General features: G+C 49.7%; 190 protein-coding genes, 2 tRNA genes, 3 rRNA genes and 1 pseudogene (2 of these 196 running past the window's edge). 104 read left to right on the forward strand and 92 right to left on the reverse strand.

What is annotated here, in order from left to right:
- Window positions 1–729, reverse strand: partial view of a TIGR01777 family oxidoreductase gene (locus CpATCC19410_RS07505; protein ID WP_013241991.1) — the 5' portion only. 651 nt of this gene lie to the left of the window's left edge; only the first 729 of its 1,380 coding nucleotides appear in the window; its start codon is at window positions 727–729; its stop codon lies beyond the left edge, outside the window.
- 479 nt (window positions 730–1,208) lie between these two features.
- On the opposite strand from CpATCC19410_RS07505, the gene pyrR reads away from it, so the two are divergent.
- From pyrR to secG, 30 genes are all read left to right on the forward strand, one after another.
- Window positions 1,209–1,823: a bifunctional pyr operon transcriptional regulator/uracil phosphoribosyltransferase PyrR gene (gene pyrR, locus CpATCC19410_RS07510; RefSeq protein WP_041480480.1), complete on the forward strand. Its 615-nt coding sequence runs from the start codon at window positions 1,209–1,211 to the stop codon at window positions 1,821–1,823.
- Complete coding sequence (locus tag CpATCC19410_RS07515; RefSeq protein WP_013241989.1) at window positions 1,783–2,724, forward strand: aspartate carbamoyltransferase catalytic subunit; 942 nt, start codon at window positions 1,783–1,785, stop codon at window positions 2,722–2,724. Before pyrR ends, CpATCC19410_RS07515 begins: the two co-directional genes overlap by 41 nt.
- A gap of 17 nt (window positions 2,725–2,741) precedes the next feature.
- The gene (locus tag CpATCC19410_RS07520) at window positions 2,742–4,100 is read left to right on the forward strand and encodes a dihydroorotase (RefSeq protein WP_013241988.1); all 1,359 of its coding nucleotides are present in this window, start codon (window positions 2,742–2,744) and stop codon (window positions 4,098–4,100) included.
- Between the two features lie 104 nt (window positions 4,101–4,204).
- Window positions 4,205–5,437 (forward strand): glutamine-hydrolyzing carbamoyl-phosphate synthase small subunit, encoded by a 1,233-nt coding sequence (gene carA / locus CpATCC19410_RS07525; protein ID WP_013241987.1) that lies wholly within the window; start codon window positions 4,205–4,207, stop codon window positions 5,435–5,437.
- Window positions 5,438–5,458: 21 nt separating this feature from the next.
- Entirely contained in the window at window positions 5,459–8,821 is a 3,363-nt protein-coding gene (gene carB / locus CpATCC19410_RS07530; protein ID WP_013241986.1) for a carbamoyl-phosphate synthase large subunit, read from the forward strand.
- A 21-nt stretch (window positions 8,822–8,842) separates the two neighbouring features.
- Window positions 8,843–9,667 (forward strand): orotidine-5'-phosphate decarboxylase, encoded by an 825-nt coding sequence (gene pyrF, locus CpATCC19410_RS07535; RefSeq protein ID WP_171010425.1) that lies wholly within the window; start codon window positions 8,843–8,845, stop codon window positions 9,665–9,667.
- A gap of 352 nt (window positions 9,668–10,019) precedes the next feature.
- Window positions 10,020–10,343: an integration host factor, actinobacterial type gene (mihF, locus tag CpATCC19410_RS07540; protein WP_013241984.1), complete on the forward strand. Its 324-nt coding sequence runs from the start codon at window positions 10,020–10,022 to the stop codon at window positions 10,341–10,343.
- A 3-nt stretch (window positions 10,344–10,346) separates the two neighbouring features.
- Window positions 10,347–10,922 carry a guanylate kinase gene (gene gmk / locus CpATCC19410_RS07545; RefSeq protein ID WP_013241983.1) on the forward strand — a complete coding sequence of 192 codons (576 nt, stop codon included), beginning with the start codon at window positions 10,347–10,349 and terminating at the stop codon, window positions 10,920–10,922.
- A 119-nt stretch (window positions 10,923–11,041) separates the two neighbouring features.
- The gene (gene rpoZ, locus CpATCC19410_RS07550; protein ID WP_013241982.1) at window positions 11,042–11,320 is read left to right on the forward strand and encodes a DNA-directed RNA polymerase subunit omega; all 279 of its coding nucleotides are present in this window, start codon (window positions 11,042–11,044) and stop codon (window positions 11,318–11,320) included.
- A gap of 105 nt (window positions 11,321–11,425) precedes the next feature.
- On the forward strand, window positions 11,426–12,679 hold the full coding sequence (gene coaBC, locus CpATCC19410_RS07555; RefSeq protein WP_013241981.1) for a bifunctional phosphopantothenoylcysteine decarboxylase/phosphopantothenate--cysteine ligase CoaBC: 1,254 nt from the start codon (window positions 11,426–11,428) through the stop codon (window positions 12,677–12,679).
- Between the two features lie 168 nt (window positions 12,680–12,847).
- Entirely contained in the window at window positions 12,848–14,077 is a 1,230-nt protein-coding gene (metK, locus tag CpATCC19410_RS07560) for a methionine adenosyltransferase (RefSeq protein WP_014522419.1), read from the forward strand.
- A gap of 65 nt (window positions 14,078–14,142) precedes the next feature.
- Window positions 14,143–16,188, forward strand: a complete 2,046-nt coding sequence (locus CpATCC19410_RS07565) for a primosomal protein N' (protein ID WP_013241979.1) — start codon at window positions 14,143–14,145, stop codon at window positions 16,186–16,188.
- Between the two features lie 130 nt (window positions 16,189–16,318).
- Window positions 16,319–16,828 (forward strand): peptide deformylase, encoded by a 510-nt coding sequence (gene def, locus CpATCC19410_RS07570; RefSeq protein WP_014300717.1) that lies wholly within the window; start codon window positions 16,319–16,321, stop codon window positions 16,826–16,828.
- 41 nt (window positions 16,829–16,869) lie between these two features.
- Window positions 16,870–17,811: a methionyl-tRNA formyltransferase gene (fmt, locus tag CpATCC19410_RS07575; protein ID WP_013241977.1), complete on the forward strand. Its 942-nt coding sequence runs from the start codon at window positions 16,870–16,872 to the stop codon at window positions 17,809–17,811.
- A complete protein-coding gene (locus CpATCC19410_RS07580; protein ID WP_013241976.1) occupies window positions 17,808–19,322 on the forward strand; it encodes an RsmB/NOP family class I SAM-dependent RNA methyltransferase in 1,515 nt (504 codons plus the stop codon). Before fmt ends, CpATCC19410_RS07580 begins: the two co-directional genes overlap by 4 nt.
- 84 nt (window positions 19,323–19,406) lie before the next feature.
- Window positions 19,407–20,081 carry a ribulose-phosphate 3-epimerase gene (rpe, locus tag CpATCC19410_RS07585; protein WP_013241975.1) on the forward strand — a complete coding sequence of 225 codons (675 nt, stop codon included), beginning with the start codon at window positions 19,407–19,409 and terminating at the stop codon, window positions 20,079–20,081.
- A 13-nt stretch (window positions 20,082–20,094) separates the two neighbouring features.
- On the forward strand, window positions 20,095–21,156 hold the full coding sequence (gene ribD / locus CpATCC19410_RS07590; RefSeq protein WP_014300716.1) for a bifunctional diaminohydroxyphosphoribosylaminopyrimidine deaminase/5-amino-6-(5-phosphoribosylamino)uracil reductase RibD: 1,062 nt from the start codon (window positions 20,095–20,097) through the stop codon (window positions 21,154–21,156).
- Window positions 21,157–21,275: 119 nt separating this feature from the next.
- Complete coding sequence (locus CpATCC19410_RS07595; protein ID WP_014401202.1) at window positions 21,276–21,917, forward strand: riboflavin synthase; 642 nt, start codon at window positions 21,276–21,278, stop codon at window positions 21,915–21,917.
- Window positions 21,918–21,927: 10 nt separating this feature from the next.
- Entirely contained in the window at window positions 21,928–23,283 is a 1,356-nt protein-coding gene (locus tag CpATCC19410_RS07600; RefSeq protein ID WP_013241972.1) for a bifunctional 3,4-dihydroxy-2-butanone-4-phosphate synthase/GTP cyclohydrolase II, read from the forward strand.
- An 11-nt stretch (window positions 23,284–23,294) separates the two neighbouring features.
- Complete coding sequence (gene ribH / locus CpATCC19410_RS07605) at window positions 23,295–23,768, forward strand: 6,7-dimethyl-8-ribityllumazine synthase (protein ID WP_014401201.1); 474 nt, start codon at window positions 23,295–23,297, stop codon at window positions 23,766–23,768.
- 205 nt (window positions 23,769–23,973) lie between these two features.
- Window positions 23,974–24,540: a PH domain-containing protein gene (locus CpATCC19410_RS07610; RefSeq protein WP_013241970.1), complete on the forward strand. Its 567-nt coding sequence runs from the start codon at window positions 23,974–23,976 to the stop codon at window positions 24,538–24,540.
- A gap of 8 nt (window positions 24,541–24,548) precedes the next feature.
- Window positions 24,549–26,576, forward strand: a complete 2,028-nt coding sequence (gene uvrC / locus CpATCC19410_RS07615; RefSeq protein WP_013241969.1) for an excinuclease ABC subunit UvrC — start codon at window positions 24,549–24,551, stop codon at window positions 26,574–26,576.
- A 76-nt stretch (window positions 26,577–26,652) separates the two neighbouring features.
- A complete protein-coding gene (gene rapZ, locus CpATCC19410_RS07620) occupies window positions 26,653–27,552 on the forward strand; it encodes an RNase adapter RapZ (protein WP_013241968.1) in 900 nt (299 codons plus the stop codon).
- A gap of 13 nt (window positions 27,553–27,565) precedes the next feature.
- A complete protein-coding gene (locus CpATCC19410_RS07625; protein WP_014367102.1) occupies window positions 27,566–28,594 on the forward strand; it encodes a gluconeogenesis factor YvcK family protein in 1,029 nt (342 codons plus the stop codon).
- 107 nt (window positions 28,595–28,701) lie between these two features.
- Window positions 28,702–29,691 (forward strand): DNA-binding protein WhiA, encoded by a 990-nt coding sequence (gene whiA, locus CpATCC19410_RS07630; protein WP_013241966.1) that lies wholly within the window; start codon window positions 28,702–28,704, stop codon window positions 29,689–29,691.
- A gap of 380 nt (window positions 29,692–30,071) precedes the next feature.
- On the forward strand, window positions 30,072–31,076 hold the full coding sequence (gene gap / locus CpATCC19410_RS07635) for a type I glyceraldehyde-3-phosphate dehydrogenase (protein ID WP_013241965.1): 1,005 nt from the start codon (window positions 30,072–30,074) through the stop codon (window positions 31,074–31,076).
- Window positions 31,077–31,244: 168 nt separating this feature from the next.
- Window positions 31,245–32,459 carry a phosphoglycerate kinase gene (locus CpATCC19410_RS07640; protein ID WP_014300713.1) on the forward strand — a complete coding sequence of 405 codons (1,215 nt, stop codon included), beginning with the start codon at window positions 31,245–31,247 and terminating at the stop codon, window positions 32,457–32,459.
- Between the two features lie 112 nt (window positions 32,460–32,571).
- The gene (tpiA, locus tag CpATCC19410_RS07645) at window positions 32,572–33,351 is read left to right on the forward strand and encodes a triose-phosphate isomerase (RefSeq protein WP_014401199.1); all 780 of its coding nucleotides are present in this window, start codon (window positions 32,572–32,574) and stop codon (window positions 33,349–33,351) included.
- 117 nt (window positions 33,352–33,468) lie between these two features.
- A complete protein-coding gene (gene ppc, locus CpATCC19410_RS07650) occupies window positions 33,469–36,288 on the forward strand; it encodes a phosphoenolpyruvate carboxylase (protein WP_013241962.1) in 2,820 nt (939 codons plus the stop codon).
- 107 nt (window positions 36,289–36,395) lie between these two features.
- Window positions 36,396–36,632 (forward strand): preprotein translocase subunit SecG, encoded by a 237-nt coding sequence (secG, locus tag CpATCC19410_RS07655; protein WP_013241961.1) that lies wholly within the window; start codon window positions 36,396–36,398, stop codon window positions 36,630–36,632.
- A gap of 70 nt (window positions 36,633–36,702) precedes the next feature.
- Here secG and pgl read toward each other — a convergent pair whose 3' ends face one another.
- From pgl to tkt, 5 genes are all read right to left on the reverse strand, one after another.
- A complete protein-coding gene (gene pgl / locus CpATCC19410_RS07660; protein WP_014401197.1) occupies window positions 36,703–37,413 on the reverse strand; it encodes a 6-phosphogluconolactonase in 711 nt (236 codons plus the stop codon).
- Between the two features lie 18 nt (window positions 37,414–37,431).
- Window positions 37,432–38,391: a glucose-6-phosphate dehydrogenase assembly protein OpcA gene (locus tag CpATCC19410_RS07665; protein WP_013241959.1), complete on the reverse strand. Its 960-nt coding sequence runs from the start codon at window positions 38,389–38,391 to the stop codon at window positions 37,432–37,434.
- 62 nt (window positions 38,392–38,453) lie between these two features.
- Complete coding sequence (zwf, locus tag CpATCC19410_RS07670) at window positions 38,454–40,019, reverse strand: glucose-6-phosphate dehydrogenase (RefSeq protein ID WP_227000474.1); 1,566 nt, start codon at window positions 40,017–40,019, stop codon at window positions 38,454–38,456.
- Between the two features lie 171 nt (window positions 40,020–40,190).
- The gene (gene tal / locus CpATCC19410_RS07675) at window positions 40,191–41,273 is read right to left on the reverse strand and encodes a transaldolase (RefSeq protein ID WP_013241957.1); all 1,083 of its coding nucleotides are present in this window, start codon (window positions 41,271–41,273) and stop codon (window positions 40,191–40,193) included.
- 116 nt (window positions 41,274–41,389) lie between these two features.
- On the reverse strand, window positions 41,390–43,483 hold the full coding sequence (gene tkt, locus CpATCC19410_RS07680; RefSeq protein WP_014401195.1) for a transketolase: 2,094 nt from the start codon (window positions 43,481–43,483) through the stop codon (window positions 41,390–41,392).
- A gap of 374 nt (window positions 43,484–43,857) precedes the next feature.
- On the opposite strand from tkt, the gene CpATCC19410_RS07685 reads away from it, so the two are divergent.
- Complete coding sequence (locus tag CpATCC19410_RS07685; protein ID WP_014401194.1) at window positions 43,858–44,790, forward strand: heme o synthase; 933 nt, start codon at window positions 43,858–43,860, stop codon at window positions 44,788–44,790.
- A 121-nt stretch (window positions 44,791–44,911) separates the two neighbouring features.
- On the opposite strand, the gene CpATCC19410_RS07690 is transcribed toward CpATCC19410_RS07685, so the two are convergent.
- From CpATCC19410_RS07690 to mptB, 4 genes are all read right to left on the reverse strand, one after another.
- Window positions 44,912–45,907, reverse strand: coding sequence for a COX15/CtaA family protein (locus tag CpATCC19410_RS07690; protein ID WP_013241954.1), 996 nt, complete (start codon window positions 45,905–45,907; stop codon window positions 44,912–44,914).
- Window positions 45,908–46,001: 94 nt separating this feature from the next.
- Complete coding sequence (locus CpATCC19410_RS07695; RefSeq protein ID WP_013241953.1) at window positions 46,002–46,802, reverse strand: ABC transporter permease; 801 nt, start codon at window positions 46,800–46,802, stop codon at window positions 46,002–46,004.
- Window position 46,803: 1 nt separating this feature from the next.
- Window positions 46,804–47,760 carry an ABC transporter ATP-binding protein gene (locus CpATCC19410_RS07700; protein WP_013241952.1) on the reverse strand — a complete coding sequence of 319 codons (957 nt, stop codon included), beginning with the start codon at window positions 47,758–47,760 and terminating at the stop codon, window positions 46,804–46,806.
- 18 nt (window positions 47,761–47,778) lie between these two features.
- Window positions 47,779–49,617: a polyprenol phosphomannose-dependent alpha 1,6 mannosyltransferase MptB gene (mptB, locus tag CpATCC19410_RS07705; protein WP_013241951.1), complete on the reverse strand. Its 1,839-nt coding sequence runs from the start codon at window positions 49,615–49,617 to the stop codon at window positions 47,779–47,781.
- A gap of 336 nt (window positions 49,618–49,953) precedes the next feature.
- Here mptB and CpATCC19410_RS07710 point away from each other — a divergent pair, with 336 nt between their 5' ends.
- The 8 genes from CpATCC19410_RS07710 (at window position 49,954) to CpATCC19410_RS07745 (ending at window position 58,190) form a co-directional block, all read left to right on the forward strand.
- Window positions 49,954–50,727, forward strand: coding sequence for a helix-turn-helix transcriptional regulator (locus CpATCC19410_RS07710; protein WP_013241950.1), 774 nt, complete (start codon window positions 49,954–49,956; stop codon window positions 50,725–50,727).
- Window positions 50,724–52,178, forward strand: a complete 1,455-nt coding sequence (gene sufB / locus CpATCC19410_RS07715; protein WP_014401192.1) for a Fe-S cluster assembly protein SufB — start codon at window positions 50,724–50,726, stop codon at window positions 52,176–52,178. The genes CpATCC19410_RS07710 and sufB overlap by 4 nt, the downstream gene beginning before the upstream one ends.
- A 5-nt stretch (window positions 52,179–52,183) precedes the next feature.
- Window positions 52,184–53,365: a Fe-S cluster assembly protein SufD gene (sufD, locus tag CpATCC19410_RS07720; RefSeq protein ID WP_013241948.1), complete on the forward strand. Its 1,182-nt coding sequence runs from the start codon at window positions 52,184–52,186 to the stop codon at window positions 53,363–53,365.
- 111 nt (window positions 53,366–53,476) lie between these two features.
- Complete coding sequence (gene sufC, locus CpATCC19410_RS07725) at window positions 53,477–54,235, forward strand: Fe-S cluster assembly ATPase SufC (protein WP_013241947.1); 759 nt, start codon at window positions 53,477–53,479, stop codon at window positions 54,233–54,235.
- Window positions 54,232–55,521 (forward strand): cysteine desulfurase, encoded by a 1,290-nt coding sequence (locus tag CpATCC19410_RS07730; protein WP_014401191.1) that lies wholly within the window; start codon window positions 54,232–54,234, stop codon window positions 55,519–55,521. The genes sufC and CpATCC19410_RS07730 overlap by 4 nt, the downstream gene beginning before the upstream one ends.
- Window positions 55,518–55,967, forward strand: a complete 450-nt coding sequence (sufU, locus tag CpATCC19410_RS07735) for a Fe-S cluster assembly sulfur transfer protein SufU (protein WP_014522416.1) — start codon at window positions 55,518–55,520, stop codon at window positions 55,965–55,967. The genes CpATCC19410_RS07730 and sufU overlap by 4 nt, the downstream gene beginning before the upstream one ends.
- Window positions 55,964–56,443 (forward strand): metal-sulfur cluster assembly factor, encoded by a 480-nt coding sequence (locus tag CpATCC19410_RS07740; RefSeq protein WP_013241944.1) that lies wholly within the window; start codon window positions 55,964–55,966, stop codon window positions 56,441–56,443. Before sufU ends, CpATCC19410_RS07740 begins: the two co-directional genes overlap by 4 nt.
- Before the next feature lie 115 nt (window positions 56,444–56,558).
- Window positions 56,559–58,190 (forward strand): ABC-F family ATP-binding cassette domain-containing protein, encoded by a 1,632-nt coding sequence (locus tag CpATCC19410_RS07745; RefSeq protein ID WP_013241943.1) that lies wholly within the window; start codon window positions 56,559–56,561, stop codon window positions 58,188–58,190.
- A 184-nt stretch (window positions 58,191–58,374) separates the two neighbouring features.
- Here CpATCC19410_RS07745 and CpATCC19410_RS07750 read toward each other — a convergent pair whose 3' ends face one another.
- Entirely contained in the window at window positions 58,375–60,504 is a 2,130-nt protein-coding gene (locus CpATCC19410_RS07750; RefSeq protein WP_013241942.1) for a DUF5979 domain-containing protein, read from the reverse strand.
- Window positions 60,505–60,868: 364 nt separating this feature from the next.
- Window positions 60,869–61,978, reverse strand: a complete 1,110-nt coding sequence (locus CpATCC19410_RS07755) for an ATP-binding protein (RefSeq protein WP_013241941.1) — start codon at window positions 61,976–61,978, stop codon at window positions 60,869–60,871.
- Window positions 61,979–62,117: 139 nt separating this feature from the next.
- On the opposite strand from CpATCC19410_RS07755, the gene CpATCC19410_RS11085 reads away from it, so the two are divergent.
- Window positions 62,118–62,345, forward strand: a complete 228-nt coding sequence (locus CpATCC19410_RS11085) for a hypothetical protein (protein WP_014522208.1) — start codon at window positions 62,118–62,120, stop codon at window positions 62,343–62,345.
- A gap of 60 nt (window positions 62,346–62,405) precedes the next feature.
- Here the strand turns inward: CpATCC19410_RS11085 and CpATCC19410_RS07765 are convergent, their stop codons facing one another.
- The 5 genes from CpATCC19410_RS07765 to acnA form a co-directional block, all read right to left on the reverse strand.
- Complete coding sequence (locus tag CpATCC19410_RS07765; protein ID WP_013241940.1) at window positions 62,406–63,770, reverse strand: PFL family protein; 1,365 nt, start codon at window positions 63,768–63,770, stop codon at window positions 62,406–62,408.
- A 21-nt stretch (window positions 63,771–63,791) separates the two neighbouring features.
- Complete coding sequence (locus CpATCC19410_RS07770; protein ID WP_013241939.1) at window positions 63,792–64,061, reverse strand: ACT domain-containing protein; 270 nt, start codon at window positions 64,059–64,061, stop codon at window positions 63,792–63,794.
- Between the two features lie 50 nt (window positions 64,062–64,111).
- A complete protein-coding gene (locus tag CpATCC19410_RS07775; RefSeq protein ID WP_013241938.1) occupies window positions 64,112–64,831 on the reverse strand; it encodes a glutamine amidotransferase in 720 nt (239 codons plus the stop codon).
- A gap of 78 nt (window positions 64,832–64,909) precedes the next feature.
- Window positions 64,910–65,488: a TetR/AcrR family transcriptional regulator gene (locus CpATCC19410_RS07780; protein ID WP_013241937.1), complete on the reverse strand. Its 579-nt coding sequence runs from the start codon at window positions 65,486–65,488 to the stop codon at window positions 64,910–64,912.
- A gap of 95 nt (window positions 65,489–65,583) precedes the next feature.
- On the reverse strand, window positions 65,584–68,391 hold the full coding sequence (acnA, locus tag CpATCC19410_RS07785; protein ID WP_013241936.1) for an aconitate hydratase AcnA: 2,808 nt from the start codon (window positions 68,389–68,391) through the stop codon (window positions 65,584–65,586).
- Window positions 68,392–68,661: 270 nt separating this feature from the next.
- Here acnA and CpATCC19410_RS07790 point away from each other — a divergent pair, with 270 nt between their 5' ends.
- The 3 genes from CpATCC19410_RS07790 (at window position 68,662) to CpATCC19410_RS07800 (ending at window position 72,835) form a co-directional block, all read left to right on the forward strand.
- Window positions 68,662–69,249, forward strand: coding sequence for an Rv1476 family membrane protein (locus CpATCC19410_RS07790; protein WP_013241935.1), 588 nt, complete (start codon window positions 68,662–68,664; stop codon window positions 69,247–69,249).
- Between the two features lie 570 nt (window positions 69,250–69,819).
- Window positions 69,820–71,562 carry a DIP1281 family NlpC/P60 protein gene (locus CpATCC19410_RS07795; RefSeq protein WP_014522412.1) on the forward strand — a complete coding sequence of 581 codons (1,743 nt, stop codon included), beginning with the start codon at window positions 69,820–69,822 and terminating at the stop codon, window positions 71,560–71,562.
- A gap of 142 nt (window positions 71,563–71,704) precedes the next feature.
- Window positions 71,705–72,835, forward strand: a complete 1,131-nt coding sequence (locus CpATCC19410_RS07800) for a ferrochelatase (protein ID WP_013241933.1) — start codon at window positions 71,705–71,707, stop codon at window positions 72,833–72,835.
- On the opposite strand, the gene CpATCC19410_RS07805 is transcribed toward CpATCC19410_RS07800, so the two are convergent.
- On the reverse strand, window positions 72,808–73,590 hold the full coding sequence (locus CpATCC19410_RS07805; protein ID WP_014367072.1) for an Rv1486c family protein: 783 nt from the start codon (window positions 73,588–73,590) through the stop codon (window positions 72,808–72,810). The two genes, CpATCC19410_RS07800 and CpATCC19410_RS07805, sit on opposite strands and share 28 nt — an antisense overlap.
- 33 nt (window positions 73,591–73,623) lie before the next feature.
- Between CpATCC19410_RS07805 and CpATCC19410_RS07810 the strand changes: the two genes are divergently transcribed.
- From CpATCC19410_RS07810 to CpATCC19410_RS07820, 3 genes are read left to right on the forward strand one after another with little or no spacing between them, the layout of a single operon-like run.
- Window positions 73,624–74,466, forward strand: coding sequence for a DUF3097 domain-containing protein (locus tag CpATCC19410_RS07810; protein ID WP_013241931.1), 843 nt, complete (start codon window positions 73,624–73,626; stop codon window positions 74,464–74,466).
- A 49-nt stretch (window positions 74,467–74,515) separates the two neighbouring features.
- Window positions 74,516–74,944: an NfeD family protein gene (locus CpATCC19410_RS07815; RefSeq protein ID WP_013241930.1), complete on the forward strand. Its 429-nt coding sequence runs from the start codon at window positions 74,516–74,518 to the stop codon at window positions 74,942–74,944.
- Complete coding sequence (locus CpATCC19410_RS07820; protein ID WP_014401184.1) at window positions 74,945–76,156, forward strand: SPFH domain-containing protein; 1,212 nt, start codon at window positions 74,945–74,947, stop codon at window positions 76,154–76,156. It begins immediately after the preceding gene.
- A 72-nt stretch (window positions 76,157–76,228) separates the two neighbouring features.
- On the opposite strand, the gene CpATCC19410_RS07825 is transcribed toward CpATCC19410_RS07820, so the two are convergent.
- Together CpATCC19410_RS07825 and CpATCC19410_RS07830 are read right to left on the reverse strand one after the other, a co-directional pair.
- A complete protein-coding gene (locus CpATCC19410_RS07825) occupies window positions 76,229–76,801 on the reverse strand; it encodes a hypothetical protein (protein ID WP_013241928.1) in 573 nt (190 codons plus the stop codon).
- Window positions 76,802–76,889: 88 nt separating this feature from the next.
- Entirely contained in the window at window positions 76,890–77,591 is a 702-nt protein-coding gene (locus CpATCC19410_RS07830; protein ID WP_014300702.1) for a TVP38/TMEM64 family protein, read from the reverse strand.
- A gap of 225 nt (window positions 77,592–77,816) precedes the next feature.
- Between CpATCC19410_RS07830 and CpATCC19410_RS07835 the strand changes: the two genes are divergently transcribed.
- The 3 genes from CpATCC19410_RS07835 (at window position 77,817) to meaB (ending at window position 83,019) form a co-directional block, all read left to right on the forward strand.
- Window positions 77,817–79,628, forward strand: a complete 1,812-nt coding sequence (locus CpATCC19410_RS07835; protein WP_013241926.1) for a methylmalonyl-CoA mutase family protein — start codon at window positions 77,817–77,819, stop codon at window positions 79,626–79,628.
- Window positions 79,629–79,633: 5 nt separating this feature from the next.
- Window positions 79,634–81,841 (forward strand): methylmalonyl-CoA mutase, encoded by a 2,208-nt coding sequence (gene scpA, locus CpATCC19410_RS07840; RefSeq protein ID WP_014522207.1) that lies wholly within the window; start codon window positions 79,634–79,636, stop codon window positions 81,839–81,841.
- Window positions 81,842–81,915: 74 nt separating this feature from the next.
- Entirely contained in the window at window positions 81,916–83,019 is a 1,104-nt protein-coding gene (gene meaB, locus CpATCC19410_RS07845) for a methylmalonyl Co-A mutase-associated GTPase MeaB (protein WP_013241924.1), read from the forward strand.
- Window positions 83,020–83,035: 16 nt separating this feature from the next.
- Here meaB and CpATCC19410_RS07850 read toward each other — a convergent pair whose 3' ends face one another.
- The 4 genes from CpATCC19410_RS07850 to CpATCC19410_RS07865 are packed head-to-tail and all read right to left on the reverse strand — an operon-like array spanning window position 83,036 to window position 86,097.
- Entirely contained in the window at window positions 83,036–84,508 is a 1,473-nt protein-coding gene (locus tag CpATCC19410_RS07850; protein WP_013241923.1) for an SDR family NAD(P)-dependent oxidoreductase, read from the reverse strand.
- A 19-nt stretch (window positions 84,509–84,527) separates the two neighbouring features.
- A complete protein-coding gene (locus CpATCC19410_RS07855; protein WP_014401181.1) occupies window positions 84,528–85,481 on the reverse strand; it encodes a DNA glycosylase AlkZ-like family protein in 954 nt (317 codons plus the stop codon).
- A gap of 47 nt (window positions 85,482–85,528) precedes the next feature.
- Window positions 85,529–85,804: an ATP-binding cassette domain-containing protein gene (locus CpATCC19410_RS07860; RefSeq protein WP_013241921.1), complete on the reverse strand. Its 276-nt coding sequence runs from the start codon at window positions 85,802–85,804 to the stop codon at window positions 85,529–85,531.
- The gene (locus CpATCC19410_RS07865; protein ID WP_077141201.1) at window positions 85,720–86,097 is read right to left on the reverse strand and encodes an ATP-binding cassette domain-containing protein; all 378 of its coding nucleotides are present in this window, start codon (window positions 86,095–86,097) and stop codon (window positions 85,720–85,722) included. The genes CpATCC19410_RS07860 and CpATCC19410_RS07865 overlap by 85 nt, the downstream gene beginning before the upstream one ends.
- On the opposite strand from CpATCC19410_RS07865, the gene CpATCC19410_RS11050 reads away from it, so the two are divergent.
- Window positions 86,078–86,206 (forward strand): hypothetical protein, encoded by a 129-nt coding sequence (locus CpATCC19410_RS11050; RefSeq protein ID WP_013241920.1) that lies wholly within the window; start codon window positions 86,078–86,080, stop codon window positions 86,204–86,206. The genes CpATCC19410_RS07865 and CpATCC19410_RS11050 overlap by 20 nt on opposite strands.
- Before the next feature lie 154 nt (window positions 86,207–86,360).
- On the opposite strand, the gene CpATCC19410_RS07870 is transcribed toward CpATCC19410_RS11050, so the two are convergent.
- Window positions 86,361–86,446, reverse strand: a tRNA-Leu gene (locus CpATCC19410_RS07870).
- A gap of 426 nt (window positions 86,447–86,872) precedes the next feature.
- Between CpATCC19410_RS07870 and dhaK the strand changes: the two genes are divergently transcribed.
- From dhaK to CpATCC19410_RS07900, 6 genes are all read left to right on the forward strand, one after another.
- The gene (gene dhaK / locus CpATCC19410_RS07875) at window positions 86,873–87,874 is read left to right on the forward strand and encodes a dihydroxyacetone kinase subunit DhaK (RefSeq protein ID WP_014522205.1); all 1,002 of its coding nucleotides are present in this window, start codon (window positions 86,873–86,875) and stop codon (window positions 87,872–87,874) included.
- A 2-nt stretch (window positions 87,875–87,876) separates the two neighbouring features.
- Window positions 87,877–88,524 (forward strand): dihydroxyacetone kinase subunit DhaL, encoded by a 648-nt coding sequence (gene dhaL / locus CpATCC19410_RS07880; RefSeq protein WP_013241918.1) that lies wholly within the window; start codon window positions 87,877–87,879, stop codon window positions 88,522–88,524.
- Window positions 88,521–89,210 (forward strand): dihydroxyacetone kinase phosphoryl donor subunit DhaM, encoded by a 690-nt coding sequence (gene dhaM, locus CpATCC19410_RS07885; RefSeq protein ID WP_013241917.1) that lies wholly within the window; start codon window positions 88,521–88,523, stop codon window positions 89,208–89,210. Before dhaL ends, dhaM begins: the two co-directional genes overlap by 4 nt.
- 105 nt (window positions 89,211–89,315) lie before the next feature.
- Window positions 89,316–89,852 carry a YbhB/YbcL family Raf kinase inhibitor-like protein gene (locus CpATCC19410_RS07890; RefSeq protein ID WP_013241916.1) on the forward strand — a complete coding sequence of 179 codons (537 nt, stop codon included), beginning with the start codon at window positions 89,316–89,318 and terminating at the stop codon, window positions 89,850–89,852.
- A complete protein-coding gene (locus tag CpATCC19410_RS07895; RefSeq protein WP_013241915.1) occupies window positions 89,845–90,237 on the forward strand; it encodes a hypothetical protein in 393 nt (130 codons plus the stop codon). The genes CpATCC19410_RS07890 and CpATCC19410_RS07895 overlap by 8 nt, the downstream gene beginning before the upstream one ends.
- Window positions 90,238–90,438: 201 nt before the next feature.
- A complete protein-coding gene (locus CpATCC19410_RS07900; protein WP_014300699.1) occupies window positions 90,439–90,672 on the forward strand; it encodes a hypothetical protein in 234 nt (77 codons plus the stop codon).
- A 27-nt stretch (window positions 90,673–90,699) separates the two neighbouring features.
- Here CpATCC19410_RS07900 and CpATCC19410_RS07905 read toward each other — a convergent pair whose 3' ends face one another.
- The 3 genes from CpATCC19410_RS07905 to CpATCC19410_RS07915 all read right to left on the reverse strand — a co-directional run bounded on the left by CpATCC19410_RS07905 (window position 90,700) and on the right by CpATCC19410_RS07915 (window position 93,881).
- Window positions 90,700–91,812: a quinone-dependent dihydroorotate dehydrogenase gene (locus CpATCC19410_RS07905; protein WP_013241913.1), complete on the reverse strand. Its 1,113-nt coding sequence runs from the start codon at window positions 91,810–91,812 to the stop codon at window positions 90,700–90,702.
- A 41-nt stretch (window positions 91,813–91,853) separates the two neighbouring features.
- Window positions 91,854–92,858: a hypothetical protein gene (locus tag CpATCC19410_RS07910; protein WP_014300697.1), complete on the reverse strand. Its 1,005-nt coding sequence runs from the start codon at window positions 92,856–92,858 to the stop codon at window positions 91,854–91,856.
- 123 nt (window positions 92,859–92,981) lie between these two features.
- On the reverse strand, window positions 92,982–93,881 hold the full coding sequence (locus CpATCC19410_RS07915) for an aldo/keto reductase (RefSeq protein ID WP_014401179.1): 900 nt from the start codon (window positions 93,879–93,881) through the stop codon (window positions 92,982–92,984).
- 60 nt (window positions 93,882–93,941) lie between these two features.
- On the opposite strand from CpATCC19410_RS07915, the gene CpATCC19410_RS07920 reads away from it, so the two are divergent.
- The 10 genes from CpATCC19410_RS07920 to CpATCC19410_RS07965 all read left to right on the forward strand — a co-directional run bounded on the left by CpATCC19410_RS07920 (window position 93,942) and on the right by CpATCC19410_RS07965 (window position 107,638).
- Window positions 93,942–94,799 carry an undecaprenyl-diphosphate phosphatase gene (locus tag CpATCC19410_RS07920; RefSeq protein ID WP_171010424.1) on the forward strand — a complete coding sequence of 286 codons (858 nt, stop codon included), beginning with the start codon at window positions 93,942–93,944 and terminating at the stop codon, window positions 94,797–94,799.
- A 115-nt stretch (window positions 94,800–94,914) separates the two neighbouring features.
- A complete protein-coding gene (gene mshC / locus CpATCC19410_RS07925) occupies window positions 94,915–96,165 on the forward strand; it encodes a cysteine--1-D-myo-inosityl 2-amino-2-deoxy-alpha-D-glucopyranoside ligase (protein WP_014401178.1) in 1,251 nt (416 codons plus the stop codon).
- Between the two features lie 66 nt (window positions 96,166–96,231).
- Window positions 96,232–96,672, forward strand: a complete 441-nt coding sequence (locus CpATCC19410_RS07930; protein ID WP_014401177.1) for a hypothetical protein — start codon at window positions 96,232–96,234, stop codon at window positions 96,670–96,672.
- A gap of 103 nt (window positions 96,673–96,775) precedes the next feature.
- Complete coding sequence (metH, locus tag CpATCC19410_RS07935; protein ID WP_014522409.1) at window positions 96,776–100,375, forward strand: methionine synthase; 3,600 nt, start codon at window positions 96,776–96,778, stop codon at window positions 100,373–100,375.
- Between the two features lie 91 nt (window positions 100,376–100,466).
- Entirely contained in the window at window positions 100,467–101,150 is a 684-nt protein-coding gene (locus CpATCC19410_RS07940) for an HAD family hydrolase (protein ID WP_013241906.1), read from the forward strand.
- Window positions 101,151–101,178: 28 nt separating this feature from the next.
- Window positions 101,179–101,442 carry a phosphoribosyl-ATP diphosphatase gene (locus tag CpATCC19410_RS07945; protein WP_013241905.1) on the forward strand — a complete coding sequence of 88 codons (264 nt, stop codon included), beginning with the start codon at window positions 101,179–101,181 and terminating at the stop codon, window positions 101,440–101,442.
- A gap of 15 nt (window positions 101,443–101,457) precedes the next feature.
- Entirely contained in the window at window positions 101,458–102,303 is an 846-nt protein-coding gene (gene hisG, locus CpATCC19410_RS07950; protein WP_013241904.1) for an ATP phosphoribosyltransferase, read from the forward strand.
- Between the two features lie 462 nt (window positions 102,304–102,765).
- On the forward strand, window positions 102,766–104,073 hold the full coding sequence (locus tag CpATCC19410_RS07955; protein WP_013241902.1) for an anaerobic C4-dicarboxylate transporter: 1,308 nt from the start codon (window positions 102,766–102,768) through the stop codon (window positions 104,071–104,073).
- A 358-nt stretch (window positions 104,074–104,431) separates the two neighbouring features.
- Window positions 104,432–105,862, forward strand: coding sequence for an aspartate ammonia-lyase (gene aspA, locus CpATCC19410_RS07960; RefSeq protein WP_013241901.1), 1,431 nt, complete (start codon window positions 104,432–104,434; stop codon window positions 105,860–105,862).
- A gap of 123 nt (window positions 105,863–105,985) precedes the next feature.
- Window positions 105,986–107,638 (forward strand): formate--tetrahydrofolate ligase, encoded by a 1,653-nt coding sequence (locus tag CpATCC19410_RS07965; RefSeq protein WP_013241900.1) that lies wholly within the window; start codon window positions 105,986–105,988, stop codon window positions 107,636–107,638.
- Window positions 107,639–107,698: 60 nt separating this feature from the next.
- Here CpATCC19410_RS07965 and CpATCC19410_RS07970 read toward each other — a convergent pair whose 3' ends face one another.
- Together CpATCC19410_RS07970 and CpATCC19410_RS07975 are read right to left on the reverse strand one after the other, a co-directional pair.
- Entirely contained in the window at window positions 107,699–107,986 is a 288-nt protein-coding gene (locus CpATCC19410_RS07970) for a HigA family addiction module antitoxin (protein ID WP_014300695.1), read from the reverse strand.
- Between the two features lie 211 nt (window positions 107,987–108,197).
- Complete coding sequence (locus CpATCC19410_RS07975) at window positions 108,198–109,109, reverse strand: RecB family exonuclease (RefSeq protein WP_013241898.1); 912 nt, start codon at window positions 109,107–109,109, stop codon at window positions 108,198–108,200.
- Window positions 109,110–109,263: 154 nt separating this feature from the next.
- Between CpATCC19410_RS07975 and CpATCC19410_RS07980 the strand changes: the two genes are divergently transcribed.
- The 16 genes from CpATCC19410_RS07980 to CpATCC19410_RS08055 all read left to right on the forward strand — a co-directional run bounded on the left by CpATCC19410_RS07980 (window position 109,264) and on the right by CpATCC19410_RS08055 (window position 127,497).
- On the forward strand, window positions 109,264–110,580 hold the full coding sequence (locus CpATCC19410_RS07980) for a M18 family aminopeptidase (protein WP_013241897.1): 1,317 nt from the start codon (window positions 109,264–109,266) through the stop codon (window positions 110,578–110,580).
- 6 nt (window positions 110,581–110,586) lie between these two features.
- The gene (locus CpATCC19410_RS07985; protein WP_013241896.1) at window positions 110,587–111,423 is read left to right on the forward strand and encodes a tRNA (adenine-N1)-methyltransferase; all 837 of its coding nucleotides are present in this window, start codon (window positions 110,587–110,589) and stop codon (window positions 111,421–111,423) included.
- A 194-nt stretch (window positions 111,424–111,617) separates the two neighbouring features.
- Window positions 111,618–113,198: a proteasome ATPase gene (arc, locus tag CpATCC19410_RS07990; RefSeq protein WP_013241895.1), complete on the forward strand. Its 1,581-nt coding sequence runs from the start codon at window positions 111,618–111,620 to the stop codon at window positions 113,196–113,198.
- A complete protein-coding gene (gene dop, locus CpATCC19410_RS07995) occupies window positions 113,195–114,727 on the forward strand; it encodes a depupylase/deamidase Dop (protein ID WP_013241894.1) in 1,533 nt (510 codons plus the stop codon). The genes arc and dop overlap by 4 nt, the downstream gene beginning before the upstream one ends.
- Before the next feature lie 101 nt (window positions 114,728–114,828).
- Window positions 114,829–115,023: a ubiquitin-like protein Pup gene (locus tag CpATCC19410_RS08000; RefSeq protein WP_013241893.1), complete on the forward strand. Its 195-nt coding sequence runs from the start codon at window positions 114,829–114,831 to the stop codon at window positions 115,021–115,023.
- Between the two features lie 4 nt (window positions 115,024–115,027).
- Window positions 115,028–116,485 (forward strand): Pup--protein ligase, encoded by a 1,458-nt coding sequence (gene pafA / locus CpATCC19410_RS08005; protein WP_014367036.1) that lies wholly within the window; start codon window positions 115,028–115,030, stop codon window positions 116,483–116,485.
- Entirely contained in the window at window positions 116,482–117,471 is a 990-nt protein-coding gene (locus CpATCC19410_RS08010) for a helix-turn-helix transcriptional regulator (protein ID WP_013241891.1), read from the forward strand. The genes pafA and CpATCC19410_RS08010 overlap by 4 nt, the downstream gene beginning before the upstream one ends.
- Entirely contained in the window at window positions 117,471–118,460 is a 990-nt protein-coding gene (locus CpATCC19410_RS08015; RefSeq protein ID WP_013241890.1) for a helix-turn-helix transcriptional regulator, read from the forward strand. The genes CpATCC19410_RS08010 and CpATCC19410_RS08015 overlap by 1 nt, the downstream gene beginning before the upstream one ends.
- A 38-nt stretch (window positions 118,461–118,498) precedes the next feature.
- Window positions 118,499–118,777 carry a Sec-independent protein translocase subunit TatA gene (tatA, locus tag CpATCC19410_RS08020; RefSeq protein WP_013241889.1) on the forward strand — a complete coding sequence of 93 codons (279 nt, stop codon included), beginning with the start codon at window positions 118,499–118,501 and terminating at the stop codon, window positions 118,775–118,777.
- Window positions 118,778–118,883: 106 nt separating this feature from the next.
- On the forward strand, window positions 118,884–119,972 hold the full coding sequence (gene tatC, locus CpATCC19410_RS08025; protein ID WP_013241888.1) for a twin-arginine translocase subunit TatC: 1,089 nt from the start codon (window positions 118,884–118,886) through the stop codon (window positions 119,970–119,972).
- 19 nt (window positions 119,973–119,991) lie between these two features.
- Window positions 119,992–122,748 carry a DEAD/DEAH box helicase gene (locus CpATCC19410_RS08030; protein ID WP_014522716.1) on the forward strand — a complete coding sequence of 919 codons (2,757 nt, stop codon included), beginning with the start codon at window positions 119,992–119,994 and terminating at the stop codon, window positions 122,746–122,748.
- Between the two features lie 40 nt (window positions 122,749–122,788).
- Window positions 122,789–123,931, forward strand: coding sequence for a M24 family metallopeptidase (locus tag CpATCC19410_RS08035; RefSeq protein WP_013241886.1), 1,143 nt, complete (start codon window positions 122,789–122,791; stop codon window positions 123,929–123,931).
- Entirely contained in the window at window positions 123,931–124,671 is a 741-nt protein-coding gene (locus tag CpATCC19410_RS08040; protein WP_013241885.1) for an SDR family oxidoreductase, read from the forward strand. Before CpATCC19410_RS08035 ends, CpATCC19410_RS08040 begins: the two co-directional genes overlap by 1 nt.
- A 38-nt stretch (window positions 124,672–124,709) precedes the next feature.
- Window positions 124,710–125,978 carry a bifunctional cobalt-precorrin-7 (C(5))-methyltransferase/cobalt-precorrin-6B (C(15))-methyltransferase gene (locus tag CpATCC19410_RS08045; RefSeq protein ID WP_013241884.1) on the forward strand — a complete coding sequence of 423 codons (1,269 nt, stop codon included), beginning with the start codon at window positions 124,710–124,712 and terminating at the stop codon, window positions 125,976–125,978.
- Window positions 125,979–126,004: 26 nt separating this feature from the next.
- Complete coding sequence (gene cobM, locus CpATCC19410_RS08050) at window positions 126,005–126,778, forward strand: precorrin-4 C(11)-methyltransferase (protein ID WP_013241883.1); 774 nt, start codon at window positions 126,005–126,007, stop codon at window positions 126,776–126,778.
- On the forward strand, window positions 126,766–127,497 hold the full coding sequence (locus CpATCC19410_RS08055) for a cobalt-precorrin-6A reductase (protein ID WP_013241882.1): 732 nt from the start codon (window positions 126,766–126,768) through the stop codon (window positions 127,495–127,497). The genes cobM and CpATCC19410_RS08055 overlap by 13 nt, the downstream gene beginning before the upstream one ends.
- A 58-nt stretch (window positions 127,498–127,555) precedes the next feature.
- Here CpATCC19410_RS08055 and cobJ read toward each other — a convergent pair whose 3' ends face one another.
- From cobJ to CpATCC19410_RS08070, 3 genes are read right to left on the reverse strand one after another with little or no spacing between them, the layout of a single operon-like run.
- Window positions 127,556–129,061 (reverse strand): precorrin-3B C(17)-methyltransferase, encoded by a 1,506-nt coding sequence (gene cobJ / locus CpATCC19410_RS08060; protein WP_013241881.1) that lies wholly within the window; start codon window positions 129,059–129,061, stop codon window positions 127,556–127,558.
- Entirely contained in the window at window positions 129,058–129,708 is a 651-nt protein-coding gene (locus CpATCC19410_RS08065; RefSeq protein ID WP_013241880.1) for a precorrin-8X methylmutase, read from the reverse strand. The genes cobJ and CpATCC19410_RS08065 overlap by 4 nt, the downstream gene beginning before the upstream one ends.
- Window positions 129,705–130,880: a ferredoxin-like domain-containing protein gene (locus CpATCC19410_RS08070; RefSeq protein ID WP_014401174.1), complete on the reverse strand. Its 1,176-nt coding sequence runs from the start codon at window positions 130,878–130,880 to the stop codon at window positions 129,705–129,707. Before CpATCC19410_RS08070 ends, CpATCC19410_RS08065 begins: the two co-directional genes overlap by 4 nt.
- Window positions 130,881–131,268: 388 nt before the next feature.
- Between CpATCC19410_RS08070 and cobN the strand changes: the two genes are divergently transcribed.
- The 4 genes from cobN to CpATCC19410_RS08090 all read left to right on the forward strand — a co-directional run bounded on the left by cobN (window position 131,269) and on the right by CpATCC19410_RS08090 (window position 138,031).
- Window positions 131,269–134,883 (forward strand): cobaltochelatase subunit CobN, encoded by a 3,615-nt coding sequence (gene cobN, locus CpATCC19410_RS08075; RefSeq protein WP_013241878.1) that lies wholly within the window; start codon window positions 131,269–131,271, stop codon window positions 134,881–134,883.
- A 71-nt stretch (window positions 134,884–134,954) separates the two neighbouring features.
- Window positions 134,955–135,485 carry an FxsA family protein gene (locus tag CpATCC19410_RS08080; RefSeq protein WP_014367021.1) on the forward strand — a complete coding sequence of 177 codons (531 nt, stop codon included), beginning with the start codon at window positions 134,955–134,957 and terminating at the stop codon, window positions 135,483–135,485.
- 158 nt (window positions 135,486–135,643) lie between these two features.
- Complete coding sequence (gene lnt, locus CpATCC19410_RS08085; protein WP_041481574.1) at window positions 135,644–137,200, forward strand: apolipoprotein N-acyltransferase; 1,557 nt, start codon at window positions 135,644–135,646, stop codon at window positions 137,198–137,200.
- A gap of 33 nt (window positions 137,201–137,233) precedes the next feature.
- Window positions 137,234–138,031 carry a polyprenol monophosphomannose synthase gene (locus tag CpATCC19410_RS08090; protein ID WP_013241875.1) on the forward strand — a complete coding sequence of 266 codons (798 nt, stop codon included), beginning with the start codon at window positions 137,234–137,236 and terminating at the stop codon, window positions 138,029–138,031.
- Between the two features lie 85 nt (window positions 138,032–138,116).
- Here the strand turns inward: CpATCC19410_RS08090 and CpATCC19410_RS08095 are convergent, their stop codons facing one another.
- Window positions 138,117–138,509, reverse strand: a complete 393-nt coding sequence (locus CpATCC19410_RS08095; RefSeq protein WP_013241874.1) for an RNA polymerase-binding protein RbpA — start codon at window positions 138,507–138,509, stop codon at window positions 138,117–138,119.
- Between the two features lie 184 nt (window positions 138,510–138,693).
- Between CpATCC19410_RS08095 and CpATCC19410_RS08100 the strand changes: the two genes are divergently transcribed.
- From CpATCC19410_RS08100 to CpATCC19410_RS08120, 4 genes are all read left to right on the forward strand, one after another.
- Window positions 138,694–139,020: a hypothetical protein gene (locus CpATCC19410_RS08100; RefSeq protein WP_014401172.1), complete on the forward strand. Its 327-nt coding sequence runs from the start codon at window positions 138,694–138,696 to the stop codon at window positions 139,018–139,020.
- 19 nt (window positions 139,021–139,039) lie between these two features.
- The gene (locus CpATCC19410_RS08105; RefSeq protein WP_014522407.1) at window positions 139,040–139,732 is read left to right on the forward strand and encodes a YceI family protein; all 693 of its coding nucleotides are present in this window, start codon (window positions 139,040–139,042) and stop codon (window positions 139,730–139,732) included.
- A 14-nt stretch (window positions 139,733–139,746) separates the two neighbouring features.
- Window positions 139,747–139,947 carry a hypothetical protein gene (locus CpATCC19410_RS08110; protein ID WP_014522406.1) on the forward strand — a complete coding sequence of 67 codons (201 nt, stop codon included), beginning with the start codon at window positions 139,747–139,749 and terminating at the stop codon, window positions 139,945–139,947.
- Between the two features lie 647 nt (window positions 139,948–140,594).
- Window positions 140,595–141,980, forward strand: coding sequence for an MFS transporter (locus CpATCC19410_RS08120; protein ID WP_014401170.1), 1,386 nt, complete (start codon window positions 140,595–140,597; stop codon window positions 141,978–141,980).
- An 82-nt stretch (window positions 141,981–142,062) separates the two neighbouring features.
- Here CpATCC19410_RS08120 and CpATCC19410_RS08125 read toward each other — a convergent pair whose 3' ends face one another.
- Window positions 142,063–143,370 carry an SAM-dependent methyltransferase gene (locus CpATCC19410_RS08125; protein WP_014300685.1) on the reverse strand — a complete coding sequence of 436 codons (1,308 nt, stop codon included), beginning with the start codon at window positions 143,368–143,370 and terminating at the stop codon, window positions 142,063–142,065.
- A 170-nt stretch (window positions 143,371–143,540) separates the two neighbouring features.
- Between CpATCC19410_RS08125 and CpATCC19410_RS08130 the strand changes: the two genes are divergently transcribed.
- Window positions 143,541–144,899, forward strand: a complete 1,359-nt coding sequence (locus tag CpATCC19410_RS08130) for an NAD(P)/FAD-dependent oxidoreductase (protein ID WP_013241870.1) — start codon at window positions 143,541–143,543, stop codon at window positions 144,897–144,899.
- Between the two features lie 140 nt (window positions 144,900–145,039).
- Here CpATCC19410_RS08130 and CpATCC19410_RS08135 read toward each other — a convergent pair whose 3' ends face one another.
- Entirely contained in the window at window positions 145,040–145,627 is a 588-nt protein-coding gene (locus tag CpATCC19410_RS08135; RefSeq protein WP_013241869.1) for a class I SAM-dependent DNA methyltransferase, read from the reverse strand.
- A gap of 59 nt (window positions 145,628–145,686) precedes the next feature.
- Between CpATCC19410_RS08135 and CpATCC19410_RS08140 the strand changes: the two genes are divergently transcribed.
- The gene (locus tag CpATCC19410_RS08140) at window positions 145,687–146,757 is read left to right on the forward strand and encodes a magnesium and cobalt transport protein CorA (protein ID WP_013241868.1); all 1,071 of its coding nucleotides are present in this window, start codon (window positions 145,687–145,689) and stop codon (window positions 146,755–146,757) included.
- 75 nt (window positions 146,758–146,832) lie between these two features.
- On the opposite strand, the gene CpATCC19410_RS08145 is transcribed toward CpATCC19410_RS08140, so the two are convergent.
- On the reverse strand, window positions 146,833–147,333 hold the full coding sequence (locus tag CpATCC19410_RS08145; RefSeq protein WP_013241867.1) for a PaaI family thioesterase: 501 nt from the start codon (window positions 147,331–147,333) through the stop codon (window positions 146,833–146,835).
- Window positions 147,334–147,497: 164 nt separating this feature from the next.
- On the opposite strand from CpATCC19410_RS08145, the gene gnd reads away from it, so the two are divergent.
- The 6 genes and pseudogenes from gnd (at window position 147,498) to CpATCC19410_RS08175 (ending at window position 155,259) form a co-directional block, all read left to right on the forward strand.
- Entirely contained in the window at window positions 147,498–148,955 is a 1,458-nt protein-coding gene (gnd, locus tag CpATCC19410_RS08150; RefSeq protein WP_014522824.1) for an NADP-dependent phosphogluconate dehydrogenase, read from the forward strand.
- 123 nt (window positions 148,956–149,078) lie between these two features.
- The gene (locus CpATCC19410_RS08155) at window positions 149,079–150,431 is read left to right on the forward strand and encodes a DEAD/DEAH box helicase (RefSeq protein WP_014300682.1); all 1,353 of its coding nucleotides are present in this window, start codon (window positions 149,079–149,081) and stop codon (window positions 150,429–150,431) included.
- Window positions 150,432–150,446: 15 nt separating this feature from the next.
- Window positions 150,447–151,850 carry a hemolysin family protein gene (locus tag CpATCC19410_RS08160; RefSeq protein WP_013241864.1) on the forward strand — a complete coding sequence of 468 codons (1,404 nt, stop codon included), beginning with the start codon at window positions 150,447–150,449 and terminating at the stop codon, window positions 151,848–151,850.
- Window positions 151,847–152,899 (forward strand): hemolysin family protein, encoded by a 1,053-nt coding sequence (locus CpATCC19410_RS08165; protein WP_013241863.1) that lies wholly within the window; start codon window positions 151,847–151,849, stop codon window positions 152,897–152,899. The genes CpATCC19410_RS08160 and CpATCC19410_RS08165 overlap by 4 nt, the downstream gene beginning before the upstream one ends.
- A gap of 2 nt (window positions 152,900–152,901) precedes the next feature.
- Window positions 152,902–153,791: pseudogene (locus CpATCC19410_RS08170) on the forward strand (hypothetical protein).
- Window positions 153,792–153,828: 37 nt separating this feature from the next.
- Complete coding sequence (locus tag CpATCC19410_RS08175; protein WP_013241861.1) at window positions 153,829–155,259, forward strand: vWA domain-containing protein; 1,431 nt, start codon at window positions 153,829–153,831, stop codon at window positions 155,257–155,259.
- Between the two features lie 128 nt (window positions 155,260–155,387).
- Here CpATCC19410_RS08175 and CpATCC19410_RS08180 read toward each other — a convergent pair whose 3' ends face one another.
- From CpATCC19410_RS08180 to secA2, 5 genes are all read right to left on the reverse strand, one after another.
- Window positions 155,388–155,951 carry a MerR family transcriptional regulator gene (locus tag CpATCC19410_RS08180; RefSeq protein ID WP_014300680.1) on the reverse strand — a complete coding sequence of 188 codons (564 nt, stop codon included), beginning with the start codon at window positions 155,949–155,951 and terminating at the stop codon, window positions 155,388–155,390.
- A gap of 124 nt (window positions 155,952–156,075) precedes the next feature.
- Window positions 156,076–156,684 carry a bifunctional nuclease family protein gene (locus CpATCC19410_RS08185; protein WP_013241858.1) on the reverse strand — a complete coding sequence of 203 codons (609 nt, stop codon included), beginning with the start codon at window positions 156,682–156,684 and terminating at the stop codon, window positions 156,076–156,078.
- A 20-nt stretch (window positions 156,685–156,704) separates the two neighbouring features.
- Window positions 156,705–157,457, reverse strand: a complete 753-nt coding sequence (ftsR, locus tag CpATCC19410_RS08190; RefSeq protein ID WP_013241857.1) for a transcriptional regulator FtsR — start codon at window positions 157,455–157,457, stop codon at window positions 156,705–156,707.
- 114 nt (window positions 157,458–157,571) lie between these two features.
- On the reverse strand, window positions 157,572–158,003 hold the full coding sequence (gene odhI / locus CpATCC19410_RS08195; protein ID WP_013241856.1) for an oxoglutarate dehydrogenase inhibitor Odhl: 432 nt from the start codon (window positions 158,001–158,003) through the stop codon (window positions 157,572–157,574).
- Window positions 158,004–158,178: 175 nt separating this feature from the next.
- Window positions 158,179–160,476, reverse strand: a complete 2,298-nt coding sequence (gene secA2, locus CpATCC19410_RS08200) for an accessory Sec system translocase SecA2 (RefSeq protein ID WP_013241855.1) — start codon at window positions 160,474–160,476, stop codon at window positions 158,179–158,181.
- A 507-nt stretch (window positions 160,477–160,983) separates the two neighbouring features.
- Between secA2 and CpATCC19410_RS08205 the strand changes: the two genes are divergently transcribed.
- The 3 genes from CpATCC19410_RS08205 (at window position 160,984) to CpATCC19410_RS08215 (ending at window position 162,726) form a co-directional block, all read left to right on the forward strand.
- A complete protein-coding gene (locus CpATCC19410_RS08205; RefSeq protein WP_013241854.1) occupies window positions 160,984–162,171 on the forward strand; it encodes a bifunctional alpha/beta hydrolase/OsmC family protein in 1,188 nt (395 codons plus the stop codon).
- 14 nt (window positions 162,172–162,185) lie between these two features.
- A complete protein-coding gene (locus tag CpATCC19410_RS08210) occupies window positions 162,186–162,575 on the forward strand; it encodes a YchJ family protein (protein ID WP_014401164.1) in 390 nt (129 codons plus the stop codon).
- Between the two features lie 74 nt (window positions 162,576–162,649).
- Window positions 162,650–162,726 (forward strand) — tRNA-Pro (locus CpATCC19410_RS08215).
- 1,790 nt (window positions 162,727–164,516) lie between these two features.
- Here CpATCC19410_RS08215 and CpATCC19410_RS08225 read toward each other — a convergent pair.
- The 11 genes from CpATCC19410_RS08225 to CpATCC19410_RS08275 form a co-directional block, all read right to left on the reverse strand.
- Window positions 164,517–166,667 carry a DUF5979 domain-containing protein gene (locus CpATCC19410_RS08225; RefSeq protein WP_014522713.1) on the reverse strand — a complete coding sequence of 717 codons (2,151 nt, stop codon included), beginning with the start codon at window positions 166,665–166,667 and terminating at the stop codon, window positions 164,517–164,519.
- Window positions 166,668–166,677: 10 nt separating this feature from the next.
- Window positions 166,678–166,917: a DUF5979 domain-containing protein gene (locus CpATCC19410_RS11055; protein ID WP_227985940.1), complete on the reverse strand. Its 240-nt coding sequence runs from the start codon at window positions 166,915–166,917 to the stop codon at window positions 166,678–166,680.
- Complete coding sequence (locus CpATCC19410_RS08230; RefSeq protein WP_228026798.1) at window positions 166,896–168,410, reverse strand: Ig-like domain-containing protein; 1,515 nt, start codon at window positions 168,408–168,410, stop codon at window positions 166,896–166,898. Before CpATCC19410_RS08230 ends, CpATCC19410_RS11055 begins: the two co-directional genes overlap by 22 nt.
- 1,541 nt (window positions 168,411–169,951) lie before the next feature.
- A complete protein-coding gene (locus CpATCC19410_RS08240) occupies window positions 169,952–171,256 on the reverse strand; it encodes an MFS transporter (RefSeq protein WP_013241848.1) in 1,305 nt (434 codons plus the stop codon).
- On the reverse strand, window positions 171,241–174,630 hold the full coding sequence (locus CpATCC19410_RS08245; protein ID WP_013241847.1) for an IucA/IucC family protein: 3,390 nt from the start codon (window positions 174,628–174,630) through the stop codon (window positions 171,241–171,243). Before CpATCC19410_RS08245 ends, CpATCC19410_RS08240 begins: the two co-directional genes overlap by 16 nt.
- A 21-nt stretch (window positions 174,631–174,651) precedes the next feature.
- A complete protein-coding gene (locus CpATCC19410_RS08250; protein ID WP_013241846.1) occupies window positions 174,652–175,473 on the reverse strand; it encodes an ABC transporter ATP-binding protein in 822 nt (273 codons plus the stop codon).
- Window positions 175,473–176,504, reverse strand: coding sequence for a FecCD family ABC transporter permease (locus tag CpATCC19410_RS08255; protein ID WP_013241845.1), 1,032 nt, complete (start codon window positions 176,502–176,504; stop codon window positions 175,473–175,475). The genes CpATCC19410_RS08250 and CpATCC19410_RS08255 overlap by 1 nt, the downstream gene beginning before the upstream one ends.
- A gap of 4 nt (window positions 176,505–176,508) precedes the next feature.
- Window positions 176,509–177,477, reverse strand: coding sequence for a FecCD family ABC transporter permease (locus CpATCC19410_RS08260; protein ID WP_013241844.1), 969 nt, complete (start codon window positions 177,475–177,477; stop codon window positions 176,509–176,511).
- A 56-nt stretch (window positions 177,478–177,533) separates the two neighbouring features.
- Window positions 177,534–178,439 (reverse strand): ABC transporter substrate-binding protein, encoded by a 906-nt coding sequence (locus CpATCC19410_RS08265; RefSeq protein WP_014401159.1) that lies wholly within the window; start codon window positions 178,437–178,439, stop codon window positions 177,534–177,536.
- Window positions 178,440–178,568: 129 nt separating this feature from the next.
- Window positions 178,569–181,265: a bifunctional lysylphosphatidylglycerol flippase/synthetase MprF gene (locus tag CpATCC19410_RS08270; RefSeq protein ID WP_014522402.1), complete on the reverse strand. Its 2,697-nt coding sequence runs from the start codon at window positions 181,263–181,265 to the stop codon at window positions 178,569–178,571.
- On the reverse strand, window positions 181,265–182,509 hold the full coding sequence (locus tag CpATCC19410_RS08275; RefSeq protein WP_013241841.1) for an alpha/beta hydrolase: 1,245 nt from the start codon (window positions 182,507–182,509) through the stop codon (window positions 181,265–181,267). Before CpATCC19410_RS08275 ends, CpATCC19410_RS08270 begins: the two co-directional genes overlap by 1 nt.
- 237 nt (window positions 182,510–182,746) lie before the next feature.
- Here CpATCC19410_RS08275 and CpATCC19410_RS08280 point away from each other — a divergent pair, with 237 nt between their 5' ends.
- Window positions 182,747–183,586 carry a class I SAM-dependent methyltransferase gene (locus CpATCC19410_RS08280; protein WP_013241840.1) on the forward strand — a complete coding sequence of 280 codons (840 nt, stop codon included), beginning with the start codon at window positions 182,747–182,749 and terminating at the stop codon, window positions 183,584–183,586.
- A gap of 93 nt (window positions 183,587–183,679) precedes the next feature.
- Here CpATCC19410_RS08280 and CpATCC19410_RS08285 read toward each other — a convergent pair whose 3' ends face one another.
- From CpATCC19410_RS08285 to CpATCC19410_RS08315, 7 genes are all read right to left on the reverse strand, one after another.
- Window positions 183,680–185,065, reverse strand: a complete 1,386-nt coding sequence (locus CpATCC19410_RS08285) for an anaerobic C4-dicarboxylate transporter (RefSeq protein WP_013241839.1) — start codon at window positions 185,063–185,065, stop codon at window positions 183,680–183,682.
- Between the two features lie 391 nt (window positions 185,066–185,456).
- Window positions 185,457–187,079, reverse strand: coding sequence for a ribosome biogenesis GTPase Der (gene der, locus CpATCC19410_RS08290; protein WP_014522401.1), 1,623 nt, complete (start codon window positions 187,077–187,079; stop codon window positions 185,457–185,459).
- Entirely contained in the window at window positions 187,072–187,788 is a 717-nt protein-coding gene (cmk, locus tag CpATCC19410_RS08295; RefSeq protein ID WP_013241837.1) for a (d)CMP kinase, read from the reverse strand. The genes der and cmk overlap by 8 nt, the downstream gene beginning before the upstream one ends.
- Window positions 187,789–187,796: 8 nt before the next feature.
- On the reverse strand, window positions 187,797–188,657 hold the full coding sequence (locus CpATCC19410_RS08300; protein WP_014300668.1) for a pseudouridine synthase: 861 nt from the start codon (window positions 188,655–188,657) through the stop codon (window positions 187,797–187,799).
- A gap of 318 nt (window positions 188,658–188,975) precedes the next feature.
- Window positions 188,976–189,599, reverse strand: coding sequence for an SMC-Scp complex subunit ScpB (gene scpB / locus CpATCC19410_RS08305; RefSeq protein WP_013241835.1), 624 nt, complete (start codon window positions 189,597–189,599; stop codon window positions 188,976–188,978).
- A gap of 127 nt (window positions 189,600–189,726) precedes the next feature.
- Window positions 189,727–190,416 carry a dethiobiotin synthase gene (gene bioD / locus CpATCC19410_RS08310; protein ID WP_013241834.1) on the reverse strand — a complete coding sequence of 230 codons (690 nt, stop codon included), beginning with the start codon at window positions 190,414–190,416 and terminating at the stop codon, window positions 189,727–189,729.
- 32 nt (window positions 190,417–190,448) lie between these two features.
- Entirely contained in the window at window positions 190,449–191,747 is a 1,299-nt protein-coding gene (locus CpATCC19410_RS08315; RefSeq protein WP_013241833.1) for an adenosylmethionine--8-amino-7-oxononanoate transaminase, read from the reverse strand.
- 94 nt (window positions 191,748–191,841) lie between these two features.
- Between CpATCC19410_RS08315 and CpATCC19410_RS08320 the strand changes: the two genes are divergently transcribed.
- Window positions 191,842–193,347, forward strand: a complete 1,506-nt coding sequence (locus CpATCC19410_RS08320; protein ID WP_014401157.1) for a peptide MFS transporter — start codon at window positions 191,842–191,844, stop codon at window positions 193,345–193,347.
- Between the two features lie 53 nt (window positions 193,348–193,400).
- Here the strand turns inward: CpATCC19410_RS08320 and bioD (CpATCC19410_RS08325) are convergent, their stop codons facing one another.
- The 28 genes from bioD (CpATCC19410_RS08325) to CpATCC19410_RS08465 form a co-directional block, all read right to left on the reverse strand.
- Window positions 193,401–194,006 (reverse strand): ATP-dependent dethiobiotin synthetase BioD, encoded by a 606-nt coding sequence (gene bioD / locus CpATCC19410_RS08325; protein ID WP_013241831.1) that lies wholly within the window; start codon window positions 194,004–194,006, stop codon window positions 193,401–193,403.
- A gap of 142 nt (window positions 194,007–194,148) precedes the next feature.
- Complete coding sequence (locus CpATCC19410_RS08330) at window positions 194,149–194,967, reverse strand: segregation and condensation protein A (protein ID WP_013241829.1); 819 nt, start codon at window positions 194,965–194,967, stop codon at window positions 194,149–194,151.
- A 3-nt stretch (window positions 194,968–194,970) separates the two neighbouring features.
- A complete protein-coding gene (locus tag CpATCC19410_RS08335) occupies window positions 194,971–195,840 on the reverse strand; it encodes a ParA family protein (RefSeq protein WP_013241828.1) in 870 nt (289 codons plus the stop codon).
- A gap of 225 nt (window positions 195,841–196,065) precedes the next feature.
- Entirely contained in the window at window positions 196,066–196,998 is a 933-nt protein-coding gene (locus CpATCC19410_RS08340; protein ID WP_013241827.1) for a site-specific tyrosine recombinase XerD, read from the reverse strand.
- Window positions 196,995–197,663 carry an NUDIX domain-containing protein gene (locus tag CpATCC19410_RS08345; protein WP_013241826.1) on the reverse strand — a complete coding sequence of 223 codons (669 nt, stop codon included), beginning with the start codon at window positions 197,661–197,663 and terminating at the stop codon, window positions 196,995–196,997. Before CpATCC19410_RS08345 ends, CpATCC19410_RS08340 begins: the two co-directional genes overlap by 4 nt.
- A 42-nt stretch (window positions 197,664–197,705) precedes the next feature.
- Window positions 197,706–198,659, reverse strand: coding sequence for a copper transporter (locus CpATCC19410_RS08350; protein ID WP_014401156.1), 954 nt, complete (start codon window positions 198,657–198,659; stop codon window positions 197,706–197,708).
- A gap of 21 nt (window positions 198,660–198,680) precedes the next feature.
- Window positions 198,681–199,874 carry a putative cytokinetic ring protein SteA gene (gene steA / locus CpATCC19410_RS08355; protein ID WP_013241824.1) on the reverse strand — a complete coding sequence of 398 codons (1,194 nt, stop codon included), beginning with the start codon at window positions 199,872–199,874 and terminating at the stop codon, window positions 198,681–198,683.
- An 82-nt stretch (window positions 199,875–199,956) separates the two neighbouring features.
- Complete coding sequence (gene recN, locus CpATCC19410_RS08360) at window positions 199,957–201,705, reverse strand: DNA repair protein RecN (protein ID WP_013241823.1); 1,749 nt, start codon at window positions 201,703–201,705, stop codon at window positions 199,957–199,959.
- Between the two features lie 64 nt (window positions 201,706–201,769).
- Entirely contained in the window at window positions 201,770–202,729 is a 960-nt protein-coding gene (locus CpATCC19410_RS08365; RefSeq protein WP_013241822.1) for an NAD kinase, read from the reverse strand.
- On the reverse strand, window positions 202,726–203,547 hold the full coding sequence (locus tag CpATCC19410_RS08370; protein ID WP_013241821.1) for a TlyA family RNA methyltransferase: 822 nt from the start codon (window positions 203,545–203,547) through the stop codon (window positions 202,726–202,728). The genes CpATCC19410_RS08365 and CpATCC19410_RS08370 overlap by 4 nt, the downstream gene beginning before the upstream one ends.
- 196 nt (window positions 203,548–203,743) lie before the next feature.
- The gene (locus tag CpATCC19410_RS08375; RefSeq protein WP_013241820.1) at window positions 203,744–204,727 is read right to left on the reverse strand and encodes an HAD-IIA family hydrolase; all 984 of its coding nucleotides are present in this window, start codon (window positions 204,725–204,727) and stop codon (window positions 203,744–203,746) included.
- Window positions 204,728–204,771: 44 nt separating this feature from the next.
- Entirely contained in the window at window positions 204,772–205,989 is a 1,218-nt protein-coding gene (locus tag CpATCC19410_RS08380) for a hypothetical protein (RefSeq protein ID WP_014401155.1), read from the reverse strand.
- Window positions 205,990–206,100: 111 nt separating this feature from the next.
- A 5S ribosomal RNA gene (rrf, locus tag CpATCC19410_RS08385) occupies window positions 206,101–206,217 on the reverse strand.
- 113 nt (window positions 206,218–206,330) lie between these two features.
- Window positions 206,331–209,413: ribosomal RNA gene (locus CpATCC19410_RS08390) — 23S ribosomal RNA — on the reverse strand.
- Between the two features lie 369 nt (window positions 209,414–209,782).
- Window positions 209,783–211,302, reverse strand: a 16S ribosomal RNA gene (locus CpATCC19410_RS08395).
- Together the 16S, 23S and 5S rRNA genes form the textbook arrangement of a ribosomal RNA operon.
- Window positions 211,303–212,188: 886 nt before the next feature.
- Window positions 212,189–213,469, reverse strand: a complete 1,281-nt coding sequence (gene tyrS, locus CpATCC19410_RS08405; protein ID WP_013241818.1) for a tyrosine--tRNA ligase — start codon at window positions 213,467–213,469, stop codon at window positions 212,189–212,191.
- Window positions 213,470–213,516: 47 nt separating this feature from the next.
- Window positions 213,517–213,702 (reverse strand): Trm112 family protein, encoded by a 186-nt coding sequence (locus tag CpATCC19410_RS08410; protein WP_013241817.1) that lies wholly within the window; start codon window positions 213,700–213,702, stop codon window positions 213,517–213,519.
- A gap of 118 nt (window positions 213,703–213,820) precedes the next feature.
- Window positions 213,821–215,254: an argininosuccinate lyase gene (gene argH, locus CpATCC19410_RS08415; protein WP_014300660.1), complete on the reverse strand. Its 1,434-nt coding sequence runs from the start codon at window positions 215,252–215,254 to the stop codon at window positions 213,821–213,823.
- A gap of 1 nt (window position 215,255) precedes the next feature.
- Complete coding sequence (locus CpATCC19410_RS08420) at window positions 215,256–216,455, reverse strand: argininosuccinate synthase (protein WP_013241815.1); 1,200 nt, start codon at window positions 216,453–216,455, stop codon at window positions 215,256–215,258.
- A gap of 275 nt (window positions 216,456–216,730) precedes the next feature.
- The gene (locus CpATCC19410_RS08425; RefSeq protein ID WP_013241814.1) at window positions 216,731–217,222 is read right to left on the reverse strand and encodes an arginine repressor; all 492 of its coding nucleotides are present in this window, start codon (window positions 217,220–217,222) and stop codon (window positions 216,731–216,733) included.
- A gap of 84 nt (window positions 217,223–217,306) precedes the next feature.
- Window positions 217,307–218,308 (reverse strand): ornithine carbamoyltransferase, encoded by a 1,002-nt coding sequence (gene argF, locus CpATCC19410_RS08430; protein ID WP_014401154.1) that lies wholly within the window; start codon window positions 218,306–218,308, stop codon window positions 217,307–217,309.
- A gap of 17 nt (window positions 218,309–218,325) precedes the next feature.
- A complete protein-coding gene (locus CpATCC19410_RS08435) occupies window positions 218,326–219,576 on the reverse strand; it encodes an acetylornithine transaminase (RefSeq protein WP_014401153.1) in 1,251 nt (416 codons plus the stop codon).
- Entirely contained in the window at window positions 219,576–220,511 is a 936-nt protein-coding gene (gene argB / locus CpATCC19410_RS08440; RefSeq protein WP_013241810.1) for an acetylglutamate kinase, read from the reverse strand. Before argB ends, CpATCC19410_RS08435 begins: the two co-directional genes overlap by 1 nt.
- A 65-nt stretch (window positions 220,512–220,576) precedes the next feature.
- Window positions 220,577–221,737, reverse strand: a complete 1,161-nt coding sequence (gene argJ, locus CpATCC19410_RS08445; protein ID WP_014401152.1) for a bifunctional glutamate N-acetyltransferase/amino-acid acetyltransferase ArgJ — start codon at window positions 221,735–221,737, stop codon at window positions 220,577–220,579.
- 49 nt (window positions 221,738–221,786) lie between these two features.
- Entirely contained in the window at window positions 221,787–222,830 is a 1,044-nt protein-coding gene (gene argC / locus CpATCC19410_RS08450; protein ID WP_013241807.1) for an N-acetyl-gamma-glutamyl-phosphate reductase, read from the reverse strand.
- A gap of 137 nt (window positions 222,831–222,967) precedes the next feature.
- Window positions 222,968–225,478, reverse strand: coding sequence for a phenylalanine--tRNA ligase subunit beta (gene pheT, locus CpATCC19410_RS08455; protein WP_014401151.1), 2,511 nt, complete (start codon window positions 225,476–225,478; stop codon window positions 222,968–222,970).
- Between the two features lie 48 nt (window positions 225,479–225,526).
- A complete protein-coding gene (gene pheS / locus CpATCC19410_RS08460; protein WP_013241805.1) occupies window positions 225,527–226,582 on the reverse strand; it encodes a phenylalanine--tRNA ligase subunit alpha in 1,056 nt (351 codons plus the stop codon).
- A gap of 153 nt (window positions 226,583–226,735) precedes the next feature.
- Entirely contained in the window at window positions 226,736–227,560 is an 825-nt protein-coding gene (locus CpATCC19410_RS08465; protein ID WP_014522818.1) for a TrmH family RNA methyltransferase, read from the reverse strand.
- Between the two features lie 206 nt (window positions 227,561–227,766).
- Between CpATCC19410_RS08465 and CpATCC19410_RS08470 the strand changes: the two genes are divergently transcribed.
- The gene (locus CpATCC19410_RS08470) at window positions 227,767–228,309 is read left to right on the forward strand and encodes a hypothetical protein (protein WP_013241803.1); all 543 of its coding nucleotides are present in this window, start codon (window positions 227,767–227,769) and stop codon (window positions 228,307–228,309) included.
- Window positions 228,310–228,475: 166 nt separating this feature from the next.
- Here the strand turns inward: CpATCC19410_RS08470 and rplT are convergent, their stop codons facing one another.
- The 4 genes from rplT to uvrA all read right to left on the reverse strand — a co-directional run.
- Window positions 228,476–228,859 (reverse strand): 50S ribosomal protein L20, encoded by a 384-nt coding sequence (gene rplT / locus CpATCC19410_RS08475; protein WP_013241802.1) that lies wholly within the window; start codon window positions 228,857–228,859, stop codon window positions 228,476–228,478.
- Between the two features lie 62 nt (window positions 228,860–228,921).
- Complete coding sequence (rpmI, locus tag CpATCC19410_RS08480; protein ID WP_013241801.1) at window positions 228,922–229,116, reverse strand: 50S ribosomal protein L35; 195 nt, start codon at window positions 229,114–229,116, stop codon at window positions 228,922–228,924.
- Window positions 229,117–229,148: 32 nt separating this feature from the next.
- Entirely contained in the window at window positions 229,149–229,670 is a 522-nt protein-coding gene (gene infC, locus CpATCC19410_RS08485) for a translation initiation factor IF-3 (RefSeq protein ID WP_071575965.1), read from the reverse strand.
- Between the two features lie 324 nt (window positions 229,671–229,994).
- On the reverse strand, window positions 229,995–230,686 hold the 3' portion of the coding sequence (uvrA, locus tag CpATCC19410_RS08490) for an excinuclease ABC subunit UvrA (protein WP_014300653.1). Its footprint extends 2,173 nt past the window's final position; 692 of the gene's 2,865 nt are visible here — the last part of the coding sequence; the start codon falls outside the window, past its right edge — the gene reads right to left on this strand; its stop codon occupies window positions 229,995–229,997.

The raw sequence follows: 230,686 nt of genomic DNA on the forward strand, positions 1-230,686 counted from the left end.
TGCTGCTAGACGCTGGGAGGGTTCGACGCGGGAGTCTCGAATCGCCTTTTTATGGGAGTCCGTGAATCGTCCGGCTATTGGTTCACCTGCGAGATGTACGAGGGCGTCTACCCCTTCAAGAAGGCTACTACTGGGATTCGAAGGATCCCATAATCGCTCGCCTTCAGATGCTCGTGAACGAACAAGCGGAATTACTGTGTGCCCTAAAGAGGTCAGCTGCGCACGAAGCGCTTTTCCTATTAATCCACGAGAACCGGTCATCGCCACGGTTAGCGGGGCGGTGGTTCCTAAGCTGCGCCGTTGTATTTCCGCAAATCTTTGGCCCGCTGCAATGTCATGTATCAGTTGTTGTTGCCGATACGCGAAGGAAGGAGTGAGCATAGATTTAGGGGCGCGAGTATATACCGTATCCGTAATCGCTGTGCCATCTACGTGATCAGAAAACTCATGTACGTGCCGCCAATTAGCTAAAGCTTTAACTGGCGACGTTACGCATACATCGGTGAATCTGTATCCTTTGACATAACCCGATAAATCATGGCGAGCTTCCCAGCGCAGTCCTGCTGGAAGCGAAAAGACCGTTGAGCCTGCGGCCAAATCAGGTGTCTCATGAGTGGGGGTCATGGGAAAAAATGGGGGAGTAAGACGCACGATAGAGCCTGGGCGAGTGTGCCATGTCCAAACGTCATTGCGGGAAGCTGGGACCACGTGGGTGGTGCTAAAGCTCATATGGCTCCTTAAAACACGGCACTCGGCCTACATCGGTATCTTTGAGCAATAAGTATCGTATGGCACTATGTGACCGAGTCTATCTGCTAAACAGGAACTGTGGGGATCAGCGGGGCATGGCACGTGAAAAGTCAAAGTGCTGGAATCATATGTGCGCGATGTTTGTGTGGTGAGAAGACTGTGCAAACGGTATTGATCAACTCGATTTTCTAGGTTTTGTGGCACAACAAGGCGTATCTCACATGCGAATGAGGGACAAATGTGCGGTCTTTGTGGGGAATTGAGAAACTAAGTGCTACTATCACTTGCAGTCACAGTTTTATACTGTGTTTTCACCAGCCATTGTGAAGCTTCTGACGGTTTTCTCTGATGCCTTTCATTGAAAGTTGACGGTCGCAATAGATGGTTCGTGGAACTATAAAAATATATGTTCGACATCCTTTAACAGACCGCACAGAGAGGCGGGAAAGGAGGTCACGATGAGCGAAAACTCGCAAGAGATTATCGAGCTGCTGGGCAGTGATGATGTCTCTCGAACTGTCGCACGCATCGCGCACCAGATCATTGAAAAAACGGCCCTGGATTCTGAGGACTCGTTGCCGGTAATACTACTAGGCATTCCCTCCGGGGGAGTTCCCTTAGCACGCCACTTGGCTGCAAAAATTTCCGAATTTGCCAATGTAGCCGTTCCCGTAGGCTCTTTAGACATTACGTTGTATCGTGATGACCTGCGGACAAAACCTCATCGTGCATTACAACCAACCTTGATTCCTCAGGAAGGAATCGACGGCACGCATATTATTATCGTTGATGATGTTCTCTACTCCGGACGTACCATCCGTGCTGCTTTAGACGCACTCCGAGACATCGGACGCCCCGAGACTATCCAATTAGCCGTTTTGGTTGATCGCGGTCACCGTCAGCTGCCTATTCGTGCTGATTATGTAGGTAAAAATCTCCCAACTTCTCGGGGAGAAGACGTGAAAGTCCTAGTCGAAGCAATTGATGGCCGGGATGCTGTCATCCTGACTCGTGAAACATTGGGGGTTAGCCGTGAAACATCTTTTATCTATCGCAGACCTCAGCAAAGATGAGATTCTCGGAATCATGGATGAGGCCGATCGCTTCCGCGAGGCGCTTACCGTACGAGAGATTAAAAAGCTTCCTACCCTTCGCGGTCGGACTATCTTCACGTTGTTCTACGAGAATTCCACGAGGACTCGCTCTTCTTTTGAAACCGCCGGAAAATGGATGAGCGCTGATGTTATTAACATTTCAGCTAGTTCTTCTTCCGTGAAAAAGGGGGAATCCCTCAAAGATACTGGTTTGACTCTCTCCGCTATCGGAGCTGACGCTATCATAATCCGCCATCCTTCTTCCGGCGCAGCTCAGCAATTAGCACAATGGGTGGCTCCGGAGGGGCACGGGCCTAGCGTTATTAACGCCGGCGATGGTTCTCACCAGCACCCTACACAGGCGCTTCTCGACGCCATTACGATCCGGCAGCGGCTCGGAAACATCGAAGGACGCAAAATTGTTATTGTGGGGGACTGCCTTCATTCTCGTGTAGTCCGTTCTAATGTAGATCTTCTTACCTGTTTGGGGGCGGAAGTGGTGCTTGTAGCACCTCCTACACTGTTGCCCACGGGCATAGAACAATGGCCTGTTCGTTACTCGTACACGATGGATGCAGAGATTAAAGACGCAGATGCAGTAATGATGCTCCGAGTACAGCAGGAGCGTATGCATGGCGGATTTTTCCCGTCACACCGCGAATATGTATCGCTGTATGGAATGTCTAAGGAGCGTGAGGCACGACTTCAAGATCACGCAATAGTTATGCATCCCGGACCAATGCTGCGAGGTATGGAAATTAATTACACCGTAGCTGATGCGCCTCGTACAGCCGTGCTCCAACAAGTAAATAACGGCGTGCATACCCGAATGGCAGTTCTGTTTACCCTCATCGCCGGTACAAATACCCCCGGTTTCTAAAAGGAGTTTGGCTCGAAGTGACTACCCCTAACGACTACCCAGAGACTGGACAACTTGCTCCCGCCCCAGAGCGGACTCTTCTGCTTACTAACGTTCGACCCTATGGCGAAGGTGAGCCGCTCGACGTATTTATCTCCGACGGCACAATCACGGCTATAGGAGAGGATACAAAGAACTATTCCGCAGATGATGTGATAGACGGAGAAGGAAATGTTCTCCTTCCAGGTCTTGTAGATATGCATGTTCATCTACGTGAGCCAGGGCGCGAAGATACGGAAACGATCGCAACTGGTTCCGCAGCTGCAGCTAAAGGCGGTTTTACCGCAGTTTTTACTATGGCCAATACGCTTCCAGTTTTGGACCAGCCGATTATCGCGGAATCTGTTTGGGCTAAATCGCAACAGATCGGACTATGCGATGTGCACCCTGTTGGCTCAATAACTAAAGGTCTCCAAGGTAAAGAGCTTACGGAGTTTGGCATGATGGCTAACTCGGATGCCAGGGTTCGTATGTTCTCGGACGATGGAAAATGCGTTGATAATCCCCTCATCATGCGTAGAGCCGTGGAGTATGCCAAAGGAATGGACGTTCTCTTGGCTCAACACTGTGAGGATCCCCGCCTGACTGACGGCGCTGTAGCTCATGAAGGAAAGATCGCTGCTGAGCTTGGTTTAGGTGGCTGGCCACGCGTTGCAGAAGAGTCCATCGTTGCCCGCGATGCTATTTTGGCCCGCGATTACGGTGGAAGAATGCATATCTGTCATGCATCTACTGAAGGCACCGTGGAACTGCTTAAGTGGGCAAAATCGCAGGATATTCCTTTAACCGCGGAAGTAACTCCTCATCATCTTTTGCTTACCGACGAACGTCTGCACACTTATGACGGAGTTAATCGGGTGAACCCTCCGTTGCGAGAAAACCGGGACACATTGGCGCTGCGCGATGCACTTTTGAATGGCTTTATCGATTGCGTTGCCACAGATCATGCACCGCATGGATCTGAAGATAAGTGTTGTGAGTTTGAGCATGCTAAGCCCGGGATGTTGGGGCTTGAGACTTCGCTGGCGATCATTGCGCAGATTTTTGTGGATAGCGGTCTTGCGGACTGGAGATTCGTGGCAAAGGTAATGAGTGAGCGACCTGCGGAAATTCTGCGTCTTCCTGGGCACGGAAGGCCTATCGCCGTAGGAGAACCAGCAAATTTGACTGTGGTTAATCCTCAGCGTTCTTGGATAGCCCACGGCTGTGACATGGCCTCTAAAGCAGAAAATACCCCTTTTGAAGGGATGGAGTTTAACGCTCAGGTGACTACCACTATCCTGCGCGGACGTGTGACCTGCATTGATGGTCAACCTGCGCTTCCGCGCTCTGCCTAAAAATTTAGTGTTTTTCTGATTTCTTGCCTCAGATTCTGCACAACACGTAAATCTGAGGTAAGCAGGTCCATAGCATGCTCCCGAAAGAATTTTAAAGGGAAAACATGACCACAACTGATTCACCCCAGCGCGACTATCGCGGTGCGGATATAAACATAGCTAAGAAAGGCGACATAGTGACGTCGACGTCCCAGAACCGATCCGAAGCCGTCCTTGTTCTTGCAGACGGACGTATTTTCAAAGGTCAATCCTTTGGTGCTTTAGGAACCACGCTTGGTGAGGCCGTATTCACTACTGCGATGACTGGTTATCAAGAGACCATGACGGATCCTTCCTACCATCGCCAGATCGTTGTATCCGCTGCACCGCATATTGGTAACACCGGGTGGAATGATGAAGATAGTGAGTCTTACGGAGAAAAGATTTGGATCGCTGGGCTAGTAATCCGCGATCTTTCCCATCGCGTTTCCAACTGGAGGGCCTCTCGTAGCCTCGAAGAAGAAATGCAGGCTCAAAATATTGTTGGGATCTCTGGTCTGGACACGAGGACTATTGTCCGGCACCTCCGTAACTTTGGTTCGATCTCGGCAGGGATTTTCTCAGGAGAGGACGCTACGCGTAACCCTCAGGAACTTGTAGATATTGTTAAGGGGCAGCCCAGCATGGCTGGTGCCGATCTTGCTGGTGAAGTATCAACCGACACGCCGTATGTAGTTGAAGCAGAGGGCGAAGCCAAATTTACGGTGGTTGCTTATGACATGGGTATTAAAACTAATACTCCCCGAAACTTCGCTGCGCGGGGAATACGGACAATCGTGGTTCCAGCCAACACTCCATATCAGAAAATTGTGGAGTACAACCCTGATGGCGTGTTTATTTCCAACGGCCCAGGTGACCCTGCAACAGCAGACGTTATGGTTGGGATCATTCAAAAAGTTCTTGAACACAAAATCCCATTATTCGGTATTTGTTTTGGTAATCAGATCCTTGGTCGTGCCTTGGGCCTGAACACTTACAAGATGAAATTTGGGCACCGAGGGATTAACGTTCCCGTCCTTAATCATCTCACCGGGAAAATTGATATCACAGCGCAAAATCATGGCTTTGCATTAGAAGGCAAAGCTGGAGAGATATTTGAGACTCCTTTTGGTGATGCGCACGTAACGCATACGTGTCTTAATGATGACACTGTAGAAGGCGTTGCATTGGTTAACGGACTTGCTTACTCCGTTCAATATCATCCCGAAGCCGCAGCTGGTCCTCATGATGCGAACCCGCTGTTCGATCAGTTTGTTGAACTGATGTCCACTCACAACTCCGCTGTTACTGCGAACTAAAACCAGGAAGGTTTTCAAAATATGCCTAAGCGTACTGACATCAAACACGTCCTGGTTATCGGCTCTGGCCCTATCGTTATCGGTCAAGCCTGTGAATTTGATTATTCGGGCACCCAAGCCTGCCGGGTGCTTAAAGAAGAAGGTCTTCGAGTGACCTTGATCAACTCCAATCCAGCGACAATCATGACAGATCCGGAGTTCGCAGATCACACTTATGTTGAGCCTATCCAGCCAGAATACATTGAGAAGATCTTTGAAAAAGAAATAGCTGAGGGGCACCCAGTTGATGCAGTTCTTGCCACTCTAGGCGGGCAAACAGCATTGAACGCGGCTATCCAACTTGACCGTCGTGGTTCTTTGAAAAAGTATGGTGTTGAGCTTATCGGTGCTGATATTGATGCAATTGAGCGCGGCGAGGATCGACAGAAATTCAAAGACATCGTTACCAAAGTCGGTGGCGAGTCGGCGCGTTCCCGTGTTTGCCACAATATGGATGAAGTTTATGAGACCGTTCAGGAGCTCGGTCTTCCTGTGGTGGTACGTCCTTCCTTTACCATGGGTGGCCTTGGCTCCGGCTTGGCGTTTACCCAAGAAGACTTGGATAGCATTGCTGGTGGTGGCTTAGCAGCTTCACCGGAAGCGAATGTTTTGATCGAAGAATCAATTCTCGGTTGGAAAGAATATGAACTTGAGTTGATGCGCGATGGCGCGGACAACGTGGTTATTATTTGTTCTATTGAAAATGTCGATGCCCTGGGGGTTCACACAGGAGACTCTGTAACTGTTGCCCCTGCGCTTACCCTCACCGACCGCGAGTATCAGAAGATGCGCGACCAGGGTATCGCTATCATCCGGGAAGTCGGCGTAGACACGGGTGGCTGCAACATCCAATTCGCAGTGAATCCCGCAGATGGTCGATTGATCACTATTGAAATGAATCCGCGTGTATCGCGTTCTTCAGCTTTGGCATCAAAGGCCACGGGCTTTCCTATTGCAAAGATCGCGGCGAAACTGGCTATCGGTTATACGCTGGACGAAATTACTAATGACATCACGGGAGTTACTCCTGCAGCTTTTGAACCAACGCTGGATTACGTAGTGGTGAAGGCTCCACGCTTTGCCTTTGAAAAGTTTGTGGGGTCTGATGACACCCTGACTACGACGATGAAATCAGTCGGTGAGGCCATGGCGCTGGGGCGCAACTACATTGCGTCGTTAGGCAAAGTTATGCGCTCTTTGGAGAACAAACAGGCAGGTTTCTGGACTACCAGCGATGAGTCCTTTGCCGGGGAACGCGCGCAAGATGTTGAGGCAGTGCTGGAAGACTTGAAGCGTCCTACGCAAGGACGAATTTATGATGCAGAGCTTGCACTTCGTCTAGGGGCTAGCATTGAGCAAGTCCATGAAGCTTCAGGGCTTGATCCCTGGTTCCTTGCAGAGCTGCAAGCGCTTGTGGATTTCCGTGAGGAACTAGTAGCGGCACCAGTCCTAGACGAGCCTTTGCTGCGTCGCGCGAAGTTCCTGGGTCTGTCTGATAAACAGATCGCCGCCCTACGTCCTGAGTTTGCCGGTGAGGATGGCGTGCGTCGTTTGCGTTGGTCCTTAGGCGTTCGGCCTGTTTTTAAAACAGTAGATACGTGTGCTGCGGAATTTGAAGCTACCACCCCGTATCATTATTCCGCTTATGAGCTGGATCCGAATGCGGAGTCCGAGGTTCGCCCTCAAGCGGAAAAAGAGAAAATGATTATCCTGGGCTCGGGACCGAACCGGATCGGTCAAGGCATTGAGTTTGACTACTCTTGTGTTCATGCCGCACTTGAGCTTTCACGCGTGGGCTATGAAACGGTGATGGTTAACTGCAACCCTGAGACTGTTTCTACTGACTATGACACTGCCGATCGCCTTTACTTTGAACCTTTGACCTTCGAAGACGTTATGGAGGTTTACCACGCAGAGGCTCAATCCGGCACGGTAGCAGGAGTTATTGTTCAGCTAGGCGGGCAAACTCCGCTGGGGCTGGCTGAGAAGCTGAGGGATGCAGGACTGCCCGTTATTGGTACCAGTCCAGAGGCAATTAACCTGGCCGAGGACCGCGGCGAGTTTGGAAATGTTCTTAAAGCTGCGCAACTGCCAGCACCGGAATTTGGTACGGCTACCTCATTTGAGGACGCTAAAGAAGTAGCGTCTCGGATCGGCTATCCAGTGCTTGTACGTCCTTCCTATGTCCTAGGCGGCAGAGGAATGGAAATCGTATATGACGAAAAAGCGCTACATAGTTATATTGATCGCGCCACGGAGATCACTAGTGACCATCCGGTTCTCGTCGATAGGTTCTTGGACAACGCTATTGAGATTGACGTCGATGCATTATGCGACGGCGACAACGTTTATCTGGCTGGCGTGATGGAACACATCGAGGAGGCCGGAATTCACTCGGGTGATTCGGCTTGTGCGCTTCCCCCTATGACCTTAGGCGCAGAAGACATTGAGACAGTGAGGCGTTCTACTGAGGCGCTTGCGCATGGCATCGGCGTGCGAGGACTGATGAATGTTCAATACGCTCTCAAAGACGACATCTTGTATGTTATTGAGGCTAATCCTAGGGCTTCGCGGACAGTCCCGTTTGTTTCAAAAGCCACGGGGGTTCCGCTTGCCAAGGCAGCAGCCCGCATTATGGCGGGGGCAACAATTTCTGAGCTGCAGAAAGAAGGAATGATCCCTACTGACTTCGATGGTGGCTCCTTGCCAGAGCATTCTCCCATTGCAGTCAAGGAAGCAGTTCTGCCATTCAACCGTTTCCGTCGCCCAGACGGCAGCATGCTCGATACGCTGCTCAGTCCAGAGATGAAATCTACTGGTGAGGTTATGGGGCTCGCAGATAATTTTGGTGCGGCCTACGCTAAAGCCGAACAAGCCGCATTTGGGGCGCTACCTACCTCTGGCACCGTTTTTGTCTCAGTAGCCAATAGGGATAAAAGGACTCTCATTTTCCCGATCCAACGTTTAGCTTCCTTAGGATTCAAAGTTCTAGCTACGTCTGGTACCGCGGGAATGCTGCGACGCAACGGTATTGAGTGTGAGGTTGTTCTCAAGCAGACGCAAGCTAAGGAAGCTGCAGAGCGAGGGGATTTGGGCGGACGTAGATCGATCGTAGACATCATCAACGCTGGTGAAATCGATCTTATTCTGAATACACCGGCCGGCTCGTCTGGAGCCCGCCATGATGGCTACCAGATTCGTGCCGCGGCTGTTTCAGCTGGAGTGCCGTTAGTAACCACGGTTCAAGGTGTTACGGCCGCTGTACAAGGCATTGAGGCACTGCAGCAAGGCGAACTCAGCGTGCGTGCTCTGCAAGAACTAGACCACTCATTGAGCGGAAAGTAATACGCAGTGACAGGATCACAGATAACTTTTGGTGAGCGGCTTAAGCAAGCAGGAGCTACTCACGGCAGACTTTGTGTGGGCATTGATCCACATGCCGCTCTGTTGGAGCGATGGGGTCTTTCTTTGAATGTTCAGGGATTAGCAGCTTTTACAGAGATCTGCGTAGAGGCCTTCGCTGGAAATATCGCGTTAGTAAAGCCACAAGTTGCCTTCTATGAATCTTATGGTTCTTCAGGATTTGCAATTCTGGAAGACGCAATCTCGCATTTGCGCGACGCTGGCACTTTGGTGCTTGCCGACGCCAAACGAGGAGACATCGGGTCCACAATGGCAGGTTATGCCACCGCATGGCTAGACGATGCGTCACCGCTATGTTGCGACGCGGTTACGGTGTCTCCTTATCTTGGGTATGGTTCGTTGAAACCAGTATTGGATATCGCAGAGAAGAAAAATCGAGGGGTCTTTGTCTTAGCCGCGACCTCTAATCCTGAGGCTCGTCTGCTTCAAGACCACAGGGATAGCCAGGGAAGAACGATATCTCAGCAGATTGTGGATTCAGTGGCCCGAGATAACGCTGAGCACGCTGCAGTCGGTAACGCTGGAAATATCGGAGTAGTAGTTGGAGCCACTCTTGTGGAACCTCCTAATCTGTCTCAGCTCGCTGGCCCTGTTCTGCTTCCTGGTGTGGGAGCGCAGGGTGCGACAGCAGAGGATATAACGCGGATTACTGAGGGCATTACAGAGCTTGCTTTCCCAAATATCTCTCGTGCGATTCTTTCGAGAGGGCCGTCAGTGGAGGCACTTAAAGATGCGGTAGCTCTCTCCGTATTAGATTTTAGAGATTAATGTTTTCCCAGCTAGTAGGAATTTGACGGATCGCAGGTTGCTGTTTGGTGACCTGCGGTTTTTCAACTTTTTAGGTTGATTACCTAGACTTTTGCAATCTGATGCTAGACTAAACCGGAAATCAACGCGATGCCGCGAGTTTTAGTATGTTTTGTCGTAGTGCGATGGAGCGACTAGAGCTCATTGGATGCGGCACCAAGATTGAAGTTTTTAGTGTGATGCTTTCAAAGAAGCTGAGCAAGATTTTTGAGAGTGTTTGTGCAGTGGAGACTTCAAGAAATGTGTATCGTTGATTGCCGGCGCATATAGCGTCACAAATCCCCAATAATAAATTTCGAATCGGAGGAACCCCGTGGCCCTTCCCAAGTTGACCGACGAGCAGCGTAAGGAAGCCCTCGCTAAGGCTGCTGAGGCCCGCAAGGCACGTGCAGAGCTGAAAGAACAGCTTAAGCGCGGTGACATCACGCTCAAAGAGGTACTGAATAAGGCATCTTCTGACGAGATTATCGGCAAGACCAAGGTTTCCGCTTTCCTCGAGTCTCTTCCTAAGGTAGGCAAAGTCAAGGCCAAGGAAATCATGGAGGAGCTGGAGATTGCTCAGACACGCCGCCTGCGTGGTCTTGGTGATCGTCAGCGTCGCGCTCTGCTCGAGCGCTTTGGCTTCTCCGAGGATTAATCAATGACAGGCGATAACCCAAAAGGTCGGCTAGTCGTTTTAGCTGGTCCATCTGCTGTGGGAAAGTCCACGGTGGTTCATCGCCTTCGCGAGGAAGTACCAAACCTATATTTTAGTGTCTCGATGACCACGAGGGCTCCTCGTCCTGGTGAAGTCGATGGTGTGGATTATTTCTTCGTGACTCCCGAGGAGTTTCAGTCTCGTATCGACGGTGGAGAAATGCTCGAGTGGGCAGAGATCCATGGTGGACTGCAGAGGTCTGGGACTCCCGCGGGGCCTGTGGAAGACGCGTTATTGGCCGGTCGTCCTGTGCTGGTTGAAGTTGATCTTATTGGTGCTCGTAACGTCGCGGCGTTGAAGCCTGATGCAGAGACCGTTTTCCTAGCTCCGCCGTCATGGGAAGTCCTTGTAGATCGTCTTACTGGGCGAGGAACGGAGCCCGAAGACGTGATCAAGAGGCGGCTGGAAACTGCACGGCAGGAGCTAGCATCCCAGGATGAGTTTAAGCACGTTGTAACCAACGATAAAGTTGATAAGACGGTCGCTGAGATTCGGGATATTCTGCTCGGGTGCTGCTAATCTTCCGTTTTGGGAATACAGCAGGAACCGTGACAATGCCACACAAGAAACTTTGAGGTTTCTGTGGCCTAATACAGCACAATTACCAAGCTTTTTAAGAAAAGGTGTCAGTGAGCAACGTGACCAACGTTACTGAGAACAACGATGGCGTTTATGACGCGCCAACCGGCATTACCGCTCCGCCGATCGACGATCTGCTGAAGAAAGTATCGTCAAAGTATGCGTTGGTGATCTTCGCAGCAAAGCGAGCTCGCCAGATCAATAGCTACTACCAGCAGGCGGACGAAGGCGTCTTTGAATTCGTTGGTCCTCTGGTCACTCCTGAGGCCCAGGAAAAGCCGCTGTCTATCGCACTCCGTGAGATTGAGCAAGGGCTGCTTGATCACGAGGAAGGCTAACAACCACTGCGGTATAACCGCTTTGGTTTGCTCTTACTTGGACCCCTTTACCTCCGGTTTCGGTGTAAAGGGGTCTTCTTCAATGAGAAAGGTTGGGTGCTTTCCGTGTCTAGGCCTCGGAAGGTTGTAGTAGGTATTGCTGGGGGAGTCGCAGCATATAAGGCTTGTCATGTAGTGCGTGCCTTTAAAGAGCTGGGTGATGATGTGCGAGTGGTCCCCACTGCAAACGCACTAAAATTCATTGGCACTGCGACGTTGGAAGCCTTGTCAGGAAACCCCGTTACCGCCAGCGTTTATGACTGCGTTGATGAGGTGCAGCATGTGAACGTCGGCAAGCAAGCGGATCTTATCGTCATAGCACCCGCTACTGCGGATCTTCTTGCTCGGATGGCTGCGGGACGTGCAGATGATCTTCTTACAGCTACGCTGTTGGTCGCTACATGTCCTGTGGTAGTGGCACCGGCTATGCATACGGAAATGTGGTTGCATCCGGCGACCCAAGAAAATGTTCGTACTCTTCGACATCGTGGGATTAAAGTTTTGGATCCCGCGCATGGTCGTCTTACAGGCGTAGATACAGGACCTGGCCGGTTGCCTGATCCTCAACAAATCGTTGACTTAGCGTTAGCTGTTTATGAAGGTGCTGACTTACCCCGGGATCTGGAAAACCGAAAAGTGGTGATCTCTGCTGGGGGCACACAAGAACGGATTGACCCTGTGCGCTGTATTACTAATAGCTCTTCGGGGCGTCAGGGGTTCGCTTTTGCAGAAATTGCGGCACAGCGCGGGGCGGATGTTGTGGTGGTTGCAGGTTGTACCGATGAATTACCTGTGCCCTTGGGTTCTCGGGTGCTTCGTGTGTCTTCTGCTCGAGATATGCATGCAGCGTGCATGGCTGAATCTGTTGATGCGGATATCGTTGTGATGGCTGCTGCGGTTGCGGATTACCGGCCGGTATCTACGGCACCTTTAAAATTGAAGAAAGGCTCCGCTGATACTGAGTTATCGCATATAGCTCTGGTGGAAAACCCCGATATTCTTCGATCTCTCGTGGAAGCACGGCAGGAAAAACAAATCAATGAATCGACGGTTATCGTGGGATTTGCCGCAGAAACCGGTGATTCCTCGCATAGTGCACTCGATTTTGCCAGGGAGAAAATCTTGCGTAAAGGCTGCGATCTTTTGATGTGTAACGAGGTTGGTGAGGGCTTGGTCTTTGGGCAAGCGCGAAACCGAGGCTTTTTGTTAAATCCTTCTGGTGGGTATCGGGAGATCCCCGATGGATCTAAACTTTGTGTGGCTTCGACAATCCTGGATGCAGCAGTGAAATGTCTTGATCAAAAACGGGCAACGGGCTAAATCTTCCTAGCATTACAGGTAAGCTTTGTCTCATTCTTCGAGCTTGTCTTATTAGACAGCTTGGTCTATATTATGTGTCGTATGTAGGCGATGAGGAATCGCCTTGCGAGCACACGCCAGCTGTTATGGTGTATTGCCTTCAGCACTCTTAAGTAAGGATAAAACTTAGTGACTCAGCACTCTCAGGCAAAGCTTCGCCTGTTTACTAGCGAATCGGTGACGGAGGGGCACCCAGACAAAATTTGTGACGCTGTTTCAGACACGATTTTGGATGCGTTGCTAACCGTCGATCCTCACGCCCGTGTTGCAGTAGAGACTGTTACTACAACCGGTTTGGTTCATGTGGTTGGAGAAGTTCGAACATCGGGATACGTGGAGATTCCCAAACTTGTCCGTGACAAACTAATCGAGATCGGATTCAACTCTTCCGAGGTGGGCTTTGATGGTCGTACTTGTGGGGTGAGTGTTTCTATCGGGGAGCAATCCCAAGAAATCGGTGCAGGCGTAGACCAGTCTCATGAGGTGCGTTCTGGTTCTCAGACGGATGAGGATGATCAGGCTGGCGCAGGAGATCAGGGGTTGATGTTTGGTTATGCAACCAAGGAAACCCCCACGTTGATGCCGCTGCCTATTGATCTGGCGCACCGGTTATCACGCCGTTTAACGCAGGTTCGTAAAGAAGGGATCGTTCCTAACCTTCGTCCTGACGGAAAAACGCAAGTCACCTTTGCCTATGATGAGTCAGGAAAACCTGTGCACTTGGACACTGTTGTGGTATCTACCCAACACGACCCGCAGGTCACCCAAGAATGGCTGCATGAGCAAATCCGTAAAAACGTTGTGGATTGGGTTCTCCGCGATGCCGGAATTGCCGGAAACCTAGCTGATAATGATTACACGCTGCTTGTGAACCCCTCGGGCTCGTTTATCGTTGGTGGCCCCATGGGCGACGCTGGTCTGACTGGTCGCAAGATAATAGTGGACACTTACGGCGGAATGGCTCGGCATGGGGGTGGAGCTTTCTCTGGGAAAGATCCGAGTAAAGTTGATCGATCCGGCGCTTATGCGATGCGATGGGTGGCTAAAAACATAGTAGCGGCGGGGCTTGCTGACCGAGCAGAGGTCCAAGTGGCTTATGCAATTGGTCGAGCTAAACCGGTGGGACTCTATGTGGAAACGTTTGGTACTGCACACGCAGAGCTTAGTGATGAAAAAATTCAGCAGGCAGTGCTAGAGGTCTTTGACCTTAGGCCGGCCGCCATTATCCGCGATCTAGATCTGTTACGTCCGATCTATGCTGATACTGCAGCTTATGGGCACTTTGGACGAGATGATCTGGATCTTCCTTGGGAAAAAATTGATCGAGTGGAAGCTTTGCGCTCAGCAGTGGGCTTCTAGTTCTTCATAATGCCGTAGAGAAATACCGGGTGGTTTACCCACTTCACCACAACTGTGGGATCAGAATGTATGATTTCCACATGCCTAAGACCCGTGAACCTGCTCCGCATTTGCCAGTGGCGCGGGTCTTACCCCTTTTGGGGATCGCGCATCTTGATCGCCCTTTTGAATATCTCATTGACTCGACGCAAGATGCTGTGGCTCAGCCAGGAGTGAGAGTCCGAGTTCGTTTTGGAGGGCGCTTAGTTGATGCTTTACTGCTTGAGCGTACTTCAGAGCAAGAGCATCAGGGACAACTCAAATGGCTGGAACGAGTTATCTCTCCGGAGCAAGTATTCACTCCAGAGATGCGAGAGCTTGTCGACGCCCTAGCTGTCCGTTATGCAGCGATTACCTCGGATATCATTCGCGCCGCCATTCCCTCGCGCCACGCTAAGGCGGAAGAATCTGAGACGACTCGGCCGTGGGAAGAGCTTGGCCAAGTAGAAGAACCAGATTTATCTGCATGGGCTACATACGTGCACGGCCAGTCTTTTGTCGATGCGATAATTTCTGGCAAGGCTGCACGAGCAGCGTGGCAAATTACTCCGGGGGACGATTGGTCAGCGGCTACAGCCGCATTGGCAGCCAAAGTTGCTAAGGACGGTGGCGGGGTACTCATCGTAGTTCCTGACCAACGGGATGTGGATAAGCTTGAGCAAGCGCTACGCAGACACGTTTCTGCTAAGCAGATCACTGTGCTTACCTCAGCGCTTGGGCCACAGGCTCGGTATCGTCGATTTTTAAGTATCCTTCATGGGCAAAGTCGTTTAGTCGTGGGAACCCGTAGTGCGGCTTTTGCGCCAGTGGCTAACCTTGCATTGGCAATCATTAAAGATGATGGGGATGAGAATCTTTCCGATCCTAGAGCTCCGTACACTCATGCTCGCGAGGTTTTGACCACTCGAGTAAGCCAGAGACAGTGCTCATTACTGTTGGCAGGGCACTCGCGTACAGCAGAGACACAGTTGTTGGTTGAATCTGGATGGGCACATGACCTTGTGGCTTCTCGAGACAGGATTCGTGCCCAGATGCCAAGGATTCGTGCTGTTGCTGATTCCAACAACGCATTGGAACGAGACCCTTTAGCTTTTGCCGCGCGTATGTCCTCCACCGCGTTTAAGGCGTTACGCTCAGGGCTTCAGCGCGAAGAACCTGTGCTGATTCAAGTGCCACGCAAAGGGTACGTTCCGACACTTTCCTGTGGAACGTGTCGGGCTCCTGCTAGATGCCGGCATTGCAATGGTCCGTTAGAGTTACCCTCTGGATCAGAGATGAATGGGATGGGGGCTCTGCCTACATGTCGTTGGTGCGGACGCCCTGACTCGCATTACCGCTGTCCACAATGTGGTTCAAGCAAATTACGTGCTGTTGTGTTGGGGGCTGAGCGAACTGCTGAAGAAATAGGCAGGGCTTTCCCCGGCGTACAGGTAATCACCTCTGGAGGACAACGGGTAGTGGACTCGATACCCCACCAACCCGCTTTGGTGGTGTCTACCCCCGGTGCTGAGCCAGAAGTCATAGGGGGACGCTACGGCTCTGCTGTGTTTCTAGATGCATGGGCTTTGATCGGCAGACAAGATTTGCGTGCGGGAGAAGACACTCTTGCCAAATGGGCGGCTGCAGCGACGCTAGTAGCCCCGAATGATGCTGGCGGGGAAGTGGTGATTGCAGTGGATGCTAGCTTGCCGCAGGTTCAAGCGCTTATTAGGTGGGACATGGTTGGTGCTGCTCATCGAGAACTGCTGGAACGGAGAGAAGTGCACTTTCCGCCTGCTGCTCATATGGCAGCTATCGACGGTGCGCGTACTGCTTTGGACGCTTTTCTTTCGTTTACGGATTTGCCACCCCATACTGAGATTTTAGGACCCGTTGACCTGCCACCGGGAAATAAACTGCCTGGTGAATATGATGAGCGTGAATATGGGCCACCCCAACGTATTTTGATTAGAACTCCGCTGGCGGGGCGTAATCAATTAGGCCAGGCTCTGCGTGCCGGGCTGATTGAGCGTGGGGCGCGCAAGGAAGAACTCCCGCTTCGCATTAAAGTAGATCCCATTAAGGTGGGATAAAGCTTGTGCGGTCCTGCTACTTTAAATAAAAGAAAGCCTGCGAACGTCGATACGCTTAGACAGCAGACAGCGCAGTCAGCTGGCAAAATTTATGTGAACCTACGGACTTAAAAAAAGGAACTGTATTCTCTTGACCATTCGTGACATCAGATTTTTTGGCGACCCAGTCCTTACCACGCGTGCAGATGAAGTAACCGTCTTTGACAAGAATTTAGAAAACTTGGTCACCGATATGCTTGAAACGATGGATGCGGCAGGCGGGGTAGGACTTGCGGCAAACCAAGTAGGGGTGACCAAGAGAGTATTTGTTTACGATTGCTCGCATATAGAGGACGGTTTGCGCGGGCATATTATCAATCCGGTGTGGGAGCCTATTGGAGAAGATACCCAATTAGGGCCAGAAGGATGCTTGTCTATCCCCGATATCCAGGAAGATACAACTCGTTTTGAGACGGTGAAGGTTACTGGACAGGACGTGCGTGGGAAAACTTTTTCGATGGTGGCTTCCGGTTTAATGTCACGCTGTATTCAGCATGAGACGGATCATCTCGACGGGGTTTTGTTCCTTAAAAGACTCGATAAAGAACACCGCAAAGATGCAATGGCAACTATCAGGCAGTCTGAATGGTTCAACGCCTAACCGGGGATACTCAGCCGAATCAGTACACCAAGAAGGATAAAATGCGTCTTATATTTGCGGGAACTCCAGAACCTGCAGTTGTTGCTCTAGAAAAATTACTCGACAGTGACCACGAGGTGGTTGCTGTACTCACTCGTCCTGATGCTCCCAAAGGACGAGGAAGAACTTTGCAGCCTTCTCCCGTTGCCGCGCTGGCACAAGAACACGGGATAGAGGTACTTACCCCAAGGAGCATCAAACCTGATACCCCTGATGGTGAAGTATTCCGATCCCGGCTGGAAGAACTTTCCCCGGATTGTATCCCCGTGGTCGCCTATGGCAATTTGATCACACAAGATTTACTCGATGCAGTGCCTCACGGGTGGATCAACCTGCATTTTTCGTTGCTTCCTGCATGGCGGGGTGCGGCACCCGTACAAGCGGCTATTCGCCATGGAGATCCCGTCACTGGGGTTACAACATTCCGTATAGATCAAGGACTAGACACCGGTGACATCCTAGATACTTTGGTAGAACCGATCAGTCCTACAGATACCTCAGATGACGTGCTCACCCGTCTGGCTTATGCGGGTGCAGACCTATTGGTAAAAACGATGGATGATCTTGCATCAGGAAAAGCTACACCACGGCCACAGGTCGGGGAGGCCTCATATGCGCACAAGATTCTTACTGAGGATGCAAAAGTAAATTGGAATGCCACTGCTGTAGACATTGACCGACTTATCCGTTCAGTAACTCCAGGTCCTGGGGCTTGGACGATGCTGGACCAACAACGCTTTAAACTTGGTCCTGTGACATACCTGTCCGCAGAAGAATGCTCGGTAGACAGGGGAGAATTGATAATCGAGAAGAATCGGGTTCTCGTAGGAACAAGTCATGGCTGCGTAAAACTAGGCATGATCCAACCTCAGGGTAAAAAACGAATGCAAGCGTCGGACTGGGCTCGTGGCCTGCACAACAAGGAAGGACTGAGGTTCGAATGAGTCAAGGAGGATTCAGGTCTCGATCGCGATCGGCAGGAAAAACCAATCCTGATAAGGCTGCTGGGCGAGGTCCAGAGACTCAACGTAAATATGGGCAAAGAAATCGGTCACAGGTTAACAACAGGCCAGGTGGTCGGGTCTCAGAAAACCGTGGAAGACAAGGCGATTTTCGGAAATTATCCGGAGTTGATATTGCACGAAGCCTCGCTTTCCATGTTCTTCACCGCGTAAGCTCAGAAGATGCTTTTGCCAACCTCGTCCTTCCCAAACTGCTTAATAAAGCCAACGTTCATGGCAGAGACGCTGCCTTTGCCACTGAGCTAACCTACGGAACATTACGCACGCTAGGCGTGCTGGATACGCTGCTTGCAGAGTGCTCGTCACGGGGTCTGGAGACAATCCACCCTGAGCTATTGAACGCGCTACGCCTTGGGGCTTATCAGCTAATGTACATGCGGGTAGAGCCCCACGCAGCCGTAGATACAACAGTTCGTATCGTGGAAGCCCTAGGCCATGATAAAGCCAAAGGATTTGCCAACGGAATCTTGCGTACCATTTCTCGGAGTACGCCTGCAGAGTGGATGGAAAGACTCGCTCCACAAGGTGAGGTCGCAAACATCGCGTTTCGTACCGCACACCCTGAATGGATAGCACATAGCTTTTCCCGCGTCGTGGGACTTTCCAATCTAGAAGACGCACTTAGAGCAGACTCAGATCGCCCGATTGTGCACCTCGTGGCTCGTCCCGGTGAGATTAGCGCATTAGAGTTATCCCTCATCACCGGTGGGGAACAAGGTAAATACTCTCCTTACGCCGTTTACCTTGGAAGCGGCGATCCCGGTGAGCTAGAACCTGTGCAGCAACAACTAGCAGCCGTACAAGATGAAGGAAGCCAGCTTATCGCGCGAGCTCTCACAGAGGCCTCCGTTGACGGAACCGATACTGGTCGCTGGTTAGATCTCTGTGCTGGCCCAGGCGGCAAAGCCGCGTTACTTGGTGCCCTCGCGCGTATCGACGCCGCTCACGTAGACGCCATAGAAGTCTCCGAGCATCGCGCACGTCTTATAGAAAAGACTGTTGCCGGACTACCAGTTCGTGTAAAAATCGCTGATGGGCGTAGACCCGGACTCGACAATGGCTATGACCGTGTTCTAGTTGACGCTCCCTGTTCAGGATTAGGAGCGCTGCGTCGTCGCCCTGATGCTCGCTGGCGTAAACGGGAATCAGATATTGCTGAGCTGGTTCCGTTACAAAGGGAACTTCTCGCCTCTGCATGTGAACTCGTTCGTCCTGGTGGTGTTGTGGTGTACTCAACATGCTCACCAGATTTACGTGAGACCCGAGAGATTGTTGACTATGCGTTGTCCGACCTAGGAATGGTGGAAGAAGACGCAGCTACTCTGGTGCCCGAGATGTCTGATACCGGAGAATATAAATCTGTTCAGATGTGGCCGCATCAACATGGAACCGATGCCATGTTCTTTGCTGTTTTGAAAAAGCCACGTGCATAAAAATATTTTTAAAAACCCGGATTGGCTTCGCAGGATAGCGCTTCTTATTTCTTGACTCTGAAAGCACGGCTAAAATACTGAGTTATGACAACAGAAGCGCGCCAACCCATTATCGCTCCGTCGATTCTTTCCGCTGATTTTTCCAAATTAGGGGAAGAAATAGCAGAAGTGTCGCACGCCGACTGGATCCATGTGGACATTATGGACGGCCATTTTGTTCCTAATCTCTCTTTTGGCGCTGACATCACAAAAGCCGCACATGCATCGACGGAACAACCCCTTGACGTTCACCTCATGATTGAGGAACCTGAAAAATGGGTAGACCACTACATCGATGCTGGTGCTAGCTGCGTGATCTTCCACGTAGAAGCCACGTCCGACCCCAGTGCGCTGGCACACCATATTAGATCCCGAGGCGTCCGCGCAGGGTTTTCTTTGCGTCCTGGCACCACTATTGAGCCGTATCTACCCCAACTGTCGGACTTTGATCAGGTTTTGGTGATGAGCGTAGAGCCTGGGTTCGGGGGCCAAAAATTTATGCCTGATCAGCTTGAAAAAGTTAGGAAGTTGCGTCAAGAGATTGATAGCCGAAATCTAGACGTTATCATCGAAATCGATGGAGGAATTTCTGCAGACACCATAGCGCAGGCCGCAGAAGCAGGTTGTGATGCATTTGTAGCTGGTTCCGCAGTATATAAACACAAGGATCGCAATGCGGCGATCGATGAGCTCCGTGAATTGGCACAGCGTGCGCGGTGAAAAGAAAATTGGTTTGCCCTTTGGCGTTAATAGTCAAGGGACGAGTCTTTTCTCGGACTATAGGGATTTAAACAGTTACGGTCTTTCTGAATCGGTCATAGCCGGTTTATATGAGGCTGTTGCACAAGGAGAATTAGCCCAGGGGTCAACGAGTCCTAACCCACCGGTCGGGGCCGCCATAGTTTCTGCACAAGGAGATATCGTCGGAGTCGGCTACACCCAACCAGTGGGAGGGCCTCATGCTGAGGTAATGGCACTTCAGTCGGCGGGAGGCGCTGCTCGGGGAGCTACGATTGTGGTGACACTGGAACCGTGCCAGCATCAGGGAAGAACCGGACCGTGTACCCAGGCACTTCTTGATGCAGGGATCGCTGAGGTTGTTTATTGTCTTAAAGACCCCGGCAGAAAAGAAGGTGGCGGACATGAGTTTTTGCAGAAAAATGGAGTTCGCGTCACCTTTTTGGATGTGCCGGTTCGGGCTCTACGGCCGTGGTTGCAAGCTCAAAAGCTACAACGCCCCTATGTGGTGGGAAAATCGGCTCATACGGTAGACGGTTTTATTGCGGCAGTTGACGGCACCTCTCAATGGATTACGAGTGAAGTCGCGCGTAGTTATGCGATTAGTCAGAGGAAGCTTTTTGACGCAATCGTCGTAGGGACCGGGACTGCTTTGGCCGATAATCCGAGACTTACCGCGAGAGGCCCCAAGGGGGAAGAAACTCCATGGCAACCCCTTCGTGTTGTTATCGGTTCCCGCGCATTGCCAGAGAATGCGCACCTCAGTGATCCAACTGTTGTAAAGTTCTTAGACCTGGTTGTAGCGCTGCGTTATCTCTGGGATAAAGGCTGCAGATATGTGCTTTTAGAGGGAGGCGCGGGTCTTATTACTTCAGCGTTTGAGAGAGACATTATCGATGAATTTCATGATTATTCGGCGCCTCTATTCTTAGGATCAGGAAAGAACGCTCTCGATCACAGCATCTCTTCAACTTTGAGTACTGCCGTACATATGCATACTCAACGGGTGGAATTACTGGGAGAAGACGTCCTGCGGATCTTAGTCAGAGATCAGTAGTAATTGAGCCACTGTTAGAAGTAAGACGCGTTTGAAGTATGTGTGTATCAGGTGCCTTGCCGGGCGTCGATAGGCAATATTGCAGCACAAAATTATGGGCACGATATTCGGAGGAAAATATGTTTAGCGGAATAGTGGAAGAAGTCGGCACTGTGGTGTCCCTGGAACCACTAACAGATTCCATAGTTCTCTCTATCGCGGCACATAAGGTGCTTGAAGGGACATCACTTGGAGATTCCATAGCTGTTAACGGTGTGTGCTTAACCGTTACTGATATCCAAGAAGGATTTTTTAGTGCGGATGTTATGCAAGAATCACTTGTACGCTCTTCTTTAGGGGGGCTTACCGCAGGAACACCAGTGAATTTGGAACGCGCTTTGCGCGCCGATGGTCGCCTTGACGGGCATATTGTCCAGGGGCATGTGGACGGCACTGCGGAGCTGATATCAAAAGACCCCTCAGAGCACTGGACTGTTCTACGGTTCACACTGCCTAAAGAGCTGTCTCGCTATGTTGTAGAAAAAGGTTCGATTTCTGTGGATGGTACTTCCCTTACCGTTTCTGGTTTGGGGGAGAGCGAGGGGAATCATTGGTTTGAGGTATCCCTCATACCCACTACTTTGCAGTCGACAACCCACGGGCAATGTCAGCTGGGGGACCGCGTCAACCTCGAAGTAGACGTGTTGGCCAAATATGTGGAGCGGATGCTGACATCAAAAGTGGTTCCCCCGACGGACATCCTGAATCTGGACGCGCGCTAGAGTTATCATCGTGACTATCCATATTGACACCCCCGGTCAGACAGCTCACGATGATACTGGGCGCACTGATCGCGTCATCCTCGACTCCGTGGAAACTGCAATCGCGAATATTGCTGCGGGGAAAGCCGTTATCGTGGTTGATAACGAGGATCGTGAAAATGAAGGCGATATTATCTTTGCTGCAGAAAAAGCAACGCCTGAGCTCGTGGCATTCATGGTCCGATATTCCTCGGGATACATTTGCGCACCTTTGACAGGCGAAGATTGTGATAGGTTGGGGCTTTCCCCCATGGTCACCCATAACCAGGATATCCGAGGAACTGCGTATACGGTGACAGTAGATGCCAACACAGGCTCTACCGGTATTTCTGCTACTAGCAGGGCATATACTATTCAAAAACTATCGGATATTGCTTCAACCCCGGACGATTTTACTCGACCAGGGCACGTAGTGCCGTTGCGTGCGGTGCCTGGTGGTGTTCTTGAAAGGCCTGGTCATACAGAAGCAGCTATCGATTTGGCCAGGCTGGCAGGTTTGCGGCCTGCGGGCGTGTTGTGTGAGGTGGTGAGTGAGGACAACCCCACCGAGATGGCTAGAGGTCCAGAGCTGCGTCGATTTGCAGATAAACATGGTTTAGCTCTGATCTCTATTGATCAAATGATTGAATGGCGCACAAAGCATGATCCTGCAACAACTTCTGCGGATCCACTACATTCACGTGAGCGGGTTGCCTCCGCAGCTATAGCTGAACGAGTGACGTCCACTCGGTTGCCTACAGATTTCGGCTTTTTCACGGCCGTGGGATACCGGGCTCTTTCTGATGGAATAGAGCATGTGGCACTCGTGGTTGGGGATATTACTGACAATGACGGCACAGATGTTCTTGTTCGTGTCCATTCCGAATGCTTGACTGGTGATGTCTTTGGATCAAGACGTTGTGATTGCGGACAACAGCTCCAAGCGTCGATGAAACTGGTTCAAGAAAAAGGCCGTGGCGTGATCCTGTATTTGCGAGGTCAAGAAGGGCGTGGGATAGGCCTGGCCGAGAAACTACGGGCATATCATCTCCAGGATGGCGGAATAGACACGGTAGATGCCAACCTTGCTTTGGGGTTGCCCGCGGACGCGCGTGATTATGGCATAGCTGCTTTTATTTTGCATGACTTGGGTGTGCGGTCGGCTAACCTATTGAGCAATAACCCCAGCAAACATGAAGGCTTGACTGGTTATGGCTTGGAAGTATCTGGTCGGACACCAGTGGAAGTTGCCGTGAATGAGGATAACCTTCGCTATTTGATCACAAAGCGGGATCGGATGCGTCATGATCTGCCGTGGATCGAAACTTATGTGAGCAGTCACCACTAGAAGGAGAATTGATGAGCAAAGAGGGACTACCAGATATTGATCATATCGATGCTACAGGCTTGACTATCGGCATCGTTACCTCGACGTGGAATGCGGAAATTTGCCAGAGGTTGCATTCAGAAGCAGTAGCAGTAGCACAGCGATGCCATGCCCAGGTGATTGAGCGTCGGGTGGTAGGGGCGCTAGAACTTCCGGTAGTGGCACAGCGTTTGGCTAAGCTTTGCGAAGCGGTCGTAGCTTCAGGGTGCGTAATCCGTGGTGGAACGCCCCATTTTGACTATGTCTGCGATTCCGTCACCCAGGGGCTTACTCGGATAGCTCTTGATGAGCAGACTCCTATTGGTAATGGAGTGTTGACTACGGATACAGAAGCTCAAGCTAGAGACAGGGCCGGATTTGAAGAGTCTGTGGAAAACAAGGGAGCAGAGGCTACCGTGGCTGCGCTTCACACTGCAGTGGTGCTCCGCTCTTTAAACGATGTTTAGGATCGTCGTGGGAGTATGGTAGATCAGTAAGGTAAAATTTTTCTAAATTTTCTAGAGAGAAACAACTGAGCAGCCAACGAGTAGGCGACTGACTATGTGGCCGAGTAGGATGTTCAGCGATTCATGTAAAGCAGGTAAGGGTGCCAATGTGTCTGCTTTTGCTGATCAATGAAGACAACGTTGAGAAGGTCGTGGAGAACATACAGTGGACGCACAGTCGGAAGAAAATGTGAAACTGGGTAGCCTGGACTCCGAGACACGGTCTGGGCGTCTTACTGAGGCGGAGATTCACCAGTATGTAGCGCAAGACGCACCGCTAACCACGACTAATCCCTGGGAATTGGTGGTTACCTCCCGGAAGTTAAAAATATGGGCATGGGTAAGTGCCGCTATTGTTCTTGGGCTTCATATTTTTTTGGCGATTGTGGTTGCAATTGGGGATACCGGCACCACTGTCACATTGATTGACCAGTGGGGTTATCTCCTTGTCGGAGTTGTTTTTGCTGGGCTTTTTTTCCTCGCTTTATCTCGCCCACGGGTCCGGGTTAATAAAGATGGCGTAGATGTACGTAATTTTGTGGGATCCCGATTCTATCCCTGGGTTTTGATATACGGTTTGAATTTTCCGGAAGGAAGTCGCATGGCGCGTCTTGAACTTCCTGATTTTGAGTACGTCCCATTGTGGGCTTTCCAATCCGCAGATGGTCTTGCTGGACTACGTGCGGTAGAACGTTTCCGGGCACTTGAAGCAAACTATATGCCAGAAGATTAAGGCGCATTGTGGCTGATCCTTCAACGTATCGTCCCACCCCTGGATCCATTCCTACGGACCCAGGGGTGTACAAATTTCGAGATTCGCATGGCCGGGTAGTGTACGTGGGGAAAGCGAAGAACCTTCGCTCCCGACTGTCCAATTATTTTCAGGATTTATCTGTACTGCATCCCCGTACACGCCAGATGGTAACCACAGCATCTTCTGTGGAATGGACCGTAGTGAGCAGTGAGGTTGAAGCACTCCAATTGGAGTACACATGGATCAAGAAATTTGATCCTCGCTTCAACGTGAAATATCGCGATGATAAGACCTACCCGATGCTTGCTGTATCCGTCGGAGAAAGATTTCCTCGGGCGTTCTTCTATCGTGGTCCTCAACGTAAAGGTGTCCGCTATTTTGGTCCCTATTCTCATGCATGGGCTGTACGCGAAACCCTAGATCTATTAACGCGGGTTTTTCCCGTTCGGACGTGCTCGAAAGGTGTGTTTAATCGTCACGAGTCGCTGGGGCGCCCCTGCTTACTTGGCTATATAGATAAATGCTCTGCTCCTTGTATAGGCAGAGTGACAGAACAAGAACATCGCGATATTGTCAACGGATTTTGTTCATTTATGGCAGGAAAAACAGATGCAGTGGTGGCATCTCTGAACTCGCAGATGCTTACAGCTGCTGAGGAACTGGATTTTGAGCGTGCGGCACGGCTGAGGGATGACATTCACGCTGTGCAAAAGATTACGGAACAACAAGCCGTGGTGTTGGGGGACGGCACAGACGCTGATGTTATAGCGATTAGTGCGGATGATTTAGAAGCTTCCATTCAGCTTTTCCATGTTCGTGCAGGACGAGTCAAAGGACAGCGTGGATGGATCGTAGAACGTACAGGTGACTCAGAAGAAGAACTGCAGGAGCTTTTGCAGGCTTTTCTTATTCGCTTTTATACGGACGCAGTGGAGCTGGAGGAAGAAACGAATAAAGAAGAGGAGAACGTTATACGACGTGGGGTGGATCAGTTCTCATATGTAGATGAACATTTAAGTTCGCATCAGCTACGGGGAAGCATGATTCCTAAAGAGGTGCTTGTGGAAATCGCGCCTCTGGACTTGGAACACACTAAAGTAGCTCTTTCAGAATTACGTGGAAGCTTAGTCGATCTGCGAGTGCCGGCTCGCGGTGACAAAAGGGCGCTCATGGAGACCGTACATGCGAATGCGGTAGAAACATTACGCCAGCATAAGCTGAAACGGGTCGGTGATCTTACTGCTCGTTCGGCAGCATTGCAGGAATTGCAAGAAGCATTATTTTTGGAGGAAGCACCGCTACGGATTGAATGCATCGATATTTCTCATATCCAAGGAACGGACGTTGTTGCGTCTCTCGTCGTTTTTGAAGATGGTTTGCCCAAGAAATCAGATTATCGTAGGTACAAAATCAAAGACGCTGCGGGCGATGGGCATTCTAATGACGTGGCTTCTATCGCAGAGGTCGTGCGTCGACGGTTTATCCGGCATCACAAGGACAGACTCACTGTGCCAGAGGCCGAAGAATTTGATGGTTCTACATTTACAGATGAAACGGTAGAGCATAGTAAAAGGTTTGCGTATCCGCCGCAGTTATTCATTGTGGACGGCGGCTCGCCACAAGTGGCGGCCGCTGACGCAATCTTTGAAGAGCTCGGAGTGAACGACGTCGCGTTGGTAGGCATAGCTAAACGCTTGGAAGAGCTATGGATACCTCAGGACGATGAGCCAGTCATTCTTCCTCGTAACTCGCAAGCGATGTATTTAGTCCAACAAATACGAGATGAGGCACACCGGTTTGCTATTGCGTTTCACCGGCAGCAACGCTCCAAGAGAATGCGAACTTCTGCATTGGACAATATCAAAGGGCTCGGTCAAACACGCCGAACTGAACTGGTCAAACATTTTGGGTCGGTAAAAAAACTGAAGGCCGCGTCAGTAGAAGAGATAACCGCTGTCAAAGGGTTTGGCCCACAGCTAGCGCAGAACGTATTTGATGCTCTGCGTGCTGAATGAACGCTGAAACAGAGCAATTACTGTGGCTGTTTATCAGCGCGGGACAAGCTAGGAAGTATCTCGCTACACTGGCCTTGTGAATGTAAATTTTAAAACTGATAAAGAACCACAGATGAAGATTCCGCCCGTAGTGATTACGGGCCTCTCCGGCGCAGGACTCAGCTCTGCTGCTCGAGTACTAGAGGACATGGGCTGGTATGTTGCTCAAAATGTTCCGTCACAGTTAGTAGTTGATTTTGTCCAGTTGTGCGCTGATCCGCATTCACCGGTAGACAAAGTCGCTTTTGTTTCGGATGTTCGCTCTCGCGAGTTCAGTGGCAGTTTAGAGCAAGTGATTACGGATCTCGCCGAGCTCGGCTTGAATCCGCTTGTACTTTTCATGGATGCGCGCGACGATGTACTTATTAAGCGCTTTGACAATTTACGTCGGACACACCCTCTGCAAGGAAGCGGCACTCTGTCCATTGGTATTGAGCGTGAACGTGAAATCATGAATGAGATCAAAGAGTCGGCTGATTTAGTTATTGATACCTCTGATTTATCTGTTCATGATTTGCGCCGTTCCATTGAGTTGAATTTTGCAGGCATCGCTACAAAGATTCAGCATGTCACGGTTCAATCCTTTGGCTTCAAGCACGGATCACCGCGTGATACAGATGTGCTTGTTGACGTTCGCTTCCTCCCCAATCCTTTCTGGATTCCGGAGCTCCGACCGTTCCGTGGCGTAGATAAACCTGTGTCTGACTATGTCCTTGCTGATGAAGGTGCAAAAAAGTTCTTGGATAACTTCATCACTATGCTCTTGGATATGCAGCCTGGGTTTAAACACGAGGGAAAGAATTTTATCACTGTTTCCATCGGCTGCACAGGTGGGCATCACCGTTCAGTTGCTATTGCTGAAGAAATTGGCCGCAGATTACGGGAAGAACCGGATCTAGATGTTAGCGTGTCACACCGGGACATCCAGCGAGGATAAGAGAGTCAGGAGCATGTCATCTCAGAAAGTATCTGACTCTATCCCCTCAACAGATGGGAAGGGCCTTAAAGTAGCAAGCCTCGGCGGCGGGCATGGCCTGTTCCAGACTCTAAGAGCCGTAAGGTTGCTTGAGCCCTCTTCTATAGATGCAATCGTGACTGTTGCAGACGACGGAGGTTCTTCTGGTCGAATTCGCCGAGAACTAGGCCATGTACCTCCGGGGGATCTAAGAATGGCGCTTGCTGCGCTGGCGCCTTTTGATGATGAGGGACACATCTGGGAGCGGACTCTTCAACATCGGTTTGGTGGGCATGGCGCCTTAGCCGGCCATGCGGTGGGAAACCTACTCATCGCGGGGCTTTTTTCTACGCTGGGATGTGAAATCAAGGCGCTGGATGTCGTCGCAAAGCTTATTCGTGCTAAGGGGCGTGTCCTCCCCGTGTGCGCGGAAGCCCTGGGTATCGCAGCAGAAGTTTCTGGGTTAGACGATGACCCTCGTATTATGCGCGAAGTCAGGGGACAGGTAGCTGTGGCGTCAACCCCAGGAACGGTTCGTCGAGTGCGTCTGATTCCTGAACGTCCACGTGCTACGGAAGAGGCCATAGCTGCTATTAAGAACGCAGACGTGGTCACTTTAGGCCCAGGATCATGGTTTTCTAGCGTAATACCGCATCTTCTTACTGATGGTGTTCCAGAAGCATTAGAAGAAACACAGGCTGTGCGAGTGATAGTTCTTAATCTCACCGCAGAGCCAGGGGAGACCGCGGGGTTTAGCGCTGAGCGTCATTTACATATCCTTGCTCAACATGCGCAAAGTCTGCGAGCAGATATCGTGATGGTGGAAGCACAGATGCTTCCTAATAGCGCAGACCGTAAACATCTAGAGCGCGCCGCCCAAGCACTCGGGGCACGCGTTGCTTTCCATGATCTCAGTGAGGTGGACCAACATGGACAGGTTGTTCATCGACATGATCCAGAAAAATTGGCCCGAGCATTGCGCATAGAAGTTGACAGAGAAAAAGCGATGGATACCTCATCGTAGGAGTAGTGCACCTGTCTCTATTTCTTGATGGAAACAAGCTAAGCTAGCTTTTTGTTTCCTTGCTGATCTGTGGAAAACATTTGACTCACTAAAAGGACGGAGAATCCGTGCCCAACCTTTCGGACCAGGCTAAAGAAGAACTCATCAAAGTATCGGTGCCTCGTCAATCAGCCCGTATTGCTGAACTCGCATCCGTGATCCGCTTTGCAGGAGCTATCGACGCCGTGGCCGGGCGAGTAGTCGTAGATATAGAGGTAGGTGAGGAGGCGCTAGCCCAAAGAATCGCTGCGGAGATTAAGGACCTATTTGGTATGGAGTCGCAGGTACTTGATTTGGGTCCGCTGAATAGCAGTAGGAAGGCGCCGCGACAGGTTGTTCGAGTGGCAGACAACGCTGATAATCTCATTCGGCGAGTGGGCTTAGTAACCCGAAGCGGACATCAGGTTCGGGGTCTTCCTCCGCATATCATTGCAGGTTCTATTGCAGATTCAGAAGCGGCATGGCGGGGTGCATTCCTAGCGGCTGGAAGTCTATCTGATCCCGGTAGAACATCCGGTTTGGAGGTGGCATGTCCTTGCCAGGAGGCCTCTTTGGCTTTGGTGGGATGCGCACGCCGACTCGGTTTATCTGCGAAAACTAAAGAAACCCGCGGCGTAGAGAAGGTGGTGATCCGTGACGGGGAAGCAGTAGGCGCTTTGTTATCACGCATGGGAGCACATACGACAAGACTACTGTGGGATCAAAAGCGGCAGCGCAGGGAGTCCCGTCCAGTGGGAAATAGGTTGGCTAATTTTGATGATGCCAATCTGCGCCGTTCCGCACGTGCTGCTGTTGCTGCTGCTGCCCGTGTGGAACGTGCCATGGCCATCCTGGGGGATGACGTCCCCGATCACCTTGCGCAGGCCGGACAGCTTAGAGTGCAGCACCGTCAAGCCTCGTTAGAGGAACTTGGCCGACTTGCAGATCCGCAGATGACAAAGGACGCAGTTGCTGGACGCATACGTCGGCTGCTCTCCATGGCTGATAAGCGGGCTGAAGAACTGGGTATGCCGGATACCTCCGTGGCAGTTACGGATGATCTTCTTGATGAGGTTTAGCGCCAGCTAACACTAAAACTCCTAAATGTGGCTAGTATTACATTTAGGAGTTTTCCCCTTTCTTGTCTCAACAAAGTGCGTTAAATGTTTGTGGACTATGCTCCTCCAGTTAGGGGGTATTGCCCCAGCTCTGTGTGGATCTAAACGGGCAAGAGCGCAACAGAAACAACATTTCAACCCAAAATGGCCCCTGTAAAGGTGGGGTGGTATTGCCGAAAAAGCGGTCTGGGTGAGAAAAAACATCTGCAAGTTTCCGATTGTGTCGGTACACTATGGATTTGAGGTTGTAACGGGCATCAAAGTGGAAATTTCGGACATATTCGGAAAAGTACACAGCTCTTCTTCCAAAGATGATCACTCTATTGTGAGGAGATAAAACAGTGACGATTCGCGTAGGAATCAACGGCTTTGGCCGCATCGGACGTAACTTCTACCGTGCTCTAACCGAGCGTGGCGCTGACGTTGAGGTTGTAGCCATCAATGACCTTACGGACAACCACACGCTTTCCCACCTTCTTAAATACGACTCTATTTTGGGTCGCCTGGGCAAGGACGTTACCTACGACGATGAGTCCATCACCGTCGATGGGCACCGCATCATCGTTACTGCAGAGCGTGATCCCAAGGATCTGAAGTGGGGCGAGTGGGACGTAGATATCGTTATCGAATCTACAGGGTTCTTTACCGATGCTCATGCCGCTCAGGCACACATCGATGCTGGAGCAAAGAAGGTTATCATTTCTGCTCCTGCAAAGAATGAAGATGCAACCTTTGTTGTTGGTGTTAACCATACTGATTACGATCCAGCCAACCATCACATCATCTCTAATGCTTCTTGCACCACCAACTGCCTGGCACCTATGGCTAAGGTCTTGGACGAGAAGTTTGGCATTGAGAATGGTCTAATGACCACCGTTCACGCTTACACTGGCGATCAGCGTCTCCACGATGCTCCGCACCGTGATCTGCGTCGTGCACGTGCTGCTGCGCAGAACATTGTTCCGACCTCTACGGGTGCTGCAAAGGCTGTCGCTCTGGTTCTTCCTCAGCTGAAGGGCAAACTCGATGGTTACGCGTTGCGTGTTCCTGTGATCACAGGCTCTGCAACCGATTTGACCTTCTATGCTTCCAAGGAAGTTTCTGTTGAAGCAGTTAACGCTGCCATCAAGGAGGCTGCTGAGGGCGAACTCAAGGGCGTGCTTGCTTACACGGAGGACCCAATCGTTTCTACCGACATCGTGACTGACCCTCACGCATCGATCTTCGACTCCGGTTTGACCAAGGTTATTGGCAACCAGGTTAAGGTTGTTTCCTGGTATGACAACGAGTGGGGTTACTCCAACCAACTCGTTACCCTAACCGAGTATGTTGGCGAGCGCCTTTAAGCTTTTAATATAGAGCCGATGAGAGCTCTTCTAACCCTGTAGCCCGGGGTGTGCCTCCGAGGTGCACCCCGGGCTATTTTGGGAGCATAGTGCTTTGGTAGCGTGCCTATATGGGGCTGTCTTATCCCAATGCAATACAGCAGCACAAACGACGAAACGGAAGTAGCAATGACTGTAAAAACTCTGAAAGATCTGATAGCTGAAGGCGTGGAAGGTCGGCACGTTCTAGTGCGTTCGGATTTCAACGTTCCGCTTAATGACGCCCGAGAGATCACAGATGCCGGACGTATCACGGCATCGCTGCCTACTATTAAGACTTTGGTGGATGGTGGCGCCCGCGTGATCCTGATGGCGCACCTTGGACGTCCTAAAGGCGAAGTGAATGAAAAATTCTCTCTTGCTCCGGTTGCAGAAGCCCTATCAGAAGCATTGGGACAATATGTAGCTTTGGCCTCTGACGTTGTTGGGGAAGAGGCCCATGAGCGCGCTAATGGCCTTAACGATGGTGACGTTCTCCTATTAGAAAACGTTCGTTTTGATCCTCGCGAGACATCTAAAGATGAGGCTGAACGAGGAGAATTTGCAGATCAGCTCGTTGCACTAGCAGCGGAAAATGGTGCGTTTGTATCAGATGGCTTCGGTGTTGTTCACCGGGCACAGGCATCAGTTTATGATGTGGCCAAGCGTCTCCCTCATTACGCCGGTGCATTGGTGGAGAAAGAAATCACTGTTTTGCAGAAGGCAGTGGAATCTCCAGAGCGTCCTTATGTTGTGGTGCTCGGCGGTGCCAAGGTTTCCGATAAACTTGGAGTTATTGAGGCTCTCGCCGCTAAAGCGGACAAGCTCATCATCGGTGGCGGAATGTGCTACACATTCCTCGCAGCGCAAGGCATCAACGTGCAAAAGTCGCTTTTGCAAGAAGACCAGATTGCAAACTGTCAGCGTTTATTGGAGGAATACGGAGATAAACTCGTTCTTCCGGTAGACCTTATTGCTGCAGACAAGTTTGCAGCAGACGCAGAGAAAACTGTTGTCGCGCTCGATGCTATCCCAGAGGGATGGCAGTCACTTGATGTGGGACCTGAGACCGTAAAACGCTATGCAGAAGTTTTGTCTACCGCTAAAACTATTTTTTGGAATGGCCCGATGGGCGTCTTTGAATTCCCCGCATTTGCTGCAGGGACTAAAGGCGTAGCTGAATCTATCATTGATGCGACTGCTAACGGAGCATTTTCCGTTGTCGGCGGCGGAGACTCTGCGGCGGCAGTGCGTCTGCTGGGACTCGACGAGGAAGGTTTCAGTCATATCTCCACTGGAGGCGGAGCCTCTCTGGAGTTCTTGGAAGGCAAAGAGTTGCCTGGTGTTGCAGTCCTGGAAAGCTAGTTATACATCATTTAACGCTCGGTGTGATGCAGCGCCACTAAGAACCCGTAGCCTGCAACACGAGTTTCTAGCGGGTTAACACTGATTTTTGTAATAGAAAGGAACCTTCCGAATGGAACGTAAGCCGCTCATCGCCGGTAACTGGAAGATGAATTTAGACCACATGCAAGCTGTGGCAACGGTTCAGAAGTTAGCGTTTGCACTTCCTGCCGAATACTACGAGAAAGTGGATGTCGCAGTTACTGTACCGTTCACAGATCTACGGTCTGTCCAGACTGTGATTGATGGAGATAAACTTCAGATCACGTACGGCGCCCAAGATGTATCAGAGCATGAATCGGGCGCTTACACTGGAGAAATCTCTGCAGCTATGCTTGCAAAGCTTGGCTGTACATGGGTTGTGGTGGGGCACTCGGAGCGCCGTGAGTACCATGATGAATCTTCGAAACTTGTTGCGGCGAAGGCTAAAGCAGCACTGAGCAAAGATATAAGCCCTATCGTTTGCGTCGGTGAGCCCCTAACGATCCGGGAAGCAGGAACTCACGTAGATTTCGTCGTGGAGCAAACCCGTGAGTCGCTTGCAGGCCTGACCGAAGACGAGCTTGCTAAGACCGTTATCGCTTATGAGCCGGTTTGGGCAATCGGTACCGGGAAGGTTGCTTCTGCTGCTGATGCCCAAGAGGTGTGTAAAGCAATCCGCGGTTTGATTAAAGAACTTGCCAACGAGAAAATCGCCGCAGGAATTCGTATCCTGTATGGCGGTTCTGTAAAAGAAGAGACAGTAGCAGAGATCGTCGGACAACCCGATGTAGATGGTGGGCTTGTCGGCGGTGCTTCTCTTGATGGCGAGGCATTTGCCAAGCTTGCAGCTAATGCAGCTACCGGTCTTTAAAAAAGCGGCCTTTAAAAATAAGTAGTGAGTCTTTAAAGGCTCACCTTATAAAAGAAAGCACCGTCATCATAGAGTGGCGGTACTTTTTCACTGTATAACGTGAGGAGCTTGAGCTTCATGTCTGTAAAAGCTACGTCTGCGGGTCCACTATCCGAACAACTTGTTGAGGACATACGCTTTCTCGGTGCTCTTTTAGGGGAGGTGATCAAGGAACAAGAAGGAATAGCAGCCTTTGACCGGGTGGAGGCAGCAAGACAGCTGGCTTTTAAGATTTCTCGTAAGGAATCACAGGTTGAAGACTTAGTGGCATTGCTAAAGGATATTTCAGCAGCAGATGCGATACCAATCATTAGAGCATTTAGTCATTTCGCGCTACTCGCAAACATGGTGGAGGACTTGCACGATGAGTTGGGCAGACTTCAGCGACAGGAAGCCGGTGAACAAGATCCAGATTCAACTTTAGGCGCCACATGGAAAAAGCTGGCGAATGCTGGCATAACAAATGAAAAAGTTTCCAGTTTGCTGAGTAATTTTCAAGTGGCTCCAGTGCTTACTGCTCACCCTACGGAAACCCGTAGACGCACGATCTTCGATGCTCAAGAGCATATGACTACTCTGCTTAAAAAGCGTCATGCGATTCTTAGCTCTGAGACAAATGCGCTGACAACTGCACGGCTTGAAGAAAATACTCGTCATATTCGTAGGTGGCTGACCTTAATATGGCAAACTGCGCTTATCCGTGTAGCCCGTCCTCGGATTGAAGATGAGGTAGAAGTTGGGTTGCGTTATTATGAGCTCTCTTTACTCACTGCGATCCCTGAGATCAATAAGCAAGTGGCTGATCACATCCAGAGAGAATATGGTGTGAACTCCGAAGATGCTTTGCAGTCACTATTGATTAAGCCCGGAAGCTGGATCGGTGGCGATCATGACGGTAACCCGTATGTCACTGCAGGAACTCTGCACTACGCGACAACGCGAGCCGCCGAGACTGTTTTAAAGTTTTATGTACGTGAACTGCATCAACTTGAACACGAGTTATCGTTATCAGACAGACTCACCGATGTTAGCCCGGATCTGCGTAAGCTTGCAGATCTAGGCCATAATGATGTTCCTTCACGGGTAGACGAACCGTATCGTCGTGCCGTCCATGGTGTACGTGGTCGAGTACTTGCCACACTAGCTTCTCGAATCGGCCCAGAAACAGTAGAAGGCTCATGGTATTCCCGCCATGCTGCGTATACTGCACCTGAGCAACTCGCAGCTGATTTGGACATTATCGATGCTTCTTTGCGGAGAACTCACGATGAGCTCATCGCAGATGATCGTCTGCTGCGCATACGGACAGCAGTATCGAGCTTTGGTTTCCATCTTTACTCGATGGATCTGCGTCAAAACTCTGAGAGTTACGAGGACGTGCTTACTGAGCTCTTTGAGCGGGCCCAAGTAACTCCGCACTATCGAAAATTAGATGAGAGCGAAAAAATTAGCGTTTTGATCGCCGAGCTATCCTCGCCAAGGCCTCTCATTCCGCGCGATGGCTTGCCGTACAGCGAGTTAACGCAGCGGGAACTCGATATTATTTTTGAGGCAAAGCAAGCCGTGGATGCCTTTGGAACAATGATGATTCCACACTCTATTATTTCGATGGCAGAATCTGCGAGCGACATTCTCGAGCCAATGGTCCTACTGAAAGAATTTGGATTAATCAAGATTCAAGAAGGCCATCTCACAGGGCATATTGACGTTATACCTCTTTTTGAAACAATCGATGACCTACAAAATGGTGCAAAGATTCTCCAAGATTTGTGGCAGATACCGTTGTATCGCAGTTATTTAGAGCAACGAGGCAATCTCCAGGAAGTGATGCTCGGTTATTCCGATTCCAATAAAGATGGTGGCTACCTTGCCGCAAACTGGGCTTTATATGCGGCAGAAACTGACCTTGTAAACATATGTAAGCAACATGGTATTGCTCTGAGGCTTTTCCACGGGCGTGGTGGCACCGTAGGGCGTGGTGGCGGTCCCTCTTATGAGGCAATTCTCGCTCAGCCACATGGTGCGGTGCAAGGTAGCGTACGCGTCACGGAGCAAGGCGAGATTATCTCGGCAAAATACGGTTCTGCGGGAGCTGCTCGCCGTAATCTGGAGGCTCTGGCCTCAGCCACATTGGAAGCTTCTTTGCTCAAGATCGATCAAGTAGAAGAACAGTATCCTGAGGCCTATGAAATTATGGGCGAAATTTCGCGGTTGAGTCAGAAAAAGTATTCGCGGCTTGCTCATGAAGATCCCGGATTCATTGAATATTTCACGTCATCGACGCCTTTGGAAGAAATAGGGGAGCTCAACATCGGCTCTCGTCCTTCCTCGAGAAAACAGACTAAGAGCATCGATGATTTACGCGCGATTCCCTGGGTGCTTAGTTGGTCGCAGTCACGTGTCATGCTTCCCGGTTGGTATGGAGTAGGCAGTGCTCTACATGAATGGATAGAGAAGGGGTGCGCGCAGACAGCGGAACTATCTCCGGATGAACGTCTCGTGGTTCTGCAAGAGCTTAATTCTTCCTGGCCATTCTTTTCTTCGGTGTTGTCTAATATGGCGCAGGTGATGAGTAAGGCTGAGATGCAGCTCGCCAAGCTCTACTCAGGGCTAGTAGCAGACCAAGAAGCCGCAAACAGGATATTCTCCGATATCTCTGCTGAATTTGAGCTTACTAAGAAAATGTTCCTTAAGATTACCGGTTTTTCGGGGCTTCTCGACGACAACCCTATGCTCGCACGATCAGTTCGGTCCCGCTATCCATACTTGCTACCTCTTAATACGCTGCAACTTGAAATGTTACGTCGGTATCGCAAGGGGGATGATGACCCTAAGGTAGTGCATGGTATTCGTCTGGCTATGAACGGCTTGGCCACCGCGCTGCGAAATTCTGGTTAGCCTTAGCGATTGAAAGTGAGTTCCTGGACTTAAGTGGTGTATAGTTGCCTCGAGAAAAGGAACTCTGGTTCTGATAAAAGTACTTTTGTTAACAATTAAGGAAAACCATGGCACTTGCACTTCAGATCATTTTGGTCATCTCTTGCGTGCTGATGACCGTGTTCGTGCTGCTACATAAAGGCAAGGGTGGCGGCCTTTCGAGTCTCTTCGGCGGTGGCGTTCAGTCCAACTTGTCTGGTTCCACTGTGGTGGAAAAGAATCTTGACCGGGTCACTATTTTCATGGGCATCATCTGGATCGCCTGCATCGTAGGACTAAATCTGATTCAGGCTTACGCTCGCTGATAGTGAGATAGCACGAGAACGTCGGTAAGCGGTTATTGCTTACCGACGTTTCTGTCTGCTCAGAGGCTATTTAAGGGGCAGCATCCTGAGCAACAATAAGCAGCGTTTCTTGCTCGCCCTGTGCACCTGCAGCTGGCCAATCGAGGGGGTTTGAACCGGCGGCAACATGATAGGCCGCTTCTGCCTTTTCAGCCCCTGCAACAAGTAGCCAAACACGCTGAGCGCGGGTAATCGCTGGGAACGTTAGAGTTACTCTTTCTGCTGGGGGCTTCGGAGAGTCTGTCACTTGCATGACCAAACGAGTTTGTTCGGCTGCAACCTCAGTATGCGGGAATATCGAGTTGATATGCCCTTCGCCTCCCATACCGAGCAGATGGAGATCGAACCCCTGAGGGGCATAGGTGTTAATTACCTGTGTGTATTCTTTGGCAGAATCAACAGGGGAGAGCTCTCCTAAACGATACCCATGGATGTTTTCTTCCGGGATATCAATGCGGTCCAACAGCGCTTGACGCGCCTGGCCCTCGTTAGACTCAGGATCAGTGACTGGGACATGACGTTCATCTCCAAAAAAAACATGAACTCGTGACCAATCGATGGGGGCGTCGACAAGCTTCTCTAGCGTTCGGATTCCTGCGCCACCGCCAGTGAGGACGATGCGTGCTGTGCCATCGCCGGTAATACCGCCGGTTTCTCTAACAGACTGGCACAAGGTCACGATCTTTTCAGCTGCTGTTGATGCGACTGCGTCGAGATCAGATACTGGGCAAACAGTAACCATGAGGTTTCCCTTGTTAGTTTAGATGGTAGGGTAGCTGATTCTGCTGAGACCGCGAAGCGCTCGTGCGTATGCTACATCGGGATCGAGGTGCCTTAGTTCTTCGGCGAGGCAATCTGCTTGACTACGACGGTTGATCGCAACAAGGGCTACCTCACGTCCTGGGACCGTAACAGAAAGCGTTTGCTCGTCTTCAAGAGCTTCCACTATGACAGTGCCAGATGGGCGTTCAAGTTCTATCCTTCGGACCGGGATTTCCGAAAAACCGTTGGCGTCAAAGGGAACAGACTCGCCTTCAGTACTAAATCGCTGGACCGAAACTCCAAGGCGCTCAGAAAGCCAACCGGCGGCAAGATCGACGCTAGGACAATCAGACTCTCCGTATAGTCGCACACTGCGGATTGGCTCATGAGGGGGCTGGTCCAGCGTTGACGCAAGAACTCCGCGCCACGGTGTCAAACGAGCCCAGGATACGTCCGAGTCTCCTGGAGCGTAGTGGTTACGGCGGTTATAGAGGGCATCAACGGGAGGATCATAATGAGCGTCGGTGATCCTGCGTTGCGCAATCTTCCCGATCGGATCTTCGCTTGGATTAATAGGCGCTGAGGTAGGCCACCATGCAACGATCGGAGTATCCGGAAGCAAAAGGGGCGTAACCACGTGTACAAGGTGCTTGGCCACGCGCCCGCGGAGCTTGATCAGGATTATTTCTGAGGCTCCGGCGTCGCCGCCGATACGAACCTCTGCGTCAACCTGAGAATCGCCTTCTACTGAGCCGGTGATTAATACAATGACACGGGAAGGATGTTCCCCAGAAGAATCGTGGGTAGCATTTGTGATCGCCGTAATGTCGTCCGATTCTTTTGCCACCACGATGAGCGTTAATACTCTGCTAGTAGTGACTTGTCCGCCTTTATCGCGGAGGCGGACGAGAGCCTTGGAGATCTCGCGCGTATCGGTATCAGGAAGTTCAAAGATCACTTCAGCGTCTCTTTTCTAAAAAGGAAATGTGTACACAGGAAAGGGAATACAACTGACACTGGTTAAGGGCGACGCCACGCTCGATTTACTCGCTCTAGCATTCTGTCTGCTGAAGCCGGGCCCCATGTTCCCGCAGAATACTCCTCTGGTTGTCCTCGTTCTGCCCAAAAATTAAGAATGGGGTCCAAGATATTCCAGCTGAGCTCAACCTCTTCATTTGTTGGGAAAAGGCTGGCCTCATCGAGGAGAGCATCTAGTATCAAACGCTCGTATGCCTCGGGAGATTCTTCAGTGAACGCTTCTGAATAGGAGAAATCCATATTCACATCGCGGACTTCCATTGCTGAACCCGGAACTTTAGAGCCAAATCGCATCAACATGCCTTCATCAGGTTGGACGCGAATAACCACAACGTTTTGTCCCTGGGAGTGCCGTGTTCCTTCGCTGAAAGGCTGGTGCGGAGCATCTTTGAAGACCAACGCAATTTCAGTGACACGTCGACCTAAACGCTTGCCGGTGCGTAGATAGAATGGCACGCCGGCCCAACGCCGAGAATTAATTTCCAGGGTACAAGCTGCGTACGTTTCTGTAGTCGATTGTGGATCAAAACCATCTTCTTCGCGTAGCCCCTTGACTAGCTCGGAGCCCTGCCACCCTTTAGCATATTGACCACGAGCGGTTGTCTTAGCAAATGGTCCAACAGGACGCGTTGCGCGTAAGACCTTGATTTTTTCTGCCTGCAGCTGCTCTGGCGTGAAATCAATGGGTTCTTCCATTGCTACGAGGGCGAGAAGCTGAATCAGGTGATTCTGGATGACGTCGCGGGCTGCACCGATGCCGTCGTAATATCCAGCACGCCCACCCAACCCGATGTCTTCTGCCATCGTAATCTGCACATGATCCACATAATGCGAATTCCACAATGGGTCGAAAAGCTGGTTTGCAAAGCGGAGCGCCAAAATGTTCTGGACAGTCTCTTTTCCCAAATAGTGATCGATGCGGAATACCGATTTTTCTGGGAATACTGAGTTAATTAAGGTATTGAGTTTGCGCGCTGACTCTTGATCGTGTCCGAATGGTTTTTCTACGATTACTCGGCGCCATGAATTTCCCTCAGCTTGAGCCATACCGGAGCGTTGCAGCTGGTGACACACATCGGAGAAATAATCTGGTGGTACAGACAAATAGTATGCCCAGTTCCCGGCAGTGCCTTGCTCTTTATCCAAACGGCTTAGGAGAGCAGCGAGGTCATCAAAAGCTTGATCATCGTCAAAATTTCCCCGAGCAAAATGAATTCCCTCGGCTAACCTGGACCAAACATTTTCACGAAACTCCGTACGTGCGCCGACTTTTACTGCTTCATGTACGTAGTCTTCAAAATCTTGTTTAGACCACTCTCGGCGGCCATAACCTACCAAGGCAAAACCTGCCGGTAGTAGGCCTCGGTTAGCAAGATCATAAATTGCGGGAAGAAGTTTTTTCCGCGCCAAGTCTCCAGTTACCCCGAAAATAACCATACCGCTTGGCCCAGCAATCCGTGGAAGACGTTTGTCCTCAGAATCACGAAGCGGATTAACCCAATGATTCACCGCAGTAGGGGCCTCGGTTTGGTTTTGGTTTTCGGTTATGCCGAAGCCAGTAGTGTCTTCTGAAGTCACAGGTTCATTCACGTTCCTAGATTCTACCTACAAAGTAATTATTGCCATATAGTCTGTGGCGTAGGCAGCCAAAACAAAGCTTTAATGACTTAAAACTTATAACGTGGGATGAGTATCCCACGTTATAAGTTAGATGATGACTTAGCTCAAACGAGCCTGCATAGAGTCGAGTAGCTCATTCCACGCTGCAACAAACTTATCAACGCCTTCTTGCTCAAGAACTGCAAAAACATCCTCGAAATCGATGCCGGCTTGAGAAATAGCAGAGAATGTCTCTTCAGCCTCCGCCGCGGTATCAGTCAATGCGTCACTCACGTTATCGTTGGAGCCTAAGACTGCATCGATCGTTGCTTCTGGCATAGTGTTGACGGTATCCGGACCTGCAAGTTCTGTGACATATAGCGTAGGGGAGTAATCGGGGTTCTTTACTCCAGTGGATGCCCAGAGCGGACGCTGAATATTTGCATTTTCAGGGAGTTCTGAAGCGGAAAAAAGTTCTTTGAAAACTGCGTAAGCACGACGTGCGTTGGCTACACCAGCTTTGCCTCGCAGAGCCAAAGCCTCATCCGTTCCGATGGCTTCCAGTCGTTTATCTACTTCTGAGTCCAGACGTGACACGAAGAAAGAGGCCACAGAATAGATGGTGGATACGTCCAGGCCATTATCTGCTGCTCGGTTGATGCCCTCCATATAAGCAGCGATAACTTCTCGGTATCGAGCTACAGAGAAAATGAGGGTTACGTTAACACTGATACCTTCTGCGAGTGCGTCAGCTATAGCAGGTAAAGAACCTGCAGTTGCTGGAATTTTGATCATGACATTGGGACGGTCTACCTGTTTCCACAACTCGCGTGCTTGTGCGAGAGTAGCCTCGCGGTCATCAGAAATACGGGGGTCTACTTCAATACTTACTCTTCCATCAGCACCGTGAGAGGACTTGTAGACATCAGCAAAAATATCGCATGCTTGCTGGACGTCCTGGATACTCATTGCATAGACGGCTTCGTCGACTCCAACAGCATGAGCTTTAAGGTCCGCGATCTGTGAATCATAAGCAGTGCCTTTACTCATTGCTGCAGCAAAGATTGCTGGGTTAGTTGTTACCCCAACGATGGACTTGGTGGTGATGAGCTCGGAAAGGTTGCCAGAGGTAATACGTTCACGTGAAAGATCATCTAGCCATGTAGAAGTTCCTGCTTGTGCGAGTGCATCGATTGCATTCATATTAAGTACCAATTCTTTATAAAAGTGGGCTTGAGAAGGAGCATGTAGGCCGCATACGACCTCACAGATGTATGCGGCCTACACAGTAATCCAGTTAGGTTTTGATGAGCCTAACTCTAGGCGTTCAAGGAATCGTGTGCGGCTGAGACGACCGCATCAGTAGTGATACCGAATTCTTCAAAGAGCTTTTCATAAGGCGCGGATGCACCGAAATGTTCAAGAGAAACTGCGCGTCCTCGAGTACCAAGGTGCCTATACCAGGACAAGGCAAGGCCGGCTTCTACAGAGACACGAGCAGTGACTTCAGGTGGCAAAATAGATTCCTGATAGTCACGGTCTTGTTCCTCGAACCAATCCAGACAAGGAACGGATACCACTCGAGCGGCAATTCCTTCTTTTTCTAGACGTTGGGCAGCTTCAACTGCGAGTTGTACCTCAGAGCCACTGGCCATCAAAATAACGTCAGGAGTAGTCTTGGATCCTTCCACGAGGATATAAGCACCGCGTTGTACTCCTTCACGTGCCTTCTCCTTGGTGCCTTCCAAAACTGGAACATTTTGTCGAGTTAGAGCAAGGCCTTTAGGGCCTTCCTTATACATCAGTGCAGCTCGCCATGCTGCCGCCGTCTCATTCGCATCGGCAGGGCGCAGCATAGAGACGCCAGGAATCGCACGGAGTGCAGCCATCTGTTCTACAGGCTGATGCGTGGGGCCATCTTCTCCTAGGCCGATGGAATCGTGGGTCCATACATAATAGGCATCGGTGCCCATGAGAGCCGCGAGACGTACGGCTGGACGCATGTAATCGGAGAAAATAAGGAAAGTTCCGGCGTACGGTCGTGTAGGGCCGTGAAGTGAGATTCCGTTGACAATTGCACCCATAGCGTGCTCTCGGATGCCAAAGTGTAGGTTACGGCCATAAGGATCAGTTGACCACGTGTCAGTAGTGATAGAAGCGGGACCGAAAGATGGCTGGCCTTTGATCACCGTGTTATTGGACCCCGCTAGGTCCGCTGAGCCACCCCATAGCTCAGGCATGGTCTTGCCCAGGGCCTGAAGCGTAGCCTCGGAAGCCTTGCGGGTAGCAACTCCCTTGTCATCTGGTTCCCAGGTGGGGAGTTCAGCGTCGAAGCCTTCAGGAAGTTCCCGACGCGAAAGACGATCGAACAAGGCCTTGTTTTCCGGGTTAGCGGCGGCCCAGGCGTCAAACTTTTCCTGCCAAGCTACGCGAATGTCTGCACTGCGAGCAGCAAGTTTACGGGTGTGTGCTATCACGCTCTCAGCGACGTCGAAGGATTTTTTAGGATCAAAACCTAAGACTTTCTTGGTCGCAGCGACTTCATCCTCACCTAAAGCTGCACCGTGGACAGCTCCACTGTTCATCTTTGTTGGAGCGGGATAACCGATTACAGTGCGCAGACGGATGAACGTGGGACGCGTGGTATCTGCTTTGGCTTCCTCTACAGCTTTTTCGATGGAGGCGATATCTTCGCCGCCTTCGATTTCAATAACCTGCCAGTTATAAGCCCGGTAGCGTTCCACAACGTTTTCGTTGAAAGCGATTTCGGTGTCTTTTTCAATAGAGATGTGGTTGTCATCCCAGAAAACAATGAGATTGCCCAGCTGTTGGGTTCCTGCTAATGAACTGGCTTCTGCAGTCACACCTTCCTGCAGGTCGCCATCGGAGGCGATGACATATACGTAGTGATCAAAAGGCGAGGTGCCAGCTTCTGCTTGCGGATCAAATAGACCTCGTTCGCGTCGAGAAGCCATAGCCATGCCAACAGCAGATGCTAAGCCTTGCCCCAGCGGACCGGTGGTAATTTCTACCCCTTTTGTATGCCGATATTCTGGGTGGCCAGGGGTAAGAGCACCCCAGGTGCGTAAGGCTTTCAGATCATCTAACTCTAGGCCAAAACCGCCTAGATACAGCTGGACATATTGAGTAAGAGAGCTGTGTCCGCAGGACAAGACAAAACGGTCACGACCCGTCCATTCGGTATCGGCGGGATCATGATGCATGATGCGCTGATAGAGGGTGTATGCCAGAGGCGCCAAGCTCATAGCGGTTCCGGGGTGGCCCGATCCACACTTTTGGACAGCATCTGCCGCGAGCACACGTGCGGTATCGACCGCCAAAGTATCTACCTCAGACCAATCGGCAGGGTAGCGGGGAGTTGTCAAAGCCTTGAGCTCTGGAGACAAAGTCACGTAGTCCGTCCTTAAAATTGTGTAGTTCTTTGTTTGGGTTTCTGTGTTACTGAATCAAAGAAAGTCCAAGGGCCAAAGACTCTTAAACTTTTGTTACTTCTTCCTACCTTAATAGCGATAATTAATCGGGAGGGCAATGAGTGTGAGTTATTTGGCAGAAGCAAGGAGAAAGTTGCCATCAAAGAAGAGCTTTTCCATGTTTCCCTCAGCCCCACAATCCACATAACTCCTAGACCGTCATCTCCACCTATGGGGTGTCGATGTGGGGAAAAAACGAATGGGGGCTAGACTTGTGGGGCTACACGCTTGCAGTATGAGAACTAGCGGGTGATGAGCACATCCTGTTTTGCACATATTTCTGTTGGAGGATTCCCTTGGAGAAGATCAAGGCCTATATCGCGCTGACAAAGCCAAGGGTCATTGAACTCCTGTTGGTTGCAACTATTCCGGCCATGCTCCAAGCGGATCGTGGTCACAGCAACATTGGGTTGATCTTACTTACTCTCCTGGGTGGCTGGATGGGAGCTGCGGCTGCCAACACCTTTAATATGGTTGCGGATTCGGACATCGATCAGAAAATGGGACGCACACGCGCACGCCCGTTGGTCAAACACACTGTGAGCAATAAGAACGCTAGTATCTTCGCGTGGATCCTCACTATTACTAGCTTCTTGTGGCTCTGGCTGCTGTGTGATTCTTTACTCGCAGGTTTGTTTGTGATGTTGACGATCTTCTTTTACATCTTTGTCTACACCAAACACCTTAAGCGCAAAACCCATCTCAATATTGTCTGGGGCGGCGCAGCGGGATGCATGCCAGTTGTTGTTGGGTGGGCCGTGATTACGGATAATGCACCAGCAGGAACCCCCGCGCAGTGGTGGCAAGCAATTGTCTTATTCTTGATCATTTTCTTCTGGACGCCCCCGCATACGTGGGCGTTGGCTATGAAATACAAGGATGACTATGCAAGAGCGGGTGTTCCGATGCTTCCCGTGGTGAGAGAACCAGTCGAGGTGACACGCCAAATCGTGTGGTACACGTGGGCTACGGTGATCACAACGTTCCTTATCATTCCCGCCGCGGGTTGGATCTATGGGACCATAGTTGTGATCTCAGGAATCTGGTTCCTACTTATGGCGATCAGGTTGCACCAAGGCATTAAAGCTGGTGGTGAGGTCAAACCCCTCAAGCTCTTTATTCTTTCTAATAATTATTTGTCCATACTGTTTGTGGGCTTGTCGCTCGATGCAGTCTTAGGACTAGAAACCATTGGCCAGATGCTGGGATGGGTAACAACCTTCTTCTAAGAAGAGGGCGCATCCTATACCGCAGAGATTCCACGGGGATAATAAGCGTTTAATAAAAAAGGCGGGGTGTTAGAGACCAATACAATGGTCTCTAACACCCCGCCTTCCTTGCTTTACTACGCTACTTGTTAAGTAGAGCCCGTCTACGATCACCGACCGGCGAGCCCGTGATGTAGTCTCCACCATTGACGCGCTGAATACCCGAAGCCCATAGTAAAGAGCTATAAGCAACGACTACAGAGCACATGCCAATGTGGATTGGAACTGACCAGCGAGGCACTCCGAGACGGTATTGGATCACTCCTATAGCGGCTTGGATAAGAATCATGAGAATAAGCATCCAGCTGAGCTTCTGAGAACGCCGTGGCGCTAGCTGAAGCATAAGCCCAGCTGCGAGTAACACCGTAGCTGCCAGGTAAACGTACATAGTCCAGGCATGAACATGCGCAATCCAGTCGATATCCACGTTAAGTCGACCTTCCATGCCCACATTACTATCGCCAGAGTGCACGCCCGCTCCTGTAGTCATAGTTCCCGTTACAAGAACGAGCGTTAACAGTACCGCACCTAAAGCCGCAAGCCCACGAAGCAAACTCGGATATGTGCGTTCAGGGGTGCCGTCGTCAGGCTCTGCGATGCGTACATACAAAATAGCTGCGAGCCATACCAAGAGTACTGATGGGAGGAAATGAACTGCGACTGCCCACCATTTAAGATCCAGGAGGACAGAAATACCACCGATAACGGCCTGCACGATAATGCCCAAACCTTGGACTAGGCCATGGATAATGATCTCTTTTCGTCGGTGTGCAGAAACAATCGAGACAAAAAGGGAAACAGCAATGGCAACAAGAACAAACGTTAGAAGCCTATTGCCAAACTCAATGGCCTGATGTAGCCATGGGGCAGCCCCTTTAACTGGTACAAGCGAGCCAGGATGGCAGTTAGGCCAAGTATTACAACCTAATCCTGAGCCAGTAACTCGGACAATCGAACCTGTTACTGTGATAGATCCTTGAGCTACAAGGAGTGCCATAGCTAACGCGCGTTGTGTAGAAATCTTTGGAGCGAGAGTACGGAACAATCCCGCATTGGCTGATTTGTCAACGGTAGTCACGGCGTCAAAGTCTACCGAGTGCGTAGGGATTAGGCGATTTTATCGGGATAACTTTAGCGTGTGATGTGCCACCTTAGTGGTGTTATGGAAAACACTATCCGGAAAATTTAAACCATCGGTTAGCCATCACTGAACCGAGCAATAACCAACCCAGCAAAATGACCACGTCTGCGGTCGGAAAAGAACCACCAAAACCCGAATAGAGACCATCAGACAAGGCTACAGACGGGATTAATTTTAACCACATTGTTGGTTCAGTGGAACCTTGAAACAAAATATAAGAAGCCACCCCGACTAGTATCACCCAAATTAAGTTGGCCAGGCCTAGAACTAACTCGGAAGATAAGGTACCGCCCATCAGTAAACCGAGAGAAGTAAAAGCCGCTACACCTATAAAAAAGACTAGGAGTCCCATGAGTGCTCCGGATGTTGTAGTTGTCCATCCTAAAACAAGGGCGGCTATCCCAAGAACCATTATCTGAATGAAACTAACTGAGAGCACACCTAGAACTTTGCCTGAAACAATGGTCCAGGCAGGAACACCGCTCGCGCCGGTTCGTTGAAGAGCTCCGTAACGACGATCAAATGCTAGGGAAATGGCTTGACCAGTAAAGCCTGAGCTCATGGAGGCGAGTGCAAGCATCATCGGAAACCCCTTATCTAGAGGGTTGGGATCGTCGAGAAGCGGCAGATATGCCAGTGCTAGGAGCATTCCCAGGGGGATGATAAAACTGAGCAGCTGTTGCTCTCCATGCCTTAGAAATAATTTAGCCTCGACAAACCCCTGTGATCTCACCATGCGTGCAATGCTGGCTCGTTGCGGATTGGGCGTGAAAGTACCAGAAGGGAAAAAATCAGCCGAAAATGTACTTTCTTGGTGGGAATGCGGTGCCACGTTAACTCCTCAGCTCACGGCCGGTTAAGTCTAAAAATATGTCCTCAAGGCTTTTTGTCTTGGTTTCCCAAGACGTAATAAGAACGTTCTCTTGTGCAGCGGTTGTAGAGAGTCTAGCCAAGATATCGGGGGATAGCTCGCCTGTAATGCCATAATGAAGCGGTTTAATTTCTCGTACTGCAATGCCTTCGAGGAATCCGCTGCTAAGTGGGAGCGCAGTTGACGTAGAAAAGACTGCTGAGGTTCCGCTCTTTTTACTTGCACGGAGTTCCTCGGTGGTTCCCTCTGCGATTAATCGTCCTTGATCTATAATTGCAACTCGATCTGCTAGGGCTTGTGCCTCATCCATGAGATGTGTAGTGAGGATGACCGTGACGCCGTCCGCCTTGAGGGAGCGTATGAGTTTCCACACGACAAGGCGCGATTGAGCATCCATTCCTGCGGTTGGCTCGTCGAGAAAAACGAGTTGTGGTCTGCCAACTAAAGCAAGAGCCAGGGATAAACGTTGCTTTTGTCCTCCAGAGAGGCGCCGATATGTTGTAGTGCGATGTGAATCCAAGCCGAGTACTTGGAGCAGCCAATCTGTGTCAAGAGGATCTTTGCTGTAGGAAGCAGTGAGGTTGAGCATTTCCTGCACACGAATGCCGGAGTAGGAGCCGCCTCCTTGCAGCATTATTCCAACTTTTTGGCGTACCGCATCTGGATGTTTTGTGGGGTCGATGCCAAGTACGCGAATAGTGCCCGAAGTGGGTTTTTGAAAGCCTTCGCACATCTCGATGGTGGTTGTTTTGCCAGCACCATTGGGGCCTAAGAAAGCTAGGACCTGGCCCGAATAAGCCCGGAGACTTAAACCTGCAACGGCCTCCTTCGTACCAAAACGCTTGACCACATGAGTTAACTCAAGGACAGGTATAGGAGACGTAGTTGGCTCGGAAGGAGTCGAGTTGAACGTAGTCACACTAGAAAGTGTAAAACATCAACGCCGGGCGCGTTTAAACGACCACCACAAGAGGAATAAAAGAATGATCAATCCAAGTGCTGAGGTGAAGTAAATCGAAAGTACGGTACTGGGAGGCAAGGAAAGGCCTCGTGGGAGAACAAAGAAAGAAAGCAATGCTGAATATAAGGTGACTCCCCTGCGGAAGAACGTTCTATTAGCCCATGCCGATAGCGGAAAAATCGCCCATAGCATGTACCAAGGATGAACCACTGGAAAGAAAACAACTAAAACAAAAGTTGCAACCCCAAGGCCTCCGATTGCAGGTATGCGTCCCCAGTAGGTTGCGAGCAGCATTCTGATCATAAAGATTCCTGCTAACAAGACTCCGCAGCCGCGAGTTATTTGCAGCATGGCTTCCGTCTGGTCTCCTAGTCCAAGTAGTATGCCAAACCACCCAGCAGCAACGCCGACAGCGGTGGACAGAGACATCCAACTGCGAATTGCTACGGCGCCTCCCTGTGCATGGATCCATCCAAGTCCTATACCTGAAATAAACGTCACGGCAAGTATGGAGAACACTAGAAAGATAATTTGGATGCCTATGGCACATGCTAGGGAAAAACCATGGCTGCGCTCACGGAATCTAAAAGAGCGTGCTATAGCCATGCCGGTGAAACCGAGGCCGATAAAACCAGTTACTTTCACCATTCCGGCGCATGAAATTAGCAGTCCGGAAGCCCCGAGGTAGAGCGCTGCATGCCCGAATAGTCCCACGCGTAAGTAGTTGCAACCTCGTAGCCCAAGTTCAAAACCTGCCAAAAGAAGGCCTAAAAGTATGGCTTCATTATGAATGCCACCTACTAGATGCAAGATGATGAGAGGGTTAAGTATTCCCAGCCATAGGGCTGCTTGAGGCGTTAATTTGCAACGGATTGCTAGTCGGGAGATCGCCCAACCAGCAAGGGCAATGCCAGCGATAGAAAGGGTTCGGTGTAGGAACACCCCCCAGGCAATGCTATCTCCAGTTATTCGGCTAATCAGAGACGCTAGGCCTAGTGCAACGGGGCCGTATGGGGAGGGGGAATGCGCCCAGATAAAGGGGACACTGCGCGCCAAAGTGTGATCGGTCCCTAAGAGATCTATGGGTCCTGCAGAATAAGGATCGAGACCCATTCGGACTATCGCGCCATTGGCTAGATAGGAATAAATGTCTTGGGTGAACATGGGGGCGCTGAGCAGGATAGGGAGACTCCATGCCGCAAAAGTCCTCCAGAGCAAGGACGTGCTTACCACGCGCCGATCGTCGTTTTTGCTGGGGCGTCGGTTTCTGGAAGGGAGGGCGCCTGTAAAAGGTGCTATGAGAAGCCAGGAGATTACCAGAAGCGCTACTCCGATGAAGCATACAATCATTGAGCTTTGAAGCATTCGAGCCATGATTGATCCACCGATAAAACTGGTGTACGGGTTGTTGACCACGGGAAGCGCACCCGCGCCGAGCGCTCCGAAACCTAATAAAAGAGCACCTAGTGTCCCCATCCACCTGAACATTGCAAAGCGGCGCAATTCTGCAAAAGTTAAATCCGAAGCAGCGCGTTCTCGCGGAAAACTCACCGATTTGTTTTCCATCTTGCGCTTTAGCGGTGCTGCTGGATCTAAAAGGTCGGCACCTGTGACGGCGTTGATAAGCGCAGATCCACCTTGATATGGATGATGTTCACCCAGGGTAGGGACTTTTGAGCCATCTTTTAGCTCTGTGCTGTACGGCGCCGCATCATTCGCGGTTATGTGAAGCTCGGCAGAGCGCGAACCGGGTAAGCCTAAAGAGGGCAACTCATCACGTAGGGACTGCCAAAATTTATGGGGATTGAACTTCACAGCGTAAATACTAGCGGTAGAACTTTTGTGAGGGCTGGCAATAAAAGGCGAGTTTAAGGAATCCGTTCATTGGTGGGGATGAAGAATTATTAGTCGGCTTTTAAGCGTTGGTTATCGTTCTGACGTCTATGAAAAGTTTTAACTGATAAATCTAAAGATGATAGCAAGAGCACCAAAGGTTGGTTAGGGTGTGCTAACCAGCGCTTTTATGGTGTGTCCATGTTGCTGGAATGAATACCGACATATTAATGTTGCTAAATGGTGTCCGAGGATAACGTCTCTGGAAGATGTTTATCCGAAGAAACTTTTGGAATGGAAGAAGGTGACACAAGGACTATGAGAACCACACCAACCACGCAGGATTTACCGGATTCTCGTGGCGGAACCTCACAAAAAGTAGTGCGTTCTGTCGTGGAAACCCGAAGTACCGACGGGGAGACCCGTCGCCAGATCATGCTGGTTATGCTCAAGTCTGGCCCTGTCACCGCGACTCAACTAGGAGAAGCTCTCGGGCTTTCTGCAACAGGCATTCGACGCCACGTCGATATTTTGGTTGAGGAAGGCCTTGCTGAAGTATCTCAGCCTAGAAAAGTGACCGGTGATAAAACTCGTGGACGTCCGGCGAAAAGCTTCAGGCTTACTGCGGCCGGACGCGGGCAGTTCGGGCATGATTATGACTCTTTGGCTGCTCAGGCATTAGCCACATTGAGGGAAACTGGTGGCGAAGCCGCAGTAAAAGAATTTGCACGTAAACGCGTTGCCGCAATCGTTGAAGGGATTGAAATTCCAGCAACGGAAGATGCGAACTCCTTGGAAAAAACTGCATCTGCTTTGGTGAAAGCATTTTCTGAGAGTGGATACGCCGCAACATTGACCAATGCCGCAAATGGTGTCCAAATATGCCAACATCATTGTCCCATTGCTGGTGTCGCCGCAGAGTTCCCAGAGCTCTGCGAGGCCGAACATGAGGCTATTGCAATGTTGCTTGGGCATCACGTCCAACCGCTAGCTTCTATCGCTGAAGGTCATGACATATGCACGACCAACATTCCGATAACTCCAATTCTGACCCCCACAACTAAGACTCCAAATGAAAGGAGTGGTTCATGACTCAGGCGACGCCGAAGACACCGAACCTTGGTGTAACTGCACCTTCGACTGACGATGAGATCATCGAGTCCATGGGCCCATACAACTACGGCTGGCACGATTCTGATGAAGCAGGCCAGAATGCTCGACGTGGTTTGGATGAGGACGTTGTTCGCCACATTTCTGCTCAAAAGAACGAGCCAGAATGGATGCTAGAACAGCGCTTGAAGGCACTGAACACCTTTGAGAAAAAGCCCATGCCGACATGGGGACCAGACCTTTCCTTTATCAATTTCGACGACTTTAAATACTATGTAAGGTCAACGGAAAAACAAGCGACAACGTGGGACGATCTTCCAGAAGACATCAAAAATACCTACGATAAGCTAGGCATCCCAGAAGCAGAAAAACAGCGTCTTGTTGCTGGTGTCGCAGCTCAGTATGAGTCTGAGGTTGTTTATCACCAGATCCGAGAGGACCTCGAGGAACAAGGCGTTATTTTCCTTGATACAGATACTGCCCTGCGTGAGCACCCGGAATTGTTCCGTGAATATTTTGGAACTGTGGTTCCTGCCGGAGACAATAAGTTCTCTGCGCTTAACTCCGCAGTATGGTCTGGCGGTTCTTTTGTCTATGTTCCCAAGGGCGTCCACGTAGAAATTCCGCTCCAGGCTTACTTCCGTATTAACACGGAGAACATGGGCCAGTTTGAACGCACTTTAATTATTGTTGATGAAGGCGCGTATGTGCACTACGTCGAGGGATGTACCGCACCGATCTACCAATCTGATTCCCTGCATTCTGCGGTTGTGGAGATCATTGTTAAAAAGAATGCTCGCTGTCGTTATACCACCATTCAGAACTGGTCAAATAACGTTTTGAATCTGGTGACTCAGCGTTCCAAAGTCGAAGAAGGCGCGACTATGGAATGGGTTGACGGCAATATCGGTTCCAAGATCACCATGAAGTACCCGGCTGTATGGATGGTTGGTCCGCACGCTAAGGGCGAAGTTCTCTCTGCAGCGTTTGCAGGCGAGGGGCAGATTCAGGACACCGGAGCGAAAATGCAGCACATGGCTCCTTATACCTCATCAAATATTGTTTCCAAATCTGTTGCTCGTTCTGGCGGACGGGCTGCTTATCGAGGCTTGGTACGCGTCTCCGCTAACGCACACCATTCAGTTTCCAACGTTGAGTGCGATGCATTATTGGTGGATAACATCTCCCGGTCGGATACGTACCCGTATAACGACATACGTAATGATCATGTTTCTCTTGGCCACGAGGCCACCGTCTCCCAGGTCTCAGAGAAACAGCTGTTTTATCTACAATCGCGTGGTATCGCAGAGGACGAGGCCATGGCGATGATTGTCCGTGGATTTGTTGAGCCAATCGCTAAAGAACTTCCTATGGAGTACGCGCTGGAGCTTAACCGACTGATCGAATTGCAGATGGAAGGGTCGGTGGGTTAACTCCGATGTCTCAGGTACAACAACAGTCCCGCGGTACTGTGCACAACAACAAAGGTGATTTATTTTCTTCCTTTGACGTTAATGATTTTGACGTGCCACGTGGCAAAGATGAAGTATGGCGTTTTATTTCGCTCCGGCGCCTACGCGGGCTTCACGACGGCACATTTGCTCCGGCAACCACCCCCAACGTAAATATCACCCTCCCAGAGGGGATTCAGGGAATCACTCATGAGCTGGTGGAAAAGACTGATGCTAGGGTTGGCCGCACGGGGGCTCCCATTGACCGTGTCGGTGCTCAAGCCTTCACGTCAACGGAAAAGGCCAATGTCTTGACTGTCTCTGCAAATACTCTGGTAGAAGAACCAATTCGCATTGAGGTACAAGGCAAAGGTGACCAAAAAACCTCTTTTGGGCATCTGGTTGTGGAAGTTGGCACGAATGCTGAAGTTCTTCTTGACCTTCGTTACACAGGCTCCGGCACGCACGCAGATAACGTTGAATTCCTTGTAGGCGAGGGAGCTCGCTTAACGGTTATTGTTGACGCTTCCTGGAACGATGATGCTGTTCATCTTTCAGGGCATCAGGCAGTGCTTGGACGCGACTCTGTTTTCCGCCATAACGTTGCCGTCTTCGGCGGAGAAGTCGTACGGCTTGTTCCCCGTGTCCGTTTTACAGAACCAGGTGCAGATGCTGAGATGCTCGGCGTGTACTTTGCCGATGACGGACAATACTTTGAGCAGCGATTGCTGGTAGACCATGCCGTTCCTCATTGCCGTTCTAATGTTCTTTATAAAGGAGCGATCCAGGGCGACAAGAATTCCAAGCTTCCCGACGCACATGCCACATGGGTGGGAGACGTTCTGATCCGTGCTGGTGCACAAGGCACGGATACTTATGAAGCCAACCGAAATCTAGTCCTTACTGACGGCGCTCGGGCAGACGCGATCCCTAACCTGGAAATTGAAACCGGGGAAATCGCAGGAGCCGGACATGCTGCTACCGTGGGTCGTTTTGACGACGAGCAGGAATTTTATTTACGTTCGCGCGGGATCCCAGAAGATGAAGCTCGCCGACTTATTGTCCGTGGTTTCTTCTCTGAAGTCATCGGAAGAATTCCAGTGGAGTCGGTTTGCAACGATCTAGAAGAACGCATCACCGACGAGCTCAACACCCTTCAGCAGCGTTAACATTCACGATGACCACAGGGGACAGGGCAACGTCGATAAGCCTGCCCCGGGTCCTCTTGTAAAACGTTAAAGATTGCTCCCAAAACACGAAGCGAAAAGAGAACAAACCCAATGAGCACCTTGGAAATCAAGAACCTTCATGCCCAAGTACTACCTGCTGATGAGACTGCGCAGCCCAAAGAAATTCTTAAGGGAGTGAACCTTACTATCAAGTCCGGCGAGACCCACGCAATTATGGGACCCAATGGATCCGGTAAATCTACTCTCGCTTATACTCTTGCCGGTCATCCTCGCTACGAGATCACTGAAGGAGAAGTGCTTCTTGATGGCGAGAACATCCTAGAACTAGACGTTGACGAGCGCGCTCGTGCAGGTCTTTTCCTTGCGATGCAATACCCCACAGAGATTCCTGGAGTTTCTATGGCCAACTTCTTGCGCTCTGCGGCCACAGCCGTTCGCGGTGAGGCACCAAAGCTCCGTGAGTGGGTAAAAGAAGTGAAACAAGCCCAAGCGGATCTGAAGATCGATAAGGCTTTTAGCGAACGCTCTGTAAATGAAGGTTTCTCCGGTGGAGAGAAGAAACGCCATGAAGTTCTCCAGTTGGATCTGTTACGCCCCAAGTTTGCGGTCATGGATGAGACGGACTCAGGACTTGACGTAGATGCGCTTCGGATTGTTTCTGAGGGCATTAACCGTTATCAGGAGAAAACTAATGGAGGCATCCTGATGATCACGCACTATAAGCGGATTCTTAACTACGTACAGCCGGACTTTGTCCATGTTTTTGCAAATGGTCAGATTATTACCTCGGGTGGCCCCGAATTGGCCGATGATCTTGAGGCTAACGGATACGATCGTTTTCTCTCATGAGCAACGCATATCTGACTGAGTCAGGGGACCTCAATACGCAGCTCCTGCGCCAAGAGTTTCCTATATTATCGCGATCTGTACGTGATGGTAAAAGCTTGGTCTATTTGGATTCCGGTGCAACCTCGCAGCGTCCAGAACGAGTGTGGCGCGCAGAAGAGCATTTTGTTCTGCATACCAATGCCCCTGTGCACCGGGGTGCCTACCAACTTGCCGAGGAAGCTACTGATGCTTATGAAGACGCTCGTGCCGCGATCGCAGGATTCGTTGGAGCGGAGTGGGATGAAATAGCGTTTACTAAAAACGCTACGGAAGCTCTTAACCTAGTCGCGTACGTGCTTGGAGATCCCCGAGCAGGAGAGCTCCAAGTCAAAGAAGGCGATACCGTAGTAGTAACGGAATTGGAGCACCACGCAAACTTGGTGCCGTGGCAAGAATTGTGTGCGCGCACCGGCGCTACGTTGAAGTGGTACTCAGTGACCGAAGACGGGCGTATTGATCTCGACTCTTTAGATCTAGACCCGACAGTAAAAGTAGTTGCCTTTACCCACCAGTCGAATGTAACCGGAGCCGTGGCACCAGTGGCAGAGCTGGTCCGTCGTGCCCGCCAAGTAGGCGCGCTCGTGGTCCTTGATGCATGCCAATCCGTTCCCCATATGCCGGTGAATTTCCATGATTTGGATGTGGATTTTGCGGCTTTTTCGGGCCATAAAATGTGTGGTCCGAGCGGCGTTGGTGCAGTATATGGTAAGCGAAAGCTACTGGAACAACTTCCGCCTTTCCTTACCGGTGGCTCAATGATTTCCGTAGTGACTATGGAAAAGACTACCTTTGCGGATATTCCTCAGCGATTTGAAGCTGGTACACAGATGACCGGTCAAGTGGTGGGGCTAGGAGAAGCCGTAAAGTTTCTGCAAGAAGTAGGAATGAGCAATGTAGCTCGTCATGAACATAAGCTCACAGACTATGCGCTTCGGCAGCTAAGCCGTATCGACGGACTCAGCATCTATGGTCCTACAAGCAACGTAGATCGTGGTTCTGCCGTGAGCTTTAAGGTCGAGGGGATACACCCGCATGATTTAGGCCAAGTTCTCGATGATCATGGTGTGTGTATTCGGGTAGGTCACCATTGCGCATGGCCGGTGCATCGAGCACTTAATGCGCAATCTACTGCGCGAGCCTCGTTCTATCTCTACAACACATTAGAAGAAGTCGACCGACTCGTGGCAGCAATTGAAGCAGCTAAAACATTCTTTGGAGTTACTTCCTCGGAAGGAGGTGCACTATGAACCTTGAGTCTATGTATCAAGAAGTGATCCTTGATCACCATAAGAATCCGATGCATGCAGGTCTACGTGAACCTTATGAGTCCGAAGTCCATCATGTGAACCCCTCATGCGGCGATGAAATCACACTTCGAGTGCATCTTTCAGAAGACGGCTTAACCGTCGCAGACGTTTCTTATGATGCGGAAGGCTGCTCCATCAGCCAAGCCTCCACATCGGTCATGGCGGAAGAAATTGTTGGCAAGACCGTTGCAGAAGCGATGGAAAAACTCGAAGAATTTGAACGGATGATTACGTCCCGTGGAACGGTAGAAGGAGACGAAGACCTCATAGGTGACGGCATTGCTTTTGCCGGAGTCTCCAAGTACCCGGCGCGGGTGAAATGCGCGCTTTTGGGATGGAAAGCGTTCCAAGCCGCAACTGCTGATGCTTTGGAGAAAAAGAAGTGAGCGAAGAGCACGTAGAGAATGAAGCTACGCAAACGCCGGGAGACGTTCCGGTAGAGAGCAAAGCGGAAGATTCATCTGAAAATACCGTTGCTGAGTCAGCTGTCCAGGAGGAATCTGATCTGGCAGCAGGCGCTTTACGTCCGGAACAGTCGGAAGAAGACATTGCTAAATCCAGCGATGTTGAAGAGTACCTTCGCGATGTCATTGATCCCGAGCTGGGCATCAACGTTGTCGATCTTGGTCTGGTATATGACGTATGGATGGTAGACGGAGTACATGCGCATGTGAACATGACTCTTACATCACCTGCTTGTCCGCTTACTGATGTTTTGGAAGACCAAGCACAATCTGCAGTTGTGGGTAATAAGATTGCAGAGTCCTTAAGCATTCATTGGGTATGGATGCCGCCGTGGGGTCCGCATATGATTACTGAAGATGGGCGCGACCAATTGCGTGCTCTTGGTTTCTCAGTTTAGATTTTTAATCTCAAGCGATAACTCATATAAGTTCCCCCGCCCACCATGCGTAGCGGGGGAACTTATAGCATCCTTGTTACAATGTGGGGATGGTTACTTGATATAATCCGCCGTTGTGATTGTGACCAATGATTTTGAAGTCCGCGTAGGGGCAAGAACCTTACTAAATGCCCCTGGCCAGCATCTTCGTGTACAGCCTGGGGATCGAATTGGACTTGTTGGCCGCAACGGTGCTGGCAAAACTACTACGATGCGAATTTTGGCGGGGGAGACCGAACCCTATGCCGGCGTAGTGACCCGTAGCGGTGACATCGGTTACCTTCCACAAGATTCGCGAGAAGGCAATATCGATCAATCCGCGCGTGACCGTGTCCTTTCTGCACGTGGGTTGGATCAGATAAAAACCTCCATGGAGCGACAGCAAGAAATCATGGAGACTACGGCGGATGATAAAAAACGAGATGCCGCTATCCGAAAGTACTCGCGGCTCGAGGAACGCTATCATGCGCTTGGTGGCTATGAGGCAGCAGCCGAAGCCGCTCGCATCTGCGACAATTTGGGCCTTCCTGCCCGGATTCTTGACCAGCCACTAAAGACGCTTTCTGGAGGACAACGCCGGAGAGTGGAACTAGCCCAAATCCTTTTCGCTGCGTCGGCAGGCTCCGGAAAGTCAAGCACCACTTTGCTTCTCGACGAGCCCACGAACCACCTTGATGCCGATTCAATTACGTGGCTGCGTGATTTTCTGAGCAAACACGAGGGCGGACTCATTATGATCTCGCACGATGTGGAGCTTCTTGATGCAGTCTGTAACAAGGTGTGGTTTTTAGATGCTGTGCGTGGTGAGGCTGACATCTATAACATGAGCTTTTCTAAGTACAAGGATGCTCGAGCCACTGATGAGGCCCGTCGCCGTCGTGAGCGAGCTAACGCAGAGAAGAAAGCTGCTGCTTTGAAAGATCAGGCAGCTAGGCTTGGAGCTAAAGCAACCAAAGCTGCTGCAGCCAAACAGATGTTGGCACGTGCCGAAAAAATGATGGGTAATCTCGATGAGATCCGCGTTGCAGATCGAGTTGCCAATATCTCTTTTCCGGAGCCAGCACCTTGCGGAAAAACCCCATTAAACGCAACCGGTCTTACCAAGATGTACGGTTCACTAGAAGTATTCGCCGGCGTAGACCTTGCTATCGATAAAGGCTCTAGAGTGGTGGTTCTCGGGTTCAATGGTGCCGGTAAAACGACACTGTTGAAACTCCTCGCAGGTGTTGAGAGAACTGATGGTGAAGGCGGCATTGTTTCAGGACATGGTTTGAAAATCGGCTACTTTGCTCAGGAACATGACACGATTGATCCACAAAAATCTGTCTGGCAGAACACCATCGATGCGTGCCCTGAAGCCGGTGAACAAGATCTTCGCGGTCTCCTCGGCGCCTTCATGTTTACGGGTGAGCAACTCGACCAACCTGCCGGTACGTTGTCAGGTGGTGAAAAGACACGGTTAGCGCTGGCAGCTTTAGTTTCCTCGCGCGCAAACGTCTTGCTTCTCGACGAGCCCACGAACAACCTTGATCCAGTTTCCAGAGAACAAGTGCTTGATGCCCTCCGAACCTATAAAGGTGCTGTGGTACTTGTGACCCACGATCCGGGAGCGGTACGCGCATTAGAACCTGAAAGAGTTATAGTGCTTCCTGACGGTGATGAGGACTTATGGAGTGAAACCTACATGGAAATTGTGGAGTTAGCATAAGGTCTTACTTGTTATGCCTGCATATCCATGCTCAATTACATCGCTATTTGCGTTTGGCAGAAGACCGTAAAAATTTTGTCGCCGACTTTTCTTTGGTGGTTTAACTCTTTATTTAAGCAGTAATAAAATGCTCAGGACTTAGTGTTTTCTTCTAAGTCCTGAGCATTTTATTGTTTTCTATGTCTTAGGCGTTATTTCTCCTTTTAGTCCTTGTCATGTGCATTATTACGCCGCCGAGGCCAGCTAATAGCACAGCTAATATGACCATCCAGACCACAGAAGCACCTGTCTTTGCCAGCAATCCTCTGTTTTGCCCTGGTTTTGGTGTAGCAGATGAGGGGGCTACTTTAGGGCTAGCTGTTGGAGTAGGGGCGCTAGGGGAAATCGTAGTAGGTGCCGGGGGCAAGACCGTAGGGAGCGGAATTGGGATAGGAATAGGTATTGGGATGATCGGTGGAACAGCATGCGTTGTCTTTGTCGGCTTGGGCGAAGAAGACGTTGGCTTTGTAGGAGGCACAACAGGGGTGTATTGATTTACTGCAGTAATAACTAATGGGGTTTCCGAACTTCTATCACGAGGAATTACCGTGAACGGGATCCTGGAACCACTTTCCTCGCCATTGGACAGCCACCGTAAAGAATGCGTGTATCCCTCTACGGAGACAGGAATTTCAGTGATATCGCATGATGAATTAATAGGAAGAGAATCGATTTCTACTGCTTCATTATGCCCAAGTTTCTCCTCGCCGATAAACTTAGCGCCTTCATCAGTGGTGCATTCCCATTTGAAAGTGAATTTCTCTGAAGTCTTTACACCCTCTACCTTCTTTTTAAGGGTGAAACCACCGGTCTGTTTTGGCTCAAACTTATTGTTCACAATAAGATGAACCGCTTCTTCCTCTGGGTCCTTAATAGTAATAGTTACTGTGGAGGTGGAATTGAAGCTGTTAACGTTGTCATCTTTATCGATTACAACCCAGGATGTTGTGAGCTTTCTGCCTTCTTCTGTTTGAGGCTCTAGCTCTGTGATTTTGCATGTTAGCCCCTTATCTAGGTTACTAACATGCGCAAAACCGCCATGTTTTACGTTAACTTGCCCAGTTGTGCTCTTTTGATCCTTAGCAGATGTGCATTCATACTTGAATGAGTATTCTTTGGCCTTATCTTCTTCTCGGCCTACAACATTCTTCTCAAGGGTGAAACCACCTTTGCTACCGCGTCCTAGACCACCAGCGTTGGGGAAGCGAACGTGTCCTTCGACATCAACGTGGTCAATTTTAGCCTTGTTGGTCACGATGCTACCGGGAGCAGGTTTATTCTTTGTTACCGCTGTAAGCGTCAAAATTGGTGCGGATTGTTCCGACAAACCGCGTGGAAACTCAACGGAAACCTGCTCTGGTGAGCAGTTAATCGTGTAGTTGCTTCCCTCTTGGTAATCTTCTAACTGGTTTATGTTAGTAAAACCATTTCGTGCCCCGCCTCCAGGAGAGTTAGTAACGTCATAAATAGCATGGCGAACAAGTTTGGGCTGTTCTTTAGAACCGATAAAGGAAGAAACGTACACGGGAGCATAACCGTTATTGTCGTTGCCATCACAGGTAAACTTCCAACCCGCAGGGGCATTATCTACGACAAGGACCCGATGGTCGTAATGCTGGTGCTCTTTAGGATCGATTCCTACCGACCACAGGATCTTATAGTTGTCAGTTTTCTCATCAAAGCCAATGTACTCACCGATCTTTGAGTCATCGTGGAACAATCCACCCTTGCGCTGCTCAAATTTTCCGGGCAAGCTGCCGGTACCGCAACCATTGAAAATCAGTTGACCATTGAAATTGCTGCTTGTATTCCAGTTAACGGAGGCGAATGCGCTGCCTTCAACGTTAAAGTTATGGTTTTGGAATTTGGTTAGTTTAATGGTGAATTCATCGCCGGACCAAAAACCAGTGGCAACGATCTCGCCATTTTTATCCCGAAGCGCAACCGTTCCAGTGTTGACGGCTTTTAGTTCTTGTGGGAGCTTGAGTCTGATGGTGTCGCCAGCTTTAGCATCTTTATTGGCTTTCCAATCAAATTCAATTTCGGCGAATCCACTTGGCCCTACATAGGTGCCGTCTTGGATGTTGGGGCTATCGCTTTTCCATTTGATATTTGACCAATTGCCGCCGGTGCATGTCTCCTGCGCTGTTGCAGAAGGATATTGGGCTAGCAGAGGGATGAAGCTTGCTATGAGAAGCAACGTAAGCAGCACACCAAGCCAAGGGTTCTTTGTTAAGCGATTGGCAAAGATGTGCTTCGCATTAGTAATAATCATGAGATTTTAATATTAATTATCATTAAGTGGCGGGCAATGAGTATTGAGGTTCTGGTCATTTTGGGCGAGGGGATGTAGGACGTGAACAAATTTAACTTTGTTGACGTCTCACACGTACCCTACTTTTAATATATTAATTAGAGCAAACTGAGAACTTATGGATAAAAGCTTTCATTTTCTTAAACTCCCACATTGTAAAGTTCTCATATTTCTTTTTAGGCTTGGGAGAACGTGGGTGGGGGCTGGGAGCTGTTTGCCCGCAGTGGCATTTCGCCTCTGAATTAAACATTGGCGTCTATGGCGCCTTAAATATCGATAGAATATGCGGGTATATTGTGAGCCCTAACCAGCATTTTAGCTCTGATTATAAGTACTGATCAGCATTAAGCCTCAAATGTTCCCGCAGGTAGGGAAGGGCAAAGTCTGCACGTCCACGTCCTGTAGCCACTATAACTCCACGATCAAGAAGCCGTCTTCGGTATGTTGAGGGCTGGCTTCCTGGAATTCCTAATTCGGCACCCAGTTCATTGAAATTAGCAGGCCCTTCAGCCTCCGCAAGTTTGATAAGAAATTGCATCTCACGATAGGGGATGCCCTTCATGGCTGGCATATGAACTTGTTGTCCCATGCGCTCAATAACCAAGGGGAGGGACTGGGTTACGTGCTTTTCAGATATGTTCTGAGACCCCGACATGGTCCATGCAATTGACCCGCATAATTGTAGAAGATAAGCATAGCCATGGCATGCGTTAGTGAGCGAGTTGAGCGCCTGACTGTCAATATCTTTTCCACCGTGTTTGACCGTTTCCGCGATGGCTGTTCGAACGTCATCAGTATTTAAAGCCTCGATTGGAATGTGTATTGCACGACGAAGAAAAGTGGTGCCCTCATGTGCAAGAAGTTTTGATATCTCAAGCGGAAGTCCGGCTACGGCCAACGCAATATTATATTCGTTACGTACGCAGTCCTGGATGGCGTCCATAAGGAAATGGAGAGATTCCGGTGAAGCGGATTGCACTTCATCCATCGTGATCAAAAGTCCGGACCCTTTTGCGGTGAGGTCCTTTGCAGCATCATTCATTATGGACCACAGGGATGTCTGCTGTGGAAACTGGGAGGAAGTGTCGAAGGTTATTCCGCCTATATTGGCAATAGATACGCCCGAAATCTCTACGCGGGAGCCGTGAGCGCGCGATTTTTTGATCAGCCTTGGCAGGGAAACGTGGATGAGCTCGTGGTGCTCATGATCGGATGCTCGCGCTCGGACGCATTCCCAGCCCAGTTCCTTGGCCTCTTCTTCTAGTTGATTTAAAAGGACGGTTTTGCCGGTTCCACGAGTTCCACTGATAAGTATGAAACGATACGGTGCACCGATCCCTTCCCTTAAGGCAAAGCCAAAGTTATCCACAATAGAGGTTCTTCCAGCTACAACAAGGGGGTTGACGCCAAAACTGGGGCGGAAAGGATTTCGCATGCCCCCACCATACCTCTTGTAGGTTTTGTAGGTAACAAAGGCTCTTGTAGGTTTTGTAGGTAAATCTCCGTAGGCGAGCGTGAAAAAGACCGTAGTATCAAATATAGAAGGGCTTGTTTCCTAGCCAGTAATAACTGTAATGAAAAGGAAAGTAAATATGAGAAAGTGGTTCACCCTAAACTCTACTGAACGGAAATTGGTCATCTCTGCTTTAGTTGCGGATCTGACAGGCAAGGCTGTCGCATGGCATTTTCTCTACCACCTTCCGAACCGTAAAATCATTGGCCCGAAATGGCTGTGGCTGCCAGTCACTTTTATAGGAGGACTCGGAGCACCAGCTTTTTTGGCTTTCGGGATAAAAAAGTAGTGTGCCAGGTAGGTATCGGTATACGGCTACCTGGCACACTATAGAAACTAGAAAGTCAGATTAATTCCTAAAACCATGCACCGGCGCGGGGATAAAACCACCGCGCTGGATAAAGACGGAATTATCCACCGTGGACACAGGAATGACAGGGGCATAGCCCAGAAGGCCCCCAAAGTTCACCTCATCGCCAGGGTGAGTGCCTGGGACTGGGATTACACGAACAGCTGTGGTCTTGTGGTTCATCACACCGATTGCTGCTTCGTCTGCAATCATTCCAGAAATAAGTTCTGCTGAGGTATCTCCTGGAATAGCAATCATATCTAAACCGACTGAGCAGATCGCAGTCATTGCTTCGAGCTTATCCACGGAAATATTGCCTGCACGTACGGCATCAATCATACCTTTATCCTCAGAAACAGGGATGAAAGATCCGGAAAGGCCTCCCACGCGAGAACAAGCCATCATGCCGCCCTTTTTAACTGCATCATTAAGCAGAGCAAGGGCAGCGGTTGTTCCATGAGTTCCTACTTGATCAAGCCCCATGTGTTCCATGATGTGTGCGACAGAATCGCCTAGCTCTGCAGTCGGTGCCAGCGAGAGGTCCACGATGCCAAAAGGCACTCCTAGGCGCTCAGATGCCATATTTCCAACCAACTGACCTGCGCGAGTGCTTTTAAAAGCAGCCTTTTTAATAGCCTCCGCCACCTGATCTAGGCTGGCTCCATCAAGAGATCCAAGAGCCTTATCTACAACACCAGGGCCAGATACCCCAACGCTTACTACGCAGTCAGGCTCTTCCACGCCATGGAAAGCTCCGGCCATAAAGGGATTGTCCCCCACAGCATTGGCAAAAACGACTAATTTAGCGCAAGCAATCGCGCTATTATCTTTAGTCATTTCTGCGGCTTCTTTAATAACCTTGCCCATCTCCTTTACCGCATCCATGTTGATGCCGGCTCGGGAAGAACCAATATTGACGGAAGAGCAAACAACATCCGTGACAGTCAATGCTTCAGGGATAGAGTCGATAAGCTTTTTATCTCCCGCAGTCATGCCTTTTTCAACTAATGCGGAATAGCCACCAATAAAGTTGACTCCCACTGCTTTTGCAGCTCTATCAAGAGCCTTAGCAATTTCTACGGGGTTACCATCAACTGCTGCTGCGATGAGTGCTACAGGTGTTACAGAAATACGTTTGTTAACGATGGGGATCCCGAGTTCGCGCTCAATGCCTTCGCACTCAGATACAAGATCTTTAGCTACGGTCGTGATCTTGTTATAAACTGCATCGCACGTATCCGCCATTGTTCCACGAACACAATCTAGAAGACTGATGCCCATAGTCACAGTGCGAATATCAAGACGATATTTCTCAATCATCTCGATTGTTTCCAAGATATTGCTGCTTGAATGAAGCGTAGTCATGTGTCTGAAGTTCCTCAGGAGCTAGATCGTGTTCATCGCATCGAAAATGGCTTGGGACTGAATCCGGATAACCAAGTTTTGGTCCTTTTCCACTCCTGCCATGTGCTCTTGAATCGTGGCGATGTCTGTCGCCGAATCATCAAAAGACACATGGAGAATCATGGTGAAATAACCATCCATGATTGTTTGGGACACATTATTAATGTTGATTTCTAGCTCTGCACACTTAGTAGCAACTGCAGCAATAATTCCGGTGTGATCTGCACCGGTCACGGAAATAATGGCGAACATGACGCTATTTTAGCTGGAAGCCAAATATGTGGACCTTTCGGGGGAGAGTTCTAACGGACGCCTCGGCAGACCTCAATAAAATTTTGGAGCACTTTATTGGAATGCCTTGTATCAATGTGGGGGAGGACCGCGACGATGGAATCGTAATCTTCGGGGGTAAAGTACCCATAGTCAAAATAGAAATCCATACGGGCTTTCATCGCAGCAGCATCCATTTCTGCATGAAACTGACATGCCCACGTGGAATTATTGATACGAACCATTTGGATTGGGCAAGTAGGGCCTGTTGCTAATAGAACAACACCCTGACCGAGTTTTTCAGCGCTTTCCGTGTGTCCGGTAAGTGAAACAAACTCTGGGGGAAGGTCGCAGGTAATTCTGTCGTGTCTCCCTTCCTCTGTGAGCTGAACGACGGTGGGACCGGATGCTTCAGGGTATGATCGACCTACAGTTCCTCCTGTAAGTGATGTGGCAAGCGCCGTGCCATAACAAATAAAAAACACTGGGATGGGGGCGTCGATAAGCTTCTGGAGCTCTGAATGAACATGAAGCTGCCATTGATCGTAGGAAACATTGGTAACGTTTAGCGGGCTGCCTCCGACGATCACTCCATCAAATCCTTTAGTCGATCCCACGGCTGTTTCAGTGGTATCTAGCATTCGCTGAGTGAGCTGTTCTGGAGAAAGTCCAGTAGCACGAAGAACATCGTTATATTCAGCGCGCGCAACTGATTCGCCGGATCGTGGGGAGACTAAGAGAACGGAGACCATAGAAGCAACTCTAGACTACTTGGTCTAGAGTTGCAGAATGGTTTGCCTTAATCGTGAGTTTTTCAATGCTGTTGAAGGCTACAGTGCAGGTTTTGGATGAGAGCGCACAGTCTCTTCTACGAGGTCAAGGACTTGATCCAGATCTTCTGTAGCCGTTCCGGAAGCTAACCGGGAAATAAAGCCGTCCATTACTGTTGCTAGGTACGTGTGAAGAACCTGTATAGGTACATCATCACGCATTCTTCCTAGATGCGCATTCCGTTCAAGACGGGTTACTACTGCTTCATCTAGTACTTGCTGATGCTCTTGCCATCGAGCTCTGAAAGCAGGGTCCGTGCGAAGCATCTTAATGATTTCTAGCCGCGTGGCAAGCCAATCATGTCGCTCTGGGTGGTCAAGCATATCTCGCATGACTTCAACCAAACCGTTTTCCGCAACAACTTCCGCCATCCGCGCCGCGTCTTCTCTTGCTAAAGCCAGAAAAAGATTTTCTTTGTCGCTGAAATGGTGAAAAATCGCGCCGCGAGATTTGCCTATGGCTTCTTCCAGACGCCGTACGGTCGCCCCCTCGTAGCCGTGTTCGGCAAAACACCTGCGAGCTCCTTCTAGGATCTCTTGGCGACGCAGCGTCAGTTCGGTGCTACTTACAACGGGCACGAAGGACCCCTTCCTACTGGTCTAAAGGACGAGGACTCCACTCAACGAGAATGAAGTCCTCGAAATCCATGATCCTGAACGATTAAGCGCGCAACTTAGCCCTTAATCATCTGGCGGAGCACAAACTGCAGGATGCCGCCGTTACGATAGTAGTCGGCTTCACCTGGCGTATCGATACGAACGACCGCATCGAATTCAACCTTGTCACCGGAACCCTTTGTAGCCGTCACGTGAACAGTCTTCGGAGTAGTTCCGTTATTGAGCTCTTCGATACCTTCAATATCAAAGACCTCAGTGCCATCTAGGCCAAGGCTTGCGTGTGACTCGCCTTCAGGGAACTGAAGCGGTATCACGCCCATGCCGATGAGGTTAGAACGGTGAATGCGCTCGAAGGACTCGGTGATTACGGCCTTGACTCCCAGAAGGTTGGTGCCCTTTGCAGCCCAGTCACGCGATGAACCAGTACCGTACTCTTTTCCACCCAGGACAACCAGCGGGATTCCAGCAGCCTTGTAGTTTTCACATGCGTCAAAGATAAAGGCCTGAGGAGCGCCATCCTGGGTAAAGTCGCGAGTATAACCGCCTGCGACGTCTACCAGCTGATTCTGCAGGCGAATGTTAGCAAAAGTGCCTCGCATCATTACCTCGTGGTTACCACGGCGGGACCCCAAAGAGTTGTAGTCATGGCGGGATACGCCATTAGCGTCGAGATACTGCGCAGCAGGTGTTCTCGGTTTAATGGATGATGCAGGAGAAATGTGGTCTGTGGTTACAGAATCGCCTAGTTTTGCCAAGACGCGAGCGCCCTTGATATCAGTGACCGGAGAAGTTTCCAGGGTCATGCCATCAAAGTAAGGTGCTTTGCGAATATAAGTAGAAGACTCGTCCCACTCAAAAGTCTTACCTTCTGGTGTGGGAAGGTTTTGCCACTGCTCGTCGCCTTTGAACACATCGGCGTAGTCGGCCTCGTAGAGTTCGCGAGAAATAGCGGACTCGATGGTCGACTCGATTTCTTCAGTAGACGGCCAAATGTCCTTCAAGAAGACGTCATTTCCGTCTTGGTCTTTGCCTAGCGCTTGGGTTTCAAAGTCAAAATCCATTGTTCCGGCGATAGCATAAGCGATTACCATGATCGGGGAGGCCAGGTAATTCATCTTTACATCGGGGGAAATGCGGCCTTCAAAGTTACGGTTGCCGGAAAGAACTGCGGTTGCAGTCAAGTCGTACTCGTTGATTGCCGTAGAGATTTCTTCCGGAAGCGGGCCAGAGTTACCGATGCAAGTGGTGCAGCCAAAGCCCGAGAGATAGAAGCCTAAAGCCTCAAGATCTTTCCAAAGATCAGCACGACGGTAGTATCCGTCAACTACCTGAGAGCCCGGAGCACAAATAGTTTTGACCCATGGTTTAGCCTTGAGCCCCTTTTCTGCAGCCTTACGCGCGATCAGACCGGCGCCAATCATCACAGATGGATTGGAAGTGTTAGTACAGGAGGTAATGGAAGCAATGGCAACCATTCCATGGTCGAGCGTGTATTCGCCACCGTTTGGAGAGGTGACCACTACAGGGTTGGACTGGCGCCCGGCTGCGCCTGCGGCAGCAGATTCACCATTGCCAACGCGAGAGGCGTTGTAGTTAACGTTGGAGTCGCCTTCTTCTTGAGCTGCACCTTCCGCATCCATACGCTTTGCCGGCAAGGACTCGTCTGCAGGCTCTGCAGAACAGTAATCGGGAAGATCTTTGCGGAATTGCTCTTTTGCTTGGTTAAGCAGGATGCGGTCCTGCGGACGCTTAGGTCCAGCAATCGAGGGGACCACAGTGCCTAGATCTAGCTCTAGATATTCAGAATACTGAGCCTCTGGGGCGTCTTGATCAAGCCACATGCCTTGAGCTTTGGCGTATGCTTCCACAAGTTCAATTTGCTCTTCCGGACGTCCGGTAAGGCGAAGATACTTGACCGTTTCCTCGTCGATCGGGAAGATCGCACAGGTAGAACCAAATTCTGGCGACATGTTGCCGATCGTTGCGCGGTTAGCAAGAGGAACGGACTTAACGCCATTGCCGTAGAATTCAACGAATTTCTGGACTACGCCATGCTCGCGGAGCATCTCGGTGATGGTAAGCACAACATCGGTTGCGGTTACACCGGCCGGGATTTCACCAGTGAGCTTAAAACCTACAACACGCGGGATTAGCATGGAGACCGGCTGGCCAAGCATAGCCGCTTCAGCCTCGATACCGCCGACGCCCCAGCCAAGAATGCCGAGACCGTTCTCCATAGTGGTGTGTGAATCGGTACCGATGCAGGTATCGGGATACGCCAGGCCATCATTATCAAAAACAACGCGTGCGAGGTTCTCAATATTTACCTGGTGAACAATGCCGGTTCCTGGAGGTACCACGCGGAAATTGGAGAAGGACTTTGATCCCCAACGTAGGAACTGATAGCGCTCTGCGTTGCGCTCGTACTCAATTTCTACGTTTTTGGCCAGCGCGTCGTGAGAACCGAAAGCTTCAACGATAACTGAGTGATCGATAACCATCTCAGCAGGATTGAGGGGGTTCACATCATCTGGGTCTCCGCCCAGAGTCTTTACCGCTTCCCGCATGGTAGCAAGGTCAACAACACAAGGAACGCCGGTGAAATCCTGCATTAAAACGCGTGCGGGGGTGAATTGAATCTCAATGCTGGGATCAGCACTGGGATCCCAGTTGGCGATAGCATTGATGTGGTCGGTGGTGATGTTTGCACCATCTTCCGTGCGGAGAAGATTCTCCCCGAGAACCTTCAGAGAGTATGGCAGATTCTTCATTCCTTCAACCGCGTTTAGCGCGAAGTAATCATAAGACTTGTTGCCAACTTCAAGCGTTTGCTTGGCATTGAAGGAGTTCTTGCTTTCAGTCACGGTGAGCTCCATCTCCAAATAGTGATCAGTTTCTTCTGTTCACAGCTGCTGTGTAGTGCTTTGGGCCGGTATCAGCAGCGGATCATGTTGTCGTCGTCACCCGTTTCGTATGCCTTAAAACGGTGTATCAATATGACGTCGCCTAACGCACATTCTAACAGTACAAGCGTTCTGTTGGCTAATATTGTGGACTTTATATCCACATTTCCACCCCCTTGTGGGAATCTTTGAGGTTGGAGATTCTGGATTGAATTCACAAAGAGGGGGTATATGCAAAGTGGAAATGAAGGATCTGACCCTCTGAAGGGGCGGGGCTCGCTAAAGGCCTTGCTATATTTGACACCTAGGGCTTTGGTCAACAAGGCCAATGCTTACGGAAGTTCTGGAGGGGAAATGCTGCCACAGGGGATCGATATCAATGCTTATATCGCTGAAATAGAGGCAAGTGGTGTGGCTTTGCAAACCCCTAACGCTGAAGTGCATAGAAAGCTAATCGACGCCACCCAGGGGCACGGACTTGCCATTGCCGTGGTTGACCAAACCCCGGAGCATCCGGCGGACCTAAGGGATCTGGCGCAGGAGCTCCTCAACCAGGTCTCCACAGACGGTAAATTTTCAACAGTCGCGGTACGCTCTCCCGGCACTGGAGCTGTAGTGAGTAAAAGTCACAGTAGGGCAGAATTAGAGGCTTGGCAGCATCAGTTTTTTTCCGAACCGGACTACGTATTGGGGGCGACGCGGTTGGTTGCCGATTTAGAGCATGACACCATCCCCCTGGCGCCCGTTGGCTTGATGGCTTTATTGGCTGTCTCTGTCGCGATAATTGGAACATTTATTTCACAGCGGCGCCGCGGCTAATTGCATACGGCAATACATACACCTTCTTTACGTCAAGCTTAAGGACCTGACTTAAGGAAGGCGTATTCATTTTCGGGAAAATCCGGCGGTATTTTCATTTTGGGGAATTTGCTAACAGTATGCACGATGTCATGGGTGGGGACTTGACTCAAAAATGCCGATGAGGCGTGTAAATGCATTTAATAATCCATCTTTTTCGTCCGACACGCGACGTTGGTTAAAAATGTGATGTATTTAACAAATAAGATGTCTGTAAGTAGACTCTGCAGGTCAAGTACACGACTGTGATTGGAGTGGTTTTAGACTACAGGTTGGGCTAAAGGAAAAGATGAAGACAAAGTGGGAAAAGTGCTTTATGGTTCAATTGTCGACTCGCGAGTCGATTCGAGATACTTGACCTAACCAAAATCACGCATGTGGGGAAGCACGCGGAGGAAGAAGTTGGTGATCTTGTCTCTTAATATTGGCTTGCGAGTTGTTTAAATAGAAAGCTGTTTCCTCCTGGCACTATGCCAGGACATAGATGTGCGCGGTTTTTCCGTCACGTTTAGGGAACTGACAGGAGAACTCGTGACCAATTTCGCTTCACGCCGTGACTACACGGCCGGAGTTAGTGTGCTAGGGAAAGCTCGCGTTATCGTTGCTTCGGGTGTTATCGCCGCATGCATCGGAAGTATCACACCTGCATATGCCGAGCCGGTAAACCCTTCTGACGCTGAGATTGCCGATGCTAATGGGGCAGTTGGGCAAGCAGAGGGCAAAGTCTCTGGCTTGGCAGCTTCATTGTCTACCTCCGATAGTCAGATCGCTAGCCTAGAAATGGAAATGGGGGGCCTGCGAGAGGCTGTAAATAAAGCGCTTGTGGACTACCATGACGCCCAAAGCTCTGCCCAGCAGGCACGCGATGGTGTTTCTACCGCACGGTCACGCCTTGACGACACTCAATCCGAGATTATTAATGCTCAAAAAGTGTTAGATGAGATCTCTCGGAGTGCCTATCGTAAAGGATCTGCTCCTAGCGGTGTTGCAGGGGTTGCGGGGAAAACCACATCCGAGGACGCCCTTGATCGACAGACATACCTACGCACTAATGCGGAAAAACAGCGCGAGGCCGTCGATAAGCTTGATCGTCTCCGTACCGAGCAGGCAAATGAAGAATCTCGGTTGCGTGAAGCCCGGAATCTAGCAGAGCAACGCGAAAAGGCTGCCGAAAGTGCTAAAGCAACAGCTCAGCAAGCTATCGACGATTCCAGTGCAAAACTTGAAGATAATATACGCAAGCGTGCTGAGCTTGTCGCTCACCGAGATGAAGCCCAACGGGAGCTTGATGCTGCTCGAGGCACTGTTTCAAACCTAAACAACCAGCGCAACGAGTATAAGGAATACAAAGAAGCAGAAGCCGCCCGCAAAAAGGCGGAAGAAGAAGCTGCTGCAGCCGAGAAGGCACGGCAGGAAGCTGAAGCTGCACAGAGGGCGAAAGAGGAGGCTGCTCGAATCGCCGCCGAAGCCGCAGCAAAAGCTGCCAGGGAGGCTGCGGAAGAGAAATCTCGCAAAGAGGCTGAGGCGCGGGCTGCCCAGGCTGCCGCTGAGGCTGCTGCAGCGAGACGGGAAGCAGAACAGCGAGCTGCTGCGCAGGAGCGCGCACAACAAACTCGCCGAGATGCAAACACTGCTTCCGCAACAGCGGCTGAGGCTCTTATCCAGGCGGCCATGCCGGATCATGCTTCCCTCAATAACTCTCGGACAGGCAATGGCCTTAATACAGTGCAATCGCCACAGGCAGTGGAAGCTGCTAATGGGGACTCCGTACTTCGGGATCTCGACGTTGTACAGCCAGAGACTTTAGATACGCTCAGTAAAAAAGCGACCGCAGCCGCTGGGAATGCTAGTCGCTCTGCAAAAATCGAGACTGTTATATCCCGGGCCCGAGCCTATATTGGAACCCCGTATGCTTGGGGCGGCGGTAATGCAAGTGGCCCTACATTGGGTATCCGTGATGGCGGTGTAGCTGACTCGTATGGTGACTATAATAAGGTTGGCTTCGACTGCTCTGGTCTTACGCTTTATGCTTTCGCGGGTGTAGGCATTGCGCTTCCGCATTATTCTGGCTACCAGTACCAAAAAGGCACAAAGATCAGCCCTTCTGAAATACAACGAGGCGACTTGATTTTCTATGGTCCCAATGCGGAAAATCACGTTGCGATTTATCTAGGCGATGGAACAATGCTAGAAGCCCCACAGTCTGGCTCTACGGTGAAGGTTTCTCCTGTACGATGGTCCGGAATGAGCCCTTATGCAGTGCGTTTGATCTAGAAGAACGTGTGGCAGTTTTAAGCGCCTCAGAATGCAAAATTGAGAAATCAATCTTTGCTTCTGGGGTTGACTTATTTTGACGTTCGGTAGTTCTTCTTTCTTAATTTCTCCTGTGATCTAGAACAATGTTAGGCTTTTGCGCATGGCCGACTTTGATAGCGTGTACCGATCAAAAACCCTTCATTCATTACCTGCATGGAATTTAGCGGATATTGATGCTGTACTGGTTTTATCTTTTGGAGGGCCAGAAGGGCCTGAACAGGTCTTACCCTTTTTGGAAAATGTCACACGGGGACGCGGCATACCGCGTGAAAGGCTAGAAGAAGTCGCGGTGCACTACCATCATTTTGATGGAGTCAGCCCTCTTAACCAGCTTAATCGTGAAATAGTTGCAAACGTTGAAGCTGAGCTACAAAACCAGAATTTTCCAATCCCAGTCTATTTTGGTAACAGAAATTGGCATCCGTACGCCAATGATGTCGCGGAAGAAATATCACGAGCGGGCCACCGCAAAGTTATGGTATTTGCAACATCTGCATGGGGAGGTTATTCAGGTTGCCGTCAATATGGGGAAGACCTAGTCAAGCTAAACCAGCATTTAGACTCTGTAGGACTTCCGCAGTTGGATTTTTTAAAAGTCCGACAGTTCTTTGATCACCCCAGTTTTATTAATGAAGAAGTCGAAGTTGTGCAGCAGGCGTTTGAGAGCTTTGGGGTGAGTCCTAAAGAAGGAGAAAAGCAAGGGATACGGCTTGTTTTCACGGCTCATTCCATTCCTTTGATAGCTGATGAGACTTCTGGAATAGACGCTGACGGAAATCTCTATTCACGTCAGGTTGCAGAAGCATCACGGCTTGTTGCAGATCGCCTCGGAGTTCAAAAATATGACGTGGTGTGGCAATCTGCGTCGGGAAATGGAAAAATTCCTTGGCTTGATCCAGATATTGTAGACCACATTATTGATCTCCATTCCCAGGGAGTATGCAAAGTAGTTGTGTCCGCCATTGGCTTCATCTCGGATCATATGGAAGTAGTCTGGGACCTAGATAATGAGCTACAAGTGGAGGCAGAAAAACGCGGGATGAAGGTAGTAAGAGCAAAGACTGTTGGCCACACCAGCACATTTGCGTCAATGGTCGTTCAGCTTTTTCATGAGACTCTCAACCCAAAAACAGCTCAACATCTTGGAACGGTTCCCTCGCGAGGCTGTTCCATCAACGGAGCAGCCTGCGAGCCACAGTGCTGTCAGCCTGCTAAACGTCCCCATTCGTAAATCGCGTAGCTAACAGCTGCCATCCGGGCTTCTCTTATGTGCTTGCTCAAACTTAACAGCTGTTGATCAAAGGAATGGTCTCCTAGCGTATCAATTACGGCCTCCATAATTGCTGTCACTTTGTCTGCGCGTGCAATGAGTTTTGCGGCTCTAGGAGCGATGGAGTCAGGAAGTCCCGGGGTTTCATAAAAATCGTTGAGCATCCCTACGGTGAGGCGCGGGGAAGCTAGTTCCGCATTGCCAATACCGCTCGCTTGAATCAGGGTAGCAGCGGTTCTAGTCGCCTGTGCCAGTGAAAGATCAGCATCCCCTGGGGCTAAGTATGAAGCTGCAGGGAGAGGATCGGAAACTATAAAAGACTCCCACACGGTAAAATCACGGTTCTCTTTCCACTGCGGAACCAAAATATGAGTTTCAGCGGACAAACCTGCGCTGATGACAATCGCGCCACCAGCTCGTTGTGCGTGCGCCGTTGCCTCATGGTGTGCAGGTAATCCAACAGGAGTACCAGGGCCATCAAGAACGATTCGGAGTAGCGGTTCCCCGGAGAAAGCTTGCCTTGTTGGTTTGGTGATTGTCCTCAGAGCCTGAGCTAGTTCAAAGAAGCCGATTTCTCCGTCTCTTAGCCTGTGCGGTCCCTCCAAGTCGTTGAGCGCTTGTTCGGTATGGTCATAGGACTCGTAACCATAGAGCCATGCTGCAATCCATAGTGCTGTATTTTGCAGCGGTGAATAGACATGTGTACGGATGTTCATAACTGAAGCGAGTTTAGTGAATACTCTAGATCTATGAGCTTTATCGACCCTTATTCCGGGAATATTCTTAACGGGCATTCTCGCCAGAAACCACCTTCTTTTCCTCAGATTCCGGCGGAGCCAGGTCTTGTGGTGGAAGTAATGGCTGACGGTTTTGTAGGAGCCGTAGTTAATTTTGAACGAACATATGATGGCGATTTTATTAGACTTGAAGACCGATACGGGGTCGAGCGTATCTTTAAAATGCGCGAAGGCGCATTCATGATAGATGGACAAAGAGTTTCTTTGACTCGTTACGTGCCTAAAGCGCCCCAACAAAGATCTAATTCCGGCTCAAGGCGAGTAAAAAACCTAGAAGCCAAAGTAGCTGCCCCCTCAAGAATCTGGGTTGAAGGTATTCATGATGCGGCGATTGTGGAGAAAATCTGGGGTCATGATCTCCGCGTAGAAGGAGTAGTCGTTGAATACCTTGAGGGGCTTGATAACCTTCCAGAGCGTTTGGATGATTTTCAGCCGCAGCACGGACGTAGAGTTGGTGTTCTAGCAGATCACCTAGTCACGGGTTCTAAAGAAATGAGGTTGACTGCTTCTGTCGGCCCCCATGTCTTGGTTACAGGGCATCCTTTTATAGATATCTGGGCTGCGGTGAAACCTGACCGCCTTGGGCTTCGCGCATGGCCGGAGGTTCCTTACGGTGAAGACTGGAAAACAGGAGTGTGTCGCCGCGTGGGGTGGAGTGACCCCAAAGAGGGGTGGAACCGCGTTTATAACGCAGTGACTTCTTTTCGCGACGTTGATTCTTCGCTCATTGGTGCAGTCGAAAGACTCGTTGACTTTGTGACCACTCCAGAACTAAGCAAAGAGGATCTTGCATAATTCTTAAATCTTTCAACCGGTTGAGTGATGTTTTCAGTATGATGGCGGTGTGGCAGCTTTGATATGGTTAATCGCAGGTATCTCACTTATTGGCTTAGAACTGCTTGCTGGTGAATTAACCTTTCTTATGCTCGGTCTTGGGGCTTTAGCTGCAGCCGCGGTGGGGCTCACGGATGCACCCCTTTGGGCGGAAGCAGCTACTTTTGCGGTCACATCCATCGCATTTCTTTTTATTCTTAAACCAACTCTTAAAAAGAAGCTTTATAACCCAGTTGCGTTGGACACATCTGTTCGTGCACTTATTGGTTCTACCGCTGAGGTTATTGAGCCGATAACGGAAAATGGCGGGCAAATTCGCTTCGACGGATCCATATGGTCTGCGCGAAGTCTGGACCCGGGACACCATTTTTCTCCGGGGCAATCGGTCTCAGTAATAGAAATTGACGGTGCGACAGCAGTCGTCTGGAAGGAAGTCTAGGTGTCTTTTATTTTTTTAGCGGTGGTGGTGGTCTTTGTGGCCCTACTCATCGCAAAATCAATCGTCATTATTCCTCAAGGTGAGGCAGCTGTCATCGAGCGCCTTGGGCGTTACACAAAAACGATTTCTGGAGGAGTGAGTCTTCTTGTTCCTTTCATTGATCGTGTTCGGGCAAAAGTAGATACGAGAGAAAGAGTTGTTTCCTTCCCACCTCAAGCAGTAATCACACAAGATAATTTGACTGTTGCTATTGATACCGTAGTGACATTCCAAATTAATGACGCTGCTCGTGCTATCTACGGGGTAGACAACTACATAGTCGGTGTTGAACAGATATCCGTAGCTACGCTTCGCGACGTAGTAGGCGGTATGACGTTGGAAGAAACTTTAACCTCGCGCGAAGTTATTAATCGGAGGCTGCGCGGCGAACTGGATGCGGCTACGACCAAATGGGGCCTGCGTATTAGTCGAGTCGAACTCAAGGCGATTGATCCACCGCCATCGATTCAGCAGTCGATGGAAATGCAGATGAAAGCTGACCGGGAAAAACGCGCAATGATTCTGACTGCAGAGGGGCGTCGTGAATCGGATATTCGCACTGCAGAAGGTGAGAAGCAAGCTAAAATTCTTGCTGCAGAAGGCGAAAAACATGCGGCAATTCTGGCAGCTGAAGCTGAACGTGAAGCAACTATTTTGAGAGCCGAAGGAGACAGAGCAGCAAGGTATTTAGAGGCTCAGGGTGAGGCTCGAGCAATCCAGAAGGTTAACGCGGCAATTAAGTCAGCTCGAGTAACCCCCGAGGTTTTGGCTTACCAGTACCTGGAGAAGCTACCTAAACTTGCTGAGGGAAATGCATCGACAATGTGGATGATCCCGAGCCAGTTTGGGGATTCCCTTGAACAGTTTGCTAAAGCACTAGCCAAAAAAGACGATGACGGAGTCTTCCGATATGAAAGCAGCGAGGTAGATCAACGGAGCCTTGACGTTGCAGAGGAAGACGACCATGAGGATTGGTTTAAAGCTTCATCGAATCCGGAGATCGAGGCAGCGGTAGCGGCGGCTAAAGCAGTGGCGAATAAACCTGTGGATGAGCCCACAGGCGTTATGAGCTCTTCTTCAAAAGAAAAAGCACGTAACCAGCCTGCAATTGAACCGGGAATGGCTAGACAAACTGATGATTTATTGTTAGAAAATCCAGAAACTCTCGCATAGATACAAAGGAAAATAAGCCGTTGTCTTCAAAAAAATGAAGGCAGCGGCTTTCCGCGTTAAAATCAGATGCTTCTATAATTCTTCTCGATTTGCTCGTTTAAGAATCTGTATGGCTAGTCGGTACCCTGCGAGTTCTGCCTGCCAGCCAGCTGCTTGTAGCCGCTGGCTCATTGCTTGTTTAGAGATTCCTAACTCTACTGCGGCTTCGTTCTGGTTAAACCCCGACCGCATGAGGCTTGTTGCTTCTCTTCCTTCAGGTGTTCGGCGTGAGAGTACATAGTTGAGTAGAGAAAAAGCAGATTGAATAGAATCTGCCCAGTTTTTATCGTGTTTCACCTTTGCTTTGATAGTGCCGCCGCGTGCTCGGTCGCCTAACGCTGCGGCGGCTAGGAAGAGAGCATCGTCTCGCGTTGCAGTGGGGGAATCAAGCACGCCTATTCCTATAGCCCAGTCGCCTCCAGCGATAAGCGCCATGATTGTGTCACACGCAGCTTCAGCTGTCGTGATAACAGATGCTATGTCTTCTACTCCAACAACCGTAAACTCATCCACGCCTTTGAGCGTGCTCAACGCTCGTGCGGACTGTTGAACAAACTGAGCGCGCCGGCGCTCTCGTCCACGATATCGCGCATGGATAGCGAACAAGATACTTCCTTATGAACTCTAAAAATAAATTAATACTAAGAAGAGAATGAACTTCCCCTACAAACTATATGGATATGAGCATAGCTTACTACCGAGGCGTCTTAACGGGCATACGAGCATCAATGAGCAGCCCTAAAATGCCCAAAAATGCAAGTGCAACCGAGAAAAGAAGAATTTTTACGTCGGTACCGTGCAAGATAGAGTCGCCCAAAATAACGACCACAATGGTGCCAGGGGCAGAACCGATGAGCGTAGCTAGAGCGAATCCGAGAGGCGGGACAGAGGTAAGCGCAGCCACATAATTCATGATGGAAAAAGGGACGCCCGCGATCATGCGTAATGAGGCTACGGCCAACCATCCGCGATGTCGCAGGCGGCTATTGATTCCCGAGACTGCTGGATGGGTCAGCCTTGGTTCCATCCATTCACCCAATAACGTACGGATGATAAGCAAGGAAATGACCGCCGAGATTGTTGTACATGTGAGGGCGATAACAATACCTTTAATGGATCCAAAAAGAACCCCGGCAGACAAAGTTAGAAGAGTGCGTGGAATCGGAAATTGGGTGATTCCGATATAGAGAAAAGCGAACAAAATCACAAAGGCACTTCCGGCATTATCAGCCCAGGACCTTAATGTTTCTATGCTAGGGATATCTACCAGGATCGTAGTAAGAATAAAAAGTATTCCTAGTGCGAAAACGCTGATTTTTTTAGCCACGCTCCAAGACCTAATAGTGTTTAATCCATCACGAAAAACACCCCACGCAAAGTTAAAAAAACTGTTCACAAAACTTTACTTTAATGCCCGATTGCACCCATTCGGGAAAAACCACACAGAAAAGAATTGATGAGGACTACACTTAGAGCTTATTGTGAGGCATTAGATGATTTAGGTGATCTGGTGCCCAGCGCCACGACATATCAGCTCAAGACACAAACGGAGCTTAGGGCTTTCTTCTTATAAGCGGAGAGGGTCTCAAGCCCATAAATGTGAGGGGAGTGGGTTCTACTCGTGACTGACACACGATTCGCCCAAACCGAAGAATTCGAAGCCCAGCAGCAAGCTTGGTACAAGGCTGTTGCCAAGGTTTTTGCCCGAGTACGTAAGCAAGACGTCTCCGATATCCCGCTTGATATCTGGCGCAAGCTAATTCGTACAACCTATGACGGAATTAATGTTAATCCGCTATATAACCGCGTTGATGAACTCGCTGAAGTGGCCCTTCCTGGCGTCTTCCCGTTCACTCGCGGTGCGTGCGGAGCAGGCACTGAAGAAGGCGTTGGCTGGGGAGTGACCGAGTCCTTCGGCCCTTCTGCTTCGAACGAACAGCTTTTATCAGCTCTAGATAACGGTACAACTGACATCGTTATCTACGGCGCTGATAACGTCGAAAAGCTATTGAAGGGAGTGCTCTTCCAATACGCCCCGGTACGGCTTAACTCTGGTGAATCCACTGCTAGCGTGGCGGAGGAACTCTACAAGCTTATTGACGCTCAGGATGCGGACCCTAAGTTGATTGAGCTAGGAGCTTCTCCGCTTTCTTCTTGGGTGGATGGATCCGCCTCCGTTGATCTGTCTACTGCGGTGTCTTTGGCAGTTGACGCAACAAAACACAAAAATACTCGCGCCATCCTGGTCGATGCTGTTTCTTTCTCTAACCAGAGCGCTACGGATGCGCAAGAAATTGGTTTGACTCTTGCTGCTGGCGCTCAGTATCTCAGAGAGCTTACTGCAGCAGGCCTCAGCATTCCTGACGCACTTGACCAGTTGTCCTTCCGATATGCAGTTACTGATGATCAATTTGCTCAGATCTCCAAGCTGCGTGCAGCGCGTACTTTGTGGGCACGGGTTGCAGAAATCGTAGGCGCAGCAGATCATGGCAGCGCTCCGTTACACGCTTTGACTGCGCCAGTCATGTTCTCTCAACGTGACCCATGGGTCAATATGCTGCGTTCAACAGTTGCGGCTTTTGCCGGTGGTGTTGGCGGAGCTCATGATGTTGAGGTTCTGTGCTTTGACTGGGCAATTCCAGGTGGACTTCCCAAAATTTCCCGTCCATTCGCACACCGAATCGCGCGTAACACCAACCTGCTTCTTCTCGAAGAGTCGCACCTGGGTCATGTGATCGATCCCGCTGGCGGCAGCTACTACGTGGAGAAACTTACCTCGGAGATTGCGGAGAAAGCATGGAAAGTCTTCACAGAGATTGAAGCTCAAGGTGGTTTCACAGCAGCCTTCGAATCCGGTGCAATTACATCCATGTTGGATGAATCTCACGAGAAAATCCGCAACGACATCGCTCACCGTACTAAGAAGGTCACTGCAATTAACGAGTTCCCCAATCTTGCAGAGGCGCCTCTTCCTGCAGATCTACGTGTGGAGCCTACTCACGTGCGTCGTTGGGGAGCCCAGTTTGAGGCATTGCGCAACCGTTCGGATGCATTCATGGAAGTTCATGGGAAGCGTCCAGCGGCAGCGCTTATCCCACTTGGTCCACTAGCCAAACACAACATCCGTACCGGGTTTATCACCAACTTGTTGGGTGCTGGTGGCATCGAGGCGCTTAACCCTGGACAGGTGACGCCAGGGACTCCTGAATTTGAACAAGCGGCCCGTTCGGCTTCTATTGCTGTGATCTGCGGAACAGACGCGGAATATGATGCCTCTGGCGCAGAAGCCTTCGACGCGTTACGAAAAGCAGGCGTTGAGACCATTTTGCTGGCTGGCTCACCAGGACATGATTTCGAGCCGGATGATTACTTGAACCTCAAGATCGACGCAGGCGCTACTTTGACCGATCTGCTCGACAAGTTGGGAGCATAAGCACAATGACCACCATCCCAAATTTCGCTGAATACGCTGCAGCGGCTGAGACAAAAACTGCTGACACCGCTGATTCTTTGCGCGAGCAAATATGGAACACCCCGGAGGGGATCGACGTCCCCCGCGTTTTTAACCGCAACGATCGTGATGATTCAGTTCCAGCTGAGCAGTTGGATTCTTTCCCCGGCATGGTTCCTTTTATGCGTGGTCCTTATCCCACCATGTATACCAATCAGCCATGGACAATCCGTCAGTACGCAGGTTTCTCCACTGCTGCTGAGTCTAATGCCTTTTATCGTCGTAATCTTGCTGCTGGTCAGAAGGGCCTATCGGTTGCCTTTGACCTAGCTACCCACCGTGGTTATGACTCAGATAATGAGCGCGTTGTGGGTGACGTCGGTATGGCAGGCGTAGCCATTGACTCGATTTTGGACATGCGAGAACTATTCGCAGGAATTGATCTCGGAAGTGTCTCAGTATCCATGACTATGAACGGTGCTGTTCTTCCAGTTCTAGCCTTTTATATCGTGGCTGCCGAGGAACAAGGAGTTGCCCCCGAACAACTGGCCGGAACTATTCAGAACGATATCCTGAAAGAGTTCATGGTTCGTAACACCTACATCTATCCGCCGAAGCCATCCATGCGCATCATCTCGAATATCTTCGAGTACACCTCAATGAAGATGCCACGGTTTAACTCGATTTCGATTTCCGGATATCACATTCAAGAAGCAGGAGCTACAGCAGATCTAGAACTTGCTTACACTCTGGCAGACGGAATCGAATACATTCGTGCTGGCAAAGGTGTGGGTCTAGACGTAGACAAGTTTGCTCCCCGTCTTTCCTTCTTCTGGGGTATCTCTATGAACACCTTTATGGAGATCGCAAAGCTACGCGCGGGGCGTCTCCTATGGAGCGAACTAGTTGCCAAGTTCGACCCCAAGAACCCCAAGTCGCAGTCTCTGCGTACTCACTCGCAGACTTCTGGCTGGTCCTTGACTGCACAAGATGTGTACAACAATGTGGCTCGCACAGCGGTGGAAGCCATGGGTGCTACGCAAGGACACACCCAGTCACTGCACACCAACGCCCTTGATGAGGCGCTCGCGCTGCCAACCGACTTCTCTGCACGTATTGCTCGTAATACCCAGCTCCTTTTACAGCAGGAATCGGGAACTACGGCTCCCGTTGACCCATGGGCTGGTTCCTATTACATCGAATGGTTGACGGAACAACTTGCTGAGCGGGCACGTGCTCATATTGAGGAAGTCGAGGCTGCAGGTGGCATGGCGCAAGCGACCATCGAGGGAATTCCGAAGCTTCGTATTGAAGAATCTGCGGCTCGTACCCAGGCACGAATCGACTCTGGACGTCAAGCACTCATCGGTGTGAACAAGTACGTTGTTGAAGAGGACGAACAAATTGAAGTCCTCAAGGTTGATAACACTAAAGTACGTGCTGAGCAGATTGAGAAGCTGGCTAAATTGCGTGCAGAGCGTGACGAGACCGAGGTTAAGCGCACCCTTGAAGCTTTAACAGAAGCTGCCCGTATGGAGACCAAGGAGCCCGGTGATCTAGACCATAACCTCCTTAAGCTCGCAGTCGACTGCGCACGAGCAAAATGCTCGATCGGTGAGATTTCTGATGCATTAGAAGACGTTTTCGGCCGACATGAGGCAGAAATTCGTACGCTATCTGGCGTATACAAGGAAGAGGTCGGAAAGGAAGGCGCCGTGGGGAACGTTGATAAGGCTATCGCTATGGCGGATGCCTTTGAAGCCGAGGAAGGCCGTCGCCCCCGTATCTTCTTAGCCAAGATGGGACAAGACGGACACGATCGTGGTCAGAAAGTCGTTGCTTCCGCTTACGCTGACCTTGGAATGGATGTTGACGTCGGACCGCTCTTCCAGACTCCTGCAGAGGCTGCGCGGGCTGCCGTAGACGCCGACGTGCATGTTGTTGGAGTGTCCTCTCTAGCCGCCGGCCATCTCACACTGGTGCCTGCGTTGAAGAAAGAGCTAGCAAAACTGGGACGTGAAGACATCATGATCGTTGTTGGTGGTGTGATCCCACCAGGCGATTTCCAGGAGCTTTACGACGACGGCGCTGTGGCAATTTATCCACCAGGCACGGTTATCGCAGAAGCAGCGATCGATATGCTGACTAAGCTGGCAGCAAATCTTGGCATCGAGCTTCAGGTCGATGAAGCTTAGTTAAATCATGCCAACCTCGTCACCGGTCGCTCTTTCTGCGACCGGTGATATCGTTTCGACGAGAAGGATTAGCCATGACCATGGATAATGAGTACCTCGAACATCACTTGGGTTCCCTTATGACTACGTCAGGGACAGACCTAGGGAAAGCCACAGCTGTTCCTCCGGAGATAGTTAAACGCGCTCGCCGCCGCATAGACGTAGATGAGCTTTTCGAAGGCGTTCGCAGGTGCGACCGCACCCTCATGTCACGCGCGATTACTCTACTGGAGTCGACAGCCGCGGCGCACCGCGTACTGGCACAAGAATTGCTAGTTAGGTTGCTGCCTTTTAGTGGAAAAGCACTGCGGGTAGGAATCACTGGTGTTCCTGGAGTCGGGAAATCAACTTTTATTGAGGCTCTTGGAATGCAGTTGATCGCTGAGGGGCATAAAGTCGCGGTATTAGCTATTGATCCCTCTTCAACTAAAACACGGGGATCTATTCTCGGCGACAAGACTCGAATGGCTAAGCTAGCTCGCGAAGATAACGCGTTTATCCGCCCGTCTCCATCAGCGGGAACGCTTGGCGGCGTGGCTAAAGCTACTCGAGAGTCCATGGTTGTTTTTGAGGCTGCCGGCTATGACGTAATCCTCGTGGAGACTGTGGGCGTGGGGCAGTCAGAGGTAGCGGTTTCTCAAATGGTGGATTGTTTTACATTCTTAGCGCTTGCTGGTGCTGGAGATCAGCTCCAAGGAATTAAAAAAGGCGTCTTGGAAATGGCTGATCTCGTTGCAATCAATAAAGCCGATGGTCCCAATCTTAAAAACGCCAAGCGTGCAGCGAGGGAACTGGGTGCTGCAATGCGGATGGTTCGTCAAGAAAACGACTTGTGGCACCCTCCAACGATGACGGTATCTGCTGTAGAAAATGAAGGGGTCGCAGAATTCTGGAACCACGTCCAAGAACATCATAAAGTGATGTTAGATTCTGGAACTTTCGAACACACACGTAGGGAACAACAGGTCCAATGGATGTGGTCGATGGTGCATGAGACGCTGCTTCAGAGATTGAACTCAGATCCTGAGGTCGTTTCTGTCCGCAAACTCGTAGAAACTCAGCTAAGACAAGCCCAAATAACCCCGACCCTCGGCGCAGAAAAAATTCTTCGGGCTTTTGACCATGGAGACGGGCCCTAGCACGCTTTCAAGTTTTCTACCAGGGGTGAGGCCTATAATCTTTGAGAAAGCAGCCATAAAGATCGACCCCATTTTCGCCTTGAACTATGGGGTCATAGACTCTGGCAGCGCCGTCAACTAGGTCAAGGGGCGCCTTAAACCCCTCGTCAGCTAGTCGTTTCTTTGTTGTGTGTGGGCGCTCATCAGTAATCCACCCGGTATCTACAGAGGTTACAAGGACCCCATGCTCGAACATTTCGGTAGCGGTGGTTCGCGTTAACATGTTAAGGGCTGCTTTAGCCATGTTTGTGTGAGGGTGACCTGGTCCTTTGTATCCTCGGCTAAAAACTCTCTCCATAGCAGAGACATTGATCACGTATTTCCGACGCGCAGACGATGCCTCCAATGCGGGACGAAGCCTGTTAAAGAGGATGAAGGGTGCAGTAGCATTACACAGCTGAACTTCTAGCATTTCTACGGGATCTATATCTCCGACTTTGGCCACCCATGAGTTATGGTTCACCAAGTCAGGAATAAGACCCCCAGCGTCCACTCCATACAGCTCATTTCCTGCGCGCATCGCTCGTTCTGCTATGCGCTGGGCGTCGTTAGTGTCTAAGACATCAGAACTGACCAAGAGACTGCGGCGGTTTTTCCTATGTTCTAAAGACTCCGGATGAAGGTTTGTTGCAACACCCAACTCAAGAAGCGCCACGTCGTTCTGTATTCCGGTAAGTGGTTGTGCTTCCGCAGATACCAAACCCGAATATGCTCCAGGTGATCTTCGAACGGTTTGCGCAGCGTTATTAATAAGGATGTCCAGGGGAGTTTCTCCCACCATAACGGCAAGTTCTTCGACCCTTGCTGGGTTGCGCAAGTCAATTCCTACAATGCGCAAGCGCTCAATCCACTCGGAAGAATCTGGTATCGCGCTAAACCTGCGGGCAGCGTCCTTAGGAAAGCGGGTAGTGATTGTCAGATGAGCACCATCACGAAGCAATTTAAGTGCTATATACATGCCAATCTTTGCGCGTCCACCGGTCAAGAGTGCTCGCCTGCCTGTCAGGTCTACGCGCTGTTCGCGGCGCTGCCGATTATCGCTGGCGCAGTCCGGGCAGAGTTGATGGTGGAAAGAATCAACCAAGGTATATGGCTGCTTGCAAATATAACAGTTATGCGATTTGTTGAGTCTTCCGGCAAATCCATGGGGTGTGGCTACCGCACCGACTTCAAGCGGAATAGGCTTTTGACCTTGCGGGGCAATAAGAAGGCCCGCTGTTTCATCGTCAGTCCTACGAGGGTTGGCCGTTGCAGTTGCGGCAAGCACCTGGGCGTCGGCAAGCCTTCTTTTCTGCTTTGCGATGCTCCTGCGATTCTTTTTTATCGTCTTAAAAAGCTTGCTCACGGCGTGATGCAGCGTAACAGCTTGAGGATGATCCTGGGGCAAGTCGCCGGCTTCTTTTAAGACTCGTAGCGCAATATCCAACTCGTCTGGATTGATGTCGGTCATTTGTTCCACTTTATCGTCGCTAGGAAGAGCGGCCTATAATCACGCCTCCTGAAACCATAAAAGGCCAGGAAATGCCGTTTTTGGTCAGCACAGATAACGGATCGCATTGTGGGAAAAATAGTACGTCGCGCTGGGTATAGGACATCAGGTACTCGTCAAAGGGCGGGAGCTGGATATGGAGTTGCAGAGCGGCAGCGATGTCGCTATCTGAGACATTGTTTTGCCAGCTCCCCATAAACACGTCGGGGGAGACCTCCAACAGAGCGCCGGAGTCGACTGCTTTTCTAGCTTCACGACGCACAACGGTCTTAGGCAACGTAGACCACCATGCGCAATCGACTATGTGAGCTGGGCCGCGGGTGGAAAAATAGTTGGTTACTAACGTTTCAATGCTTGCATCACGGTTCATATCACAACCGGCAGCATCGGCGCGGATAAAAGTATCATGATTACCTGTCTTAGCGCCTTGGATGAGGTCGCCGGTACGACCTAAACGACGCATGACGTTGGACAACAGGGAAGAGTCAATTCCGAGGTGGTCTCGTAGCTGCTGGCGACTACGCGGAGTGACGCAAAGCTGTACAGTGCGTTCGAGGATCTCTGAATATTCTTGTTCTGTTATCCCAAAGCGCTGAGCAGAAGCCTTAATAGTTCCCAACCCTCGCTTGCCTATAACGGCTACAATCCACGCGTTATCTTTGTGGAGAAAATGAAGTGTGCCGCGTTGTGACCATGTACGGATAACCTCGTAATTTTTCAGGCAATCGTCCAAATGGCTTTGTATGGTGCCGGTATACAGCTCGTGCACTCCAGTGCGCACCGCCAGGCCCTGCAAACCACCTGCATAGTTTTGTCCTTGAGTAGCCATCATCTGAAAAGCTACATCCGATAGTGATTTTGGCTGGGGATGCGCATCACTTGGGCTGAGATAATGGGCGATCATCCGCCGTGCGCGGATTTCCTCATCGTGCATAGCTTGAGAGCTTACCTGCTAGGATTCAGGACCGATATTATGCCCAGCTATGCAGATGAGCCTAGGCAAAGCCTTTTCCCACGCCTTTTATCAATGAGCCACTGGTCGTGGCTGACTATCACTAAAGTTCCGGCCCATTCAGAGATCGCGTCTTCAAAGGCTTCGATCGTGTTAAGGTCGAGGTAATTAGTCGGCTCGTCGATGAGGAGTATAGCCGGCTGTTCAGCAACAGCAACAGCTATCTGAGTGCGCCGTTGATTGCCCGCAGACAGTGCTGGCACCGGGATATTCCACATGGAGGGATGAATAATTCCTGTGCCCATCTGGCCGATACCTTCATTCCATACGGTTTCTGTGAAACCGGGATCGCCTTGCTGGGGGAGGCGTTGGGGATCAGCACTAGCCGATCATCTCGTGTAATCGTTCCGCTTGCATCGCTATGAGCCGTAGTTGGTGGGGCTCCAGCAGCAACCCAATTCACCAACGTGGATTTTCCACAGCCATTGGGTCCAACCAAGCAAGCGCGCTCGCCAGCGCCTACACGCAAAGAAATATGGTTGAGAAGAGGACACGAATTATAAGAAAAATCGACGTCAGTGAGTTCGATAGAAGTCATGGTTGATCCCCAAGAGCAGGACAACGGTGTAAACGTCTCAGCTCAGCTGAGTAGAGATCAGATCAACATCGGAAGAATAACCTCACACATGCGTTTTTATTCGATTTAAAGTGGATGGCACTAGCTTAGCCGCAGTATACCTACGGCGCCGCCACGCGGGACCTTGCCCGAAAGGGGTGAACGACAGGGAAAATAGTAAAGAAAAACGGAGGTAACAATCCCTTTCGGGTTTGTTACCTCCGTTAATATACATTAACTATTTGTGCCCGAGGGGGGACTTGAACCCCCACGTCCGTTAGTAGGACACTAGCACCTCAAGCTAGCGCGTCTGCCATTCCGCCACCCGGGCCGGGTAGTGTTTCCAGCCGCTTGGCTGTTGACTTGCTTAACTATATGAGCGACTCAATAGATAGGCAAATCGGCAGGTCACAAAGGGTAAAACATTTAAAGAATATGCTTTGTGGCATCACGCTTAACCGGGGCCGATTGTGGCATACGTCTTCCCTCTGTTTGTTATGGATTCACTTTACGTTTGCGTGATCACTCGTAAATGAATGCTCTGAGAAAATTTTGCACAGAAAAACACGCTTATTTTGTTTTGATTCGACCTATCCGCGATTTAGATCACAACACAATGATGCTAAAAATCCGTACAGTCGAACCCATAAAACCATTGCATTTGCAATATAAACAGCAAGACAAACGACAGTGCTGTCGTTTACGTGAAGGTCTGTGAGCGATGCGATCAGTTTTCTCTCTGCGAAAGGTTGATCCCATGAAAAAGCTTGTCAACGATCCGCAAAAGATTGTTCAAGAAGCCGTCGATGGATTTGTGGCCGCCCATAATGACGTAGTTTCAGCCCATAACGATCCCTTATTCATCACACGCGTGCACCTAAAGCAAGAGGGGAAAGTGGCCCTTATATCTGGCGGTGGTTCTGGCCACGAGCCACTACATTCCGGTTTTGTCGGAGAAGGAATGCTTGATGCCGCTATACCGGGACCAGTCTTCACTTCTCCAACGCCAGACCCTATCTTGGAAGCGACTAAAGCAGTCAACCGTGGGGCAGGTGTGGTGTACATCGTGAAGAACTACACAGGCGATGTTCTAAATTTTGACACAGCCGCGGAACTTGCAGAACTCGAAGACATAGAGGTGATTCAGGTAATCGTGGACGACGACGTAGCTGTTGAGGATTCTCTCTATACAGCAGGTCGTCGCGGGGTAGCTGGAACCATGTTAGTGGAAAAACTTGCAGGAGCAGCCGCTGAACGCGGGGATTCACTAGACGAAGTCGCTGCTGTGGCTAAAAAAGCGGTCGAAAATGTTGCCTCAATGGGAGTCGCATTGTCGGCATGCACGGTCCCTCACGTAGGAAAACCATCGTTTGACCTTTCAGAAAACGAGATTGAGATTGGGGTTGGCATTCATGGGGAACCGGGACGACGGAAAGCCCCGATGAGCGATGCTGACTCAATCACCGATCAACTTATAGACCCCATTCTCCACGAGCTTCAGCTCCTTCATGGAGAGCAGGTCATAGCTTTGGTTAATGGTATGGGTGCCACTCCTTTATCGGAGCTTTATGTTGTCTTCAGGCGGGTTCAAGAACGCCTAAATGAGGCAGGAATCGTCGTAAAACGCTCACTCGTGGGCAATTACGTGACAAGCCTTGATATGCAAGGCGTATCAGTTACCTTGATGCGGGTTGATGAGGAAGCATTAAAGCTTTTCGACGCCCCCGTTAATACCGTTGCTTATCGTAAAGGAATATAACCATGAATTTTCTCACTGTTGATTGGGCTAACAATTGGATTAGCCGGTGTGCCGTCGCCGCAAAAGAACACCGGGAGGCATTAATAGAACTCGACCGGGTTATCGGCGATGCGGACCATGGAGAAAATATCGATCGAGGTTTTAGCGCTGTCCTAGAAAAATTAGATGGTCAGGAATTGGCCACGCCTTCCGAAGTACTCAAAATAACTGCAGCCACACTCATTTCCACTGTCGGAGGTGCATCGGGGCCGTTACTCGGAACTGCCTTTCTCAGAGCGTCGAAAGCGATTAAAGACAAAGAGAAGCTAGATGCTGCAGCAGTAGCCGACCTTATCGACGGCGCTCTGGAAGGTATCACAGCTCGTGGCAAAGCTACTCCGGGGGAGAAGACTATGGTCGATGCATGGAGTCTTGCTTCCGCGGCGGCAAGAAGCGCAGCAGATAACGGCGCTACAGCTGCCGAGGTACTTGCTCGCGCCGCAGAATCCGCAGAACAGGGAGCCGAATCGACTATCCCTATGGTTGCTACAAAAGGTCGAGCTTCTTACCTAGGGGAGCGGTCTGTAGGACATAAAGATCCTGGCGCTACATCTTCTGCATTATTCCTTAAAGCCGCAGCAGACGCTGCAAAGGAGTGCACGGCTTCATGAGTAAGCAAAAAGTAGGGCTTGTCCTTGTCTCCCATTCAGCCTCATTGGCAGAAGGACTCTGTGAACTCGCTCAACAAATGGCTTCTGACGTATGTATTGTTCCGGCAGGTGGACGAGAGGACGGGGGAATAGGAACCTCTTATGAGCTTGTAGAAAGATCAGTCGAGGAGCTTTTGAATAAAAAACTGGAGGTTCTTATTCTCACGGATTTGGGCTCGGCAACAATGACGGTAGAAACCCTCCTAGACTTTTATGATGACCAGTCTGTTGCTTTTGTCAACGTTCCTTTTGTGGAAGGCGCAGTTGCCGCTGCGACCGCCGCGCAACAAGGCGATACTTTGGATAAGGTAATCGAGGCTGCTCTCTCTGCAAATACGATGTTCGTTCCAGAGCTTGTGCCAGAACTCGTCACATCAGCCCCAGAGCCCATACCTTCTGGGGAATATGGACGTCAGGTTACCGTTGTGGATACTGCCGGCTTGCATGCTCGCCCTGCGTCTCTTATCTCTGAGATTGCTTCAGAAGCCGAGGGGAGTATCCAGGTGAACGGGGTAGACGCAGCGTCTTCTTTACTGCTTATGTCTCTTGGTATCCGTCAAGGCGAAACAGTTACGGTCACGGGTGCCCCCCTAGATCGCACGATTATCGATGCTATCGCAGATGCAATAGCAAGTGGACTGGATTAAGGTGCTCAAGCTTGCCCGAAAATCCGGGCTAAATAGGGGCTCCATGAGCCATAAAAGAGATGGTTTCCATAGCCACACAACAAATGTTCAGGTAAAAATGACCACATGAGTACCTACATAGACCCACGATTCCCTGGCCCCGATCCCTATGCTCCGCTGAAAGACCTTCCAGTTTTCTCTCTAAGCTCCACGTCCTTTAAAGAAGGGGAAAAAATCCCTGAAATTCATTTGGCCGAAGGGGGCTTGTCACCTCAGCTTTCATGGTCAAATTTACCTGAGGGAACAAAATCACTGGCTATTACGTGTTTCGACCCTGATGCTCCCACCGCTTCAGGTTTTTGGCACTGGGCGGCTTTTAATATTCCGGTTACTGTTAGCGAGCTTGCCCAAGGTGCAGGAGATGAAACCCTTGGGGGGATTGAAAGTGCGATAACCCTCAAAGGTGACTCCGGCATTCGGGGCTACTACGGCCCCAATCCTCCTGCTGGTCACGGTCCACATCGCTATCTTTTCGCAGTACATGCAGTAGATGTAGAAAGTTTTGAGATCCCTACCGACGCTACTCCTACCGTTCTAGGCTTTAACTTGTATTTCCACTCACTTGCTCGCACGGTGTACTGGGGCTGGTACGAAAATGCCTAAGGCATTAGCAAACCACCCCACAAGCGCTACGATTCCAGTAGCCCTAAGGGTCGGCGGAGCCTTTGTTGCTATTGCGTTCGTTTTATTTATTTTTACATTCGTTCAAATAGCAACCGTGGGATGGATGGAACCTGTTGCAGTGACTGCTCGCTTTCTCTTAATCATTCTCGCAGCGGGAATCTTTGGAGGGTTTGCCACTATCCGAAAGGAACAAGCCGCCTCCCGGCTTCAAATCGGAGCGCTTATCGTAGCGTTAGCGTTTGTTATAGCTGGCCGATTTCTAAGCCCTGAACCGATATTTGTATGGCAGCAATATTGGTTACCCATTTATGGATTCTTAGCGCTTGTGTGCGGATTTGTGGCTAGGCAGTCTGCTATACGGTAAAGGCTTCCACTTTTGCTGATTGTTTTATGCAAAAACCATCAATCCGGGGGAGAAAAAGAAAAAGATTAGTTTCTTTTTCTTTTTCTGCCATGGAAAACACTGCATCAGTATTAATATTTAGTTATCATTCTATTAATAGGTAGGTAACATCGCGTTTTACTGCCATGTACCATTTTCACGGACATGCAAAGGACCAGACTGATGCGAGGGCGAACAATCGCAGGAATCCTCTGCGAAATTGTGAGTGGAATTATGCTCATTGGTGCATGGTGGTTCAAAAAAGCTACTGCGCACGACCTCACCGAAAATAACGGCCCTATGGTGTTATGCCTAGGGGCGTTATTTTTTGCGGTATCTGGTGTTGTGCTTTTAGTCGCGGGGCGTCTAAGAAAACGCCGCCGACTAGGCATGATTACTACTATTGACTATGAGTAACTCAATAACTAGGACTGCGCCGTAATTTTAATCGAGAGTCCAGGGGAGTTCTGAGCCAACGGCTTCAGCAATATTGTTTAATCCGTGCGCGCGCAATTGAGCAGCTACTCCAAGATGTATATCCCTGATCCAATCGGGTCCACCATAAATAAGACCAGTATAGCCTTGCAATAGGGTTGCCCCTGCGGCAATCCTTTCCCAGGCTTGTTGCGGTGTTGATATCCCACCCACGCCGATTAGTACTAGGTCTTTTCCAACTCGACCATAGAGCTGGCGGAGCACCTCCAATGAGCGCTCTGCCAGAGGCGCGCCAGAAATACCGCCAGCTCCCATATCTTCAACATCCCGCAGGGGAGTAGCAAGCCCCTCTCTAGTAATTGTAGTGTTCGTTGCTACGATTCCATCGAGTCCTAGCTCAACAGCAAGATCTGCAACAGCGTCTATATCATCGGCATCTAAATCTGGAGCAATTTTAACGAGCACGGGGGTCGAAGTCGTTTCTTGTACTGCCTTTAAAATAGGGCGAAGCGAATCGACCGCCTGCAGATCTCTTAGCCCCGGCGTATTAGGGGATGACACATTGACTACAAGGTAGTCTGCAAGATCACCTAGCAAGGATGCAGACCTGCGGTAATCGTCTACCGCTTTTTCTGGCGGAACCACCTTAGTCTTACCAATATTAATGCCGATAACGTCTTCAGAAGTGCGCCGACGCAAATTGCCGGCTACCTGAGCAGCTCCCGAATTATTAAATCCCATGCGGTTGAGGATGGCTTTGTCCGAAGGAAGCCGGAAAAGTCTCGGGGTAGGATTTCCTGGCTGGGGAGAAGCGGTCACAGTTCCCAACTCTGCGTACCCAAATCCTACTGCCGCCCATGCATCGGGAGCATCTCCGTCTTTGTCAAACCCCGCAGCAAGTCCTAATGGTCGGGGGAACACCGTGCCAAAAACTTCTTGCGACAATATCGGGTCATCAACAGCCACGACTTTACCAAGAGCTGTGTTAATAGGTCCTGCTACCTGTAGAACATTCATTCCCTTGCTGATGATGCCGTGGATGCGCTCAGGAGACATCGTAAACATTCCTTTGAGCGCGAGATTGTACATTTTCGTACGGAGTGGATGCTGAGGGATCGACATGGATCAAATGAGCTTTCTTTTGGTCAAGAGGAATGAGGATTTTAGGGTGCGATAATTTGGAGGCCATCGCCAGTGGCCGAACCTGCAATCACGGTAGCGTCATCAAGTACCACCACTGAGTGTACGTCTGCCACGGAAGAATAATGACGCTTGGGCTCCGCAGTTCCGCTCGAAAGACTGTACGCAGTCAATTTATTATCGGAAGTTGTACTCACCCAGGCTTGCTGATTCTTTTTGTCCCATGCTACTGCCCACGGGCTTGCCCCTACGGGAGAGGATTGATGAAGCCTAATCACGTCTTCTGCGCCATAAACCATCAGCTGGCCGCCAACGGTGTCAGATGCTAAAAGAATTGACTGTTCAGCAGGGGAAATTTGCCCCACCCCACGCCCCACACGCAACAAAGCACCGCTTTTCCCCTCTGCCCAATGAATATCTTGGATAACAGTATGTTCGTTATTAACGCGAGCTACAGCATCAGGGTGTCCATCTACCGGTATGGCAACGATTTGATTAGTAATAAATTCCGTCTTGATGCTCTGAGGATCTTCACCGTTACGATATACTCTCAAGCTTGCCGTAGCTGAGTCACCCGCAATAATCTCGCCGCTCGTCGTTTTGACTGCAGCCGTCGCGGGGTCGCCTGTGACCACATCATGCTTATCAGGGGTAAGGGCGTCTACAACGTGTACGCCATTGGGACACGAGAGGATAAATTCCCGGTCGGTTGCGGTGAGAGCTCCGCAACTGTCTTGCACATCAATTCTTTTTTGGGTTCCATCATAAAAATTTTTGATGGAACCCAAATGAAGCACAGTTTTTTCTCTCACAGCAAGAATATTTCCAGCTTTTTGCATCCCCAAAATGGCCGCAAACGGAAGAACCTGTCCTGATGGGGAGGAAGAAGCCGGCGACTTCTGTGGAGTCGCATTTCCTTGCACTCCAGCATTTTCTTGCGGATCAGGGCCATTTTCTTTAGTGCAAGCAGCAAGGCTTAAAGATAATACGACCAGCCCCGCGATCGCAGCTCTTCGAACTCCCGACATGCTCTGTGCGTTTCTCACACAGAATGACCCTACCAGTATGTAGCTCCTGATAACGCTATATGGTGCCGCATGATTTCCTCGTTTCTGTTTTTAGCAGAAAAGCACATGTTCAAGCAGATATTCCTATAGAGTCACGTCATCAAAAGCCTTGGCAATCGTACGAGGAATAGTCACGTCCGCGCTAGTGATAAGTTCTTGACAATGATGCCTTGTCCGGGGAGTAGCAATCATAGCGCTAATGCCTGGCTGGCTCAGCACCCACGAGGCTGCTGTGATAGCTGTGGAGATTCCTAGTCCCTCAGCGGCGGTCCTCAGGGCTTCGACTACTGCGTGACTTTCCGGGATCAAGCCATGAACATCTGCGTAGATTTCAGGAGAGGCCGCACGTGAGGTCTCTGGAATATTCCTGCGGTATTGGCCGCTTAACACTCCTTGAGCTAAAGGCGCACCGGCGATAACTCCGACGCCTAGGTATTGCGCAGCCGGCAATAGATCGGTCTCAATAGAGCGTTGTAATAAATTATAAGGAGCCTGTGCAGAGATAATGTCGCGGTGACGCGTTATCGTAAGCTGCCAGCCGCTATAACCTCGCACACCGGCATACCGCACTTTACCTACTTGGATCATATGTGCAAGAGTGTCAGCGACTTCATCAGGCGGCGTATGCGGATCCCAGTAACCTACATTCCACAGGTCTATATAGTCAGTGTTTAAACGTTGCAGAGTGGTGTCTAATTGGTGCAACAGGTTACGCCTCGAGCAATCTACCCGTTGCCCAAAAGGCGCCGCAGGATTTACTCCGCTGCTCACAGAGACAACAAACTCATGACGGTCCGAGACTAAGTGATGCGCAACGATATCTACTGCGTTAGGGGAGACGTCGATAAGCGTTCCTCCTGCTTCTCGGAAAGTCTTGAGTATTCCTGCACTCTCAGATTCAGGAGTACTGCGTCCCCATGTTGTTGTACCGAGTCCTAAAGTAGATACTCTTAATCCGCTTGAACCGACTGTTGCTTCTCTCACGATGTCCACAGTAGAGTACGGTGAATCTTTGTGACTGAATCGATCATCCTTGCCGACAGCATGTCGACGGTTTCTGCAGCTTCCGCAGACCAATTATCTTGGGCACAGACTATTGTTTTATCGATTGTCCAGGGACTTACTGAGTTCTTGCCGATCAGCTCTTCTGGCCACCTGCGGATTATCTCTCAACTTTTTTGGGGGGAGGACGCTGGGGCAAGTTTTACTGCGGTAGTCCAATTGGGAACAGAGCTTGCGGTGCTTGTGTATTTTGCTAAAGACATTACAAAGATTGTCACTGGTTGGTTCAAAGGCTTGTTCAATAAGGACGCACGCGATTTTGACTATCGCATGGGCTGGATGGTGATCGTAGGTACCCTTCCTGTGGTCATCATTGGTGTTTTGGCGAAAGATCTCATCCGTGATACATTCCGTAATCTTTGGATCACAGCAACCGTACTTATACTCTTTTCTTTCGTTTTTATTGCAGCAGAAAAATTCGGGTCGAAAAAACGCAACTTTGAAGAATTAACTATGAAAGACGCCATAATCATGGGTCTTGCGCAGTGCCTTGCGTTGATTCCGGGAGTCTCGCGCTCCGGCGGAACGGTCTCTGCAGGTCTCTTTGTAGGCCTTGACCGCGAAGTAGCTACTCGCTTCAGCTTTTTATTGGCTATTCCTGCAGTATTGGGTTCCGGGTTGTTCTCACTTCCAGACGCCTTTGCCCCGGATGCTGGCCAAGCTGCGTCAGGAATGCAGCTACTAGTAGGAACCGGCATTGCCTTTGTGTTGGGATATGCCTCCATCGCGTGGCTACTTAAATTCGTGGGCAACCACTCATTTAGCTGGTTCGCAGCTTACCGCATCCCCCTTGGATTATTAGTCATGGGATTGCTTGCTACTGGAGCCCTTACTGCCTAAACAACCACGAAAGATCACGTGCCTGATATTTAACGGACACGTGATCTTCTTCTAAAAGTGCCTGAGGCAACACTGAGTTCGGCCAAGAACAGTAATAGCGGTTATTCTAGTTGCCATGAAATCATGGCCCACACCAAAAATCCCAGCTGTGCCGGGAGAAAAAGTAGCGCTTTCTCTGTACGACACAGCGGACCGAGTGATTAAGCCGGTGAACTGCAGTAATGGGGAAGTTGGTGTGTATGTATGCGGGATTACCCCTTATGATTCCACGCACCTAGGGCATGCAGCTACATACCTCGCGTTTGATTTAATTAACCGACAGCTTATCGACGCCGGCCATACCGTCCATTTTGTACAAAATATTACGGATGTAGACGATCCCCTTTTCGAGCGCGCAGAACGTGACGGTGTGAGTTGGCGAGAGCTCGGAACTGATCAGATAAACCTTTTTCGTTCAGACATGGAAGCATTGTCCGTAATCCCTCCTCGCGACTACGTAGGGGCAATGGAAGCCATCGATGAAGTCATCGAGATGGTCCAGGCTCTGCTGGATAACGGTTCCGCCTACATCGTCGATGTTGATCAATATCGCGATATCTACGCTTCGACCTCCGCAACGAGTCACTTTGGTTATGAGTCTAATTATTCACGCGACCTTATGGAGGAATTCTTTGCAGAAAGAGGCGGCGATCCTGAGCGCCCCGGGAAAAAAGATCCCCTTGATGCCTTAATCTGGCGATCTGCACGTAAAGGTGAACCTTCATGGGACGCACCTTTTGGAGCAGGGCGCCCTGGATGGCATATAGAATGCTCAGCGATTGCTACGAACAGACTCGGAAACAATTTTGCAATACAAGGCGGGGGTTCCGATCTAATTTTTCCGCACCATGAATTTTCTGCTGCGCATGCGGAAGCAGCACACCACGTGCATAGGATGGCCAACCATTACGTGCATGCTGGAATGATCGCCTTAGACGGCGTCAAGATGAGCAAGTCTTTAGGAAATCTCGTCTTTGTATCTCAGCTCACAGCTGACGGACACCATCCTTCCGCTATCCGTCTTGGCCTCTATTCAGGCCACTATCGGTCTCCACGCGAATGGTCAGAAAAAATTCTTTCTGATGCAGAAAAGCGCCGAGAGCTATGGATTAATGCTGCTGACACAGCAACAGATTTACAAGCAGCTCAAAATCTAGTGGCTAGCATCAGATTCTATCTATCTCAAGATCTTGATACCCCTAAAGCGCTTGCGGCTGTGGATGCATGGGCAAAAGCAATAGAAAAAAATGAATCTTCACGCGAACGAGCAGCAGCCGGGGATCTGGTGGCCTGCGCCTTAGACGCTCTTTTAGGCATAAAAATTTAATTCTTGTTCAGAAGCAACTTTGAATAGCAAGAATAAACATGTGATGAGTTAAGACAATGGGGAAGAATGATGTCACGATTTCAATGTGAGGATAATATTGCTGAATTCATTTCAGATCTCCGTGATTTCGCCACCGGCAGTTACCTGCAAAAAGACGAATTAGAGTGGTGGGAGCCACCATTTGAGGTAAGCGCAGTATCTAAGATTGATACGCTTCTTCAAAATTTTGTCCAATCACTTATTTCTCTGTCTCAACACAGCGATAACAGCTCTGAGAATGCCGCTGCATCTCTTAAATATTTAGACTTTGTAGCACGCGTTGGTGCGTTATTCACTAGCATCGATGCCGTAAATCATTCCTACGGATACGCAGTCATAGAGGCAGAGGAATCTGCCGATCTTCAGCAGATCATTAAAAAAGCCGCGGAGGAAATTGGATTGAGCGCTGAAGAAATCGCAGATTTGCCTACGTACGAAGAAACTATTGAGCTGGAAGATGAAGATTAGCCGATTAAGCGTAGGCTTCCGGAGTCTCTTTGTGAATATAAAACGTTGTCTTACTGCAAAATATTGACTCAGCTCACACAATACATACTAAGCTGTCTAGTCAATGACTACAGCAAACATAACTTTTCAAACAGATTTCCTTGATGCAATGAAAGACCGTGTTCTCATTGGTGACGGCGCCATGGGAACACAACTACAAGCATTTGATCTTGACGTGGATAAAGACTTCCTTGGGTTGGAAGGCTGCAATGAGATCCTTAATATCACGCGTCCAGACGTAGTGGCTCAGATTCATCGTTCATATTTTGAAGCTGGCGCTGACCTTGTTGAAACGAATACGTTTGGCTGTAACCTCCCCAATCTAGCCGATTATGGAATTGCGGAAAGGTGCCGTGAGCTTGCTTATCAGGGTGTTCATATAGCCCGCACTGTTGCCGACGAACTTGGTCCGGGCCGTGATGGGCTCCGCCGTTTTGTTCTTGGCTCTATGGGGCCAGGAACAAAACTTCCGTCCCTTGGACACGCGTCTTTTGAAGAGCTGCGTGAGTACTACAGCGAAGCTGCCGTAGGGATGATTGAAGGCGGAGCCGACGCTATTCTCATTGAGACCGCCCAAGACCTGCTTCAGGTTAAAGCTGCCATTCATGGCTGTCAGCATGCATTTGAAATAGTAGGGATCAAGCTCCCTCTCGTGTGTCATGTGACAGTCGAGACCACAGGAACTATGCTCCTAGGCTCCGAAATAGGGGCCGCGCTCACCGCCCTTGAACCGCTAGGGATAGATATGATCGGCCTCAACTGTGCGACTGGCCCCGATGAAATGAGTGAGCATCTCCGCTTTCTTTCTCAGAATGCAGGTATCCCGGTTTCCGTGATGCCCAATGCAGGGCTTCCCGTGCTCGGTAAAAACGGTGCTGAATATCCGCTTTCCGCTCATGAGCTAGCAGCTGCACTCAGAGGCTTTGTCAATGATTATGGACTCAGCATGGTTGGCGGATGTTGTGGTACCACTCCGTCTCATATCTCAGCAGTTCGAGACGCTATTGTTGGAACATCCAACGCTACTGCAGCGCATCAAGCACGCCGAAGCCCAACAGTCGGGGATGCCGTATCTTCTCTGTACACCAGCGTGAACCTTACTCAAGATACCGGTATTACGATGATCGGAGAACGCACCAACGCGAATGGTTCTAAAGCATTCCGCGAAGCGATGTTGGCAGAGGATTGGGAAACCTGCATCGACATCGCTAAGCAACAAACTCGCGACGGCGCACACATGCTTGACCTATGCGTGGACTATGTAGGTCGGGATGGGCGTCAAGATATGGCTCAGTTAGCGTCGCTGCTTTCAACCAGTTCGACGCTCCCCATCATGATTGATTCAACAGAACCCGACGTTATTCAAGTTGGCCTTGAGCACTTAGGTGGTCGCTGCGCTGTTAACTCGGTTAATTTTGAAGATGGAGACGGACCCAAGTCCAGGTACCAACGCATTATGCGTTTGGTTAAGCAGCATGGAGCTGCGGTAGTAGCGCTTACTATCGACGAGGACGGGCAAGCACGCACCGCTGCTAAAAAAATTGCTATCGCGGAGCGACTTATTACAGACATTACTCAAACATGGGGTCTTGAAGAAGACGATATCATCGTAGATTGTCTCACTTTTCCTATTTCTACGGGGCAAGAAGAAACGCGTCGGGATGGTATTGAGACTATCGAGGTTATTCGAGAACTAAAGAAACGCTATCCACGTATTCATACGACACTAGGGCTCTCTAATATCTCATTTGGCTTGAACCCTGCTGCCCGACAAGTTCTCAACTCAGTCTTCCTCAATGAATGCATCGGCGCTGGTCTTGATTCTGCTATTGCTCACAGCTCCAAGATTCTACCGATGAACAAGATAGATGAGGAGCAGCGTCGCGTAGCCCTGGACATGGTTTATGACAAACGCACAGCAGACTACGATCCTCTACAAGCTTTTATGCGGCTGTTTGAAGGCGTATCCGCCAGCACTGCAAAGGACGCCCGAGCCGAAGCTTTAGCTGCTATGCCTCTTTTTGAACGCATCGCGCAGAGAGTCATAGATGGTGAAAAAACAGGTATTGAAGCTGACCTAGATCAGGCCATGGCGGAAAAAGAGCCGCTACAGATCATCAATGAGGACCTGCTTGAAGGGATGAAGACTGTGGGGGAGCTTTTCGGCTCGGGGCAGATGCAGCTACCCTTCGTTCTTCAATCTGCAGAGACAATGAAGCATGCCGTTGCTTATCTTGAACAGTTCATGGAGGCTGAGGACGACACAGGCGGTAACGGAACTATTGTTATTGCCACGGTGAAAGGAGATGTTCACGATATAGGAAAAAACCTCGTAGATATCATTCTTTCCAACAACGGATTTAACGTGGTCAATATTGGTATAAAACAGCCTATTTCTAATATTCTAGATGCTGCTAAAAAGCATAACGCCGACGCTATTGGGATGTCGGGTTTGTTGGTTAAATCTACCGTGATCATGAAAGAGAATCTGCAGGAAATGAACGCTGTAAAAGCTTCTCATTTTCCTGTCATCTTGGGTGGTGCTGCTTTGACCCGTGCGTACGTCGAAGATGATCTAACTGAAGTCTATGACGGCAACGTTTATTACGCTAAAGATGCGTTTGAATCTCTTCGCCTTATGCAAGAATTCATGGCGAGTATCAGGGGAGAAGGACTCGATCCTAATTCTCCCGATGCCATTAAGGCAGCACAAAAGAAAGCAGAGCGTAAGGCTCGAAAAGAACGCTCTAAGAAAATAGCAGCCGAGCGTAAAGCTAAAGCTGAGCCGGTAGCAGTTCCTGCTAGGTCCCAAGTATCGGAAACCTCTCCTATTACCACTCCGCCTTTCTGGGGGACACGAATTGTGAAGGGTTTGAACCTATCAGAGTACCTGCCACTACTCGATGAGCGTGCCCTGTTTATGGGGCGATGGGGGCTTAAAGCTACTCGCGGCGCAGCAGGCCCTTCCTACGAAGAGCTAGTAGAGACTGAGGGGCGACCGCGACTGCGCTACTGGATTGATCGGCTCAAAGCCGAAAAAGTTTTGGATCACGCAGCCGTAATTTACGGGTATTTTCCTGCTGTTTCGGAAGGAAATGACGTCATATTACTGGAATCACCCGATCCTGAGGCTACCGAAATCGCTCGTTTTACGTTTCCTCGACAGCAGCGCAGTAAATTTCTGTGCATTGCCGACTTTATCCAGTCACGGACACGTTCTCTTGAGCAGGGAAGCGTAGACGTTTTCCCACTTCAGCTTGTGACTATGGGGCAACCCATTGCGGACTTTGCCAATGAGCTTTTCGCTGCAGATAACTACCGCGACTATCTGGAGGTTCATGGAATCGGTGTGCAACTCACTGAGGCCATGGCAGAGTACTGGCACGCTCGTGTCCGCGGTGAACTAACCTTTATCGATGGTTCTTCCGCGGGAGACAAAGATGCAAAAAATCTTCAGCGATTTTTTGACCTAGATTATTTGGGAGCTCGCTATTCCTTTGGCTATGGCTCTTGCCCAAACCTGGAAGATCGAAAGACGCTAGTGCAATTGCTGGATGCTCAACGGATTGGCGTTGAATTATCCGAGGAGCTCCAGCTCCACCCAGAGCAGTCAACAGATGCTTTTGTGCTCTATCACCCGGAAGCGAAGTATTTCAACGTTTAGCTCCTAAGCCGCCTAGGAGAAGGGGCACGCGTAGGAGAGAACAAACCAGCTTATCGACGCAATCGGAGTTGTGCTAACTAGAATAATCCGTATGCTGGAAGCAATTTTGTGGGATATGGATGGAACTTTAGTCGATTCCGAAGGCATCTGGGCGGAAGCTACGTTTGCCATGAGCGAAGAGATGGGAAACCGACTTACAGCTGACCAACAGCTGCAAACTGTAGGCGCAAGTTTTGATTTCACACTAGGGTTATGTGCAGACAATGCTGGACTTGCGCTTGATTCTAATAGCAGAGAGTTTTGGAAAAATCGGCTTTTTTCTCAAGTATCAGCCTTGTTTGCAACCGAGCTGACGCTTAAACCTGGGCTTTCCGGTCTGCTCGATTCTGTTCATCAGGCTGGAATCCCTATGGCTATTGCAACCAATACTGTGCGGCGAGTCGCTCAGCACTCTATTCATGCCATCGGCGAATCATATTTTGATGCCACAATATGCGGGGATGAAGTAGCTAATCCCAAACCGGCACCTGATATCTACTGCGAAGCGGCCCAGCGTTTAAAAACGCAGCCACGCCACTGTATTGCTTTTGAAGATTCCTACAACGGTATGCTTTCCGCTCTTGCAGCAGGGTGCATAGTCATCGGAGTTCCTGAGCAAGACGATATGCGTATTCCTAAAGGAGTGACGCTCATGAACGACCTGCATGGCTCTACCGATTTTTCTGGGGTCACGCTAAACACTGTTGAGGGGTGGTTTAACAAAATTTCCACGTAAATAGCGGAAAGTATGCCACAATTGCTGCGTGAAAAACTTCGATTCTTTGTATGCAGAACTCCTTGATCGTGCTCGTACCCGTCCAGAAAACTCTGGAACCGTCCATGCCTTAGATTCGGGAGTGCATACCCTTGGCAAAAAAGTCATTGAAGAAGCCGGAGAAGTATGGCTTGCTGCGGAATACCAGTCTGATGACGAGCTAGCAGAAGAAATCTCGCAGCTCCTCTATTGGGCTCAAGTAATCATGATTAAGCGGGGCTTGACTCCCGAAGACGTCTATAAGTTTCTGTAATACTGGGAGCCAAACATGCTTAAAATAGCTATTCCCAACAAGGGATCTCTTTCTGAAGCAGCCGTAGAGATACTTAAAGAGGCTGGTTACGCAGGTCGGGGGGAGTCAAAAACTCTCAATGTTTATGACAAAAATAATAACGTTGAATTCTTTTTTCTTCGACCAAAAGATATTGCAATCTACGTAGCCGGTGGGCAACTAGATTTAGGTATTACTGGACGTGATCTTGCATTAGACTCTTGTGCAGAAGTTTCAGAAGTCATGCAACTTGGCTTTGGATATTCCACGTTTAGGTACGCTGCGCCTGCAGCAGAATCGTGGGAGCCTAGCGACTTAGCAGGGAAGCGAATCGCAACATCCTATCCCAACTTGGTTCGCGATGATCTTGCCCAACGTGGCATAGATGCTTCAGTAATACGCCTTGACGGAGCCGTTGAGATTTCCATTAAGCTAGGGGTAGCTGACGTGATCGCCGACGTGGTTTCCACAGGACGTACGCTGCGTAAACAAGGTCTCGCTGTTTTTGGTCCATCGCTGTGCGAGTCTGAAGCCGTAGTCGTGGGGCGAAAAAATAGTGCGATGAATGAAGAGCAACGGATATTCCTACGAAGGATAGAAGGTATTCTCCACGCTCAGAATTATCTCATGCTTGATTACAATATCGACCGCGGCCGGCTGGAAGAAGCGAAGAAAACTACGCCAGGAATCTCAGGCCCCACGGTTTCTCCTCTTGCTCGTGATAATTGGGTAGCCGTGCGAGCGATGGTACCGCGCATCCAAGCCAACCAAATTATGGATCAATTGGCCTCGCTAGGAGCGCAAGCTATCTTGGCATCGGAAATCCGTATTGCGCGCATCTAAAGCGCAACGGTTTATGGGCTTTCCCATCCAACGCACACTAGGAAAGCCCTTTCCTTATTTTCAAAAAGTCTTACCAATAAGTGCCTCTTAGCGCTAGAATCCGCCCGACTTTAGATTCATAAACGACCCTAAAACAAACGAAAAACTGCATAAAATTCAGACATCTGACATTGTGACCAATCTTTCAGATACAAAAAATATTTTCCACTTCATTAAGTTTGACCTTGGCTTTAAGGTAGAGAGGTTTCCCTCTTTTTATATCGTTTGCACATGTGGAAGACGACTATCTAATAACCTACAGGTTGCTCGTAACTTAGGGGGTAGGGCACGATAATAAAGTGATTGGAAATGATGGCGTCAGATGACAGCGATCGCGATCATTGACAACCCGGTTTTGTTCTACGGTTTAAACCGCCCACATCTGCTTAAAGCAGACGTCCTTATTAAAGGCCAGGAGTAAAAGTGGTTTTTGTCCACATCATCATCGTTCTCGCCGCGATTGTTCTCGGCGCACGCCTCGGTTCTATCGCAATTGGTTTTGCAGGTGGCCTTGGCGTTCTTCTCCTAGGAGCAACAGGAGTACCTGTTACTCGTGAAGACATCCCATTCGATGTCATCGGTATCATCATGGCTGTTATTGCAGCAATTTCTGCAATGCAGCGAGCCGGCGGCATGGACTATCTTGTTCATCTTGCGGAGAGAATGCTTAGGAAAAACCCTAAGCACATCACTTATGTGGCCCCAGTGGTCACCTATTTTATGACCCTCTTTGCAGGCACCGGCCATACCGCGTTTTCAACGCTTCCCGTCATCGTCGAGGTCTCCAAAGAATCCGGGGTACGCCCCTCACGTCCCTTATCTATAGCTGTGCCAGCATCTCAGATGGCTATTACTGCCTCTCCTATTTCCGCTGCCGTAGTATTCTTAGCTACTGCACTTGAGCCACTTGGCGTGGGCTATCTCTCTTTACTTGCTGTGGTTATTCCTTCGACTTTCCTGGCAATTTTCCCCACCGCTTGGCTTTGCAATCGGCTAGGAAAAAACCTAGAAGATGATCCGGTTTATCAGCAACGTCTGGCCGAGGGCCTTGTCTCTGCACCAGGGAAGAAAGAAAAGTACATCCCAACGAAAGCCGCAAAACTTTCTGTGTGGATTTTCCTTGTTGCCATTGTGGCCGTGATGGTTTACGCAACCCTCATTTCCGACCAGGTCGGACTAATTACGGATCCTTCACTTCCTCGCAATGAGGCAATCATGGCCATGATGCTCACAGCAGCAACTATCACGGTCATTCTTTGTAAGATCCCCGCTGGCGATATCCTCAACACACAGGTATTCCGTTCCGGCATGTCTGCATGTGTATGCGTGTTGGGCGTAGCTTGGTTGGGCACTACTCTTATCAACCACTACATCGACGACATTAAGGGATTCTCTGGAGATATTCTCGAGAGCTCACCATGGATGCTCGCAGTAGTACTCTTTGCTGCCGCAGCGCTCCTTTATTCTCAGGCAGCGACAGCAAAGGCACTCATCCCAGCAGCGCTGGCTATTGGAGTATCGCCGTTGACTGCAGTCGCTTCCTTTGCGGCCGTCTCTGCATTGTTCGTTCTCCCCACGTATCCCACGCTCCTCGCAGCTGTAGAGATGGATGACACCGGATCAACACGCATCGGAAAGGCAGTGTTCAACCATCCATTCCTTATTCCAGGAACCGTTGGCATTGCCCTTGCCGTTGCATTGGGTTTCCTCTTTGGCAGCGTCATTCTCTAAACCCAGCATTTCGATTTAGCCGCTTACAAGGAAGCGTCGAAAAGCTATAACTTTCCCTGAGGGAAGTGCTCCATGAAGCACTACTCTCAGGGCTTTTTTATAAAAATAAAAGTCCTGAGATGAGGACACACAATAGGGGGTAGTTTAAGGGGGTTGGCAAGTGGTGAGAAATGACACATTGCTTTTCATTGTATTGTCTGTTTGAACAATATCGTCCTGACATGAACAAACACCCTTAATACCTACCTAATAGCAGGTAGATGGTATATTTTTCGGCTAATTCAGGAAGGAAAATAACAGATCGGTGACGTACTCTTAAAGAGTCAGAAAATAAGCCCTGAACCTAAGAGAGGTATCAATGGCAGAGAGCAAGAACAGCCGCATCGAGGTTGACCTACTCGGTGAAATGGAGGTCCCCAATGACCTCTATTACGGTGTGCATACTCTACGCGCGATCGACAATTATCAGATCTCCGGAAAAACTATCAATGAAATTCCTGAGTTCATCCGAGGTATGGTCCAGGTGAAAAAAGCCACCGCGTTGGCCAATCACCGAGTGCGTGCGCTGCAAGGCGTAAAGAAAGATGCCATTGTATGGGCCTGCGATCAAATCCTTGATGAGGGCCGCTGCATGGACCAGTTCCCAATTGACGTCTTCCAAGGCGGCGCTGGCACATCAGTAAACATGAACACCAACGAGGTTGTGGCTAACCTTGCGCTAGAGCATTTAGGACGTGAAAAAGGCGAATACGAGGTCATCAACCCTAACGATGACGTCAACATGTCCCAGTCCACCAATGATGCTTACCCGACAGGATTCCGCCTCGGTGTTTACTACTGCATGCAAACACTGATCCTTAAACTGGATGAGCTTCGTGCAGCTTTTGACGCCAAGGGAGAAGAATTCTCAGGCATCCTCAAGATGGGACGTACCCAGTTACAAGATGCTGTCCCAATGACTTTGGGAGCCGAGTTCCATGCGTTTGCTAATAACCTTGCGGAAGAACAAGCCGCGCTTAAAACCGCATCTGAATCCATGCTTGGTGTTAACTTGGGCGCTACCGCTATCGGTACCGCACTGAATACCCCTGAGGGATTCACCGAAGCAGCAGCTAAAGCGCTAGCAGAAGTAACTGGTCTGGAAATCGTCTCCGCACTCGACCTTATTGAGGCAACGAGCGACACAGGCGATTATGTACTTGTCCATTCCGCAGTTAAACGTGCTGCTATGAAGATTTCTAAGATCTGTAATGATCTTCGTCTGCTTTCTTCTGGCCCGCGTGCTGGTATCCATGAGATCAATCTTCCTGAACGCGCTGCTGGCTCATCCATCATGCCGGCCAAGGTTAACCCGGTTATTCCTGAGGTTGTTAACCAGGTTTGCTTCAAAGTATTCGGCAATGACGTCACGGTCCTCATGGGAGCTGAGGCTGGTCAGCTGCAGCTTAACGTCATGGAGCCAGTAATTGCATCGGCTATGTTCGAGTCAATTCAGCTTCTAGGAAACGCCGCAGATACTCTCCGTGAGAAGTGCATCGACGGGATTACCGCCAATCCTGAGGTTTGCCAGGGTTACGTAGATAATTCTATTGGCATCATCACTTACCTGAACACGATCATCGGACACCATAATGGCGACATTATCGGTAAAAAAGCTGCGACGTCTGGCCGCTCAGTTCGTGAACTCGTTCTTGAGCATAATTTGATGAGCGCGGAAGAACTCGACAAAGTTCTTTCCCCAGAAAACCTCATGAATCCAAAGTTTACTGGTAAACTTTATGACGATTAGTAGCCCACGACTAAGCGCTTAACCACCGCTTAGTAAAAGACCCCGCCCCGTATACCTCGGTGCGGGGTCTATTCGGTTACTCTTGATCTACGTGACCAAACCGAAACAGGAGCGTTTACGACCATGCCCTCAGACGTCCAGATCGCCCAGGCTCACACTCTAGAGCCCATCGTCGACATTGCCACGCGTGCTGGAATCAGCAAAGATGCCCTCGTCCCTTATGGCAAAACAAAAGCCAAAGTTGACATCACCGCAGAAAACCTCCAACCAGACGGCAAACTCGTCTTGGTGACTGGTATTTCGCCGACTCCTGCGGGGGAAGGTAAATCCACCGTCTTAATCGGGCTTTCCGATGCCATGCGGCTGCGTGGTCACAACGCCATTGTTGCGATCAGAGAGCCTTCTCTTGGCCCGGTAATGGGTATCAAGGGTGGTGCTGCTGGCGGTGGATATTCACAGATTGTTCCCATGGAGGACATTAACCTTCATTTTACAGGTGATTTTCATGCTATTACGTCCGCAAATAATACTCTTGCGGCGATGATCGATAATCATATACAGCAGGGTAACGAGCTAGGCATTGATACACGACGCATTACGTGGCAACGTTGCCTGGACGTTAACGACCGCTCGCTGCGAAACATTGTCACCGGTCTCGGTGGAAAGCCTCATGGCACTCCTACCCAGACCGGTTTTACAATTACGGCAGCAAGCGAAATTATGGCGATCCTCTGCTTGTCCACCGACCTATCAGATTTGGAAAGCCGCATCTCGCGCATCGTAATCGGCCAGAACTTTGACGGTCAGCCGATCACGGTAAAGGACTTGAATGCGCAGGGGGCAATGACAGCCTTGCTGCGTGACGCAATCAACCCTAACCTCGTTCAAACTCTTGGTGGTACCCCAGCCTTTTGTCATGGCGGCCCCTTTGCCAATATCGCGCACGGATGCAACTCCCTCATAGCGACCAAGACTGCTCTGCATTATGGTGACGTGGTTCTTACAGAAGCGGGTTTCGGGTCTGACCTTGGAGCCGAAAAATTCTTTGATATCAAGATGCGAGCAGGGGAGCTCTCTGCTTCAGCGGTAGTCATTGTTGCTACCATCCGGTCCTTGAAATATAACGGGGGAGTTTCAAAGGATCATCTCACCTCAGAAAACATTGATGCACTCGGTCTAGGAATAGTCAACCTTGAGCGACATGTAGAAAACATTAGAAACTTTGGTGTGGAACCTGTTGTAGCACTCAACATGTTCACCTCTGATACCGCCGCAGAGCAGAAGTATATGGAAGATTGGGCCGCTAAATTCGGGGTACGACTCGTCCCAGTTCAGGTCTGGGCTAAGGGAGGGGAAGGAGCCCTTGAGCTAGCCGACGCAGTCACCAACATGCTGGACCAGTCTTCTGTGCCGCTCTATGACCCAAGTCAAGGGCTGGAAGCTTCTTTAGAAGCTATCGCAACCAAAGTCTATGGCGCTAAAGAGGTTATGTTGAGCAAAGAAGCACAGCGTGACCTTGCTTATCTCAAAGATAATGGCTGGGATACACTTCCTGTGTGTATATCAAAAACCCAATATTCTTTCAGCGATGATCCCGCGGAATTGGGGCGTCCTGAAGGCCATATACTGCACGTTAGAAGCCTATTGCCTCGGATTGGCGCGGGGTTCATACTGGCGCTAACTGGTGACGTCATGACGATGCCGGGGCTTCCTAAGCGTCCTGCAGCCGAAAAAATTACTGTAGATGACAGAAGAAACATTCACGGGTTGTTCTAGCAAATGATGAGAAGCCACGACATTTTGTTCTATGCAAAAGCCAGGAGTGAAATGTCGTGGCTAATCCAAGTTATTTTCAGCGTTTTGGGCTAAGTCCCAGTCTTCTTGTCTACGTACCCAAAGCTCTGGCGATTCATGGAAAAGATGACCAAGGCCAAAAGCAATCACGTCATTTACTGGGATATGCCCCGCAACAAAACGATTCGCCATAGTCTCTGTAATATGCAGTGACTTTGCTAGGTCATAGTGCGATAACTTCCGTGGCTTAAGGTAATCCGTGTCAAGAATCTCACCTGGGTGCCGAGGCGTTGTATCTCGTTTGCTCAACACTATCAGCTGACCTTTCATGACTATTTCTTCCAATAAGGACTGCTTCTTCTTTTTCTAGGGCCTACCAATCATGCGGAAGGTGGATATCCTTCACTTACTATTGATAAGCCATTTGGAGCACAAAAGAAGATAAGTAAACAACAGTCTTATTCAGCTTAGGTCGAACTTTGGCATATCCACTAGCTTGGTTAGGCTGACATATCAACCTTTTGGCTAGGTCTACATACTTTTATTTTTCTTTAAAAGGTGATCCTGGGTAGTCAGGTGGTGTTCCACCAAAGGCAGGACAGATCGACTGATGGGAACACCAACCGCACAGCTTTGATGTTTTGGGGCGGAAGCTCCCAGCGGCGGCGTCATCAAGTATTTTTTGCCAAAGCTCCCCGAGGTCCCGTTCAAAGTACTCCAATTCCTCTTTGGAAGGCATGAGAAACATCGAATCGGTAACCTTTAAGTACATTAAGCGGAGTTGATCTGGAATTTTTCCGTAGAGCCGCCAATACACCAAAGCGTAGAACCGCATTTGAAAAATAGCCTGCTGGCTAAAACGTGGTATTGGTTTTTTACCAGTCTTATAATCAACTACCCGGACCTCGCCAGTAGGGGCTATGTCCACGCGGTCTATAAAACCACGCACTGGGACCCCATTAGGCAATTCAGCAGATATGTACATCTCACATTCGTGAGCATCAAAACCTTGCGGATTTTCCATCTCAAAGTAACCGCGAAGAAGTGAGCGGCATTCTACAAGGAAATCATAGGTCTTGTCCTCTGGAACAAGTTCTTCAAGCTCGCTATCTTCACTGCACATCTTTGCCCACTGGGGCTTCAACCGTTTTACCGCAGCAGGGTAGAGTCGCTGTTCACGAGGCCACTCATGCATTTCTTCCAAAACTGCATGGACCAGGGTTCCTTTAACCTGCGCAACAGTCTTTGGTTCGGGCAGCTTATCAATGGCTCGAAAACGATAAAGCAATGGGCATTGTTGGTAATCGTTAGCACGCGATGGAGACAACGCTAACCTTTTTGGGGCTGCCTCTTTAGGAGGTTGAGACTGTGTCTCGCCGGCGTTCGTACCATTTAATTCCGAAGTTGTGCTTAGCAAAGGCGTCTCAGAAACAGCGTTGTTAGAATTAGTCACAGAACCAGCAATCTTTTGAACGTGAAAAGTACTACTTGTCCCACCACGATAAGCCTAAAACCACATCGAACCAAAAGCAGCGAGGCCTCAGCTGCCACGCTGGCAGACAATCAGTATCTCTAAGGTAAAAGCCATGAATAATCAGGAAATAAAGATGGATTCCAAAGGCAGCAGCCCCACTGATCACCAGGCAGTCGAGAATTTTGCTTGGGATTTTGTCAGCTATATTGCCAATTCACCGAGTTCTTTCCATGCAGCGCAGCAAGGCGCGGCAATGCTCAAAGAAGCCGGCTTTGAACAAGTAGAAGAGACTCAAGCTTGGGATGCCTCGCCTGGCGGACACTACCTCATCCGCGGTGGAGCACTCATGGCATGGTTTGTACCAGAAGGCGCCTCCAAAAAATCCGGTTTCCGAATCATCGGCGCGCATACAGACTCGCCCGGTTTTAAGCTCAAATTATCTCCCGATTTTCAATCGGCAGGTTGGCAACAAGCGGCTGTTGAAGTCTACGGTGGGCCAATTCTAGCTTCCTGGCTTGACCGAGAACTTGTCCTTGCCGGTAAGTTAGGGCTTATCGACGGCACCACCCGGCTCGTAAGCACCCCACCTGTTTTAAGAATCCCCAGTTTGGCGATTCACCTAGATAGGGAGGCTAATAAAGCCCTGACGCTTGATAGGCAGCGTCATATGCAACCTGTTTTTTCGTGTGGACATCCAGATCTTAGTATCTTGGACGTGCTGGCAAAGGCAGCCGATGTAAAAGCAGAGGACATTATTTCCCACGACCTCATCACGGCAGATGCTCAACCTGGTGAAATTTTTGGAGCAACAAACGATTTTCTGTCCAGTGGAAGACTGGACAACCTCTCTAGCCTTTACCCTGGACTTCGCGCTTTGATTGAGGCTTCACAAGACGTGGTTGTCAATAAGAAGGGAAGCCCAGATATCCTCTTGCTCGCAGCTTTTGACCACGAAGAGGTCGGTAGTGCAACTGTCACTGGTGCTGCGGGGCCGATATTAGAAGACGTAATTTACCGCACCGCAACAGCGCTAGGGGCGGACAATGAGGACATTCGTCGAATGATTGCTGCGTCAACATGCGTCTCTGCAGATGCAGCTCACTCTATACACCCCAATTATCCAGAACGGCACGACTCTACCAATTTCCCGGTGTTAGGCTCTGGTCCGGCTTTAAAAATTAATGCGAACCAAAGATACGCATCTAATACAGAAACCGAAGCTCTATGGATTCAAGCTTGTCTGCGCGCTGGTTTTTCGTCGCAAGTGTTCGTTGGTAATAACGCTGTTCCTTGTGGCTCTACGATAGGACCAATTACGGCGACCCGGCTCGGGATTCCAACAGTCGACGTAGGGATTCCGTTGCTCTCCATGCACTCAGCTCGTGAGTTAGCTAGTATCTCCGATATTCATATGCTAATGCAGGCATTGCACAGCTATCTGGTAGGTTAATCGCTCATGGCAAACTCCGGTCCTTTCCAATCTGGTGATCGCGTCCAGCTCACCGATCCCAAGCGTCGACATGCAACAATCGTTCTTAATACCGGCGAAAAATATTTCACGCATAAAGGCGCTATTAATCACGATGACATCATCGGCGCACAAGAAGGAACTATCGTAAAATCGGAGCAAGGATACGAGTACCTTTGTTTCCGGCACCTTATGGTGGATCATGTGCTGTCTATGCCTCGCGGCGCTGCCGTCATCTATCCCAAGGATTCAGCACAAATCCTGGTTGAAGGTGATATCTTTCCAGGCGCAAGAGTCCTAGAAGCGGGTGCTGGTTCTGGCGCACTATCTATGGCACTTCTCCGCGCAGTAGGAGAAAAAGGTACGGTTTTCTCCTACGAAATCCGCGAAGATCATCTGGAATATGCAGAAAACAATGTCGATGAGTTCTTCGGAGGTCGCCCGGCCACCTGGCAACCTCGACTAGGAGATTTCAGCGCTATCACCACAGAAGAACTCGGAGGCCCTGTCGACCGTATTATTCTGGATATGCTTGCTCCCTGGGAATGCTTAGAGACAGCTTCAAAGCTTCTTATCCCTGGTGGAGTATTTATGACCTATGTGGCAACAGTCCCACAATTAATGAAGGTCATGGAGGGGATCAGAGAACAAAAGTGTTTCACAGAACCTCGCGCCTGGGAATCTCTTGTACGCGACTGGCGTGTTGAGGGGCTAGCCACCCGGCCGGAACACCGTATGAACGCTCACACTGCATTCCTAGTGTGGACTCGCAGGCTTGCCGACGGCGTCACCCCGCCGCGTCCTCAGCGCCGTGCCCGGAAATAATTTTGGGCTAAGCCAAACTAATTATTTGTTTGAGCTGCTTCTCATGGATTAGCCATCTTTAGTGGTGATGTTCAGAAAGGTGCAGCTTTTATGTTCAGAGGTTTCTGCTGGTAATAGCATTGGAATGCTTTGTGATAAACACTAAAATCAACCCCGCCTCCTCACAGCGTCCGTTGGTTAGTAAGGTAAGCGTCATGCATTCAGCTCAAGGGAACGCTCGCACAGAGGAATTAAACGATCAGCTGCACAATGTTGAGGAACTCAAGGTCGCGCTCCGACGACAGAAAAAAACAGCAGATGATTTAAGTGCTCGAAATGCTAAATTAGCCGAGTTACTCAAGGCGTCTCGCAATAAACTTATGCTGTTAAATGAGCAGATTGAGGATTTGGCCACTCCGCCGTCTACGTATGGCACATTCTTGGAGCTTTCTTCAGACAAAAAGACAGCAGAAGTGTTTACAGCATCACGTAAGATGCGGCTGCAGATTTCTCCGCTTGTTAATAAGTCCAAGCTGGTGCCTGGTGTACAAGTACGTCTGGGGGAGGCCAGTCACGTTGTAGAAGTCTGTGACTTCGATTCAACGGGTTCCCTGGCCACCCTCGTAGAGATGATAGGGTCAAACCGAGCACTGGTCGCAGACTACAACGGCGAAGAACATATAGTGCGGTTAGCGGCTCCTTTACTAGAAACCTTTTGCAGACAGCCGCGCGCAGGCGATACTCTTTTGGTCGATTCTCGCGCGGGTTACGCCTATGAGGTAATCCCCAAAACTGAGGTCAGCAAATTAGCCCTTGAAGAAGTCCCAGATGTTACCTACGCCGATATCGGTGGACTTGATGATCAAATCGAGCAAATCCACGATGCCGTGGAGCTTCCTTTTGCACACCCAGATCTCTACCGAGCCTACAACCTTCATCCGCCGAAAGGCGTGTTGCTTTATGGCCCTCCCGGCTGTGGAAAAACTTTGATTGCCAAGGCCGTCGCGCACTCGTTAGCGCAACGCATAGGGGAGGGGAACCAAAGCTACTTTATTAACGTCAAAGGGCCAGAACTTTTAAATAAATATGTAGGTGAGACCGAACGCCGTATTCGCCTCATCTTCGAACGCGCCCGCGAGTTAGCAGAAGAGGGACGCCCTGTCATCATTTTCTTTGATGAGATGGAGTCTATCTTTAGAACTCGTGGCTCAGGGGTGAGCTCGGATATGGAAACCACCGTTGTCCCTCAGCTGCTCACAGAACTCGATGGCGTGGAAAGTTTAAGCAATGTCATTGTCATTGGCGCCACTAATCGTGAAGAACTGATTGATCCCGCTATTCTTCGCCCTGGCCGGTTAGACGTGAAAATTCGAGTCCAAAGACCCTGTAAAAAGGCTGCTCAAGATATATTCTTTAGACATCTCACAAAAGATATTCCGGTTACAGAACCAATCAGCAATCTTATCCAAACCACAGTGGACTACCTTTTTGCGGATAAACCCTACGTAGAACTAACGCTTGTTGATGGCACCACAGAAATTCTGCATTATCGGGATTTCGTCTCCGGCGCCATGATTGCCAATATCGTCGACCGGGCCAAAAAGTATGCGATCAAAGAACACATCGCCGGACATGGACGAGGAATCGCTCCTGCTCATTTACTCGCTGCGGTAGATGCAGAGAACAGAGAAAGCGAAGATCTGCCTAACACTGCCAATCCAGACGAGTGGAGCCGGATAACCGGTAGACAAGGCATCCGAGTATCTCATGCTAGGGTTTTAGGAGGACACCAGTGAGTTTCATCGGAACTGAAACTGAGTATGGCATAGCAACGCCGTCGGATACCGCGTTAAGCCCCATAGTCACGTCCACCCACGCGGTCGTAGCCTTCAGTATGGGGGACCGCTGCTCTAACGGTGCACGCTGGAATTTTGCAGACGAACACCCGCTAAGAGACTCTCGTGGTTTTGACCTGAGAAGGTACCACAGCATCCCGATCATCGATCCTAATGCTATCGGTGTAGCCAATACCGTGTTAACCAACGGCGGACGATTTTATGTTGATCACGCGCACCCTGAGTACTCGTCTCCTGAGACTACAAACGCATATGATGCCATGCTTTACGACGTCGCCGGAGACCTCATACTCAACCGTGCTGTCGAACTCGTTGCAGAACAAACCGCAATGGGAAAATCCATACTCGAGCATCATGATCCTTGCCCACCTCTTAAAATTTATAAAAATAATGTCGATGGAAAAGGCGCAAGCTACGGCAGCCATGAAAACTACATGTACCATCGCACAACAGACTTCAATCTATTAGCTCAATCCCTTATCCCGTTTTTCGTAGCTCGACAAGTAGTCGTAGGAGCAGGACGCGTGGGGCTAGGACAGTTAGGGGAAAAACCTGGCTTCCAGATCTCACAACGCGCAGATTACATCGAGCAAGAGATTTCCCTTGAGACAACGCTCAACCGCGGAATCATCAATACCCGCGACGAGCCTCATGCCAATGCAGAAAACTATGGCAGGCTACACGTGATCATCGGAGACGCAAATATGTCTCACACCTCGATCTTTCTCAAACTAGGAATGACATCTTTAGTAATTGATGCCATAGAAAAAGGGGTTGACTTCAGCGATCTGAAACTAAGTAATGCTGTTGCTGAGGTAAGCGCAGTTTCCCGCGACCTAGAGCTAACACATTGTCTGACGTTATCCGATGGTCGAAAACTCACTGCCCTTGAGTTGCTAACTCATTATCGGGAAAGGCTTAATGCCACCACTGACATGCAAAAACGAGTACTCGACGCATGGGATGAAGTCATAGAGGCACTACGAAAGGGACCGGAACACGCCTCACGCTTACTCGATTGGTGCGCCAAACTTACGCTTATCCGATCATATGTAGCCCGTGGAGTCTCCATTGCAGACGCCAAGATAAAACTGATTGATCTGCAGTATTCTGATATCGATCCAGCCAAGAGCCTCTTCTATGCCTTGGTACGCAAGGGAAGAATGCGCACCCTTGCCACCCCAGAAGAAATCGCGCATGCAGCGTGGAAGAGCCCCCTAGATTCTCGCGCCTACTTCCGAGGCCGAATAATTGAATCATTGCCTGGACGAATAGTGGCGGCTAATTGGGAAAGCATCATCATTGCCGATAAAACCTCTCACCTTAAAATCAATCTTCCGCGACTTGATACTCTCTGTTTTTCTTCTTCCGAAAAAATTTTTGAAAACTTCAACGGTGATACTGATGATCTCATCAAAAGTATCAGCGATCTTGCCACAGTAGAAAGATTGCTACCACACTCAGAATAAACCACATCTCTATTCCATACGCGTAAGATCACGTTACGTTAGCCTAAGCTGTATTGAACGCAGCCTATCGATATTGAGGATCAAGGAGATTTCTCTCGCTCATGAACTCCCAACAAAAAAACATTAACGCTGGCGGCCCCAACGCTGATGACGATTCTTTGGACCACGCACTCGGCACTGCCCAAGCTCAGATTTCAGCAACAGGCGTCGATGACCTCTTAGATGAAATAGATGGTCTTTTAGAAAACAATGCCGAGGAGTTCGTTCGTTCTTACGTTCAGAAGGGCGGGCAGTAATACCGTGTTGTCGCCGCAGCCCAACTCAGTAGCACCACACGCGGCTTTTACCAGGCGAATCACTGGGATTGAGACTGAGTACGGTATAACATGCGTATCGGAGGGCGGCAGCCGTCGCTTAAACGCCGATGAAATTGCTCGATACATGTTCCGGCCGGTAGTAGAGCGTTGGTCCAGCTCGAACGTCTTTGTTCCTAATGGTTCTCGCCTTTATCTCGATGTAGGTTCTCACCCAGAGTATGCTTCCGCAGAATGTGACTCGCTAACGCAACTGGTTGCTTATGATCGCGCCGGGGATGCCATTGTGGATGAGCTTGCCATTACCGCAGAAAAAAACTTGGCAGCTGAGGGCATCGGCGGCGATGTTTATCTCTTCAAAAATAACCTTGACTCTTTTGGCAATTCCTATGGCTGCCATGAAAACTACTTGGTAGGCAGGGACGTAGTCCTGAAGACTTTGGGCAAACAACTCTTACCTTTTTTGATCACTCGCCAGCTCATATGCGGATCTGGTTCCATTCAAAATGGAGAGTTTCACATTTCTCAGCGTGCCGACCACGTATGGGAAGGCGTATCCAGCGCGACCACACGCTCCAGGCCTATCATTAACACCCGAGACGAGCCGCACGCAGATTCTCATCGATTCCGACGATTACACGTCATCGTCGGTGATTCCTCTATGTCCGAGGTAACTTGCGCTCTTAAGATCGGTTCTACCCAACTGGTTCTAGAGATGATCGAGGCTGGTTTTACTCTTGAAGACTTAGAACTCGAGAATGAAATTGCAGCTATTAGAGATGTATCTCGGGATACGACTGGACGGACGCCCATCCAGCTCAAAAATGGATCATGGCAAGAAGCTATATCTATCCAGCGAAGCTATGCGGAAGCAGCGCGGCGATGGCTCAAAATCCGGAAAGAAAGCGGCGGAACCAGCAACGCCGTTATGTCAGACATAGTAAATCTATGGTTGAAGGTAACAACGGCAATCGAATCAGGTGATCTGAGCACAATAGAGCGTGATATCGATTGGGTAATAAAACTCAGTCTGCTGCACAAGTTCCAGACTCGGCTAGGACTGGAAACACATGATTTCCACCACTCTAAACTCGCTCAAGTAGATTTGGCGTATCATGATATCCGTCCAGGTCGTGGCCTTTTTCGCGTGTTGGAGGCTAAAGGCCTAGTCAATCGGTGGATCACCGACCAAGATATTCACGATGCGGTAAACAATGCCCCAAACACCACGCGGGCGGCACTGCGCGGCCAATTCTTGAGCGCAGCTTCGCGCCTGGGTGCTCCTATTTCTACGGATTGGTTAAGGCTCAAAGTCAATCGACCAGAGCCTCAGATCGTAGAGCTTTCAGATCCGTTTTCTGCGATTGACAACCGCGTAGAAGAACTTATCTCTTACATGGAACAACATGCGGATATTTATGCGAAGGAAGGCGATCACGAGTGAAAAAAGACACTGTCATGGAACGAATTGTCAATGTTACTTTCGCTTTCCTTAATGCAGAAAGCCGTGGTCACCACTATCTCACCGCAGAATGGATTATTGAAAATGTTGCGGGATACAAGAAGAATCCAGAAACAGGGGAAACCCGTTCTTACGAGGCAGCGCATCAATTATTCAAACGAGACCGCACGGCGTTAATACGCGCGGGGGTTCCCATTGAAACGGTAGCGACTAATTCACACACTGCTTACCGACTTCAGGTGGAAGAATATCCATTGAAAAAAGTTAATTTTACGCCGGAAGAAGCAACAGTCCTCGCGCTTGCCGGGCAAATGGGCCTCGGAGACGAGCTCGCAGCATTTTCGCGTTCCGGATGGACTAAAATCGCAGCTTCAGGCATAGATCGTGAACTAACCGCAACACCTCGCTTCCATCCGGTAAACGATTGGAATTCCCTATCTGTCTCTCATTTTGACTCGATCTTAGAAGCCTGTAGGAATAACAAGCGGATTCATTTTGAATACCTCCGCAATAAAGCATCTGTTCCGCAATGGCGAACCATGGATCCCTGGGGGATTGTTTCCCACCGAGATCGTCTGTACTTAGTTGGCTTTGATATCGAGCGGCAGGAAAAACGAGTCTTTCGCCTTACCCGTATCATTTCTGTATCAAAACCAGAGGATATCGCACCTGGGGACACGTTCCATTCCTTGCCACCGGAAACAAACTTACAAAAGCTCGTGGAAGAACAATTAAGACAAGGACAAGTGCTGGTTAACGCCACGGTAGAAGTTAAAGAAGGCCACGGGCTTGAGTTCAGTTCACGCGGTACGCTTAATTCTGATGGGAGCTATTCGCTTATCGACGTTGACCGGGATTGGCTTATACGAACCGCTGTAGCCCTGGCTCCTGCGGTAGTAGTTATTGAGCCTCCGGAAGTGGTCTCGGACATAGTTTCTTTACTTTCTTCTGCAGCAGAGGAGGCCTGATGGCTACGTCGAGAAGCAAAAACAGGCGACTGACAGACCTTGTCCGTCTTCTCAACCTCCTACCGTACTTTGAGGCACACCCAGGTCGATCGATGATGGAAGCAGCCACAGATTTGGGACTCCCTCCTAGTCAAGTCCAAGAAGACCTCAGCCGACTTTTCTGCTGTGGTCCAGGGACTTTCCCAGACGAACTTGTTGATCTAGACGCAGAACTACGTTCGGTGACTGTTATAAATAATCAGGGGATGGATTCCCCTCTACGGCTCACACACACCGAAGCAAGTGCTCTTTTGCTTGCGTTAGAAACGCTAGAGCAGGTTCCGGGCTTAGTAAAACGTTCTGCTGTGCTATCAGCGGCCGAAAAAATACGACAGACTATGGGGAAAGAAACCCATGGAATCTTTGATTCAACGTCTTTAGGTAATGACCTTGCGACTGAGCCCAATCTGGAAATAATCCGAGAGTCGATGAGTACTCGCACCCAAATTGAGTTCGATTATTACAACCGTAATCGTGATGAGATGTCCCATCGGGTGGTGAGTGCAAGTCGCATTTTTACGCATGGGGGAGAGACATACCTCACAGCTTGGGAGGAGTCCAGCGAATCTCATCGGACTTTTCGAGTCTCAGCCATGAGCTCTATCTTGGCAACTAACCTCCGAGCGACCCCGCGCTTGGAAAGAGCCACATTTGATGACTCAGATCCATTCAACTTTTCTACTACCTCGGAATTTGCCAAGCTTGAGCTCTCAGCAGAAGCACTGTGGATGGCAGATACCATTCCTTTAAAAATCGAAAAGGCCAACTCAGAGGGATGGTACGAGGGAACGCTCCCTCTGGTTTCCAGGGAATGGGTTATACAATTTGTGCTAAGTAACCTTGATCGGGTGCGCGTGACAGCTCCACGTGACCTTGCTCAAGCAGTACAAGATCGCGCCAAGCTCGCATTGAGCGTGTATGATCCAAAACAAGTAACAAGCAGCAAATAAACGCTGTTTTGGTCCTATGTCACAGTGAGGGGTACGCCATGAATCTTGGTCCTACCGAAATCATCATCATTTTATTCATTGTTATTCTGCTTTTTGGCGCCAAGAAGCTTCCTGACGCCGCTCGTTCGCTTGGCCGTTCTATGCGTATCTTCAAATCTGAGGTCAAAGAAATGAGCAACGATGACCAACGAGCCGAGCAGCAACAGGCACAGCTGATGCAGCAGCCTTACGTCCAGCCACAAAACGGCATTGTTCCTCCGCAGGCTCCCACGGAGTATCCTGCCCAGCAACAACAACAAAATCCCCAGCACGGATAAACGCTTTATTTAACTACCGTGTTTTAAATACAACCTTGTGGTTCCTAACAACCTTTAGAAACCGCAAGGTCACTATTTTACGTTAAGGCAGTAGGCAGGAATCTTAATGAGCTCGCTTGAGGCTTCCCCCCAAGGTGGCGTTGTCCCACGCCGTGGGTTTAAGAAAGTGTTCACAAGGGCAAAGAAACAAAATCATAGTGAGATGTCCCTGGTCGAGCACCTTCAAGAACTACGACGCAGGGTGATCATTTCTGTTTTGGCCGTGATAGTCACAACGATCATTGGTTTCATCTGGTACCAGCACGCTGTTCACCTCCACTGGTTTTCTATCCCATCACTGGGCGATATTCTTCGTGGCCCTTATTGCGATCTACCGCCACAGAAGCGCGCTGATCTCACACATGATGGCACCTGCAGGCTGATAGCAACAGCGCCATTTGAGATGTTCATGTTGCGTCTTAAAGTTGGAGCGCTAGCCGGTTTAGTCTTTGCCTCTCCAATCTGGCTGTATCAGCTCTGGGCCTTTATTACCCCCGGTCTGATGAAGAACGAGCGGCGTTGGACATTTTCTTTTGTCAGCATTGCAGTACTGCTGTTTATCTTCGGAGCGATTCTTGCCTACTTTGTCCTTGACTATGGTCTTGAATTCCTTCTAGGTATCGGCGATGACGTTCAGACTGCTGCGCTATCCGGTGATCGTTACTTCAGCTTTATACTTGCGCTCCTTGCCATGTTCGGGGTGAGTTTTGAGGTTCCACTGATTATCGCGATGCTCAATATTGTTGGGGTTCTCCCGTATGAGGCCATCAAAGATAAACGGCGGATCATCATCGTTGTGCTGTTTGTCTTTGCGGCCTTTATGACTCCGGGACAAGATCCTTTCTCCATGCTTGCCCTCGGAGTATCTCTAAGCTTGCTGGTTGAAATCGCTATGCAATTTGCGAGGATAAACGACAAACGCAGAAAAGTCTCACGACCCAGCTGGATGGATCTTGATGATGAATCAGCATCACCTCTCGATCTTCACGCAGGCGGGGTTGATTCACCTAACCCAGTCGCGGCTTCAGGTCCTGTGTCTGCAACTTCTAATGTCGAAGCAAGCGGTGAGATTAGTTCTCGACCAATCATGCGGCCGGCGCCTCTTAAGCAAACAAAATCCTTAGATTCCGGTACCAACTTCGACGACGTTCTCTAGGGCACAGTAACCTTAAGGCATGACGATTACGCCAGCCCCTCATTCTCATCTCCTAGAGTTCATCTCTCGGCAGAAGTTTCCCCTTGATGATTTCCAGCTTCAAGGATGCCAAGCCGTTGAAGATGACCGTGGAGTTTTAGTATGCGCGCCTACGGGGGCAGGCAAAACTATAGTCGGGGAATTTGCCGTCTCTTTGGCCCTTTCCCGTGGTACTAAGTGTTTTTACACCACGCCAATCAAAGCGCTTAGTAATCAGAAATTTCATGACTTGGTTGAAGTTCATGGCGCAGAAGCCGTTGGCTTGCTCACTGGCGACGTTTCTATCAATCATGATGCAGATGTCCTTGTGATGACCTCTGAAGTTCTCCGAAATATGATCTATGCCCGATCAGAGGCTTTAACCCGGCTTACCCACGTAGTCATGGATGAAATCCATTTCCTGTCTGATAAGTCCCGCGGTGCAGTATGGGAAGAGGCAATTCTTGGTCTTGATGAATCTGTCAAGGTAGTCGGTTTATCTGCCACCGTCAGCAACTCAGAAGAATTCGGTCGCTGGCTGGAAACGGTACGAGGAGACACCGAGGTTATCGTTTCTGAGCACAGGCCAGTTCCGCTGAATCAGTGGATGATGGTGGGACGCCGTATTCATCCGTTGTTTGAACCGGATTCAGGCGGTGAAGTGAATGTTCGACTCGAGGAGCACATCGACCGCATAGAGGGGAAAGAAGCAATTGATCGAGGACGCGACCAGTTCAAGTCCGGAGGCTTCCGTGCTCGCTCATCCGGAAAGTCTCATAGCTCACGTCCAAATCGCCCACAACAAGATCGGTACCGCCCACAAGGACGACCAGAGGTTCTCGATGTTTTGCAAAGTCAAGACATGCTTCCGGCAATCACTTTCATATTTTCCCGTGCTGGATGCGAAGGCGCGCTATATCAATGCATGCGCTCCAGCATCGTGCTCACGGACCAACAAGAAGCAGAAGAAATCGCCCGTATCGTTGATGCTGGGGTAGCGGGGATTCCCGAGGAAGACCTCAAGGTTCTTGATTTCCGCAAGTGGCGGGCTGCGTTGATGCGTGGTTTCGCCGCTCACCATGCTGGAATGCTGCCGGCTTTTAGGCACATCGTTGAAGAGCTTTTTACTAAAGGTCTCGTCCGCGCTGTTTTTGCCACGGAAACCCTCGCACTCGGCATTAATATGCCTGCTCGTACCGTGGTTCTAGAAAAACTGGTCAAATACAATGGTGAGGCACACGTAGACCTCACGCCTGGTCAATATACACAGCTAACGGGTCGTGCAGGCCGTCGTGGCATTGATATTATCGGAAATGCTGTAGTCCAATGGGCTCCCGCAATGGATCCTCGCTCTGTCGCTGGGCTCGCGTCCACTCGAACATATCCACTTATCTCAACCTTTTCACCCGGCTACAACATGTCGGTTAATTTACTTAAAACCATTGGTTTTACCTCGGCGCACCGACTTTTGGAAAAATCTTTCGCTCAATTCCAAGCAGATGGAAGCGTAGTAGACCTCGTGCGGAAAATAGAGCGCTCGGAAACGCGCGTTAAAGATCTTGAATCGCAGCTCAGCAGTCATATATCTGAAGAGAATATTGAGAAATTTTTAGAATATATCACGCTCAGACGCGAGCTTACAGATGAAGAACGTAGAGCAAAAAGGCACTCATTTGAACAGCGGGAGATGGAAGTTACCAAGGTGTTGGCCAGCCTTAATCTCGGAGACGTGATTGCTATGCCAGGCAAAAAACGCCCGCTATTAGCCGTAGTTGTACAACCCTCTAATAATTCTTCTGACCCTAAACCTTGGGTGACCATGGAATCTGGCTGGTCAGGAAGAGTTGATACTGCCGCTTTCCCGATGCCTCCAGTGGTAGTAGGTCATATGAAGCTCTCTCGTGCCACGATTACTCAACCTCGGAAAAACTCCAAGTATGTGGTCAGACAATTTGAAAAACTCACGTATTCCCGCCCAAAGCGTCTCAAGCCTCAGCACCGTAATCGGCCTACAGAAAAAATCACTGCACTTCGCGCTCGCATACGCTCCCACCCAGCCCACCAGTGGGATAATAGGGAAGACCTCGCAAGGATAGGAGAAAAGCTCGCACGTGCACAGAAAGAGACATCTCAATTACGTACTACGGTAGAGACAGCCACCGATACCCTGGGAAAAACTTTTGATCGGATTCTAGGGCTGCTAGGAGAACTTGATTATGTCGAGTTTATTGATGCCATCCCACGGGTAACGGAAGAAGGCGAAAACCTAGCGAAAATTCACAACGAATCGGACTTGTTAGTAGCTCAATGCCTCAAACGTGGAATCTGGGATGACCTCGACCCCGCAGAACTTGCTGGTGTTGTTAGTATGTGCACATTTGAAAATCGTAAAGAAACACGTGGTGAACCAGAGGCTGCGACAGAGTCTATGGCCTTGGCCATGAACAATACGCTGAGGCTCTGGGATGAGCTCAGTGTGAATGAACGGCGCTACCAATTGCCTGTAACCAAGTACCCAGAAGCCGGTTTTTCTCTAGCTATGCATCAATGGACTGCTGGTGCGCCTCTTGGTTATTGTCTCGCCGCTGCAGCCGAATCAGGCGCCGAGCTCACCGCAGGAGATTTTGTGCGACAATGCCGCCAAGTTATCGATTTACTCGAACAGATCAGGTCAACTGCTTATAGCAAAGAAACAAGAAAGTCAGCTCGATCTGCCATTGAAGCAATACGACGCGGTGTGGTCGCCATCGGCAACTAGGTGGCGTCGACAAGCTTTGAACTCTCTACAATAAAGCACTATGGATATCAATGAACACTGCGGCTTTGCTCCCGAGGTCTATTCGCATCGGATCACACGTGCAGCTGCGCTTGCACGTGAATCCGGTTTGAGCGGACTCATCATCGGAGCAGGCGCACAACTTGCGTACCTCACGGGTTCCTGGATTTCAACCCACGAAAGACTCACAGCACTAGTGATCCCATCTTCTGGAGCCCAACCCACTCTTATTGTTCCAGACGTAGACCGAGGCGATCTACGAAAATCCGCCATTCCGTCTCTTGACATTAATATCCTGGGGTGGATAGACGGGCAAGATCCTTATGCTGCCTCGGTAGCTGCACTAGGTGCTTCTCCGCATGCTGCCGTTGGTATAGGAGAAGACCTCACAGCTAATCATCTGATATCGATCCAAAATATCTTGGGCGAACAAACAACTACAGTTCTGGCAACTGCAGTTCTCGCTGAATTGTTCATAGCCAAAGACGCTGAGGAAATCGATCAGTTACGCTCAGCTGGCCGTGCTATTGATAAAGTCCACGCACAGGTTCCTTTTCTCTTGCAACCAGGACGAACAGAAGCTGAAGTAGCAGAAGACTTAGCAGTGCTTATCAAGAAAGACCATTCCAAAGTCGACTTTGTCATCGTCGGAAGCCAAGCCAATGGTGCCAATCCGCATCACGATTACTCGGATCGCAAACTTGTTCCCGGGGATTTGGTTGTTGTTGATATTGGTGGCACCTATGGTGCGGGATACCACTCAGATTGCACCCGAACATATGTTGTTGGGGGAGACCTCGATCTCTTAGACGTAGAAGCCCGACAAATGTACACCGTGCTTTTCCGTGCGCAGGAAGAGGCTGTTAAATCTATTAAGCCGGGGGTCACAGCTGCAAGCATTGATAAAGTAGCCCGCGATATTATTTCAGAGGCGGGTTACGGAAACGCTTTTATTCACCGCACTGGCCATGGTATCGGGTTATCCACGCACGAAGAACCCTTTATCATGAAAGGAAACAACCTTGTTCTTCAACCAGGCATGGCTTTTTCCGTGGAACCCGGAATCTACCTCGAAGATCGTTTTGGGGCTCGTATTGAGGATATCGTCGTGGTGACAGAGAATGGCTGTGAACGCCTCAATAATCAACCAAGGACACTCCAGTAATGTCTGATGTTCGAACTCTGCTTGTTCTTGGCGCTACCAGCGAAATCGGTGGACAGATAGCACGCCTTCTAGCACCTGGTCGCCATGTAGTACTCGCCGCACGCCGTGTGGAAGACCTTAAAAGCCTGAGCGCAGATCTTGTGACGTTGGGTGCTGCATCAGTACGTACTGAATTTTTCGATGCTTCCGATCTACACTGTTGCCGGAAGATAGTAGAAAACTCCGGAGACATTGAGCACGCCATAGTATGCTTCGGAATCCTGGGAGATCAAGCGGCTGCTGAGACCGATGAGCATCATGCGGCAAAAATCGCCACAATAGACTACACGGCACAGATTGTGGCGCTCACCGTTCTGTCTGATCACATGAAGCATAACTCTAAGCCTGGTACCATCACAGCTTTTTCTTCCATCGCTGGTTGGCGAGCTCGACGAGCTAATTATGTATACGGTTCAACCAAGGCAGGCTTAGATGCATTTTGCCAAGGTCTCGGTATGGCTTTGCATTCAACAAACCTCCGTTTGATCACTGCTCGACCTGGTTTTGTGATCGGAAAAATGACTGCTGGTATGTCTCCTGCTCCTATGTCCGTAACCCCAGATATCGTAGCCAGGGCAGTAGTACAGGAGATCAACAACGGAAAGCGGTCCACCTCCCTGTGGATCCCGCGGCGTCTCATAGCATTGGCTTTTCTCATGCGTGTGGTTCCTAGCTCAATTTGGCGCCATATGCCGCGCTGATCACAGCGAACAACACTTGTATCGCTAGAATTTTTTCTATGAGTAGGGAAGCGACCTCGTTACGACGCATTGCGGTAGGGGATTCAGTGGCCAAAACTGGTTTTATCACTGTGGTAGGTATTAGCGCGGGTGGAGTAGACGAGTTAGGGACCCAGGCGCGTGAAGCACTCTACCAGGCGGACATCATCATTGGTTCTTGGCGTCAGCTAGGACTCGTCCCCGAGGATGTCTCAGCGGAACGTCGCCCGTGGCCGTCTCCGATGCTTCCCAAAATCCCAGAAATTTTTGCAGAGCTGACAGATCTTAATGTAGTGGTGTTAGGCTCAGGCGATCCGATGTTCCATGGCATCGGGTCAACGCTCATACGGTTGCTTCCGCAGCATTCGGTTACAGTGATTCCACATAGCTCCTCAGCATCCTTGGCATGCGCGCGTCTAGGCTGGCCCCTTGATAAGACTCCCGTTTATAGCTTGGTCACCAACGCTGTAGATCATCTAGTACTTCCAATACAACGCGGGGGAATTTTCCTGGTGCTCGGTCAGGATGAAAAAACTCCTGCTTCTATCTGTGACCTGTTAGTTGAGCTCAATCAATCAGACGCAAAAATAATAATACTCAGCGATTTGGGCAGCTCTGATGAGGTAGTTGTTTCAGGCACGGCAGAGCAGCCGCCTACGGCTACGAGCTCCCTCAACGTTATCGCTGTGTCCCTGCAGCGCAAAGGCGAGAGTATGCTTCCGGGGCTTGCCGACGCTCACTATATCTCCGATGGACAGCTCACTAAACGCCATATTCGTGCCCTTACGCTATCGACTTTGGCCCCACGCCAAGGCGAAACGTTATGGGACATAGGTGGTGGTTCTGGTTCTATCGCTATTGAGTGGCTGAGATCCACACCTGGAACAACGGCTGTGTGCTTTGAAGTCGTTGAGGAACGCCGCAACCGCATCGCAAAAAATGCACGGTCGTTAGGAGTTATAGACCGCTTAACCATCCTTCATGGAGCTCCTGACTCTTTCGATGAGGTCCCTACGCCTCCAGATGCCATGTTCATCGGAGGCGGCCTCACGGCGCCTGGGGTCTTTGACGCTGCATGGTCTAGGCTTCCGATGGGTGGCCGTCTTGTGGCTAACGCAGTGACAATAGAAAGTGAATCGGTGCTCTGGGAGTTAAGAAAAACACTGGGTGGAAGCATGGCCCGCTTCGATATTTCGCAGGAACATAACGTGGGATCTTTTACCACAATGAAGCCAGCACTGCCTGTGCTCCAGTGGAGTGTTACCAAGTCCAACACCCCTAAACTTTAGTAAAGCCGCAACTATTAAAGGTAAAAATGACCGTTTATTTTATTGGCGCTGGTCCAGGCGCTGCAGATTTGTTAACATTACGCGCACAAAAGCTCATCAGCACCTGCCAGGTGTGTATGTACGCAGGCTCCATTGTTCCCCCCGAGGTTTTAGACTCGGTTCCAGAACATGCCGAAGTCATCAATACCGCCCGTATGCCGCTGGATGAAATCACCCAACGCATTCTTGATGCGCATTCCCAGGGGAAAGATATCGCACGGCTACATTCTGGCGACCCCGCCATCTATTCTGCAGTTGCCGAACAAGCCCGACGTCTTACCGCACATGGAGTGGACTATCAGATAGTGCCTGGGGTTCCTTCTTTCGCAGCTGTTGCTGCAGCATTAGGCCATGAACTCACTGTGCCCACGGTAGGACAGACTGTCATCTTAACGCGAGTATCCGGACGGGCTTCGGCGATGCCAGAGGGAGAAGACCTGTCTACTCTAGGGCAAAGCGGTGCCACTCTGTGTATACACCTGGCGGCACATGATATTGACCGCGTGGTAGCAGAACTGATACCTAATTATGGCGAAGATTGTCCCGTTGCCGTTGTCGCTTTTGCTTCCCGCCCAGAGGAGAAAATCGTTCGGGGCACTCTCTCAGATGTTGCATCAAAAGTCAAAGAATCAGGCATTACGCGTACAGCAATCATTGTTGTCGGTCGAGTTCTCACAGCCGAAGGTTTTCCTGATTCTTTCCTTTATTCTGATGACCGCCCTCGTGATACACACGGAAGGACTATCCCATGCGCGCCCTGATCCTTGGCGGTACCGGCGAGGCTAGAGAAGTCGCCCAAATGCTTTACGATGCTGGCTGGCATGTCACTAGCTCACTCGCGGGAAGAGTTGCAAACCCTAAACTTCCGGTAGGTGAAGTGCGCATTGGCGGTTTTGGCGGCCCTATGGGGCTTACCCAGTGGCTGATCAAGGAGGGGGTAGAAGTAGTCATCGATGCCACCCACCCTTTTGCCGAGCGCATTAGTATTTCCGCAGTAGAGGCTACGCGAGCAACGGGGATTCCACTTATCGCTCTCCATCGTCCTGCTTGGACAGCTGCTCCCAGGGATCGTTGGCGCACTGTCTCTTCGGTTGCCCAAGCAGCCTCTCTAGCTGCTAGAGACTATCATCATATTTTCCTCACTATTGGCCGCCAGCAGCTCGCACCTTTTGCAGAGGATCCCCACAACCTGTATGTAGTACGCACCGTAGAGCCTCCGCAAGTGCCACTTCCTCCACGTCACCGACTCATTATGTCGCGCGGTCCTTTTACCGTAACCGATGAAAAGAAACTCATGGTGGATAATCAGATCGATTGCGTTGTAACCAAAAATTCTGGAGGCCCGTTGACAAGCGCTAAATTGGATGCTGCACGTGAGCTCGGCGTTGACGTCATCATGATACAGCGCCCTGTTTTGCCACCCGCTGCATACACGGCCACGTCTGCAGCAGAAGTCATAGACGTGCTACAGGCGCTATAAGTGGCTTAACTCCTAGCAGGAAGGCTACTGCATATATATGCAGTAGCCTTCCTGTTTTTTACTCGTAGCGCCGTGAAGTAAAAACGCGGCGTACATCCGCCCCCATGTATTGGCGTGTCGTCGAAGCACCCACGATGACCATAGTCCGCATGTCTACGATGTCCGGGTCAAAGTTTTGCAGAGTGGTCACCACAATACCTTCTTGATCGGATCCCACTGCACGAGCCACAATAACAGGGGTATCTCCCGACTGATACTCTAAAACGATCTCTCTAAGCCTTGCCACCTGCCAACGACGCTCCTTTGAAGCAGGGTTGTAGCAGGCAAAAGCCATGTCAGCACCTGCGAGCGCACGGATGCGTTTTTCTACGATCTCAAAGGGCTTGAGGCGATTAGACAAAGAGATCATTCCAAAATCGTGCCCCAAGGGTGCCCCTACCTGAGAAGCCACAGCTTGTGCTGCAGTCATACCCGGGATGACTCGAATGGGGACCTCGCGCCATTGTTCATCATCGGCGGTCTCTAGAACCGCTGCAGCCATAGCAAACACGCCTGGATCTCCAGAAGAAACCACCGCAACCTTTTTCCCCTGTTTTGCCATGTCCAAAGCCATGGCTGCGCGCTCAGCTTCCACCTTATTATCAAAGAGATGCCGGCGTTGCCCGGCGCGGAGAGGCACGCGCTTAACATAGGTGGAATAGCCAACAATATCGGTTGCGTTTTTCAATTCTGCAGTGGCCTCGGGCGTTATCCACTTTGAAGAACCAGGACCAAGTCCGATGACTACTACTTCTCCTCGAGTCGTATTTGTGCAGTGGTCTTCTTGCAACCCATTATGATTTTGGTGCACCGCTGAAGGGACAACAGCTACTGCGAAGTAGGGAATAGAGTTCGGGTCCGCTTCGAGTACTGGGATTGTACTCTGACCTTCCATGCCTACACGTTTTACCACGTACGCTCGATCAGCAACGCCTGCAGCGATAAGACATTGTCGAACTTTTTCAAACGTACGACCTAACTTCATCACAACCGCGGTGTCGCAATCGAGCAGTCGCTGCGTTAATTCAGCGCTAGGAAGTGTTCCGGGGATGATGGAGAGGACTTCATCATCTTCAGATAATGGCATGCCTAAGACATCGGCGGCGGCAGTAATAGAAGGAATTCCCGGGATAATCTCTGCGGGAAATTCTTCTGCAAGGTACTTGTGCAGATGCTGGTAAGAGCTATACAGCATAGGATCACCGAGCGCTAGCACTGCAACGGTTTTACCTTGCTCTAGGTGTGTGCGTAGTCGCTGGGTGGCATCAAGATAAAAGTCGGCCATGGCTCCGGCATAGCCGCCAGGATGGTCGGTAATCCCCGTTGTCACTGGGTACTCTAGGAGCTCATGCTCTTGCGAATCTGTTAAATACGATGATGCTATCTTTCGTGCAGCCGATGCTCCATTGGGTCGAGCGTGATAAGCAACCACGTCTGCGGTTTGGATAGCTTTTACCGCTTTAATCGTTAACAGTTCAGGGTCTCCAGGGCCTACTCCTACGCCAATGAGTCTTGCCGTGCTCACGGAAGTATCTCCTTTTCTGTGGCAAGAGCATTAATAGCAGCACATGTAATTGCTGATCCGCCCCGGCGTCCATGAACGGTTACAAACTCAGTACCAAGATCGGCAGCCACGTTGGATAAAGCTGCCTTAGATTCGGCAGCGCCGACAAACCCTACGGGGATTCCTATAATTGCGGCTGGACGCGGCCGGGTAGGATCTTCAGCAAGCCAATTCATCAAATGAAAGAGTGCTGTAGGGGCGTTGCCGATGGCAACGATGGCGCCGTCGAGACGCTCAGCCCATAGTTCTACTGCCGCCGCGGATCGCGTTGTGCCGAGTCGGGCTGCAAGGTCCGGGATTCGTTTGTCTGTAAGCAAACAGATCACGTCGTTGTTAACGGGGAGCCGTTTCCGAGTGATCCCGCTTTTTACCATGTTAACGTCAGTAAAGATGGGCGCTCCTGCTTTGAGCGCGCTTCGGGCTGCAGGAACAAGGTTTGCTGAGAACTCAATGTCCTCAGCAAGATCTACCTCACCGGCGGCATGAATCATACGGACAGCAACTTGTGCTTGATCTGGATCAAAGTTACTGAGATCGGATTCCTCACGAATCATCGCAAAGGATTGACGGTAAATCTCATTGCCGTCGGTGATGTAGTCAAAGCTCACCTTGCTGATACCTCGTATTCTCCGTCGCCGGTGGCAACGTATTCCGTGTGATGGGATAGGGGATGACCGCAACGACGGTCGCACCCTGAAAAGTGTACAAGGCCCTCTGGTGCTTTACCCGAAATAACCAACTGCGTTGCATCATTTTGGGTATTTGACAAGGACTTCTGGCACCCTGGCAGGCCGGTACAAGCAGTTACCCTTAGCCATGGTGATTCTTGATCAAAAAGCATCCCTAATGGAGCCAATACTTTAACCACAGCATCCGCATCATAGTGAGGGAGATTATGAATCACGATTGATGCCCACGGAGTAATCGTGGTTTCAGCGTCTATCGCGCTCAAAATATCTGCGACCTGTGCTGTGAGGAAACCAAAACGAAGACCCGCGCCCAAAGAAACACGCTCATCTCCAAGGTCAATCCAGCCAACCGGACGTGCGGAGCCTTCAATAACTGGAGGGATTACCGGCTGTGTCTCCACTGCAAAGTGCGCCTGGATTTGTTCCAGGATGAGCGCACGTACAGATGGGCTTTCATGGAGCCGCCACGAGGCTTCGCGGTTTTCTTGCCATATTCGCGCAGCAAAAGTGAGTACCTTAGGAATAATCTCTAAGTCATTCAGACGTATCTCGGTAATCTGTCCTCCCAGAATCATATGGTGTGCATCATCAATTGCGATAACACCAAAATCTGGACGCTGGCTCAGAATGTCGCCTTCACCGGCATCAAAGCCAAAGAGGGTACGACCAGATAAACCAGACACTACGTCATCATTCAAAAGCGCAGCATCTAGGCTGTCTACTAGCGGCCATAGCTCAGGATGTAGGGGAGAAGCCAAAATATTCCTGATTTTGTCGTGACTCCGCGAAGGCAGGAATCCGGATTCCTCAACAACAGTGGCAAATTGCGCCTCATCCTTTACACCACGGAACTGCATATTTCCCCGAGTTGTAATGTGGATTGTTCCATCACCAAGTTCCCGGGCAATCTGAGCAATCGTCTTCCATTGTTCTGGGCGTACTCGTCCGCCAGGGAATCGAACGCGCCCAATAGCTCCATCCGTGGCGTGATGCAGTTTAAGTGCACCAGGACACATATCAGAACGGCTACGGTCTGGGTGCGCAATCAGGACTGCTGATTGCGAGATTTTAGGGTGGGTCATGCGCAACATGATAGTAAAAACAAACACACTTAAACCAACATTGTGACCCGTAAAACAAGCTTTTTCACACCCACCCCCAAACCAACCCAACTGGCTAGCTAAATTAGCTAAGCTAGTACAGGCCTTTGAGCAGGCTGCTAGAAACAACATAATAATGAAAAACAGAGAACCGCAGCACGGTTGCAAAGTGTTGTGTATACGTTGAATAAGCCCAGCCTACGGCACCGAAATATTTCGGGAAAGCTTATTTCATGTGTCGATGAACCCGGTGAAAATCCGGACGGTCGCGCCACTGTTATAGCCAGACCATCGTTTTCATGAAAACCACGTGTCACAACCACTCCCTTAAACAACACATCGATGGGCGCGTCACCCACGAAAGGAAACTTTGTCTCACATGATCACGCTTTTGTCCACATCAGATACAGATCTCCTTTCGGCCAAAGTAGCGGCAGAAGCTGACAACGTCAGTTTCCATTTTGCTAACCCGAATTACGTCTCCGAGGAAAAACTCGACGAACTTATCTTGAAGACTGATGTCTTTGTCGTCCGACTTTTGGGAGGAAAGCGCGCATGGGAACGTGGCTTGGAACGGATCCTCGCCTCATCGGTTCCTTTAGTCGCGGTTTCCGGCGAGCTCGCAGTGGACGCTGAGCTCACCGAGCTTTCCACTGCGCCAGCAGGAGTTGTCACCACAGCTCATACATACTTAGCGGAGGGAGGTCAATCTAATTTGATAAACCTCCACAATTTTCTCTCCGATACGCTGCTGTTTACAGGGCTAGGTTTTGAAGAGCCAAAACACATGCCGGTGTGGGGTCATTTAGACAGAACATCCACCGCAATGATCCCGCCGCAAGCCCCCAGAATCGGCATTATTTATTACCGAGCACAGCATTTAGCCGGTAACACCGCATACATAGAAGCCCTCTCTCACGCTATCGAGGAAAAAGGCGGACTACCCGTACCAATCTTTGCGGCTTCCTTACGCCAAGCGTCAGAAGAGCTACTCCAAGAGCTTCGTGCATGCGACGCTTTAATCACCACCGTATTAGCCGCCGGCGGCACAAAACCAGCCACTGCGACCGCAGGTGGGGACGATGAAGCGTGGGACGTCGCAAAGCTTGCTGCTCTTGATATCCCTATCATCCAAGGTCTTGCGCTGACCAATTCGCGCTCCGATTGGGAAGACAACGATGAGGGCCTCAGCCCTCTCGACGTAGCTACTCAAATCGCAGTCCCAGAATTCGATGGACGGCTCATCTCCGTCCCCTTCTCATTCAAAGAGCACGACTCTGATGGCCTCATCGCCTATGTTCCAGATGCTGAACGATGCTCTCGCCTTGCGGGAATAGCCATCCGGCATGCAGCACTACGGACTATCAAAAATAAAGATAAAAAACTCGTCCTTATGCTCTCTGCATACCCCACCAAGCACGCCCGTATAGGCAATGCTGTGGGACTAGATACCCCGCTTTCTACGCTCCGCGTCCTCCAAGCGTTGGACAAAGCAGGCTATAATCTCGGTAATACCAGCGACATCCCCGGATACTCAGAGGAAGGCGCCCACGACGGAGATGCACTGATGCATGCCATTATCGCGGCAGGGGGACACGATCCAGAATGGCTTACTAACGAGGTAATCAAAAATAATCCCCTCAAACTTTCTCGAGAGGATTACCTCAACTTCTTTGCATCCTTACCACAAGGGATGCAGGATGAAATGACCCAGCATTGGGGGCAAGCACCCGGAACCCATTACGTCGATCAGGAAACCGGGGAACTCTACATAGCTGGCCTACAGTTTGGCAATGTCGTAGTGATGGTTCAGCCACCCCGCGGCTTCGGCGAAAACCCTGTCGGCATCTATCACGACCCTAACCTCCCCGCCAATCACCATTATTTAGGGGTCTATTACTGGCTCAGAGAAATTTTTGGAGCCGATGCCATCGTGCATATGGGCAAACACGGAAACATGGAATGGCTACCAGGAAAAAACGCAGGCCTTTCCGCTGATTGTTACCCAGACCAAGCCATCAATGAGCTGCCACTCATTTATCCCTTCCTTGTCAACGACCCAGGAGAAGGAACCCAGGCTAAAAGACGAGCTCATGCGACGCTCATCGACCACATGATTCCCCCCATGGCGCGAGCCGAAAGCTACGGGGACATCACCAGACTCGAACAGCTTCTCGACGAACACGCGAACATTGCTTCCATGGATCCTGCCAAACTTCCCGCTATCCGCCAAGAAATTTGGACGCTGCTTCAAGCAGCAAAAATGGACAAAGACCTTGGTTGGGAAGAGCGCCCCGACGAAGACGCCTTTGATGATCAAATCATGGAAATCGACGGATGGCTCTGTGAAATCAAAGACGCAGCAATACGCGGGGGACTCCACGTACTAGGAGAATCAGTCACCGGAGATATTCGTATCGAACTCGTTTTAGCAATGCTACGTGCCCGCCAACTCTGGGGAGGCGACAAAGCAGTTCCGGGGTTACGCGAATCCCTCGGCCTATCCGAAGCCGGCGATGAAACTTTAAGCAGGGTAGATGCAGTAGAAAAAATCGCTCATACTCTTTTAACAGAACTCGATGCCGCGGCATGGGATTCCAACAGCGTAGAAGCCATCGTAAATACAACCGAGCTACCTGAAAACGCTGACAAAGAAGAACTAACCAAGCTCCTTTATTTTACGTGCACGGAGATCATCCCTCGGCTAGCACAATCAGAGCGAGAGATCGAACAAATCCTACACGCACTCGATGGCGGTTTTATTGAAGCAGGTCCCTCCGGCTCGCCAATGAGGGGACTGATCAATGTCCTCCCCACAGGCCGTAATTTCTACTCAGTTGATCCTAAAGCGCTCCCATCCCGACTGGCATGGGAAACCGGACAACTCCTCGCAGATTCGCTCATTCAGCGGTACCAATCAGAACACAACGGAGACTACCCAACATCCGTTGGACTCTCGGTATGGGGGACATCCGCCATGCGTACCTCCGGAGATGATATTGCAGAGGTCTTCGCGCTCCTAGGTGTACGGCCCATATGGGATGAAGCATCGCGCCGGGTTGTAGATCTAGAAGTCATTTCTCTGCATGAGCTCGGACGACCTCGCATCGACACGACAGTCCGAATTTCTGGATTCTTCCGCGATGCTTTCCCCCATGTACTTGCGCTTATCGACGATGCCATCCAGCTGGTGGCCCACCTCGACGAGCCCTTGAGTATGAACTATGTTAAGGCCCACGCGATTGATGACGCCCAGCAAGACCACGTGCGACGCATCTTCGGATCAAAGCCAGGAACATATGGGGCCGGGATTCTTGAACTCATTGAGTCAGGCACGTGGCGCGACGATAAAGATCTTGCGGATGTCTATACTGCGTGGGGCGGTTACGCATACGGACGCGGAATTAGCGGAGTAGAAGCCGCAGATGAGATGCGCGCTGCTTATCGCAGAATCCAGGTCGCTGCAAAAAACGTGGACTCCAAAGAACACGATATCGCCGACTCCGACGACTACTTCCAATTTCATGGCGGAATGGTCGCCACAGTGCGCGCGCTCACCGGCAAAGACCCTGAAGCTTATATCGGTGATTCAACACGTCAGGAAACCGTTAAAACTCGCACTCTGCATGAAGAATCTCGTCGAGTCTTCCGAGCTCGAGTGATCAACCCACGTTGGATTGCGGCTATGCGCAATCATGGATACAAAGGGGCCTTTGAGATGTCAGCTACAGTTGATTACCTCTTTGGATACGATGCGACCACTGGCCTCATGGACGATTGGATGTATGAGACGCTCACGGATACCTACGTTAAAGACCCAGAGAACAAAGAATTCTTTAAAGCTTCTAATCCTTGGGCACTCCGCGATATTTCCGAACGTTTGCTTGAGGCTGCTGACCGTGGTCTATGGGAAACCCCCACAGCAGAAGCCCTGGATACCTTGCGCGGAGCGTTCCTAGAGATGGAAGGAGCATTGGAAGAAGGTTCTGAATAACCTAACGCCTGATAGCCCTAGAGGTTTGTAGAGCTTATCACGGATCACATAAAAGAAGTAAAGTAAAGACCATGCCGCTTTTTATTGGTCTTCCGTACATTCTGATCGAAGCTCTTGCCTTCTGGGGAGTTGCGCAATGGCTGGGGACGGCCACTGCGCTCATTTTGCTCATCGCTTTTCTCTTTGGCGGCTTATTTCTTGCGGCCTTTGAAATGCGAAGCATTTCGCGTCGGTTAGCATCTGGCAGCTCCTCTCCAGGCCGCGCAGCAGGTAACCTAGGGCTATTAGCCGCTGGGGCAGTGGGAGTGGCCCTTCCAGGATTTGTCACAAGTGTATTCGGACTTTTGCTTATTCTTCCGCCCACCAGAGCACTGGTCCGATCGCTTTTGGCTAAAGGGCTTCGGAAAAAGATCGAAGACATGGGTGTTCGCAGTTTCGAGGCAACCAATAGTTATAGACAGCACGCCAGCTATGGAAGTTTTAGCCCTCATTCCGTTATCGATCATGACCAGATCAACGAGGAAGAGATTCACAAATGGTCCCGAGATATAAAACCCGAAGATTTCGGTGGACCAAGTGGGCCGAATCCACCACGACGCTAAAAGATTTTAGCCGCTCAGGCTTTTCAGAAAGAAACTTTTTTGTAGCCTCACTCAGTAGTATTTATACATTTCTCAGGTTTTGGCGTTTAGCAGATCACCTGTTTGCCCTTGAAACCTGAACACGTATTCTTTCCATTTCTTGATCAGTGAGCAATGTTATGTCTTTGTCCTCGCATACGATGCGATCAACGCTTGCCAGGTCTGCGATCGCAGCTATCGCTGGACTTGCCGTTTACGCCTCCTACGCGCCACTCGGGTGGTTTTTTGCGGCTCCTCTTGGGCTCGCACTCTTATGCGGGGCTTTAGCTCCGTGGAAAGAAAACCGTCCCTCAAACAAAACTGGTGCGTTCCTGGGTTTTATTTACTCCATCACGCTTTTCTTACTCTTATTGCCATGGATAGGTGAATTCGTGGGAGCAATGCCTTATATTGCGCTCTCGACTTTCTTGTCCTTGTATTCCATCCCGCTGGGGATAGTAGGAGTCCGTATTCTTCGGCATCGCTTGGGGTGGGTCTGGTTCCCCTTTGTCTTCGTTGCAGTGGAATGGGCACGATCTAATTTTCCATTCGGCGGTTTCGCATGGGTTCGCATTGCCTGGGGACAGATCGATGGCCCCCTCGCAGGAGCGGCTCCCTGGGGAGGACCAGCTCTGGTATCGCTTCTCACGGCCCTTGTGGGAGCCGCGCTGTGGCAATGCGTTACGCATGCTGCCTATCGACGCCAGGCGGCGTCCGTAATGGTCACGGTTCTACTAGTAGCGGGCGTCGCAACGCTGACAAACGGCCAAGCTGAAGACCAAGGAACCGTGAAAGTAGCAGCTGTGCAGGGCAACGTTCCACGGCTAGGACTCGATTTCAATGCCCAACGCCGAGCCGTGCTAGCTAACCACGTGAGAGAAACGGAAAAGATACCTGAACAACCTGACCTAGTAATTTGGCCGGAAAATTCATCCGATGTTAGCCCGTTTAGCGATCAACAAGCCAAACAATTAGTTTCCCAAGCAGTAGCACATGCACAGGCCCCTATCCTTGTAGGAACAATCACCAAGGATAACGTGGGGCATCGAAATTCCATGGTGGTTTTTGATCCACGATCAGGCGTAGGGGAGACCCACAATAAGAAGTACCTTCAGCCCTTTGGCGAGTACATGCCCTGGAGAGATTTCTTTAGAAAACTCTCTCCTTTGGTAGATCTAGCTGGAGATTTTAAACCTGGAAACGGCAACGGCGTTGTTCACATGACTGCCGCCACTACGGGAAAGAACATAGCTGTAGGCATTGCCACTTGTTATGAAGTTGCTTTTGATAAGGCCGGACGGGATGCGGTCACCGCAGGCGCGCAGATACTTACGACACCTACTAACAACGCAACCTTCGGTTTTACAGATATGACCTATCAGCAATTAGCAATGAGCCGCATGCGAGCTATTGAACTGGATAGGGCAGTAGTCGTAGCAGCAACTTCCGGGGTTTCTGCGCTCATCAAACCCGATGGCTCCGTCATTTCCCAAACTAAGATATTTCAGTCTGCTACCTTGGAAGACACACTTCCTCTTCACGACACGCTGACCTTTTCAGCTAGGTATGGCACCTATATTGAGTATGCCTTGGTTATCATAGGAACCATGTGCGCTTTGTGGTCGCTGTTTTTTCAAAGCAAAAGCATCAGCAGAGGAACCAGCCGCAAGCTGAAATCGCGAACAACTAAGCTCTAATTTTAACCGCCTACCAAGGAGTCACTTAAAGCAATGACCAAGCCCAGCGATAAGACCCTGGTGATCATTCCCACCTACAATGAGCTGGAGAATCTTCCCCTCATCACCGGTCGTGTCCGTGAGGCCGCTCCTAACGTGGACATTCTGATTGTCGATGACAACAGCCCCGATGGAACCGGCGAAGCAGCTGATGCATTGGCAGAAAAAGACAGCCATATCAAGGTTTTCCATCGAGAAGGTAAAGGCGGTCTATGTGGCGCCTATGTTGCTGGATTCCGCTGGGGCCTTGAGCGCGATTACACGGTTTTGTGTGAAATGGATGCAGATGGTTCGCATGCACCTGAGCAACTGCACTTGCTGCTTGAGCAGGTAGACGCAGGAGCCGATCTTGTTATCGGTTCCCGTTACGTCCCAGGCGGCAAAGTAGTGAACTGGCCTAAAAACCGTTGGGTATTGTCCAAAGGTGGCAACATCTATATCTCTGTTGCCCTCGGCGCTGGTCTCTCGGATATGACTGCAGGCTACCGAGCCTTCAAACGCGAGGTTTTAGAAACCATTGACCTCGACGAGCTATCCAATGCAGGTTATATCTTCCAAGTTGATATGGCATGGCGAGTGGTACGAGCTGGATTCGATGTTCGTGAAGTACCAATTACGTTCACAGAGCGTGAAATCGGAGAGTCTAAGCTAGACGGTAGCTTTGTCAAAGACTCGCTCCTCGAAGTAACTAAGTGGGGGCTAAACCACCGAAAAGAGCAGCTAACCAATATCTACCGTGAAGGTTCTAAGCTGGCAAAGCATGAGATCGCCGCTTTCAGGAAAAGCATATGATCTAATTTCAAGCACATAAAAGTGATCCCCCGCGTAGCTTATAAGAGCATCACGTGGGGGATCACTTTTAAATATCTAGTAAAAATTACTGGTTATTTGCCTGTGCTGCAGCTTCTTCCTGCTGTTGCTTCAGCAACCGTGCAGCATTACGGCGGCGCTTACGCAGGAGCTCAATACGCTCTTCTAAAAGCAGATCAAGCTCTTCAATGGAACGACGCTCACGTAGCATGTCCCAGTGCGTGCGTGGTGGCTTGACCGGTTTGGATTCTACGCCTTCCCCCTCCATGAGTGTTCCGATCTGGCCATTTTTGCACAGCCACGTACCTGGAATTTCTGCGTCATGCGCAAAGGGGACGTCAAAGATCTCGCCGGTTTCTGTCTTATAGCGAACCATCTGACGAGGAGCCAGATCATGGTCCCTGTCGGTTTCGTAGCTGACAGCACCCATGCGGCTGCCGCGCAAAACACGATCTGCCATAGGGGATCAGTCCTTTCCATATCAAAGGGGGCACGGCGAAGTCTCCACTTCGGAGAAAACGCTCAAGGTCTTCCACTATAACGCATGAACCGGTAGTTTTTGTTCCCCAGGTTCCGTTAAATAGGGGATCAGCGTTTTCCAATGAGCTCATCCGTCTAAGGCCTCGTAGTTTACACTGAAGTGGATGTCTAATTTACGGGTTAATACGTGCGCATGGTGCGGTAAAGAATTTGCTAGCCCTGGACGCGGACGCCCGAAAAAATTTTGCTCACATTCTTGCAGGCAGCGAGCCTACGAGCAAAGAACTGCGAGTATAGGACCAGCGGTGCCAGAAAACGCAGTAGTATTACGACCTGAGCGGGTTAGTGAGCTACGCGACTCTTTATTTGAGCTTCGCTGCGCTGCAGAAGACATCGCCACCGCCAGTTCAGAAGGTGCTGATCCAATGGAAATGCAACAACTTTGTTCTGAGCTGGTTGTATTAGCTAAACAGATAGAGAAACTCAGGTAGAAGGATAACCAGCGCACCCATGGAAAAAAAGCATAAACTCATTGCACTTGGCACTGCAGTTATCGTTGTTCTTTTGTCTGTCTTTACCGTTGCCATGGCGGTTATCCCACTGATCAATGGTCCTGGCGTGAAAACCGAGACTCTTGATGCCTCCGCTGCAAAGGCCGCTACAACAGATATCAATGGAACGTGGGAAGTTGTCTACGGCAAAGCTCCAAATATCAGCTCTGCAGGTTTCACTTTTTATGAGGTCCTACCAGCAGAAAAACGAGTTACTTCTGGATCAACCCAAAGTGTAAGCGGAACGGTTGAGGTCAAGGAACAGAAGATCGTTTCAGGAAAAGTAACCATTAATATGGCAGATATCCGAACTGATAACGATAAACGAGACAACAACGTGCGCGCCAAGATATTTGAGGTGGAAAACTACCCAGAAGCAACCTTTGAAACCACGGGTGCTACGGATCTTTCTTCCATCCCAGAAGACGGGACAACAACGGAAATTACGATTCCGGGCAATCTCACTATTCACGGCAAAACTAATTCAATATCTCCCAATTTTACGATTGTTCGGGATGAAGACACCGTAAAGCTTTCTTCAACCATCCCAATTAATCGTCTTGATTATGACGTAAACACCCCTGAATTCGTAGCCGCTAAAATCGATACAAATGGGGAAATCAACGTCTTACTTACCCTTAAAAAGAACTAGAGAGTCACTTATTCATGGCATCAAGAATGATTCCCGGACTATGGTTACGTTTCATCGTCCTTCTAGGTTTCGCGGCTTTTATGATCTATGAAAAGCTACCGTGGTTAGCAGTTTTCGCAGGTGTCTTTTCCGTCATTACCCTCATACAACTTTATTATGCGTATCGGGAACGTCGGAATTCAGAGAAAAATATTCCAGCGGACCAGCAACAATAGACAGAGAAACACCCCTTATTACGTCACAGTGACGTAATAAGGGGGTGTAAAAGTATTCAAGGCATACAACAACATTCAAGTTAGGGACGAACCCCGTAGAGGCAAGCTTCCCAAGGCTTGTTTAGTAAAAGCGAGTGCGCCTCTCAAAAATTGTAGGGAGACCCTGTAGCCGCAAAAGACTTTTATCGCTTTGCATTTAGCTTTACACCAAACCCAAACCAAGTGGTGGATATTGCTCACATATTGCCACATTGCAACGAGGCGCTATATCAGCAAACAATCGAGACCGGTTGAGTACAAAACAGTATGCGTATGTCTTTTACGCAAATTAACAAACAACGCCCTCTCTAAATGTCCGATAATTTACATTATGTCATTTTAGAGTCGCCCATCGAATCCACTTAACCCAATCGACAAAACCCTCAGGCCCCCGCTTCAGGGCGTATCACAGTATCCCTAGACAAAAGCTCACGGCATACATTATGAAGGTTTACGCACCAAGGAAGCGCCGCACGCCAACCATTCCTGCCATAACCTACCCCATATTTCCCCACATCCCATAGAATGATATTTGCATCTCATAAAATGGGAAAATATGATGGAGGTTCCGTCCTCACCGGGACGGATATCGATGTATAAGGAGTGTGATGATGAGTCCATCGACAACCTCCGCCACAGCGGAGCGTAATACCCGTGAGATAACACGGCCAAAAGTAGATAAAGCCATGAGACGTAAAATCATCACTGCTTCCTTGATAGGAACCACCATTGAGTTCTACGATTTTTACGCCTATGCTACGGCCGCAGTTGCGGTGTTTCCCCACCTGTTCTTCCCTAAAAATGAAGACCCAACCGTTGGCTTGCTTGCCTCTTTTGCAACTTTCGGTTTAGCCTTTGTAGCTCGCCCATTAGGCTCTATTATTTTCGGCCATTTCGGAGATCGTATCGGCAGAAAAGCCACTCTTGTAGGTTCTTTGCTTACGATGGGAATAGCAACTTTCCTTATTGCGTTTCTGCCCACATACGCTCAAGTAGGCATAGCCGCACCTGCGCTTTTAGCCCTCATGCGTTTTTGCCAGGGTTTGGGCCTAGGAGGCGAATGGTCAGGCGCCGCCCTTTTAGCAACTGAAACAGCAGAAAAAGGCAAGCGCGCCTGGGCTGCAATGTGGCCGCAATTGGGGGCGCCTTTTGGTTTCCTCCTAGCTAACGGCTTCTTCCTGTTCTTGGTGACTACTCTGGGGCATACAAATGGTGACATCGAAGGTGCCTTTATGACTTGGGGTTGGCGGATTCCATTCGCTATGTCTGCGGTCATGGTAATCATCGGCCTCTGGGCCCGTGTAACTCTTGAAGAAACCCCAGTTTTCAAAGCAGCCGTAAAGTCCGGCAAGAAAGTGAAAACTCCAATCACTGAAGCTTTCAAGACAGCCTGGCGCCCCATGATCTTGGGAACATTCATCATGCTGAGCTGCTATACCTTGTTCTACTTAGTCACCACCTGGGTGCTGTCTTATGGCATCGGTAACAAAAACCTTGGGCTTGGCCTTGGTATCCCCTACATTGACTTCCTCAAACTCCAACTCGTTTCTATCGCTGCTTTTATCGTTGGCATCCCGTTGGCAGGTCAAATGGCAGATCGTCGTGGTCGAAAAACATCACTCATCAGCATCTCAATAGTCATGATCCTTTTCGGATTGTCTTTTAAGATCTTCCTCGATCCTGCAACGGCTACCGTGGGCAGCGTTTTGATTTTCCTAACAATCGGAATGTTTATCATGGGGCTCATCTTCGGGCCTATGTCCGCAGTTCTTCCGGAGCTCTTCCCCACCAATGTCCGATACACGGGGTCAGGAATCAGCTACAACGTTTCTTCCATCCTAGGCGCTGCAGTAGCTCCCTTTATCGCTACTGCACTTGTTCGTTCTTATGGAGTGGGAGCAGTCGGCATTTACCTCATCGTCGTATCGCTTATTACGCTAGTAGCGGTTTTCCGCATGAAAGAAACATGGAATTTCGATATGTCTGAGATTTAAAGCTCCTAGCGAGTAAACACACGCGTCCATGGCGATAACTAGAATTCAAGGTCACGGCATGGACGCGTGTGTTACTTATAGCTTATGTACGACGCCTACGATTCCGTGTTGTCGCCGTAATCTGAACAGCGTCCAATGCTCCAACGCGAAATAAGGCTTCTCGGATAGCCAATTGAAATACCCATAGCCGCCGGTATACAGGATCAAAACCATCCGCTGCAGCTTCTCTTAAAAGGCCTTCAAAAGTTGCACGCTGCAGCCGTAGGCCTTCCTGATAATGGCCTCCAACGTGCGTTTCCGCAATTATTCTCAATCCTGAGGCAATATCAAAAAGCTTATGCACGTTCTCCATCGTCATTAGATCTAAAGCAGGCCAGATGTATGCTTTGCACACATTGAGAGCACTTTTAGCTACATCCGGCATATGGCCAGTCAGTACTACGGATTGCGCCGCAAAATAACCACCTGAAATAAGCAGACGATCAAGCGCTTGCATATAACGTCTGCGCATCCGAGGCCCCATAAGCTCAAGCTTTTCCATATTGGTAATCACGTCATAGCTCATAGGCCATGCAGCAGCTTCTGGCATTGCAGTATCAATCAATTCCACATGAACACTGCCTTCGACCTTTGCAAGATCCAATACATACTTCATGTCCTGAGAATGTTCACGATCCGCGGTCAAAACATCAACAGTTGCACGTCGATGCGCTGCGTTAATTGCTAAGGCAGGTCCCGAGCTTGGAAAATCAAGGAGATGGGTTCCTGCATGTACATGGGCTGAGTCAAGAAGCATCGTCGTCGCCCGCAGCTGCCCATCCCCCAGGTCAGCTTTCTCCACCACAGTGGGATCACTCACCGTGGTAACGTCCACAAAGTGACTTGCCGGTTCATTGGATTTTCCTGCACCTCTGACAAAACTTCTCACAGAAGTTCTCTCTGTAATGGGAACTCCTGAAGAAAAGACCGTCCCATGAACGCTCATTCCGTCCCCCGAAAACAGTCTGATCAGTTGTGGAGGAATTTCTTTACCCTGGTATTCGCCACCTAACGGTGCGTGAGAAGTCTTCGGGTTGTATCCCACAGCAAAAAGCTTTACCAATACATCAACTAGACGCTCAGACTTCCATTCCTCCGCCATATATCCTTCAGCGAGGCCAAGCCATCCGGCCGCAGCTATTCGACGAAATAAGGTCTCCTCTACAACAACGAGATCTGAGTCCTCCCCGTCCAGACGCAAACCGGCCTTAAAACAGGCGGCAGCAAACTCCGATTCTGCTTTACGAGCCTTCATTTTAACCCGGAAGCCCTCAGGCACAGCGGCTATGTTTGGCCACATTTCGGCGTCGATACGCACAAGATGATCACGTGAGCCTGAATGTCCTTTCACAAGGATCCAGCTTAGTGTGAGCAAATCCTTTCTGAGTGCAGACTCGCGAGGCTCGTAACAGATGATGAATTACTAGCAAAGTAGGACTACCATAAAGAAAGTCGCTCAAAGCGGGCGAAAATCACACTAGCGAATGACTTTTTTCACTTTTAGTCGAGGAGACAGTTTCAATGTCTGACAACCCATTTCGCCCTGAAGGCGGCCGCCATCACGTCGTCGTGATTGGCTCCGGCTTCGGTGGTCTATTCGCGGTTCAGAATCTCAAGGATGCTGACGTCGATATCACTTTGATCGATCGGACAAACCACCATCTTTTCCAGCCACTGCTGTACCAAGTAGCAACCGGCATCCTTTCCTCGGGTGAAATTGCCCCGCAGACACGTCAGGTCCTGCTCAAGCAGGACAACGTCAATGTTGTCAAAGCCGAAGTCACCGACATTAATACCTCGGCGAAGACGGTATCTGCCTCACTTGGCGAGTATTCCAAAACCATCGAATACGATTCCCTAATCGTGGCTGCCGGCGCAGGACAATCCTATTTTGGTAATGACCACTTTGCGCAGCATGCCCCAGGTATGAAGACAATCGACGATGCCCTTGAACTACGCGCGCGTATTCTCGGGGCGTTTGAGCGAGCAGAAATTTGCGACGATCCGGTGGAGAGAGATCGTCTCCTCACATTTGTGATTGTCGGCGCAGGTCCTACAGGCGTTGAACTAGCAGGTCAGCTTGCTGAGATGGCTCACCGTACTTTGGCAGGCGAATACACCCGTTTCAACCCGGCCAACGCAAAGATCATCCTCATCGACGGCGCACCTCAGATTTTGCCGCCTTTTGGTAAGCGACTCGGACGTAATGCCCAGCGTGAACTCGAAAAGATTGGTGTAACAGTCAAACTCAATGCAATCGTTACCGATCTTGATGAGGATTCAGTCACCTACAAATCCACGACGGATAACTCCACTCACACCATCAATTCTTTCTGCAAGATTTGGTCTGCGGGAGTCGCAGCTTCTCCCCTGGGCAAAGTTCTTGCCGACCAGCTTGAAGTAGAAGTTGATCGTGCCGGACGCGTTCCCGTTAATCCGGATCTCTCCGTAGGCAGCGATAAAAATGTTTTTGTCATTGGTGACATGATGTCCTTGAATAATCTTCCTGGTGTTGCACAAACCGCTATCCAGGGCGGCGCGTATGTTGCAGAACAGATCGCGGCCGAGGTTGAGGGACGCAGTGCCGACGAGCGTGAACCTTTTGAATATTACGATAAAGGCTCCATGGCTACTGTCTCCCGGTTTAATGCCGTGGTAAAACTCGGAAAAGTTGAGGTCACGGGCTTTATCGGGTGGGCCATGTGGCTCTGCGTCCACCTCATGTTCCTCGTCGGCTTCCGCAACCGCGCTACTGCAGCGTTCTCATGGGGAATCAATGCACTGTCACGCAAGCGCTGGAACTTAGCGACTACTCGCCAACAGCTACACGCACGTGGCGCACTTGCTGAACAGGATAAAAACCTAGAAACAAAAAACTAGTAATCGAATTCCTGGGTAAGCTTTAAGCCCCTTGCTACATAGATATACATGTGACAAGGGGCCTTCGCTACCTTGCATTACTGCAAACTCCTGCCCCCCCCGAAAACATCACCGTAAAAATGGTTTTCGTGCTTTAGGCATTAAGGTCTTTTACTCACAATGGAGACCAAGAATGTTGAGTCTTCCGATATAGGACGCAGATCCCATGATTCAAAGTTAGCGTCAATACTAAAACCGGCAGTGTTAAGGTCTTCAAAAAAATGTGGGAAAATGTACCCACGTCCTGCGCCAAAGCCAAAGACGCATCTACCACCCACGGCTGTTGCATCATAGATATTTTTCAGAGCATCCACGCGTTTCTCTGGAGAGATAAAAGTCAGTACGTTTCCAGCACAAACTACGAGGTCAAATTCATTTTCAGGAACAGTCTCGCAACCTAAGTCAATGACATGCCATTCAGCTTGCGGGTAATTTAAACGTGCTTGGCTGATAAGGTAGTCGTCGATATCTACACCAACTACTGTATGCCCACGTTCGGAAAGATATCCACCAATTCTTCCCTGGCCACAGCCAGCATCTAGAATACGAGCTTTCCGTTGCGCCATGGCGTCGATAAGCCGAGCTTCACCTAGGATATCGTTTCCGGCGGCGGCTAAGTTATCCCATCTAGCCGCGTAGTTGCGGGAATGTTCAGGGTTACGTGCAATCATGTCTTTCCAGGTTGGCATGTAAATAAGTTAAAACATGTGAATAAGCACAAAGACCATAAGTTTTAAGGAGTCTCTAGGTGCCTACGATAAGGCCACGTAAAGTGCATCAGTTTCCACCACACCGATCCACAATGCCGGTGGAAGAAATAACTGATCACTGCCGGATATATGTTGATGGAAGCCTGCAATCAGACACGTTGACGCATAATGAGGCTCTTCAGAGGGTAAAAGAGCTCAATAAAAACGGCCATCATGCATTTGTATGGCTTTCCCTCGAAGAACCTACCCAGTCGCATATGCTCCAGCTCGCTGATGACTTTGGAATCCATGAGTTGATCGTTGAAGACGCTGTTGCAGCGCATCAACGCCCAAAGGTTGAGCGTTATGATGATCAGCTTTTCATCGTGGTTCGATCCGTTGTCTACCGGGATCATGAGACCGTAGATGACGCCTCCGATATCATTAACACCGGCGAGGTACAGATGCTCGTCAGCAGCGATTTCATTATCACCATTCGGCATAAAACGAAACTTCCTCTCCTCGACGCTCGGCTCGATACACCTGAGGAGGTTAACGCCTATGGGCCGATGGGTATCGCTTGGGCGTGGTCAGATCATTTAGTAGATAACTACATCCGTATTGTCGGCGAGCTTAGCCAAGATGTGGACGAGCTGGAAGAAGTCTTTACTCCAGGTAGTACTTTTAACATCGAACAGATTTATATGCTGAAGAGGGAAATCCTTGAAATGCGGCATTCTGTTGACCCTTTGGATCCAGCATTTCGCCTGATGATCGGAGCTAATAAAGACATAATTAATAAGCAGCTTCGATCATACTTACGCGACGTCCTAGATCACATCATGGTAGTTAAAGACCAGGTGACCAGTTTTGATGAGCGCCTCTCTGCGCTTATCGACGCAGGCGTGGCCAAGATTACTCTCCAACAAAATTCCGACATGCGCGCCATCTCTGCTTATGTGGGCATGGCAGCTGTCCCCACGCTTATCGCTGGTGTTTATGGGATGAATTTTGGACACATGCCCGAACTAGGTTCTCAGTACGGCTACTACATAGTCATCGCCGTGATGGTAGGTATTGTGATGTGGCTATGGTGGTACTTTAAGAAGATGCGATGGCTAGATAAGTAAGCAACCTGCTAATCCGACATCGCATTCTCCAACATCTTCCGGCCGTCACGTCGTATGCCTATATATCAAGGGCTATCACTGCGTTGCACTGATATTGAACTTGTCTTTCTTGGGTGCTTCAGGTTGGGGTGTGATAACGATTGTGCGAAGAGTCGCCCGCGCCACGAGCTTGTGTCGGTGATACAGATCGATTCCTATAAGTTGGCTAGTGCGACCTGGATGGATCACCTTCGCTTCTACGTCGATAACCCCTGCGCTAACCGTTCCCAAAAAATCCGTCGTACAATTAGCCCCGACAACGAGCTTCCCATTAGCGGCGATAATGCCAGCTACCGACCCAACGGTTTCCGCTAGCGATGAATGCACACCGCCATTTACCATTCCAGAGACCTGAAGGTGAGCATCGCTAACCGGCAGCTCTGCTTTTACCGACTGCGGTGTTATCTCTGTAAAACGTAGTCCAAGTGTTTTACTAAAACCTTCGCTGAGAGAATTAAACTGATCAAGCTGCTCAATGCTCAAACCACACTGATTGAGATCCTTGAGCATTTCCAACATTTTTGTTCCGTTGCCCATACGCCCTAATGTAACCGATTCATACAGTCTCCGCAGGTTTTATTGTCCGATCGGACAGAAATGCGATAGAGATCCATCACAAAACAACGCAAACAGGCGCATTATGCGCCTGTTACATGACACTGTTGTGTCCTTTTATCGCCCGAGGGGTATCCTCTGGAGTTATGACTGATCAATCCAACTTGGCACAAATCGGAGTTGTCGGACTTGCGGTGATGGGATCAAACCTCGCTCGTAATTTTGCACATAAAGGACACACCGTAGCTGTCTATAACCGCAGCGCTGCAAAAACCCACACGTTGATGCAGGAACACGGCTCTGAAGGAAATTTCATTCCTTCAGAGACAATTGAGGAATTCGTTGCTTCGTTGGAGAAACCGCGCCGGGCAATCATCATGGTTCAGGCAGGTGCTGCTACTGATGCTGTAATCAACCAACTGGCAGACGCTATGGAACCAGGCGATATCATTATCGACGGTGGTAATTCCTTGTACACGGACACAATCCGTCGAGAAAAAGAAATTGCCGCACGCGGTCTCAACTTTGTAGGCGCAGGAATCTCAGGCGGCGAAGAAGGTGCTCTTAATGGCCCATCCATCATGCCAGGAGGTCCAGCAGAGTCGTGGGATGCACTAGGTCCTCTCTTAGAATCCATCTCTGCCGTCGTCGATGGAACTCCTTGCGTAACTCACATCGGTCCAGATGGCGCAGGGCACTTTGTCAAGATGGTTCATAATGGAATCGAATACGCTGACATGCAGGTCATTGGCGAGGCTTATCAGTTACTGCGCTATGCAGCTGGTATGGAACCTGCGGAAATCGCTGAGATTTTCAAGACTTGGAATAAGGGCGACCTTGACTCGTATCTCATTGAGATTACCGCTGAGGTGCTATCCCAGGTTGATGCAGAAACTGGTCAACCACTTATCGATGTTATCGTCGATGCTGCCGGACAGAAAGGAACGGGCCGCTGGACTGTAAAGGCAGCGCTCGACTTAGGAATCCCGGTAACAGGTATCGGAGAAGCCGTTTTCGCTCGTGCCCTCTCTGGAGCAGCCAAGCAGCGCGCTGCAACTATTGGAAGCCTCCCTTCCGGAACGCTTCTTACCCTAGACAAGCTAGACACAGACAAAGAGACATTTGTAGAGGATGTTCGTCGTGCGCTGTACGCATCTAAGCTTGTTGCATATGCCCAGGGATTTGATGAGATCCAGGCCGGCTCCGAAGAGCACGATTGGTCTGTAGACCCTCGAGACTTAGCTACAATTTGGCGCGGCGGATGCATTATTCGAGCAAAATTCCTCAATCGTATCCGTGAGGCTTACGACGCAGACTCGTCTCTGCCGTCGCTTCTTCTAGATCCCTATTTCAAAGCTGAGCTTGGTGGTCTTGTAGATTCCTGGCGTCGAGTGGTTGTCGCTGCCACTCAGCTAGGTCTTCCCGTCCCAGTTTTTACTTCTTCACTTTCCTACTACGATTCGCTTCGTGCAGAACGTTTACCTGCGGCACTCATTCAGGGACAGCGCGATTTCTTCGGCGCCCACACATATAAACGAGTGGATAAAGAAGGCACGTTCCATACGCAGTGGTCCGGAGACCGTAGCGAGATTGAAACGTCTTAAAGCTATTTACACTACTTTTACATGAGCAAAAAGCACCTGTTCCTACGTCATACTAGACAACACAGGACGGGTGCTTTTGTTCTAAAATCAGCTAAATCCCCGTAGCAGGCTAGACTCAATACAATGACTTCATTCTCCGACCTCGGATTACCGGTGTCCATTGTCCATGTGCTCAATCGCCAAGGAATAACCGCACCGTTTCCTATCCAAGAGGCTGCCATCCCAGATGCTCTCAAAGGGCGAGATGTCCTTGGGCGCGGCCCAACGGGTTCGGGGAAAACCTTCACCTTTGGTCTTCCTATGATCGCAGCACTAGCTAAGACTGGGGCCTCGCTTCCGGGGCATCCTCGTGGTTTGATTCTGGTGCCCACAAGAGAATTGGCAGCTCAAGTACGTGAGCGTCTCGACGAACCCGCTGCTGCTTTGGGTCTCAGAATTCTCGATGTTGTTGGCGGTGTCAGCATTAACCGCCATATAACGGCATTTGCAGCCCCTGTCGACATTCTCGTGGCGACACCAGGACGCGCACAAGATCTTGTGAACAATAAAAAACTCTTCCTTGATAAAGTCCTGATCACTACTCTCGACGAAGCTGATCAGATGGCAGACATGGGGTTTCTTCCACAAGTTCTTAAACTCCTTGAACTTACTCCCCGCGATGCTCAGCGCCTACTTTTTTCCGCGACCCTAGACGGTGACGTTAATAAGCTTGTCGAGCGTTTCATGCATGACCCCGTAACGCATTCCACTGCGGAGGTAGCAGCCGCCGTGGACACCATGACGCATTACCGTTTGCATGTGGGCGATCGGGACTCCCGGAATGACGTCGTCCTGCGTATTGCGGGGCGTATCGGAAAAACGATCATGTTTATGAGAACCAAGCATGGTGTGGATCGTCAAGTGAAAAAACTACGGCGCATCGGTATTAACGCTGTCGGTATTCACGGTGATAAAGACCAGAATACCCGTACAAATGCCATCACAGGCTTTTCAGATGGGTCGGTACCAGTTCTAGTGGCTACTGATATAGCAGCTCGAGGAATAGATATCGGAGACGTTGACCTCGTTGTTCACGTCGATCCTCCAGCAGAGCACAAAGCCTACCTACACCGTGCAGGACGCACAGCCAGGGCGGGTTCTTCGGGGACAGTAGTTACCCTTGTTATGGAAGAACAGATACAAGAAGTAGATACCCTACTGCATAAAGCTGGTGTGAACGCAGAGTCTCTGGAAGTATCAGCAAATTCCCCAGAGCTAGTCCACATCACCGGGGCGCAAAAAATTACGGGAGAACCTTTACCCCCGTTCGGTGCGGCGCAGCCACAACAACGACAAAAGAAGTCACAATCAACAAAAAACAGCGCAACGCGTCGTAGAAAGCCTCAACGGCAACGTACCGCGTCTAAGTCTCGTGGTAGCGCTGCGAGTTTTAGAGGAAAAAATAAGAAAGATGGACAACGCGGTGGGCGTAGCTAATCCCCTCATCTAACAATGGACATATTGATAAGCATCCTTTCACTTTTTGGCTTCGTGCTCCTAACAACAAGCACCGGCTTATTCGTTGCTGTCGAGTTCGCGCTCACTGGTCTCGAACGCTCAACGATTGAAAACGACGTACGCGAACGCGGGGATAAGAAGTCACTGGCAGTTCAGCGCGACTATCAAAACCTCTCCTTCGTTCTTTCTGGGGCACAGCTTGGTATTACGATCACTACACTTGCCACGGGCTACCTAGCAGAGCCTGTTCTAGCCAAGTTTCTTACACCTCTTTTGGCATTCTTCGGGCTGCCGCATACTGCAAGTACTGCAGTCGCCTTAATCTTGGCGCTTGTCATTGCAACTCTGCTGTCCATGGTTTTTGGTGAGTTAGTCCCCAAAAATATTGCGATTACCAATCCGCTTGGCACAGCACGCCATGTTGTTGGCCCCGTCAATGCTTTCAATACCGTATTTAAAGGTTTTATCAATACCTTAAATAAGTCAGCGAACTGGACAGTACGTAAACTCGGCATCGAGCCAGCGGATGAGCTGGCAACAGCCCGGTCCACCCAAGAATTAACTGCATTAGTTCGTAGCTCTGCGGAAACAGGCGATATAGATGAAAATACTGCTCTTGTTTTAGACCGATCTTTAAAGTTTGGTGAGACCACCGCAGAGGAACTCATGACGCCTCGGTCTACGGTAGAGACTCTCAGCGAAGATTCTACAGTTATTGATTTAATCAATCTTGCTATTGAAACTGGCCATTCGCGTTTCCCCGTTATCCGAGGTGATCTCGATGACACAATTGGTGTTGTTCACTTTAAAGACGCTTTTTCTGTTCCAAAGGAACAGCGCCACTCCGTTCTTTTGCACTCATTGGCTCGTCCGGTTCCCATAGTTCCGGCTAGTCTCGACGGCGATTCTGTACTTAATGCTGTTAGATCTGCAGGTTCACAGATTATTTTGGTTGCCGATGAGTACGGTGGTACCGCAGGATTGATCACTATCGAAGACGTGGTTGAAGAAATTTTGGGAGAAGTTTACGACGAACACGACGATGCAGAATCTGAGCGAGATTTCCAGCGTTTTGGTTCCAGTTGGGAGGTATCTGGGTTAGTTAGACTTGATGAACTCGCTGAAAAAGTCGGCTATTTCGCTCCCGAAGGTCCCTATGAAACGCTCGGAGGCCTAGTCATGTGCGTTCTGGGACGCATACCAAAAGTTAATGATGAGATTCTTGTACCTGAGAGTGATAACCCGCTGCTTGCAGAGTTTGAGTCCGGATATAAGGGGCGATGGGTAGCCAAAGTAACTGTCATGGAAGATAGACGAGTAGATAGAGTTATTCTCTCCCCTATTACGGACGAGGAAGCCACTCGTTTTATTAGTTCAACCGAGGAGGATAACTCATGAACCTCCTCACAGCTATCGTATTAATAGTTGTTTTATTGTTAGCAAACGCTTATTTTGTCGCGGCTGAGTTCGCTTTGATCTCTTCACGGAAAGACCGCATCGAAAACCTCATTTCACAAGGACGACCCGGGGCAAAACGGGTGTTATACGCCACCGAGCATCTCTCCATCATGTTGGCTGCTTGCCAATTTGGTATCACGATTTGTTCCTTGATCCTGGGTAAAGTGGCTGAACCAGCTATCGCCCGTTTTATCGAAGGACCTTTTGCTTCTCTAGGGTTATCTGCGCACCTTTTGCATCCCACCTCTTTTGTCATCGCCTTAGGTATTATTACGTTCCTCCACATTCTCTTCGGCGAGATGGTCCCTAAAAATATTTCACTAGCAGGCCCCGAAACACTTGCATTGTGGCTTGTCCCCACGCTTATTGTCTTTTGCAAGTTAACTCGACCATTCTTAGTTTTGATGAACTGGTCTGCTCGAATCACGTTAAAGGCGTTCGGCATTGAACAAAAAGACGAGCTTGATTCCACCGTCGATCCAAATCAATTAGCCACGATGATTTCTGAATCACGCTCCGAAGGCTTTCTGGATGCGGAAGAGCATGCCCGTCTTAATAACGCACTCAGAGTGGAGGATCGCTCTATAAAAGAAGCTCTTATTCCACTATCCAGGGTAAGAACTCTTGACTTTGGTACCCGTGGTCCTAAGCTGAGTGACCTTGAACAAGCCGTCGCAGAGACTGGTTTTTCTCGCTTTCCGGTAATGGGTAAAGATGGCTCGTATATCGGTTACGTCCATGTCAAAGATATTTTGGACCGTTTTGATACCGATACTCCAGACCACATCATCCATCGCTCAGAAATTAGACCACTAACTATCGTCGCTGCTACTGGCACGATGGATGAAGCTCTCCAACTAATGCATAAAAAATCAGCCCACATGGCGCAAGTCCGCGATCGAGGATTACTGCTGGGCGTAATCACCCTAGAAGATCTTATCGAGGAATACGTAGGGACATTCTCCGACTGGACTCACGAGCAGGGATGATGATGACTCAGCATCATATGGAACTAACCCCCGACGAATGGCAAGCACGAAGCACCACGCATCGTGAGCGCGCACGCAGTTATACTGACGATCACCTCTTACGGAGAAAGACTGGCGCTAAGCATCCTGTATTCGACTTTCTTTTTGAATACTATCTCCTGTGCGCATAGCTCATCTAGAGCGCTGGCATCCAGGTTTTGGTGTCCACCTAATCCATGAAAAAGATCGTCTGCCTCCCCAAGCTCAGTGGAAAGATTACGCAACGACACACCAGACAACATCGGTAGACGTTCATTCTTTTTGGGCCCGCAGCAGCCGAGCCATGTCTTATATAGAGGATTTATTAGTCTCCACCAACAACAACCCAGTACATTTTGACTGTTTTGGGCTTCATGAATGGGCCATGGTTTACCAGGAAAAGCAGCCTCGCCACGATCTTCCGCTACGCCTGGGGCCTAGAGAAACTAATAAGGTAGTTGAGAACAGCGCTATCAAATGTACCCATTTCGACGCTTTCCGTTTTTTCACGCCGCCAGCGAAACCGCTTAACTTTGCCGTTTTGTCCCGGGAAGATCAGCCGCGTTTTGATCAGCGTGCTTGTGTTCATGCCGCTATGGACTTGTATAAGTGGGCAACAAAACTAGGCCCCTTAGTACCCGGCGAGTTGTGGCTTGATACGTTTGAGCTTGCATGGGACGCGCGAATTTTAGACATGGAAGCCTCGCCATATGACTGCAGGGATTATGGATTGGGAGTGGTTCCTATTGAGACAGCCGAGGGAAAAGCTGAATATGTAGCGCGGCAACGCAAATTATCACAACGAGCAGTTCCTTTAAGGGACCGGCTTGTCGCCATCATTAGAGAGACTCGGAACGCTACACTAACTGGATAGCGCGCTGTGATAGCAACCTCGAAAGGTGGAGGAATCCGTGGCAAAGCACTCCAATGGCAAAAATAATTACGCGGTGTCCAAGAGCCTCATTGGGCTTGTCGTTGTGATTATCGTCCTCATATCTGGTGTTCTGTGGTGGCTTAGTACCAAGAATTCTTCCACTTCTACAGCAAAAAATTGCATTCAAGGTGAGCTCGTTCTTCCGATTGCATCCAGCGACAAAGATGGTGCACAAAAGGTTATTGACGCATACAATAAAGCAGGCCGTACTGTCCGTGATCATTGTGTCGTCGCAAAGCTTAACCAAGACATCAAGGTAGCTGGTGTCTATCTCAGTAGTGAGTCTGATAACACAATAAATCAAGAATTGAAAAAAGCTTCGCGCTCTCCGGCAACCCTTGAATGGCCTACAGTTGCCACGGACAAGGTGGGAGTAGCTAGCAAAACTGGACTAGCATCATTTGATGCTGCGACTAACGTTGCGTATCCGGTAAAGTCGGATGCAGTGGCCAGTGCTCTTGTTGCTGCGAAGCTTCACAAAAATAATGTTGATGCCACCAAAACCGCGCTCGATGCTTCTCTTAAGCTAACTATAGAAGAAGCCGTAAACCAGCAATCAGAAACGATTGCAATCGCGGAGTCCAATCTTCCTTCTGGTTATTCTTTTGTTGCCGCAGAAGGTCTTACTAAGCCGCTACGCGCCGTCGCACTGAACGCTACGGATGCTGTGCCGGAAGACATTATCCGGGCAGGTGCAGATTTTGGTGCTGCTATAGCGAATAATGCTGCAGATATAAAGCCAGAAGACAAGTCTTCTCCGGAATCTGTGACTGCAGCTGAAGTACTCGCCACTCTGCAAACGCAAACTTCAGAAGGCACCGATAAACCAGAATCCTCACCTCCCGCGCAACCAGCCGACACCTTATTTTTGCTGGACACCTCATTAAATATGGGTAAAGCGACCCCCGACGGTGGTTCTTGGCAGTCACACGCTGCGCAAGCGATTATTCAGGCCTCGACAAAGCTAGAAAGCCTAGGGAAAAACCTGGCGCTCTGGAACTATTCCTCCCCGCTAAGTCACGGTGCAACGCATGGTTGGCGTGACAATATCGGTTTTGGTACCGCTGAATCGGCCGAAACTATTTCTCGAGTTATTCAGGAATTTGGTGTAGGTGGGCATCCACTCACGCATGAAGCGACTGTGGCGGCATTATCGGTAGCCAATGCGCGTGTTCAAGAAGGCCACGCTGTTAACCTTGTTATTGTTACCAGCGGCACCGAGGATTCGTCGGTTTCGCTTGCTGATATTCCTAAGAACAGCCAACTACGCATCAACGTGGTACATGTCGGAGCAGCTCCAGTAGATCAAGAACTCGCACAAGCTGCACAAGCAAGCGGAGGCTCTGCTCAAGTCGTAGAGGATCCGCTGCAGATTAAAGCAGCAATTGATAAGGCGTCTCAGCTATAAAACTTTCCCGAGCCACTTGGGTTTCTGTGGCTTGGGTTTCTGCGGATCGGTTAATGGTCATTAATCGTCAAAAGTAGCTCCCGCACGCGTATAAAGAAGGGATCCCTTTATTTTAAACGGCTTGTGGTTTAGGAGGTCTTCCTTCTCCGACGTGCAGCAAGCTCATCAACGCCGACCACATTGTCATCCATAAGATCACTGATTTTCTCTGACGGGAACGCCGAGATTGTTCCGGTGAGTTCACGAACGATTCCGGGAACAGCAATGCCAAAGACACCTTGTCCCCCACCCAGAAGATCAATGACCTCCTCATTGGAGCGGCACTCGTACACCGTAGTCCCGTCAGAGACCAATGTGATCTCTGCTAGATCATCAACGCCACGATTACGTAGTTTATCTACGGCAAGACGGATATTCTGCAGAGAAATACCTGTATCGAGCAGTCGCTTTACAATTTTTAAAACTAGGATGTCTTTAAAGGAATAAAGACGTTGTGAGCCAGATCCTCGCGCAGTACGAATTGTCGGTTCTACGAGTTTGGTACGCGCCCAATAATCGAGCTGGCGGTATGTAATACCTGCGACCTGGCAAGCAATAGGAACTCGGTAGCCAACTTCCTCATCCGGCCCCATATCAAAAAGAGCCTCCTGTACCGGAGTACTATTTCTTGCGGTCTCTTCAGTCACGATCATTCTCCCCTGCGATTCCTGGCTTTCGCGTTGAGCTTTACTTTCTATTCTTAGCTAAGGGTAGAACAACGTCAAGGAGAAAACTCGCGACACGCCCAAAAGTTAAACCTCAAGTTGAAGTTGAGACTTATTTCTCCTGGTCTTGAGAATCATTCATATTCTCATCCAGAGTATCGGAAGGGGATTCCCTAAAAAGCTCGTCCTCTACCACCCCAAGATCCGCCATAAGACGTAAGAAGTCGGCGTCTGCCTCGGGATTGCCAGAGGCAGAGGGAGATAATTCTTCTTCTCCATTTTCTACTGTGATCCCCAGATATGCCTCAAGATCGGTTTCATTAACAAAGACGCTTACCTGATTAAGCATGGATTCCTCTGCCATCACGGGAATTCCCAGCATACGCGCGACTATGATCCCGTCAGAAGGGCGACAATCGATCTCTTCCCCATCAGATAACACAAGAGAACAAAGAAATACGCCTTCGTGATAACTCACAATCCTTAGTTCTACAACCGGACTACCGATACGAGAGAGCGCGTGGACTAACAGATCATGGGTCAAAGGACGCCGAGCACCAAACTGTTCATCCTCATCTCGCGCAGCAATAGCAAAGGCCTCAGTTTCTTCAATCCATACAGGAAGGATCCTGTTGCGCTCAGGCCAGCGCAGAATGATGCACGGGTCATTGTCCGGGGATAAAACATGAACGGAGTAATACTCCATCTCGCAAAAAGACATTATGTTAAAAACCGTTGTTACTAGCCAAGCTCACTGCGGACCATGGTCTTTACGAGTGTCGCATTGAGCGAAACAACAAGCGCACTCATCTGCTGCGACATCTCTTCTGCACGTTGCCTAGCCCCATCGCTTTTAGAACGAGCGGTAGGGGTAGCCGCGCGCGTAATAAAGTCCGCTTGACGGCTAGCAGTATTTTTCAATGATTTGAGATGGCGGACATCAAACCCAAACTCTTTTAATTGGGAAGCAATAGCCACAATCTGCACATCATCTGCAGTAAAGAATCCGGAGCTATCAGGGCTGATAATTCCCGCCGAACTCAATTCTTGCAACAAAGATGAGTCTGCACCGCTGCGCTCAACAACATCTTTATCGCTTAGTCGGGTCACCATCGGAGCCCGGAAATTTTCCGGGCTGACAATTGGTTTTGTGTCTCCGCCACGGCTTATTGGAGTCAGCGCCCCGGAGTCCATAGCTTCCAGTTGCTCGCGAATTACCTTAAGAGGGAGATAATTGTCACGTTGGGTGACCAAGATATACCGAAGTCGCTCTACATCATCATGAGTAAAACGCCGATATCCTGACGCAGTCCGTTGTGGTGCGATGAGCCCCTCTGCCTCTAAAAAGCGAATCTTGGAAACAGTTACATCGGGAAACTCTGCCGTCAGTTTCTCCAGGACCACTCCAATAGACATGGTCTTATTGCCGGTTCGGGGGCGCTGTTGCCCTGGAACGGCAGATTGGGAACCAGAGCTCTGAGGAAGTGCACTCATCTATGCTTCGTTTCTCGGTGTGGTGGGTGTACTAACGGAAAGCAACTTTTAAATAGATTACGTTACGAGCATAAAAGCTCACAAGCATTGGGCTAGGAACAGTTGCAGACTTTCCTAGCCTTTGGAGCCTTCAATGAAGACAAGCCGGAATTTACCAATCTGAATCTCATCACCGGAAGACAAAACTTCCGAATTTTTAGGCTCACGATTAACGTAAGTTCCATTGAGGCTTCCTACGTCAACGACCTCAAAGGAGCCATCCTGCAAGCGGAATTCAGCATGTCGACGCGACACCGTGACATCATCAAGGAAAATGTCGCTTTCCGGGTGACGCCCTGCCGTTATGGTTTCGCGATCCAAAAGGAACCGGGCGCCAGCATTTGGCCCGCGCTTAACCACAAGCATCCCTGAGCCGGAAGGCGGGGTGACATCGCTACCAGGGTTCGGCGCCGCATTCGCACCGGACTCCATTTCCTTGAGCAGATCTGCACGGAAAACCGACGTGGTTTCTACTTGCACGTCAGGAGCAGCGCTATTGTCACTCATTATTCAACCTCCGAGTCAAACGAGCTTCGAATAAAATTCGAACTTTCAGTCAATGGTTTACATCATAGCCCTAGAGAACTACTGATGAAGAAGCGCTACTGATAACAAAGAGATAACACCAGCGGCTTCTTAGATATCCTTCAGCTGTGGGATAAATTCACTAGACATTAACAATTTACCGGAAAATACTGCCTATCCCCCGCAACACTGAGTTCCCATTACCGGATAAGGGGTTGTCGCTGACCATGTAAGTCCATGTAGCGGAGGGACGACCCAGACCATGTTCCTCCAAATGAGCGCCGTCTGCGTCAATAGTGACGCTTGCAAATGTTTTCACGGCGTCATCAACGGCCCGCTGAGCTAATTGCCTGAATTCTCGTACCGCGATCCTGTGGTATTCGTCGATGGGAGTTTCCCGTGCAATTGCTCGCAAGTGAATTGACTCCCGCACGTCATCCATTATCGCTAAATGTTCACTCCAGCACCGATCAAGGTGGTACAACATGATATCTCTGGCCGCTTGCTCCAACACATCCATATCAATTTCTTCCTGTATTAATGTTTGCGCGCGCCCAGGGTTTGCATGGGACAGCTCTTCCCACGCTTTATCAGTATCCAACAGATCATTTCGCCGCTCGTCCACGATCACGCGTTGATCAGCAAGCAACTTATTGTACTTCCATGTCTGAGAATGAATTTCTAGCAGTTGCCCTTCAGTTACGCGTTGGCAATGCGAAATAAAATCATTAATGCGCTTAGAATCAATCCGACCATCTGGCTCAGGTCTAGCTTTAACCTCTTCCCCGGCCCCGCCAACAGCAACTACGTCATCCTCCAAAGAGACAAAGAATAAGGAAAGTCCTGGATCTCCTTGGCGGCCCGCGCGGCCACGCAGTTGGTCGTCAAGACGCGAGGTTCTGTGTCGACTTGTTCCAATTACGGCCAAACCGCCTTTATCAGCCACCTCAGCGCGATCTATCTCTTGTGCCCCACCGAGTTTGATGTCAGTGCCGCGCCCCGCCATTTGAGTTGAAACAGTAACTCGCCCAATGTCACCTGCCTCTGCGATAATACGTGCCTCTTCAGCGTCATTTTTAGCATTGAGAACGCTTACCTCAATGTCTAGCTCACACAGAGCATTCGCTAGCGTCTCCGACTCCGAAACATCTTGAGTCCCCACCAACACCGGCTGTCCCGTCGCATGAATCGCAGAGATTTCCTGTACAAGAGCATTAAATTTTTCTTCAATCGTGGCATATACCCGATCGGCCTCGTCAAAACGCTGTGACGGCACGTTTGGCTCTATCACCGATACTCTTAAACCGTAGAATTGCCGCAATTGGTCTGTTGCAGCAACCGCGGTACCTGTCATTCCGCAGACCAATGGATACCGGCCCATCAGCGCTTGCAAAGTCATTGTGTCGAGAATTCTCCCGCCTTCAGTGACCGCTAGCCCTTCCTTTGCTTCCACAGCCGCCTGAACGCCATCAGGCCAACGCTGTAATTCCGCTATACGCCCCTTGGAGGCGTCGATCAATGCAACTTTTCCCTCCCGGACAATGTAGTGAACGTCCCTTGTAAGTAGTGCTTTAGCATGAAGAGCAAGGTTAACCTGCACTAATGTTGTTCCTACGTGTTGATCGTCGTAAAGGCTATTAATCCCCAATGACTGTTCCACGAGAGCTGCACCGTCTTCGGTGAGAAAAGCGTTACGACGATCGTCGTCAAGCGTGTAATGCTCGCTTTCCTTAAGGCGTCGTACAATTTCGGTCACTCTCCCCCCAGGTGCAGACCCTGGCTCGTTTCCTGCTAGAACGAGCGGAACTAGCGCCTCATCGACCAAAACCGAATCGGCTTCATCAACAATGGCTACATCTGCCCCATGTTGAACAGCATCTTTACGGTTTGTAATAAGTTGATCCCGCAAAACATCAAAACCGATCTCATTAACAGGACCGTAGACAATATTGCAGGCATAAGCCTGACGACGCTCCCCTGCAGTCTTCGATTCCGTAACCGAGGACACGGTTACGCCAAAAAAGCTAACCAGCGGCGCCATCCACGATGCGTCTCTCTCCGCAAGATAATCATTAACAGTGATCACGTGGACCGACTTGCCCATGAGCGCATACCCTGTAGCAGCCATCGCGCCAACGAGTGTCTTCCCTTCACCAGTAGCCATCTGAATCACGTCTCCATCCAAGAGCCGGAGAACGGCCTGCAATTGAACAGGGAAAGGCGTAAGACCCAACGTGCGAGAAGAAGCAAGACTGAGTACCGCTAAAAACTTGGGTTGGTCTTTTATCTGACCCGACTCCGCAAGCTGCACAGCGAGTTCTCGTAGCTGCACATCATCCAAAGACTCAAGCGTTGCTATCTGTGCTTGAGCTTGCCTTACGATCCCCAGGCTCTTAGCTTGGTTCCGGCTAGCTTTCCCGCCCATTGCTTTCCAAAACCAGTCAAAGCCTGCCACAGTAGTTGTCCCTTCTCGTTGCCCACACAATGCATTTCGCGGTGTCTTTGAGCAGTATTTCCTTGTTCAGTTCTACCCCATCACGGCGCAGTCGGACCATAAAAGGACTATCAAGTGCCCTAAACAATCATCAAGTTCATCGTTTGGAGCAACGTAAGCAAAGCAAACCGATCAAAGACCCACCAAGACTTAGCATATACTTATATTATTTAAAGGAATTAAAGTTCCCGCCCCCTTGCGGTTCCCAACGAGTGAGCATCGACCCAAATTTAGCCGTACGTGATCCACACATCACAGTGGACTCCCTTTTGAATTAGGAGACAGATCAACAAACCGTCACCATATTTCAGAGCTTTCCAGATATGCTGATAAACATCGTCCCTTACCCTCAGGGATGCTTTCTTATGCCTCCATATAGGATATGGCAGCCTTTACAACCCCCACACCCAAGGCTAGAGAGCCCCAAAGGGATGCCCTATAAAGTCATATCCGACAAAGGAGTATGGAATGCATTCTGTAAGCGTGAAGGTACCTTCCAGCAAGGGATATCAGATGGCGGGGACCATCGATTTTCCAGATGCGCCACCTGCCGCCTTCGCGCTTTTCGCACACTGCTTTACAGGATCCCGATTCACCCCAGCGGCCGCGCGAGTATCTAAGACGCTGGCAGACCTTGGCATCGCTTGCCTCCGTTTTGATTTTCCCGGATTAGGCCAGTCAGAAGGCAACTTTGCCGAGACTTGCTTCAGCGAAAATGTGGAAGATATTCGCGCTGCAGCGCAGTGGCTAAAAGACAATTACACCGCTCCACAACTGCTCATAGGACATTCACTCGGAGGTGCCGCTTCCCTAAAAGCAGCAACCGATATGCCCAGCATTAAAGCGGTTGCAACAATCGGAGCCCCCTTTGACCCCGCCCATGCAGTTCTGCACTTCGCCAACAGGATTAGCGAAGTCGACGAAACTGGAGCAGTTACCTTATTGCTCGGCGGACGTGACATCACTATTTCACGAGAATTCCTCGAAGACCTTGCAGAAACTAATCCCGAGGCCTATCTTCCCCGATTGCGTAAACCCCTACTGATTCTTCATTCCCCCACCGACACGACAGTCGGAGTGGATAACGCCCAGCTCATCTTCCGCACAACCCGTTACCCAAAGTCATTGGTCGCGCTCCACAAAGTAGATCATTTGGTTACAAAGCAAGGGGCAGCACAGCAAGCTGCACGCATTATCCGCACATGGGCTGCACAACATCTAACTACCGAGAACACCCCCGAAAACGCCTACAAGATCCCCGAAAGTGCAGCTATCGCCCGCTCCATCCCAGCCGGCACTTTCACAGATCATGTACAAACCGGCATGCATAGTTTCACCACAGACAGAGAAAAGTCACAAGGCGGGAAGAATCTCGGCTACACGCCCATGGCCCTCATTGCCTCTGCGCTAGCTGCAGCATCCTCACAGGCGATAAGGAGCGTAGCTAAAGAAAAGCGCATTTCCTCCCTAAAGAATGTCAACGTTACGGTAGAAAAAATACTTACTGCCAACGACGATGCCCAGCTTCATCGAAAAATCGAGCTCATAGGAGAGCTATCGGGAGAAGAACGGACTATCTTGCTCGCCGCAGCTAAAAAGAACGAGGTTGAAGCATTGCTCAGCAAAGATATCGTCATCGACACATCTTCTGTTTAACATAGGGTAGCTCCATGTCTAACCAAGTCACAGCATGCCCATGTATGACGTCACTACCTTTTCACGAGTGCTGCCAGCCACTCATTAATTTCTCCAAAATTGCCCCTACAGCGACCGCCCTTATGAGATCACGGTTTACCGCTTTTGCAATAGGAAACCCCCAGTATCTCGCTGCAACATGGCACCCTTTAACTCGCCCCACTGACTTAGAGTTAGACCCCGCCTTGGTATGGACACGACTTATCGTTCACGATTCCACACAGGGCGGATTACTAGACACTGAAGGAACCGTAGATTTCACAGCCTGTTACGAGTTTGAAGGGTCACGGGGAAAGCACCACGAGCGCTCCCATTTCACCCGTGTCGAAGGCCTCTGGACCTACGTTAACGGAATAGTTACCTAATTTCCTACCACTACCTGCGAATTCGCATTCCACAATCACAATGATGTAACCTATAGCAGTTGCCAAAACAACATCGGACTGTGGCGCAGCTTGGTAGCGCACTTGACTGGGGGTCAAGGGGTCGCAGGTTCAAATCCTGTCAGTCCGACCAAAGCCCTGTTCAGGTGGTGTTTTTACACCTCTAGAGCAGGGTTTTTCTCCCTATTCCCTTTTCCGGGCACCTACTACTGTAACATGAACCTCTCCGTTCTCTAAGCCCCGAAAACGCAGATGCGGGAAGAAAATGGCACATTCGTGGCACAAAAATTTGTGGAATACGCACGTTTTCTAGTGGACGATGCCAGGCCTGTTACTAAGGGTCGGCCGGACACACGTATAAAGGACCATCAACCTACACGCGTAGAAAAGACGCGTGGGCCTGGATTGCTAACCAGCAACGACTAATAAAACTTGATTGCTGGGAACCACCAGCAACAAAAGTTTATGTAGAGAAAATGCCAACTGTTAGCGAAATGATGCATATCTGGTTGAGCACCATACAGTCGCAGGTACAAGAATCGACCCGTGTCGTTTATGACACCACCATGAGGACACGGGTGCTGAATTATAAACGCCTCTGCAAAACACCGATTAACAAACTAACGTGGGATATCATTGCTCAATGGTGGCAGGATACCGTTACTGCGCACCCTGATACGCACTCGAAACAATCGCACGTATCAGAAACTATGGGCCGATATGACTCTGGCTGTGGACTGTGAATATCGACAGCAACTCCGTTTATATTCGTCCTGAACTACGCCGGGTGACCACGACAGTTAAAGAACTACCGGCTACCTCTGACCTAAAAAGCATCCTGTACCAGATACATATCCCTACCGTTTTGTAACGGTGATGTGCTTGTGTCACGACCTTAGGATCGGTGAAAATGGAATGCCCCCAAAAAACACGAGCAGGTTTAGAAAAGTCCCCTTACTCAGCGAGTTTCTACCGATGGTTCGTGAAGATTTATGCGCCTACAAGCCGGGCCTGACGATTACGTCACTAGGGCAGTTACAGGCGCTGCCGTGTTTGACGCCTCGTATCGGACACGTTTTGCAGCTGCTAAAAACGAGCAGCAATAGACAACAACATATCCTCGCACTACGGGCATGTGCACCTAATCACCCGGTTACCAGAGACCGGAACAACCCCAAAAGAAATAGGCAGGACATTAGGATGCGATAATATCTCAAGCATCCTCGGTGTATACATGTGAGCTAGGGAAACGAAAACAACAACGCTAATGCATCGTGCATCTAGACATTCTCAGACCGTTATATGGCCATAAAGAGTGCCATTGTCTTAATTGCTGTGGGTTGTAATGCAAGTTCATTGGGGTTAGCACTCCGCTAGCGCAGCTGTGGAGGGTCAATGTTTCCGGCGGAGGTTACCACCATATCTACCCGCCGCACTGGTTTTATGGCAACAGGGTATCTTGCTTATTCTCAGCAGAGGCTACATAAAGAGTGACTAAGGAAATCCTGAGTGGTTTTCCGCAGGAACGATAACATAAGCCCGTTATTACCAATAGACACCAACTGTAACCAGCGACCTTACAAAACTGTTAAAGCGGTCCTGCTAAAGGCCACTATAACTAATACTAACCAGCCACACCCCACCGCTAGGTTGAGACTTGTTTTTGGTCATACACACGCGGTCATTCAAAAAACCCGCTACTCACTCCTCGCCGTGTGCGAGTGCATAAACTCGCACCAAAATATGTAACCGCGGGGGTTAATAAGATGACAGACTTATGCAAACCTCATCGTCAAACCATCCAATCATTCAGCATTTGAGCTTTCCCATGAAGTGTAAAGGCATGAAATTGAAGTACACCACTGTACATGGTGTACTTCAATTATTTCCGGACAGTAGAAAATGGATTATTTTCTAGTCTTCTCAGTTTGTTCTTGCACGTTTCCGATTACGACGTACCAGCAACAGTCCTATTCCGACTAGCAAGACCGCGACAAAAGCGATCCCTAACGTGTTTGCACCCGTCTTCGCCAGCGAAGACTTATCACGCGCAGGAACAGCCTTTACCTCATGGGGTTCCTCGCTTGGAGGAGTCTTTGATATTGGCGCTACAGGCGTAATCACCGGCGGCTGTGGCGGTCCGACAATAAAAGGTACCAACGGGATGATTGGTATCAAAGGGAGAATTGGAAGGAAATTAGGAGATTCATAGCCATTGACCACCGCTATCTTATAGATCACGTTCGCACTAGAAATCTTGAATTTTCCCTGATCAGAGATGGTGTGCTTCCAAAACGCTCCAGCGATCTTGGCATCTTGCTCCTCTATGCGACATTCGGTTCCGACAGGTAGTGCATCGATAAACTCGGAGCTTCCTTCCCCTTTAATCTGCGTAGATGCTTTTCTTATTTCTTTGCCATCCTTGTTACATACGTAATTGAATGTAAACGTCTTATCGACTGCTTTATCCCTAGCACCACCAATAATTTGTTTCTCGATTAGGAATCCACCGGTCTCATGCTTATAGGTATTCGTCGCAGAAACCTGAACAATTTCTGATCTCTTTCCGATCGTGAATCTTTGGTTCTTCCACTCAGTCGCTAGCTCTGCCCCAGCAACCCTGGAGTCTTTTTCAACCACTACACATGAAGTACCAACAGGGATCTTCTCTTCGGAAACATCCACAAAACCCTTGCCATTTTTAACGGGTACTTTAACCTCGCCATTCGTGTTACCACATGTCCATGTGAAGACAAACTCTTGCGGAGTCTTAATCCCCTCCTCAACAATAACGGACTTTTCAATAGAGAATCCACCTTTATATTGAGTGAAAGTGTTCTTTACCTTCAGGTTGACTGAGGGGCTATTGGAATCCGCAATATTAAACGTTGCCTTATTTCCCTCGGATTCTACACCTTCACCCGAAAACTCAACCAACCAGTCGACGTTCGGATAAGCACTCTGAGCCTCGGTTACCTCACACTTAGAACCAACGAGTATGTCTTTGACTACAACGCTCTTTCCAGGGGTTGCGCTGATAGTTCCTTTAACTAGCTGACCATTTGGCTGATCACATACATAATTGAACTCATAATGCTTCGATTTAAACATACTTAAATCCGCAGCGTCTCCGCCTACAGTCTTAAGGATTGAGAACCCGCCCTTTGAATGCTCAAAAGTATTCTTGGCATGGATATTAACGGTCTCGCCTTCTTTAATAATGAACTTTTCACTGTTGAGAAGCATACCTACCCACGTAACACCTGCTGGGGCATTAACTTCCGATTCTGTAATAGCGCATTCCGTATTGATAGGAATGTCAGCAGGACTGTCAACAGTCTCGCCTTCCTTGACCCTAAGCGAGCCTGTTTTCTCGCCACACACATAATCAAATTTGTACTCAATACCTTTTGCCAGCGAAGCTGCAGGACCATCAACAAACTTGGTGAGTTTAAAACCTCCAATTTTTTGAGTGTACTTATTGATCAGCTCAACCTGAATGTTTGCATTATTGTCATGCAGGATCGAAAGCTTCTGTTTGTTGCCGTTGACTTCTGACCACGTAAAACCCGAAATTTCTGTACTGTCAGTACGCTCTTCTATATAACATAAAGTTTCCTCTGGGTATTCAGGAGAAACAAAAGGAACTTTCACAGAAAACTCGAACTGAGTCCATTCTTGAGTGCCACAACGGTATCGCCCTTTGAATTTACGGTTTTGGACAGACTCATCCGCAAGCAAAGTTGCTGGTCCTTCAAGCTTCTTGTTCACAGTGAACTTGCCTTTAGGGACCTGTGTGTACGTATTTGAGGCCACCACCTTTGCAGTATTTTCTGCATTGATCTTAATTTTTCCATCGGAAGGAGTAAGCGTATGAGTCCACTTTTGCCATTTAACTTCAGTATCTATGGCTTCTTCTTTCACCGTGCATTCAGTTCCCAAGGGATACTGTTTTGGTGATTCAAACGGCTTGTTCTTAGAGACTTTTGCAATAGCTTCAGCATCGTTGCAGCAAGTATATTTGAAAGTAAACTCACGATCTTCTAACTGCTTAACGACATCATCTGCACCCACCAATTGCTTCTCAATCTTGAAAGTACCTGAATTTTTTTTGATATTGATTGACTACCTCAAAGCCGATCACACTATCAACCTCAGTATTTGTGATAGTCACCTCCGCCGGGCTAATCGTCGTCTTTAACGAGTACCCCTCGATCTGTGCACTATCAGTTTGTTCGGTGACTTTGCACTTTGCACCCACAGGAATTTGTTGAGAGATGAATGCCTTCTGCGCGTTACCTTTTACCTGGATTTTCCCCTTAATTTCATCCTGCCCAGCAACTTCGCATTGATAGTTAAAAGTAAACTCTTTGTTTTCGCCTTTTCCTCATCCCAGCCGGAAACCTTCTTGGTGATAGTGAAAGTTCCAGTTTCTGGAGCAGCATCATAGGTGTTAATTGCGATGAGGTCGATGGATTTCTCCTCTGGAGAGCGCACTTCAAAGTTAGCTTTGTCTGCGGGGGTACCATCTATTTCCCATGTCAAACGGGACTTAGGAATTGTGTTTTCCGAGGAAACTTCTGTTACCTCACAACGCATGCCTTTCTCAATGTTTTTGATGTGAATAAAACCATCATTCGGAGAGACATCAACGGTTTTCTCAATTATGTTCGAGTCACGTACACACTTGTACTTGAATTTGAATGACGCTGGAACCTGGGTTCCAGCGCCACCCATGACAACTTTCTTGATCGAAAAACCGCCAACATTGCCAGAACCGGACCCTTCTGCACCTGGTATATAGGTAAATCCTTCTATCGGTTTATCGCCGACATATGCCGTATTCTTCTGAGAAGAGAAAGGCCGCGGACGCTCGGTGGTGTAGGTATAGAAGTTAATGAGCGGACCAGAATTTTGTGATACCCCATATGGAAAGCGGACCGTGAGAAGATTTTCTGAGCAGCTCAGCTCAAATCCATAACCCGTGTGAAGTATTCCCCTCGCCGTTATGCCTGTATAACTCCCACCCTGCTTCCTTTCAGAAGCATCGATAATGCTGTCTCTATGGTAAATACCTTGATAGAAAGTTCCTACCTCAGTAGGTATGAAGTTTCTGGAATATTTGGAATCACAAACAAATTTATGGCCAACAGGAGCAGTATCTGTAACCGTGAATTCATTAATTCCGTTGTTTCCTTTGGTCCTGCCATCAACATATATCGTCCAGCGACTGAGGTAATAAGGGATTCCTTCTACCACATATTCGCCCGCATATTGGCCTCTTTTTCCATTTTCATGTGTATCACCGGAGGGACCATCTTTAGGATAGACACCTTCGAGTCCGCCATTACCACAACCATAAAAATTCAATAATCCATCAGTTTTGCTGTCATATCCACGGTTTGTATCGATGTTGGCTCGATCCCATTCGAGCGATATACGAGCTTGACCTATCACATTAAAATGTGAATCCGCATAGTCAGCAAGAGTTATTGTAAGAACCTTCCCCTCCCAAACGGCATCGGCAACTTTCACACCGCTCGCATCTTTCAGTTCAAAAGCATTAGGTGCACCTGAAGCAGGTTTTAGCTGACTAGGTAACTGCAGCGTAAAAGTCTGACCGGCTTTCGACGTATCAGGAACTGACCAATCAAAAGTCGCAACGGAGAACTGATTTGCGTCCGTATAACTGCCGTTTTTTACGCCTTGCCCCTCTTCCCACTTTAGGTTTTCCCATCTACCTGCACACTCAGCATTCTGTGCGTTGGTAGTCGGAACCATAACTCCAATGTTTAAAATAGAAAATACAAGAGTCACGACGGTCAGCAAACATACTCCCTGCAATAAGCGAATATTTCTTGCTAAACGATTCAAAAGTACTCGCTGTCCGCACGAGACTTCTCTAACACATCATTATTCTCATTTCGCTAAAAATCAGGTCACTAGCAATAAACCAAGAGTTTTCTCAATTTATTTTCTAAAATGACGAGCAATCTATTATAACTTGATTGCGCGAAACTATTCAAAAAACGATGTTGAAGTTTATTGTTTTCGGAGTTCTAGTGTTTCTAATCTCCAGACCGTCCCTATTACGTTGTGAGTATCCCCGATAATTAGGGGGAATCGCTGGTCCCCGGCATGACTTAGTCGCCCTGTAGTCTTCATGATCCGAGACGGTACCGTCGGGGAGGCCTAGGACGGTCGATGACAGCTGATAGGGACACGGCTAATTTTCAAAACAGGTCTCGTTGCAAGCATGGGTGCTCGCAACGAATGTCATGGCCCCAGCGACTGGAACAACGGCATATCTATTTCGTTTTCTAGGAGCATGACGGCAACAAGGTTTTCGACAAACCGTTGCCTCAACTCAAAACTGAGCTAGAAGATGTTTTCACTAACTCCAGCAACACGGCACCGTACTCGTTGTCGTCGACCACCCAACACGATCGGTGTACTTCCGATTGCTGTCACCCGTGATTACGACTACGAAGTCGGATATTTACCAGGTCTTACAATGCGTAAATCTGCAGATCTATTACGAAAACAGACAAGCGCGACGTGCTCATCGCCGCTGATACTACCCGCACAATACCCATACAGCTACGTGCTGTTGACCGAAACAGCAAAGTAGCCTCGACTCTCAAATGCTGTCCGCTTCAATGAGTATTGCTTATGACTACGCCACAACCAGTCACAATAGGCTACACAGTGCTTCACCCAAATCTACCCTAGCCTGGAGCATGTTTTCGCTAACAGCACACTTACCCGCACCCCGGTACTGAACTTGCTCACCTATTACAAAGACCAAAGGCTGACCTTAGCCGAGCCTTGGCTTGGCTTGGCTATCCAGGAAAACCCATCACAACCCGGACGTGCTGTTAGACAACATTTTCGTGGCACTAGCGGCACAAACCGTTACTATTCCCAGAGTCGAGGCAACTGAGCTTGTTATCCCACAACTGGCAGCCAACAGTAAAACACTAAAGACCTAGCGCCGGCCAGATCGACAGCGTGCTGGAAAATCTCCCTCTTTCCGAGGCCTTGATGAGTATGCCGGGGATCGACATCAAGACCTCAACACAGATGCAACATCATCTACACCATGCTCAAAAAACAAGGAATTCTGCCAAGAGGCACCTATAAAACATCAACCGCAGTCTAAACCGAGCAGCAATCAGGCCCAGCAACACCAATTGATGGCCCCAATAACCATGCCTAAAACCCACCCCAAGAGTTTCATTTAAAAAATCCATTCTAGGCTTGACAAAATAGGGACACCCACTACTTAAAAAATGTTTTCCTGCTTTTAGACCTTTTCAGCTCAGAGTATCTTTCTTCTATCCCCTTTCCCATTCATCTCATACCCCAACGCTCTTCCTTCCCCTGCTTCTCAGAACTAGTGCGAGGGCTGGCAAAACAAGCAAAATATTGCCGACGATCATGCAGACGATCATCACGCTTGCGCTCGTATAATCTGCGATCACTCCCAAGAAAAATGCCCCACATGGAATGAGCGCGCGGTCTGTTTGAGAAATTCCACTAAAAAGTCCTCGGTGCACTTCTGGAGCTAATACCAATGTTGCGACTCGATTAGTCGTACGATACAGCTGCCCAATAAGCCCAATACCCCCAAGAAGTAAAAGATTTACCCAAGCGATGTTTCCGGTAGAAAGCGATGTGGCAAGTCCGACAAGCGGGATTACCAGGAGAAAAGCACTATAAAACGCTATCATCGCCGCGGGCTTTTTCACCCATCTTTTTATCGCTAACGCTCCCAAGGCCGCGCCGATGCCGGCGGATCCTGCCATAAGTGCCACGCCGTGTTCCGCATTCTCTTCGAAAGCCGAATGCGCTATAACAGGGAGCATCGCAGTATAAGGAAATACAAAAAGCATTGGACCTGCCGCCAAAATTAGTTGCGCACCGAGAGCAGGTTGCTTACGTATTTCTGCTTGAATAATTGCAAAAGTCTTTTTATTTTTTTGTTGTCCAGGTTCTTCACACATAGCTACTTCTTTTTCGGAAGCGCTAAATTTACCTTTCCGCTTTCTTTCTTGGACGGATATTCTCACAGCAATGATGGCAGCGATGCTATACAGCGCTGCACTCATAGAAATTGCAAAAGAAACCCCACCGATCACCATCAAAAAACCTGAAAGCGCTGGCCCGATTGCAAGCGAAAGGGTTAAGACCAATGATAAAGATGACATATTCGACATAAACATTATGTCTTTACTCAGCCTGGTTAAGACTACGTTTCTAATCGCTGGCTCGGCAGAAGTTATAAAAGCACGAATAGCCACAACACCGCACACAAGCCATACTGTTTTTTCGGGGCTCAGAAATGAAGTATGAGCCGCCGCCAAAACCAACCCGGCTACTGCCAGTGTGGATGCGCTGCCAGTAAAAAGCACAAAAGCAAGCAGCCGGGTGGGATCTTTTCTATCAGACATAGATCCCAACTTGGGGGCAGCCAAAATCAATGGGAAAAGCCTGGCAAAGGTTACAAGGGCAACCAGAGTAGATGATCCTGTGGTATGAAAAATCCACCAGTTGAGCGCTACGAGTTCAGCCGAGCTTGCGATTCGAGAAAGTAGCGCTTGTCCTATGAGTAGACGAATGCCGCTCGGCTTATCCACTTTATACATCAACGTTTTATGCATTGCAGTGGGTTTGCTACGTCAATGTATATATCCTTTCCTGTGTTATCCATCCCCATGGATAGAAACCCTTTGCGTCTAATAGCTTCTCGACGCAACCATTGGGCATCATCCTCTGGAAGCGGACATGGTAGGCCATCGATGAAACGCTCGATCTCCACGCACACGATCTTCCATAGCTCGTCGATATCGGCTCCGTGGAAGCTGGCAATCTCAGCAACAATGCCGTCGAGGTTCCCAAAAACAGAGGCGTAGAATCCCTTATTAATGAATTCTTCATAATCCTCTGTCAGGGTTATTGCTTTGGGCTCAAATGGGTTTTGCTCGCACCATTGATTAAGCCTTGGTAAGTACGCACGCAATCCAGAAAAATCTCTTAATAGAAGACCTCGATAAACAGGTTTTCCGTTTACAAAAGCGATACGAACCATCGTGTTTTGTAAATGCTGCTCTAAAGCAATTCCGCGGAAGCTCATGAGGCTCAGGACTGTGCTCATAAGATCAAAGGTGTATCTACGCAGAAAATCCAGGCCGAGTTCTTGCAACGGACTCGCTAGAATTCCCTCGTGCCCACGTAATGCACAAGCGCTTATCGCTATTTCTCCGTCTTCTAAATAATTCGCGGCGTCGTCGCGAAGCAAAACAGACAAACCCCGTCTAGCAGCTTCATCTGAGTTCCTCATGCCTCTGGCCAACGTCACGCCCGATAGCTCTGGAATAACCTTTACGCGTGGAGAAGCGCCCATGTTTTCCTGCACATATGCAACCGCCTGTTTCACGAGTTTGGCAACACGTGGTGTGCCCAACGCACTATTTTGAGAAATAGAACGTCGGGTCGATGTAAGTACAACGTCAACTGCACATTTGATAAAAGGTCTTTGTCCTAATTCAGATGGCGCATGCGGAATGGCCGTGCGCAAAGAAATCGTGGGCCGCACGGCCAGCGTCACATGAGGAATAATCACTACTGCCCCATCGTTAATTTCCTGTGCATAAATTTCTGAAATCACGTGTTGCCATTGCCACGGGTGAACTGGAATTATCTCAAATTTTTGTGCATCATGCCCCAGTCGGCAAAGTTCCTTAGCCGCAGCATCGATATGGGCTGCAAAATGACGGGTGAAAAAATCATGAAACCCCGTTGCCGTGGAGGTTTCCAGCAGATCACGTCGCACCGCTAACAACCGTAAATCTACGGTGGAATAAGACTCGGGCCCATAGGACACGGACTCCTCTGTGGAGAAACCTCGCCGAAGTTTTGCCAATGGATGCACGTTGTGTCCGCTGATGCCTATCGAGTCGGCAGTGACCATGGCTTCATGAGGCGGCAGATACTGGATCAAAGTCCATAGACTCCGGCTATTCTTGCTTATGCGTTGCTCCACTTGCGTCCGGACAAGGGAGAGATTTTCTGTGGCATTTCTTATGTCTTTTGATAAGACTGCTAGATCAGACTCAGAAAGACCTTCATCTTTAGCCGCAGCGTTCACTCTATTGTGCACACACGATTCAGCCCAATCTATGCTCCGTTCAATTTTTCCGTATAAATGTTTTTGACTTAAAAAGGCTTTAAGCTCTAGTGGATTTTGATCAAACACGTATTCTTGCTCTGTCACAGCACCGGAAAGACGCATTCCGAGTATTCGTTTAACAGGCAATTTACTGCCTAAAAGGCGGCCATAGACAAGCAATAAATGCTCCTCCATGGATGTCTGCATGGGCGATTCTGAGCCAAATTTAGCTGCACGGCTGCGCCAATATTCACCCGCGAGCAAATGTGCAAGTTTAGTAGATATGTCTTCTACCTGATGCTTTTCCAAAAAAAGACAGTTTAAGAGATTCCGATACAGATTAGTAACCAGCGGATAAAACGTTTTATCTACAAGCCGTACCGCATCGTCTTCGCTCAGCGCGGTACCAGCGATCTCATTAATAATGTTCTGTCCTACGCTGTGTTCTAACAACGGCCCCTTGGCCCACAGCCGACAGCCTCCCAAATCTCGTACAAATACCTTGTGTGGCATGCCATTACGTAATACCAAGACAACATTTTGCGGGTGTGGCTCAAGCGCGATTCCCCAGCGTGCTAATAAAGCGGATGCCGGCACAAAAAGCAGTCGTCCTAGAGCACTAAACCATTCCTCTATAAGCTCTGGAGTCTCTAGACACGAGCTGTGAGATAACTCTTTAAGTAGATCTTTAAAAACACAGTTTCCGGTGAGTGGGTTTTGTGCCATCAGCGTTGCCGCAGGCAAAGCCACATCGCCAGAACGCATATTCTGTGCAGGGTCTTCTCGAAGTATCGCGCCTAAGCAATGTGCCCGGATTCCTACGTTTGCAGCCCACCTAATCGAAGCTTTATCTCGAACAAGGTTAAACCCAGGCTCATCGTCTGATGTGCGGGGAACAAAGCCCGAATCCAGCGACATAATTGAATCAAGCACAGAAGAAATCAAAGGTGCTTTTACTGCGCTTTCAGAAATGCCACGAACGGCTCCTGTAAGCTGCACTTCCAATGCAAGTTTAATATGAGCTGTACCTATCCCGTCGCTCACCCGTACAGTCCGAACAGACATAAGCGGTTCGGCTGGGATAGTGGCATGAAGCAGCTGTATTACCCCATCTGAAATTTCTTGAGAAAACTCTTTTCTAATTACCGAGTACCACTGATATGGGTGAACAGGAATGACTGCTTGCTCTTCCCGCCCCTCTTTTAACAGTTCCTTTTCCAATATTTGAGAGAATTTTGGAAGTAAATTAGCCAGTTCCTCCCGCATATCTGCACCTTTGGCTACAACAAATTCCTGAGGTACTGCAACAAACCGTAATTCATACGACTCAACTTGCTCTGGAAGAACTCCTGGCCAGGATTCACCGAGTCCCAAGGAAGTCTTTGCAGCAGGATGCGAAGGGTGCCCATCACATACTAATTGTTCACATCTAGCTAATAATGCAGATGAATTAGCCACGGAGCATCGTTGCAGCATCGCCGCAACGAGGGTAGAAAAGGGAGTTTGATCCAGACTGCTACGTGTTTCAGCAGAAAGTTCTTCTCGTTTTTCTTTCCACCGAGAAGAAATACCAGCTCTAGCCCGCGCAAGTCCCATTACTCCGTCTGCGATTTCTTCGCATGTCCGATCAAGGTTGGTTGCGTCTACGGCAAGAGCTCCTGTTTCTGCCAGCTTACGGAGTAACTCAGCAGGAGAATCATTCTGCCAAGATTTTATAACTCGCTCCTCCAAGATCGCCTCATCACACAGCAATTTTTCCTGTTGAAGCGCAGCAATTAATCTCTGATGAATATCAACTTCGGAAGATCGATAAAACAAAGATATATCTTTAAATTTACTAATTTTTTTAAAATTTTCATCCATCATGGTAGCCAAGGCTACCTTTAGTTACTTGTGAATTCCATAAGCAATGGGAAGCTTTCTCCCAGTTTCTGGATCTGTCACCATAAGCGTGGAAATACTAAAAGCTTTCTTAATCAGTGTTGGGTTCAAAGTGGTTTCTGTTGGCCCCTGTTCAAGAATTTTTCCGTTCTTCATCACCACAACATGATCAGAGAACTTAGCAGCATGTGCCATATCATGGACTACCATCACGATAGTCCTTCCCTTCTCATTCAGGGACTTGACTAATTCCAAAATAGCTAATTGATGTGCAGGATCTAAAAACGTGGTTGGCTCATCCAGCAGCATAATAGAGGTCTCCTGCGCTAGAGTCATCGCGATCCACATGCGTTGTTTTTGGCCGCCGGACAATTCCATCGCAGATTGCCCTAAGAAGGTATCAACGCTAGTGAGCCTTGAGGCCTCGTCGATAGCTCGCTGATCTGAATCGCTTAAAGAAGCAAAGGCACCCGTGTACGGATAACGGCCAAAAGCGATAAGCTCCCGCACTGTCATGCCTTCAGGAACAACCGGTTGCTGAGGTAAAAAAGAAACCTGACGGGCAAAATCACGAGCAGAAAAGGTGTCAAGATCGCGCTCGCCTAATGTAACTTGCCCGTGCTCACCTTTTAATTGATTCCCTAATAGTTTGAGCAAAGTTGATTTGCCACAGCCATTCGGACCAATCAACGCAGTAATTTTCCCAGCGGGAATAGTCACCGAGATATCTTTTATTATCAGATCTCCGCCATATCCCGCGGAAACACCCCTACAAGCGAGCTGGGGTTCACTAGATACACATGCGTTATCATTTTTTCGGTCAAACATTATGTCCCCTGAACTCTGGTTACGTTGAGAACCAGATAAATAAAATATGGTGCTCCGGCAATTGCAATAAGCGCTCCCACAGGTATTTCTGTCGGGGCAAAGGCCCACCTCCCCACGGCGTCGGCGCCCACGACGATAGCGGCTCCTGCCAACGCTGCAACCGGTACCTGCTTGGTTAAAGACTGCCCCACAAGTAGCTTTGCGGCATGCGGCACAATGAGCCCTACAAAACCGAGGACCCCGGCAGCAGCAACCGATGCAGCACCGCAAAGTACCGCAATACCCATAGTCCCCAAGCGTAAAAATCGCACACGCGCACCAATGCTTTTCATTGTCGAGTCATCCAGCGTCAAGGTATTGAAATGGCGGGCATATACCATGACAACGATAAAACTAGCGGCAATAATCGGAGCCACAGTCATAGCGTCGCTCACCGTACGCGCATATAGAGAGCCTTTCAGCCAAGTCATCGCAGCCCCCGCTTCAGGCGCAGCTCTGACAAGAAGCAGTTGTGTTACGGCAGCGAGCCCCACAGAAACCGCAACTCCAGTCAAGGCTAAGCGAGCTGGATCAATAATAGATTTACCTGCGGCGACAAAGACAAGAACGGCTCCAAGCAAAGAACCAAGAAAGGCAATGGGAGTCAAAAAAGCTGCTGGAAGCGTGCCAAACCCCAAAAGAGCTAGAACGGCGAGCAAACCTCCGCCAGCAGTAATACCTAAAGTATCAGGAGCGGCAAGGGGATTACGCAATCCCACCTGAAGCAAGCATCCCGATATAGACATGCCAATCCCAGCTAGCATCCCTACGACAACACGTGGCATGCGGTATCGCCAATAAAGATCTTCTCCGGCTATAACACCCGTTATAACATCAATAAGTGGTTTTTGTACTGCTCCAATCGCCATTCCGATAATGCAGGCAAAGGCCAATAAAGCAATACAAATACCTACAACAGTGGCGAACTTTTTGTTCGAGTACTGTGAGGCTTCAGCCGAGTTTTTCAAGAGTAATTCTTTATTTCTTTTCATAGGTCTACCTTGGCCTTCTTGTAGATCCCGTATGCCGAATACCCCATAACAACAGAGGCACGCCCGCGACGGCTGTGAGGATACCCACTGGGGTCTCTGCTGGCGCCCACAATTGCTGTCCTATAGTATCCGCAACCAGCAGCACCGTTGATCCCACAAACGCCGCAGAGATGAGGACAAATCGGTGCGTTCTCCCGCATAATCGTTGAGCGATTACTGCGGATAAGAGGCCCAAAAAGCCAATCGGCCCGGCTGCTGACACACATGTAGCAGTAAGGATTACGGCGGAAATCACGACCCATTTTCTTACCAAAGCTGGGTTTGCGCCGATCGCTTTACTAACAGATTCACCGGTGCTCAACGCGTCGAGGGCTCTTCCAGCCGCAAACAAAATTGGTAATAGAACAGCAACAGCAATAATCACAGGTATAAGCTCGGGCAACCGAACGCCGCCAAGGCGGCCATTGAGCCATGCCAGAACCGTGGTCAGTTGGGCTTCATCCAAAACTAAGAAAATTGAGGTCATCGCACTAAAAACTGCAGAAACGGCAATCCCTAATAAAACCATTTTTTGGATTGCGTTTGCTCCCGACAAATCTGGATTTTTTCCACGCAAGCTAAAGACCAGGGTAATTCCAGATGCCACTGATGCCCCGATAAGAGCTCCCGGAAGCAAGTACACACCGGTAGATGAACCAGTTATAAAGCTTGATGCCACTGCGCCGAAGGCTGCACCTGCGTTGACTCCCGTAATGTGCGGATCAGCGAGAGGATTCGATGTGGCAGTTCGTAGTAATACCCCGGCAGTCCCTAGCGCAGCACCGATAAGGATTGCCCCCAATAAGCGATCACGCGTTCCCAACCAAATCTCTTGATATAACCACGGCGCTTCTTTTGGCGCCTCAACCTGCAGCAATTTCCATGCAGATAGCGATGCGACGATAAGAACGCAGACAAACACGCATGCAACCAAGGAGGCTCCTTTTTTTAGTGAGCCTCCTTTCTGCTTTTTCTGATACCCGAGCACAGCTAAGAGCTAATAATCTGATCCAGCATTGCTTCTGCTGCCAGTGGGCCTCGCGACCGCGACCACGTATCCTGTTCAACATTCACGATCTTATGAACAACCCCGGCATAGGGGCTGGCGCGGAATCCCTCGATGTCGTTGTACAGATACATGACATCAAGCTTCATTCCAGGCAATTTGTCACCGGTCAATTCTGCTACGTCTGTCTTGGACTCAATCGCTGATTTTTGCCCGTCAAAACCATAATCGTATCCTACGGCCGTTAATAGTGACCCAGGGAAAGAATCTTTCACCCAGGTATACAGTGTATTTTTGGACCATCCGATCAAGGCAGTCCGGGTACCGGGCGCTACTTTGTTTTTAGCCGTTCCGATTTTAGATTCTATGCGGCTTCGCACCTCCGCTGCTTTATCTTCTTTTCCTAGAATTTTCGCAATACTATCCATTGAGTCAAGGACATCAACATAACTGGTATCTTGATATGCCTCTGTGGGGGCAATGTTTTTTAGCTGCTCCATAATCCCTGCTTGGCGTGTAGGGCTAGCAAGAATAAGGTCAGGTTCGAGGGATTGGATCACCTCTAGATTTGGCTGCTTAGCTTGGCCTACAGAGGTGGCGTCACCCAATTTTCCTTTAAGAGTTTGGGGTTCTTTTGACTTACCTATTTCCACTATCCCCACAGGTTGTACCCCAAGAGCATAAAGGATTTCCTCGTACCGCCAGTCCAACGCAACAACCCGCTTTGCCGAAGCCTGTTGTGCTTCTTTAGAACCTTCTCCTGCGGAATTCGTGCTGTTGGTCGTAGAGCATCCGCCCAAGATCAGGGCCACAATAGCCATCATTGCTATGAATCCAGCGAACAGAACATTCCGCCAAGGCATACTCAAAAAATTAGGTTTGCTTTGCATACCTTAATACTGCAATGTCTGTGTTCTTTACGCAAAATTATTTTTCCCCATCAACCCAAAGAAACTTCCTGCTCAGATAAATGCCCCTGGATGAAGAATGAGGAGCTTCACCCAGGGGCTTAAAAATACTTATGGCATTCGCTGTGCTCGTACCCAAGTAATAAGCGCGGCACGAGCGTCTTTAGCGCTTAGCTGAGGGAGATAACATTGAGAAACCGCTAGGCCGATTGTCGGCAAAGCTAGCTCGTCGTCATAGCATAAATACCAGGCTCGATGTTCAGGGTGGAACTTATATTTGGATGCCGCCAAAGATCTAAACCCATACAAAGGTTCGATAGCTTCTCCTGCCTTATTCAGTGTTGCGTCGAGAAGCGTAGGCATTGTTTGTCCCGATGGCGGGGCAAGCGGCGCTCCCGAAAGTGAGACCCACGAGCACCCGAGTTCTTTCGCCTTAATCAGTGCTTCAGCCAGCAAAAACTCAATGACAGGCCGGAAGCCGTTGGCGTCGCGACGCATGAAGTCCAAAGTGTACCCGGCAAGAACACCGTTTTCGTGAACAGGCAACCAGCTTGTTATACCATGTACATGCCCATTTTCATCGACTGCAACCAGTAACTTGGTCTCAGAGTCTTTGAGCTCTTCCAGAGTGCCAAGCGTGAATCCCATTTCGGGCAATGCTCTTTCTGAAACCCATTCCTCAGAAAGCACAACAATCCTATTTTGCAGATCAGGAGAGGCCTCTGCCCAAGATGTCCATACTGTGCTAATGCCTTCTTTAACAGCTCGATTACGCGCAGTACGGATGTTTTGAAACTTCTTCCCTTTAAATTCGGTGTTGGTGGTATGCAAAACAGATTCTTCTGCAACATGCAGCTTTCTAAAGCCATCAACACGGATTTCCTCAGCAAACTCCTCACGCGTGGAATACCATGCGACTCGCCATCCGCGCCCAGACGCATATGCTTTGAATTCTCGCGCTACAGCCAACCTGTCTTTCTGATCCAGAACCACAGGTTCTCCGAGAGTTACCGCTATGCCTTTAACCAATCTAAACGCAACAAAACCACGCGGGAGCGGCTCAGTTTGGGACTCGTCTTCAGCTGGAGTCTCAGCAGCATTCTCCTCTAACTTAGGCGCAGCAAACCAGAAACTATTTCCGTCCCACATACTCATCCAAGACAGATGATCACCAGAACCATTACGTAGGATCTTGCGAGCTGTGACAATATCCGACGCATTATGTCCAGTCGCAGGGATGCTCATGATGAGTCTGTAAAGGGCAAACAATGCCACCATCCAGAACACTGCCCCTACCCATTGATAAAGTATCCAGGCAGGTTGGCTCTCCGGATACAGCACGTGTTGTAGTACTAAAGATAAAGCCGGAGGAAGATATCTACTAGGCAATTCATAAAAGGCATAAAGCAAAGAATCCAACGAGCTAAAGTTATCTGCCAGATAATAAACGCCTATTATCCACGTTAACGCTGTGATCACAAACGTGGCCAAAATTAATGACAGGTTTCGTACAACCTCTTTACGCTCTACATTCACAAAGAACAGTCGTTGGCTAACGCCAAGAGCCAATAGTGTAACTAACCACGGCAACATGACTTCAAAGAAATTGACTGTGAAAATTAGCGAATTGCCGCGTTCATCAGTAATCGCAATAAGCTGAACTGCGATCGCAAAAAGCGACAAGCACTGCAGCACAAGAGAGAAGCCCCAAGCTACTCGACGTCCACGGATCAGGCCAATACAGAAGATTAACTGCGCAATAACCGGGACTAAGTTAGCAAAAATAGCTGCAAAACCCGTTTGTCGAGTCAGAGTTAGTGCATCGATGCATTCTGGTGAGGAATAATCTGGTGCACAAATCTCTGCCACATCAGCTGAAGAAATATGCGGCTGCCACATCAAGCTGGTCACCATAGAAAATGGACCGTGCGCGTAAGGGTTAAAGGCAACAACAACAGGTCCCAAAGCCACACTCATACAGAGCACTGCTACCAAAATACGAGATTCTCTAAGCGAGGGACGCCGGAAAATGATCTTTATTCTCTGGTATTTTCTTCCCCCAAGTTGAACAGCCCCAATAATGGTACCGATGATAGTAGCCACCGTTGCTACTGAATCTGTCAAGGTCCCAGAAAACAGCACTAGAGTAAAGGACAGAGAAAAGAGCACCAGTCTGAGTCGACGCCGCCACAACGTAGACATTGCGGAAGAGGCGACTGCAGCAGTTCCAAAAATCCAGCCGCTCGGACTCAGTAGTGTCTCATTAAGCAGGTCATTACCCCACTGATTAAGACCTAAAGTCTCAATAAAGCGAGCGCTAAGGATCCCTAGTGGAATAGAAATTCCGTTTAGTACCCCAACTGCTACTAAGAATCGAGTCGATCCCAGCACAAATTCAGCAGGAACAGCCAAAAATAGAATTCCGAGAGTTGCCAATACTGCGGATTGATGCGAACCTACCGTAAAGCCTGCAGTAAGAAGGTGCCACGATGGTAGTTTCTCCGATGAGTTCAATCCCAGCACATCTCGCGGATGATCAATGCTTGCATAAAGAATCCATAAGAGAGCAAGCAACAAAAACGAGATCGGGACTCGTTTAATAATGCTTTTCCCGGAAGTAAATATAGGGAAAAGTATCCGTCGTATTGACGTGATAGGAATCCATGCAATCCGTGTTTTATCTAAATAATTGCGTATCATCCTCGCGGAGAATTTTGTCGAAGATCGGTTGAACTCCGCATTAGCCTTATCATCATCTTTTATGTCTTCATTGACGCGTTCTGCGGTTACGCCCGTGGTCGGTGACATTAGCTAAGGCCTCCTCGTTGAGCAATCCAATCAAAATGTTGCGCAATAGCATTTCGCCATGTTTTAAAGTCATGGCCACCTTCAACTGTAAAATACTCCGTTTTCATTCCAGCTTTCATAGCAAGATCGTTAAGGTGCATCAGCTCTTGTTGCGCTAACGGATCTGTTTGCCCGGCCACAAAGCGCCCTGGAATCCCGTCGTAACGCTTGGAACTTAACAGTTGCGCGGGATTTACAGCTTGGAAAGCAGCCTCGTTCCCGCCAAAAAATTGTTTAACTGTATCCGCGTGGTTGCCAACAGTCGGCTCTGCTTGCCCAGACATATTCAGAAATGCGCCATAAGAATCTGGATGATTGGTCATAATCTGCAAGCTGCAAGTTCCGCCATAGCTTAATCCGCCGATAGTCCACGTCTTCTGGTCTTCATTGACCCTAAATTTTTGCTTAATCAGCTCTGGCACGTCTTTGCTCATATACGTCATCACCTTATACTGCGGACCATCCACGCAAATAGGATTTCCGGTGAATGTAGCAGTGCCATCTACGCTGATCACGATAGGCGATACACCCCCATGCGTCTTCTGATAGTGATCCGCTACTCTGCCGACCTGACCAGATTCAAACCAGTCTGAAGGCTGTCCCGGATTGCCCGCCATCAAAACTAAAACTGGGAGGCGCGTTTCTGGCTGAGACCAATACGCTGGTGGGACATAGGCTATAGCATCTCGCGCCGGAAAACCTGAGCTAGTTCCTGCAAAAGGAACAGTTACAATTGCGCCTGTCTCCCCGGAACCATCCGACGGGGTCCGTCCCGCAGCATTGAACGCATCAAAGCTCATTTCTTTTGCCACAGGCTTTGGATTAAGCGAAGCCACATCTGGGTATGTTTGGTAATGAATATTTGTCACTCCCGCTGCGCAGGCCATAGCAATAAGAATGGCTATGGCAGTGGAAATGCGCGTACCGGTATGGGTAAGGGTACAGAGAAACACGAAAATAACGATGCCCCAGGCTATATATACTTTTGTGGGAACAACGTCTGGGAAGGGCTTCCATACGACTTCAATAAAGTATTTGCACACGATCATAGCCAGAACTGAGGTCACTGCCCAGATCATCGAAACAACCACAATTCGTTTCGATTTAAGTCCTCTCAGAACTATCAAGAGCGCAATAACACCACACGCATAAACCGCCCAGCTCACGGGTGGGTCTGTGAGGCTTATATCTTTAAGAAATTGCATACAGAGATCTCAATCATTCTCAGGACTAAAACAAGCCTTATCTAGGCTTCCAGAACGAACTAACAGTACACCGCTTCTATTAAAAATATGTATTGGAAAACACATGTTTTTCTTACATATCCCATGCGGTCGTCGCAACTGCTTACCAAATATCAAATTTCGAGGAGAACCAAAGGCCTCCTTAGAACGTCAATTTATTAAGTACCAACGTAGTCATCCAGCTACCATAAGTAAGCAATGTGCGAAAATAAATCTAATTTCCGAAGCTCAAATGCCGTGTCTCAAGCCTTTGTGCCACCACTTAATGCACCTCCAATTTCCCAACGAGATGCCCCTAAATTCCATAGTCGCGAACACCGCAACCTTTCAGCTCGTGCATTTGAGTCAGGAGCATACGACTATCACAAAGCTCGCCCCTCTTACCCCACAGAGGCTCTTGACCTGTTAGAGTCTTCTACCAGCGCGAAGCTTCTCGACGTAGGATGCGGTACGGGTAAACTCACCGAGCAACTTAAAGAACGCGGACATCACGTCTTAGCTCTGGATCCCAGCGAAGACATGGTACGAACTTTACAAAGCCATCTTGCGGTACCCGCATGGATCGCAACAGCAGAGAATACCTCTGTAAAAAGTGGCGCTTTTGATGCAATCACTTGCGCCCAGACATGGCATTGGCTTGATGCAGCCCTTGCGTCCCAGGAGTTCGATAGGATCACTGGCCCATTAGGTCAAATATTACTTATTTGGAATACTTTGGATGTATCTATCCCCTGGGTTCACCGACTATCCCGCATTATGCATTCTGGAGACACCCTCAAAGAAGGATTCACCCCTACTTTCTACGACCCTTGGTTTGTCAAAAAAGAAGTTCGATTGAAATGGTCTCAACCCATGACCACCACATCTATCCATCTGCTTACACATACTCGCTCATATTGGCTCAGATCTTCAGAAAAAACTCGAGAAAAAGTTACATCTAATCTTTCCTGGTACCTCAATGAACACCTTGGTTTTTCAGATACAGATCTAATAGAGCTTCCGTACCGGTGCGATGCTTTTTTATTGTCCAAAGCGTAGATAGCAAACAGATTTTTTAATATACAAAAGCTCAGCGCCACGTTCTTCATTGTGTGGCGCTGAGCTTTGCTTTAGGCACTTCGGTTTAGACTTTTAAAGCAAGATTTGGGCCAAGAGAGTACCAATTATGCAGGAAGTGATCACGCAGATAAATCCTGGAATGATAAACGAATGATTAATCACGAATTTACCGATACGCGTGGTACCTGTCTTATCAAATCCAATACACGCTAGGTCCGATGGATAGGTTGGCAGGATAAAGTAACCATAAGCAGCGCCGATAAAACCGATAACAGTTTCCGGGCTCACGCCTAGCTTCAAACCAAGCGGAACAATGGCCACAATTGCTGCGCCTTGAGAATTCACCAGTTTAGAAACAATAAGCAGGACGACCGCGTATGCCCATGCATGGTTTTGCACAACACCACTAAGCCCCTCAACAAGCTTATCCAGGTGTGCCTGGAAGAAGGTGTCAGCCATCCAAGCCACACCAAACACTGAGAAGACAGCAGTCATGCCAGCTTTGAACACAGTTGTCGAGGCAACTTTTCCAGCATCTGCCTTGCAGAACAACATGATGCAGGCACCAGCGACAAGCATAATCATCTGAATAACCAAATTCATTGACAATGCCTTCAAATCGCCATTCTTAGCTGGGAAGCTTGGACGTAACCATTCCGCGGCTCCAAGAATCACCACAAGAACGATCGCGGCTAGGAAAATGTATGTGGCTCGATAAGCACTCTTTTCAAATTTCTGCCCGATAAGCGAATGCGAATCCCCATAAACTGTCTCTTTGAAAGCTGGATCTTTGAGACGCTCCTGGAATTCCTCGTCTTTATCCAAGTCTTTACCACGACGTAAAGACCATAGAGCAGCAACGAGCACACCGCTCAACGACGCGGGTAGTGCGACTGCAAGGATCTGAGGAATAGAAAAAGCTGCGCCCGTCACTCCCGCGTTTTCCGCAAGAATTGACGCAAGAGACACCATAGCTACGGATACAGGCGAGGCGGTAATACCCATCTGTGCCGCTGTAGAGGAAACCGCCATGGGGCGTTCTGGACGAATGTTCGTTTTCACCGCGATGTCATCGATAATCGGGAACATCGTGTACACAACATGTCCCGTTCCACATAAAACGGTTAGAGTCCACGTGGTGATGGGCGCCAAGATCGTGATGCGCTCAGGATGTTTACGCAGGATCCGTTCAGCAAACTGCATCATCACATCAAGGCCTTTTGCCTGCTGCAACGTCGCCGCGCATCCAATCACAGCGATAATCGTCAACATGACCGATACCGGTGGATCTCCCGGTTTAAGACCAAAGAGGAATGTCAGGATAAGAAGACCGATACCGGAAATTAAACCTAACCCCATGCCGCCATATCGTGTTCCCAACACGAGGCAGGCGAGAATGAGGATTACTTGAATACTAGTGGCAAACCCCGACATCGGATCGAGGATTGTTGCGAGCATGGATGCCCCTTTCAGCGAAGAACAGACTAGTTTCTCTCCCCTAGGAAGACTCTCAGTCGTTGTCGAACCCAGCTTAAAGCGCATCCAAATACGTCACAAAATTAATATATAGAGACATATTTCACTGTCTCTCAATTTGGCAATACTCGTTTGACCATTGAGTTCTAGTTACAAAAAGTCCTGCAGGCACCAGCAAAAACATCTAGAGCATCCACATTTTTCAAGAAAAATAACTTTGTTATGCGATTTTTTAGCAAGAACGATTATGCAAAATCATTAACACGTTGCATTATAAGTACCCCCACCTTGAGGGGCTCAATTTTTACAGAATAAAAAGATGAGGTCATATCCTCTCAAGGAGAATATGACCTCATCTTGAACTACAGCAGCATTATTTTTGAGATCGTCTTTCACGCACCCTAACGGCGATTTTTACTGGAGTTCCTTCAAAGCCAAATGACTCTCGGAATTTACGTTCCAGATAACGGCGATAGCCGGCATCCAAGAATCCGGTTGTGAACAGCACAATCGTTGGAGGTTGGGTAGTTGCCTGAGTAGCAAACAAAACGCGAGGGACTCGCCCACCTTTCATTGGCGGAGGATTTTGTGCAATAGTTGCACGCAACCAGGTATTGAGTTGACCTGTGCTTACTCGTTTATCCCAGTTTTCAAGAGCCTCAAGCATATATGGCTCTAGCTTTTGCAAAGCACGACCAGTTTTCGCAGAAATATTAACGCGCTTTACCCATGGAATATGGGCCAGCTGCTGATCAATTTCTCGATCCAGCTCCCACCGGCGGTCTTCATCCATCAAGTCCCATTTGTTAAAGACAAGCACTAAGGCTTTGCCTGCCTCAAGGATCATGGCCAATACTCGTTGGTCCTGCTCGGATACTGGTTCAGAGGAGTCGATCATGAATACGCAGACCTCCGCAGCGTCAATGACACCGCGGGTACGCAATGACGCGTAGTATTCATGCCCCTGAGCGTTCTTGACTTTCTTGCGGAGACCAGCAGTATCAATAAACTTCCACAGTTTTTGGTCTAACTGCACCAGCGAGTCAACAGGATCAACAGTAGTTCCAGAGGCGTTGTCTACCACCGAACGATCTTCACCAGAAATCTTGTTGAGCAAGGAAGACTTGCCAACATTCGGTTTGCCCACCAAAGCAACACGACGGGGTCCCTCCACGATCGATGCCGATCTAGGCTCTTCTGGGAAAGCCGCCAGTACTTGTTCTAAGACATCAGCGCCACCACGACCATGCTGTGCAGAAACCGGCCAAGGATCCCCCAGGGCCAAAGCGTAAAACTCTGCCATGTCTGCATATTGGCTATCGGAATCAAACTTATTTGCTACGAGCAATACGGGAACCTCAGCGCGTTGAAGTTTACGAGCCATCACAGAATCGGTCTCAGTGATGCCAACTTTAGTATCCACTACCATGATGATGACATCGGCCGTAGCCATGGCTACTTCTGCTTGACGAGCAATCGCGCCATGGATCCCCTTTACATTGGGATCCCAACCGCCAGTATCCTGAACCCAAAATCGCTGTCCGCCCCAGTCCGCCAGATAAGAAACTCGGTCTCGGGTAACACCTGGGAAATCCTCAACAACTGCTTCTCTGCGCCCCAGGAAACGATTGACCAGAGAAGATTTTCCTACGTTTGGACGCCCTACAATCGCAACAGTGCAGAGGTTCTCGCGGGTAACACCTTCAGCATCAATGCCAAAGCTCCGCTCGAGCTCCTCCCAGTCCTCCTCCCCATAGTCTTCTCCAAAATCAGGCTCGGCGAACTCGGACTCATCAAAAACAAAGTTCTTTGATTCATCCGTTGAAAACTCAAAGTTGTAGTCGTTTTCATCAAAATCAGAAGCTGCATAGCCGCCGCCTGGGACCACTACGTCCTCTTCAGCGAAGACCCCCGCCGCATCCATCTCTCCATGCGGTGTGTGATAGACAAAGGTTGTCTCATCGTTGTCTTCTTGAGATATACGTTTATCACTCATTGGAGTTCCTTTCAGAAGAGCGTTTGATGAGCGCGATTATTGTTTCGATCACTTGTTCAAGGGACAGCTCAGAAGAGTCTACGATCACCGCGTCAGCGGCAGGTCGCAGAGGATCGACAGCACGAGTCGAGTCAATATGATCCCGCTTTTTCACGTCCTCTAAGACATCTTCATAATTCACCGTTCGGCCAGCCTCCCGGTCTTGTTCAAAACGCCGAGTGGCCCGGACCTCCGGGGAAGCAGTAAGAAAAATCTTGACAGGCGCATCAACTAAGACATTCGTTCCAATGTCACGTCCATCAAGAATGCAGCGTTGCGCGGCGGAAGCTAAACGACGCTGCAACGCAACCAAATTAGTACGAACTGCAGGATTGGCTGAAACCTCAGAAACGTTTCTGGTTACCTCAGCCCCACGAATCCCTGAAGCAACATCTTCACCATCAAGGATGACACTGCGCGAAGCAGGATCATCATTAATTGCCAAAGGAAGCTTTTCCGTTGCCTTTGCTACTGCTTCGCAATCACGTGGATCAATGTTCTGGCGTAAGACATGCAGCGTAGCCACACGATACATCGCGCCAGTATCTAAGTACTTAGCTCCAAGCTCAGCCGCAATTGCACGGCATACCGTTGATTTTCCGGCGCCCGATGGACCGTCGATAGCAACGATCAGTCCGTTTCCCGGCATATTAGAAAGCTGTTTGTTCATAGAAGTATTTACATCCCCACAGCTTTATAAAGACTTGCAAGCTCACTGCTATTAAGGGCACGGACTGCACCTGGCGTTTGTTCGCCCAACTGGATCGTATGAATCTTAGTGCGCACAAGCCTCTCCACAGGGAAACCAGCCGTCTTGAGCATTCTGCGGACAATATGCTTCCGCCCCTCATGCAGCTCAATACGAATAAGAGACTTGCCTTGGTGAGCATCCACGATCTGCACAAAATCAGCCTTTGCAGGACCATCATCCAATTCAATGCCATCACGGAGCTGCTTTATTAGACGTTTGTCAGCCTCACCCAGAACGGTGGCCAAATAAGTTTTAGTCACCTCATACTTGGGATGCATTAGACGGTTGGCCAGCTCACCATCATTGGTAAGAAGCAAAAGTCCCTCTGTGGCAGCATCAAGACGCCCCACGTGAAATAGACGTTGACCAGCAGCGATTCTTTCCCCCACAATATCGCCGACGCATGGCCGTCCCATATCGTCGCTCATAGTAGATTGCAGTCCGCGCGGCTTATTGAGCACAAAATACTGCATGTCTTCATTAACGTTGATACGAACACCATCAACCCTAATGATATCCGCGTGGGGATTTACACGAACTCCCTGCGTAAGAACGATTTTTCCGTTGACCTCGATGCGGCCAGCATCAATGAGTATCTCTGCGTGGCGTCGCGAAGCTACCCCAGCTTGTGCGAGTACTTTCTGCAGGCGAATGCCTTCTCCCGTTGGGCTTCCAAAATCACGTTGTTCAACGTTTTGGCGTTTAGCCGGACGCGCATTAGACAGAAGCATTTCTGAAGGACGTTCTTTCTTTTGCTTCTGTGGTCTAGCCTTTTTAGTGCTTTCCATCGGCTTATTGTTCCGACGGAAACCATAGGATTCTCGAGTATTCTCCCCAGCACGCGAACCCTCAGATCCACGAGTTCGGCCTCCACGTGCAGCGCGGTTACTGTTTTCTCGGTTGCTTGTTTCTGTACGCCTGGGGTTTTCACCACGCCTACCGCGGTTGTCTTCGCGGCCTCGGCGGGCTCTATCCGGTGTGCCATCTCGGCGAGCGGTTCGTGTCACGATACGTCCTATCGTTAGAAATTGTATGCGGTTATAAAGCACTGGCCACCTTAGCCGAATAACTCGATACTAGCTAATTGTGGCTTAGAGACCGAAGTGCTAAAGAAGCTCATCGATGCTATCCATATCGGGCAAAAGAGGAGCTAATTCCGGAAGATGCTCAAGGGAATCAATACCTAGGAGTTCTAGAAAAAGCTCAGTCGTCTCATAATGGTGGGCATTTCCGGCTTCCGTAGTACCTCCCATGTCGACTTCTCTAATGAGCCCGCGTAATTGTAGGGTTCGCATTACGCCATCTACGTTAACGCCTCGTACCGCAGATACTTGAGCGCGCGTCGCAGGTTGTCGATAAGCGATAACCGCCAGCGTTTCTAGCGCAGCCCGTGAAAGCCGAGACTGGGTGCCATCCAATAAAAACTTCTCTACCGCTTCTGCGTTTTCCCGAGCTGAATATAATCGCCATCCTTCTTCGGACTCACGCAATTCTATTCCGCTACCTCTGTGCTGAAACTCTGCGGAGATTTCTTGAATGCTTTGTTCAACTACTCCAGCATCAACATTGAGTGCTCTCGACAGGGCCATTACGCTAACAGGAGAATCAACAACTAAAAGAATAGATTCGATCTGAGAACGCAGCTGGGGAATCAGCCCGAGCCCTGGGGGCGCTAAAGAATCAGACACAGCCTTGTCTGTTCCAGTATTCTCCGAATATTCGGCGCTCATATCTGCCTCTTTTTAGTTCAGTTGATGTTTCAATTAAGCCAATACCGCACTTGTGTGTTTCTCTTTGCTAAATGACCCATTACCAAATAATCCAGCGAAAGAAATCATACAAGTACGGGTTAAGCGTCTAGATATTCTGTTGCGAAAATTCCGACTTCAAATCCGGCAAATTAAGCGAAGAGACAACCTCCGCAAAAATTTCGGGAGACATTTTTCCGGAGTCTTCAGGAAGACACGCCCACAAAGGTACGCCCGTAACTACGCTCATCTCCTCGAGATTAAGACGGGTAGCTAAATCTGGTTGCGTTGGCAAGCTTCCACCGATAAGACCCGCAACATGCAAGCCACGACGCCGGGCTGCTTCAACAGTAAGCTCCGCTAGGTTGAGCGATCCCAGCCCAAGACTCGTGACTACAACGAGGGGAGCGCCTAACGCCACAGCAATGTCTGCCAGGGTGACCTCATCAGCAAGCCGGACCAATAATCCGCCGGCACCTTCCACAAGAACAAGGCGATCTGGCGAGTCAAGCTCCCTAATCTTTTTTACCAAGGCATCAAAATCTAGCTGTTGCATATTTGCCCTTTTAGCTGCAAGATTAGGAGCTAAAGGCTCTGGGTAACGCACAAACTCAATTCCGACTACACCGGTCAGTTTTTCCACGGTTGCAATGTCGCCGTTCCCAGCAGTTTCCCCCGTCTGTACTGGTTTAACGGGGATCGCTTCTAATCCCGACGAAGCTGCGTGCAGTGCGAGTGCTGCAGTCGCAATAGTCTTTCCCACGTCGGTATTTGTTCCAGTAATAGCTACGATGGGCATGATGCTCCAATCCTTTGAAAACTAACAGGCTTCTAAACACACAGACGACGTTGCTCAGCGCTAACCACTGCTGCGACAGCCTCGCAGATACTATCAATTTGTTCATCTGTAACTATAAAAGGAGGTATCGTATACACCAGGCGACCAAACGGCCTTAACCATACTCCTGCAGCCACTGCGGCTTCCGTAGCCAGCCTCATGTCCACAGGTTCTTTCATCTCCACCACCCCAATTGCGCCTAGTACTCGGACATCAGCGACCACCGGAGATTCGCTCAACGGTAAGAGTCCTTTTAAAAGCCTTTGCTCAATATTTGGAACCTGCCTCCGCCACTCTCCCCCAATAACCAATTCGAGTGCAGCAGACGCAACTGAACAAGCCAAAGGATTAGCTATAAAAGTTGGTCCATGCATCAAAGCTCCCCCACCATCTGGAGTATTAATTGCTGCGGCGATCTTTTCTGTTGTAATCGTTGCCGCCAAGGACATAAAACCTCCGGTAAGAGCCTTGCCAACACACAAGATATCCGGGGTGGCACCTGCGCCTGTAGTGGCAAATATTTCTCCAGTTCTACCAAAACCAGTAGCTATTTCATCAGCGATAAAAACGAGGTCATGCCTATCGCAAATATCGCGGATGCCCCGGATCAGAGAATCATCATGAAAGCGCATCCCCCCAGCGCCCTGTACTATAGGCTCAACGATAATCCCAGCTGTTGAACTATTTATATGTTCTTCTAAAAGAGCAAGGTATTGCTTAATATCGCTTCTCGACGCCCCACGCGCAGGAGGCGCTGGCGCAAAATCATTGGAGGCAACCCTATCTGCCCACATCGAGTGCATCCCTCCGTTTGGGTCGCACACGCTCATGGTTGCAAAAGTATCGCCGTGATAACCGCCCCGCCATGTGAGCAGGCGATGGCGCTCTGGATGACCGATGCCTCGCTGATATTGATAAGCCATCTTCATCGACACTTCTACGGCGACAGATCCCGAGTCTGAAAAAAAGACTTTTTCTAAACCGTTATCGGTGATGCTTATGAGCTTCCGAGCTAGTTCAATCGCTGGTGAATGCGTAAGACCGCCAAACATAACATGGCTCATTGTCTCAATCTGTTGATGCGCTGCTTCCTTTAGTTTTGGGTGACCGTGTCCAAATGCCGCTGCCCACCAGGAACTCATGGCGTCGATAAGCTTAGAATCATCGCTCAGCGTGAGATAAACGCCCTCTGCGGAGGTAACGAACTGTGGGGTTACGGGGGTAGGCATTGAACTATACGGATGCCAAATATGGTCCTGATCAAAGTGAATTTGCTGATCAAATGGATTCACAATCTCACGCTTCTCATCTATGTAGTTAGAGCTTCAAAACAAAAATTTATTTTTCTTTGCGTTTAACCCTTTTTTCCGAGCGTTACACGCCATAATGCATATTATGACTTATCTTGAACAACGTTCAACTGTGTATAAAAGTGAGTTTTGGCATCACCCCATCGCGGTTCGTTCAATTATCAGTATTGAAGCTTGGGAACGTTTCAGCTTTTATGGCATGCAGGCCATTCTTGGCTATTACTTGTACTACACAGCCACTAACGGCGGACTAGGGTTAGCAAAATCCGAGGCCACTGCGCTTATTGGAGCCTACGGGGCTCTTGTTTACCTCTGTACCTTTGCAGGGGGATGGATCGGCGACAGAGTTTTAGGCGCAGAAAAAACACTTTTCTTGGGTGCCTCGCTCCTAGTCATCGGACACCTAATACTGTCTTTAATCCACCCCATCCCGGGGCTAGCCACTGGCCTAACGCTCATAGCTTTGGGATCGGGCTTTTTAAAAACAGCAGCAATTACTGTTCTAGGAACCGTTTATAGAGAAGATTCCCACAGCGATGCGCATCGTGAAACTGGGTTTCAGTTCTTCTACTTAGGAATCCAAGTAGCAGCAGTAGCTGGACCATTGCTTACAGGCTGGTTAGCACTAACCTATTCCTTCCACGTTGGTTTTCTAGCCGCAGCTCTTCTCATGATTATCGGCATGGGCATTTATGCGTCGCTACGACGTCGCGCTTTAGAAGAGATGAGTGAAGAATCTAGAAAATGCGTGCAATCGCCAACGCACCCGATAAGCAAGAAGACATCACTTACGATCACGGCTCTTGGAATATCTGCTCTCGTCCTCGTAGTACTTGCCGTAGCCTTAGGTATCCTCACCGCAGCTTCATTGGCGCATTTTCTCCTTGGCATAACTATCACCGCAGCTGTTTTCCTTATGGTGACGATGTTCCGGTCTCCGCATACTACGCAGCAAGAACGGCATAGCATTCTTAATTACATCCCCATATTCTGTGCGTCTGTGGCTTTTTGGGCCATTATGAATCAGACTTATGGCGTTCTAGCTGTATACTCCGATGTCCGACTCAACCGAAGCATTGCTGGCTTTGAATTTCCTGCCGCATGGACTCAATCATTAAACCCGATCTTCGTTCTTACGCTTTCAATTCCCCTCGCTTACCTGTGGGCAAAACTCGGCTCTCGCGGCCCCACCGCTGCTACTAAAATCTCCATCGGAGTTATCGTCGGCGGTTCTGGCTTCCTAGTACTCATTCCTTTTGCAGGCGGCGGACCTAATTCCACACCACTCCTTGTGCTTGCGCTGAGCATTCTCATCACCGCGATAGGAGAATTATTCGCAGGCCCCATAGGAATGGCCGCAACGGCAAAACACGCACCAAATGCCTACCGCACTCAGTTTTCTGCGCTGTACTTCCTCACTATGTCTATAGGAACCGCACTTGCCGGAAGTATTTCTTCCTACTACGATTCCGAATCCGCTTCTGCTGAGAGAACCTATTTCCTTGTATGCGGAAGTTTGGCAATCTGCATCGGGGTATGCACATGGGGAGCTGCTCAAAAGCTGTCAAAAATTACATCATGATAGGACTTGGTGCAATATTTTACCTGGCTTGTTGTCCCCGAGAGCTCCCGTAATCACCAGTCTTTAGGAAGAAAAATCGTTGAGAGCGCTTGGGCAAACTGCTCAGGCGCCAACGAGCCAACACCGTCGTTGAGACTTCCTAGAAACGGCACCCCTGTTGCTCGAGATACTTCCACGAGAGTCAGACGCGTGCGCAAATCGGCTCCCGAAGGCAATTTTCCGCCCAACAGCCCAGCTACGCGAGCGCCACAAGCACGTGCAAAAGCCACCGCCTGCACAGCAAGTCCCACAGCGCCCGAGGCCATTCCAGAAACCACAATCATTGGGGCATTCAATTCTGCGGCAATATCTGCAATTGTTTTGCCGTTTAACAACGGGACGCTTAGCCCACCAGAGCCTTCAAGAACCACCGTAACCCCGGAATCAGAAAGCTCCCGAACCTTCGCTAGCGGATCCTCTTCAGTAGAAAAATCTTTTCCACGAATGCCTGTCAGTTTTTCGATCGTGCCGATGTCTGCTCCTGCGACCGAAGTTCCTAAGCGCGCGACCTTAACAGGAACAACATTCCTCCCCTTCTCTCGAAGAACCTGAACGATCGCTGCCGTCGCAGTGGTTTTGCCCACGCCTGTAGCCAACCCAGATACCACAACTACGCTCACAAGTTTCACCCCTCTCACCGACACTAATAAGCAAATTCTCCTTCCCCGATAGTAATCCTTTCTAAGAAACTAGCCATCACTACCCCTTCGCAGGAACGCTTGTCTTTAGACAAAACCATAAAATTAGTTTGTTTCTAAGCCGTTACTCCCAGTTAGTTGATGCAACTACCGCTGGATCTACATCAAGTCCGGTCCACGATACGGACAACTCGGACAAAGATTCCTCTTGTAAAACACTCACTGCTTGAGCTTTATAGAGTTCTAAAAGAGCTAGGAATCTTCCCACGATATGCATCGAAACCGTACAATCTCGCGTTAGATCAAAGAAAGAAACCCATTCGTCTTTGCCTGCTGAGCGCAACGTTTCCAGGATTTTTCCTGCTTGTTCAGGCACAGAGACTGACACTTGATGGATGTGATCTGTAGCAACAGTATCCGGTGGTTTAGGTCTAAAAACGCTAGCCGCAAGCTGGCCAAAGGTATCAGGGGTGTGCCCAAGAACCACTGGTGGCAGCAAACTAGCAAATTGCTCTTCCATAGCTACTGCTCGCGGAAACCTACGACGTGCATCTCGCTGCCATGACGCAAAGATATCAGCTACTTGCTTATACGCCTGATACTGCAATAACCGGGCAAAAAGAAGGTCGCGAGATTCCAATAAGGCTAAGTCTTCTTCGCTCTCTACTTCGCCCCTAGGCAACAGGCGAGCAGTCTTAAGGTCCAATAACGTTGCCGCGACCACCAAAAATTCGGTTACCTCATCAAGCTCAGAATATTCTCCGAGTTGGCGAGTATACGCAACAAATTCATCCGTAACTTTAGATAGAGCAACATCAGTCACATCCATCTTTTTAGCGCTGATCAACTGAAGAAGCAGATCGAAAGGACCTTCGAAATTGTTGAGGACAATCCTAAAACCAGTAATTTCTGGTTGATTATCCGGAATACGCGATACCGCCACGTTTTATCTTGTGCGCTCGATGACTTCACGCGCAAGCTGTCGGTACTGATGGGCTCCTTGTGAACTCGGAGCCCAAGTAATGATCGGTTCACCGGCCACTGAGGTCTCCGGGAATCGGACTGTTCGAGTAATCACGGTATCAAACACACGATCATCGAAGACTTCCACGACCCTTGACATCACCTCGCGGGCATGTGTGGTGCGTCGATCAAACATCGTGACCAAAATGCCCACAATGTCAAGATTAAAATTAAGACGATCGCGTACTTTTTCCACAGTGTCTGTAAGCAAAGCAAGCCCACGCAGCGAGAAATACTCGCATTCCATAGGAATGATCACGCCATGAGAACACGTCAAAGCATTAACTGTCAAAAGCCCCAACGATGGTTGACAATCCAAAATAATGTAGTCATATTCCTTCATCACCGGACGTAAAGCGCGAGCTAGCGTCTGTTCCCGACCTACCTCGTTAACAAGTTGAATTTCTGCCGCTGACAGATCAATATTCGCCGGTACCAAGTCAAGACCAGGGATCGATGTGTGATGGATCGCTTGGTGAATCGAAGTATGAGTGTCCACGAGGAGGTTGTAAACCGTAATGTCCAGCTCCTCATACGGAATGCTCAAACCTGCAGATAAGGCCCCCTGCGGATCAAGGTCTACGAGCAAAACTTTTCGACCTAGCTCAGCTAAGCACGCACCCAAGTTGATGGTAGAAGTAGTTTTACCTACTCCGCCCTTTTGATTACACATGGAAATAATCTTGGCTGGTCCATGTTTTTCCAAAGGCGCAGGGTCAGGAAACTCTTGGAGCGGACGCCCAGTGAGTCCCATTTTCGAGTCTGGTGTATCGAACAGTCCCGAATCACTCATGTCTATTCCACTTCCTTGACAGTCGACGACTCTTACTTCCCGTTCACCCCACCATGCACCCCAATATCAATCGGGTCTTGTTCATCCTCGGCGAGACTACAACCTAAATTACACTGTTGATATTAATCGTCTGAAGAGGAATCCTTTGTAACCCCGGCAAGACGCGCCGAACAGCAGGCGATTACTTCAAAAATTCAAGTCAAAACACTTGACTAGAATAGGCGTTTAAGCCCGCGGATGAGACTGTGACCATACAATTCGCAGATTATCTGCCGTAATATGCGTATAAATCTGTGTGGTAGTAACGGATGAATGTCCCAAAAGTTCTTGTACAACGCGAACATCGGCTCCACCTTCAAGTAGGTGCGATGCATAACTATGGCGCAAAGTGTGCGGCGAAATATCTTTTTGCACGCCTGCTCTACGCGCAGAACTTTTAAGAATTTGCCATGCACTTTGCCGTGATAGCGCTCCACCGCGTTTATTTAAAAAAAGCGCATGACTTTTCCCCTTTGTTAGCTGTGGCCGCGCCCGTACAAGGTAGCGTCGTAACGCTTTCTGCGCCATCGAGCCGACAGGAACAATGCGATGTTTATCTCCTTTTCCCACAATCCGCAACATGCCTTCTGTTTCTTCCAGCACTGTCACCTCATCCACTGTGAGATTCATAATTTCTGATATCCGAGCACCCGTGCCGTAGAGGAGTTCAATCAAAGCTGCATCGCGTAAGTCCTCGGGAGTGGCTATATTGTCCGTAGGAATCGCACTGATAAGTTCCTCTACCTCTGTAACCGACAGAGTGTCTGGTAGATGTCGCCCCGTGGATGGCGGAGAGACTTCCCCAGCTACGTCAACAGATATCAGACCCTCCATCATTGCAAATTTATGGAGTCCCCGCGCAACCACAAGTGCACGGCCTGCCGAGGAGGCCGCCAAAGGCTGCTTGCCTGTGTCGGGATCCCCGCGCCGTAGATCAAGAACATAGGATTCAACATCACGAGAGGTCAAGATGCCTAAATCATCAATGCCGCGGCTCTCAATCCAATCAAGATACCTTTGCACATCGCGTCGATAGTTACTAAGGGTATTAGCGCTGACGCCGCGCTCTATGGCTAAATGCGTTAACCAACGATCGGCGGCTATTTTCGGGGATGTCATAAAGAAGTTTTCAGGTCACGATTTTTCCCAGCGTTTTTCCTCCGGTTAGCTAACCGGACAGGCCGAAGCACGAATGGCTGGTCTGCTTCTCGGAGAGTCCGAGGACGCATACGATGCGCCTGCAACCCTAAAATCCCAGATATTGCAATGGAATTAACAATTTCTCCAGAAAAAATCATATCCACTGCCTCTGTAAGTGGTATCCACTCCAGGGTCATATCAGCTTCTTCATCTTGAGCTTCAGGTTGCTCCACGTGAGATAAACCGTGAGCAAGATACACACGAACTGCCTCATCACAAAACCCAGGGCTTGTAACTAGATCAACTAATATTTCCCAGTTAGCCGCAGCAAGACCGGCTTCTTCCTCCAGCTCACGCTGCGCTGCTCTTAGAGGTGACTCATCTGCAATATCGAGCAAGCCGGCAGGAAGCTCCCACAGATGTTGCCCAACGCTATGACGATATTGTTTTATCATCGCGATTTTTTCATCTTGAACGGCAGCAACTGCGACTGCTCCAAAATGCTCAACAATTTCACGATATGCGTTGGAGTTATTCGGCATAGTGACAGAATCGCGACGAACCGCCAAAATCGGAGCATCTATAAGCAACTCAGAGCTTGTAACAGTAAAATGATGAGCCATAGTACTCAACTTTAATAGCATTCGCGCATATCAATAAGCTTACTAATACGCGCGACACAATACTTATTGTTTATCCTCACTCGGAGCCGGCGCCGTAGCATCGGCGTTTCCTGCAGCGCCATAGGCCCCAGCGCCACCTGAAAGCTGTTCTTTAAGAGCTAAGATGGTGGCAATTCTTCCCCAGGAACGGTCAATAGAGTCCACTGAAGAAACTTGAGAAGCCGCCTTCTTATTAGCGCGTAATTTCCCTATTGCTCCACTATCGGCCGCCATATGAATCCGGCCGGCAAGTACAACACCAGAACCACGCGCATCAAGAGCTTCCACAAAAGATACTTGGTTTTTTACCACAAAATCTGCTCCGGCACCGTCGCTATCTCCGCCCAGAACCACAACAGCTTGAGCTGGCAAAATCGTTCCTTCTTCATAAGAAAGATATCCGCCCTCCCGCAGAGCGTTAAGGACTAGATTTCGCTCATCACGAGTCGCCTGTTCTTTGGCATCTTGCGGATTAAGCGTTAAGGCGCTCCCCAACACCTCACCGGCATGCGTCCCCGGATCAAGTTTATCTGTGGATAATTGGGCACCAGCTGGCAAAACCGTAGAAACGATGTTTTTTAACCCGTCTGCTCCATCCTGAGTAAAAAATTTTTCACTCAACGAGATCGTTCCTGAGTTAATCGCTCCAGCTCTCTTAAGATCCTCTCCCAGGGCTTTTGCGTCCTCATCTGAGGAACCAGCCATCCTAATCAGGAGAATAGGTCGTTCCTTAAGAGAACCAGGTAAGACCGACGCAGCGAGTGTGTCCACAAAGTGGTCTGCGCTGCTTGCTTGTGCTGCCTGGATATCTGCACGTTCGCGAGCCTCGTTGCGCTCTTTTTCCAGAGTAAATCTTTGTTGGCCGCTCCCGCCAGACAGGTTCGGAGATAAAACATAGGTGCCCAAGCCGAGTCCTATGGCCAAGCCGAAGGCAAGACCTGCGGTAACTGCCGCCGAATGACCAGATTTCCGTGCCATATTCCGCTTTCCTCCTAGGAGCTATTTGAACAACCCTTGGAAGGCCAAGGCAATGTTATTCCACGTATCAATGAGGTTTTGCGTAAAACTTCCATCGCCGGCTGTGCCTGCGATTACAACAACTGCCGCAATAGCCACTAAAACCCCGAGTATCGCCCACAGCCAAGCAATGCTTCCGCCAGAGCGGACCGTGTAAAGCTTCTCAATGGCCTCAGAGTCTACGAGCCTCGCACCAATTTTTACTCTTGTAAGGAGTGCAGCTGGCGTAGCATAGGTCCGCTCAGAGAAGATCGATTCCAAATCAAAGTGAGCCCCACAGCTAACAATCAAGTCTGCACCGTGGAAATCAGCAAGCAAAAGCGCCAGGTCGGTAGCAGTATCTACCGACGTTGGGAAAGTCATCGCACCGATGCCTAAATCTTGGATGCGCTCCAGCCCTAAGGCATGTCCGTCCGGCTCCGCAGGCAATATGACGCGCGCGCCACTTCTTAGCGCTTCCGCTCCCACGCCCGAAGGGTCACCAACTATATAATCAGGCTTATATCCAAGTTCCACGAGTGTATCTGCGGCAGAATCCACGCCAATCAATACTGGCTCATACTCACGGATAAAATTACGTAGATTTTTGACCTGCCCACGGTGCTGCGGACCAGGACTTACCACAAGGACTTTCTTTCCCCTCAGATTCGCCCCAGTGTCTGGTACACCTAGGCCATCAATAAGGAGTGGAGCCTCAGCATGAATAAATTGGATGGTGTTGCCAAAATATGCTTCCATCCGTTCTACAAGTGACTGCTGCGCGTCAACAAACTGTGCTTCTGCACGCACTGTATCAAGAACAGAACCTGAGGCAATAAGCTTCTCGCCATAAAAAAGTTGGCCATCTTGCGTTAGTCGAGCTTTCTTGCCGTCTTTAAGAGTCGTCCAAATGTCCACACCGACGCCTTCAACAAGAAGGATCCCCGCATCAAGCAGCATCTGCGGACCAAAGTTCGGAATAACGCCGGTGGAAAACTGCCCAGTGTTCACAACAGCTGCAGGTTTCGCTTCTATCAGTTCTTGGGCCAGAGGCCGAGAAATATCGGGGGCATCAATAACTGCGATATCCCCTTTGCTCAGACGTCTAAAGCCTTTTCCTCGCGACGAGCAGTCGCGTGTCACTGCATGAAGGCCTGGAAGGTCAGCGGATCGAGAGAACAGACTCATGGGTTGCATTGTCCAATGAAAACTTCTTAACCCGGTGAGGCGCGCGGAAGATTATCAAAGAATAAAGGAAGAAATATGACTTTTCTTCAATTTATCCCTTTTCAGCTCTCCACTCCAGGATCTCTGACCTAGCTTTATTTAATAATTCCGCCGCATGAGCCCGGCCGCTTTCTGTGTTTTCAAGGCCGGCGAGCATACGGGAAAGTTCTTCAACACGCCGATCATCGCTAAGATTTTCAACTCCCGAAGCAACAGAAACATCACCTACATTTTTAGCTACATGCAGGTGCGTATCAGCGTATGCAGCTACTTGAGCCAGATGCGTTACAACAATAACCTGGTTCCATTGAGCAAGCTTTGCTAACCTACGGCCAATCTCTACTGCGGCACGGCCCCCCACTCCCGCATCAACCTCATCAAAAACAAGCGTTGTTCCTCGAGCACCCGCAGAAAGAATCACCTCCAGCGCCAACATCACGCGGGACAATTCTCCGCCAGATGCAGAAGACGCAAGTGGTCGTGGATCCGTTTGAGAATTCGGAGCTAGCCGAAATTCAATCGAGTCGGTACCGTACATACTAAGGCCAGTATGTTGAATATCAACCGAGAAAATAGCCTTAGGCATGGATAGCCCTTGTATTTCTTCTGTGACTTTAAGACTCAGTTTTTTAGCTGCTTTAGATCTAGCTTGAGATAACTTTTTATTAGCAGCATCTAGCTTCTTAGCAGCGCGAGAAACTGAACGTTTAAGTTCTTCCAGCGCTTCCGGAGATACATCAATAGACTCCAGTTTTTCTTCAGCTTTCATGCGCCACCGCAGCACGCCTTCAATGTCCGGAGCATATTTACGGGTCAAGGCCTTCAATGCTTGTTGACGCTGAAGAGATTGCTCTAATTGGTCTGCATCCATAGGCAGCTCGCTCAAGTATTTTCCCAATTCTCCCGACAGCTCCGCAAGGATTGTAGTGACTTGGTCTAGTTGCTCAGCGATCCCTCTTAATACTGGATCTGAGCTATTTTGCACTGCAGAAAAAGCTTGTCCCACTAAATCAGAGGCGGCAACGGCGTCACTGCCCTCATACCCACCGAACTCGCTGAGAGCCTCCGCTCCGTCGATAGCCCCCAATGCCGTAGCGGCTTGTTCTCTAAGCTCATCTACGTCTTGCAATCTACGAATGAGGGATTGGATCGCAGCGTCTTCCCCAGGCTGCGGATCAATATCAGAAATCTCCTTGATGGCAAACTCTAGTCGATCTACCTCTTGAGCGAGTTCCATTCTTGATTTAAGACGGCCTTGATAGTCCCTATCAAGCTTCCTCCAGTTTTTAAAAGCATGGGCACATTCTTCCGCCAAAGGAGCTATAGCTGGATCAAACCGATCTAAAGCGTCCCGTTGCCGATCCGAGTTTAAAAGTCTTAATTGATCGTTTTGTCCATGAATCGTAAGTAGTTCGGCAGAAAAATCCGAAAGACTAGCAGCGGGGACAGCTCGTCCGCCTAAATACGCTTTAGAGCGCCCTTGAGCGCTCACGGTACGCGACGCAATAACCTCCCCATTTTCATCTAGAATCCCTCCTACTGAATCGACAATCTCACGTCCATGCTCCGCGATAGTTCCGCTGACGCCATCCAGGACAAAACGTCCCTCCACTGCGGCACGATCCGCCCCCGAACGTACACGTTGCGCATCAGCCCGACCGCCCGTGAGCAACCTTAAACCGGTTACAACCATTGTTTTACCCGCACCGGTCTCGCCTGTAAGGACAGTCAGTCCACCGCTCAGCTCAAGTGAAGCGTGAGGTATCGCACCGAGGTTTTCAATGGCAATGTCTGCAAGCATGTTCACATACTACATCAAACACCCCAGTCTGTGCGAACACTCGTTCTATTAAAGGAGGTTATTTTTAGGAATCAGGGCAATTTTTTTCCAGTAATCGAACATTTGATGGACCGCGCCACCCCTCAACAGGAAGTCGAAGCTTAGACACCAACCGGTCTGCGAAAGGCAGGTTATCTAGTCTCACCCATTTAACAGAGCGCTGCCCTTTGCGGGCCTCAGTTCGTGCGCCCGGTGGTACTGCGATTGAACGAAATCCGTCCATTACTGCCATCGCGGGGAAAGAATGGGGCTTAGATTCCACGGCAACCAAAGAGTGTGGGCTAACAACCAAGGGCTTAGTAAAGAGCGCATGCGCATTATTGGGTACCACTACGATTGCATCAAGTTCAGGCCATAAAACAGGACCACCAGCAGAAAAAGCATAAGCAGTAGAACCTGTTGGAGTGGATATGATCACACCGTCGCAGCCAAAAGAGCTTACGGGACGCTCATCCACTTCTAGCGTTGCATCGAGCACGCCGCGCCTGTTGGTGTTCTCAATGCTTACCTCATTCAGTGCCCATCCTCTCTCTAAAAGTTTTCCTTCTTGATCGCGTACTTCAATATCCAATGTCATTCGTTCTTCAACGCGGTAGTCTCCTCGCATAACACGATGTACGGCCTCATCAAGAGAGTCCTTCTCCCATTCAGCCAAAAAACCTACGTGTCCAAGATTGATTCCGAGAACTGGAAGGTCGGCCGCGTGCGCGAGATCGGCCGCCCGTAAGAATGTCCCATCTCCGCCTAAAACCAAAATAAGTTCTACGCCGCTTGTCGCCTCTAAGGAATGCGTCACCCTTTCGAATTGGCTCAACACTGGATGGCTAGCTACCGTAGTGTCCGCCTCAGGCACCAAAATACGAACCGCGATCTCAGCATCGTGAAGGAGTTCAGCGGCAAGAGCTGCAGTGGCCACGTTAGAATCGCGGCCGGTATGAGGGACGAGCAAAATAAGCCGTTTATCAGAACTATTCAACACGTTCATTGCGGTCCTTCCATAACAGCCTTATGGATCATTGAACGCAGCGTATCTGAATCCGCAGCCGTTTTACCGCCGTCTTTTTTTAGCCATAAGAAAAATTCGACGTTCCCGGAAGGACCTGGCAACGGAGATGCCACCGCATCTAACAAGCTCAGCCCCAGACTTTGTGCAAACTCAGCGACCTCCACCGTTACGTCTTCTCGCAGCTGTGGATCACGCACCACACCACCGCTTCCAAGGCGTTGCTTACCTACCTCAAACTGAGGTTTGACCATGGGAAGTAAATCTGCGCCATCGGCAAGACAAGCCACGATAGCCGGCAATGTGAGCTTCAAAGAGATAAAAGAAAGATCTCCGACCATCAAATCACATGGGCCTTGGATGGCTTCTATGTCTAAGTTTCGTATATTCGTCCGGTCTAAAACAAGCACTCGATCATCATTTTGCAAACGCCATATGAGCTGACCGTATCCAACGTCTACGGCTACAACTTGAGAGGCTTTACGACGCAAAAGCACATCGGTGAAACCGCCCGTTGATGCCCCTGCATCCAAAGCTTTCTTGTTTTCAACAGTCAAGCCTTTGGGTTGAAAAGCATCAAGAGCTCCGAGCAGCTTATGTGCTCCACGGGACGCCCAATCGTCGATAGCTGATTGCTCAACCCGTATCGAGACTTCTGGTTCCACTTGCGTCGCTGGCTTAGTGGCCAAGATCCCCTGGACATACACTTGTCCGCTACGGATCATCTCCACAGCATGCTCACGCGAACGCGCAATTTTACGATGCACCAGCTCAGCATCAAGGCGTTTTCGAGAAGCCACTTACAGTCAAACCTTCCTACGGTAAAAATTACTGAAGCGCACTGTGAAGGACTTCATGCGCACGAGCTAAAAGTTCAGATTCGGTTGCGAGGTCGTTCGGGACCTCCGATAATATTTTCTCTAATTCGCTCCTGACCTCATCCGGGCTTATCTTTTGAGCACGAGGATCATGAGGTTTCGGTGTTTCTGCCATTGATCACTCCCATTCTAAAAGCACACGCCCAGCATGCTCACCACGGGTAAGTAGCTCTCCATTCCAAGCATCATGTTCCCAAGCTATAGCAGCTACCGTACGTAACGCCTCCATGTGAGTTGAAGTCGATGCCCCACCGCTTAACTCAATATCGTTACCGCGCCAAACTGCCCGAAAATCTCCTTGTTCCCCAGGTACAAGTTTTTGAGGCTCTTCAAACAGATCAGATAAGTCTAAGCCTAGGTATGTTGGTCGTTCACTAGCAATGGCACGTAGCAGATCCCAATGCTTAGATACGCCGGTCATTACATGAAGGGTCGCTATATCTGCAGCTACGCCTCCCGCAATGTCAGTATTTAAACGATCCCCAATAGCTAACGGCTTAGAGACCCCCAAGCGCTGAGCTGCTGTGTTAAACATCGCAGCTTCCGGTTTACCAGCAGAAACAGGGCGTGCTCCCGTTGCATGAGCAATAGCTGCAACCATTGATCCGTTTCCCACGCACAACCCGCGTTCAGTTGGTAGGGTCGAGTCTAAATTCGATACAAAGTAGCGAGCGCCATTCCTGATAGACATGGCGGCTTCAGAAAGTTCTGCCCACCCGGTTTTAGGATTATGGCCATGGAATACAGCACGTGGTTTTTCTTCAGCAGACAATGCCACTGTATAACCAGCGTTCCGTGCTAGTTCTTTAAAAGAATCGGTTCCAAGCACGTACACGATATCGCCAGGCTGCAGGTGCTCTGCGGCAAGGTCGATTGCTGCTTGGGCTGAAGTTACCACGTCCTCGGGATCAGCCTCAATACCGATTAGACTAAGCATCTCGGCCACAGCGCTAGGGCCACGAGACGCGTTGTTGGTGATAAATGCTACAGGCAGCGTATTTTTTTCAAACGCCTCTACCGCCATAGGCAATGCCCTGCCTCCTTCCCAGACGGTTCCGTCAAGGTCAAAGAACAGAGCATCATGATGCTGGAGTAAAGACATGCCCTCCAGCTTAGTTCACATTGATAGAAGCAAATAATTAGGTGTTAAGCGAGCTCCTCCAAACGTTCGCTCGCGTCCGTGTAACCATCCACATCCTGTTTTTCTGCGATTGCAAACCACTCTTTAGCATCCGATTCCCGTCCTGCAGCTAGCAACGCATTGGCATATGCGTAAGACAAGCGCACTGCTCCCAGACCGGTCCCTGCAGCATCAGGATTCTCACGCTGCAAAATAACGACTGCTGCATCAGGCTGGTCTAAATCCAGACGTGCGCCTGCCACTACGATCGCAAGTTCGATCCGAGTCTCTACGTCCAATGATGCTGGGTCTTCATCTCGAGCAAGCTCGATAGCTTTTTCCGGGCGACCAAGTCCTCTCTCACAGTCAGCCATAACCGCTATGAGTCCAGGGCCTCCACTCATGCGACGCGCAGCTCGCAACTCAGCGAGAGCTTCTTTCCACTCTCCGGCGTGATAAGCGGCAATGCCACAGGTCTCTCGAACAACCGCTATGCGTCCAGCACGATCTTTTGCTGCACGCGCATGATTCAAGGCAAGCTGTGGATCATCTGCCATCCATGTAGCCGCCATAATCATATGCTTAGCCACTGCGTTCGCATTATCTTTGGCTAAAACCTTAAGGTCTTGCAACACCATAGGATCCAGATCGCGCACATCAATATCATCCGGCAGATCCGGCTCATTCACACGATTATTGATGCGCTCTTCACGGTAACCTGGTCGAATTGGCCCACGCTGTTGTTTATTACGATCAACTCCGCCGCGTTGCGAATGCCGACGCTCCCCGTTCCGTTCGCTATACGGTCGAGAAGAACGGTCCCCGTCTCCACGCCGGTATTCTGAGCGCCCACCACGTTTAGGCTCTCCGCTGCGGCGTTCACCAGTCTTCCAGTCTTTACGACGGTCTTCTTGGCGGGGGACTCTTCTATCGTCATCCCACTTCGGGCGTTGCCGACGGTCATCACGGCGTTCCTCAGAACGTTTACCTCGATCGCCAAAACGCTCCTTACGATCTCTATCGTAGGGTCGCCCGGACTTACGATCGTTCTCATCCCTGCGTCGCCCGTAGCTTTCTCGACGTCCGTCACTCTGGCTTCCAGGGCGTCGATTGCTTCCCTCATGTCGATCATTACGACCCCACGAGCTCTCACCACGACGTTCCCGTTCACCACCTTGACGGCGGCCATCGCGAGACTTAAAGCCGCGTTGCGAGCGGCCTTCACGGGAATGAGAATCAGCCATAAAAATCCTTTATTAAAATGCGGAAATAGGGTGTGTGTAACGTAGAAGAAGAAAAACCTCCTCCTACATAACACACACCCTATATAACCACTCTTTGTTATCAAGTTTTGTGGTTGGCGGCGACCTACTCTCCCACACCCTCCCAGGTGCAGTACCATCAGCGCAATCGGGCTTAGCTTCCGGGTTCGGAAAGGGACCGGGCGTACCCCCGACACAATAACCACCAACACATCCATACAACACAACACATCACATGTCATGTCAGACACTGCACAGTGAACACAAGCAACAACACAAACACTCTTTTTTCAAACGCTCCAGGCACAACACATCCACACACAAATGGTTGTTTATCGGTAAATTAGTACCAGTCACCTCCAAGTGTTACCACTCTTCCAGATCTGGCCTATCAACCCCCTCGTCTCGAGGGAACCTCAAAAGAAACCTCATCTTAAAACAGGCTTCCCGCTTAGATGCTTTCAGCGGTTATCCCTTCCGTACGTAGCCAACCAGCCCTGCCACTGGCGTGACAACTGGCACACTAGAGGTACGTCCGTCCCGGTCCTCTCGTACTAGGGACAGCCTTCTTCAAGTTTCAACGCGCACGGCGGATAGAGACCGAACTGTCTCACGACGTTCTAAACCCAGCTCGCGTGCCGCTTTAATGGGCGAACAGCCCAACCCTTGGGACCTACTCCAGCCCCAGGATGCGACGAGCCGACATCGAGGTGCCAAACCATCCCGTCGATATGGACTCTTGGGGAAGATCAGCCTGTTATCCCCGGGGTACCTTTTATCCGTTGAGCGACACCACTTCCACAAGTAGGTGCCGGATCACTAGTCCCGACTTTCGTCCCTGCTCGACCTGTCAGTCTCACAGTCAAGCTCCCTTGTGCACTTACACTCACCACCTGATTGCCAACCAGGCTGAGGGAACCTTTGGGCGCCTCCGTTACATTTTAGGAGGCAACCGCCCCAGTTAAACTACCCACCAGGCACTGTCCCCAACCCAGATCATGGGCCAAGGTTAAGGTGCTCAATCCGATCAGAGTGGTATTTCAACTTGCGACTCCACCACACCTAGCGGCGCAGTATCACAGTCTCCCACCTATCCTACACAAACCGAACCAAACACCAATACCAAGCTATAGTGAAGGTCCCGGGGTCTTTTCGTCCTGCCGCGCGTAACGAGCATCTTTACTCGTACTGCAATTTCACCGGGCCTGTGGTTGAGACAGCAGGGAAGTCGTTACGCCATTCGTGCAGGTCGGAACTTACCCGACAAGGAATTTCGCTACCTTAGGATGGTTATAGTTACCACCGCCGTTTACTGGGGCTTAAATTCTCCGCTTCGACCCCCAAAAGAGATCTAACAGGTCCTCTTAACCTTCCAGCACCGGGCAGGCGTCAGTCCGTATACATCAACTTCCACGTTTTCGCACGGACCTGTGTTTTTAATAAACAGTCGCTTCCCTCTATTCTCTGCGACCACCATCAGCTCCATCAGTCTGTCACCAACAATGGTCCCCCTTCTCCCGAAGTTACGGGGGCATTTTGCCGAGTTCCTTAACCACAGTTCACCCGATCGCCTTAGTATTCTCTACCTGACCACCTGTGTCGGTTTAGGGTACGGGCCATAATGACACTCGCTAGAGGCTTTTCTCGACAGTACAGGATCACCAACATCCCCAAAAAAGGGTACGCATCACGCCTCACCCTTACAAGCAGCACGGATTTACCTATGCCACGGGCCACACGCTTACACCACAATCCAATAAGTGGCTCGGCTACCTCACTGCGTCACCCCATCACTTGGCTACTACCAACGAAGGTCCCACGCACAACCACACACACCCACACAAAGTATGAACACATGCAATTAATGGGCGGTTAGTACCACTGATTCACCACTTGTCGCATCACCACGGGTACCAGAATATCAACTGGTTATCCATCGACTACGCCTGTCGGCCTCGCCTTAGGTCCCGACTCACCCTGGGAAGATTAGCTTAACCCAGGAACCCTTAGTCATCCGGCGGAAAAGTTTTCCACTTTTCATTCGTTACTCATGCCTGCATTCTCACTCGCACACACTCCACACCCGGTCACCCAAATGCTTCACCACATGCACGACGCTCCCCTACCCAACCAACAAAAAGTTGACTGCCGCGGCTTCGGCGGTGTACTTGAGCCCCACTACATTGTCGGCGCAGAACCACTCGACCAGTGAGCTATTACGCACTCTTTCAAGGATGGCTGCTTCTAAGCCAACCTCCTGGCTGTCTTCGCGATCCCACATCCTTTTCCACTTAGTACACCCTTAGGGGCCTTAACCGGCGATCTGGGCTGTTTCCCTCTCGACCAACGGAGCTTATCCCCCGCAGTCTCACTGCCACGCTATAACATTACCGGCATTCGGAGTTTGGCTGACATTGCTAAGATTGTAGTCCCGCTCAACCAACCAGTAGCTCTACCTCCAGCAAGAAACACGCAACGCTGCACCTAAATGCATTTCGGGGAGAACCAGCTATCACGGAGTTTGATTGGCCTTTCACCCCTACCCACAGCTCATCCCCTCAGTTTTCAACCTAAGTGGGTTCGCGCCTCCACAAAGTCTTACCTCTGCTTCACACTGGCCATGGGTAGATCACCCCGCTTCGGGTCCAGGACATGCCACTAACAACACCCTCGTTAGGATTCGCTTTCGCTACGGCTACCCACCAAAAGGTTAACCTCGCGACATGCCGCTGACTCGCAGGCTCATTCTTCAAAAGGCACGCCATCACCCCACAAAAAAGGCTCTGACGGATTGTAAGCACACGGTTTCAGGTACTATTTCACTCCCCTCCCGGGGTACTTTTCACCATTCCCTCACGGTACTCATCCGCTATCGGTCATCACAAGTATTTAGGCTTACCGGGTGGTCCCGGCAGATTCACAGCAGATTCCACGAGCCCGCTGCTACTCGGGGACATGCACAACCAGCGCACACATGCTTTCACGTACAGGACTCTCACCTTCTACGGCAGGCGTTCCCACACCACTTCCGCTAACACATGCACAAACCAGCAAAAAGATGGCAGCCTTTTCACGCACACACCCCACAACACCACACACGCAACCCCTGCCAGGTATCACACGCACATGGTTTAGCCTCATCCACGTTCGTTCGCCACTACTAACGGAATCACAATTGTTTTCTTCTCCTACGGGTACTGAGATGTTTCACTTCCCCGCGTAAACCCCCACAACAGCTATGAATTCACTGAAGGGTAACCACACATAACTGCAGCCAGGTTTCCCCATTCGGACACCCTCGGATCAACGCTCTATTGGCAACTCCCCGAGGCCTATCGCGGCCTTACACGTCCTTCATCGGCTCATAATGCCAAGGCATCCACCGTGTGCCCTTAAAAAACAACACACAAATATGCAAACAAAAAATACCAAGAACTAAAAAGAATAAAGATTATTACTCGCGTCCACTATACAGTTCTCACACAACACAACCACCCACCACACCAACAACAACCCACACAGGATCACCACCAGCACAACAAGCAGCCACAAGAATCAACACCACAGTGCATCATCCCAGACACCCAACAGCATGCCAACACAACAAACAACACTTCCCACAATCAACACAACACACAACAACACACCATCACACAACCATGCACAGCCACCAACTGTTAGCAGCACACAATCACACACAACACCGATCCACCCGGATTAAAAAAATAAACAACAAACACCAACCAGTGCCCATTGAAAAACAAAAACTCCTTAGAAAGGAGGTGATCCAGCCGCACCTTCCGGTACGGCTACCTTGTTACGACTTCGTCCCAATCGCCGATCCCACCTTCGACCACTCCCCCCAGAAACTGGTTGGGCCATGGGCTTCGGGTGTTACCAACTTTCATGACGTGACGGGCGGTGTGTACAAGGCCCGGGAACGTATTCACCGCAGCGTTGCTGATCTGCGATTACTAGCGACTCCGACTTCATGGGGTCGAGTTGCAGACCCCAATCCGAACTGAGGCCGGCTTTCAGCGATTCGCTCACCCTCACAGGCTCGCAACGCGTTGTACCGACCATTGTAGCATGTGTGAAGCCCTGGACATAAGGGGCATGATGATTTGACGTCATCCCCACCTTCCTCCGAGTTAACCCCGGCAGTCTCTCATGAGTCCCCACCATCACGTGCTGGCAACATAAGACAAGGGTTGCGCTCGTTGCGGGACTTAACCCAACATCTCACGACACGAGCTGACGACAACCATGCACCACCTGTATACAAACCACAAGGGAAAACGTATCTCTACGCCGATCTTGTATATGTCAAGCCCAGGTAAGGTTCTTCGCGTTGCATCGAATTAATCCACATGCTCCGCCGCTTGTGCGGGCCCCCGTCAATTCCTTTGAGTTTTAGCCTTGCGGCCGTACTCCCCAGGCGGGGCGCTTAATGCGTTAGCTACGGCACGAAAGTCGTGGAAGACCCTCACACCTAGCGCCCACCGTTTACGGCATGGACTACCAGGGTATCTAATCCTGTTCGCTCCCCATGCTTTCGCTCCTCAGCGTCAGTTACTGCCCAGAGACCTGCCTTCGCCATCGGTGTTCCTCCTGATATCTGCGCATTCCACCGCTACACCAGGAATTCCAGTCTCCCCTACAGCACTCAAGTTATGCCCGTATCGCCTGCACGCCCGGAGTTAAGCCCCGGAATTTCACAGACGACGCGACAAACCACCTACGAGCTCTTTACGCCCAGTAATTCCGGACAACGCTCGCACCCTACGTATTACCGCGGCTGCTGGCACGTAGTTAGCCGGTGCTTCTTATACAGGTACCGTCACAAAAAGCTTCGTCCCTGTCGAAAGAGGTTTACAACCCGAAGGCCGTCATCCCTCACGCGGCGTCGCTGCATCAGGCTTGCGCCCATTGTGCAATATTCCCCACTGCTGCCTCCCGTAGGAGTCTGGGCCGTATCTCAGTCCCAATGTGGCCGTCCACCCTCTCAGGCCGGCTACCCGTCGACGCCTTGGTAGGCCATTACCCCACCAACAAGCTGATAGGCCGCGGGCTCATCTCGTACCGAAAAAACTTTCCACCACACACACTAAAGTGCGGTCCTATCCAGTATTAGACCCAGTTTCCCAGGCTTATCCCAGAGTACGAGGCAGATCACCCACGTGTTACTCACCCGTTCGCCACTCGAGCACCCCCGAAGGGGCCTTTCCGTTCGACTTGCATGTGTTAAGCACGCCGCCAGCGTTCGTCCTGAGCCAGGATCAAACTCTCCACAAAAAATCAGTCCAATAAAAGACCAACCAGGCTTCGTGAAAAGCCCAACCAAAACTGGCAAAAAACAAACAACCAACAAAAAAAAACATTTCATTGATCATTCAACAAAAAACAATGAAAAAAGTACAACAAAACAGTGACCATCGATGCCTTGACGAGACAACACAACAATCACCCAACACCCACACCACAACACCCCAAGCACAACACCCAGAGCATCACAGCACAAGCATCACACGTTTCCACAGCCACCAACACCCACACAACACAACATCATGCACGCATCAGCACCATAACAACGCCTCATGTCAACAACATTTTTTCCACAAACAGCACAATCTTTTACAAGCAAGCCACACTTGCCGGTCGATACTGCACCATCGTGATCATCACACAACCATGTAACAAAACATATTGCTGCCACTACACAACGTAGCTACCGCCATGTCAACCATAAAAAATATTATAAGTACATTGGCACACTATTGAGTTCTCAAACAACACACCCACACCCACACACACCAACCACAAAGCCAGCATGTACTGAATGTAAGAATAATTTTTGTTTATCGCCTGCTCGTTTTCCTCTCGCCTTACACTCACTAATCAACAACCACTGTGTGGTGTTTGCCTCTGTGAGGGGCGCTGTCGGTCGCGGCGACTCACATAAAGTTACACACCCTCAACACAACACACAAATCCCCAGGTGAAAAAGCATTTTTTAACACGACTCAATCGCAAAGCATTTTGCAGATTGCCTCCTAGGGCCGATTTTCGGCATTTCGTCGCAAAAATTCATAAGACATAACGAGATTCGACCTCCCCGCCCTGGGAATAAAACACGCAAAAGGGCCTTAAGAAGAATTTCTTCTTAAGGCCCTTTTAATAGCTAAGCGTTAAACCGAACACCTGCAAAGTTCTTTTTACCTTTACGTAAAACAACCCATGATCCATGAAGCAGATCTTCCTCGGATGGTTGCCATGTTTCGTCGCTAATGCGAACATTGTTTACGTACGCGCCGCCCTCTTTCACTGCACGCCGAGCAGCACCTTTGGAATCCGCAAGGCCTGCAGCAACGAGCAAATCAACGATTGTCCGAGGCTCACCTTCTTCGACCTCTGCAACTGGAGTTTCAGAAACTGCTCCAATCAATGTTTGCTCATCAAGATCTTCGAGTGAAGCCTTCCCAAAGAGCGCTTGAGCAGCTAATTCCACAGCCTTAGTAGCGGCTTCTCCATGGACAAGCGTTGTCATCTCTCTAGCGAGTCTCCGCTGAGCCTCACGCTTATGAGGAGCCTCGGCTACCTGAACTTCCAACTCCGCAATCTCAGATTCCGTTAGGAACGTAAACCACTTGAGGTAGTTAATAACAACAGTGTCTCCGGCGTTGAGGAAATACTGGTACCAAGAGTAAGGGCTAGTCTGCTCGGGGTCGAGCCATAGCTTTCCCCCACCAGTAGATTTACCAAATTTTTGCCCTTGCGCATCAGTTACCAATGGAACCGTCAAAGCATGGACTTTGGTGCCGTCAACGCGCCGGTTTAAGTCAACCCCGGAGATAATGTTGCCCCACTGATCTCCGCCACCAATTTGCAGAATGCAATCGTACTTTTTGCGCAGGTGAACAAAGTCATTCGACTGCAAAAGCATGTAAGAAAATTCCGTGTAAGAGATGCCATCGCTAGCTAGACGACGCTTTACTGTCTCACGATCAAGCATCGTATTCAGTGAAAAGTTCTTTCCTACATCACGCAAGAATTCAATCACTGACATTCCCGCGGTCCAGTCAGCATTATTGACCATGATTGCATCGTTGTTCTGGCCGGATTCAAAAGACACAAATCGCCGAAGCTGTCCTTTGATTGCTTCAAGATTCTGCGCGACCTTATCTTCTGTAAGCATGACGCGCTCTCCCACTTCACGTGGGTCTCCAATCATGCCTGTGGCTCCGCCAGCGAGAGTCAGCGGCCTATGCCCAAACTGCTGAAAACGACGCAGCATAACCATAGGAACTAAATGACCTGCATGTAGAGAATCTCCGGTGGGGTCAAAGCCACAGTAAAGAGTAATGGGCTGTTCGCATGCTTCTCTAAGCGCATCAATGTCTGTGGAATCGTTAATTAAACCGCGCCACAGGAGTTCATCAACGATATTGCCATGCTGGGACATGTAGATAGATTCCTCGGTTGTGTGAGTATTTGGAAATAAACGGAAAACTAGTGCGTTTTCCCCTGGGGCCAAGTAATCGCTTCATTTTCAAGCATTACTGGAATATTGTCTTCAATTCGGTAGGCAATGCCGAGGCGATCGTTAACCAAGACATTGTCCTGCTCCAGATAGCGCAACGGCCCTTTGTCTCGAGGACACGCGAGAACTTCTAGCAGTTGGGGATCAATACTCATGGTTTTCTAGCGTACAACATCAATGTATCAACTCGATGCTTAACCGATGGATAAGGCCAAAGCCCCGACGCCTAGTTAGACAGAAGGATAGGAATCGGGACTTTTCTGCGTAGCTCTTTTACTGACGGACAGGAGTTTCAGCCCAACGACGGAACTCTTCAGAGGCTAGTTCAACACGCTTCCGCTGTTCGAATACCTGTACCCCTGCAGTACCTCCACGCGTTGTGCGCGAAGCGACGGCACCTTCTACTGTTAATACATCTCGAACTGCAGGCGTCAAACGCGAATTGACGCTAGCAAACTCCTCATCTGTAAGCTCATCGAGTCCCACTCCACGGCGTTCTGCGAGCCGCACGCATGACCCAGAAGCCTCATGGGCCTCTCTAAACGGCACCCCTTCACGGACCATCCACTCAGCTAGGTCTGTAGCTAGAGTATAACCAGCGGGTGCAAGCTCAGCCATACGCTCTTCATGGAATTCAAGGGTTGAGACTAGACCAGTCATTGCCGGCAACAATAAATTCAGCTGTGAAACCGAATCGACAATAGGCTCTTTGTCCTCTTGAAGGTCACGGTTGTATGCCAAAGGCTGAGCTTTAAGGGTTGCCATGAGTCCAGCAAGGTTGCCGATTAGACGACCAGTCTTTCCTCTAGTCAGCTCCGCCACATCAGGGTTTTTCTTCTGTGGCATGATCGAGCTTCCGGTTGACCATGCATCAGACAGCGTGACATAACCGTATTCCGGTGTACACCAATAAATAATTTCCTCAGCAAGACGCGACATATCAACCGCGATCTGAGCCAAGACGAAGGCCGTCTCGGACGCAAAATCACGAGAAGAGGTAGCGTCAATCGAATTCTCTGACGCGGAATCAAAACCCAGTTCTTCTGCAATCGCCTCAGGATTAAGCTTTAACGAGGAGCCTGCGAGTGCTCCTGAACCATATGGCGATACCGCTAAGCGCTTATCCAAGTCTTGAATTCGACTTATATCACGCAGTAATGGCTGTGCATGCGCTAGCAACTGATGCGCTAACAAAACCGGCTGAGCAGCTTGGGAATGGGTCTTTCCCGGCATGATCGCTTCCGGATGCGCGTCCGCTTGACGCACGAGGGCGTCGACAAGCTCGGTAACCCCCAGAGCAATACCGCGTACCGCGTCCCTCACCCACATACGGAAGAGCGTCGCAACCTGATCATTCCTCGAGCGCCCTGCACGCAAACGCCCGCCGATTTCGGGACCAACGCGATCGATGAGACCACGTTCCATTGCGCCATGTACGTCTTCATCACTGGGCAAAGGGACAAAGGATCCATCTGATACATCTTTGCCTAGCTGATCGAGTCCAGAGAGCATAGTCTCTAAATCCGACTTGCTAAGAAGCCCTGCTTGGTACAAGACCTTGGCATGAGCCTTGGATGCAAGAACATCATAGGGAGCAAGAACCCAGTCAAAATGAGTGGACACGCTCAGGGCAAACATCGCCTCACTAGGGCCGCCGGAAAACCTTCCTCCCCACAGCGCACCTTCATTTGTTCCATGCTTGTTCACGTTAGCGAGCCTCGCGGTCACGACGATTTGAGATCTTGGAAGACAAACCGTGTAGCTCGACAAACCCCTTAGCCAGAGTCTGATCAAACGTATCGCCGGTGTCATAAGTTGCTAAGTCAAAATCATAAAGTGAGTGAGCAGAGCGGCGGCCATTAACAATAATCTTTCCAGCATGAAGCACCATGCGGATATCTCCGGAAACATGTTCTTGGGTGGAGTCCACAAAAGCATCGAGCGAACGCTTCAGTGGCGCGTACCATAGGCCGTCGTATACTTCCTCGGACCAACGGGCGTCTATACCGCGCTTATAGCGGGCTACTTCACGCTCAAGGGTGACGTCTTCCATGGCCTGGTGAGCAGTGATCAAGGCAATCGCCCCCGGAGCCTCGTAGACCTCGCGAGATTTAATACCGACAAGACGATCTTCGACCATGTCCAGTCGTCCAATCCCCTGGGCACCTGCACGACGATTAAGCTCTTCAATCGCTTGCAGAACTGTAACCTTGCGACCATCGATGGCTACAGGAGCACCGGCCTCGAAAGTGACAATCAGTTCATCGGGGGCATTACCTAACGCAGGATCTTCTGTATAGGAGTACAGATCCTTTGTCGGAGGATTCCACAGATCTTCCAGGAAGCCCGTCTCCACAGCCCGCCCCCACACGTTCTGGTCAATAGAGAACGGTGACTTTTTTGATTGTTCAATAGGAAGATTAATTTCCTCCGCAAACGCGATGGCCTTATCGCGCGTCCACGCATAATCACGTGCAGGGGCAATAATCTCTAGCTCTGGTGCCAGATTGCGGAAACCAACCTCGAACCGGACCTGGTCATTTCCCTTACCAGTACAACCATGTGAAACGTGCGTACCACCATGTTGCTTAGCAGCTTCTACCAGGTGTTTTACAATCAACGGACGTGAGATAGCAGAAACCAACGGATACTGCTTCATATACATGCCGTTTGCTTTGATCGTGGGCAAACAATAATCATTAGCAAACTCATCTTTAGCATCGATCACTATGGATTCAACCGCACCACAGTCGAGCGCGCGCTGCCGTACAGACTCCATATCCTCTCCGCCTTGCCCTAGGTCAAGGGAAACCGCAACGACTTCGCCTCCTGTCATTTTTGCCAGGTAAGGAATAGCCACAGAAGTATCAAGTCCACCGGAGTACGCCAGAACGACACGATTGGTCATGTTTGCCCCTTAAAAATCTCAACTGAATTGAATATGAATTAAATTTTGACCAATATGCAGATTTTATGAAAAAGATGCAGACTTAACGCCACCAACTTTATCCATAAGTTTGATTGTTCTACATATATGAGTTCTTCTCTAGATAGTTTATGCACTCATCCCCATAAATTGCGAAGCGAGGTTTCCTGCCCCAAGGAAAGGTGCCAGCACACCTGCGCTCCAAGAAACTGTTTCAATGCTTTTGCGCCTATAAAGTCGATTGAAAAATATGCAGATTAGTTCCCTGAGCGCCTTTGGCTAAGGAATTCTCCAAGTTCCTGACCAGTCATTGGATCTCGAGCAAGCACAAAAACGGTATCGTCGCCAGCAATAGTCCCAACTACCTCTTCCATTCCCACACGGTCGATAAAGGAAGCCAAGAACGGGGCACCCCCAGGTGGGGTACGTAATACGGCGATGTTGCCGGAATGGTCGACAGAAACGAGCAAGTCGTCAAGCATCTTGCGCAGCTTCTCCCGAGTGCCTACCGTCGACGGCACTGCTACCTCATCTGCAGCACCCACCGCATAAAACGCACGCCCACCCTCAGGACGAACCTTTTTTGCCCCGAGCTCATCTAGGTCACGAGATAGCGTCCCTTGGGTGATTTCAACGCCTTTTGCCTTAAGCAAATCGGACAATTGCATTTGACTCGATACTTGGTTTTGTTCGAGCAAATCAAGAATCAAGGCTTGCCGAACCGTTCGCGTAATCGGGCTAGTGCTCATGGATTCTTCCTCACAACTTTCTCTTCGCTCCCCTAGAGTTATGAGGGGCGCCGAACTCTTTGATATCGCTTTTAAGCTTCTGTCCTAGGCTGTCGGCTGGTGTTCCAGCAGCCAAGACATAAGTGCTTTCTGCGCGTGTAGACGATTTTCCGCCTCATCGAAGACCACAGACTGCGGGCCATCGATAACAGAAGCAGTAACTTCATTTCCCCGATACGCAGGAAGACAATGAAGAAATATAGCGTTCTCATCAGTACGATCCATAATGGCATCATTAACTTGATAAGGGATAAAGGGGGTTCGACGATCAATACCGTCTTTCTCCATCCCCATAGACACCCATGTATCTGTAATCACTATATGCGCTCCTGATGCTTCATTAAGATCATCAGTTACGGTGACCATTGCTCCGGTTTGCTCAGCACGTCTTTGTGCTCGGGCTACAAATTCTTCCTTAGGATGAAAATCCGTTGGAGCAATGATGCTTATATTTATACCCGCTGTGGCAAAACCGATAATATAAGAGTTCGCCATATTATTGCTGCCGTCCCCCAAATAGACAGCTTTTTTCCCGCGCAATCCCTTCGGCCCTTCTTCTGCGCAAAGGTGCTCGATACAGGTTTGGAGATCTGCCAAAATTTGGCAGGGGTGAAGATCATCAGACAAAGCGTTAATAATGGGCACAGTAGCAGTCTGAGCCATTTCCATGAGGTTAGAATGAGCAAACGTGCGCCATACAATGGCCGATACAAACCGGGAAAGGACTGCTCCGGTATCTTGATACGTTTCCCCTTTGCCCATCTGAGAGGCATTTGTGTCTACAACAATCGCATTGCCACCTAGCTGTGCGATTCCTGCGTCAAAAGAAAATCGCGTCCGCGTGGAGGTCTTGTCAAATAAGACCGCAACCGACTGTGGTCCTTCCAACGGAGTTAAAGAATACGGGTGCTTCTTTAACTCCGCAGCCAGTTCTAATACTTCGCATTGTTCTAAAGGTGTGAGATCATCATCTGCCAAGAAATGCCTGGCTAATGCCTTCCCAGATCCTGCAGCGTCAAAGGAGGAAAAGGCTGTACTCGTATTCATTAGTATTCAAGATCCCTTCATTGAGTAGGCGTCGTTAAGAAATCGAGTAGGCGTTCTATCCGATCGACCGCATCCGCGATTTGTTCATCTGTAATAACTAACGGCGGCGTGATTCTCAGTACGAATTCCGATGGAGCATTGAGAATCAGGCCAAACTCTGCAGCCCGTTGTGCAGCAACTTTTGCTACAGGCTGTTTAAGCACCACTCCCAGCATGAGACCTCGGCCGCGCACATGATCAACAAATTTCAAGTCTGACAGCTTGTCTTTTAAAAGCTTTCCTTTAACACGGACGTTAGTAACAAAATCCTCCTCTATCACACTCAGCACTGCCCCCGCTGCCGCGCAGGCAACAGGATTTCCGCCGAAAGTAGTTCCGTGTGTCCCCGGCACGAATAGATCCTTTGCTTTGCCATGAGCCACGCATGCTCCAATAGGCAATCCCCCGCCCAATCCTTTTGCCATGGTAACCACATCAGGCAGCACCCCTTCGTGCTGAAATGCAAAGAAGTCCCCGGTGCGGCCAACACCAGTCTGAACCTCATCGACGACCATCAAGATGCCGTTGTTGGTACAAAGAGACCGAACTTCTTGCAAAAATCCACTAGGAGCTGGAATTACACCTGTTTCTCCCTGGATCGGCTCTAGAAAAATTGCCGCTACATTTTGAGGATTTACATCAACAAGTTTGCGCAGGTAATCAACATCCCCATAAGGATAGAACTCGACGCCAGCAGGCAATGGTTCGAAGGGAAGTTGTTTTTCTGGCTGTCCAGTTAGAGCCAGTGCTCCCATCGTTCTTCCATGAAAACCATGCTGTGCTGCAAGAATTCGACTTCGACCACTCAGCCGGGCAAGCTTAAACGCAGCCTCGTTTGCTTCCGTTCCCGAGTTACAAAAGAATACTCGTGAGTCAGAAGCTACGGCTTCCGAATGCGGCTGATACTGGCTAAAACGCTGAATGATTTTTTCTGCAGCATTCACCACAGGTGCAGAGGCAAAAAGGTTAGAAACATGAGAAAAACTCTGAACCTGTGCTGTTACAGCCTCTGTGATAGCCGGATGCCCATATCCCAAGGAATTCACAGCGATTCCAGCAAGAAGATCAATGTGTTCTCTGCCTAAAGAATCAACAACTATCGCCCCATCGCCATCGACGAGTTCCAACGTTGGAGTCCCATAGGTGTTCATCAAAACGTCGGGCCATTTTGCTTGTGCCGAGTGGTACTCAGCGTGCTTTTCGGCGTGACGTGTATTTTCTTTCTGCATTATTTCCCGCCTTGAGAGTGCCTAAAAATTGTTGCTTCCGGGGTTGCTGCGTCCTGAGTTACCATCGTGCCGATACCACCAGAGGTCAAAAGTTCCAGGAGAACTGCATGCGGAGTACGTCCATCAATTACATGCGCTGCGGGTACACCTTTTATAACGGCATTAAGACAACTTTCCATTTTCGGAATCATTCCGGAATCTAGTGCAGGCATAATCGTGCGTAGCTCCGCTACGCTAATTTTGGAAACAAGAGACTCTTGATTCGGCCAATCTGTGTAAAGACCTTCTACATTGGTGAGAATAAGTAGTCGTTCCGCCCCTATAGCTGAGGCCAGGGCCCCTGCGGCTGTATCCGCATTAACGTTGTATATTTCGCCGTCATCACCGGGGGCAATCGTGGATACTACAGGTATTCTTCCAGCCTCGATGATGTCCATCAGACTGGCAGGATTAACAGCCGTAATATCCCCTACTAAGCCAATATCAGTAGCTTTTCCGCCCACTGTTACAAGCCGTTTTTCTGCTTGAAACAAGCCCGCATCCTCGCCTGATGTACCAACCGCATAGGGACCATGGGAATTGATCAAACCTACAAGGTCTCGTCCCACCTGGCCAAAGAGCACCATCCGTACCACCTCCATAATTTCAGGAGTGGTAACCCGAAATCCTCCCTTAAACTCTCCCTCTAACCCCAATTTATTCAGCATTAAGGAGATTTGTGGTCCTCCACCATGCACCACAACGGGCTTTGCCCCAACAGTACGTAGGAAGACCATGTCTGCAGCAAATGCAGCTTTTAAGGAATCATCCACCATAGCGTTGCCACCGTATTTCACAACCACAATCTTGTTATGGAAATGTTGCAACCATGGCAAGGCCTCAGCTAACACCGTAGCTCTATCTTGTGCGCTGAGATGGTCAAGCATATCTGTCATAGGAAATAGCTTTCTCGGGTTTGGCGGCTAGCGCAGATCGCGATTCTCACGTTGTTCCGCATACGCTAGGAGGAGTAAGCAGAGTTGATTTCCACATATGAATGGGACAAATCCGTTGTTCTAATAAAGGCTTTTCCTGTTTTACCTGTGCCTAAGTCGACGCGAACATCGATATCGATCCCACTTAAATCCACTTCTCGAGCATAAGGTGTTCCTGTCGATGCAAGACACACAGGATGTTCATTAAAATAAACTGATATATTATCCGGATCCATATCTGCCTCTGCCATCCCGATGGCTGCAAGGACTCTCCCCCAGTTTGGATCCGATCCAAACATCGCGCATTTAAACAGGTTGTCCCGGCCCAAGGTGCGCGCGGCTTGAAGTGCTTGTTCATCGTTGGAAGCACCAGTCACCGTAATGCGGACCCTCTTAGTCACTCCTTCCGCATCCGATTGCAGCTGATCAGCTATATCAGCACACACTGCATATACCGCAGTCTCAAAAGCTTCTACGTCAGGAGTTATACCCGAAGCACCATTTGCCATGAGTAGCACGGTGTCATTGGTAGAAGTAGAACCATCGATATCGAGTGTGTTAAAAGTCTGCGCCGCAGCTTTTTCTAGTGCAGATTGTGCAGCTTCTGCGGAGACAGAGGCATCAGTAGTAATGCATACCAGCATCGTGGCTAACGAGGGCGCCATCATGCCTACGCCTTTGCCCATTGCGCCTACTGACCACCCGGATTCTTTATGCACTGCTTGTTTACTTACGGTGTCCGTAGTCATAATTGCTTCTGCTGCTTGTTCGCCATGGTCACCTAGACCGTTGACAAGCACAGGAGTCACCGCCAGTAGCTTTTCGACGGGCAAAGGTTCTCCGATCAACCCTGTAGAGCAAGCAGCAACGTCATTAGCTTTAAACGAAAGCGAACGTGCTACTGCGTCCACGATAGTCTGCGCGTCCTGCTCACCTTGTATACCGTTGCAGGCATTAGCGTTGCCGGAGTTAAAGACGATAGCTTTCAAAGTTCCATCGCTCATGGACTTCTTGCTCAGTTTCACAGGAGCTGCCACAATTTTATTCCTAGTGAAAACTCCAGCTGCTACATACTCTGGTCCTTGGTTGACCACCAACGCCATATCCTTATTACCTGAAGGCTTAATTCCTGCAGTTGTTGCGGCAGCCAAAAAACCTTTAACGGCGGTGATGCCATTGGTACTCATGGCAGTGCCTCCTTTTCTTCTCTCCCTGTGAATCGCTATGTTGTTCGTCCTATGGCGCAATCCCAGTACGCGGAAGCCCCGAAGTTTCTTCCCAACCCAAAACAATATTCATGCATTGCACCGCAGCACCGCCTGTTCCTTTTGTCAGATTATCGATTGCCGACGTAATGATTAATTTTTCCGCTTCGGAATCCAACGCTACTTGGAGATGACACATGTTAGAACCAACAACCGATTGGGTCTGAGGTTGCATCCCAGGAGGAAGCACCTGTACAAAGGGCTCCGCCGCATAGCAACTGATGTATGCGTTATAGGCATCGGTCTGAGAAACCCCTGGCGCAATCGGTGCTACCGCAGTGGTGAGAATCCCCCGAGGTAATGGCGCCAGGATGGGAGTGAAACTAATGGAGACCGGTGACCGCGAATATTCTGACAAATTTTGCACTATTTCCGGAGTATGCCTATGGCTACCCGCAACGTTATATGCGCGCAACGAGCCCATTGTCTCCGCGCCTAGCAGCCCCACAACGGGTTTTTTCCCGCCTCCTGAGACCCCCGTGACAGAAACAATAGATATATCCGGCCTGACAAGGCCCATTTTTATAGCTGGCCATAACGCCAACGTGGCGCCTGTGGGGAAACACCCAGGCACGGCTATCCTACGCGCACTCCGGATTTGTTCACGATGCCCCGGCATCTCAGGAATTCCATACGGCCAAGATCCTGCGTATTTTTCCCCATAATAGTGGTCCCAGTCATCTTGATGTTGCAAGCGAAAATCTGCAGCGCAATCAATAACTATGCAGGAATCCTCACATTCTCTAGCTATTTTCGCGGAATGCCCATGAGGTAAAGCCAAAAAAACCACGTCATGACCAGCAAGATGCTCCGGAGTAGTTGGCTGCACTATCCGACTCGCGAGCTCCGGTAGGTGAGGCATGAGTACGCCCAGGCGCTCTCCAGCAGTAGATGATCCAGTTAGTGCGCCTATTTTCAGTTCCCCACTCACGTAACGAGGATGATTAAGCAAAAGGCGGAGAATCTCTCCGCCTGCATATCCGCTTGCCCCCGCTACTGCTACCGTGATTGTCATGCCCCTACTATATACATAGTATTCCGTAACGCGTAAGTATTCCGAGAATATTTCCCCAATACCCCTATCCAGAAAGCGCAAACGCGCCACACATCCAGTTCTTGGATACGTGTGACGCGTTAGATCGAGCTCTTTGGTTAAGCGCGCATAGTCGCGCCAAATATTTGTTTGGCGGCTTCAACTGCTGCGAGGCGACCTTCGGAGCATTCCTCGTCAGTAAGAGTGCGGTCTTGAGCTCGGAAAACCAAGGAGAAAGCCAGGGACTTTTTATTCTCTCCGAGGCTATCAGAGCGGTAGACGTCGAAAAGCTCTACTTTTTCCAAAAGCTCGCCCGCAGCTTCCACAATTACCTTCCGTACTGACTCGGCCGGCACGTCTTCATCTACAACAAGAGCCAAATCTTGATGCAGGGTTGGGAAAGCGGACAATACTGGAGCAGGGAAATCATTATCAAACGGTATTGCAGTGATATCGAGTTCCATCGCACAGGTACGTGGTGGTAAGCCCAAACGATCTAGGATCTGCGGATGCAGCTCGCCCGCATAGCCTACAACTGCATCTCCAACGCGTAGCTCTGCGCAACGACCAGGATGCCATGGAAGATAGTCTGCGTTGGAGACCTCAAGCTCCACTCCGGCTGCCCGTGCCACTGTCCGTGCGGATTCCAGAGAATCAGCATATGTGTAGTCACGACCCTGCCCCCACGGACCCTCATTCTCAATCTGGCCAGTGGCAACGGTAGCTACATGCAGTGGCTGGTATGGAAGAGACTGTAAAAGTTCCTGTACGTCTTCCGCACGGGGTCGTGTACGCACATCAAGTATCGGCGAAACCCCCTGGCCTCGGTTAAAGGCAACCTGTTGCAGTCCAAAAAGGCTCACAGAATGCTGACCCCGAGATACGTTACGCGCAACCGCTTCCAGCATGGAAGGCAATAACGTGGTGGCAAGGATTGCATAATCAGAATCCAACGGATTTTGCACCTTAACTACATTCCTACGCGCATCGTCTACAGGCAATCCCCACAGATCGAACGTATCGCTCTTAATAAAAGGAGTAGGAAGAATCTCCGCATATCCGTTATACGCCAGGGAGTGCCCTATAGCGCGACGACGCTTCTGCGCAGGACTTAACCCGGCACCCACGGGTGCAGGAGGAACAATAGAAGGAATATGCTCTAGACCTTCCAAGCGCAAGACTTCTTCCACCAGATCTGCAGCCATCGTAATATCATGACGCCACATCGGCGGTGTCACGATAAGCTCGTCTTCTTCGCGCTCCACAAAACAGCCGACCTCTTCCAAACGAGAAACGACAGTTTCAGGAGAATAATCCACGCCCGCAATTGCTGCCGGGCGATGAGCAAGCATACGTACCTTTGTCATAGCAGAAACTTCGCCGATCAGGGTGCGCTCTGGTTCGATCATTCCGCCTGCAATCGATACCAACAGTGCACACGCGGCGTCGAGCGCTACTTCCACTAACGTGGGGTCAACACCGCGCTCAAAACGTCGAGAAGCTTCCGTGCTTAGCTTATGCCTGCGCGAGGTCCGAGCAATCGTAATCGGGTCCCAGTTAGCTGCCTCAAAGTATACGTTTGTAGTCGTCTCGGAAATCTCTGAAATATTTCCGCCCATTACGCCTGCAAGAGATTGGACTCCAACGGCGTCTGCGATCACTACGTCTTCTGCCATGAGCGTCCGTTTGACATGATCGAGAGTTTCCAGCTGTTCGCCGGCATGAGCACAACGTACGACAAGATCACCAGTAATCGCATCCGCATCAAAGGCATGCATAGGCTGCCCCAAGAGCAACATAACGTAGTTGGTAACGTCAGTAGCAGGATTGACTGGTCGCTGCCCAGACAACATGAGCTCGCGCTGCAACCAGAATGGGGATTCTGCGGTGGGATCAATTCCTGTTACTTTACGCAGACCAAAGCGTACTGCTTTAGTTTCAGGCCTGAGATCAACCGAAAGCGACTGATTAGTTGCTGTAGGCACTGCGGAAACATCAATGCCGGCAACTTTAAGGTCTACAGCAGGGTCAGCGTATTCAAGGTTAAAAGCAGAGGCTAATTCTCGGGTCAAACCTCTTGCAGAAAGCGCATATCCGCGATCTGGCGTGACATTAACGTCAAAAATAGTATCTTCTAAACCTAGGATGCCGCGGGCGTCATCGCCGGGGGTTCCCGTGCCTTCTGGCAAGGTAATAATCCCCGAATTCTGTTTGTCTGCAAGACCTAATTCAGCTGCCGAACAAATCATTCCAGCCGACATCCGCCCATACGTTTCTCGGGCAGAGATGGCAAAATTACCAGGCAAAACTGCACCTGGTAGAGAAACCACCACGAGGTCACCCTCACTGAAATTACGTGCGCCGCATACGATGGACTGAAGATCACCCGTCCCATTAGCATTGCCCACATTTACGTGGCAATGACGGATGGGTTTTTTAAAGCCTGTAAGCTCCTCGATCGTCTCCACCCGCCCAAGCACCAATGGCCCGGTTGTCTCCGCGATCTTTTTATAGCCTTCGGTCTCAAACCCAACGCGAACATAGCCTGCGTCTAGTTCTTCCGGGGTCACGGACCATCCCTTATTGGAATGTCCCAGCAATCTAGTTACCCAGTTTTGCGAGATAAGCATGTAAAACTAACTCCTGTTTTGTCTTGAAAGATTCTCGGTGCTCGGGTTCTACGCTTGGACACCAAAAGGAAGAGTGAAGCGCACATCGCCTTCCACCATGTCACGCATATCACTCAATCCATTTCTAAACTGAAGTGTTCTTTCAAGTCCCATGCCAAATGCGAAACCGTTATAAATTTCTGGGTCGATTCCAGCTGCTCTAAGGACGTTGGGGTTGACCATTCCACAGCCGCCCCATTCAATCCACCCAGCTCCGCCTTTTTTATTGGGGAACCAGACATCAACCTCTGCGGAAGGCTCAGTAAACGGGAAATAGTTAGTCCTCATACGCGTTTTTGTTTCTGCGCCAAAGAGAGTCTTAGCCAAATGATCCAGGGTGCCTTTGAGATGTGCCATCGTTAGACCTTTATCTACCGCCAGGCCTTCGATCTGGTGGAACACTGGTGTATGGGTAGCGTCAAGCTCATCAGTTCGGAACACTCTACCCGGGCATACAACATACACCGGAACATCGCGAGAGAGCATCGTCCGCATCTGTACCGGTGAGGTATGAGTACGTAGTACTTGACCGGACCCTGGTTCCCCCACGTGGAAAGTATCCTGCAGTGTACGAGCCGGATGGTCGGGGATGAAGTTAAGAGAATCAAAGTTAAAATACTCTGCCTCTACTTCTGGCCCTTCTGCGACTTCATAGCCCATTCCCACAAAAATGTCAGCAATAGTTTCGCTGAGCTCTGTGATCGGATGCAAGGCACCGAGTTGTCGACGAGTAGTAGGCACTGTGACGTCTACGCGTTCAGCTTTTAGTACTTCTGCATTCCGCTTTTCTTCCAGAACAACCTTGGCTTCGGAATAACGCTTTTCCACGCGTCCCCGGGCCATGTTAACTAATCGGCCCGCTTCTTTTCGTTTTTCTTTTGCAATCGATCCCAAAGCACGACGTGCTTGTGGAATCGGCGCAGAGTCACCAAGGTGAGCTCGACGCGCCTCAGCCAAGTCCTCCAAGGTCTGAGCAGTGGTAAAAGCCTCAATAGCCGCTTCCGCAGCGACATTCAAGCCTTCTTCGGTTAAGTCCACCGACGAATTATCCGGTTGATCAGACACTCAGCGCTCCTCTGTTGGGTCCATAGTCTTTCGAGTAACCCTCACATCATACCCACACTGGGAATGGAGAAAATGAGTCAGGGCAAGCGAGTCGCAAGCCCCTCCTACTATGAGGTTCCTTCCTGATCCCTCCATCTAGCGCATTCAGCTTATCTACAGGTGGTTTTGGTCCGAAAGGAGGGTCTTTGAAGACTCATAAAGGCACACTGAAGCGGCAGTCGCCAGATTCAGCGATTCGGCTCTGCCCCGGATAGGAATACACACACGATGGTCGGCCTTCTCCATGAGAGATTCTTCTAGGCCGTGTGCCTCATTGCCCATAAGCCAAGCAGTCGGATGGGAAAGCACGTCCCCCGCATTATCCAGGCTTATTTCCCCTTGTGCAGTGGTAGCAAGTATCTTCAGCCCCCGGGCTTTGAGGGAATCCCAAACCCTCTGCAGATTAGGTTCACGTACTACCGGTATGTGAAAAAGAGAGCCAGCACTCGATCTCACTGCCTTAGGCCCTTGTGGATCCACCGTGTTCCCAGCAAAAATGATGCAGTCGGCTCCCATTGCATCTGCTACGCGAATAAGAGTTCCGGCGTTACCTGGCTCCGATGTCTCTACGGGGACACACACTAAACGCGGCTGTCCTTTCAACGCAGACTTAATATCCCATAGGACAGGTCGGCATACCGCAAAAATTCCAGTGGTATTTACCGTATCCGACAAACTTTTGGCAGCGCGATCGGTAATCGGATGGACATATATTCCCATATGCTTGGCAGCAGTGATCACATCAACAAATTTTTGCGCTGCTGTTTCCGTTACAAATACGTCAGTAGCTGCTCCCGTGCTTACGGCTGCTTCGACGCTGTTCTCCCCCTCTGCTAGGAACCGATCTGCCTTTTTTCTTCCTGCGGTGCGTAGAAGCTTAGCGGCGTTGATTACTCGGGGGGTTCTTTCGCTAAAAGGCTGATCAAAATCCAGTTCCATGGGAAAAACCATATCAGCAATGCATGTTGCCACCTGACGTCCCACTCTTTACTGCAAAAATTACGCAAGTGAGTTGTCTATCACATCTGTTAAAATTCAATACTCAAGAATTTCAATGTTAATTTTAAGGTTGAAAAGTATGTGGTACGTCACCAATTTCTGATGTCCCACCGCCATATCTTTTAGGAAGGTTTCTCTCAAACACCATGGGCAATAAAGTCATCTACGGAGCGCTAAGCCGAGTTTTTTCTATCGTTCTCATTGTCGTCGGAGCTGCCGCCATCTTCGGCGGCACATACGCACATGGTTTTGTGCGCGAGCAGCTAGTCCAAGAAAAAATCACCATGCCTACACAAGAAGGTATAGACAAGCTCAAGGACCAAAAGTCCAGAGAAATCCTAACCCAGTGGATCGGCCAAGACCTCACCACAGGACCGCAGGCCAAGGCTTACGCAGATAATTACATCTGGCAACATATGTTGGCTTCTGCTGATGGGAAGACGTTCCAGGAGATGGGAACTGTGATCAACGAGGCAAAGAAGAAGGGAGCCTCCGAAGAGGAAATAGCTAAGTTGCAAAAAATACGCGATTCCCTTTTCCAGGGAGATACCCTACGTGGCATCCTACTGAGCGCTTATGGATGGTGGCTCGTTGGATCGATCGCTATGTGGGCGGGCATCGGAATGGCAATTCTTGGCGTTGTTCTAGCCATCCTAGGATTCGGAGTTATGCGCACCAAGCGTGCTTAATTCATTCATCATCTCAAGCTCCTCATCCGCTCGTTGTAAGGCGGAAGAGGAGCTTTTAGCATGCAGTGAGCTTGTCAAGGTTTGCGTGGCATACGTGTACCCCATAAAAATATCCGCCTCGTAAGTACTTCTACGAGCGGATATCCTGTTTAATTTTAGAGCTAAATTAAGCAGCCTTAGGAGCGTTAACGTCCTCAGGAAGCGCAGCCTTAGCAGCTTCGCAAATCGCAGAGAATGCAGCGAAGTCGTTCACAGCCAGGTCAGCAAGAACCTTACGATCAACCTCGATCTCTGCAAGACGAAGACCCTGAATGAGACGGTTGTAGGTGATGTCGTTCATACGAGCTGCAGCGTTGATACGAGTGATCCACAGCTTACGGAACTCAGACTTACGCGCGCGACGATCGCGATAAGCGTAGGTCATGGAGTGGAGCCACTGCTCCTTTGCCTTACGGTATAGGCGGGAACGCTGGCCGCGGTAGCCTTTGGCGGCCTTGAGAATCTCGCGACGCTTCTTCTTAGCATTCAGTGAGCGCTTAACACGTGCCACAGTGAAAACTTCCTTATCGTTTTTAGGTTCTTAAAGAGAAATGAGGATAGTTGGAGGCGTAATTACGCCATACCCAAGAGGCGCTTGACGCGCTTGGTGTCAGCCTTGGAGACGTCCTCAGTACCCTTCAAGCGACGAGTGCGAGTGGAGGGCTTGCCCTCGAGAAGGTGGCGACGGTTGGCGCGCTCACGACGCAGCTTGCCGGAGCCGGTGACCTTGACGCGCTTAGCGGTGCCCTTGTGGGTCTTCTGCTTCATGGAATTTACGTCCTTTTAGTGTCTTTAAAGTATTACTTCTTGCCCTTGCGGACCGGCCCGAAAACCATCGTCATATTACGACCATCTTGCTTAGGCTTTGTCTCCACAATGCCAAAATCTGCGACATCATCCGCAAGACGCTCCAGCAAACGGAACCCTAGTTCCGGGCGAGACTGCTCACGACCACGGAACATAATGGTGACCTTCACTTTGGAACCCTTTTCAAGGAACCGGATCACATTGTTCTTTTTTGTCTCATAATCGTGATCGTCGATTTTGGGACGGAACTTCTGCTCCTTGACCACGGTCTGCTGCTGGTTTTTCCGAGCTTCACGCGCCTTCTGTGCCTGCTCGTATTTGAACTTTCCATAGTCCATAATCTTGCAAACGGGCGGTTTAGCATTAGGAGCAACCTCGACAAGATCAAGGTCTGCTTCGTAAGCGAGCTTGCGGGCGTCGTCGATACGCACGATGCCCACCTGTTCTCCGTTGGGGCCGACAAGGCGGACCTCGGGAACTCGGATGCGCTCATTGATGCGAGCTTCAGCGCTGATGGGGACTCCTCAAGTAGCAATTAATGTGATGTACCGCGCCCATCGCCCGTAGATTTCACCTAAATACATAAAGACATAGAAAAACCCGTCCATCTTTAAACAATGAACGGGAGATCCATGCATATGCGACTTTCACGTCACATCATGTACCCTTTTACCTTTGTCCTGCAGACATATGTCTGCGGCTTCAGGTGGGATGATCTCCACTTGCGACCTGAATAAATAAAGCCGTTCAACTTGAAAACAAGTAAGACTTTACCCATCCAGGCGGTAGTAGAGATAACCATATCAACACTAACACCTACATACAAATCGGCGATTTTACTAGGCCGGCTGTTTACCTAAGACTTCCTTTAAAAAAGCTCCAGTGTAAGAACCTGAAACGGCCGCAACGGCTTCCGGCGTTCCTTCTGCAACCACAGTACCTCCACCAGACCCTCCTTCTGGGCCCATATCGATAATCCAGTCAGCAGCCTTTATTACATCCAAATTATGCTCGATTACTATGACCGAATTTCCTTTATCCACTAATCCCTGGATAACAAGCATGAGCTTTCTAATATCTTCAAAATGAAGTCCTGTTGTCGGCTCATCCAAAATATAAATAGTTCTCCCGTTGGAGCGTTTCTGCAACTCTGAGGCAAGTTTTACGCGTTGTGCTTCACCTCCAGAAAGTGTGGTCGCTGACTGCCCTAATCTGACGTACCCCAAACCCACTTCTGTCAAAGTTTTAAGGTAACGGTGAATCGAGGTGATTGGCTCAAAGAATTCAGCAGCCTCACTTATCGGCATATCAAGGACTTCGGCGATATTTTTTCCCTTGTACTTAACTTCCAAAGTCTCACGATTGTAGCGAGCGCCCTGACAAACCTCACACGGAACATAGACATCAGGCAAGAAATTCATCTCAATCTTCAAAGTTCCGTCGCCCTGGCACGCTTCGCACCTCCCGCCTTTAACGTTGAAAGAGAAACGGCCGGCTTTATAGCCTCGAACTTTGGCTTCAGAGGTCTCCG

Source organism: Corynebacterium pseudotuberculosis (assembly GCF_002155265.1).
GTDB lineage: Bacteria > Actinomycetota > Actinomycetes > Mycobacteriales > Mycobacteriaceae > Corynebacterium > Corynebacterium pseudotuberculosis.

Bases quoted from the DNA above. Each gene is read 5' to 3' on its own strand.
- CpATCC19410_RS08105 (WP_014522407.1), top strand. From the start codon at position 139,040: ATGGAAAAAAAGCATAAACTCATTGCACTTGGCACTGCAGTTATCGTT.
- CpATCC19410_RS08070 (WP_014401174.1), bottom strand. From the start codon at position 130,880: ATGTTGCGCATGACCCACCCTAAAATCTCGCAATCAGCAGTCCTGATT.
- rpmI (WP_013241801.1), bottom strand. From the start codon at position 229,116: ATGAAGCAGAAGACCCACAAGGGCACCGCTAAGCGCGTCAAGGTCACC.
- CpATCC19410_RS07855 (WP_014401181.1), bottom strand. From the start codon at position 85,481: ATGCACGATGAGGAAATCCGCGCACGGCGGATGATCGCCCATTATCTC.
- CpATCC19410_RS07905 (WP_013241913.1), bottom strand. From the start codon at position 91,812: ATGTCGATCCCTCAGCATCCACTCCGTACGAAAATGTACAATCTCGCG.
- CpATCC19410_RS08420 (WP_013241815.1), bottom strand. From the start codon at position 216,455: ATGACCAATCGTGTCGTTCTGGCGTACTCCGGTGGACTTGATACTTCT.
- CpATCC19410_RS07755 (WP_013241941.1), bottom strand. From the start codon at position 61,978: ATGCGAAATCCTTTCCGCCCCAGTTTTGGCGTCAACCCCCTTGTTGTA.
- CpATCC19410_RS08265 (WP_014401159.1), bottom strand. From the start codon at position 178,439: ATGCAAAGCAAACCTAATTTTTTGAGTATGCCTTGGCGGAATGTTCTG.
- tyrS (WP_013241818.1), bottom strand. From the start codon at position 213,469: ATGTCCCAGCATGGCAATATCGTTGATGAACTCCTGTGGCGCGGTTTA.
- CpATCC19410_RS08240 (WP_013241848.1), bottom strand. From the start codon at position 171,256: ATGCATAAAACGTTGATGTATAAAGTGGATAAGCCGAGCGGCATTCGT.
- CpATCC19410_RS07790 (WP_013241935.1), top strand. From the start codon at position 68,662: ATGCAAAGTGGAAATGAAGGATCTGACCCTCTGAAGGGGCGGGGCTCG.
- CpATCC19410_RS08110 (WP_014522406.1), top strand. From the start codon at position 139,747: ATGGCATCAAGAATGATTCCCGGACTATGGTTACGTTTCATCGTCCTT.
- CpATCC19410_RS08130 (WP_013241870.1), top strand. From the start codon at position 143,541: ATGTCTGACAACCCATTTCGCCCTGAAGGCGGCCGCCATCACGTCGTC.
- CpATCC19410_RS07900 (WP_014300699.1), top strand. From the start codon at position 90,439: ATGCGAGGGCGAACAATCGCAGGAATCCTCTGCGAAATTGTGAGTGGA.
- CpATCC19410_RS08275 (WP_013241841.1), bottom strand. From the start codon at position 182,509: ATGCAATTTCTTAAAGATATAAGCCTCACAGACCCACCCGTGAGCTGG.
- CpATCC19410_RS08280 (WP_013241840.1), top strand. From the start codon at position 182,747: ATGTGCGAAAATAAATCTAATTTCCGAAGCTCAAATGCCGTGTCTCAA.
- dhaM (WP_013241917.1), top strand. From the start codon at position 88,521: ATGAGTAAGCAAAAAGTAGGGCTTGTCCTTGTCTCCCATTCAGCCTCA.
- CpATCC19410_RS08155 (WP_014300682.1), top strand. From the start codon at position 149,079: ATGACTTCATTCTCCGACCTCGGATTACCGGTGTCCATTGTCCATGTG.
- gnd (WP_014522824.1), top strand. From the start codon at position 147,498: ATGACTGATCAATCCAACTTGGCACAAATCGGAGTTGTCGGACTTGCG.
- CpATCC19410_RS08100 (WP_014401172.1), top strand. From the start codon at position 138,694: ATGTCTAATTTACGGGTTAATACGTGCGCATGGTGCGGTAAAGAATTT.
- pgl (WP_014401197.1), bottom strand. From the start codon at position 37,413: ATGGTTACTGTTTGCCCAGTATCTGATCTCGACGCAGTCGCATCAACA.
- CpATCC19410_RS07640 (WP_014300713.1), top strand. From the start codon at position 31,245: ATGACTGTAAAAACTCTGAAAGATCTGATAGCTGAAGGCGTGGAAGGT.
- CpATCC19410_RS08180 (WP_014300680.1), bottom strand. From the start codon at position 155,951: ATGATCGTGACTGAAGAGACCGCAAGAAATAGTACTCCGGTACAGGAG.
- CpATCC19410_RS07895 (WP_013241915.1), top strand. From the start codon at position 89,845: ATGCCTAAGGCATTAGCAAACCACCCCACAAGCGCTACGATTCCAGTA.
- CpATCC19410_RS08320 (WP_014401157.1), top strand. From the start codon at position 191,842: ATGCATATTATGACTTATCTTGAACAACGTTCAACTGTGTATAAAAGT.
- CpATCC19410_RS07595 (WP_014401202.1), top strand. From the start codon at position 21,276: ATGTTTAGCGGAATAGTGGAAGAAGTCGGCACTGTGGTGTCCCTGGAA.
- CpATCC19410_RS08350 (WP_014401156.1), bottom strand. From the start codon at position 198,659: ATGGCACGGAAATCTGGTCATTCGGCGGCAGTTACCGCAGGTCTTGCC.
- CpATCC19410_RS08365 (WP_013241822.1), bottom strand. From the start codon at position 202,729: ATGAACGTGTTGAATAGTTCTGATAAACGGCTTATTTTGCTCGTCCCT.
- CpATCC19410_RS08380 (WP_014401155.1), bottom strand. From the start codon at position 205,989: ATGGCTGATTCTCATTCCCGTGAAGGCCGCTCGCAACGCGGCTTTAAG.
- CpATCC19410_RS08210 (WP_014401164.1), top strand. From the start codon at position 162,186: ATGTCTAACCAAGTCACAGCATGCCCATGTATGACGTCACTACCTTTT.
- CpATCC19410_RS07775 (WP_013241938.1), bottom strand. From the start codon at position 64,831: ATGGTCTCCGTTCTCTTAGTCTCCCCACGATCCGGCGAATCAGTTGCG.
- CpATCC19410_RS08095 (WP_013241874.1), bottom strand. From the start codon at position 138,509: ATGGCAGATCGTGTTTTGCGCGGCAGCCGCATGGGTGCTGTCAGCTAC.
- CpATCC19410_RS07765 (WP_013241940.1), bottom strand. From the start codon at position 63,770: ATGACTACGCTTCATTCAAGCAGCAATATCTTGGAAACAATCGAGATG.
- CpATCC19410_RS08345 (WP_013241826.1), bottom strand. From the start codon at position 197,663: ATGCTATTAAAGTTGAGTACTATGGCTCATCATTTTACTGTTACAAGC.
- CpATCC19410_RS08160 (WP_013241864.1), top strand. From the start codon at position 150,447: ATGGACATATTGATAAGCATCCTTTCACTTTTTGGCTTCGTGCTCCTA.
- cmk (WP_013241837.1), bottom strand. From the start codon at position 187,788: ATGAACAAACAGCTTTCTAATATGCCGGGAAACGGACTGATCGTTGCT.
- mshC (WP_014401178.1), top strand. From the start codon at position 94,915: ATGAAATCATGGCCCACACCAAAAATCCCAGCTGTGCCGGGAGAAAAA.
- CpATCC19410_RS08465 (WP_014522818.1), bottom strand. From the start codon at position 227,560: ATGGAACTGGATTTTGATCAGCCTTTTAGCGAAAGAACCCCCCGAGTA.
- arc (WP_013241895.1), top strand. From the start codon at position 111,618: ATGCATTCAGCTCAAGGGAACGCTCGCACAGAGGAATTAAACGATCAG.
- CpATCC19410_RS07810 (WP_013241931.1), top strand. From the start codon at position 73,624: ATGAGCTTTATCGACCCTTATTCCGGGAATATTCTTAACGGGCATTCT.
- CpATCC19410_RS08375 (WP_013241820.1), bottom strand. From the start codon at position 204,727: ATGTCTTTACTCCAGCATCATGATGCTCTGTTCTTTGACCTTGACGGA.
- CpATCC19410_RS08040 (WP_013241885.1), top strand. From the start codon at position 123,931: ATGTCTGATGTTCGAACTCTGCTTGTTCTTGGCGCTACCAGCGAAATC.
- CpATCC19410_RS07940 (WP_013241906.1), top strand. From the start codon at position 100,467: ATGCTGGAAGCAATTTTGTGGGATATGGATGGAACTTTAGTCGATTCC.
- argF (WP_014401154.1), bottom strand. From the start codon at position 218,308: ATGAATACGAGTACAGCCTTTTCCTCCTTTGACGCTGCAGGATCTGGG.
- tatA (WP_013241889.1), top strand. From the start codon at position 118,499: ATGAATCTTGGTCCTACCGAAATCATCATCATTTTATTCATTGTTATT.
- CpATCC19410_RS08285 (WP_013241839.1), bottom strand. From the start codon at position 185,065: ATGCTCGCAACAATCCTCGATCCGATGTCGGGGTTTGCCACTAGTATT.
- CpATCC19410_RS07710 (WP_013241950.1), top strand. From the start codon at position 49,954: ATGAGAACCACACCAACCACGCAGGATTTACCGGATTCTCGTGGCGGA.
- CpATCC19410_RS07565 (WP_013241979.1), top strand. From the start codon at position 14,143: ATGTATGATTTCCACATGCCTAAGACCCGTGAACCTGCTCCGCATTTG.
- CpATCC19410_RS07965 (WP_013241900.1), top strand. From the start codon at position 105,986: ATGCCCTCAGACGTCCAGATCGCCCAGGCTCACACTCTAGAGCCCATC.
- scpB (WP_013241835.1), bottom strand. From the start codon at position 189,599: ATGAGCGCCGAATATTCGGAGAATACTGGAACAGACAAGGCTGTGTCT.
- recN (WP_013241823.1), bottom strand. From the start codon at position 201,705: ATGCTTGCAGACATTGCCATTGAAAACCTCGGTGCGATACCTCACGCT.
- CpATCC19410_RS07850 (WP_013241923.1), bottom strand. From the start codon at position 84,508: ATGACCGACATCAATCCAGACGAGTTGGATATTGCGCTACGAGTCTTA.
- sufU (WP_014522416.1), top strand. From the start codon at position 55,518: ATGAACCTTGAGTCTATGTATCAAGAAGTGATCCTTGATCACCATAAG.
- CpATCC19410_RS07910 (WP_014300697.1), bottom strand. From the start codon at position 92,858: ATGTCGGGAGTTCGAAGAGCTGCGATCGCGGGGCTGGTCGTATTATCT.
- CpATCC19410_RS08255 (WP_013241845.1), bottom strand. From the start codon at position 176,504: ATGAAAAGAAATAAAGAATTACTCTTGAAAAACTCGGCTGAAGCCTCA.
- argJ (WP_014401152.1), bottom strand. From the start codon at position 221,737: ATGAGTACCAATGGCATCACCGCCGTTAAAGGTTTTTTGGCTGCCGCA.
- ppc (WP_013241962.1), top strand. From the start codon at position 33,469: ATGTCTGTAAAAGCTACGTCTGCGGGTCCACTATCCGAACAACTTGTT.
- CpATCC19410_RS07860 (WP_013241921.1), bottom strand. From the start codon at position 85,804: ATGGGCACAGGAATTATTCATCCCTCCATGTGGAATATCCCGGTGCCA.
- argB (WP_013241810.1), bottom strand. From the start codon at position 220,511: ATGACAGATATGCTTGACCATCTCAGCGCACAAGATAGAGCTACGGTG.
- CpATCC19410_RS07980 (WP_013241897.1), top strand. From the start codon at position 109,264: ATGGATTCCAAAGGCAGCAGCCCCACTGATCACCAGGCAGTCGAGAAT.
- sufD (WP_013241948.1), top strand. From the start codon at position 52,184: ATGTCTCAGGTACAACAACAGTCCCGCGGTACTGTGCACAACAACAAA.
- cobM (WP_013241883.1), top strand. From the start codon at position 126,005: ATGACCGTTTATTTTATTGGCGCTGGTCCAGGCGCTGCAGATTTGTTA.
- CpATCC19410_RS07800 (WP_013241933.1), top strand. From the start codon at position 71,705: ATGGCCGACTTTGATAGCGTGTACCGATCAAAAACCCTTCATTCATTA.
- sufB (WP_014401192.1), top strand. From the start codon at position 50,724: ATGACTCAGGCGACGCCGAAGACACCGAACCTTGGTGTAACTGCACCT.
- CpATCC19410_RS08045 (WP_013241884.1), top strand. From the start codon at position 124,710: ATGAGTAGGGAAGCGACCTCGTTACGACGCATTGCGGTAGGGGATTCA.
- CpATCC19410_RS07730 (WP_014401191.1), top strand. From the start codon at position 54,232: ATGAGCAACGCATATCTGACTGAGTCAGGGGACCTCAATACGCAGCTC.
- steA (WP_013241824.1), bottom strand. From the start codon at position 199,874: ATGCAACCCATGAGTCTGTTCTCTCGATCCGCTGACCTTCCAGGCCTT.
- CpATCC19410_RS08270 (WP_014522402.1), bottom strand. From the start codon at position 181,265: ATGTCACCGACCACGGGCGTAACCGCAGAACGCGTCAATGAAGACATA.
- CpATCC19410_RS07985 (WP_013241896.1), top strand. From the start codon at position 110,587: ATGGCAAACTCCGGTCCTTTCCAATCTGGTGATCGCGTCCAGCTCACC.
- CpATCC19410_RS08145 (WP_013241867.1), bottom strand. From the start codon at position 147,333: ATGGGCAACGGAACAAAAATGTTGGAAATGCTCAAGGATCTCAATCAG.
- metH (WP_014522409.1), top strand. From the start codon at position 96,776: ATGACTACAGCAAACATAACTTTTCAAACAGATTTCCTTGATGCAATG.
- lnt (WP_041481574.1), top strand. From the start codon at position 135,644: ATGTCTTTGTCCTCGCATACGATGCGATCAACGCTTGCCAGGTCTGCG.
- dhaK (WP_014522205.1), top strand. From the start codon at position 86,873: ATGAAAAAGCTTGTCAACGATCCGCAAAAGATTGTTCAAGAAGCCGTC.
- CpATCC19410_RS08410 (WP_013241817.1), bottom strand. From the start codon at position 213,702: ATGAGTATTGATCCCCAACTGCTAGAAGTTCTCGCGTGTCCTCGAGAC.
- CpATCC19410_RS08245 (WP_013241847.1), bottom strand. From the start codon at position 174,630: ATGATGGATGAAAATTTTAAAAAAATTAGTAAATTTAAAGATATATCT.
- pyrR (WP_041480480.1), top strand. From the start codon at position 1,209: ATGAGCGAAAACTCGCAAGAGATTATCGAGCTGCTGGGCAGTGATGAT.
- CpATCC19410_RS08000 (WP_013241893.1), top strand. From the start codon at position 114,829: ATGAACTCCCAACAAAAAAACATTAACGCTGGCGGCCCCAACGCTGAT.
- CpATCC19410_RS07805 (WP_014367072.1), bottom strand. From the start codon at position 73,590: ATGAACATCCGTACACATGTCTATTCACCGCTGCAAAATACAGCACTA.
- fmt (WP_013241977.1), top strand. From the start codon at position 16,870: ATGCGTCTTATATTTGCGGGAACTCCAGAACCTGCAGTTGTTGCTCTA.
- pheT (WP_014401151.1), bottom strand. From the start codon at position 225,478: ATGCTTATCTCGCAAAACTGGGTAACTAGATTGCTGGGACATTCCAAT.
- CpATCC19410_RS08425 (WP_013241814.1), bottom strand. From the start codon at position 217,222: ATGAGCACTAGCCCGATTACGCGAACGGTTCGGCAAGCCTTGATTCTT.
- CpATCC19410_RS07930 (WP_014401177.1), top strand. From the start codon at position 96,232: ATGATGTCACGATTTCAATGTGAGGATAATATTGCTGAATTCATTTCA.
- gmk (WP_013241983.1), top strand. From the start codon at position 10,347: ATGACAGGCGATAACCCAAAAGGTCGGCTAGTCGTTTTAGCTGGTCCA.
- CpATCC19410_RS07625 (WP_014367102.1), top strand. From the start codon at position 27,566: ATGTCATCTCAGAAAGTATCTGACTCTATCCCCTCAACAGATGGGAAG.
- CpATCC19410_RS08435 (WP_014401153.1), bottom strand. From the start codon at position 219,576: ATGCAGAAAGAAAATACACGTCACGCCGAAAAGCACGCTGAGTACCAC.
- meaB (WP_013241924.1), top strand. From the start codon at position 81,916: ATGACCATGGATAATGAGTACCTCGAACATCACTTGGGTTCCCTTATG.
- CpATCC19410_RS11085 (WP_014522208.1), top strand. From the start codon at position 62,118: ATGAAAAGGAAAGTAAATATGAGAAAGTGGTTCACCCTAAACTCTACT.
- sufC (WP_013241947.1), top strand. From the start codon at position 53,477: ATGAGCACCTTGGAAATCAAGAACCTTCATGCCCAAGTACTACCTGCT.
- aspA (WP_013241901.1), top strand. From the start codon at position 104,432: ATGGCAGAGAGCAAGAACAGCCGCATCGAGGTTGACCTACTCGGTGAA.
- CpATCC19410_RS08055 (WP_013241882.1), top strand. From the start codon at position 126,766: ATGCGCGCCCTGATCCTTGGCGGTACCGGCGAGGCTAGAGAAGTCGCC.
- rpe (WP_013241975.1), top strand. From the start codon at position 19,407: ATGACAACAGAAGCGCGCCAACCCATTATCGCTCCGTCGATTCTTTCC.
- CpATCC19410_RS07920 (WP_171010424.1), top strand. From the start codon at position 93,942: ATGTCGACGGTTTCTGCAGCTTCCGCAGACCAATTATCTTGGGCACAG.
- CpATCC19410_RS08120 (WP_014401170.1), top strand. From the start codon at position 140,595: ATGATGAGTCCATCGACAACCTCCGCCACAGCGGAGCGTAATACCCGT.
- CpATCC19410_RS08015 (WP_013241890.1), top strand. From the start codon at position 117,471: ATGGCTACGTCGAGAAGCAAAAACAGGCGACTGACAGACCTTGTCCGT.
- CpATCC19410_RS07580 (WP_013241976.1), top strand. From the start codon at position 17,808: ATGAGTCAAGGAGGATTCAGGTCTCGATCGCGATCGGCAGGAAAAACC.
- CpATCC19410_RS07750 (WP_013241942.1), bottom strand. From the start codon at position 60,504: ATGATTATTACTAATGCGAAGCACATCTTTGCCAATCGCTTAACAAAG.
- CpATCC19410_RS08340 (WP_013241827.1), bottom strand. From the start codon at position 196,998: ATGACATCCCCGAAAATAGCCGCCGATCGTTGGTTAACGCATTTAGCC.
- carA (WP_013241987.1), top strand. From the start codon at position 4,205: ATGACCACAACTGATTCACCCCAGCGCGACTATCGCGGTGCGGATATA.
- odhI (WP_013241856.1), bottom strand. From the start codon at position 158,003: ATGAGTGACAATAGCGCTGCTCCTGACGTGCAAGTAGAAACCACGTCG.
- CpATCC19410_RS08035 (WP_013241886.1), top strand. From the start codon at position 122,789: ATGGATATCAATGAACACTGCGGCTTTGCTCCCGAGGTCTATTCGCAT.
- argC (WP_013241807.1), bottom strand. From the start codon at position 222,830: ATGACAATCACGGTAGCAGTAGCGGGGGCAAGCGGATATGCAGGCGGA.
- CpATCC19410_RS08470 (WP_013241803.1), top strand. From the start codon at position 227,767: ATGGGCAATAAAGTCATCTACGGAGCGCTAAGCCGAGTTTTTTCTATC.
- CpATCC19410_RS08250 (WP_013241846.1), bottom strand. From the start codon at position 175,473: ATGTTTGACCGAAAAAATGATAACGCATGTGTATCTAGTGAACCCCAG.
- CpATCC19410_RS07865 (WP_077141201.1), bottom strand. From the start codon at position 86,097: ATGACTTCTATCGAACTCACTGACGTCGATTTTTCTTATAATTCGTGT.
- tpiA (WP_014401199.1), top strand. From the start codon at position 32,572: ATGGAACGTAAGCCGCTCATCGCCGGTAACTGGAAGATGAATTTAGAC.
- secG (WP_013241961.1), top strand. From the start codon at position 36,396: ATGGCACTTGCACTTCAGATCATTTTGGTCATCTCTTGCGTGCTGATG.
- CpATCC19410_RS08135 (WP_013241869.1), bottom strand. From the start codon at position 145,627: ATGCCAACCTGGAAAGACATGATTGCACGTAACCCTGAACATTCCCGC.
- tal (WP_013241957.1), bottom strand. From the start codon at position 41,273: ATGAATGCAATCGATGCACTCGCACAAGCAGGAACTTCTACATGGCTA.
- scpA (WP_014522207.1), top strand. From the start codon at position 79,634: ATGACCACCATCCCAAATTTCGCTGAATACGCTGCAGCGGCTGAGACA.
- CpATCC19410_RS08090 (WP_013241875.1), top strand. From the start codon at position 137,234: ATGACCAAGCCCAGCGATAAGACCCTGGTGATCATTCCCACCTACAAT.
- CpATCC19410_RS08185 (WP_013241858.1), bottom strand. From the start codon at position 156,684: ATGTCTTTTTGCGAGATGGAGTATTACTCCGTTCATGTTTTATCCCCG.
- CpATCC19410_RS08080 (WP_014367021.1), top strand. From the start codon at position 134,955: ATGCCGCTTTTTATTGGTCTTCCGTACATTCTGATCGAAGCTCTTGCC.
- CpATCC19410_RS07970 (WP_014300695.1), bottom strand. From the start codon at position 107,986: ATGAAAGGTCAGCTGATAGTGTTGAGCAAACGAGATACAACGCCTCGG.
- CpATCC19410_RS08300 (WP_014300668.1), bottom strand. From the start codon at position 188,657: ATGGAAAGCACTAAAAAGGCTAGACCACAGAAGCAAAAGAAAGAACGT.
- ribH (WP_014401201.1), top strand. From the start codon at position 23,295: ATGAGCAAAGAGGGACTACCAGATATTGATCATATCGATGCTACAGGC.
- bioD (WP_013241834.1), bottom strand. From the start codon at position 190,416: ATGCCCATCGTAGCTATTACTGGAACAAATACCGACGTGGGAAAGACT.
- CpATCC19410_RS08335 (WP_013241828.1), bottom strand. From the start codon at position 195,840: ATGAGTGATTCGGGACTGTTCGATACACCAGACTCGAAAATGGGACTC.
- ftsR (WP_013241857.1), bottom strand. From the start codon at position 157,457: ATGAGTGCACTTCCTCAGAGCTCTGGTTCCCAATCTGCCGTTCCAGGG.
- tatC (WP_013241888.1), top strand. From the start codon at position 118,884: ATGAGCTCGCTTGAGGCTTCCCCCCAAGGTGGCGTTGTCCCACGCCGT.
- CpATCC19410_RS08165 (WP_013241863.1), top strand. From the start codon at position 151,847: ATGAACCTCCTCACAGCTATCGTATTAATAGTTGTTTTATTGTTAGCA.
- CpATCC19410_RS08030 (WP_014522716.1), top strand. From the start codon at position 119,992: ATGACGATTACGCCAGCCCCTCATTCTCATCTCCTAGAGTTCATCTCT.
- hisG (WP_013241904.1), top strand. From the start codon at position 101,458: ATGCTTAAAATAGCTATTCCCAACAAGGGATCTCTTTCTGAAGCAGCC.
- CpATCC19410_RS07770 (WP_013241939.1), bottom strand. From the start codon at position 64,061: ATGTTCGCCATTATTTCCGTGACCGGTGCAGATCACACCGGAATTATT.
- carB (WP_013241986.1), top strand. From the start codon at position 5,459: ATGCCTAAGCGTACTGACATCAAACACGTCCTGGTTATCGGCTCTGGC.
- CpATCC19410_RS07890 (WP_013241916.1), top strand. From the start codon at position 89,316: ATGAGTACCTACATAGACCCACGATTCCCTGGCCCCGATCCCTATGCT.
- der (WP_014522401.1), bottom strand. From the start codon at position 187,079: ATGAGTGATAAACGTATATCTCAAGAAGACAACGATGAGACAACCTTT.
- cobN (WP_013241878.1), top strand. From the start codon at position 131,269: ATGATCACGCTTTTGTCCACATCAGATACAGATCTCCTTTCGGCCAAA.
- dhaL (WP_013241918.1), top strand. From the start codon at position 87,877: ATGAATTTTCTCACTGTTGATTGGGCTAACAATTGGATTAGCCGGTGT.
- CpATCC19410_RS08205 (WP_013241854.1), top strand. From the start codon at position 160,984: ATGCATTCTGTAAGCGTGAAGGTACCTTCCAGCAAGGGATATCAGATG.